This window comes from Micromonospora sp. WMMA1998 (genome assembly GCF_027497375.1).
Classification (GTDB): domain Bacteria; phylum Actinomycetota; class Actinomycetes; order Mycobacteriales; family Micromonosporaceae; genus Micromonospora; species Micromonospora sediminicola.
In genome coordinates this window covers 5,591,316-5,818,691 of the sequence record NZ_CP114911.1, presented here as the reverse complement: position 1 = coordinate 5,818,691, position 227,376 = coordinate 5,591,316, and the positions used below count along the sequence as shown (strand labels likewise).

The 227,376-nt window shown below is 73.9% G+C and carries 212 protein-coding genes, 2 pseudogenes and 1 riboswitch (2 of these 215 running past the window's edge); of the genes and pseudogenes, 71 read left to right on the top strand and 143 right to left on the bottom strand.

From position 1 onward, the window contains the following. From O7600_RS27095 to dut, 4 genes are all read right to left on the bottom strand, one after another. Positions 1–108 carry the start of a DUF3159 domain-containing protein gene (locus O7600_RS27095; protein ID WP_281591233.1) on the bottom strand. The gene continues 573 nt to the left of window position 1, outside the view, so the window shows 108 of its 681 coding nt (coding positions 1–108); its start codon is at positions 106–108; its stop codon lies off the left edge, out of view. After that, a complete protein-coding gene (locus O7600_RS27090) occupies positions 105–485 on the bottom strand; it encodes an OB-fold nucleic acid binding domain-containing protein (RefSeq protein ID WP_091579534.1) in 381 nt (126 codons plus the stop codon). The genes O7600_RS27095 and O7600_RS27090 overlap by 4 nt, the downstream gene beginning before the upstream one ends. Before the next feature lie 163 nt (positions 486–648). Beyond that, positions 649–1,284, bottom strand: a complete 636-nt coding sequence (locus O7600_RS27085) for a DUF3710 domain-containing protein (RefSeq protein ID WP_281591232.1) — start codon at positions 1,282–1,284, stop codon at positions 649–651. 25 nt (positions 1,285–1,309) lie between these two features. Continuing rightward, the gene (gene dut / locus O7600_RS27080) at positions 1,310–1,807 is read right to left on the bottom strand and encodes a dUTP diphosphatase (protein WP_281591231.1); all 498 of its coding nucleotides are present in this window, start codon (positions 1,805–1,807) and stop codon (positions 1,310–1,312) included. 85 nt (positions 1,808–1,892) lie between these two features. On the opposite strand from dut, the gene O7600_RS27075 reads away from it, so the two are divergent. Beyond that, positions 1,893–2,384, top strand: a complete 492-nt coding sequence (locus O7600_RS27075; protein WP_281591230.1) for a DUF3093 domain-containing protein — start codon at positions 1,893–1,895, stop codon at positions 2,382–2,384. 19 nt (positions 2,385–2,403) lie between these two features. Here the strand turns inward: O7600_RS27075 and O7600_RS27070 are convergent, their stop codons facing one another. Together O7600_RS27070 and O7600_RS27065 are read right to left on the bottom strand one after the other, a co-directional pair. Beyond that, positions 2,404–3,132: a hypothetical protein gene (locus tag O7600_RS27070; protein WP_281594279.1), complete on the bottom strand. Its 729-nt coding sequence runs from the start codon at positions 3,130–3,132 to the stop codon at positions 2,404–2,406. A gap of 269 nt (positions 3,133–3,401) precedes the next feature. Next, entirely contained in the window at positions 3,402–3,698 is a 297-nt protein-coding gene (locus tag O7600_RS27065) for a DUF4193 domain-containing protein (RefSeq protein ID WP_013284790.1), read from the bottom strand. A 437-nt stretch (positions 3,699–4,135) separates the two neighbouring features. Here O7600_RS27065 and O7600_RS27060 point away from each other — a divergent pair, with 437 nt between their 5' ends. After that, the gene (locus tag O7600_RS27060) at positions 4,136–4,651 is read left to right on the top strand and encodes a LytR C-terminal domain-containing protein (RefSeq protein WP_281594278.1); all 516 of its coding nucleotides are present in this window, start codon (positions 4,136–4,138) and stop codon (positions 4,649–4,651) included. Between the two features lie 97 nt (positions 4,652–4,748). Here the strand turns inward: O7600_RS27060 and O7600_RS27055 are convergent, their stop codons facing one another. Next, the gene (locus O7600_RS27055; protein ID WP_281591229.1) at positions 4,749–5,570 is read right to left on the bottom strand and encodes an inositol monophosphatase family protein; all 822 of its coding nucleotides are present in this window, start codon (positions 5,568–5,570) and stop codon (positions 4,749–4,751) included. A 286-nt stretch (positions 5,571–5,856) separates the two neighbouring features. Here O7600_RS27055 and O7600_RS27050 point away from each other — a divergent pair, with 286 nt between their 5' ends. Together O7600_RS27050 and O7600_RS27045 are read left to right on the top strand one after the other, a co-directional pair. Beyond that, complete coding sequence (locus O7600_RS27050) at positions 5,857–7,470, top strand: RNA polymerase sigma factor (RefSeq protein WP_281591228.1); 1,614 nt, start codon at positions 5,857–5,859, stop codon at positions 7,468–7,470. Between the two features lie 245 nt (positions 7,471–7,715). Then, positions 7,716–7,949: a hypothetical protein gene (locus O7600_RS27045; protein ID WP_013284786.1), complete on the top strand. Its 234-nt coding sequence runs from the start codon at positions 7,716–7,718 to the stop codon at positions 7,947–7,949. A 142-nt stretch (positions 7,950–8,091) separates the two neighbouring features. Here O7600_RS27045 and O7600_RS27040 read toward each other — a convergent pair whose 3' ends face one another. The 3 genes from O7600_RS27040 to O7600_RS27030 form a co-directional block, all read right to left on the bottom strand. After that, on the bottom strand, positions 8,092–9,813 hold the full coding sequence (locus tag O7600_RS27040) for a DEAD/DEAH box helicase (protein ID WP_281594277.1): 1,722 nt from the start codon (positions 9,811–9,813) through the stop codon (positions 8,092–8,094). A gap of 199 nt (positions 9,814–10,012) precedes the next feature. Further along, on the bottom strand, positions 10,013–10,657 hold the full coding sequence (locus O7600_RS27035) for a TRIC cation channel family protein (protein WP_281591227.1): 645 nt from the start codon (positions 10,655–10,657) through the stop codon (positions 10,013–10,015). A gap of 40 nt (positions 10,658–10,697) precedes the next feature. Further along, entirely contained in the window at positions 10,698–10,916 is a 219-nt protein-coding gene (locus O7600_RS27030) for a DUF3039 domain-containing protein (protein WP_091579574.1), read from the bottom strand. An 88-nt stretch (positions 10,917–11,004) separates the two neighbouring features. Here O7600_RS27030 and O7600_RS27025 point away from each other — a divergent pair, with 88 nt between their 5' ends. Both O7600_RS27025 and O7600_RS27020 read left to right on the top strand, forming a co-directional pair. After that, a complete protein-coding gene (locus O7600_RS27025) occupies positions 11,005–11,940 on the top strand; it encodes a pseudouridine-5'-phosphate glycosidase (protein WP_281591226.1) in 936 nt (311 codons plus the stop codon). Continuing rightward, positions 11,937–12,833, top strand: coding sequence for a PfkB family carbohydrate kinase (locus tag O7600_RS27020; protein ID WP_281591225.1), 897 nt, complete (start codon positions 11,937–11,939; stop codon positions 12,831–12,833). The genes O7600_RS27025 and O7600_RS27020 overlap by 4 nt, the downstream gene beginning before the upstream one ends. 368 nt (positions 12,834–13,201) lie before the next feature. On the opposite strand, the gene O7600_RS27015 is transcribed toward O7600_RS27020, so the two are convergent. Next, the gene (locus O7600_RS27015; RefSeq protein WP_099164711.1) at positions 13,202–13,558 is read right to left on the bottom strand and encodes a DUF3099 domain-containing protein; all 357 of its coding nucleotides are present in this window, start codon (positions 13,556–13,558) and stop codon (positions 13,202–13,204) included. A 106-nt stretch (positions 13,559–13,664) separates the two neighbouring features. Here O7600_RS27015 and O7600_RS27010 point away from each other — a divergent pair, with 106 nt between their 5' ends. Both O7600_RS27010 and O7600_RS27005 read left to right on the top strand, forming a co-directional pair. Next, entirely contained in the window at positions 13,665–13,976 is a 312-nt protein-coding gene (locus O7600_RS27010; protein WP_281591224.1) for a hypothetical protein, read from the top strand. Then, complete coding sequence (locus O7600_RS27005) at positions 13,966–14,277, top strand: hypothetical protein (RefSeq protein ID WP_091579582.1); 312 nt, start codon at positions 13,966–13,968, stop codon at positions 14,275–14,277. The genes O7600_RS27010 and O7600_RS27005 overlap by 11 nt, the downstream gene beginning before the upstream one ends. Positions 14,278–14,281: 4 nt before the next feature. Here O7600_RS27005 and O7600_RS27000 read toward each other — a convergent pair whose 3' ends face one another. The 3 genes from O7600_RS27000 to O7600_RS26990 all read right to left on the bottom strand — a co-directional run bounded on the left by O7600_RS27000 (position 14,282) and on the right by O7600_RS26990 (position 17,424). Then, a complete protein-coding gene (locus tag O7600_RS27000; RefSeq protein ID WP_281591223.1) occupies positions 14,282–15,514 on the bottom strand; it encodes a low temperature requirement protein A in 1,233 nt (410 codons plus the stop codon). Positions 15,515–15,516: 2 nt separating this feature from the next. Next, a complete protein-coding gene (locus tag O7600_RS26995; RefSeq protein WP_281591222.1) occupies positions 15,517–16,092 on the bottom strand; it encodes an HhH-GPD-type base excision DNA repair protein in 576 nt (191 codons plus the stop codon). A gap of 111 nt (positions 16,093–16,203) precedes the next feature. Next, complete coding sequence (locus O7600_RS26990) at positions 16,204–17,424, bottom strand: S8 family peptidase (RefSeq protein ID WP_281591221.1); 1,221 nt, start codon at positions 17,422–17,424, stop codon at positions 16,204–16,206. 182 nt (positions 17,425–17,606) lie between these two features. Between O7600_RS26990 and O7600_RS26985 the strand changes: the two genes are divergently transcribed. Further along, the gene (locus O7600_RS26985; protein WP_281591220.1) at positions 17,607–19,091 is read left to right on the top strand and encodes a methyltransferase; all 1,485 of its coding nucleotides are present in this window, start codon (positions 17,607–17,609) and stop codon (positions 19,089–19,091) included. Continuing rightward, positions 19,091–19,513, top strand: a complete 423-nt coding sequence (gene dtd / locus O7600_RS26980) for a D-aminoacyl-tRNA deacylase (RefSeq protein WP_281591219.1) — start codon at positions 19,091–19,093, stop codon at positions 19,511–19,513. Before O7600_RS26985 ends, dtd begins: the two co-directional genes overlap by 1 nt. A gap of 4 nt (positions 19,514–19,517) precedes the next feature. On the opposite strand, the gene O7600_RS26975 is transcribed toward dtd, so the two are convergent. Further along, entirely contained in the window at positions 19,518–20,306 is a 789-nt protein-coding gene (locus O7600_RS26975) for a sporulation protein (protein WP_091583963.1), read from the bottom strand. A gap of 220 nt (positions 20,307–20,526) precedes the next feature. On the opposite strand from O7600_RS26975, the gene sigB reads away from it, so the two are divergent. The 4 genes from sigB (at position 20,527) to O7600_RS26955 (ending at position 22,868) form a co-directional block, all read left to right on the top strand. Then, positions 20,527–21,513, top strand: coding sequence for an RNA polymerase sigma factor SigB (sigB, locus tag O7600_RS26970; RefSeq protein WP_091579604.1), 987 nt, complete (start codon positions 20,527–20,529; stop codon positions 21,511–21,513). Between the two features lie 112 nt (positions 21,514–21,625). Continuing rightward, on the top strand, positions 21,626–21,967 hold the full coding sequence (locus O7600_RS26965) for a metalloregulator ArsR/SmtB family transcription factor (RefSeq protein WP_281591218.1): 342 nt from the start codon (positions 21,626–21,628) through the stop codon (positions 21,965–21,967). Beyond that, on the top strand, positions 21,964–22,464 hold the full coding sequence (locus tag O7600_RS26960) for an SRPBCC family protein (RefSeq protein ID WP_281591217.1): 501 nt from the start codon (positions 21,964–21,966) through the stop codon (positions 22,462–22,464). Before O7600_RS26965 ends, O7600_RS26960 begins: the two co-directional genes overlap by 4 nt. Continuing rightward, positions 22,461–22,868: a VOC family protein gene (locus O7600_RS26955; RefSeq protein ID WP_281591216.1), complete on the top strand. Its 408-nt coding sequence runs from the start codon at positions 22,461–22,463 to the stop codon at positions 22,866–22,868. The genes O7600_RS26960 and O7600_RS26955 overlap by 4 nt, the downstream gene beginning before the upstream one ends. Before the next feature lie 54 nt (positions 22,869–22,922). Here the strand turns inward: O7600_RS26955 and O7600_RS26950 are convergent, their stop codons facing one another. Genes O7600_RS26950 through O7600_RS26940 form a run of 3 tightly spaced genes read right to left on the bottom strand, consistent with a single transcriptional unit; the run spans position 22,923 to position 27,569 of the window. Continuing rightward, positions 22,923–25,478, bottom strand: a complete 2,556-nt coding sequence (locus O7600_RS26950; protein ID WP_281591215.1) for a bifunctional GNAT family N-acetyltransferase/acetate--CoA ligase family protein — start codon at positions 25,476–25,478, stop codon at positions 22,923–22,925. Between the two features lie 4 nt (positions 25,479–25,482). Next, the gene (locus O7600_RS26945; RefSeq protein ID WP_281591214.1) at positions 25,483–26,664 is read right to left on the bottom strand and encodes an acetoin utilization protein AcuC; all 1,182 of its coding nucleotides are present in this window, start codon (positions 26,662–26,664) and stop codon (positions 25,483–25,485) included. A gap of 47 nt (positions 26,665–26,711) precedes the next feature. Then, positions 26,712–27,569: a sulfurtransferase gene (locus O7600_RS26940; RefSeq protein WP_281591213.1), complete on the bottom strand. Its 858-nt coding sequence runs from the start codon at positions 27,567–27,569 to the stop codon at positions 26,712–26,714. A 98-nt stretch (positions 27,570–27,667) separates the two neighbouring features. On the opposite strand from O7600_RS26940, the gene O7600_RS26935 reads away from it, so the two are divergent. Continuing rightward, the gene (locus O7600_RS26935; protein WP_099161997.1) at positions 27,668–28,354 is read left to right on the top strand and encodes a metal-dependent transcriptional regulator; all 687 of its coding nucleotides are present in this window, start codon (positions 27,668–27,670) and stop codon (positions 28,352–28,354) included. A gap of 10 nt (positions 28,355–28,364) precedes the next feature. Here O7600_RS26935 and O7600_RS26930 read toward each other — a convergent pair whose 3' ends face one another. Together O7600_RS26930 and O7600_RS26925 are read right to left on the bottom strand one after the other, a co-directional pair. Then, a complete protein-coding gene (locus O7600_RS26930) occupies positions 28,365–28,910 on the bottom strand; it encodes a hypothetical protein (protein WP_281591212.1) in 546 nt (181 codons plus the stop codon). An 84-nt stretch (positions 28,911–28,994) separates the two neighbouring features. Then, the gene (locus tag O7600_RS26925) at positions 28,995–29,486 is read right to left on the bottom strand and encodes a helix-turn-helix domain-containing protein (protein ID WP_281591211.1); all 492 of its coding nucleotides are present in this window, start codon (positions 29,484–29,486) and stop codon (positions 28,995–28,997) included. Between the two features lie 70 nt (positions 29,487–29,556). Here O7600_RS26925 and O7600_RS26920 point away from each other — a divergent pair, with 70 nt between their 5' ends. Continuing rightward, complete coding sequence (locus O7600_RS26920; RefSeq protein ID WP_281591210.1) at positions 29,557–30,156, top strand: dihydrofolate reductase family protein; 600 nt, start codon at positions 29,557–29,559, stop codon at positions 30,154–30,156. On the opposite strand, the gene O7600_RS26915 is transcribed toward O7600_RS26920, so the two are convergent. The 3 genes from O7600_RS26915 to O7600_RS26905 all read right to left on the bottom strand — a co-directional run bounded on the left by O7600_RS26915 (position 30,153) and on the right by O7600_RS26905 (position 32,069). Further along, positions 30,153–30,386, bottom strand: coding sequence for a DUF5522 domain-containing protein (locus O7600_RS26915; RefSeq protein ID WP_281591209.1), 234 nt, complete (start codon positions 30,384–30,386; stop codon positions 30,153–30,155). The genes O7600_RS26920 and O7600_RS26915 overlap by 4 nt on opposite strands. A 67-nt stretch (positions 30,387–30,453) precedes the next feature. Further along, positions 30,454–31,431 carry an asparaginase gene (locus O7600_RS26910; protein ID WP_281591208.1) on the bottom strand — a complete coding sequence of 326 codons (978 nt, stop codon included), beginning with the start codon at positions 31,429–31,431 and terminating at the stop codon, positions 30,454–30,456. After that, positions 31,428–32,069, bottom strand: a complete 642-nt coding sequence (locus O7600_RS26905; protein ID WP_281591207.1) for a class I SAM-dependent methyltransferase — start codon at positions 32,067–32,069, stop codon at positions 31,428–31,430. Before O7600_RS26905 ends, O7600_RS26910 begins: the two co-directional genes overlap by 4 nt. 105 nt (positions 32,070–32,174) lie before the next feature. Between O7600_RS26905 and O7600_RS26900 the strand changes: the two genes are divergently transcribed. Further along, entirely contained in the window at positions 32,175–32,708 is a 534-nt protein-coding gene (locus tag O7600_RS26900) for a hypothetical protein (RefSeq protein ID WP_281591206.1), read from the top strand. An 87-nt stretch (positions 32,709–32,795) separates the two neighbouring features. Here O7600_RS26900 and O7600_RS26895 read toward each other — a convergent pair whose 3' ends face one another. The 3 genes from O7600_RS26895 to nrdR form a co-directional block, all read right to left on the bottom strand. Beyond that, positions 32,796–33,731 carry a DUF2332 domain-containing protein gene (locus tag O7600_RS26895; protein WP_281591205.1) on the bottom strand — a complete coding sequence of 312 codons (936 nt, stop codon included), beginning with the start codon at positions 33,729–33,731 and terminating at the stop codon, positions 32,796–32,798. A 291-nt stretch (positions 33,732–34,022) separates the two neighbouring features. Then, positions 34,023–36,920, bottom strand: coding sequence for a vitamin B12-dependent ribonucleotide reductase (locus tag O7600_RS26890; RefSeq protein ID WP_281591203.1), 2,898 nt, complete (start codon positions 36,918–36,920; stop codon positions 34,023–34,025). Between the two features lie 37 nt (positions 36,921–36,957). After that, entirely contained in the window at positions 36,958–37,458 is a 501-nt protein-coding gene (gene nrdR, locus O7600_RS26885) for a transcriptional regulator NrdR (RefSeq protein WP_091579656.1), read from the bottom strand. A 488-nt stretch (positions 37,459–37,946) separates the two neighbouring features. Here nrdR and lexA point away from each other — a divergent pair, with 488 nt between their 5' ends. After that, positions 37,947–38,729, top strand: a complete 783-nt coding sequence (gene lexA / locus O7600_RS26880; RefSeq protein ID WP_281591202.1) for a transcriptional repressor LexA — start codon at positions 37,947–37,949, stop codon at positions 38,727–38,729. A 61-nt stretch (positions 38,730–38,790) separates the two neighbouring features. Here the strand turns inward: lexA and O7600_RS26875 are convergent, their stop codons facing one another. Both O7600_RS26875 and hflX read right to left on the bottom strand, forming a co-directional pair. Next, on the bottom strand, positions 38,791–40,467 hold the full coding sequence (locus tag O7600_RS26875) for a hypothetical protein (protein WP_281591201.1): 1,677 nt from the start codon (positions 40,465–40,467) through the stop codon (positions 38,791–38,793). A gap of 50 nt (positions 40,468–40,517) precedes the next feature. Beyond that, positions 40,518–42,011 carry a GTPase HflX gene (gene hflX / locus O7600_RS26870; protein WP_281591200.1) on the bottom strand — a complete coding sequence of 498 codons (1,494 nt, stop codon included), beginning with the start codon at positions 42,009–42,011 and terminating at the stop codon, positions 40,518–40,520. A 172-nt stretch (positions 42,012–42,183) separates the two neighbouring features. On the opposite strand from hflX, the gene O7600_RS26865 reads away from it, so the two are divergent. Beyond that, positions 42,184–43,656, top strand: coding sequence for an NAD-dependent malic enzyme (locus O7600_RS26865; RefSeq protein ID WP_281591199.1), 1,473 nt, complete (start codon positions 42,184–42,186; stop codon positions 43,654–43,656). A gap of 307 nt (positions 43,657–43,963) precedes the next feature. On the opposite strand, the gene dapF is transcribed toward O7600_RS26865, so the two are convergent. From dapF to O7600_RS26850, 3 genes are read right to left on the bottom strand one after another with little or no spacing between them, the layout of a single operon-like run. Further along, on the bottom strand, positions 43,964–44,812 hold the full coding sequence (gene dapF / locus O7600_RS26860) for a diaminopimelate epimerase (RefSeq protein ID WP_281591198.1): 849 nt from the start codon (positions 44,810–44,812) through the stop codon (positions 43,964–43,966). 7 nt (positions 44,813–44,819) lie between these two features. Next, on the bottom strand, positions 44,820–45,725 hold the full coding sequence (gene miaA / locus O7600_RS26855; RefSeq protein WP_281591197.1) for a tRNA (adenosine(37)-N6)-dimethylallyltransferase MiaA: 906 nt from the start codon (positions 45,723–45,725) through the stop codon (positions 44,820–44,822). Then, positions 45,722–46,450: a hypothetical protein gene (locus tag O7600_RS26850; RefSeq protein WP_281591196.1), complete on the bottom strand. Its 729-nt coding sequence runs from the start codon at positions 46,448–46,450 to the stop codon at positions 45,722–45,724. The genes miaA and O7600_RS26850 overlap by 4 nt, the downstream gene beginning before the upstream one ends. Positions 46,451–46,651: 201 nt before the next feature. Here O7600_RS26850 and O7600_RS26845 point away from each other — a divergent pair, with 201 nt between their 5' ends. Beyond that, entirely contained in the window at positions 46,652–47,860 is a 1,209-nt protein-coding gene (locus O7600_RS26845) for a DUF349 domain-containing protein (protein ID WP_091579685.1), read from the top strand. Positions 47,861–48,190: 330 nt separating this feature from the next. Further along, entirely contained in the window at positions 48,191–49,831 is a 1,641-nt protein-coding gene (locus tag O7600_RS26840) for a cellulase family glycosylhydrolase (protein ID WP_281591195.1), read from the top strand. Positions 49,832–49,934: 103 nt separating this feature from the next. Here O7600_RS26840 and miaB read toward each other — a convergent pair whose 3' ends face one another. Next, a complete protein-coding gene (miaB, locus tag O7600_RS26835; protein ID WP_281591194.1) occupies positions 49,935–51,434 on the bottom strand; it encodes a tRNA (N6-isopentenyl adenosine(37)-C2)-methylthiotransferase MiaB in 1,500 nt (499 codons plus the stop codon). A gap of 52 nt (positions 51,435–51,486) precedes the next feature. On the opposite strand from miaB, the gene O7600_RS26830 reads away from it, so the two are divergent. Then, positions 51,487–51,714 carry a DUF2277 family protein gene (locus O7600_RS26830; RefSeq protein WP_091579696.1) on the top strand — a complete coding sequence of 76 codons (228 nt, stop codon included), beginning with the start codon at positions 51,487–51,489 and terminating at the stop codon, positions 51,712–51,714. Positions 51,715–51,767: 53 nt separating this feature from the next. Here the strand turns inward: O7600_RS26830 and O7600_RS26825 are convergent, their stop codons facing one another. Together O7600_RS26825 and selD are read right to left on the bottom strand one after the other, a co-directional pair. Further along, complete coding sequence (locus O7600_RS26825; RefSeq protein ID WP_281591193.1) at positions 51,768–52,247, bottom strand: hypothetical protein; 480 nt, start codon at positions 52,245–52,247, stop codon at positions 51,768–51,770. A 212-nt stretch (positions 52,248–52,459) separates the two neighbouring features. Next, positions 52,460–53,449 (bottom strand): selenide, water dikinase SelD, encoded by a 990-nt coding sequence (gene selD / locus O7600_RS26820; RefSeq protein WP_281591192.1) that lies wholly within the window; start codon positions 53,447–53,449, stop codon positions 52,460–52,462. Between the two features lie 199 nt (positions 53,450–53,648). On the opposite strand from selD, the gene O7600_RS26815 reads away from it, so the two are divergent. The 4 genes from O7600_RS26815 to O7600_RS26800 are packed head-to-tail and all read left to right on the top strand — an operon-like array spanning position 53,649 to position 57,047. Next, positions 53,649–54,404 (top strand): amino acid ABC transporter ATP-binding protein, encoded by a 756-nt coding sequence (locus tag O7600_RS26815; protein ID WP_281591191.1) that lies wholly within the window; start codon positions 53,649–53,651, stop codon positions 54,402–54,404. Between the two features lie 52 nt (positions 54,405–54,456). Continuing rightward, a complete protein-coding gene (locus tag O7600_RS26810) occupies positions 54,457–55,335 on the top strand; it encodes a glutamate ABC transporter substrate-binding protein (protein WP_281591190.1) in 879 nt (292 codons plus the stop codon). Positions 55,336–55,371: 36 nt separating this feature from the next. Beyond that, the gene (locus O7600_RS26805) at positions 55,372–56,079 is read left to right on the top strand and encodes an amino acid ABC transporter permease (RefSeq protein WP_099162017.1); all 708 of its coding nucleotides are present in this window, start codon (positions 55,372–55,374) and stop codon (positions 56,077–56,079) included. Further along, positions 56,076–57,047, top strand: coding sequence for an amino acid ABC transporter permease (locus tag O7600_RS26800; RefSeq protein ID WP_281591189.1), 972 nt, complete (start codon positions 56,076–56,078; stop codon positions 57,045–57,047). The genes O7600_RS26805 and O7600_RS26800 overlap by 4 nt, the downstream gene beginning before the upstream one ends. A gap of 58 nt (positions 57,048–57,105) precedes the next feature. Here the strand turns inward: O7600_RS26800 and rny are convergent, their stop codons facing one another. After that, positions 57,106–58,872 carry a ribonuclease Y gene (rny, locus tag O7600_RS26795; protein ID WP_281591188.1) on the bottom strand — a complete coding sequence of 589 codons (1,767 nt, stop codon included), beginning with the start codon at positions 58,870–58,872 and terminating at the stop codon, positions 57,106–57,108. A 913-nt stretch (positions 58,873–59,785) separates the two neighbouring features. On the opposite strand from rny, the gene O7600_RS26790 reads away from it, so the two are divergent. Further along, positions 59,786–60,451 carry a hypothetical protein gene (locus O7600_RS26790; protein WP_281591187.1) on the top strand — a complete coding sequence of 222 codons (666 nt, stop codon included), beginning with the start codon at positions 59,786–59,788 and terminating at the stop codon, positions 60,449–60,451. A 239-nt stretch (positions 60,452–60,690) separates the two neighbouring features. On the opposite strand, the gene O7600_RS26785 is transcribed toward O7600_RS26790, so the two are convergent. The 7 genes from O7600_RS26785 to O7600_RS26755 form a co-directional block, all read right to left on the bottom strand. Beyond that, positions 60,691–61,395 carry a 3-keto-5-aminohexanoate cleavage protein gene (locus O7600_RS26785; protein WP_281591186.1) on the bottom strand — a complete coding sequence of 235 codons (705 nt, stop codon included), beginning with the start codon at positions 61,393–61,395 and terminating at the stop codon, positions 60,691–60,693. Between the two features lie 35 nt (positions 61,396–61,430). Beyond that, positions 61,431–62,123, bottom strand: coding sequence for a regulatory protein RecX (locus tag O7600_RS26780; protein WP_281591185.1), 693 nt, complete (start codon positions 62,121–62,123; stop codon positions 61,431–61,433). Between the two features lie 11 nt (positions 62,124–62,134). Further along, a complete protein-coding gene (gene recA, locus O7600_RS26775) occupies positions 62,135–63,184 on the bottom strand; it encodes a recombinase RecA (RefSeq protein ID WP_013284729.1) in 1,050 nt (349 codons plus the stop codon). A gap of 185 nt (positions 63,185–63,369) precedes the next feature. After that, positions 63,370–63,570, bottom strand: a complete 201-nt coding sequence (locus O7600_RS26770; RefSeq protein ID WP_091579728.1) for a DUF3046 domain-containing protein — start codon at positions 63,568–63,570, stop codon at positions 63,370–63,372. Positions 63,571–63,574: 4 nt separating this feature from the next. Next, on the bottom strand, positions 63,575–64,870 hold the full coding sequence (locus tag O7600_RS26765; RefSeq protein WP_281591184.1) for an MFS transporter: 1,296 nt from the start codon (positions 64,868–64,870) through the stop codon (positions 63,575–63,577). Positions 64,871–64,939: 69 nt separating this feature from the next. After that, complete coding sequence (locus O7600_RS26760; RefSeq protein WP_281591183.1) at positions 64,940–66,082, bottom strand: acyl-CoA dehydrogenase family protein; 1,143 nt, start codon at positions 66,080–66,082, stop codon at positions 64,940–64,942. A 20-nt stretch (positions 66,083–66,102) separates the two neighbouring features. Next, entirely contained in the window at positions 66,103–66,609 is a 507-nt protein-coding gene (locus O7600_RS26755) for a hypothetical protein (protein ID WP_281591182.1), read from the bottom strand. Positions 66,610–66,691: 82 nt separating this feature from the next. Between O7600_RS26755 and O7600_RS26750 the strand changes: the two genes are divergently transcribed. Together O7600_RS26750 and O7600_RS26745 are read left to right on the top strand one after the other, a co-directional pair. Next, positions 66,692–67,348 (top strand): 4a-hydroxytetrahydrobiopterin dehydratase, encoded by a 657-nt coding sequence (locus O7600_RS26750; protein WP_281591181.1) that lies wholly within the window; start codon positions 66,692–66,694, stop codon positions 67,346–67,348. Positions 67,349–67,391: 43 nt separating this feature from the next. Then, a complete protein-coding gene (locus tag O7600_RS26745) occupies positions 67,392–67,739 on the top strand; it encodes a nuclear transport factor 2 family protein (RefSeq protein ID WP_281591180.1) in 348 nt (115 codons plus the stop codon). Here the strand turns inward: O7600_RS26745 and O7600_RS26740 are convergent. Beyond that, positions 67,729–68,430, bottom strand: coding sequence for a UdgX family uracil-DNA binding protein (locus O7600_RS26740; protein ID WP_281591179.1), 702 nt, complete (start codon positions 68,428–68,430; stop codon positions 67,729–67,731). The two genes, O7600_RS26745 and O7600_RS26740, sit on opposite strands and share 11 nt — an antisense overlap. Positions 68,431–68,506: 76 nt before the next feature. After that, complete coding sequence (locus O7600_RS26735) at positions 68,507–69,841, bottom strand: aminotransferase class I/II-fold pyridoxal phosphate-dependent enzyme (protein WP_281591178.1); 1,335 nt, start codon at positions 69,839–69,841, stop codon at positions 68,507–68,509. Between the two features lie 38 nt (positions 69,842–69,879). Here O7600_RS26735 and O7600_RS26730 point away from each other — a divergent pair, with 38 nt between their 5' ends. Together O7600_RS26730 and leuE are read left to right on the top strand one after the other, a co-directional pair. After that, positions 69,880–71,127 (top strand): bifunctional pyridoxamine 5'-phosphate oxidase family protein/GNAT family N-acetyltransferase, encoded by a 1,248-nt coding sequence (locus O7600_RS26730; protein ID WP_281591177.1) that lies wholly within the window; start codon positions 69,880–69,882, stop codon positions 71,125–71,127. Continuing rightward, complete coding sequence (leuE, locus tag O7600_RS26725) at positions 71,124–71,786, top strand: leucine efflux protein LeuE (protein WP_099162030.1); 663 nt, start codon at positions 71,124–71,126, stop codon at positions 71,784–71,786. The genes O7600_RS26730 and leuE overlap by 4 nt, the downstream gene beginning before the upstream one ends. A gap of 83 nt (positions 71,787–71,869) precedes the next feature. Here the strand turns inward: leuE and O7600_RS26720 are convergent, their stop codons facing one another. The 10 genes from O7600_RS26720 to O7600_RS26675 all read right to left on the bottom strand — a co-directional run bounded on the left by O7600_RS26720 (position 71,870) and on the right by O7600_RS26675 (position 82,186). Further along, positions 71,870–72,793: a sporulation protein gene (locus O7600_RS26720; protein WP_281591176.1), complete on the bottom strand. Its 924-nt coding sequence runs from the start codon at positions 72,791–72,793 to the stop codon at positions 71,870–71,872. 88 nt (positions 72,794–72,881) lie between these two features. Next, complete coding sequence (locus O7600_RS26715) at positions 72,882–73,946, bottom strand: hemolysin family protein (protein WP_091579773.1); 1,065 nt, start codon at positions 73,944–73,946, stop codon at positions 72,882–72,884. Then, positions 73,943–75,298, bottom strand: coding sequence for a hemolysin family protein (locus O7600_RS26710; RefSeq protein WP_281591175.1), 1,356 nt, complete (start codon positions 75,296–75,298; stop codon positions 73,943–73,945). Before O7600_RS26710 ends, O7600_RS26715 begins: the two co-directional genes overlap by 4 nt. Before the next feature lie 166 nt (positions 75,299–75,464). After that, positions 75,465–75,800 carry a monovalent cation/H(+) antiporter subunit G gene (gene mnhG, locus O7600_RS26705; protein WP_281591174.1) on the bottom strand — a complete coding sequence of 112 codons (336 nt, stop codon included), beginning with the start codon at positions 75,798–75,800 and terminating at the stop codon, positions 75,465–75,467. Then, entirely contained in the window at positions 75,797–76,060 is a 264-nt protein-coding gene (locus O7600_RS26700) for a monovalent cation/H+ antiporter complex subunit F (protein ID WP_091579786.1), read from the bottom strand. The genes mnhG and O7600_RS26700 overlap by 4 nt, the downstream gene beginning before the upstream one ends. Beyond that, complete coding sequence (locus O7600_RS26695; RefSeq protein WP_281591173.1) at positions 76,057–76,710, bottom strand: Na+/H+ antiporter subunit E; 654 nt, start codon at positions 76,708–76,710, stop codon at positions 76,057–76,059. Before O7600_RS26695 ends, O7600_RS26700 begins: the two co-directional genes overlap by 4 nt. Next, a complete protein-coding gene (locus O7600_RS26690; protein ID WP_281591172.1) occupies positions 76,707–78,212 on the bottom strand; it encodes a Na+/H+ antiporter subunit D in 1,506 nt (501 codons plus the stop codon). The genes O7600_RS26695 and O7600_RS26690 overlap by 4 nt, the downstream gene beginning before the upstream one ends. Further along, complete coding sequence (locus O7600_RS26685) at positions 78,209–78,685, bottom strand: Na(+)/H(+) antiporter subunit C (RefSeq protein ID WP_281591170.1); 477 nt, start codon at positions 78,683–78,685, stop codon at positions 78,209–78,211. The genes O7600_RS26690 and O7600_RS26685 overlap by 4 nt, the downstream gene beginning before the upstream one ends. Before the next feature lie 173 nt (positions 78,686–78,858). Then, a complete protein-coding gene (locus tag O7600_RS26680; RefSeq protein WP_281591169.1) occupies positions 78,859–81,696 on the bottom strand; it encodes a Na+/H+ antiporter subunit A in 2,838 nt (945 codons plus the stop codon). 136 nt (positions 81,697–81,832) lie between these two features. After that, the gene (locus tag O7600_RS26675; protein ID WP_281591168.1) at positions 81,833–82,186 is read right to left on the bottom strand and encodes a hypothetical protein; all 354 of its coding nucleotides are present in this window, start codon (positions 82,184–82,186) and stop codon (positions 81,833–81,835) included. A gap of 178 nt (positions 82,187–82,364) precedes the next feature. Between O7600_RS26675 and O7600_RS26670 the strand changes: the two genes are divergently transcribed. Together O7600_RS26670 and O7600_RS26665 are read left to right on the top strand one after the other, a co-directional pair. After that, a complete protein-coding gene (locus tag O7600_RS26670; protein WP_281591167.1) occupies positions 82,365–87,197 on the top strand; it encodes a DEAD/DEAH box helicase in 4,833 nt (1,610 codons plus the stop codon). Between the two features lie 112 nt (positions 87,198–87,309). Continuing rightward, positions 87,310–88,140, top strand: coding sequence for an SAM-dependent chlorinase/fluorinase (locus O7600_RS26665; RefSeq protein WP_281591166.1), 831 nt, complete (start codon positions 87,310–87,312; stop codon positions 88,138–88,140). 124 nt (positions 88,141–88,264) lie between these two features. On the opposite strand, the gene O7600_RS26660 is transcribed toward O7600_RS26665, so the two are convergent. Continuing rightward, positions 88,265–89,503 carry a hypothetical protein gene (locus O7600_RS26660; RefSeq protein ID WP_281591165.1) on the bottom strand — a complete coding sequence of 413 codons (1,239 nt, stop codon included), beginning with the start codon at positions 89,501–89,503 and terminating at the stop codon, positions 88,265–88,267. Between the two features lie 108 nt (positions 89,504–89,611). Here O7600_RS26660 and O7600_RS26655 point away from each other — a divergent pair, with 108 nt between their 5' ends. Next, the gene (locus tag O7600_RS26655; protein WP_281591164.1) at positions 89,612–90,403 is read left to right on the top strand and encodes a DNA-formamidopyrimidine glycosylase family protein; all 792 of its coding nucleotides are present in this window, start codon (positions 89,612–89,614) and stop codon (positions 90,401–90,403) included. A 170-nt stretch (positions 90,404–90,573) separates the two neighbouring features. Next, entirely contained in the window at positions 90,574–94,188 is a 3,615-nt protein-coding gene (locus O7600_RS26650; protein WP_281591163.1) for a multicopper oxidase domain-containing protein, read from the top strand. Positions 94,189–94,341: 153 nt separating this feature from the next. Here the strand turns inward: O7600_RS26650 and O7600_RS26645 are convergent, their stop codons facing one another. The 7 genes from O7600_RS26645 to O7600_RS26615 all read right to left on the bottom strand — a co-directional run bounded on the left by O7600_RS26645 (position 94,342) and on the right by O7600_RS26615 (position 100,430). Continuing rightward, positions 94,342–95,103: a hypothetical protein gene (locus O7600_RS26645; RefSeq protein WP_099162043.1), complete on the bottom strand. Its 762-nt coding sequence runs from the start codon at positions 95,101–95,103 to the stop codon at positions 94,342–94,344. 17 nt (positions 95,104–95,120) lie between these two features. After that, positions 95,121–95,972 carry a PspA/IM30 family protein gene (locus O7600_RS26640; protein WP_281591162.1) on the bottom strand — a complete coding sequence of 284 codons (852 nt, stop codon included), beginning with the start codon at positions 95,970–95,972 and terminating at the stop codon, positions 95,121–95,123. Between the two features lie 126 nt (positions 95,973–96,098). Further along, a complete protein-coding gene (locus tag O7600_RS26635) occupies positions 96,099–96,548 on the bottom strand; it encodes a helix-turn-helix transcriptional regulator (RefSeq protein ID WP_091579827.1) in 450 nt (149 codons plus the stop codon). Between the two features lie 190 nt (positions 96,549–96,738). Then, the gene (locus O7600_RS26630) at positions 96,739–97,275 is read right to left on the bottom strand and encodes a CinA family protein (protein ID WP_281591161.1); all 537 of its coding nucleotides are present in this window, start codon (positions 97,273–97,275) and stop codon (positions 96,739–96,741) included. A 50-nt stretch (positions 97,276–97,325) separates the two neighbouring features. Continuing rightward, positions 97,326–97,907, bottom strand: a complete 582-nt coding sequence (gene pgsA / locus O7600_RS26625) for a CDP-diacylglycerol--glycerol-3-phosphate 3-phosphatidyltransferase (RefSeq protein WP_172967830.1) — start codon at positions 97,905–97,907, stop codon at positions 97,326–97,328. 47 nt (positions 97,908–97,954) lie between these two features. After that, positions 97,955–99,457: a 30S ribosomal protein S12 methylthiotransferase RimO gene (rimO, locus tag O7600_RS26620; protein WP_281591160.1), complete on the bottom strand. Its 1,503-nt coding sequence runs from the start codon at positions 99,455–99,457 to the stop codon at positions 97,955–97,957. Positions 99,458–99,506: 49 nt separating this feature from the next. Beyond that, positions 99,507–100,430 (bottom strand): ornithine cyclodeaminase family protein, encoded by a 924-nt coding sequence (locus O7600_RS26615; protein WP_281591159.1) that lies wholly within the window; start codon positions 100,428–100,430, stop codon positions 99,507–99,509. A 96-nt stretch (positions 100,431–100,526) separates the two neighbouring features. Continuing rightward, positions 100,527–100,592, top strand: a riboswitch (guanidine-III (ykkC-III) riboswitch). 57 nt (positions 100,593–100,649) lie between these two features. Between O7600_RS26615 and O7600_RS26610 the strand changes: the two genes are divergently transcribed. Next, the gene (locus tag O7600_RS26610) at positions 100,650–100,964 is read left to right on the top strand and encodes a multidrug efflux SMR transporter (RefSeq protein WP_281591158.1); all 315 of its coding nucleotides are present in this window, start codon (positions 100,650–100,652) and stop codon (positions 100,962–100,964) included. An 85-nt stretch (positions 100,965–101,049) separates the two neighbouring features. Beyond that, positions 101,050–101,292: a hypothetical protein gene (locus tag O7600_RS26605; RefSeq protein WP_281591157.1), complete on the top strand. Its 243-nt coding sequence runs from the start codon at positions 101,050–101,052 to the stop codon at positions 101,290–101,292. A gap of 90 nt (positions 101,293–101,382) precedes the next feature. Here O7600_RS26605 and O7600_RS26600 read toward each other — a convergent pair. Beyond that, positions 101,383–105,294: pseudogene (locus O7600_RS26600) on the bottom strand (DNA translocase FtsK 4TM domain-containing protein); the annotation flags it as partial. A 113-nt stretch (positions 105,295–105,407) separates the two neighbouring features. On the opposite strand from O7600_RS26600, the gene O7600_RS26595 reads away from it, so the two are divergent. Continuing rightward, positions 105,408–105,887: a YbjN domain-containing protein gene (locus O7600_RS26595; protein ID WP_281591155.1), complete on the top strand. Its 480-nt coding sequence runs from the start codon at positions 105,408–105,410 to the stop codon at positions 105,885–105,887. Continuing rightward, positions 105,884–107,458 (top strand): YbjN domain-containing protein, encoded by a 1,575-nt coding sequence (locus O7600_RS26590; RefSeq protein ID WP_281591154.1) that lies wholly within the window; start codon positions 105,884–105,886, stop codon positions 107,456–107,458. Before O7600_RS26595 ends, O7600_RS26590 begins: the two co-directional genes overlap by 4 nt. 67 nt (positions 107,459–107,525) lie before the next feature. On the opposite strand, the gene O7600_RS26585 is transcribed toward O7600_RS26590, so the two are convergent. The 6 genes from O7600_RS26585 to O7600_RS26560 form a co-directional block, all read right to left on the bottom strand. Next, positions 107,526–109,073, bottom strand: a complete 1,548-nt coding sequence (locus tag O7600_RS26585) for a S1 family peptidase (RefSeq protein WP_281591153.1) — start codon at positions 109,071–109,073, stop codon at positions 107,526–107,528. A 174-nt stretch (positions 109,074–109,247) separates the two neighbouring features. Continuing rightward, entirely contained in the window at positions 109,248–110,936 is a 1,689-nt protein-coding gene (locus O7600_RS26580) for a ribonuclease J (protein WP_281591152.1), read from the bottom strand. A 51-nt stretch (positions 110,937–110,987) separates the two neighbouring features. Then, positions 110,988–111,914: a 4-hydroxy-tetrahydrodipicolinate synthase gene (gene dapA, locus O7600_RS26575; RefSeq protein ID WP_281591151.1), complete on the bottom strand. Its 927-nt coding sequence runs from the start codon at positions 111,912–111,914 to the stop codon at positions 110,988–110,990. 52 nt (positions 111,915–111,966) lie between these two features. After that, positions 111,967–112,704 (bottom strand): FAD-dependent thymidylate synthase, encoded by a 738-nt coding sequence (thyX, locus tag O7600_RS26570; protein ID WP_091579874.1) that lies wholly within the window; start codon positions 112,702–112,704, stop codon positions 111,967–111,969. A 649-nt stretch (positions 112,705–113,353) separates the two neighbouring features. Next, positions 113,354–113,854, bottom strand: a complete 501-nt coding sequence (locus O7600_RS26565; RefSeq protein WP_348651388.1) for a DUF2752 domain-containing protein — start codon at positions 113,852–113,854, stop codon at positions 113,354–113,356. Between the two features lie 31 nt (positions 113,855–113,885). Continuing rightward, the gene (locus O7600_RS26560) at positions 113,886–115,109 is read right to left on the bottom strand and encodes a crosslink repair DNA glycosylase YcaQ family protein (RefSeq protein ID WP_281591150.1); all 1,224 of its coding nucleotides are present in this window, start codon (positions 115,107–115,109) and stop codon (positions 113,886–113,888) included. 82 nt (positions 115,110–115,191) lie between these two features. Here O7600_RS26560 and O7600_RS26555 point away from each other — a divergent pair, with 82 nt between their 5' ends. Further along, the gene (locus O7600_RS26555) at positions 115,192–115,743 is read left to right on the top strand and encodes a GNAT family N-acetyltransferase (protein WP_281591149.1); all 552 of its coding nucleotides are present in this window, start codon (positions 115,192–115,194) and stop codon (positions 115,741–115,743) included. Here O7600_RS26555 and O7600_RS26550 read toward each other — a convergent pair. Further along, positions 115,642–116,931 (bottom strand): glycosyltransferase family 87 protein, encoded by a 1,290-nt coding sequence (locus O7600_RS26550; protein ID WP_281591148.1) that lies wholly within the window; start codon positions 116,929–116,931, stop codon positions 115,642–115,644. The genes O7600_RS26555 and O7600_RS26550 overlap by 102 nt on opposite strands. Positions 116,932–116,966: 35 nt before the next feature. Here O7600_RS26550 and O7600_RS26545 point away from each other — a divergent pair, with 35 nt between their 5' ends. Further along, positions 116,967–117,551, top strand: coding sequence for a GNAT family N-acetyltransferase (locus tag O7600_RS26545; RefSeq protein ID WP_281591147.1), 585 nt, complete (start codon positions 116,967–116,969; stop codon positions 117,549–117,551). An 80-nt stretch (positions 117,552–117,631) separates the two neighbouring features. Here O7600_RS26545 and O7600_RS26540 read toward each other — a convergent pair whose 3' ends face one another. The 4 genes from O7600_RS26540 to O7600_RS26525 all read right to left on the bottom strand — a co-directional run bounded on the left by O7600_RS26540 (position 117,632) and on the right by O7600_RS26525 (position 121,980). Continuing rightward, positions 117,632–118,516, bottom strand: coding sequence for a carbohydrate ABC transporter permease (locus O7600_RS26540; RefSeq protein ID WP_091579895.1), 885 nt, complete (start codon positions 118,514–118,516; stop codon positions 117,632–117,634). Position 118,517: 1 nt separating this feature from the next. Beyond that, the gene (locus O7600_RS26535) at positions 118,518–119,636 is read right to left on the bottom strand and encodes a sugar ABC transporter permease (RefSeq protein ID WP_091579899.1); all 1,119 of its coding nucleotides are present in this window, start codon (positions 119,634–119,636) and stop codon (positions 118,518–118,520) included. Between the two features lie 81 nt (positions 119,637–119,717). After that, a complete protein-coding gene (locus O7600_RS26530; RefSeq protein WP_281591146.1) occupies positions 119,718–120,965 on the bottom strand; it encodes an extracellular solute-binding protein in 1,248 nt (415 codons plus the stop codon). Between the two features lie 25 nt (positions 120,966–120,990). Then, positions 120,991–121,980, bottom strand: a complete 990-nt coding sequence (locus O7600_RS26525) for a LacI family DNA-binding transcriptional regulator (protein ID WP_281591145.1) — start codon at positions 121,978–121,980, stop codon at positions 120,991–120,993. Between the two features lie 146 nt (positions 121,981–122,126). Between O7600_RS26525 and O7600_RS26520 the strand changes: the two genes are divergently transcribed. Then, a complete protein-coding gene (locus tag O7600_RS26520) occupies positions 122,127–124,226 on the top strand; it encodes a glycogen debranching N-terminal domain-containing protein (protein WP_281591144.1) in 2,100 nt (699 codons plus the stop codon). Positions 124,227–124,423: 197 nt separating this feature from the next. Here the strand turns inward: O7600_RS26520 and O7600_RS26515 are convergent, their stop codons facing one another. The 8 genes from O7600_RS26515 to truB form a co-directional block, all read right to left on the bottom strand. Beyond that, a complete protein-coding gene (locus O7600_RS26515) occupies positions 124,424–124,903 on the bottom strand; it encodes a GNAT family N-acetyltransferase (protein ID WP_281591143.1) in 480 nt (159 codons plus the stop codon). A 180-nt stretch (positions 124,904–125,083) separates the two neighbouring features. Continuing rightward, positions 125,084–126,019, bottom strand: a complete 936-nt coding sequence (locus O7600_RS26510) for a helix-turn-helix domain-containing protein (RefSeq protein WP_281591142.1) — start codon at positions 126,017–126,019, stop codon at positions 125,084–125,086. An 87-nt stretch (positions 126,020–126,106) separates the two neighbouring features. Then, the gene (gene dapB / locus O7600_RS26505) at positions 126,107–126,880 is read right to left on the bottom strand and encodes a 4-hydroxy-tetrahydrodipicolinate reductase (protein ID WP_281591141.1); all 774 of its coding nucleotides are present in this window, start codon (positions 126,878–126,880) and stop codon (positions 126,107–126,109) included. A 108-nt stretch (positions 126,881–126,988) separates the two neighbouring features. Continuing rightward, complete coding sequence (locus O7600_RS26500; RefSeq protein WP_281591140.1) at positions 126,989–128,320, bottom strand: pitrilysin family protein; 1,332 nt, start codon at positions 128,318–128,320, stop codon at positions 126,989–126,991. A 120-nt stretch (positions 128,321–128,440) separates the two neighbouring features. Beyond that, on the bottom strand, positions 128,441–130,819 hold the full coding sequence (locus O7600_RS26495) for a polyribonucleotide nucleotidyltransferase (protein ID WP_281591139.1): 2,379 nt from the start codon (positions 130,817–130,819) through the stop codon (positions 128,441–128,443). A 221-nt stretch (positions 130,820–131,040) separates the two neighbouring features. Continuing rightward, positions 131,041–131,310: a 30S ribosomal protein S15 gene (gene rpsO, locus O7600_RS26490; RefSeq protein WP_013284678.1), complete on the bottom strand. Its 270-nt coding sequence runs from the start codon at positions 131,308–131,310 to the stop codon at positions 131,041–131,043. Between the two features lie 184 nt (positions 131,311–131,494). Further along, positions 131,495–132,421: a bifunctional riboflavin kinase/FAD synthetase gene (locus tag O7600_RS26485; protein ID WP_281591138.1), complete on the bottom strand. Its 927-nt coding sequence runs from the start codon at positions 132,419–132,421 to the stop codon at positions 131,495–131,497. Between the two features lie 30 nt (positions 132,422–132,451). After that, positions 132,452–133,336: a tRNA pseudouridine(55) synthase TruB gene (truB, locus tag O7600_RS26480; RefSeq protein WP_281591137.1), complete on the bottom strand. Its 885-nt coding sequence runs from the start codon at positions 133,334–133,336 to the stop codon at positions 132,452–132,454. A gap of 109 nt (positions 133,337–133,445) precedes the next feature. Between truB and O7600_RS26475 the strand changes: the two genes are divergently transcribed. Continuing rightward, complete coding sequence (locus O7600_RS26475) at positions 133,446–134,447, top strand: hypothetical protein (protein WP_281591136.1); 1,002 nt, start codon at positions 133,446–133,448, stop codon at positions 134,445–134,447. Then, positions 134,441–135,382: a hypothetical protein gene (locus tag O7600_RS26470; RefSeq protein WP_281591135.1), complete on the top strand. Its 942-nt coding sequence runs from the start codon at positions 134,441–134,443 to the stop codon at positions 135,380–135,382. Before O7600_RS26475 ends, O7600_RS26470 begins: the two co-directional genes overlap by 7 nt. A gap of 7 nt (positions 135,383–135,389) precedes the next feature. Here the strand turns inward: O7600_RS26470 and O7600_RS26465 are convergent, their stop codons facing one another. The 13 genes and pseudogenes from O7600_RS26465 to rimP form a co-directional block, all read right to left on the bottom strand. Continuing rightward, the gene (locus tag O7600_RS26465) at positions 135,390–136,712 is read right to left on the bottom strand and encodes an MATE family efflux transporter (protein ID WP_281591134.1); all 1,323 of its coding nucleotides are present in this window, start codon (positions 136,710–136,712) and stop codon (positions 135,390–135,392) included. A gap of 51 nt (positions 136,713–136,763) precedes the next feature. Further along, the gene (locus O7600_RS26460) at positions 136,764–137,330 is read right to left on the bottom strand and encodes an adenylate kinase (protein WP_281591133.1); all 567 of its coding nucleotides are present in this window, start codon (positions 137,328–137,330) and stop codon (positions 136,764–136,766) included. Between the two features lie 561 nt (positions 137,331–137,891). Then, a complete protein-coding gene (locus O7600_RS26455) occupies positions 137,892–138,101 on the bottom strand; it encodes a DUF6186 family protein (protein WP_172968016.1) in 210 nt (69 codons plus the stop codon). After that, the gene (locus O7600_RS26450; RefSeq protein ID WP_091579953.1) at positions 138,101–138,508 is read right to left on the bottom strand and encodes a hypothetical protein; all 408 of its coding nucleotides are present in this window, start codon (positions 138,506–138,508) and stop codon (positions 138,101–138,103) included. The genes O7600_RS26455 and O7600_RS26450 overlap by 1 nt, the downstream gene beginning before the upstream one ends. A 110-nt stretch (positions 138,509–138,618) precedes the next feature. Then, positions 138,619–139,170 (bottom strand): hypothetical protein, encoded by a 552-nt coding sequence (locus O7600_RS26445; protein ID WP_281591132.1) that lies wholly within the window; start codon positions 139,168–139,170, stop codon positions 138,619–138,621. A gap of 591 nt (positions 139,171–139,761) precedes the next feature. Beyond that, the gene (locus O7600_RS26440; protein WP_281591131.1) at positions 139,762–140,793 is read right to left on the bottom strand and encodes a bifunctional oligoribonuclease/PAP phosphatase NrnA; all 1,032 of its coding nucleotides are present in this window, start codon (positions 140,791–140,793) and stop codon (positions 139,762–139,764) included. Further along, the gene (gene rbfA / locus O7600_RS26435; RefSeq protein WP_281591130.1) at positions 140,790–141,278 is read right to left on the bottom strand and encodes a 30S ribosome-binding factor RbfA; all 489 of its coding nucleotides are present in this window, start codon (positions 141,276–141,278) and stop codon (positions 140,790–140,792) included. The genes O7600_RS26440 and rbfA overlap by 4 nt, the downstream gene beginning before the upstream one ends. Positions 141,279–141,480: 202 nt before the next feature. Continuing rightward, the gene (locus tag O7600_RS26430) at positions 141,481–141,774 is read right to left on the bottom strand and encodes a DUF503 domain-containing protein (protein ID WP_013284668.1); all 294 of its coding nucleotides are present in this window, start codon (positions 141,772–141,774) and stop codon (positions 141,481–141,483) included. A gap of 41 nt (positions 141,775–141,815) precedes the next feature. Next, the gene (locus tag O7600_RS26425) at positions 141,816–142,859 is read right to left on the bottom strand and encodes an SAM-dependent methyltransferase (protein WP_281591129.1); all 1,044 of its coding nucleotides are present in this window, start codon (positions 142,857–142,859) and stop codon (positions 141,816–141,818) included. Between the two features lie 76 nt (positions 142,860–142,935). Further along, positions 142,936–145,929, bottom strand: a complete 2,994-nt coding sequence (gene infB, locus O7600_RS26420) for a translation initiation factor IF-2 (RefSeq protein WP_281591128.1) — start codon at positions 145,927–145,929, stop codon at positions 142,936–142,938. A gap of 93 nt (positions 145,930–146,022) precedes the next feature. After that, positions 146,023–146,359 (bottom strand): annotated as a pseudogene (locus O7600_RS26415) (YlxR family protein). Between the two features lie 15 nt (positions 146,360–146,374). Further along, a complete protein-coding gene (gene nusA / locus O7600_RS26410; RefSeq protein ID WP_091579980.1) occupies positions 146,375–147,418 on the bottom strand; it encodes a transcription termination factor NusA in 1,044 nt (347 codons plus the stop codon). Next, entirely contained in the window at positions 147,415–148,062 is a 648-nt protein-coding gene (gene rimP / locus O7600_RS26405; protein ID WP_281591127.1) for a ribosome maturation factor RimP, read from the bottom strand. Before rimP ends, nusA begins: the two co-directional genes overlap by 4 nt. A 264-nt stretch (positions 148,063–148,326) precedes the next feature. Between rimP and O7600_RS26400 the strand changes: the two genes are divergently transcribed. The 6 genes from O7600_RS26400 to O7600_RS26375 all read left to right on the top strand — a co-directional run bounded on the left by O7600_RS26400 (position 148,327) and on the right by O7600_RS26375 (position 153,845). After that, on the top strand, positions 148,327–148,779 hold the full coding sequence (locus O7600_RS26400) for a hypothetical protein (protein WP_281594275.1): 453 nt from the start codon (positions 148,327–148,329) through the stop codon (positions 148,777–148,779). Positions 148,780–148,796: 17 nt separating this feature from the next. Continuing rightward, positions 148,797–149,246, top strand: coding sequence for a ferritin-like domain-containing protein (locus O7600_RS26395; RefSeq protein WP_281594274.1), 450 nt, complete (start codon positions 148,797–148,799; stop codon positions 149,244–149,246). Between the two features lie 69 nt (positions 149,247–149,315). Beyond that, the gene (locus O7600_RS26390) at positions 149,316–149,897 is read left to right on the top strand and encodes a PadR family transcriptional regulator (protein WP_281591126.1); all 582 of its coding nucleotides are present in this window, start codon (positions 149,316–149,318) and stop codon (positions 149,895–149,897) included. A 19-nt stretch (positions 149,898–149,916) separates the two neighbouring features. Beyond that, positions 149,917–150,648, top strand: a complete 732-nt coding sequence (locus O7600_RS26385) for an ABC transporter ATP-binding protein (protein ID WP_091579995.1) — start codon at positions 149,917–149,919, stop codon at positions 150,646–150,648. Next, positions 150,645–153,326, top strand: a complete 2,682-nt coding sequence (locus O7600_RS26380; protein ID WP_281591125.1) for an ABC transporter permease — start codon at positions 150,645–150,647, stop codon at positions 153,324–153,326. The genes O7600_RS26385 and O7600_RS26380 overlap by 4 nt, the downstream gene beginning before the upstream one ends. 51 nt (positions 153,327–153,377) lie before the next feature. Further along, positions 153,378–153,845 (top strand): nitroreductase family deazaflavin-dependent oxidoreductase, encoded by a 468-nt coding sequence (locus O7600_RS26375; protein WP_281591124.1) that lies wholly within the window; start codon positions 153,378–153,380, stop codon positions 153,843–153,845. An 8-nt stretch (positions 153,846–153,853) separates the two neighbouring features. Here O7600_RS26375 and O7600_RS26370 read toward each other — a convergent pair whose 3' ends face one another. Then, the gene (locus O7600_RS26370) at positions 153,854–154,108 is read right to left on the bottom strand and encodes a hypothetical protein (RefSeq protein ID WP_281591123.1); all 255 of its coding nucleotides are present in this window, start codon (positions 154,106–154,108) and stop codon (positions 153,854–153,856) included. Positions 154,109–154,394: 286 nt separating this feature from the next. On the opposite strand from O7600_RS26370, the gene O7600_RS26365 reads away from it, so the two are divergent. Next, a complete protein-coding gene (locus O7600_RS26365) occupies positions 154,395–155,609 on the top strand; it encodes a helix-turn-helix transcriptional regulator (RefSeq protein WP_281591122.1) in 1,215 nt (404 codons plus the stop codon). A 47-nt stretch (positions 155,610–155,656) separates the two neighbouring features. Beyond that, positions 155,657–156,187, top strand: coding sequence for a GNAT family N-acetyltransferase (locus O7600_RS26360; RefSeq protein WP_281591121.1), 531 nt, complete (start codon positions 155,657–155,659; stop codon positions 156,185–156,187). A gap of 19 nt (positions 156,188–156,206) precedes the next feature. Here O7600_RS26360 and O7600_RS26355 read toward each other — a convergent pair whose 3' ends face one another. Next, positions 156,207–156,470 (bottom strand): type II toxin-antitoxin system prevent-host-death family antitoxin, encoded by a 264-nt coding sequence (locus O7600_RS26355; protein ID WP_281591120.1) that lies wholly within the window; start codon positions 156,468–156,470, stop codon positions 156,207–156,209. Between the two features lie 66 nt (positions 156,471–156,536). On the opposite strand from O7600_RS26355, the gene O7600_RS26350 reads away from it, so the two are divergent. Then, entirely contained in the window at positions 156,537–157,265 is a 729-nt protein-coding gene (locus tag O7600_RS26350) for a nucleotidyltransferase domain-containing protein (RefSeq protein WP_281591119.1), read from the top strand. Positions 157,266–157,271: 6 nt separating this feature from the next. On the opposite strand, the gene O7600_RS26345 is transcribed toward O7600_RS26350, so the two are convergent. Together O7600_RS26345 and map are read right to left on the bottom strand one after the other, a co-directional pair. Then, positions 157,272–157,988, bottom strand: a complete 717-nt coding sequence (locus O7600_RS26345) for a VIT1/CCC1 transporter family protein (RefSeq protein WP_281591118.1) — start codon at positions 157,986–157,988, stop codon at positions 157,272–157,274. Continuing rightward, on the bottom strand, positions 157,985–158,842 hold the full coding sequence (gene map / locus O7600_RS26340; protein ID WP_281591117.1) for a type I methionyl aminopeptidase: 858 nt from the start codon (positions 158,840–158,842) through the stop codon (positions 157,985–157,987). The genes O7600_RS26345 and map overlap by 4 nt, the downstream gene beginning before the upstream one ends. A 94-nt stretch (positions 158,843–158,936) precedes the next feature. Here map and O7600_RS26335 point away from each other — a divergent pair, with 94 nt between their 5' ends. Next, positions 158,937–159,251, top strand: coding sequence for an STAS domain-containing protein (locus O7600_RS26335; protein ID WP_281591116.1), 315 nt, complete (start codon positions 158,937–158,939; stop codon positions 159,249–159,251). A 13-nt stretch (positions 159,252–159,264) separates the two neighbouring features. Here the strand turns inward: O7600_RS26335 and O7600_RS26330 are convergent, their stop codons facing one another. The 6 genes from O7600_RS26330 to O7600_RS26305 all read right to left on the bottom strand — a co-directional run bounded on the left by O7600_RS26330 (position 159,265) and on the right by O7600_RS26305 (position 168,868). Further along, a complete protein-coding gene (locus O7600_RS26330; protein WP_281591115.1) occupies positions 159,265–160,509 on the bottom strand; it encodes an FUSC family protein in 1,245 nt (414 codons plus the stop codon). Positions 160,510–160,684: 175 nt separating this feature from the next. Continuing rightward, entirely contained in the window at positions 160,685–164,350 is a 3,666-nt protein-coding gene (locus tag O7600_RS26325; protein WP_281591113.1) for a SpoIIE family protein phosphatase, read from the bottom strand. A 123-nt stretch (positions 164,351–164,473) separates the two neighbouring features. Beyond that, entirely contained in the window at positions 164,474–165,235 is a 762-nt protein-coding gene (locus O7600_RS26320) for a gamma-glutamyl-gamma-aminobutyrate hydrolase family protein (RefSeq protein WP_281591112.1), read from the bottom strand. Continuing rightward, entirely contained in the window at positions 165,232–165,999 is a 768-nt protein-coding gene (locus O7600_RS26315; RefSeq protein ID WP_281591111.1) for a 3-oxoacyl-ACP reductase, read from the bottom strand. The genes O7600_RS26320 and O7600_RS26315 overlap by 4 nt, the downstream gene beginning before the upstream one ends. A gap of 5 nt (positions 166,000–166,004) precedes the next feature. Further along, positions 166,005–167,360, bottom strand: coding sequence for an aldehyde dehydrogenase family protein (locus O7600_RS26310; protein ID WP_281591110.1), 1,356 nt, complete (start codon positions 167,358–167,360; stop codon positions 166,005–166,007). Between the two features lie 143 nt (positions 167,361–167,503). Continuing rightward, complete coding sequence (locus tag O7600_RS26305; RefSeq protein ID WP_281591109.1) at positions 167,504–168,868, bottom strand: glutamine synthetase family protein; 1,365 nt, start codon at positions 168,866–168,868, stop codon at positions 167,504–167,506. Between the two features lie 88 nt (positions 168,869–168,956). Between O7600_RS26305 and O7600_RS26300 the strand changes: the two genes are divergently transcribed. Further along, positions 168,957–170,129: a PQQ-dependent sugar dehydrogenase gene (locus O7600_RS26300; protein ID WP_281591108.1), complete on the top strand. Its 1,173-nt coding sequence runs from the start codon at positions 168,957–168,959 to the stop codon at positions 170,127–170,129. 48 nt (positions 170,130–170,177) lie between these two features. On the opposite strand, the gene O7600_RS26295 is transcribed toward O7600_RS26300, so the two are convergent. From O7600_RS26295 to pcaF, 7 genes are all read right to left on the bottom strand, one after another. After that, a complete protein-coding gene (locus O7600_RS26295; RefSeq protein WP_281591106.1) occupies positions 170,178–171,149 on the bottom strand; it encodes an aldo/keto reductase in 972 nt (323 codons plus the stop codon). Positions 171,150–171,304: 155 nt separating this feature from the next. Beyond that, a complete protein-coding gene (locus tag O7600_RS26290; RefSeq protein ID WP_281591105.1) occupies positions 171,305–172,867 on the bottom strand; it encodes an amino acid permease in 1,563 nt (520 codons plus the stop codon). A 263-nt stretch (positions 172,868–173,130) separates the two neighbouring features. Continuing rightward, complete coding sequence (locus O7600_RS26285; RefSeq protein ID WP_281591104.1) at positions 173,131–174,045, bottom strand: UbiA family prenyltransferase; 915 nt, start codon at positions 174,043–174,045, stop codon at positions 173,131–173,133. 81 nt (positions 174,046–174,126) lie between these two features. Continuing rightward, on the bottom strand, positions 174,127–174,627 hold the full coding sequence (locus O7600_RS26280) for a DUF456 domain-containing protein (protein WP_281591103.1): 501 nt from the start codon (positions 174,625–174,627) through the stop codon (positions 174,127–174,129). A gap of 92 nt (positions 174,628–174,719) precedes the next feature. Next, a complete protein-coding gene (locus O7600_RS26275) occupies positions 174,720–176,870 on the bottom strand; it encodes an EAL domain-containing protein (RefSeq protein WP_281591102.1) in 2,151 nt (716 codons plus the stop codon). A gap of 4 nt (positions 176,871–176,874) precedes the next feature. Continuing rightward, a complete protein-coding gene (locus O7600_RS26270; protein ID WP_281594273.1) occupies positions 176,875–177,693 on the bottom strand; it encodes an SAM-dependent methyltransferase in 819 nt (272 codons plus the stop codon). A gap of 114 nt (positions 177,694–177,807) precedes the next feature. Beyond that, positions 177,808–179,013, bottom strand: coding sequence for a 3-oxoadipyl-CoA thiolase (gene pcaF, locus O7600_RS26265; RefSeq protein ID WP_281591101.1), 1,206 nt, complete (start codon positions 179,011–179,013; stop codon positions 177,808–177,810). 111 nt (positions 179,014–179,124) lie between these two features. On the opposite strand from pcaF, the gene O7600_RS26260 reads away from it, so the two are divergent. The 4 genes from O7600_RS26260 (at position 179,125) to O7600_RS26245 (ending at position 183,317) form a co-directional block, all read left to right on the top strand. Continuing rightward, positions 179,125–180,090 (top strand): glutathione S-transferase C-terminal domain-containing protein, encoded by a 966-nt coding sequence (locus O7600_RS26260; protein WP_281591100.1) that lies wholly within the window; start codon positions 179,125–179,127, stop codon positions 180,088–180,090. Further along, on the top strand, positions 180,083–180,751 hold the full coding sequence (locus O7600_RS26255; protein WP_281591099.1) for a DUF998 domain-containing protein: 669 nt from the start codon (positions 180,083–180,085) through the stop codon (positions 180,749–180,751). Before O7600_RS26260 ends, O7600_RS26255 begins: the two co-directional genes overlap by 8 nt. A gap of 137 nt (positions 180,752–180,888) precedes the next feature. Further along, positions 180,889–182,172 carry a dicarboxylate/amino acid:cation symporter gene (locus tag O7600_RS26250; protein WP_281594272.1) on the top strand — a complete coding sequence of 428 codons (1,284 nt, stop codon included), beginning with the start codon at positions 180,889–180,891 and terminating at the stop codon, positions 182,170–182,172. Between the two features lie 77 nt (positions 182,173–182,249). After that, positions 182,250–183,317 (top strand): NADH:flavin oxidoreductase/NADH oxidase, encoded by a 1,068-nt coding sequence (locus O7600_RS26245; protein WP_281591098.1) that lies wholly within the window; start codon positions 182,250–182,252, stop codon positions 183,315–183,317. Positions 183,318–183,360: 43 nt separating this feature from the next. Here O7600_RS26245 and O7600_RS26240 read toward each other — a convergent pair whose 3' ends face one another. The 6 genes from O7600_RS26240 to O7600_RS26215 form a co-directional block, all read right to left on the bottom strand. Beyond that, a complete protein-coding gene (locus O7600_RS26240) occupies positions 183,361–186,849 on the bottom strand; it encodes an ABC transporter ATP-binding protein (protein ID WP_281591097.1) in 3,489 nt (1,162 codons plus the stop codon). A gap of 90 nt (positions 186,850–186,939) precedes the next feature. Further along, complete coding sequence (locus O7600_RS26235) at positions 186,940–187,533, bottom strand: TetR/AcrR family transcriptional regulator (protein WP_281591096.1); 594 nt, start codon at positions 187,531–187,533, stop codon at positions 186,940–186,942. 10 nt (positions 187,534–187,543) lie between these two features. After that, positions 187,544–189,694 carry a YhgE/Pip domain-containing protein gene (locus O7600_RS26230; RefSeq protein ID WP_281591095.1) on the bottom strand — a complete coding sequence of 717 codons (2,151 nt, stop codon included), beginning with the start codon at positions 189,692–189,694 and terminating at the stop codon, positions 187,544–187,546. Beyond that, the gene (locus tag O7600_RS26225; RefSeq protein WP_281591094.1) at positions 189,691–190,413 is read right to left on the bottom strand and encodes an ABC transporter ATP-binding protein; all 723 of its coding nucleotides are present in this window, start codon (positions 190,411–190,413) and stop codon (positions 189,691–189,693) included. The genes O7600_RS26230 and O7600_RS26225 overlap by 4 nt, the downstream gene beginning before the upstream one ends. Positions 190,414–190,512: 99 nt before the next feature. Then, positions 190,513–191,352, bottom strand: a complete 840-nt coding sequence (locus tag O7600_RS26220) for a DUF4081 domain-containing GNAT family N-acetyltransferase (protein ID WP_281591093.1) — start codon at positions 191,350–191,352, stop codon at positions 190,513–190,515. Between the two features lie 77 nt (positions 191,353–191,429). Continuing rightward, positions 191,430–191,930: a hypothetical protein gene (locus tag O7600_RS26215; RefSeq protein ID WP_281591092.1), complete on the bottom strand. Its 501-nt coding sequence runs from the start codon at positions 191,928–191,930 to the stop codon at positions 191,430–191,432. A 121-nt stretch (positions 191,931–192,051) separates the two neighbouring features. Here O7600_RS26215 and O7600_RS26210 point away from each other — a divergent pair, with 121 nt between their 5' ends. Then, complete coding sequence (locus tag O7600_RS26210; RefSeq protein WP_281591091.1) at positions 192,052–192,645, top strand: PadR family transcriptional regulator; 594 nt, start codon at positions 192,052–192,054, stop codon at positions 192,643–192,645. A 48-nt stretch (positions 192,646–192,693) separates the two neighbouring features. Here the strand turns inward: O7600_RS26210 and O7600_RS26205 are convergent, their stop codons facing one another. Continuing rightward, on the bottom strand, positions 192,694–193,512 hold the full coding sequence (locus tag O7600_RS26205) for a class I SAM-dependent methyltransferase (RefSeq protein WP_281591090.1): 819 nt from the start codon (positions 193,510–193,512) through the stop codon (positions 192,694–192,696). Positions 193,513–193,642: 130 nt separating this feature from the next. On the opposite strand from O7600_RS26205, the gene O7600_RS26200 reads away from it, so the two are divergent. Next, positions 193,643–194,317: a helix-turn-helix domain-containing protein gene (locus O7600_RS26200; protein ID WP_281591089.1), complete on the top strand. Its 675-nt coding sequence runs from the start codon at positions 193,643–193,645 to the stop codon at positions 194,315–194,317. Positions 194,318–194,375: 58 nt separating this feature from the next. On the opposite strand, the gene ispG is transcribed toward O7600_RS26200, so the two are convergent. The 7 genes from ispG to O7600_RS26165 form a co-directional block, all read right to left on the bottom strand. Continuing rightward, positions 194,376–195,551, bottom strand: a complete 1,176-nt coding sequence (gene ispG / locus O7600_RS26195; protein WP_091580121.1) for a flavodoxin-dependent (E)-4-hydroxy-3-methylbut-2-enyl-diphosphate synthase — start codon at positions 195,549–195,551, stop codon at positions 194,376–194,378. Between the two features lie 9 nt (positions 195,552–195,560). Further along, a complete protein-coding gene (locus tag O7600_RS26190) occupies positions 195,561–196,808 on the bottom strand; it encodes a site-2 protease family protein (protein WP_281591088.1) in 1,248 nt (415 codons plus the stop codon). Further along, positions 196,805–198,019, bottom strand: coding sequence for a 1-deoxy-D-xylulose-5-phosphate reductoisomerase (gene dxr, locus O7600_RS26185; protein ID WP_281591087.1), 1,215 nt, complete (start codon positions 198,017–198,019; stop codon positions 196,805–196,807). Before dxr ends, O7600_RS26190 begins: the two co-directional genes overlap by 4 nt. A gap of 129 nt (positions 198,020–198,148) precedes the next feature. Further along, positions 198,149–198,787: a Uma2 family endonuclease gene (locus O7600_RS26180; protein WP_099162115.1), complete on the bottom strand. Its 639-nt coding sequence runs from the start codon at positions 198,785–198,787 to the stop codon at positions 198,149–198,151. 88 nt (positions 198,788–198,875) lie between these two features. Beyond that, positions 198,876–200,099 (bottom strand): PP2C family protein-serine/threonine phosphatase, encoded by a 1,224-nt coding sequence (locus O7600_RS26175; protein ID WP_281591086.1) that lies wholly within the window; start codon positions 200,097–200,099, stop codon positions 198,876–198,878. Between the two features lie 142 nt (positions 200,100–200,241). Next, positions 200,242–200,715, bottom strand: coding sequence for a YcxB family protein (locus O7600_RS26170; protein ID WP_281591085.1), 474 nt, complete (start codon positions 200,713–200,715; stop codon positions 200,242–200,244). A 46-nt stretch (positions 200,716–200,761) separates the two neighbouring features. Beyond that, positions 200,762–201,307 carry a GNAT family N-acetyltransferase gene (locus O7600_RS26165; protein WP_281591084.1) on the bottom strand — a complete coding sequence of 182 codons (546 nt, stop codon included), beginning with the start codon at positions 201,305–201,307 and terminating at the stop codon, positions 200,762–200,764. Between the two features lie 51 nt (positions 201,308–201,358). On the opposite strand from O7600_RS26165, the gene O7600_RS26160 reads away from it, so the two are divergent. Further along, a complete protein-coding gene (locus O7600_RS26160) occupies positions 201,359–202,201 on the top strand; it encodes a YhjD/YihY/BrkB family envelope integrity protein (protein WP_091580136.1) in 843 nt (280 codons plus the stop codon). 13 nt (positions 202,202–202,214) lie between these two features. On the opposite strand, the gene O7600_RS26155 is transcribed toward O7600_RS26160, so the two are convergent. After that, positions 202,215–203,381, bottom strand: a complete 1,167-nt coding sequence (locus tag O7600_RS26155; RefSeq protein ID WP_281591083.1) for an alkaline phosphatase PhoX — start codon at positions 203,379–203,381, stop codon at positions 202,215–202,217. 104 nt (positions 203,382–203,485) lie between these two features. Beyond that, a complete protein-coding gene (locus O7600_RS26150) occupies positions 203,486–203,902 on the bottom strand; it encodes a ribosomal protein L7/L12 (RefSeq protein ID WP_281591082.1) in 417 nt (138 codons plus the stop codon). A 125-nt stretch (positions 203,903–204,027) separates the two neighbouring features. Between O7600_RS26150 and O7600_RS26145 the strand changes: the two genes are divergently transcribed. After that, positions 204,028–205,623 carry an NAD(P)/FAD-dependent oxidoreductase gene (locus O7600_RS26145; protein ID WP_091584026.1) on the top strand — a complete coding sequence of 532 codons (1,596 nt, stop codon included), beginning with the start codon at positions 204,028–204,030 and terminating at the stop codon, positions 205,621–205,623. Between the two features lie 53 nt (positions 205,624–205,676). Here the strand turns inward: O7600_RS26145 and O7600_RS26140 are convergent, their stop codons facing one another. Together O7600_RS26140 and O7600_RS26135 are read right to left on the bottom strand one after the other, a co-directional pair. Continuing rightward, complete coding sequence (locus O7600_RS26140) at positions 205,677–206,315, bottom strand: TMEM175 family protein (RefSeq protein WP_281594271.1); 639 nt, start codon at positions 206,313–206,315, stop codon at positions 205,677–205,679. Between the two features lie 106 nt (positions 206,316–206,421). Next, complete coding sequence (locus tag O7600_RS26135; RefSeq protein ID WP_091580142.1) at positions 206,422–208,002, bottom strand: Rieske 2Fe-2S domain-containing protein; 1,581 nt, start codon at positions 208,000–208,002, stop codon at positions 206,422–206,424. 255 nt (positions 208,003–208,257) lie between these two features. Here O7600_RS26135 and O7600_RS26130 point away from each other — a divergent pair, with 255 nt between their 5' ends. Continuing rightward, entirely contained in the window at positions 208,258–208,482 is a 225-nt protein-coding gene (locus tag O7600_RS26130) for a DUF2631 domain-containing protein (RefSeq protein ID WP_091580146.1), read from the top strand. Between the two features lie 73 nt (positions 208,483–208,555). Here the strand turns inward: O7600_RS26130 and O7600_RS26125 are convergent, their stop codons facing one another. The 8 genes from O7600_RS26125 to O7600_RS26090 all read right to left on the bottom strand — a co-directional run bounded on the left by O7600_RS26125 (position 208,556) and on the right by O7600_RS26090 (position 217,192). Further along, positions 208,556–209,743, bottom strand: a complete 1,188-nt coding sequence (locus O7600_RS26125; RefSeq protein WP_281591081.1) for a DivIVA domain-containing protein — start codon at positions 209,741–209,743, stop codon at positions 208,556–208,558. A gap of 22 nt (positions 209,744–209,765) precedes the next feature. After that, the gene (gene rlmN, locus O7600_RS26120) at positions 209,766–210,911 is read right to left on the bottom strand and encodes a 23S rRNA (adenine(2503)-C(2))-methyltransferase RlmN (protein ID WP_281591080.1); all 1,146 of its coding nucleotides are present in this window, start codon (positions 210,909–210,911) and stop codon (positions 209,766–209,768) included. Positions 210,912–211,015: 104 nt separating this feature from the next. After that, on the bottom strand, positions 211,016–212,293 hold the full coding sequence (locus O7600_RS26115) for a phosphatidate cytidylyltransferase (protein WP_281591079.1): 1,278 nt from the start codon (positions 212,291–212,293) through the stop codon (positions 211,016–211,018). A 255-nt stretch (positions 212,294–212,548) separates the two neighbouring features. Further along, entirely contained in the window at positions 212,549–213,106 is a 558-nt protein-coding gene (frr, locus tag O7600_RS26110; protein ID WP_281591078.1) for a ribosome recycling factor, read from the bottom strand. 85 nt (positions 213,107–213,191) lie between these two features. Beyond that, a complete protein-coding gene (gene pyrH / locus O7600_RS26105) occupies positions 213,192–213,959 on the bottom strand; it encodes a UMP kinase (protein ID WP_036345766.1) in 768 nt (255 codons plus the stop codon). 156 nt (positions 213,960–214,115) lie between these two features. Further along, the gene (gene tsf, locus O7600_RS26100; protein WP_091580167.1) at positions 214,116–214,943 is read right to left on the bottom strand and encodes a translation elongation factor Ts; all 828 of its coding nucleotides are present in this window, start codon (positions 214,941–214,943) and stop codon (positions 214,116–214,118) included. Positions 214,944–215,070: 127 nt separating this feature from the next. Next, on the bottom strand, positions 215,071–215,937 hold the full coding sequence (gene rpsB / locus O7600_RS26095) for a 30S ribosomal protein S2 (RefSeq protein WP_114919656.1): 867 nt from the start codon (positions 215,935–215,937) through the stop codon (positions 215,071–215,073). Positions 215,938–216,172: 235 nt separating this feature from the next. Beyond that, positions 216,173–217,192, bottom strand: coding sequence for a hypothetical protein (locus O7600_RS26090; RefSeq protein WP_348651361.1), 1,020 nt, complete (start codon positions 217,190–217,192; stop codon positions 216,173–216,175). Positions 217,193–217,400: 208 nt separating this feature from the next. Here O7600_RS26090 and O7600_RS26085 point away from each other — a divergent pair, with 208 nt between their 5' ends. The 3 genes from O7600_RS26085 to O7600_RS26075 are packed head-to-tail and all read left to right on the top strand — an operon-like array spanning position 217,401 to position 220,478. Further along, the gene (locus tag O7600_RS26085) at positions 217,401–217,760 is read left to right on the top strand and encodes a YraN family protein (protein WP_281591076.1); all 360 of its coding nucleotides are present in this window, start codon (positions 217,401–217,403) and stop codon (positions 217,758–217,760) included. A gap of 1 nt (position 217,761) precedes the next feature. Continuing rightward, positions 217,762–219,282: a YifB family Mg chelatase-like AAA ATPase gene (locus tag O7600_RS26080; RefSeq protein WP_281591075.1), complete on the top strand. Its 1,521-nt coding sequence runs from the start codon at positions 217,762–217,764 to the stop codon at positions 219,280–219,282. Further along, positions 219,279–220,478, top strand: coding sequence for a DNA-processing protein DprA (locus O7600_RS26075; protein WP_281591074.1), 1,200 nt, complete (start codon positions 219,279–219,281; stop codon positions 220,476–220,478). Before O7600_RS26080 ends, O7600_RS26075 begins: the two co-directional genes overlap by 4 nt. Positions 220,479–220,480: 2 nt before the next feature. Here O7600_RS26075 and O7600_RS26070 read toward each other — a convergent pair whose 3' ends face one another. After that, a complete protein-coding gene (locus O7600_RS26070) occupies positions 220,481–220,822 on the bottom strand; it encodes a hypothetical protein (protein ID WP_281591073.1) in 342 nt (113 codons plus the stop codon). A gap of 462 nt (positions 220,823–221,284) precedes the next feature. On the opposite strand from O7600_RS26070, the gene O7600_RS26065 reads away from it, so the two are divergent. Both O7600_RS26065 and O7600_RS26060 read left to right on the top strand, forming a co-directional pair. After that, positions 221,285–222,397 (top strand): tyrosine recombinase XerC, encoded by a 1,113-nt coding sequence (locus O7600_RS26065; RefSeq protein ID WP_281594270.1) that lies wholly within the window; start codon positions 221,285–221,287, stop codon positions 222,395–222,397. Positions 222,398–222,485: 88 nt separating this feature from the next. Then, entirely contained in the window at positions 222,486–223,667 is a 1,182-nt protein-coding gene (locus O7600_RS26060; protein ID WP_281591072.1) for an aminotransferase class V-fold PLP-dependent enzyme, read from the top strand. Between the two features lie 13 nt (positions 223,668–223,680). On the opposite strand, the gene O7600_RS26055 is transcribed toward O7600_RS26060, so the two are convergent. After that, positions 223,681–224,241 carry a M23 family metallopeptidase gene (locus O7600_RS26055; protein ID WP_281591071.1) on the bottom strand — a complete coding sequence of 187 codons (561 nt, stop codon included), beginning with the start codon at positions 224,239–224,241 and terminating at the stop codon, positions 223,681–223,683. Between the two features lie 133 nt (positions 224,242–224,374). Between O7600_RS26055 and O7600_RS26050 the strand changes: the two genes are divergently transcribed. Together O7600_RS26050 and O7600_RS26045 are read left to right on the top strand one after the other, a co-directional pair. Further along, positions 224,375–225,025, top strand: coding sequence for a class I SAM-dependent methyltransferase (locus O7600_RS26050; protein WP_281591070.1), 651 nt, complete (start codon positions 224,375–224,377; stop codon positions 225,023–225,025). Then, a complete protein-coding gene (locus tag O7600_RS26045; RefSeq protein ID WP_281591069.1) occupies positions 225,022–226,128 on the top strand; it encodes a sulfite oxidase in 1,107 nt (368 codons plus the stop codon). Before O7600_RS26050 ends, O7600_RS26045 begins: the two co-directional genes overlap by 4 nt. A gap of 36 nt (positions 226,129–226,164) precedes the next feature. Here O7600_RS26045 and O7600_RS26040 read toward each other — a convergent pair whose 3' ends face one another. The 3 genes in view from O7600_RS26040 to O7600_RS26030 are tightly spaced (each overlapping or abutting the next) and all read right to left on the bottom strand, a layout consistent with a single transcriptional unit that may run on beyond the window. Beyond that, on the bottom strand, positions 226,165–226,488 hold the full coding sequence (locus O7600_RS26040; protein WP_011905215.1) for a DUF2469 domain-containing protein: 324 nt from the start codon (positions 226,486–226,488) through the stop codon (positions 226,165–226,167). Further along, positions 226,485–227,333 carry a ribonuclease HII gene (locus O7600_RS26035; protein WP_281591068.1) on the bottom strand — a complete coding sequence of 283 codons (849 nt, stop codon included), beginning with the start codon at positions 227,331–227,333 and terminating at the stop codon, positions 226,485–226,487. Before O7600_RS26035 ends, O7600_RS26040 begins: the two co-directional genes overlap by 4 nt. Then, positions 227,327–227,376, bottom strand: the 3' end of a protein-coding gene (locus O7600_RS26030; RefSeq protein WP_281591067.1) for an NUDIX hydrolase. The gene runs 418 nt beyond the window's last position; the window shows 50 of its 468 coding nt (coding positions 419–468); the start codon falls outside the window, past its right edge; its stop codon occupies positions 227,327–227,329. Before O7600_RS26030 ends, O7600_RS26035 begins: the two co-directional genes overlap by 7 nt.

Here is a 227,376-nt window from a genome sequence, read left to right as displayed (position 1 = left end):
CCCGCGCCAGCCGCCCAGCTGGTCGGCCATCTGCTCGGCGATGCTGGGCAGCCGCTCGTCGTCCTGCGGGTCGAGCCCCGACGGGGTGCGCTGCTGTCCGGTCGTCACTTCGGCGACTCCAGCTCGTAGTACGGGTTGTAGATCACCTTGCGGTCGTCCCGCACGGCCACCCGGCCGCGGGCGGTGAGGTGCCGGCCCGGCTCGATCCCGGCGATGTGCCGCCGGCCCAGCCACACCAGGGTGACCACGTCGTTGCCGTCGTAGAGGTCGGCCTCCAGCGTGGGCAGGTTGGTGCGCGGCGTGTAGACCACCGTGCGCAGCCGCCCGGCCACCGAGACCACCTGGCCCCGGTTGCACTGGTGGGTCGGCGTGCCGCCGGACTCGGCGCTCTCCCGGCGCAGCTCCTGCGCCTCGATCTCGGCCTCGCTCGCGGTGAGCCGTTGCAGGAGCCGCCGCAGCGACACCCGGCCCTGGTCGGTCGTCATGACCTCCGCGTCACCCTCTCCACGCCGGGGCTCCGCGGACGGCGGAACCGTCCCGCCAGCGTACGCCGATCCGGCGCGCCGGCGGGACCGGCGTGGGCGCGCACGCGACGGGCCCGGCGCCGCCGGCCCGCAGGCCGACGGGACCGGGCCCCGGCACGGTGCGTCAGACCTCCTGCGGACCGGCGGCGGCCTGCTCCTGGGCGGCCTGCTGCTCGGCGACCTCGCGGGGCAGCCGCAGCGGCAGCGGCTCCCGCACCGGCTTGGCCTCCTGCCCGCGGTCGACCACCAGGCCGTCCAGGCAGGCCGCCAGCGGGCCGGCGGCGGCCGGGTCGGTGGCCGCCTGGCCCTGGAAGACGCCGCGGACCATCCAGCGCGGCCCGTCGATGCCGACGAACCGCAGGTCGGTCATGCCGTCCGGGGTGCGCAGCCGGGCGCGCAGCTCGGTGCCGTACTCGCCCTCGACCTCCTGGGCCGCGGCGCCGTCGTTGAACAGCGACTGGCGGATCTCCTCGCGCACCTCGTCCCAGATGCCGTCGGAGCGGGGCGCGGCGAAGACGCCGAGCTGGAGCGCGTTCTGCCCGTGCACCAGCACCACCTGCTGGATCACCCCCTGGGGGTCGGCCTGCACCCGCACCTCCACGTCCGGCACCGCCGGGATCTGGAGGCTGCCCAGGTCCAGCCGGGGCGCGTCGGGCGCCTCGCTGGCGTCGTACGGGCCGCGGGACGGCCCGGCGGCCTCCTCGACGTCGAGGACCGCGTCGTCACGCGTCTCGTCGGCCCGCTTCCGGGAGAAGATCACTGCGCCCACCCTCCGCTGTTCGCACTCACCCTGCCACCTCTTCGTCCTGCCCACCGGCCGGAGCCGGAACCAGCCCGGCGTGCCCGCCGGTGGATCCGTGCCCACCGGTGCCGCGCCGCGACCCGGGCAGCTCGGCCACCGGCCGGAACTCGGCCCGGGCGACCCGCTGGACCACCAGCTGGGCGATCCGGTCGCCCCGGCTGATCGTGGCCGGCCTGTCCCGATCATGGTTGATCAGGTTGACCAGGATCTCACCCCGGTAGCCGGCGTCGACCGTACCGGGCGCGTTGAGCACCGTCACGCCGAGCCTGGCGGCCAACCCCGATCGGGGGTGGACCAGTCCCACGTACCCCTCGGGCAGCGCCACCGCGACGCCGGTGGGCACCAGGGCCCGGCCGCCGGGCGGCAGCTCCACGTCCACGGCGGACACCAGGTCCGCGCCGGCGTCGCCGGGATGGGCGTACGCCGGCAGCGGCAGCTCCGGGTCGAGCTGCCGTACGGGCACGGGCACGACGTCTGTCACGGTCATCCTCTTCCGTCCGGTCCTCGCGGGGTGACCCTGCCATCCTGCCGGTTGGCCGACCCGCCGCGCGCCGTACCCTCGCAGTGTGCGTCAGTCGTCATCCCCGGCCGCCCCGACGGCCACCCCCGCGCCGTACGCGGAGCGCCTCGGGCTGCCCTGGTGGGCCTGGCCGGTGGGCCTGGCCGTGGCCGGGTTGCTCGCCGCCGAGCTGTGGCTGGGCGCCACCGGGGTCCGCGCCTGGCTGCCGTTCGTGCTGCTGATTCCCGGCACGGTGGCCGCGCTGTGGTGGCTGGGCCGGATCCGGGTCGAGGTGCGCGACGGCGAGCTGCGGGTCGACGACGCCCACCTGCCGGTGCGGCACGTCGCGGACGTGGTGCCGCTCGACGCGGCCGGCCGGCGCGAGGTGCTCGGCGTCGGCGCCGACCCACTCGCCTTCGTGGTCCAGCGTCCCTGGGTCGGCGGCGCGGTCCAGGTGGTGCTGGACGACCCGGCGGACCCGACCCCGTTCTGGGTGGTCAGCACCCGGCGTCCGGTGGAGCTGGCGGCGGCCCTGCTGGCCGCCCGCGACGCGGCCTGACCGTCCCCCGCCGGGGCCCTCAGCCCCGCTTGTGCGGGAGGCCGCGGGCGGTGTGCCGGAGGTCCTTGCGGAGCTGCTCGCCGAGCGCGCGGGTGGCCCGCCGGTTGAGGTAGCCGGCCACCGCGGCGCCGGTCAGGAACGGCCCGAGCGTGGTGAGGTTGCGACCGAACCGGCGCAGCAGGCTGTCGCGCAGCTCGCGGCGGGCGGCGGTGCCCAGCACCGCGCTCACCCCGACGCCCGGCATCATCGGGTTGATCCCCCGCTGTCCGGCCCAGGACTGCACCAGCGCCACGGCGCGGGCGGTGCCGCCGGTCGGCAGCGGCATCCGGTGGATCTCGTGCAGCTCGCCGATCAGCTTCAGCTCGATCGCCACCACCGCGACCGTCTCGGCGGCCAGCAGGACGGGGGCGGAGAGCAGCGTGGGCGTGACCGCCCACTCGACCGCGGCGACCCCGCCACCGGCCGCGCCGACCCCGGCGGTGGCCCGGGAGGCGTTGCGGACCAGCCGGTCGGCCAGCTCGTCGTCGTCCAGCCCCGGGAAGTGCCGCCGGAGCGTGGCCAGGTCCCGGATCGGCACGTGCGGGGCGACCTCGGCGACGGTGTCCGTCATCCAGCGCAGCGCCGCCTTCGGCTTGAACAGGTCGGTGATGCCGCGGGCCCGGGCCTGGCCGACCATCCGGACCAGCAGTTGCCGGCGGCGGGCCGGCGCGATGTCGTCGGCGGTCAGGGCGGCGACGGTCGCGCCCAGCTCGTCACCGTCTCCACCGGACGGCGCCCGGCCCGGCTCGGCCGGAGCGGTGGCCGCGTCCGGGGTGGTCGGCGCCGGTCCCGGCTCCGGGGCCGGCGTTCGGTCGGTCCCGTCCGCACGCTCGCTGCGCTCGCTCACCCGTCCGCCCTCCTGCTCCGTGCGGCGTGGCAGCCGCCGCTACGAGTCAAGCAGCTTCCGGCCACCCGCGCACGGCAGCTCGAACAGCGGCGGCCCCGCACCGGGGCCGCCGCCGGTTTCCCCGGGCGGGATCAGACGCACTCGCGGCAGATCAGGTCGCCGTTGCGCTCGACCGCCAGCTGGCTGCGGTGGTGGACCAGGAAGCAGCGCGCGCACCGGAACTCGTCCTGCTGCATCGGGAGGACCTTGACCGTGAGCTCCTCGTCGGCCAGATCGGCGCCGGGCAGCTCGAAGCTCTCGGCCACCTCGGCCTCGTCGACGTCCACGGCGCCCGACTGTGAGTCGACCCGCCGGGCCTTGAGCTCTTCGAGGCTGTCCTCGCCGAGGTCGACCTCGTCGCGACGCGGGGCGTCGTAGTCGGTGGCCATCGGTTTCACTCTCCAATATCGATATGGTCGCTGCCGGTTGTAACGCCGGACGACGCCGTTTCGGTTCCCCTGGCCGGCCACCATCTGTGTCGGGCACCCGACCCGACGACCGTTGGGTCGGGCTCGCCGGAGCGGAACCCCCCGGCGAGCGCGGAACCTTACCCCCCCTTTGGGCGAGGCATGTATACCGCCCTCGCGGGAGAGATGTACGCCCCTGCGCCCGAAGTTGTTCCCAATGTGACTCAGGCGACACGAAGATAGGGGTAGTCCTACCCGTTCCCCCGGTGGCGCGCCGGCATGTCGGACTGTTTCCACGCGGGAGCCGGACAAGGGTTAACCTCAGCGGCGTACTGGACGGCCACGCACGCGGCCCGACCGCGGCGGCCGCCGCCACCCAATCACTGTCCGGGGGAGCGCCCAGGATGAGTTTTGCGCGAGTGCGGGCACTCGTTGTCGTCGGACTGCTGGCGGTCATCGCCCTGGTCATCGTGGTCGTCGCCGTGGTGCGCGACACCCAGAGCAAGGCGGGCACGGCCGCCGGGTGCCCGGACGGCTGGCAGCTGGTCGACCTGCGGCTGCGGGAGCAGAAGGACGTGAAGCTCAACGTCTACAACGCCACCGACGAGGCCGGCCGGGCCGGCCTGGTCGCGGACGACTTCCGCAACCGCAAGTTCCAGGTCAAGAAGGTCGGCAACGAGAAGAAGGCGTTCGACGGCGTGGCCATGCTGCGCTACGGCCCCAAGGGCGTCGGCTCGGCGCACCTGCTGCGGGCGTACTTCCTCAACGAGGCCGAGCGGAAGTTCGACCCGAACCGCAAGGACGACAGCGTCGACGTGGTCCTGGGCAACGGCTTCCAGCAGTTGGCCACCACCACCGAGGTGAACCAGTCGCTCGGCGACCTGGGCGCGCCCGAGGCGCCGGAGGAGACGTGCCCGATGCCGGTCGACAAGTGACCGGCGGGCCGGTCACCCGGCCCGACCCGACGACGACGCAGGGCGGCCTCCGCGGTTCGGGAGGCCGCCCTGACGCGTACGCCGGGGTGGGCGCCGGTCACGGCCCGCCGGAGGCGTCCAGGTCGGCGAGGCGGGTGTGCAGCGGCCCGTGCAGCGCCGGCGGCGCGGCGAGCACCAGGTCCGGCCCGGCCGCCCGACCGGACAGCCCGGTCACCAGCAGCCCGGCCTCGCGGGCGACCAGCCCGCCGGCGGCGAGGTCCCAGGCGGCGAGCCCCTTCTCGTAGTAGGCGTCCACCCGCCCCTCGGCGGCCAGGCAGAGGTCGAGCGCGGCCGCGCCCATCCGGCGGATGTCCCGCACGTGCGGGATCAGCTCGGCGACCACGCGGGCCTGGTGCGCCCGGCGGCCGGCGTCGTACCCGAAGCCGGTGGCGACCAGCGCCTGCCCCAGGTCGGTCTCGGTGGAGCAGCGCAGCCGCTCCCCGTCCCGCCAGGCCCCGCCGCCGGCGGTGGCGGTCCACTCCTCGCCGGTGGCGATGTTGCGCACCACCCCGGCCACGACCTCGCCGGCCACCTCGGCGGCGAGCGAGACCGCGCAGTAGGGCAGCCCGTAGAGGTAGTTGACGGTGCCGTCGATCGGGTCGACGACCCAGCGCACGCCGTCCTCGGCGGCCGGGCCGGTGTCCCCCGTGCCGTACTCCTCGCCGAGCACCGCGTCGCCGGGGCGGCGCTCCCGCAGCGCCGCCAGCACCTGCCGCTCGACCGCGCGGTCGGCGGCGGTGACCACGTCGGTCACCGTGCTCTTGGTCGCGGCCACCGACACGCCCTCGGCCCGCATCCGGTGCGCGGTGGCGGCGGCGTCGCGGGCCACCTCGACGGCGATCGTGAGCAACTCCCGCGGCGTGGGCGCCGAGGTGATCATGTTTGTCCCCTTCCCGCACGATCGGGACCGCCCGCGTCGCGCGTGGGTATCATCCTTACAAAGTCCACATCTGCGCTGATTCGGCGGTCCCGGACCACCGGTAGCCGTGCGGCGCAGGATGATCGCGGCAGACGGCGTTACAATTCACCCTGCCCACGCGCCACGGACCGCCACCGACCGGACGGCCCGGGACACGGGGGTCCCTCAACGACTCGCCCGGCACGGCCGTTCGTGCTGCGCCGGACGACCCGGCCGTGCTCGCTCTTTCGCCTCCGGAAGGTCATTCGTGACAGAACCCCGCCAGACCGGCGCCGACGTTCGCTCGCTCACCGACACCCTGATCGCCCACGCGCAGAGCGCCGGCGGCCAGCTCACGTCGGCCCAGCTCGCGCGCACCGTCGAGTCCGCTGAGGTGACCCCGGCCCAGGCCAAGAAGATCCTCCGTGCGCTCTCCGAGGCGGGCGTGACGGTGGTCGTGGACGGCTCGGCGAGCACCCGCCGCCCCCGGGTCGCCGCGGCCCGGTCCGCCACCCCGGCCTCCCGGGCGACCACCGCCAAGACCACCAAGAAGGCCGCCGCGCCCGCCCCGAAGCAGGCGCCCGCCGCCGAGGAGTCCCCGGCGCCGGCCCCGCGGAAGGCGACGGCGCGCAAGGCCGCCGGCACCACCGCCGACGTGGCCGCCACGGCCGCCGCCCCGGCGAAGGCCACCAAGGCGACCCGGGCCACCAAGGCCACCGTGGCCGCCAAGACCGCCGCGGCGAAGTCCGGCAAGGCCGGCGCCAAGGGCGAGGGCGCCGAGGGCGAGATCGACCCGGAGGAACTGGCCGCCGAGATCGAGGACGTCGTGGTCGAGGAGCCGGCCGAGCTGACCCAGGCCGCCGAGGCCGACGCCGCCAGCTCCGCCACCGACAACGACTTCGAGTGGGACGACGAGGAGTCCGAGGCGCTCAAGCAGGCGCGCCGGGACGCCGAGCTGACCGCCTCCGCCGACTCGGTCCGGGCCTACCTCAAGCAGATCGGCAAGGTGCCGCTGCTCAACGCCGAGCAGGAGGTCGAGCTCGCCAAGCGGATCGAGGCCGGCCTCTACGCCGCCGAGCGGCTGCGCGCCGCCGACGAGGGCGAGGAGAAGCTGGTCCGCGACCTGCAGCGCGACCTGATGTGGATCTCCCGGGACGGTGAGCGCGCCAAGAACCACCTGCTGGAGGCCAACCTCCGCCTGGTGGTCTCGCTGGCCAAGCGCTACACCGGGCGCGGCATGGCCTTCCTCGACCTGATCCAGGAGGGCAACCTCGGCCTCATCCGCGCGGTCGAGAAGTTCGACTACACCAAGGGCTACAAGTTCTCCACGTACGCCACCTGGTGGATCCGCCAGGCCATCACCCGCGCCATGGCCGACCAGGCCCGCACCATCCGCATCCCGGTGCACATGGTCGAGGTGATCAACAAGCTCGGCCGGATCCAGCGCGAGCTGCTCCAGGACCTGGGCCGCGAGCCCACCCCGGAGGAGCTGGCCAAGGAGATGGACATCACACCGGAGAAGGTGCTGGAGATCCAGCAGTACGCCCGGGAGCCCATCTCGCTCGACCAGACCATCGGTGACGAGGGTGACAGCCAGCTCGGCGACTTCATCGAGGACTCCGAGGCCGTGGTGGCGGTCGACGCGGTGTCGTTCTCGCTGCTGCAGGACCAGCTCCAGCAGGTCCTGCAGACGCTGTCCGAGCGCGAGGCGGGCGTGGTACGCCTGCGGTTCGGCCTGACCGACGGTCAGCCGCGCACCCTGGACGAGATCGGCCAGGTGTACGGCGTGACCCGGGAACGCATCCGGCAGATCGAATCCAAGACGATGTCCAAGTTGCGGCACCCCTCGCGTTCCCAGGTGCTCCGCGACTACCTGGACTGACCACCGCACGTCAACTCGTCGTGCCGGTTTGATCACCAGCCGTAGAACACTCATCGGTGATCGGTCGGTTGCCTGTTTGTGATCGTTGACGTGGCACCCTTGGTGCACGGCACACTGTCTTCCACGCCAGGTGTGACCTCGGTCCCCCGCGGGCACACAGGGAAGGCAGGGCCCGAGATGGGTGTTGCACGATAGGTGAGCAACCGAAGAGAGTGTTCATCGGTGACGACCAGAGGAGGAAGGCGATGACCCCGACCCTCACGCCGCCGCCCGAGACGGTGAGCCCCCCGGCCGCCGATGAACGGTGCGACCGCTGCAATGCTGCCGGCAAGCTCCGGATCACTCTGGCGGGTGGGAGCGAGCTGGTGTTCTGTGGGCACCACGCGAACAAGTACGCGGAGGATCTCGTGAAGATCACCGTGCGCTACGCGTCGGACCCGGAGTTCAGCTGGCGTGGCGCCGATCTGATGGCGAACTGAGGTCCGACAGAAAACCCGCAACTCGACATAACCGACCGGAGGCACCCACACGGGTCGCCTCCGGTCGGTTTTTCGCATCCGCGCGCCCAGGTGTTAACAAGGGGCCCCTGCACTACCGGAGGCGTTAAGAAGGGGCCCTTCCTTACAGGGTCTGCAGGGTGGCGATGCGCTCCTCGAGCTGCTCGATCGTGGCCTGGGCGCTGGGCGGGCCGCCGCAGAGCCGGCGCAGCTCGGCGTGGATCTTGCCGTGCGGCTGGCCGGTGCGGTGGTGCCGGGCGGCCACCAGGGCGTTCAGCTGCCGCCGTAGCGCCACCCGACGCTGGGCCGCGCTCATCGGTGGGGGCGCCGCCGCCGGGGCGGCAGCGGCCGGCTCAGCGGTCCGTTGGGCGGCTCGACGCTTCTGCGCGGCGAGCTGCTCGGCCTGCCGCTTGGTCAGCAGCAGCGAGACCTGGTCGGCGGTGAGCAACCCGGGCAGGCCGAGGTATTCCTCCTCCTCCGGGGTGCCGGCCTGGGCGGCGGTGCCGAAGGAGGCGCCGTCGAAGATCACCTGGTCCAGCTCGGCGGTGGCGGAGAGCGCGGCGAACCGCTTCTCCAGCTCGCCGCTGGCCCCGTCGTCGCGCTGGGCACGCTCCAACAGGTCGTCGTCGAAGCCCTCGCGGTCCTTGGGTTTGCCGAGCACGTGGTCCCGCTCGGCCTCCATCTCGCTGGCCAGCCCGAGCAGGTGCGGCACGCTGGGCAGGAAGACCGACGCGGTCTCGCCGGACCGGCGGGCCCGGACGAACCGGCCGATCGCCTGCGCGAAGTAGAGCGGGGTGCTGGCGCTGGTCGCGTACACCCCGACGGCCAGCCGGGGGATGTCCACGCCCTCGGAGACCATCCGCACCGCGACCAGCCACCGCTGCTCGGAGGCCGCGAACGTCGCGATCCGCGCCGAGGCGCCCTGGTCGTCGGAGAGCACCACGGCGGCCTTCTCACCGGTCACCTGCTCCAGCAGCTTCGCGTACGCGCGGGCCACCTGCTGGTCGCTGGCGATGACCAGGCCGCCAGCGTCGGGCATGCCGTTGGCCCGCAGCACGCTGAGCCGGGCGTCGGCGGCGCGCAGCACCTGCGGCATCCAGTCGCCGGCCGGGTCCAGCGCGGTCCGCCACGCCTGGGCGATCAGGTCCTGCGTCATCGGCTCGCCCAGCCGCGCGGCCAGCTCGTCGCCGGCGTTGGTGCGCCACCGGGTCTCCCCCGAGTAGGCCAGGAACAGCACCGGCCGGACCACGCCGTCGCGCAGCGCGTCGGAGTAGCCGTAGATCGAGTCGGCGCGGGAGCGCAGCAGCCCGTCCCCGCCGCGTTCGTAGCTGATGAAAGGGATCGGGTTGTCGTCGGAGCGGAACGGCGTGCCGGTGAGCATCAGCCGGCGTACCGCGGGCTCGAACGCGGCCTTGACGCCGTCGCCCCAGGTGCGGGCGTCGCCGGCGTGGTGGATCTCGTCGAGGATCACCAGCGTCCGCCGGGTCATGGTGCGCCGCCGGTGCACCTGCGGCGCCATGCCGACCTGGGCGTAGGTGACCACGGCGCCGTGGAAGTCGGCGGCGGAGTGCAGGTCGGCGTTGCGGAACGCGGCGTCGAGCTGGATGCCGACCCGGGCCGCGGCCTGCGCCCACTGGGTCTTCAGGTGTTCGGTCGGCGCGACCACGGTGACCGCCTCGACGGTGCCGTCGGCGAGCAGCTCGGCGGCGATCCGCAGCGCGAAGGTGGTCTTTCCGGCGCCGGGCGTGGCGACCGCGGTGAAGTCCTCGGCCCGCCGGCGCAGGTATTCCACCATCGCCCTGCGTTGCCAGGCACGCAGGGGCGGGAACGTGTCGAGCGCGGGCATCCGCGGTGGCACGCGTGGCTCCTCTCCGCCGCGGACGGCGGCGGGCCCGACCGGGGGCCACGGGAGCCGCCGCCCATGAAAAGGCCCTCGCGCATCCGGTGCCGCGAAGGCCGACTCAGCATAACCAGCGGGGGCGTTCCGCCCCACTCGACGCCACGCTGGTCACATCCGCCCACCCCGGTGCGCGACGGGTCGCCGGCTACGGCCAGCGGGTCCCGGTGCGGGGCGGGCGCAGCGTGGGCACCGGCGCCGACCAGCGTCGCCGCAGCGCGATCAGGCGCAGCCCGAACACGAAGACCGCCGCGCCGGTCAGCGGCACCGTGGTGGCGTGTCCGGAGGTCGACAGCAGCGCCACCACGATCGAGCCGGCGAGCGCGGCGACCGCGTAGATCTCCGACCGCAGCACCACCGGGATCTCGCCGGTGAGCAGGTCCCGGCCCAACCCGCCGCCGATCGCGGTGAGCATGCCGATCATGCAGGCGCCGACGGCGGGCACGTGCGCGTCGAGCGCCTTGAGCGTGCCGGTGACGGTGAACAGGGCGAGGCCGGCCGCGTCGAGCACCAGCACGGTGGTGCGCAGCCGGGCGAGCTGGGGGTGCAGCCGGAACACCGCGGCGGCGGTGACCGCGGCGGTGACCGCGTACCGCCAGTCGGCGAACGCCAGCGGGGGAACCTCGTCGATCACCAGGTCGCGGAAGATGCCGCCGCCGAGGGCGGCGACCACACCGACGAAGACCACCCCGAACAGGTCGAGTCGTTTCGCCACCGCCGCGGAGGCGCCGGAGGCGGCGAACACCGCCACGCCGGTGAGGTCGGCGAGGAGCAGCGCGGTGGAGGTGGTCACCGCCGCAGGTTACGTGGGCGGGCGGCGCAGCCGCCCACGATCACTCCGAGTAGGAGTCGTAGATCTCCTTGCACTTCGGGCACACCGGGGAGCCGGGCTTGGCGGCCTTGGTGACCGGGAACGTCTCGCCGCAGAGCGCGACCACGTAGGTGCCCATGACGGCACTCTCGGCGATCTTCTCCTTGCGGACGTAGTGGAACATCTCGGGACCAGTGTCGGCGTCCTTCAGCTCGGGACGCTCGAGAACCTCTGTGCTCACGTCTGCACCTCCGACCTTCCAGTTTTGCAGGTCCGCCCGGGCCGGTCCACCTGGGCCCGCCCCGGGAGCGGCCCGTACCGTAGCCGAAGTGACCAACTTTCACATCAGCCTCGGCAGTGACGTGGCCGCCGCCCTGCGCGACGGGCGCCCGGTCGTGGCGCTGGAGAGCACGATCGTCTCGCACGGCCTCCCCCGGCCGGACAACCTGCGCGTCGCGCGGGAGATCGAGCAGGCGGTCCGGGACGCGGGCGCGGTGCCGGCCACCATCGGCATGGTCGCCGGTGAGCTGCGGGTCGGGCTGGACGACGCCCAGCTCACCCGCCTCGCCACCGTCGACGGCGTGAGCAAGCTCTCGGTCCGCGACCTGGCGCCGGCCGCGGCGACCGGCGCGGACGGGGCCACCACGGTGGCGGCCACCAGCGCGGTCGCGGCGGCCGCCGGGATCGGGGTGTTCGCCACCGGCGGGCTCGGCGGCGTGCACCGCGAGGCGGCGCAGACGTTCGACGAGTCGGCGGACCTGGTCACCCTGGCCCGCACGCCGATCGCCGTGGTCTGCGCCGGAGTGAAGTCGATCCTCGACGTGGGCGCGACGCTGGAACGGCTGGAGACGCTCGGGGTGGGCGTGGTGGGCTACCGCACCCGCCGCTTCCCCGGGTTCTATCTGACCGACGCCGGGTTCGACCTGGACTGGTCGGTGGAGTCCCCGGAGCAGGTGGCCGACGTGCTGGCCGCCCGTGCGGCGCAGGGCGTGCACCACGGAGGGCTGGTCGTGGCCAATCCGCTGCCCGTCGACGAGCAGCTCGACCCGGCGCTGCACGACCGCACGCTGGCCGAGGGACTGGCCGCGCTGGCCCGCGAGGGGATCACCGGCAAGGCGGTGACACCGTTCCTGCTGGCCCACTTCCACGCCGCCACCGAGGGCGCCAGCCTGGCGGTGAACGTCCGCATCATCCTGCGCAACGCCGACCTGGCGGCCCGGATCGCGGTCGCCGCGGCGGCCCGGCGCCCGGCTGGCCCGGCATGAGCGGGACGCGGCGCGTCGTCGTCGTGGGCGACGTGATCACGGACGTGCTCGCGGTGCTGTCCGGCCCGTTGGCCACCGGCTCGGACACGGCGGCCGGGATCCGGTTCAGCGGCGGCGGTCAGGCGGCCAACACGGCGGCCTGGCTCGCCGGGCAGGGCGCGGCCGTGACGCTGGTCGCCGCCGTCGGCGACGACGAGACCGGCCGGGAACGGGTGGCCGAGCTGACCAGGGTCGGCGTGGACTGCGTGGTGGAGCGGCACGAGGGCTACCCCACCGGCACCGTCATCGTGCTCACCCACGGCGGCGAGCGGACCATGGTCAGCCAGCGGGGCGCCAACCTGCGTCTGACCGCAGGGCACGTGGACGCGGCCCTGGCGGCGGCGCCCGACGTCGGGCATCTGCACCTGTCCGCGTACACCCTGTTGGACGTCGGGTCGCGCGGCGCGGGCCTGCGCGCGCTGGCCGCGGCCCGCGAGCGCGGGCTGACCGTCAGCGTCGACGCGGCCTCCGCGGCGCCGTTGCGGCGCGTCGGCGGATCGTTCCTGACCTGGGTACGCGACGTCGACCTGCTGCTGGTCAACACGGACGAGGCGACGGTGCTGGCCGGCGGCCTGGATCCGGCGGCCCAGGCGCGGGCGCTGACGTCGGTGGCGCACCGGGTGGTGGTCAAGCGCGGCGCGGCCGGCGCGGTCTGGGTGGAGCGCGGGGGCCGGGTGGAGACGGCGCCGGCGCCCGGGGTGGCCGTGGTGGACGTCACCGGGGCCGGGGACGCGTTCGCGGCCGGTCTGCTCACCGCCTGGCTGGCCGGCGCCGACCCGCGCGCGGCCCTGGCCCGAGCGGGCGACCTCGGCGCCCTGGCCGTGACGACCGTCGGCGCACGCCCCGTCGCCTGACCGCGCCCGCCGGGCCAGCACGCCGCCGGGGCGGGGCGGGGCTGGCGGGGCTGGCGGGGCGGGGCTGGCGGGGCCGGCCCGGACGCGGCACCGGCACAAGGCCGGTTCGGCGTGGTGCGGGGCCGGCTCGGTAGGGGGTGGCGGGGCCACGGCGCCGACGGCACCGGCACAGAGGTTCTGCGTAGGCCGATATATGACGGCACCGGCACAGAGGTTCTGCGTAGGCCGATATACCTCTCAGGCATTTTTATGACTCAGAGGTATATCGCTCGTGAGGAGGGTCGTCACTCGCCGCGACACGCCGAGCCGCGACGCGCCGTTCGTCTGCGCTGCTGAGCGCTGCCCGCGGAGGGTGCGGAGAACTCGGGTCAGGGTTCGGCGTCGATGACCTTGTGCGGGCGCTCCTCGGCCGGGAGCGCCATCGGCGGCGTCTCGTCGCGGTGGCGCTGCTGGAACCTGGTGGACAGGCGGTGCTCCTCCTTGGGCGGGCGGTCGTTCGCCAACAGCACCGCGAGCCACGGGATGAGCACCATGCCGAGGCCGCACAGCGGCAGCCAGAGCCAGAGCAGCGGGGCCTTGACGCCGACCAGGATCGCGCCCGCGACCAGGCACGCGACCCGGACGCCCATCATCAGCACGTAACGCTTCTGCCGGCTGGTGAGCTGGTCGTCCTGGCTGCGCGGGGCGTCGGTGATCAGGATCGGCTGGTAAGCCTGACGCTTCACCACGGACCTCCTACGAGGGGATACGGCCCATCCTGTCACTCCGGACGGATGATCGGCGAACTTCGACCCACCCGGCTCGTGTTACGTGCGTGGTACGCTCCGATTCGTGGCCAACCGGTTCAGCTTCACCGACGAGGCGCTGGCGAACCTGCGGGTCTACGACGTCACACCCGGGGAAGTCTGGGAGGCCCTGCACAGCAGCCGTCGGGTCATCCGGCACCTCGGCGACGACGTCATGGTGGTCTACGCCACCGACCACCGGGGCCGACGACTCGCCGTGCTGCTGGCCGAGGCCGACGGCACCGACAACGACTGGGACATCCTCTCCGCCCGCGAGCTGAGCGACGTCGAGGCCAAGCGCTACGACGAGGCGGTGCGGAGGTCACGCCGACGAGGAGGCGGTCACCATGCACCGTGACGAGGCGACCAAGCGGTTCCACGCCGGCGGCGACGCGTTCGCCGACCTGATCGACGAGACGTCGCCGGCGCAGCTACCCACCCCCGACAGCGACGTGCCGATGGTGAGTCGCTCGGTGCGGCTGCCGTTGGAGACCTACGACCGGGTCCGGGCCGCCGCCGAGGCGCGCGGCATCGGCGTGACCACCCTGATGCGGCAGTGGATCGAGGCCGGCCTGGCCGACCTGGACGACTCGGCCACCGTCTCGCTGGCCGACGTGCGCCGCGCGCTGGCCTCGCTGTCCCGGCCGACCGCCGCCTGACCGCTCACGCCTCGGGGCCGGCCTCGCCGCGCATCTCCCGCCCCAGCGGCGAGTCGGAGGACTCCGGCGGCCGCCCCCAGGCGTGCCGGGCGTCGGCGAGCGCGACCAGGGCCAGCACGCCGGCCACCGCGCCCAGCGCCAGCAGCGCCCACCCGGCCGTCAGCACCGGCGCGAGCAGCACCAGGGCCAGCAGCCCGGCCAGTCGGGAGCGGGACACCCGGCCGAAGATCTCGTACTCGAAGCGGGACCGGGCGGCCAGGAACAGGGCCGGGCCGCCCACCACGAAGACCAGCCAGCGCGGCTCGGCCGGGTCGAACGGGTGGGCGATGACCAGCTCGTAGCCGACCGCGGCGGCGAGCACCCCGAGCACCATGAACAGGTGCGTCTGCGCGGCCGACTCGGCCAGCCGCCCCGGGGAGCCGGCCCGGCGCAGCGCCTCGGCGAGCAGGAACCCGGCCCGGTGGAAGTAGATCCGCCAGAGCAGCGCGGTGACCAGGAACGCGAGCGTGAACGCCGCCGCGCCCTGCCGGGAGAACCGCTCGCCGCTGTAGGCCACCCCGATCACCAGGACCGACTCGCCGAGCGCGATGAGGAAGATCTGCTGGTAGCGCTCGGCCAGGTGTTCCCCGGCCACCAACCAGCTCCGGATGCGGGACCGACCGAGCCGGGGCAGCGGCCACCCCAGGTAGGTGCCGAGGTAGTCCACCGCCAGCGCCACCACCCACAGCGGCAGGCGCGACCCGGGCAGCAGCGCGCCGGCCAGCCAGAGCGGCGCGCTGGTGCCGGCCCAGGCGGCGAGCCGCAGCGGAACCGTCCGCCGCGGGTGGCCGCGCAGCGCCGCCACGATCACCAGTGGCCGGCCGACCATCATCACCACGAACGCGAGCACGAACGGCAGCGCCCGCTCCTCCAGTGCGCGGGGCAGCGTCACCCCGAGCACCAGGCTGCCGAACGCGGTCCCGACCACGAGCGCTTGGATGACGATCCGCTCCGGTTCGTAGCGGCTGGTCACCCAGGTGGTGATGGTCCAGACGTGCCAGAGGACCAGGAAGAGCAGCAGCGTCTGGCCGACACCGGCGGCCATCGCCTCGCCGGAGCCGTCGAGGTCGGTGATCAGTCGCTGCGACACCCGGGTCAGCGCGAAGACGAAGACCAGGTCGAAGAAGAGCTCCAGGAACGTGGCCCGCTCCGGGCTGGCCATGGTGCGCAGCAGCGCCCCGCCCCGCTGCTCGCTCATGGTCAGCCCTTCGCGGCCTTCGCCTCCGCCTTCATCCGCTGCTTGAACTCGCGTACCCGGCGCAGCGACTCGGGGTCGGTCACGTCGGCCACGGAGCGGTGCGCCGCCGGGTCGCCGTAGTCGCCGGCCGCATCGCGCCAGCCCGGCGGGGTGACCCCGAACCGCTTGCCGAGCAGGGCGACGAAGATCTGCGCCTTCTGCCGGCCGAAGCCGGGCAGCTCACCCACCCGGCGCAGCAGCTCCCGGCCGTCGGCCGCGTCGGACCAGAGCCGGGCCGGGTCGCCGTCGTAGCGCTCGACCAGCGCCCGGCAGACCTCCTGGGTGCGAGCGGCCATCGCCTTGGGGAAGCGGTGCAGCGCCGGGGGCCGGGCGAACAGCTCCACCAGGGCCTCCGGGGCGTACCCGGCCAGTTCCCGGGCGTCCGGCTCGTGACCGAGCCGCTGGGTCAGCACGTACGGGGAGGAGAACGCCTTCTCCATCGGCACCTGCTGGTCCAGCACCATGCCGAGGAGCAACGCCAGCGGGCTGCGCCCGAGCAGCTCGTTGGCCTGCGGGTCGATGGGCAGGGAGAGCGTCATGCCCCCATCCTGCCGCCCCGGCCACCGGTCGCGGGGGCGACTCCCCGACGCGCGCGACGCGGCCCGGTGGACCGGGCTGGGGTCCACCGGGCCGCGCGACTCACGGTGCGCTCAGTTCACCACGAAGAGCAGCCGGTTCGGCGAGCCCGAGCCCGGGTTGGTCACCTTGCCGGTGGTGGCGTTGCCGGTCAGGTAGCTGGCCACCTGGGAGGGCGTGTAGGAGGGGTTGGCGCCGAGCACGAGCGCCGCGGCGCCGGCCACGTGCGGGGACGCCATCGACGTGCCGCTGATCGTGTTGGTCGCGGTGTCGCTGGTGCGCCAGGCCGAGGTGATCGACGAGCCCGGGGCGAAGATGTCCACGCAGGAGCCGTAGTTGGAGAAGGACGACCGCGCGTCGCTGCTGGTGGTGGAGCCGACGGTGAGCGCCGAGGCGACCCGGGCCGGCGAGGAGTTGCAGGCGTTGGCGCTGGAGTTGCCGGCCGCGACGGCGTACGTGATGCCGGAGCTGATCGAGTTGGCCACCGCGTTGTCCAGCGTGCTGCTGGCGCCGCCACCGAGGCTCATGTTGGCCACGGCCGGCTTCACCGCGTTCGAGGTGACCCAGTTGACGCCGCTGATCACGCCGGCGGTGGTGCCGCTGCCGGAGCAGTTGAGCACCTTCACCGCGACCAGGCGGACGCCCTTGGCCACGCCGTACCTGGTGCCGCCGACCGTGCCGGCGACGTGCGTGCCGTGACCGTTGCAGTCGGTGTTGTTGCTGTCCACCGTGTTGGTGCCCCAGGTCGCCCGGCCGCCGAAGTCGGTGTGGGTGGTCCGGATGCCGGTGTCGATGATGTAGGCCCGCACGTTGCTGGCCGTGTTCGGGTAGGTGTAGGTGCCGTTGAGCGGCAGGTTGCGCTGGTCGATCCGGTCCAGGCCCCAGGTGGCGCCGGTCTGGGTGCCCTGGACGGTCACCCGGCGGTCCTGCTCGACGTAGGCGACGGCCGGGTCGGCGGCCAGCCGACGGGCCTGCGCGGCGCTCATCGTGGCGTTGTAGCCGGTGAGGGCGGCGCTCCACACCGTGCCGACGGCGCCGCCGTAGCGCTTGGCCAGGCCGGCGGCCCGGTCCGGCACGGCGGTGCGGGCGGTGCGGCTGTTCGCGGTGCCGACCGCGTCGCCCTTGAGCACGACCACGTAGCTGCCGCTGACGGCGTCGGCGGCGCCGGCGTACCGGATCTCGCCGGTCGGCGCGGCGAGGGCCGGGGTGGAGGCGGCGGCGGTGAGGGCCGCGGCGGCGGCCGTGACGGCGAGCGCGCGCAGCGCGCGCCGCCGGGGAACGGACACGTCGGGCATCGTCTGGCTCCCTACCGGGCGGGCCGGTTCGTGGCCGGCGGACCGCCCATCGACGGATGTTGGAGGGAATGCTAGCCATACATCGATGTCCATGAAAGAGATAGTTGCCGATTGATACAGTCTGTGGTCCGGATCGGCGGGTGCGCGTCACGCCGGCCGCCGGGCGAGGCAGGATGACCGGTGTGAACCGTCACGACATGCTGCTCTCCCCCGCCGGGGTGGACGCGCTGCGCACCGCGCTGACGCTGGCCCGCTTCACCGCGAACGGCATCGCCGACCGGCTCGGCCCGCAGGCCACCGGCGGCGTGGCCCGCAACGACCACCGGGCCGCGCTGCGCGCCACCGAGGACCGCGACCGGCTGGCCACGCTGATCCGGGTCTTCATCTGCGACCAGACCGAGCCCGAGCCGGTCGTGGCCGAGGCGCTCGCCCCGCTGTGCGTGGACGAGGCGCTGGCCGGAGGCATCGTCGAACGCCACGGCGACGGGCTGCGTGCCGGCGTCGACCTGGAGCCGTACGGCGACGACTGGTGGGTGCTCGCCGACGTGCCGGCCAGCGCCCGGCCCGGCCGGCCCCTGCACGCCGAGCACGTGCTGGGCGTCGGCGGCGCCACCCAGACGCTGATCGGCGCCGCCGTGCGCCGCACGGTCGACACCGCGCTCGACCTCGGCACCGGCTCCGGCGTGCAGGCGCTGCACCTGGGCACCCACGCCCGTCACGTCACCGCCACCGACGTGTCCGAGCGGGCGCTGCGCTTCGCCGCCACCACCGCCGCGCTCAACGGGCAGGACTGGGAGCTGCTCCGCGGCGACATGGTCGCCCCGGTGGCCGGACGCCGCTTCGACCTGGTGGTCAGCAACCCGCCGTTCGTGGTCGGCCCCGGCACCACCACGCACGTCTACCGCGACTCCGGTCGGGTCGGCGACGCGATCGGCGCCGAGCTGGCCACCGCCGCGCCGGACCTGCTCACCGAGGGCGGCACCATGCAGTACCTGGCGAACTGGGTGCACGTCACCGGCGAGGACTGGGCCGAGCGGGTCACCGGGTGGTTCGCCGGCACCGGCCTGGACGCCTGGGTGATCCAGCGCGAGGTGGCCGACCCGATGGCGTACGTGAACCTCTGGCTGACCGACGTCGGAGAGCGCGCCGACCCGGCGCGGATGGAGGCCTGGCTGGACTGGTTCGACGCGCACAAGGTCGAGGCGATCGGGTTCGGCATCGTCTCGCTGCGCCGGGCCGGGCACGACCAGCCGATCGTCCGGGTCGAGGACCTGCGCCAGCGGGTCGAACCGCCGCTCGGCGACCGGATCGGCGAGTGGTTCGACCGGCAGGACTGGCTGCGCGCCCGAGACGTCGACGGCCTGCTCGCCGCCCGCTACCGGGCCGCCGACGGGCTCCAGCTGCGCCAGGAGGCCACCATGGGCGACGACGGCTGGGCGGTGGACCGGCAGGTCCTGGCCATGCCGCGCGGCCTGCGCTGGTCGGAGGAGATCGACCCGCTGGTGCTCGCCCTGGTCGGCGGCGCGGACGGCCGGCTGCCGCTGCGCGACCAGCTCGCCCTGCTCGCCGCCGCGCACGACGTGGCACCGGACCAGCTGGCCGAGGCGGCCGGACCGATCGTGGCGCACCTGGTCGAGCGCGGCCTCGTCGAACCGGTGACCGACTGATGCGGGCGCTGGTGCAGACCGTCGGGCGGGCGTCGGTCACCGTCGACGGCGCGGTGGTCGGCGAGATCGCCGACGGGCTGCTGGTGCTGCTCGGCGTCACCCACTCCGACACCCCGCAGGTCGCCGCCACCATGGCCCGCAAGCTGCACGAGCTGCGCATCCTCGACGACGACCGCAGCGCCGCCGACACCGGCGCGCCGCTGCTCGTGGTCAGCCAGTTCACGCTCTACGGCGACGCCCGCAAGGGCCGGCGGCCGAGCTGGACCGCCGCCGCCCCGGCCGAGGTGGCCGAACCCCTGGTGGACACCGTCGTCGAGGAGCTGCGCGCCCGGGGCGCGAAGGTGGAGACCGGCCGCTTCCGCACCCACATGCTGGTGGAGAGCGTCAACGTCGGTCCCCGCACCCTCCTGCTGGACCTCTGACGGCCTAGAAGAACAGACCCCGGCGGGACAGCGACTGGCGCAGCCAGCCGTCGAGCTGGGCGGCCCAGTCGGTGCGATCCGCGGTGGCGTGGTCCACGGTGAACCGGCCGAACGCGTCCCGCCCCTCGGTGAACAGGCCGCCCCGCTTGTCCATCTCCAGCACCACCTGCACCTGCTGCGGGTCGGTGACGAAGGTGACCTCAAGCTGGTTCATCGCGCCGGCGTACTGGGGCGCCGGGTAGAACTCGATCTCCTGGTAGAACGGCAGCTGCTGGCGTACGCCGTAGATGTGGCCGCGCTCCACGTCGGCGCGGGCGAACCGGAAGCCCAGCCGCAGCAACGCCTCCAGCAGACGCTCCTGGGCGGGCAGCGGGTGCACCGCGACCGCGTCCAGGTCGCCCTTGTCCACCGCCCGGGCCACTTCCAGCTCGGTCCGCAGGCCCATCGTCATCCCGTGCAGGTGCTGGCCGTAGAGGTCGGTGAGCGGGGTCTCCCAGGGCACCTGGAAACGGAACGGCACGTCGTAGCGCTGCCCCGGGTCCAGCCGGAACGGGCCGGTCACCTGGGCCCGGCCGAACTCCTGGGTGGTGTCGTACTCCGAGTCGCCGCTCTCCACCTCGACCCGGGTCACCAGGCCGAGCGCGACCCAGCTCACATCCACCGGGTGGTCGCCGCCGACCACGTGGACGCGGCCCTCCAGCTGACCGCCCGGGCGGCAGTTCGGGTTGGCCAGCACCGTCTCCACCGACGGACCGCCCACGCCCATCGCCTGCATGAGCCGCTTGAAGACCACCACGTTCTCCGATCGCCGGTTCGTTCCCGGCTCCATCGGCCGGACGCTGGCACGGTATCCGGGTCGGGCAAGCGACAGCCGGACTTCCGCCCGGATTCGTGTCGGGTCCCCGATCGCCTCACTCCCGTCTCACGCCCCGACCGCCAAGCTTGTTGTCACCGGCCCACCGCGCCGGCGGCACGGGGACCGGTACGGCACGTAGGACACGGGGAGAACAGAGATGACCCAGCGAATGATCGAGCACCAGGACATGGACGTCACCCTCACCGACCTGGACGCCACCGACGAGCGCGGCGTCTCCACCGACCTGGTCCGGGCGTACCTGAACGGGATCGGCCGCACCAAGCTGCTCACCGCGGCGCAGGAGGTGGAGCTGAGCAAGCGGATCGAGGCCGGGCTCTTCGCCGAGGAGAAGCTGGCCACCTGCACGCCGGTCTCCGCCGAGCTGCGCGCGGACCTGGCGCTGGTCGCCGCCGAGGGGCGCGCCGCCAAGGACCACCTGCTGGAGGCGAACCTGCGGCTGGTGGTGAGCATCGCCAAGCGCTACACCGGACGCGGCATGGCCTTCCTCGACCTGATTCAGGAGGGCAACCTCGGCCTCATCCGCGCCGTCGAGAAGTTCGACTACACCAAGGGCTACAAGTTCTCCACGTACGCCACCTGGTGGATCCGCCAGGCCATCACCCGCGCCATGGCCGACCAGGCCCGCACCATCCGCATCCCGGTGCACATGGTCGAGCAGGTCAACCGGATGGTCCGGGTGCGCCGCGAGCTGTCCGTGGCGCTGGGTCGCGAGCCCACCGTGGCCGAGGTGGCCACCGCGCTGGAGATCCCCGAGTTCCAGGTGATCGAGCTGATCTCGTACGACCGGGAGCCGGTGAGCCTGGACCAGGCGGTCGGCGAGGACGGGGAGAGCGCCCTCGGCGACTTCGTCGCCGCGGTGGACCCGCGCGCCGAGCCGGGCGACGCCGCCACCAACGGCGAGCTGCGCAACGAGGTGCGGATCGTGCTGGCCACGCTGTCCCAGCGGGAGCAGGCGGTGATCCGCCTGCGCTTCGGCCTGGACGACGGCCGCCAGCGCACGCTGGACGAGGTGGGCCGCGAGTTCGGGCTGTCCCGGGAGCGGATCCGGCAGATCGAGAAGGTGACGCTGCTCAAGCTGCGTGACCCGGAGCGGGCGAACCGGCTGGAGGCGTACGCCTGCTGACCCGACGCCCCACCGACAGGCCCCGGCGGTTCGCCGGGGCCTGTCGCGTGTCCGGTGCTTGACGCGGCCGCTCGCAGCGGATAAAACCAACTGGTTATCAAACCAGGAGGTTATGAACGTGACCGCCGACCTGCTCGACGCGACCTTCGCCGCGCTGGCCGACCCCACCCGACGGGCCATCCTCACCCGGCTGGCCGCCGGCGAGGCGACCGTCACCGAGCTGGCCGCGCCGTTCGCGATGAGCCAACCGGCCGTGTCGAAGCACCTCCGGGTGCTCGAACGCGCCGGCCTGGTCACCCGCGGCCGTGACGCCCAGCGACGCCCCTGCCGGTTGGACGCGCGGCCGCTGCGGGCGGCCGTCGCGTGGCTGGCCGACTACCGGGACTACTGGGCCGAGAGCTACGCGCGCCTCGACGAGGTGCTCGCCGAACTGACCACCGGGGACCCGCGGTGAGCGCCGCTCCGCCGGACCTGACCGTGACCCTCCACGGCGACCGGGAGATCCGGCTGAGTCGTGACTTCGCCGCCCCCCGACACCTGGTGTTCGCCGCCTTCACCCGCCCCGACCTGCTGGTCCGCTGGTGGGGCGCGCGGGGCTGGCACCTGATCGAGTGCGCGGTGGACCTGCGGGTGGACGGGCGCTGGCGCTTCGTCTCCCGAGGGCCCGACGGCACGCTGATGGGTCAGGGCGGCGCCTACCGGGAGATCGACCCGCCGGCCCGGCTGGTGTGCACCGAACTCTTCGACGACCAGTCCTATCCGGGCGAGACGCTGGTCCGCCACGACTTCACCGAGTCGGCGGGCCGGACCACGGTCGTCACCACCCTGCGGTTCGCCACCCGGCAGGGCCGCGACACCGTGCTCCGCTATCCGATGACCCGTGGCCTGGCCGAGGCGTTCGACCGGCTCACGGACCTGCTGCACCCGACGACAGAGGGAGTGACCCCGTGAACTGGACCCTGGAAGTGGTCATCGTGCCGGTCTCCGACATCGACCGGGCCAAGGAGTTCTACGCCGAGCGGGTCGGCTTCGCCGTCGACCACGACACCGACCTGGGCGGGGTGGGACGCATCGTGCAACTCACGCCCCCGGGCTCCGGATGCTCGATCGTCCTCGGCCGGGGCGTCGTGCCGGAGATGCCGCCCGGCTCGCTCAAGGGGCTGCAACTCGTCGTGTCCGACCTGGAGAAGGCCCGGGCGGAGCTGGTCGAGCGGGGTGTGGAGGTCGGCGACATCCAGGTCGTCGGCCGCAACCCCCGGCCGGTGCCGCACCCGCTGGACAACGTCGGCTTCGTCTTCTTCCGCGACCCCGACGGCAACGAGTGGTCGGTGCAGCAGATCTCCTCCCGCGCCTGACGGTGTTAAGAAGGGGCCCTTCCTCTACCGGAGGCGTTAGGAAGGGGCCCCTCCTTACAACCGGCGCGGGCCCGTGTCGGGGCGCGGGCTCTCGGCGCCGGTACGCACCGTGGCGTGCAGCACCGAGATGCCGTCCGGGCGGGCCAGCACCGGGTTGAGCGTGAGCGACCGCACCCGGGGCTGCTCGTCCGCGAGCCGACCCACCCGCAGCAGCAGGTCCACCAGGGCGGCCCGGTCCACCGGCGCGGCACCCCGGTGCCCGCGCAGCAGCGGCGCGGCCCGCGGCTCGTCGACCAGCTCGGCGGCGTCCCGGTCGGTCAACGGCACCGCCCGCCAGGCCCGGTCGCCGAGCAGCTCGGTCGCCACCCCGCCCAGGCCGAACCCGACCACCGGCCCGAACGCCGGATCCTCCACCAGCTCCACCACACACGCCACCCCCGGCGCGACCATCGGCTGCACCAGCACCTCCGGACCGAACACCGGGGCCATCTCGGCGTACGCGCGGCGCAGCGCGCCGGCGTCGGCCAGGTCGAGCCGGACCGCGCCCAGGTCGAGCCGGTGCCGCAGCCCCGGCGCGGCCGCCTTCAACGCCACCGGCCAGCCGAGCCGCTTTCCCGCCGCCACCACCTCGTCGACCGAACCGGCCGGCACGGACCGCACCACGTCGATCCCGTACGCACCCAGCAGCGCCGCCGGATCCGCCCCGTCGGCCCGCATCGCGGCCTGCCCCGCCACCCGGTCGACCCGGGGCAGCTCGGGCGGCACGCCGGGCGGCCGGCGCAGCCAGTCCGCGTACGTGCCGACCCGGGCCAACGCCCGCACCGCCTCCTCCACGCTCGGATACGCCGGCACCCCGGCCGGCACCCGCCCGGCCAGGAACGTCGCCACCACCGGCTTGCCGGTGGCCCGCGCGTCCGGCAGCGCCGCCGCGAAGTCGGCCTCCGGATCGGTGAGCTGACCGGGCAGCGGCGGGGCGAAGACCGCCACCACGGCGTCCACCCGCTCGTCGGCCACGGCGGCGGCCAGCGCGGCGGCGTACGCGGCGGCTCCACCGGTCGGCCCGACGTCCTCCGGGTACCCGTCCGCCACGACCAGCCCCTGCCCGGCGCACGCGGTCGCGGCCAGCCCGGTCAGCGCCGAGGAGTTACCCACCACGGCGACCCGCCGGCCGGCCGGCAGCGGCTGGTGGGCCAGGAGCACGCCCACGTCGAGCAGCTCCGCGACGGTGTCCACCCGGATCACGCCGGACTGGGCGAACAGCGCGCTGACCGCTGCGGCGTCCAGCGCGGGCGCCTCGCCCACCCCCGGCGGCCGGGCCAGGGACGCCAGCGCCACCACCGGCTTGCTCCGGCCGATGCGCCGGGCCAACCGGGCGAACTTGCGCGGGTTGCCGAACGTCTCCAGATAGAGCGTGATGACGTCGGTGGCCGGATCGTCCTGCCAGTACTGCAACAGGTCGTTGCCGGAGACGTCGGCCCGGTTGCCGGCCGACACGAAACTGGACAGCCCCAGCCCGCGCCGCGACGCCTCGGCCAGCAACGCCACCCCGAACGCGCCGGACTGGCTGAACACGCCCACCCGCCCGGGCGCCGGCAGCACCGGGGCGAGCGTGGCGTTGAGGCGTACCGCCGGGTCGGTGTTGGCGACGCCGAGGCAGTTCGGGCCGACCACCCGCATGCCGGCCAGGTGCGCGGCGCGGACCAGGGCCCGCTGCGCCGCCGCCCCGGCCGGACCGGACTCGGCGAACCCGGCGGAGACCACCACCAGCCCGTGCGCGCCCGCCCGGGCCGCGTCCTGGACCACCTCGGTCACCGCCTCCGGCGCGACCGCCACCACGGCCAGGTCGACGTCCAGGCCGGCGTCGGACGCCGACGGGTACGCGGGCAACCCGGCCACCGTCGCCGCGCTCGGGTGCACCGGCACGATCGCGCCGGCGAACCCGCCGTCGCGCAGATGACCGAGCAGCGCCGCGCCGACGCCCTGGCCGGTGGCGCTGGCGCCGTAGACCGCGATGCCGCGCGGGGCGAGCAGCCGGGCGATCGAACGCGCCTCGGTGCGGTGCTCCCGGCCACGCTGCACCGCGAGCGTCGCCTCGGTCGCCGCGATCGGGAAGGTCAGGTGCACCACGCCGTCGGCGTACTGGCGCTGCACCTGGTAGCCGAAGTCGGCGAAGACCCGCAGCATGGTCCCGTTCGCCGGGAGCACCTCGGCGACGAAGTGCACGATGCCGTGCCGACCGGCCGCGTCGGCCAGGTGCTCCAACAGCACCGAGCCGATGCCCCGACCCTGGTAGGCGTCCTCCACCACGAACGCCACCTCGGCCTCCGGCGAGGCGGGTCCGAGCCGCTCGTACCGGCCGACCGCGACGATCCGCTCGCCGGCCAGCACCACGAACGCCTCCCGGTCGCGGTGGTCGACGGTGACGAACCGCTTCAGGTCCCGCTCCGGGATGCGCGGGTACGGCGAGAAGTAGCGCAGGTAGCGGGTGCGCTCGGAGAAACGGGCGTGCATCGCCACGATCGCCGCCGCGTCGTCCGGGCGGATCTGTCGCAGCTGGACGGTCGTGCCGTCGCTGAGCAGCACGTCCACCGGTTGCTCGACGGTGGTCACCGGATCAGTCGCGCGGGTCGTGCGGGTCGAGCCCGAGCAGCGGGAAGACCGCCTTGCGGGTGGCCGCGACCGCCCGGTCCACCGCGTTGGGCTCGCCGCTCGGCTGCCACGGCTGATAGTCCGGGTCCACGTCGTCGGTCATCCGCAGCGGGACGTCGTGCCCGGGCCGCCGGCGCGCGGCCAGCTCCCGCCAGGCGGGCGGGGTGAGCGTGGCCGGGTCGATCGGCTCGCCGCTGGCGATCGCGAGCAGGTGCGTCCAGGCCCGGGGCACCACCTCGACCAGCGCGTACCCGCCGCCGCCGGTGGCCACCCAGCGGCCGTCGCACAGCTCGTCGGCGAGCGCCCGCAACGCCAGGTAGGTGGCCCGCTGCCCGTCCACGGACAGGTGCAGGTCGGCGAGCGGGTCACTGCGGTGCCCGTCCGCGCCGCACTGGGTGACCAGCAGCTGGGGCCGGTACGCGCGCAGCACCGACGGCACCACCGCGTGGAACGCCCGCTGCCAGCCGGCGTCACCGACCCCGGGCGGCAGCGGCACGTTGACCGCGGTGCCCTCCGCGCCCGGCCCGCCGGTCTCGTCCGGGAAACCGGTGCCGGGGAACAACGCGAGCGGCGTCTCGTGCAGGCTGACCGTGAGCACCCGCGGGTCGTGGTAGAAGATCTCCTGCACCCCGTCGCCGTGGTGCACGTCCACGTCCACGTACGCGATCCGCTCCGCGCCCAGGTCGAGCAGGCGGGCGATGGCCACCGCCGGGTCGTTGTAGACGCAGAACCCGGCCGCCCGGGCCGGCATGGCGTGGTGCAGCCCACCGGCCACGTTGACCGCGCGCCGGGCCTCGCCACGCCACACCGCCTCGGCCGCGGCCACGGTCGCGCCCGCGATCAGCGCACTCGACTCGTGCATCCCGTCGAAGACCGGATTGTCCGAGGTGCCCAGACCGAAGCCGGCGAAGAGCGGGTCCCGCGGCGCGGCGCGGACCGCGGCCAGATAGGCCGGCTCGTGCACCCGGGTCAGCAGGGCGTCGTCGGCCGGCTCGGGCTTGACCACCCGCACCCCGGGCCGGTCCAGCACGCCCAGCTCCCGGGCGAGTGCCATGGTCAGCTCGACCCGGACCGGGTCGAGCGGATGGTCGCCCATGTCGTAGGCGAGGAGGGCCTCGTCCCACACCACCACCGTGTCGTCGGCCATGCGGCCATCGTCGCACGCGGGCCCGGGCACGCCCACCAGCCGCGCGTTCACCGACCGGACGTGCCGCCGGTCGCCACCGGACGGTCCGGGTCGGCCACCCACTGGCTCCACGAGCCGACGTAGAGGGCGGCGTCCGGACGACCGGCCAGGTGCAGCGCCAGCACCGCCTGCGCGGCGGTCACCCCCGAGCCGCAGTACGCCCCGACCGGCGCGTCCCCGCCGACCCCGGCGGCCGCGAAACGCGCGCGCAGCGCCTCGGCGGCGGGGAACCTGCCCTGCGTGACGTACTCCGGGGCGGGCAGGTTGACCGCGCCGGGCACGTGCCCGGCGACCGGGTCGACCGGCTCGTGCTCGCCGAGGTAACGCGGCGCGGCCCGCACGTCGAGCAGCACGCCGGAGTCGGCGGCGGCGAGCCGGGCGGCCCCCGCCGCGTCGAGCACCGGCAGCCCGCCCGGGGCGACCGTCACGTCGCCGGGCGTCGGCTTTGGCGCCCCGGTGTCCACCGGCAGGCCGGCGGCGGTCCAGGCCGGCCAGCCGCCGTGCAGCACCCGCACCTCCCGGTGACCCGCCCAGCGCAGCGTCCACCAGGCCCGCGCGGCGGACATCCCGTCGCCGCCGTCGTACACCACCACGGGGTGACCGGCGCGGACGCCGGCGGCCCGCAGCGCCGTCTGCAACGCCGCCGGGTCGGGCAGCGGGTGCCGGCCCGCGGCGCCGGGCCGCCCGCACAGCTCGGTGTCCAGGTCGACGAAGACGGCGCCGGGGAGGTGGCCGAGGGCGTAGTCGTCGCGGCCGGGCGGGCCGGCCAGCCGCCAGCGGGCGTCGAGCACGGTGGGCGGGTCGGCGTGGTCGAGCTCGGCGGCGAGCCGGTCCGGCTCGACCAACAGCTCTGCGGTTCCGGACATGCGGTCCAGTCAACACCATCCGGGCCGCGACCTCCGGGTTCGCCTGCGGTCGACGGTCGGTGGTTACGGGTAGCATCGGACGCCGGGAGGCCGCTGACGTGAAGCACGACCTGGTTGACACAACCGAGATGTACCTGCGCACCATCCTCGAGCTGGAGGAGGAGGGTGTGCCGCCGCTGCGTGCCCGCATCGCCGAGCGGTTGAAGCAGAGCGGCCCGACCGTCAGCCAGACCGTCGCCCGGATGGAGCGCGACGGTCTGCTCACCGTCGAGGGCGACCGGCACCTGGCCCTCACCCCGCTGGGCCGCAACACCGCCGTGTCCGTGATGCGCAAGCACCGGCTGGCCGAGCTGCTGCTGGTCAACGTGATCGGGATGCCCTACGAGGAGGCCCACGAGGAGGCCTGCCGGTGGGAGCACGTGATGAGCGACGCGGTGGAGAAGCGGGTCTACGACCTGCTCAACCGGCCGACCCGCTCGCCCTACGGCAACCCGATCCCGGGCCTGGAGGAGCTGGGCGATCCGGGCCAGCCGGCGGTCGAGACGGTCGAGGGCGAGCGCAACCTGGCGTTCCCGGGCCTGTCCGGCCCGGTCGTGGTGCGGCGGATCTGCGAGAGCGTGCAGACCGACGCCGACGTGCTGCGGCAGCTGCACGCCGCGGGTGTCGACCCGGGCGCGACCGTGACGGTGGCGCAGGAACGCGACGGCGTCTCCATCGACCGTTCCGGCGACCGGGTGCGGCTGCCCCGCGAGGTGGCCTCCCGGGTGTTCGTGGCGGCCCGCTGACGCCCGGCGCTCAGAGCTTGCGGGTGTCGAGGACCTTGGCCAGCGCGACCAGCTTGCCGGTGGTCTTCTCGACCTCGGCCGTGGCGGTGCCCTTCGGCGTCGCCCAGCGCAGGCTGGCCAGCCGGCCCTCGTCGGCCAACCAGCCCACCTCGGCGACCGGCCCGGCCTTCGCGCTCTTCGGCAGCGTCCGCCGGTAGGCGATCTTCCCGAGTTTGGTGACCTTGGCCGCCCCGCGCGGCTGCACGTCCAGCGTGAACGTCGACGTGTCGATCGACGTCTCGGTCACCGAGAGCGTCAGCTCCGGCAGCACGGCCGCCTGGGCGCGGAGCACGCAGGTGTGGGTGTCCCCCCGCTCGGTGGCGGCGGCCACGTCGAACGTGGCGCCGATGTGCTCGGCGATCACCGCGAAGTCGAGCAGCCGGCACGCCCCGCCGGAGGACGCCGCGGCGACCTCGACCGGGGGCCGGTCCGCCGGCACGGCGACCTCCGCTGCCTCGTCGGCGCAGCCGGTGGCGAGCAGGACGGCCGAGGCGGCCAGCCAGGTACGGGCGCGCACGGGAGACCTCCGCGGTCGGCGGCGGGTCGGACCCGCCGGAGTTCCGTCGGACACCGTACGGGCCGCCCGGCGGGGACGGAAGCCCTAGGCGCGACGTTCCCGCTCGGCGGCGTACGCGGCGTTCAGGCGTTCGAGCGGTCCGGGGCCGTCGTGCGGCTTCGGCGGGGCGTCGAGGTGGCGTGTCCGCAGCTCGTCCATGAGTTCCTCGACGAATCCCGGGCCCTGGTCCCGCATGATCCGCTGCCGGAGCTGGAGTTCCTCGGTGCCCGGACGCCAGTCGAGGCCCCAGTTGCCGAGCGCGTAGAGGACCGGAAGGGTCTGGATGCCGGCTTCGGTCAGGCTGTAGCGGGCACGTTGCCCCCGTGCCGCGGCGCCGCGGGTGAGGATTCCGGCCTCGACGAGTCGCACGAGACGGTCGGCGAGGATGTTCGAGGCGATGCCCTCGATCGACCCGGTGAGCAGCGCCCGGAAGTGGCGGCGGTCGCCGAAGATGACGTCGCGCAGCACGAGCAGCGCCCATCGGTCCCCGAGCACCTCGACGGCCGCGTTGATCGGGCACCCGGACCGTGGTTCCACGACTCCTCCTTGACAGGCAGTTGTGTCCCAATATAGTGGTTGCAGATTGCAACCACTAGGGAAGGAGGGGATGGTGGGCCGCTTCCAGTACTGGATGAACGTGTCCCTCGACCTACGGATCGAGCAGGTCCCCGGGGACGACGGCGCCGGCGAGTGGCTGCGCATCGACGAGGAGCTGCACCGGGAGTTCAACGCCCGGGCGCGCACGCTCGCCGGCCTGGTCCAGGGCCGGGTCATCTACGAGACGATGGAGGGGTACTGGCCGCACGCGCGCGAGGACGCGTCGCTGCCGGAGGTCATGCGGGAGTACGGCGAGATCTGGACGTCCGCGCCCAAGGTGCTCGTCTCCCGCACCCGCGCCAGCGCCGGCCACGGCACCCGGGTCATCGGTGGGGACGACGCGATCGCGCAACTGGCCGTTCTCCGCGCGGAGACCGACGGCACCCTCGGTGTGGGCGGCGCGACGCTCGCCACACAACTGCTCCGGGCCGGGCTTCTGGACGAGCTGCTGCTCTTCACCCACCCGACGATCCTCGGCTTCGGCCGGCCGCTGTTCGACGACTGGGACAAGCCGGTCGACCTCGACCTGGTCGAGCAGCGATCGTTCGCCCAGGGCGTCACGATGCACCACTACACCGTCCGGGGCGCCATCCCTGCCGAGGTGTCCTAATCGGCCACGTACGGACAGTGCCGGCACCCTCGCCCGCAGCACGTGCCGCGCCGGGCCAGGAAGCCGGCGCTGAGCACGAACAGTCCGGTCTCCGGGTCCAGGTAGCCGGACTCCCCGGCGGCCAGCGCGGCGGCGTGCGCGGCCAGGATCCGCTTCCGGCCGGGGTGCGTCGGCGACAGGCGCGACGGGTGCGGCTCGGTCAGCGGGCGGTTCGCCAGCTCGTCACTCACCGCTGGAGTGTAAGGAAGGGCCCCTTCTTAACGTCTCGCGCATAGGCGGGGCCCCCTTTTAACACCCTCACCCGTGACGCCCGAACGCCTCCGTGATCGCCGTGGGCTCGGCGTCGGTGGCGAGCAGCAGCCGCAGCAGCACCTTCGCCTTGTACGGGTCGAGCAGCCCGCCGTCGATCAGGCCGCGCCGCCGCAGGTCCCGTTCCGAGCCGACCGCGCCGTAGGTGTCCCGCAGCACCGACCCGGCGCCGGTGCGCGAGGTCAGCACCACCGGCATCCGCCCGGCCAGCGCGCCCAGCGCCGGGGCGAACGCCGGCGGCACGTGCCCCACCCCGAAGCCGGCCACCACCAGCCCGTCCCGGCCGGCGCCCACGGCGTCGAGCAGCGCCACGTCGTCGTCGAGCGTCACGGTGTGCAGCGCGACCCGGGTGGTGGCCAGCCGCTCGCGGTCCACCGCGGGCAGGGGCGCGTGGCGGGGCGGCCGGGTCAGCACCCGTACCCGACCCTCGACCACCTGCCCGAGCGGCCCGGCGTTGGGCGAGACGAAGGTGCCCGTACTCGTGCTGTGGGTCTTGCGGACGAACCGCGCGGCGTGGATCTCGTCGGCGAACGCGACCAGGACGCCGAGGTCCCGCGCGGCCGGCGCGGCCGCGACCCGCACGGCCGCGAGCAGGTTCGCCGGCCCGTCCGGGCCGGCGAGCGTGGGGTTGCGCATGGCGCCGGTGAACACCAGCGGCGCGGCGTGCGGCCAGACCAGGTCGGCCAGCCACGCGGTCTCCTCCAGCGTGTCGGTGCCCTGGGTGACCACCACGCCGGTCGCCCCGCCGGCGACCGCCTCGGCCCCCGCGTCCACCAGGTCGAGGATCTGTCGGTACGCGAGCGCGGCGCTGGGCACCGCCTCGACGTCGCGCACGTCGAGCGGGATGTCGGCGAGCCCGGGTACGGCGGCGGTGAGGTCGGCGCCGGTGAGCCGGGCGACCACTCCCCCGGCGCCGGCGCCGGCCATCGCGATGGTCCCGCCGAGGGTGAACAGCGCGACGGTCACCGCCCGGCCCGCCGTGCGAGCAGGAACGCCTGGGGCTGCCGCTCGGCGTCGACCGGCTCGCGCAGGATCGTGGCCGTGACGGCGAACCCGGCTGCGGTGAGCTGCGCGGACAACCGCTGCGGCGGCAGCCAGTGCACGTCGTAGGTGACCCGGTGGCCGTACGCCCGTTCCCGCCGGTCGAGCCGGTCGCCGGCCTTGACGGCGAGCAGCAGGTGCCCGCCGGGGGTGAGCGCCCGGTGGAAGCCGGCGAACACCTCGGGCAGCAGCTCCGGCGGCAGGTGGATCACCGAGTACCAGGCGACCAGCCCGGCCAGCGACCCGTCCGCGGCGATCGGTTCGGTCATCGAGCCGACCGCGAAGCGCAGCTCCGGGTAAGCCCGGCGGGCCACCGCCACCATGCCGGGCGACAGGTCGACGCCGGTCACGTCGAGCCCGAGGCGGCGCAGGTGGGCGGTGACCCGGCCGGTGCCGCAGCCGACCTCCAGCACCGGCCGGTCCGGCCCGACCGTCTCGGCGAAGGCGGCCAGCACGGCCCGGTCCAGCGGCGGTTCGACCACGTCGGGCAGCAGCCGCGCGTAGTCCTCGGCGACGGTGTCGTAGGCGGCCCGGGTCTCGGTCAGCCAGTGCGGTTCGGTCACGACCGCCAACCCTAGTTCCCGCGTTTCGGTAGGCCCCCGACCACCCGGAGTTGATATTGACCGTCGTTGCTACGGTCTCCCGCGACCGTCCAGAGAGGACCCAAGGTGAGACCGACCGCGATGATCCTGTGCGCCGGTGCGCTCGTGATGGCCACGAGCGGCTGTTCCGCCGACGAGACCGCCCTGCCGGACCAGCTCCGCGATCCGTGCGCGCTGCTCCCCGCCGACCTGCTGGGACGGCTCGCGCCCGGCGCCCGGCCCAGCGCCTCGGCGAACCTCGGCGACCGCAGCGGCTCCCGGGAGTGCGCGGTGGACCTGACCAGCGGCACCTCGATGCGGGGCGACCTGGTCGTCACCGTGTCCGTCGACGCCGAGGGCATGTACGACGACGCGTGGCGGCAGGACCGGTGCGCGCGGATCGCCGCGGAGCAGACCACGGCCGGTCCCGGCGACACGTCGTGCGCGGCGGTGCGCCCCTGGGACGGCGGCGAGACCCGGTTCGACGCCTGGGCCTGGCGCGGCGACCGCTACCAGGTACGGGTCGCCTACCAGGTGGTGCAGCCGCAGACGCTTCCGGCCGGCGCCGAGTCCGACCTGCGCGGGGTGCTCGAACAGGCGGTCCGATCCCTTCCCGACTGACCCCTCCACCCCCGTCGATCATGAAGTTGGCCGGCCGATCCGTCCGCGTGTCGTGCCGCCAGGTTCATGATCGACGGGGTAGTGGGGTCAGGCGAACCAGGTGGCGGCCTGGCCGTGGCCGCGGGTCCAGGCGAGCGGGCGTCCGTCCAGGGCGAGGACGTTGTGGAACCCGCCGGCGGGCGGCTCGGGCAGGTCGGCGTGCGGCAGCACGGTCGGGTCCTCGTTGGCGAGCCAGTGCCCGGGCAGCGTCCGTACCAGCGCGGTGAACGCCGCCCGGCGCACCGGCGGCACCTGGTAGAGCACCGAACTGTGGAAGACGACGAGCGTCGCGTCGACCGGGGCGCGTGCCGCCAGCGCCGGCAGGTCGTCGACCAGGTCGCCCCGGAGCAGCAACGGTGGATCGGACCCGGCGACCGCCGCCGCGGCGCGCAGCCGCTCCCGACGGTGCCGGTGCTCCGGCCAGATCAGCGCGTCCAGCCAGGCCAGGTCCGCGGGGTCGGTGACGTCGAGCGGGTTCACGTCCAGCCCGGCCCGCCACACCACCTCCGGCCGCCGCGCGGGCGGGGCGACGCCGGTGAGCACGCAGTCGAGCACCGGCTCCCCGTCGCCGACCGGCCGGTCGCCGTAGCGGTAGGCGTACCTGTCGGGATAGAGGCACAGCCCCGCGGAGGCCCCCACCTCCAGCAGCGCCAACGGCTGCGGCAGCGCGGCGAGCACCGGCAGCAGCGCGGCGCACCGGCCGGCCTCGTTCGTCTGCGTCGCCCGGACCCGCATCTGGGCCGCGATCTCCGGCCAGTGCGCCGATACGTACGCCCGGAACGCCCCCGGGTCGTCCACCGGCCCGCCGCCCAGCCGCACCACGCCGAAGAGTAGGTTCGGCTGGCGCTTGGCCGGCGGCAGCGTGTCGAGCAGCGCGAGCAGCTCGGGGTCGCGCGCCACGGCCCGCGACAACCGTTCGTACGCCGGGGACACGCCGCGCGCCTCACGGTCGGCGAACGCCAGGTAGATGTCAGCAGTGGTCACTCCGCGAGCATTCCAGTTCCCGGCAGTGGGGTCTGTGACCGTCCACACCCGCCGCTGCCCCGGCCGGCGGGGTCCAAGCCCTTGCGTCGAGGTCGCCGCCGAGGTGCCGGCTCGTCCGGCTCCCGCGCGGCTGAGTCGTTCCTGATCTCAGCTCGACAGGCGACCTCGGGTCACCATGTCCCCCTGCCCGTCGGGCACCGGGGGCGCGTCACCTCGCCGAGATGGAACGGATCATGAGACGCCGCGAGCGCGGCAGGGAGATCCCCGCCGCGCTCGCGCAACCGTGGAACGTCAGCTGCAACCGCTGGTGGAGCCGCAGCCCTCGCAGACGTAGCAGCTACCGGCCGGCCGCATCTTCGTGCCGCAGGTGAAGCAGAGCGGCGCGTCGGCGGCCTTGCCGATCACGGCCTCCAGCAGCTCGGTGCTGGAACCCACGGCCGGGGCGGGCTTGACGGCCGCGACGTCGGCCATCTCCTGCGCCGGCTGGGCGACCGGGCCGGTCTTCGGCTCGGGCGCCTCGACCGGGGCGGAGGCGGCCATCGCGGTGAGGTCCGCACCGCTCGCCTCCGCCTCCGCCTCGGCCCGGAGCTGGGCGGCCCGCTCCTTGGCGGTGAAGATGCCCAGCTCCGCACGGCGGTCGTACGGCAGGAAGTCCAGCGCCAGGCGACGGAAGATGTAGTCCATCACCGAGGCGGCCATCCGCACGTCCGGGTCGTCGGTCATGCCGGCCGGCTCGAAGCGCATGTTGGTGAACTTGCTGACGTACGTCTCCAGCGGGACGCCGTACTGGAGACCGATGGAGATGGCCACCGAGAAGGCGTCCATCACACCGGCCAGGGTCGAGCCCTGCTTCGACATCTTGAGGAAGACCTCGCCGAGGCCGTCGTCCGGGTAGGACGAGGCGGTGAGGTAGCCCTCCGCGCCGCCGACCGAGAAGGAGACCGTCTGCGACGGGCGCTTCTTCGGCAGCCGCTTGCGCACCGGGCGGTACTCGACGACCTTCTCCACGACCCTCTCGACCTCGGCGGCCGGGGTCTGCGTGTCGGCGGTGGCCTTGTTCGGCTTGGCGACCGACAGCGGCTGGCCCACCTTGCAGTTGTCCCGGTAGATCGCCAGCGCCTTCAGGCCGAGCTTCCAGCCCTCGAAGTAGATCTTCTCGACGTCGGCGACGGTGGCCTGCTCCGGCATGTTGACCGTCTTGGAGATGGCGCCGGAGATGAACGGCTGGACCGCCGCCATCATCCGCACGTGGCCCATCGGCGCGATCGAGCGCTCGCCCATGGCGCAGTCGAAGACCGGGTAGTGCTCCGGCTTCAGGCCGGGGGCGTCCACCACGTGCCCGTGGTCGGCGATGTGCTCGACGATCGCCTCGACCTGCTCCTCGGGGTAGCCGAGGCTGCGCAGGGCGCGCGGGACGGTCTGGTTGACGATCTGCATCGAGCCGCCGCCGACCAGCTTCTTGAACTTCACCAGCGCCAGGTCCGGCTCGACACCGGTGGTGTCGCAGTCCATCATCAGCCCGATGGTGCCGGTCGGGGCGAGCACGCTGGCCTGCGAGTTGCGCCAACCGTTCTTGTCACCGAGCTTGTTGCCCAGCGTCCACTGCTTGGTCGCCTCGCGCTGCAGGGCGGTGGCCACGGTGCCGGTCGGCTTGATCGCGTCGTTGGCGGCGGCGTGCTTGCGCATGACCCGCTTGTGCGGCTCGGCGTTGCGGGCGTAGCCGTCGTACGCGCCGACGATGCCGGCCAGCTCGGCGGAACGGCGGTAGGCGGTACCGGTCATCAGCGAGGTGATCGCCGCGGACACCTCCCGCCCCTGCTCCGAGTCGTAGGGCAGGCCGGAGGCCATCAGCAGGGCACCCAGGTTGGCGTACCCGATGCCGAGCTGCCGGTAGGCGCGGGTGGTCTCACCGATCTTCTCGGTCGGGAAGTCGGCGAAGCAGATCGAGATGTCCATCGCGGTGATGACGAACTCGACCGACCGGACGAACTTCTCCACCTCGAAGCCGCCGTCGGCGCGCAGGAACTTCATCAGGTTCAGCGAGGCCAGGTTGCACGAGGAGTTGTCCAGGTGCAGGTATTCCGAGCACGGGTTCGACGCGGTGATCCGCCCGGTCTCCGGGCAGGTGTGCCAGTCGTTGATCGTGTCGTCGTACTGCAGGCCCGGGTCGGCACACTCCCAGGCGGCCTGGGAGATGGTGTGGAACAGCTTCTTCGCGTCGATCGTCTCGATGGTCTGCCCGTCGAGCCGGCCGCGCAGGTCGAAGCCGCCGCCGTTCTCCACCGCGGTCATGAACTCGTCGGAGACGCGGACCGAGTTGTTGGCGTTCTGGTACTGCACGCTGACGATGTCCGCGCCGCCCAGGTCCATGTCGAACCCGGCGTCGCGCAGCGCGCGGATCTTGTCCTCCTCGCGCGCCTTGGTCGCCACGAACTCCTCGATGTCCGGGTGGTCGACGTCGAGGATGACCATCTTGGCCGCCCGCCGGGTGGCGCCACCGGACTTGATGGTGCCGGCGGAGGCGTCCGCGCCGCGCATGAAGCTGACCGGGCCGGAGGCGGTGCCACCGGAGGAGAGCAGTTCCTTCGAGGACCGGATCCGGGACAGGTTGACCCCGGCGCCCGAGCCGCCCTGGAAGATCCGCCCCTCCTCCTTGTACCAGTCGAGGATGGAGTCCATCGAGTCGTCGACGGCCAGGATGAAGCAGGCGCTGACCTGCTGCGGCGACGGCGTGCCGACGTTGAACCAGACCGGCGAGTTGAAGCTGAACACCTGGTGCAGCAGCATCCAGGTCAGCTCGTGTGCGAACACTTCGGCGTCGGCCGGGCCGGCGAAGTAGCCGTACTCCTCACCGGCGGTGCGGTAGGTGTCGACCACCCGGTCGATCAATTGCCGCAGCGACCACTCGCGCTCCGGGGTCCCCACCGCGCCCCGGAAGTACTTGGTGGTCACGATGTTGGCCGCGTTGACCGACCAGGACTCGGGGAACTCCACCCCGCGCTGCTCGAAGTTGATCGAGCCGTCCCGCCAGTTCGTCATCACGACGTCGCGGCGCTCCCAGGCGACCTCGTCGTAGGGATGCACCCCCTCGGTCGTCCAGACGCGCTCGATCTTCAGCCCCGCCCCGGCCTTGTTCCGTGACTTGCTGGTCGTCACGCCCTCGCCCCCCTCGTCGGCACGGTCACCCACCGCGCCTCGTCTACAACCTGTCAGAAACTCGAAAATGTCAGCTGATCGCGCCGGCGGCCTCGGCCGCTCCGGCACCGGCGCCCTCCCGGGCGCGCGCGGCGGACCGCAGCGTCTCGATCTCCCGCTCGAAGTCGGCGAGCGAGTCGAAGGACCGGTAGACGCTGGCGAACCGCAGGTAGGCGACCTCGTCCAGGTCACGCAACGGGCCGAGGATGGCCAGGCCCACGTCGTGACTGGGGATCTCGGCGGCCCCCCTGGCGCGCACGGTCTCCTCGACCTTCTGTGCCAGCAGCGCGATCGAGTCGTCGTCGACCGGCCGGCCCTGGCACGCCTTGCGCACCCCGCCGATGATCTTCGTGCGGCTGAACGGCTCGGTCACCCCGCTGCGCTTGACCACCGCGAGCACCGCCTCCTCGACGGTGGTGAACCGCTTGCCGCACTCGGGGCAGGACCGGCGCCGCCGGATGAGCTGGCCGTCGTCGGCCTCCCGCGAGTCGACGACCCGGGAGTCGGCGTGCCGGCAGTACGGACACCGCATCGCCCGACCTCCTCCTTCGACCACGGGCACACCCACCGACCCCCGGGCACGCGTCGACACGGCGGAGCCATCGGTCGATGGCCGTCGCCGGGTGCGCGATGCGGGAGTGCGTTCGGTAGTTGAACCCAACCTGTAGGCAACTTACGCCCATGTGACTACTACATCTAGGGGTTGACCGTATGTCGTCCCACTAGCGAGGTCAAGTTGGCCGGCGTGTCCGGCGCGTCATCAGGATCACGTCCGCCGCGACCTCGCCGAGGAGCCCAACGGCGAGCACCCGCCCCCGGTCACGGGCCGCCGGGATAGAACATCCGTTCGAGTGCGACGTACCATTTATCAGAACAGCCGTTCGGAAATCCAGGATTTCGACGCGACACGCCGACACCACGTCGTACAGATGTTTGAAAATGGCCGATCTCACCTATACGGTCAGATCCACACGCACCACGAGCCGACGAGGCACCCAGCGCCGACCAGGGAGGACGGACGTGACCGAGGACCGGGCCAGCCGGCAGAAGAACCCGCAGCCGATCGACGGGGCGGGGCCGCCGGCGACCCGTCGCCCCCGCACCGCGCGCAGCCGCGCCGCCCAGCCGGCGGTACGACCGGTGACGCCGGTGGTCAGCAGCTTCCCCGACCCGACGACGGTCGACCTGACCGCCCGGCAGCGCCGGATCCTGGAGTTCATCCGCACCTGGGTCGAGCGCCACGGCTACCCGCCGAGCGTGCGCGAGATCGGCGAGGCGGTCGGCCTGGTCTCCCCGTCCAGCGTCGCCTACCAGCTCAAGGAGCTGGAGAAGAAGGGCTTCCTGCGCCGCGACCCGAACCGGCCGCGCGCCGTCGACGTCCGCGCGCCGAGCGACGCCGACGACGAGGCCGCCCGCGCCCAGCGCCCCGCCCCGGCGTACGTGCCGATGCTGGGCCGGATCGCCGCCGGTGGGCCGATCCTCGCCGAGCAGGCGGTGGAGGACATCTTCCCCCTCCCCCGCGAGCTGGTCGGTGAGGGCGAGGTCTTCATGCTCCAGGTCAAGGGCGACTCGATGCTCGACGCGGCGATCTGCGACGGCGACTGGGTGGTCGTCCGCCAGCAGCCCAACGCCGAGGTGGGTGACATCGTGGCGGCCATGCTCGACGGCGAGGCGACGGTGAAGACCTACCGGCGACGGGACGGGCACGTCTGGCTGATGCCGCAGAACCCCGCGTTCGACCCGATCCCCGGTGACGACGCCACCATCATGGGCCGCGTGGTCGCGGTGCTGCGCCGGATCTGACGCGCCGACGAGAGGAGGGGGTGACCGTCACCGGTCACCCCCTCCTCTCACGTCCGTCGTCTCAGTAGCGGTCGCCCCGGTAGTCCCGGCTGCCCGAGACAGGCCCGTACTGGCCGCCCCGGTCGTCGCGACGGCCGCCGCGCGGATCCCGCGGGTCCGGCTCACGACGCGGCGGCTCGGCCCGACCACCCGGCCGACCCCCACCGCCCGGCGGCTGCCCGCGGCGCCCCGCGCCGTCCGGCCCGGGGCCGTAGCCGCCCCGGCCGCCGCCCTGGCCCGGGCCGCCGGGCCCGCCACCGCCGTAGACGCCGCCGCCGGGGCCGGGCCGGGCCCCGTTGGCGCCGCCGGCCGGCCGGCCGCCACCGCCGTAGACCCCGCCGCCCTGCGGACGGCCACCCTGCTGCCCGCCGTAGACGCCGCCGCCCGGGGGCCGGCCACCGCCGTAGACCCCGCCGGCCGGTGGGCGCTCGCCGTTCGCGGCGCCGCCGTAGACGCCACCGCCCTGGCCACCGCCGTAGACGCCGCCGCGCGGCGGCGCGTCGGGCCGGCTGCCGGACGGGAAGCCGTTGTTCACCGGGAACTCGCCGCTGCGCTCGGGCTCGTCGGCCGGCTCGGCGGGCGCCGGCTTGCGCCGGGCCCGCAGGATGCCGAAGACGCCCGCGCCGACCAGCAGCGCGCCGAGCACCCCGACCGCGGCGATCAGATAGGTGATCTCGTCGAGCGAGAGCCCTTCGAGCCAGGACTTCTGGGCGGCCGCCTTGGTCTCGACCTTGCCGCCGTTGGGCAGCGCCTCCACGCCTGTGGTGGCCGGCGTGTAGCCGAGGATGTCGATCGGGTCGGACGGGTCCAGCGACCCGCCGTCGGAGACGGTGACGAACGACTTCCCGTCGGGGGTGTAGGAGATGGCCTCGCCGAACGGGTCGGCCAGCGGGGTGACCCGGGGCTTGCCGGAGGTGAGCGCCTTGACGATGTCACCGCCGGTCACGTCGAACTCGAACGCGTCGGCGTACGTGCGCAGCACCACCCGGGCGCCGTCCGGCGACCGGGCCGCGCCGGTGACCAGCGCCCGCCCCGGCGAACCGAGCTTGTTCTCGGTGTTCGTCCGGGGGAGCGTGACCTCGCCGACCTTCTTCATCGGGATCGGTTCGGTGTCGGGGCCCGCCTTCAGTTTCACCGTCGGCGTGAAGATCTCCGACTTGCCGGAGAGTTCCTTCGTGATCACCAGCGGCAGGTTGTCGTCGCCGACGAGCAGCGCCTCGGCGTCGTGCGGCTCCTTGCCCGGGTAGCTGAGTCGGTGCAGCACCGGCTGCTTGGCACCGCTGATCGGCATCGTCCAGACCGCGACGCGCTCCCGCCGGGTCTTCTTCTCGACGTTGTCGCCGGTGTCGGCGATCCAGAGCGTCTTGCGGTCCGGCCCGAGGGCCAGGTCCTCGGTGTCGAAGGGGCCGTCACCGGAGTAGCGGACCGGATCCTTGTCGATCTTGCACTTGGCGTCGAGGTAGAAGACCCGCTTGCGACTGTCGTCCTCGGTGCCGTCGTTGACGACGACGTAGCCGTTGGCGGTGGCGACCAGGCCGGACAGCTCGCGCAGACGCTCGTCGGTGACCGTGCACTTCTTCTTGGGAGCCGCGGCCAGCACGGGGGCCGCGGCGGGGGCCGCCGGGGCCGGCCCGGCCGGCGCCACGACCGCGCCGACCAGGCCGAGCGCGAGCGTGACCGAGGAGACAACGTGCCGCATGGCGCTCAGTGTCGCACGACCCGGGTTTCGGGCGGGTGACGCCGGACGGCTCACCGCCCGGCGCCCACCCGCTCCTCGCTGGTGAGCCGGTCCCCCGCGCGGTACGGGGCCAGCTCGGCGGCGAGCGCCTGCCCCACCCGCACGTGCAGCAGCGTGCCCTCGGGCAGGTGCGCGGTGCTCAGCACCTCACCCTGCCGGTGCACCCGGGCCACCAGGTCACCCCGGTCGTACGGGAGCACCGCCCGGACCTCGACGGCCGGCCGGGGCAGGCGGCGCTCGATCGCCTCGCGCAGCTCGTCGACCCCGCGCCCGGTGTGCGCCGAGACGAACACCGCCTCCGGCCAGAGCCGCTTGAGCCGCAGCATCGTCTCCTCGTCGGTGGCGTCGGTCTTGTTGACCGCCAGCAGTTCCGGCAGCCGGTCGGCGCCCACCTCGGCGAGTACCTCGCGGACCGCCCGGACCTGCTCCTCCGGATCCGGGTGGGTGCCGTCGACCACGTGCACCACCAGGTCGGCGTCGCCGACCTCCTCCAGCGTCGAGCGGAACGCCTCGACGATCTGGTGCGGCAGGTGCCGGACGAACCCGACCGTGTCGGAGAGCGTGTAGAGCCGCCCGTCGGAGGTGGTCGCCCGGCGGGTGGTCGGGTCCAGCGTGGCGAACAGTGCGTTCTCCACCAGCACGCCCGCCCCGGTGAGGCGGTTGAGCAGGCTGGACTTGCCGGCGTTGGTGTAGCCGGCGATGGCCACCGCCGGCACCGCGTTGCGGGTCCGCCGGGCGCGCTTGGTCTGGCGTACGGTGGTCATGCTCTTGATCTCGCGGCGCAGCCGCGCGATGCGGTGCCGGATCCGACGCCGGTCGGTCTCCAGCTTGGTCTCACCGGGACCACGCAGGCCCACGCCGCCGCCGGCGCCGCCGCCGCGACCGCTACCACCGGTCTGCCGGGAGAGCGTCTCACCCCAACCGCGCAGGCGCGGGAGCAGGTATTCGAGCTGGGCCAGCTCGACCTGCGCCTTGCCCTCCTTGCTCTTGGCGTGCTGGGCGAAGATGTCGAGGATCAGGGCGGTACGGTCGACCACCTTGACCTTGGTGCGCTGCTCGAGGTTACGGAGCTGCGACGGGGACAGCTCACCGTCGCAGATGACCGTGTCGGCGCCGGTGGCGAGCACCACCGCGCCCAGGTCGTCGACCTTGCCCCGACCGATGTAGGTCGCCGGGTCGGGTCGGTTGCGGCGCTGGATGAGCCCCTCGAGCACCTGCGAGCCGGCCGTCCCGGCCAGCGCCGCCAGCTCGGAGAGGCTGTTGTCGGCGTCGGACTGGGTGCCCTCGGTCCAGACCCCCACCAGGACGACCCGCTCCAGCCGCAACTGGCGGTATTCGACCTCGGTGATGTCGGTCAGCTCGGTGGAGAGGCCGGGGACCCGCCGCAGCGCCTGCCGCTCCGACAGCTCGTACTCGCCGGTGGTGGCGTCGAGCGCGTCGTCCTCGTAGGGATGGAAGGTCTCCTGCTGCTCGCGCAAACTGCGTCTCCTGTCCGTTATGTGCATCGCCGAGAATTTTCGGCGCGTGACAGCAATCCTGACATGTGTCAACGCGGGACGCACCCGTGTTATGCCCGTGGCGCTACCCACCGGTAGCGGGGCCGGATGCCGGCCGACCTGGCCGGGCGGGTAGAAATGCCAGTCGAGCCGCTCAGCGTCGACGGAGGAGTGTTTTCTCGTGGCCATCACCCGACTGCCGAGTGCGGGATTCTCCATCACGATCCGGATCGCGGTGCCCGCCGACGCCTCCTCCATCGGCCGCCTGACCACCGCGGCGGGCGAGGCCGGCGCCATCGTCACCGCGCTGGACGTGGTGGACTCCGACCCGACCAACGTGATCGTCGACCTCACCTGCGACACCGCCGACGCCGGCCACGCCGACCAGGTCGTCGACGCGCTCACCGCGCTCGACGGGGTGGACGTGCGCAAGGTCTCCGACCGCACGTTCCTGCTGCACCTGGGCGGCAAGATCGAGGTCACCCCGAAGGTCGCGCTGCGCACCCGCGACGAGCTGTCCCGCGCGTACACCCCGGGGGTGGCCCGGGTCTGCATGGCGATCGCGGAGAACCCGGCCGACGCCCGCCGGCTCACCATCAAGCGCAACACGGTCGCCGTGGTCAGCGACGGCTCCGCGGTGCTCGGCCTGGGCAACCTCGGGCCGGCCGCCTCGCTGCCGGTGATGGAGGGCAAGGCCGCGCTGTTCAAGCGCTTCGGCGGGGTGGACGCCTGGCCGGTGGTGCTGGACACCCAGGACACCGACGAGATCGTGGCCATCGTCAAGGCCATCGCGCCGGCGTACGGCGGGATCAACCTGGAGGACATCGCCGCGCCGCGCTGCTTCGAGATCGAGGCCCGGCTGCGCGAGGCGCTGGACATCCCGGTCTTCCACGACGACCAGCACGGCACCGCGATCTGCGTGCTGGCCGCGCTCACCAACGCGCTGCGCGTCGTGGGCAAGCAGCTCGCGGACGTGCGGGTCGTGGTCTCCGGCGCCGGCGCGGCCGGCACCGCGATCATGAAGCTGCTGCTGCGCCAGGGCGTGGGCGACATCATCGCGTACGACCGGCAGGGCGCCCTGCACCGCGGCCTGCCCGACCTCAACCCGGCCTGGCAGTGGCTGGCCGAGAACACCAACAAGGAGAACTACTCCGGTGACCTGGCCGGGGCGGTGCGCGGCGCGGACGTCTTCATCGGGGTGAGCGCACCGAACCTGCTCACCGGCGACGACGTCGCCGCGATGGCGAAGGACGCGATCGTGTTCGCGCTGGCCAACCCGGACCCGGAGGTCGACCCGCGGGAGGCGCGCAAGCACGCCGCCGTGGTCGCCACCGGCCGCTCCGACCAGCCGAACCAGATCAACAACGTGCTCGCCTTCCCCGGCGTGTTCCGCGGCATGCTCGACGCGCACGCCGAGGAGTTCACCGAGGAGATGGCGATCGCTGCCGCCCGGGCCATCGCCGACGTGGTCGGCGAGGAGAAGATCAACCCCACCGTGATCGTGCCCAGCGTCTTCGACTCGCGGGTCGCCCCGGCGGTGGCCGCCGCGGTACGCGCCGCCGCGCAGAACCCGGCGGTGACGCTGCCGCCGGCGGCCGACCCCGGTCCGGCCGACCTCCCCGAGATCGCCGCCAACGCCAGCGCCACCCCCTGACGGAGTCGCCCCCGTCCTCGCCCCGCCCGCTCCGCCCCGGCGTGTCGCGGTCGAGAGAGGTGACGACTGAGGAGCGATATACCACTGAGTCATAAATATGACCAGGCGGTATATCGCTTCTCCGTCATCCCTTCTTGCCGGCCGTCACACGACGTCACCACTGCGCCCGAAGCGGCGACGCCCGGACAAGCCGCGGGCCCGGCAAACCGCGGGCCCGGCAAACCCCCAGCCAGGCAAGCTCCCAGCCAGGCGAGCCCCGAGCCCGCAAGCAGGGCGGCGGGCGTCCGGGGAAGCGGGGCGTCGAAGCTCAGGGAAGCAGGGCGGCGGGGGCCAGCGTGCCGGTGGCGACCAGAACGGCCGGGCCGGCCAGCCAGCACGAGTCGGCGGTGACCGTGACGGTGAGCCGACCACCCGGCACGTCCACCGCCACCGTGCCGGTCTCCCGGTCGCCGTCCCGCAACGCCACCGCCGCCACCGCGCAGGCGCCGGTGCCGCAGGAGAGCGTCTCGGCCGAACCGCGTTCGTAGACCCGCATCAGCACGTGCCCGTCGGCGCCGTCGACCGGCTCACCGGGCGTGGTGAACTCGACGTTCACCCCGGACGGGAAGACCGCGGCGTCGACCTCGGGCGCGCGGGTCAGGTCGAGGCCGGTCAGGTCCAGCGCGGCGGGCAACGCGCACACCAGGTGCGGGTTGCCGACGTCCACGGCCGCGCCGGGCAGGGTCAACCCGCCCAGGGTGACGGTGGCGGTGTCGTACAGGCGAGGGCGGCGCATCTCGACCGCCACGTCGGCGCCCTCGACCCGGGCCCGCACCAGACCGGCGCGGGTCGCGATCGGCAGTGCCCCGCCCGACGGGGCGACGGCAAGCGAACGCTCCAGCAGATAGCGCACGAACACCCGGGCGCCGTTGCCGCACATCTCGGCGAACGAGCCGTCGGAGTTCCAGTAGTCCATGAACCACTCGGCCTCGCCGGCCAGCGCGACACCCTCCGGGTGCTTGGCCGCGCGTACCACACGCAGCACGCCGTCGCCGCCGAGCCCGCGCCGCCGGTCGCAGAGCGCGGCGACCAGACCGGGCGTCAGGTCGAGCGCGCCGTCCGGGTCGGGCAGGATGACGAAGTCGTTGCCGGTGCCGTGGCCCTTGGTGAACTCCACGGTCCCATCATCGCCGATGCTCGGCGACCACCCGCAGGGCAGTGTCGAGAAACGCGGGCGAGGCCGAGTCCAGCCAGTGGACGCGCGGATCGCGCCGGAACCACGACCGTTGCCGGCGGACGAAGCGGCGGGTGGCCCGGACCGTCTCCTCGTACGCCTGCGTCTCGGTCAGCTCGCCGGCCAGGAAGCGCAGCACCTGCTGGTAGCCGAGCGCCCGGCTGGCCGTACGCCCCTCGGGCAGCCCCGCGTCGACGAGCCGGCGCACCTCGTCGACCAGGCCGTCGGCCCACATCCGGTCCACCCGCAGCGCGATCCGCTCGTCCAGGAGCGCGGTGTCCAGGTCCACCCCGAGCTGCACCGACGGGTAGTACGGCGTGGGCGCCGGCAGCGACGCGGTGAACGGCGCGCCGGTCAGCTCGACCACCTCCAGCGCCCGGACGATCCGCCGGCCGTTGGTGGGCAGGATGCCGGCCGCCGCCCGCGGGTCGGCCTCAGCCAGCCGGGCGTGCAGGGGGGCGGGGCCGACCTCGGCCAACTCGGCCTCCAGCCGTTCCCGCAGCGCCGGATCGGTGCCGGGAAACTCGAACTGCTCCAGCACCGCCCGCACGTATAGCCCGGAGCCGCCCACCAGCAGCGGCACCCGCCCCCGGGCCAGGATGTCGTCGACCGCCGCGCGGGCCAGCTTCTGGTATTCCGCGACGCTGGCCGGCTCGGTCACCGGCCAGATGTCGAGCAGGTGGTGCGGCACGCCCTCCCGCTCGGCCGGGTTCAGCTTGGCGGTGCCGACGTCCATGCCCCGGTAGAGCTGCATCGAGTCGGCGTTGACCACCTCACCGCCCAGCGCGTGCGCCAGCGCGATGCTCAGCGCCGACTTGCCGGCCGCGGTCGGCCCCACCACCGCCACCACGGTCATGACCGCTCCCAGTTCGCCACGAAGTAGGCAACGCCGTAGGGCGCGTCCTGGTAGCTGACGTCGCCGCGCCAGTCGCCGCCCGCCGCGTCGACCGCGCCGGCCAGCACCTGCCACGGCGCCCGCCCCGCGACCTTCAGCTCCGCCGACAGCCCCGGGTCGAGACCGAGCAGGGCGTCGGCGTCCGCGCGGGCCAGGGCCGCGGCGACCCCGTCGTCGTACGCGGGCGCGCGCGGGTCGTCGTAGCCGGGCGCCTTGACGCCGCGGCACGCCGACCCGTCCCCCATCGCCAGCAGCGCCCACGGCTGCCTCGAGGAACCCAGCCTGCCTCCGCCGGCGGCGCACCGCTCGACCGGCTCGTCGGCTGCCACGGAGATCATCCGCCAGGTCGTCGGAACCTCCGGCCGCACGCGACTCAGCAGCCAGGCACCGACGAGGAGGCTCAGGGGCAGCCCGTCCGTGCCGATGATCCCGTCGGGGTGCCGTCCCAGTTGCACCTCCAGCGGCGCTCCCCAGGACGCGAAGCTCCCGCGATACGGGTAGGACAGCTCGGCGGTACGGTCCCCACCACCGACCACCACGACGGTGCGCGCTCCCGAGGCGAGCAGCCGGGCGACCGCGACGTCGGCGGCGGCGCGCAGGTCGTCCAGCTCGGGCGCGGCGGCGCCGGCCAGCTCGGGCACGATCAGCGGCGGGTGGGGGCAGACGGCGGCGGCGACCAGGGGCACGGCTCCAACCTATCGGGATCACCCGGTGCGTCCCCGCGCCGATCCGGTCATCGAGGGCGTACGACACCGTATGGTCACGGTCGACGACAGGCGCTCGACACGGACGGGGGCGGACCTGTGACAATGCCGGGAGAAAGTTTGCTGCGCCGTGGCGGCGACCGGGGGCCGGTCCCTCGACGCCGGGAGAACGAGGATGGGCACATGAGCGACTGGACTGCCTTCGGACGGGTGGACGAGGACGGCACCGTCTACGTCAAGACCGCCGAGGGCGAGCGGGTGGTCGGATCCTGGCAGGCGGGAGCCCCGGAGGAAGGGCTCGCCCACTTCGCCCGCCGCTTCGCCGACCTGGTGACCGAGGTGGACCTGACCGAGGCCCGGCTCAACTCGGGCGCGGCGGACGCCGGCCACTCGCTGACCACGATCCGGCGGATCCGTGGGTCGCTGGCCGAGGCGCACGTGGTCGGGGACATCGACGCCCTGGCCGCCCGCCTGGACAAGCTGGCCGCGGTCGCCGAGGAGAAGGCCGGCGAGGCCAAGGCCGCTCGCGAGGCGGCCCGGGGCGAGGCCCTGGCGCGCAAGACCGCCCTGGTCGAGGAGGCCGAGAAGCTGGCCGCCGAGTCGACCGGCTGGAAGACCGCCGGCGACCGGCTCAAGGAGATCCTCGACGAGTGGAAGACCATCCGCGGCGTCGACAAGAAGGCCGACGGTGAGCTGTGGAAGCGGTTCGCCGCGGCGCGGGACGGCTTCACCCGCCGCCGGGGCGCCCACTTCGCCTCCCTCGACCAGCAGCGCAAGCAGGCGCAGACGGTCAAGGAGGAGCTGGTCGCCGAGGCCGAGAAGCTCAAGGAGTCGACCGACTGGGGCGCCACCGCCGGCCAGCTCAAGGACCTGATGGCCCAGTGGAAGGCCGCGCCGCGCGCCGCCAAGGAGGCCGAGCAGAAGCTCTGGGAACGGTTCCGGGCCGCGCAGGACGAGTTCTTCACCCGGCGCAGCGAGGTCTTCTCCGCGCGGGACAACGAGCAGCGCGCCAACCTGGAGCGCAAGCAGGCGCTGCTGGCCGAGGCCGAGGCGCTCGACGTCGACGGTGACCCGAAGGGCGCCCAGGCGAAGCTGCGGGAGATCCAGGCGCAGTGGCACGAGGCCGGCCGGGTGCCCCGCGAGGCCGCCGCCGGGCTGGAGCGCCGGCTGCGGGCGGTGGACGACAAGGTCCGCGAGGTCATGGACTCGGCGTGGCGGCGTACCTCCAAGGAGGACAACCCGCTGCTCGCCCAGATGCGCGCGCAGGTCGCCGAGGCCGAGGACCGGCTGGCCCGGGCCCAGGCCGCCGGCGACGCCCGCCGGGTCAAGGAGGCCGAGCAGGCGCTCGCCTCGAAGCGGCAGTTCCTCCAGCTGGCCGAGCAGGCCGGCTGACGCAGGCACCCCGGCCGGGCAGGCCGGCGGACAGACAGATCGGGTGAGCCCCCGGCCGAGCGGCCGGGGGCTCACCCGTGTCCGGGGGCGGGTTGACGCATCGAGGCGGGCTGATCAGAATGAGCGGCGGAGCCAGGTTCAGGCACCGGCACGAGGGCACCGACGGCTGATCTCGCCGTCGACGGTCGCCGGTGTGACATCTCGCGGGTGGCCGTCCACACGACACGGCCCGGCTCGCGCTGCGCGCGTACTCGATGACGAGCGGGACGTGCCTCCTGGTCCTGCCGCCCGCGGCGCCCGTGCGGCGCGGGCTTCCGAAGTGGAGCTTCCATGCACCGACGCACCGCCCTGGGCGGCGCCCTGACGGCGCTCGCCACCGCAGCAGCAGGCGTCCTCGTCGCCGCCGCCGTCGCCACCTCCCCGGCCGCCGCGGCGGCCGGCGGCACCGGCACCGGTTACCTGCACACCAGCGGCAGCAAGATCGTCGACAGCACCGGCGCGACCGTCCGGCTGACCGGTATCAACTGGTTCGGGATGGAGACCGACAACAAGACGTTCCACGGCCTGTGGTCGAGCAACCCGTGGCGCTCGCAGCTCGACACCATGGCCCGGCTGGGCTACAACACGCTGCGCATCCCGTACTCGAACGACGCGCTCAAGGCCGGCGCGACGGCGACCGGGATCAACGACTTCGTCAACCCGGACCTGGTCGGGCTCGCCCCGTTGCAGATCCTCGACAAGGTCATCGACTACGCGGGCAGCAAGGGAATGCGGGTCATCCTGGACCGGCACCGGCCGACGTCGGCCGGCCAGTCGCCGCTCTGGTACACCTCGACGGTCTCCGAGGCGACCTGGATCAACGACTGGAAGATGCTGGCCCAGCGGTACGCCGGCAACACCACGGTGATCGGTGCGGACCTGCACAACGAGCCGCACGCCGAGGGCACCAATCCGGCCGCCACCGGCGCCTGCTGGGGCTGCGGCGACACCACGCGGGACTGGCGGCTGGCCGCCGAGCGGGCCGGCAACGCGATCCTCGGCGTGCAGCCGAACTGGCTGATCTTCGTGGAGGGGGTGAGCTGCCCCAGCGGCGGCCTGTCGAACGTCTGGGACAACGACCCCAGCAACGACGAGGACTGCGGCTGGTGGGGCGGCAACCTGTCCAAGGCCGGGCAGTTCCCGGTCCGGCTGAACGTGGCCAACCGGCTGGTCTACTCGCCGCACGAGTACGCCACCTCGGTCTACCGGCAGGCCTGGTTCGACGACCCGTCGTACCCGGCGAACATGCCGGCCATCTGGGACAAGTACTGGGGCTACCTCTACAAGCAGAACATCGCGCCGATCATGATGGGCGAGTTCGGCACCACGCTCCAGGACCCCAAGGACAAGATCTGGCTGCAGAACCTGATGGCCTACACCGGCACCGGGGTCAACGGGATGTCGTTCACCTACTGGTCGTGGAACCCGAACTCGGGTGACACCGGCGGCATCGCCAACGACGACTGGACCACGATCAACCAGCCGAAGCAGGACATCCTCCAGCCCTACCTGATCCCGCCGACCGGTGGGGGCGGCAACCCGACCCCGACGCCGACCGGCACCGGCTCCCCCACGCCGACGCCCACCGGCACGCCGACCCCGACGCCGACCACGCCGGCGCCCAGCGGTGGCTGCACGGCCAGCTACAAGCAGGTCAACGCCTGGGCGGGCGGCTTCCAGGGCGAGCTGACCGTGAAGAACACCGGCACCGCGGCGGTGAACCCGTGGTCGGCCACCTGGACCTGGCCGTCCGGCGTGACCCTCGCCAGCGGCTGGAACGCGACCGTCACGCAGTCCGGCACCACGGTCACGGCCGCCGCGCCTGCCTGGGCGTCGTCGCTGGCGCCGGGGGCCTCGGTGACCGTCGGCTTCACCGCCAACGGCACCGCCGCCACCCCCGCCACCGTGAAGCTCAACGGCACCCCCTGCTGAGCGTGTAAGGAAGGGCCCCTTTTTAACGCCTGCGGTAGAGGAGGGGCCCCCTTTTAACACCAACTGTTAAAAGGGGGCCCCTCCTTACACGCTCAGGTGGCGGTCAGGTTGCGGCGCAGCCGCCGCTGGAGGCGGGCGCCACGGCCGGCGCGCCGATCGTCGGCAGCCCGAGCAGCACCCCCGGCGTACGCGGGGCGCGTCCCGCCTCGGCCGCGTCGCCGGCCCGGGTACGCCGGTGCGCCAGCGGCGCCCCGTCGGCGTTGAGGTGGTGCGGGGCCGCGTACGTGGCGGTGGTGTGCACGATGTCACCGGGGCGGATCTGCCCGGCCAGCTCACCGGTGGCGAAGTGCACCAGCCGGCCGTCCCGGGCCCGGCCGGACATCCGGCCGGTGCGCTCGTCCTTGCGCCCCTCGCCGACGGCGACCAGCACCTCGACGGTCTCCCCGACCAGCTTCCTGTTCTCCGCCCAGGTGATCTCCTCGACGCAGGCGATCAACCGCTCGTACCGCTCCTGCACGACCTGCTTGGGCAGCTGGTCGTCCATGGTCGCGGCCGGGGTGCCGGGGCGCTTGGAGTACTGGAACGTGAACGCCGACGAGAACCGCGCCTCCCGTACCACGTCGAGCGTGCGCGCGAAGTCGGCCTCGGTCTCGCCGGGGAAGCCGACGATGATGTCGGTGGTGATCGCCGCGTCCGGCATCGCCGCCCGGACCTTCTCGATGATCCCCAGGTAGCGGTCCGACCGGTACGAGCGGCGCATGGCCCGCAGCACGTCGTCGGAGCCGGACTGCAACGGCATGTGCAGCGAGTGGCAGACGTTCGGCGTCTCGGCCATCGCGGCGATCACGTCGTCGGTGAAGTCCTTCGGGTGCGGGCTGGTGAACCGGACCCGCTCCAGCCCGTCGATGTCGCCGCAGGCGCGCAGCAGCTTGCCGAAGGCGTACCGGTCGCCGAACTCGACGCCGTAGGAGTTGACGTTCTGCCCGAGCAGGGTCACCTCCAGCACGCCCTCGTCGACCAGCGCGCGCACCTCGGAGAGCACGTCGCCGGGGCGGCGGTCCTTCTCCTTGCCGCGCAGGGAGGGCACGATGCAGAACGTGCAGGTGTTGTTGCAGCCGACGGAGATCGAGACCCACCCGGCGTACGTCGACTCGCGCCGGGTCGGCAGCGTGGAGGGGAAGACCTCCAGCGACTCCAGGATCTCCACCTCGGCGGCGGTGTTGTGCCGGGCCCGGTCCAGCAGCACCGGTAGCGAGCCGATGTTGTGCGTGCCGAAGACCACGTCCACCCAGGGGGCCTTGCGGACGATCTCGCCGCGGTCCTTCTGGGCCAGGCAGCCGCCGACGGCGATCTGCATCCCGGGGTGCTTCGCCTTCACGGGGCGCAGATGACCCAGGTTGCCGTAGAGCCGGTTGTCGGCGTTCTCGCGGACCGCGCAGGTGTTGAACACCACCACGTCGGGCTGCTCGTCGGCCTCGGCGGCACGCACGTAGCCGGCGTCCTCGAGGAGGCCGGAGATGCGCTCGGAGTCGTGCACGTTCATCTGGCAGCCGTACGTGCGCACCTGGTAGGTGCGCGGGCTGCCCGCGGCTGCGGTAGTCATGACCCGGACAGACTATCCGGGTGGAGCAGGTCGGATCGAACGAGGAGGAGCCGTGTGCCGGAGCATCAAGACCCTGCGTGAGCCGTACGTCCCGGTGGTGACCGAGGAGGACGTACGGGCGGCCGCGTTGCAGTACGTCCGGAAGATCTCCGGTTTCCGCACCCCGGCGGCCCACAACGCGGCCGCGTTCGACGCCGCGGTGGACGCCGTGGCCGCCGCGACCGCGACCCTGCTCGACCAGCTCGTGGTCCGCGGCCAGCAGCCGGCGGCCCGGGGCTGAGCCCGGAAGGGGTGCCGCTCGCCGCCGGTCCACGCGGCGGCGAGCGGCCGGGTTCAGGCGGCGGCGAGCGCCGGGGCGATCGAGTCGGGGGCCCAGCGGGAGCGGTGGCACTGCGACCAACCCCGGCAGCGCGCGTCGGCGACCGTGCAGAGCCGGTGGTGGCTGAGCACCTCGCCGTCGTCGGTGTCGGCCACGTCGAAGTGCACCGGGCGGATCGTGCCGTCCGGGGTGACCAGCAGGTGCCGGCCGGCGTCGAGCGTGTCGTCGCGCATCAGGCAGTTGCGGCCCAGCACCCGGGCCAGCGCCGCGAGGGCGGGCAGCTCGGGCAGGCGCTCGGGCACGCCGTAACAGTCGACCACGGTGCCGTACACCCCGGGCGCCTCCCACACGTCGCAGACCACCGCGTACGCGGGGAGCCGGACCGGGTCGGCGACGGCCAGGGGCATCACCACCCGGCCGAGCGCCTCGGCCAACGCCGGGTAGACCTCCACCGGCGTACCGCCGTCGATTCTCCAGTTCCACAGCTCGGTCATGCCGCCTCCTCGCTGCGCTCGTTCCACCGGCCTCCGGATCGGGCCTCTGTATCGATGGTGGGGTGCATTTGACCCCAGCCGGGGGCAAGTTACCGGTCTGTGACCATTCCGGGCAAAATTTCCGCGGGCGACGTTGCCCTGAGTAGCGGGAAGATGACAGTTTATCGGGTATCGTGCCGCGTTCGCGTCCTGCCGCGCCGAGGCGGGGACGCTCAGCGGAGCCGGATCAGGTGGTCCGAGGCCGGCAGCAGCTCGCCGATCACCGTGCCGCCCGGCACCTCCCCCGCGACCAGCAGGCCGCCGGAGGTCTGCGCGTCGGCCAGCAGCAGCCGCTCGGACTCGCCGGCGGTGCCGAAATCGGTCCACGGGGTGACCCAGTCCAGGTTGCGCCGGGTGCCGCCGCTGACGTACCCGTCCCGCAGCGCCTCCCGCGCGCCCGCCAGGTACGGCACGGCCGCCATGTCGATCGCCACCGTGAGCCGACTGGCGCGGGCCAGCTTCGAGGCGTGCCCGAGCAGGCCGAAGCCGGTCACGTCGGTGCCGCAGCGGATGCCGGCGTCCACCGCCGCCCGGGCCGCGTCCCGGTTCAGCCGGGCCATCGACGCCACCGCCTCACCGAACCGTTCCCCGGTCTGCTTGTGGCGGGTGTTCAGCACGCCGACGCCGAGCGGCTTGGTCAACGACAACGGCAGCCCGGCCCGGCCCGCGTCCAGCGTGATCAGCTCCTCCGGCCGGACCACCCCGGTGACCGCCAGGCCGTACTTCGGGCCGTCGTCGTCCACGCTGTGCCCGCCGGCCAGGTGGCAGTTCGCCTCCCGGGCCACGTCCAGGCCGCCGCGCAGCACCTCGCGCGCCAGCTCCGGCGGGAGCACGCCACGCGGCCAGCAGAGCAGGTTGAGCGCGACCAGCGGGGTGCCGCCCATCGCGTACACGTCGGAGAGCGCGTTGGCCGCGGCGATCCGCCCCCAGTCGTACGCGTCGTCGACCACCGGGGTGAAGAAGTCGGCGGTGCAGACCAGGCCGGTCCGCTCGTCCAGCCGGACCACCGCGGCGTCGTCGCCGTTCTCCAGGCCGACCAGCAGGTCGGTCGAGCCGCCGGTGGCGCCGAGTCCGGCGACCATCGCCTCCAGCTCCCCCGGCGGGATCTTGCAGGCGCAGCCGCCGCCGCGGGCATAGTCGGTCAGCCGGATCGCATCGGTCATCGCCTCATGATTCGCGTCGAGCGGCATCGCCGCCACTCGGACGCACCGGTCGGTGATGGAATTCGGACGCACCGGCACGCCGGTGACCGGTGTTACCGCTCCGTGACCATCTGGGTTGCGTTCTGCCACATCAGGCCGCCTACAGTTGCCCAACCGGGGGGTCGACCGACCCCCCGTTCCGGCACGGACGACAGGGACGGTGGACGACGTGACGACGGGCGACCCGCTGATCGTGCTCGACGGGGTCAACAAGTGGTTCGGGCCGCTGCACGTGCTCGACGACGTGTCCCTCTCCGTCGGCCGGGGCGAGGTGGTCGTGGTGATCGGTCCGTCCGGCTCCGGCAAGTCGACGCTGTGCCGCGCCATCAACCGGCTGGAACCGATCAACGAGGGCACCATCACGTTCGACGGGCAGCCGCTGCCGGCCGAGGGCAGGCCCCTCGCCAAGCTGCGCAGCGAGGTCGGCATGGTGTTCCAGTCGTTCAACCTGTTCGCGCACAAGACCATCCTGGAGAACGTCACGCTCGGGCCGGTCAAGGTGCGCAAGGAGAAGCCGGCGGCCGCCCGCGAGCGCGGCCTGGCGCTGCTCGACCGCGTCGGCATCGCCAACCAGGCGGACAAGTACCCGGCCCAGCTCTCCGGCGGCCAGCAGCAGCGGGCGGCCATCGCCCGCGCGCTGGCCATGCAGCCCAAGGCGATGCTCTTCGACGAGCCGACCAGCGCGCTCGACCCGGAGATGGTCGGCGAGGTGCTCGACGTGATGACGTCGCTGGCCCGCGACGGCATGACCATGGTGGTGGTCACCCACGAGATGGGCTTCGCCCGGCACGCGGCGAACCGGGTCGTCTTCATGGCCGACGGGCAGTTGGTCGAGGACGCCCCGCCGAACGAGTTCTTCGCGAACCCGCGCAGCGAGCGGGCCAAGGACTTCCTCTCCAAGATCCTCACGCACTGAGCGTCCGTAGTGGAGTCGTCCCCGGGCGGCTCCGTCGAAGAAGGAGATGAGTATGCGTTACAAGCGCGTGGCGGCGGCAGCCGCGGCGGCGACTCTGGCGCTCGGCCTGGCCGCCTGCGGTAACGGCGACGGCGACGAGGGCACCGGCGCCGGCAGCAAGGACTTCAAGGCCGGCAGCACCATGGAGCGGCTGAACAACGCCCAGAAGATCAAGGTCGGCACCAAGTTCGACCAGCCGGGCTTCGGCCAGAAGGGGCTGTCGGGCAAGCCCGAGGGCTTCGACGTCGAGATCGCGAAGCTGATCGTCAAGGAACTCGGCATCCCCGAGGACAAGATCGAGTACGTCGAGACCCCGTCGAAGGTCCGCGAGGACGTCATCGTGAACGGGACCGTCGACCTGGTCGCGGCCACCTACACGATCAACGACAAGCGCAAGGAGCGCATCGCCTTCGCCGGGCCGTACTACGAGGCCGGCCAGAACATCATGGTGCGCAAGGACGAGACCGCGATCACCGGCCCGGACTCGTTCAAGGACGGCACCAAGAAGGTCTGTTCGGTCACCGGCTCCACCCCGGCCGAGGAGATCAAGAAGTACGTCAAGGACGTCGCCACCCAGCTGGTGCTCTTCGACACCTACGACAAGTGCCGCGACGCCCTGAAGGGCAAGCAGGTCGACGCCGTCACCACCGACAACGTGATCCTGCTCGGCTACATCGCCAAGGACGAGGCGTCCTTCAAGATGGCCGGCGACAACTTCACCAAGGAGCCGTACGGCATCGGTGTCAAGAAGGAGGACACCGACTTCCGTGACTTCATCAACGACACCTTGGAGAAGGCCTTCCAGGACGGCAGCTGGAAGAAGGCGTGGGACGACACCGCCGGCAAGTTCGGCGCCACGCTGGGCGACGCGCCGACCGTCAACCGTTACTGATCCGTCCGATCTGGAGGGTGGGGAGGAAACCGACCCGTGAATGTGCTCATCGACAAGTTCGACGTCTTCGCGGGCGGGTTCTGGCTCACCCTCCAGATCTGCGTGCTCGCCGCGATCGGCGCCCTGATCCTGGGCGCCGTCGTGGCGGTGCTGCGCATCTCGCCGGTGCCACCGCTGCGCGCAGTCGGCACCACCTACGTGAACATCTTCCGGAACATGCCGCTGACCGTGGTGCTGTTCTTCGCCGCGTTCGGGCTGCCGGCCCTCGGTTCGAACGCGGACTTCCTGCGGATCCCCGGGCTGGAGGCGATCTTCAGCCGGCTCGGCACGGACCTGCCCTACTTCCGGTTCGGGCTGATCGCGCTGGTGCTCTACACGGCCGCGTTCGTCTGCGAGGCGCTCCGTTCGGGCGTGAACGCGGTGCCCGCCGGCCAGGCCGAGGCCGCCCGGTCGCTGGGCCTGACCTTCGGTCAGAACCTGCGCTACGTGGTGCTGCCGCAGTCCTGGAAGGCGTCGGTGGTGCCGCTCGGCTCGGTCATCATCGCAATGATCAAAAACTCGGCCCTGGTCGGCTTCTTCGGCGTCGTGGGTGACCTCTCCCAGACCGCCGACCAGCTCACCTCGGCCGGCGGTTACGCCTTCATCCCGGTGGCGATCGGCATCTCCGTCGGCTACCTGATCATGACGGTGCCGCTCGGTGCCCTGCTGGACCGGATCGAGAAGCGACAGGCGGTGGCCCGATGAGCCGGCAGACCAGCGTCCTCTACGACGTCCCCGGGCCGCGCCAGCGGCGGATCACGCTGATCAGCAGCCTGATTGCCGTCGTGGTGCTGCTGGCCGGGGCGTACCTGCTGATCTACCGACCGTTGGCGGACAAGGGCCAGCTCTCGATGGAGCTGTGGGGCCCGCTGATCGACCCCTCTAACGAGAACTTCTCCCAGGTCTGGGAGCGCCTCGGAACCGGTCTCAAGAACACCCTCGTCGCCGCCGCGCTGGCCATCGTCGCCTCGCTCGTCGTCGGCACCCTGATCGCCGTGCTGCGGATCCAGCTCAAGAGCCTGACCCGACGGCGCTTCACCGGCCTGGCCGCCCCACTGGCCTACCTCCTGCGCGGGCTGAGCTGGACGCTGTCCGTGGTCACCCGGATCTGTGTCGAGGTGTTCCGCGGCCTGCCGGTCGTCCTCACCATCTTCTTCGTGGCGCGCGGCTTCCCCGAGTTCGGGATCTCGTTCGACAACCTCTGGTACCTCGTGATCGGCCTCACCGTCTACAACGCGGTCGTCATCGCCGAGATCCTGCGCTCGGGTATGGAGGGGCTGCCCGGGGGCCAGGCGGAGGCCGCCGCCGCGATCGGGCTCTCCCCGTTCCAGACCACCGGGTTGATCCTGCTGCCGCAGGCCTTCCGGATCATGCTGCCGGCGCTGATCAGCCAGCTCGTGGTGGTGCTCAAGGACACCTCGCTCGGCTTCATCATCAGCTACGAGGAGACGCTCAACATCGGCAAGCAGATCATCGGCGTGCTGGGCAACCCGATCCAGGTCTACGTGGTGATCGCCGTGCTGTTCATCGCGATCAACTACTCGCTGTCGAAGCTGGCCCAGTACGCCGAGCGTCGCCTCTCCCGCGGACGCCGGACCACCGGCGCCGCCCCGCCCAACCCGCCGCCCGCCGCGCTCACCTCCCAGGCCGAGGGCGCCGGCGGCGGCATCTGAGAACCGGGTACGACGAGGGCCGACCGGAACGTTCCGGTCGGCCCTCACGCTTTCCCGGTCAGCGGGCGATCTCGGTGACCCGGGACTCGCGCACCACCGTGACCCGGATCTGACCCGGGTAGGTCAGCTCCTCCTCGATCTGCTTGGCCACGTCCCGGGCCAGCACCGCCGCGCCGATGTCGTCCACGTCGTCCGGCTTGACCATCACCCGGATCTCCCGGCCCGCCTGCATGGCGAAGACCTTCTCCACCCCGAGCTTGCCGGCGGCGATCTCCTCGATCCGCTCCAGGCGCTTGACGTACGCCTCCAGGCTCTCCCGCCGCGCCCCGGGCCGCCCGCCCGAGCAGGCGTCGGAGGCCTGGGTGAGGACCGCCTCGATGGTCTGCGGCGGCACCTCGTTGTGGTGCGCCTCGATGGCGTGCACCACGTCCTCGGTCTCGCCGTACTTGCGGGCCAGGTCCGCGCCGATGATGGCGTGGCTGCCCTCCACCTCGTGGGTGAGCGCCTTGCCGATGTCGTGCAGGAACGCGCAGCGCTTGATCGTCGGGACGTCCAGCCGCAGCTCGGCGGCCATGATGCCGGCGATGTGCGCGGTCTCGACCAGGTGCTTGAGCACGTTCTGCCCGTACGAGGTCCGGTAGCGCAACCGGCCCAGCAGGGTGACCAGCTCCGGGTGGATCTCGGTGATCCCGACCTCGACCAGCGCGTCCTCGGCGGCCCGGTGGCACAGCTCCTCCACCTCCTGCCGGGCCAGGTCGTAGACCTCCTCGATCCGGTGCGGGTGGATGCGCCCGTCCAGCACCAGCTTCTCCAGGGTGAGCCGGCCGACCTCCCGGCGGACCGGGTCGAAGCAGGAGAGCAGCACCGCCTCCGGCGTGTCGTCGATGATCAGGTTGACGCCGGTGACCGACTCGAAGGCGCGGATGTTGCGGCCCTCCCGGCCGATGATCCGCCCCTTCATCTCGTCCCCGGGCAGGTGCAGGACGCTGACCACGCTCTCCGCGGTCTGCTCGCTGGCGACCCGCTGGATGGCGTCCACCACGATGTGCCGGGCGCGCTGCTCGGCGGTGCCCCGGGCGTCCGACTCGATCTCCCGGACCAGCAGCGCCGCCTCCCGCTTCGCCTGCCCCTCGATCGACTCGACCAGCTCGGCGCGGGCCGACTCCGCGGTCAGCCCGGCCACCCGCTCCAGCTCGCGGCGACGCTGCTCCTCCACCTCGGTCAGCGCCCGCTCGCGCTCCACCAGCGCCGCCTCCCGGGCGGCGAGCGCCGCGGTGGCCGCGGTGAGCTGCCGCTCCCGCTCGGCCAGCCGCTCCACCTCCTCGGTGTGCAGCCGCTCCCGCTCGTCCATCCGGGCGGCCCGCCGCTCGACCTCGGCCGCCTGCTCCCGGGTGGTGGCGGCGAGCACCGCCACCTCGCGCTCACCGCTGCGCCGTGCCGTGGCGCGCAACTGCTCGGCGTCCGCCTCGGCCTGCTTGTGGGCCCGCTCCAGCACGGTGTCGGCCTCGGCCCGGGCGTCGTCGAGCACCCGCCGCGCCTCGGCCCGCGCCGCCTTCGCCTCGGCATTCGCCGCCGCCGCCTCGGTACGCGCCGCGGCGGCGGCGGACTTCGCCACGTCGATGGTGCTGTTCGCCTCGTCGGCGGCGCTGCGCAGCGCCGCCAGGGACTGCTCCTGCCGGTCCTTCTCCGCGATGAACGCCGGGTCCTCCGGCGCCGGGGCCAGGCTGAGGCGCTGGAGCGTACGCACGCCGAACAGCACGGCGCCGACCACCACCACGACGAGCAGCAGGACCACCACGAGGAGCACGACGTCGAAGGCGCTCATGCCGCCGCTCCGCACCGGTACGCCGACCCGCCGACCCGCCGCGCCTCGCCGGCAGGTGCTGGCTCACCGGTGCGGCGTGGCTCCCGGACACGTGGTGGCTCACCGACGCGGCTGGGCTCGCCGACGCGTGGTGGCTGACCGGCGCGTGGTGGCTCGCCGACGTCTCGTGAGTGGTCGCCCGGCGAGGAGCGGCCGGGACCGTGTGGCAGACCGCCGGTGAACCTGTGCCGCCCCGCCATGGCCGCCTCCCCTGAACGTCAACGCCGCAGGACGCGCGCGTGGGGCACGCACCTGCGGCTCTGGACGCCCGACCGGAGCGGCTGGCTGTGGGTAGCTTTCCGTCGGCGGTGCCCCTCACGGGTACCGCCTACGGCCGGTTGCAGTTGTCGGACGCACCGGACCGGGTCCGGAGCGACCGTCAAGGGGCCGGTGAAGCTGGCCAAAGTGATGCTGTTCTGTTACGCGTTCTATGTTGTGCGCTTAGCCTGCGCTGGTCGGGCAATGTGAGCCTGTATGGCGAGGCTAGGTCGCGAGGGGCCGTTCGGTCAAGAAGTCATGATCAAACCACCCGGACGGAGAGAAGTTGTCCGGTCACGCAACGCCGATCAGATGCCGGACACCCACGGACAAATCTCGCCGTCCGTCATCTGCGCGTGACCTTCCCGTGCTGCTCAACCCGCGTGCCGTCGACCGCCGTCGCGCCCGCCACGCCCGTCCACGATCCACTTCACGTCGCCGAGACGGCGGCATCCCCGTCCCACGACCTCGAACTGATGGGTCAACCGCTCTCCGCACCCAGGACGGTCCGGGTGTCGTACTCCGGATGATGGATTACACGTCGGCTCCAGTTGATGGGCTACACGACCTTGCACTCGCCGGCTACTGGTCGTGAACCTTCACCATGGGGACGCGGGTGGACCTCACAGACAGCCGCTGTGGCACGCTGGCCGGCGTGACGGACTTCCAGGCGCTTCTGGATGCAGCGGCGGTTGACCCCAGATCTCCGGCGTGGGACAAGATATGGGCGCAGTCGTGCCACCAGGGCACCTGCGATCCAGCGAGTGCTGTACTACTGCCGTGGCTGGCTCGTACCTGCGCGGCCTTGCCTGCCGAGGATCGGGAGAAGGCCTTGGCCCTCGCCGGATTCATCGCAGTCGACGCCGAGGCCAACAGCCGCACACTCTACGCCGACGACATCGCCATACTGCGCGCGCTGGCCCTGGACAGCATGGCGACCGGCACGACGAGTGACGAGATGTTCGTCTATATTCTGCAGGCGGTCCTCGGCTTTGAAGGCGACGAGACCTGGGGCAAGGAACTGGACCATCTCAACGACGGCGAAGTCGACGTCCAGTGCCCGGCGTGCGACGAGGAGCTGCTCATCGAACTCGAATCCCAAGATTCGCCCGTTGAACCCGGTCTCCCTTCCCCGCTCGCTGCACGCTTGCACACGATGGCCGTGCAGGCGGGACGCGAGTCGGTAGCGACTGGGATCACGTATCTGTTCGGACGAGTCACCTGCGCCTCGTGCGAGGCGACGTTCCCGCTCGCGGACCACCTGGCCGGCCACGCACTCTAGACGTCCGCGCCCGACGGCGTCGGGCAGCCAGCCCAGCCGCCATTCTGGCAACCGCTCCTGAGACGCGTCGCCACGAGCATCGTGTCTCGGGCGGGTTAGCCGGTTGGTCACGTCCCGTAACAGCGCCACCGCAGGGGCAGGCCAACTATCACCCATCAACCGAAGCCGATGCGTCACGCATCAACTGAAGCTCGACACCCCAGGACGGTCCGGGAGGGTGAGGTAGGGACAGCGGAGAGTCAGCGGGAGTACAGGGACCGGGCGGTGGCGACCAGGGCCGTGTTGTCCGGGGCGGGGGCGCCGTCGGGCAGCAGGAGCGTGTCCTCCAGGCCGATCCGGGTGTGCAGACCCCGGCGCACGGCCTCGCCGAACACCGCCCAGGTCGCCGGACCCTCGCCGTGCAGCAGCACCGGCGGACCCCCGCCGGGCAGTGCCGCGAGGATCGCGGCCGCGTCGGCGAGCGCCCTGCCCACCCGTTCGGCCATGCACTCGACCAGGATCCGCCCGGTCGGCGTCGGCCAGCGGCGCCAGGCGTCGACCGCCTCCCGCGTCCAGATCCCGGCCTCGACCATCACGCCGCGCTCGTGCAGGGCGGCCGCGACATCCGCCGCGCCGGACTCGTGGACGTTGACCGAGGCGAAGTCGGGCAGGACCGTCCAGGCACGGACGGCGGCCACCCGTTCGGCCGGGTCGGGAACGATCCACGCTCCGGTGCTCACCCCTACCGGCAGGCCGGGGCGGGCCGCCCGGACGGCGGTGACCGCCGCGGCGATCACCGCCGGGTCGAGCGACTCGGCACCGGCGTCGTCCCGAGGATGGACGTGCACCGCCGCCGCCCCCGCGCTGGCGCAGCGGACGGCGTCGGCCGCAAGCTCGGCCGGGGTGAGCGGTACGGCGGGGTGCTCGTCCCGCCGCCGTCCGCCGTTCAGACACGCCTTCAGCACGGCGCCGCTCCCTTCCCCCGAGGGCCGCAGTGCCCTCAGTCGAGTCGGCGGGCGTCGAGGTCGTGCTCGGCGTCGGCCAGCGCGTCGGCGTCGATGTGCTCGGCGAACTCGGCCGCCTCGGCGCTCTGCGCGGCGAGCGCGTCCTTCACCGCCCGGATCGCCACCCCGGCCGGGTAGCCCTTGCGGGCCAGCATCCCGACCAGACGCCGGAACACCGCGTCGGGCTCGCCCCGGGTGGTGCGCAGCTTCCGGTCGACCAGGGCACGGGCGGTGTCCGCCTCGGTCTCCTCGTCGATCCCGTCGAGCGCCTCGCCGGCCACCTCACCGTCGACGCCTCGCTGCCGCAGCTCGTTGGCGAGCGCCCGACGGGCCAGCCCCCGCCCGGCGTGCCGGCTGCTCACCCAGGCCCGGGCGAAGGCGGCGTCGTCCACGATGCCGACCTCGTCGTAGCGGTCGAGCACCTGCTCGGCGGTCTCCTCGGAGATGCCCTTGCGGGCCAGCGCGCCGGCCAGCTCGGCCCGGGTGCGGGGCCGCACCGCGAGCTGCCGCAGGCAGATCTCGCGGGCCAACTCCGCCTCGTCGCGCGGCGGAGCCGGAGCCTCCCCGGATTCGGGCTCCGCCGCGCGACCACGGCGCCCACGGCGCGGCCGGGGCGTGCCGGTGTCGTCACCCGCACGGGGTGGGCCGGCATCCCAGCCCCGCCCCGTGCGGGCGCGTCGTCCTGCCACGGGTCAGCGGATCAGAAGTCGACCGGCGGCAGCTCCGGGCCGCCGGCGGCGTCGCCCGCACCACCGGTGCCGACGCCGAGCTTCTCCAGGATCTTCTTCTCGATCTCGGCCGCCACGTCCGGGTTCTCCCGGAGGAACTCGCGAGCCTTCTCCTTGCCCTGGCCCAGCTGGTCGCCGTCGTAGGTGTACCAGGCGCCGGACTTGCGGATGATCGCCTGCTCCACGCCGACGTCGATCAGCGAGCCCTCGCGGGAGATGCCCTTGCCGTACATGATGTCGAACTCGGCCTGCTTGAACGGCGCCGCGACCTTGTTCTTCACGACCTTGACGCGGGTGCGGTTGCCGACCACGTCGGTGCCGTCCTTGAGGCTCTCGATGCGGCGCACGTCGAGCCGGACCGAGGCGTAGAACTTCAGCGCCCGACCACCGGTGGTGGTCTCCGGGCTGCCGAACATCACGCCGATCTTCTCGCGGAGCTGGTTGATGAAGATCGCGGTGGTGCCGGTGTTGTTGAGCACACCGGTGATCTTCCGCAGCGCCTGGCTCATCAGCCGGGCCTGGAGGCCGACGTGGCTGTCGCCCATCTCGCCCTCGATCTCGGCGCGCGGCACCAGGGCGGCGACCGAGTCGATCACGATGATGTCGATCGCGCCGGAGCGGACCAGCATGTCGGCGATCTCCAGCGCCTGCTCGCCGGTGTCCGGCTGGGAGACCAGCAGGGCGTCGGTGTCGACGCCGAGGGCGCGTGCGTACTCCGGGTCGAGCGCGTGCTCGGCGTCGATGAACGCGGCGATGCCGCCGGCGCGCTGGGCGTTGGCCACCGCGTGCAGCGCGACCGTGGTCTTACCGCTGGACTCCGGACCGTAGATCTCGACCACCCGGCCGCGCGGCAGACCGCCCACGCCGAGCGCCACGTCGAGCGCGATGGAGCCGGTCGGGATGACGGCCGTCTGCACGACGGGCCGCTCCCCCAGCCGCATCACCGAACCCTTGCCGAACTGCTTGTCGATCTGAGCGAGAGCAAGGTCGAGCGCCTTCTCCCGGTCAGGCCCTGCTGCCATGGTTGCCACCCCTGCCTTCGCCGGCGTCTTTCCTGAGCTTCGCGTCACGCGGGACACGCTAGGCGCTGGGTCCGACAGAAAACCAGCCGACGGGCCGTGAGCTGTGGACGAGCACCCCGCTGTGGACAATAGCCGAACAGGTGTACGACTGGGCAAGCGACACGCGGAACCGGGAAAAAGGCTGCTCAGCGTAGTCGCGCGGGCACCCGGTCGGGATAGGCCGCCACCACGGCGCGCCACACCACGTGCGTTTCCTCACCGGCGGCGAGGGCCTGCTCGACGGTCCGGCCGCCGAGCTGGGACAGCACCTGGTCGCTGGCGAGGCTGGCCGCGTACCCCGGCCCGAACGCCTCCTCCAGCCGCGCCCAGAAGTCGGTCAGCCGCACCTGTTCAGTCCTCCTCGTCGAGTGTGTCGTCCCCGCCGGTGCCCCGCAGCGCCAGCGCCGCCAGCGGCACCACCGCGATGGCTGCCAGCACGGTGAGCGTCGGGTACCCCACCGCCTGCATGACGAACCCGCTGACCGCTGCCGCGCCCGCCCCGGCCAGGCCCATGAGCAGGTCGGACAGGCCCTGCACACCGGGCCGGTCGGCGGTGGGCACCGACTCCGACAGCAGCGTCGAGCCCGCCACCATGGTGCCCGACCAGCCCAGCCCGAGCAGCGCCAGCCCCACCGCGAGCGGCGGCGTGTGGTGCCCGGCGGTGCCGGCGACCGCGCACGCCGCCAGCAGCAGCGCGACCCCGCCGAGGATCACCGGCCGCCGACCCAGCCGGTCGGTGAGCCAGCCCGTCACCGGCGAGAACGCGTACATCCCGGCGATGTGCAGGCTGAGCACGATGCCGACCACCGACAGCACGTCCGCGTCGGCGTGCCACTCACCGAGGTGCACCGGGGTCATCGACATCACCGCGACCATCACCAGGTGCCCCACCGCGACCGCGGCGATGCCGAGGCGGGCGGCCGGCCGTCGGCGTACCGTGCGCCACGCGGCGACCATGCCACCGCGACGGGTGACCGGCGGGGCGGCGCCGGCCTCGGGCGCCGCCAGCCGGCGCGCGGTGAGCAGCGGGTCCGGCCGGAGCAGGACCAGGAGTACGGCGGCGGCCAGCGTGAACGCGACGGCGCTGAAGGCGAACGGGCCGGCCAGCGCCGGCAGCCCCCAGCCCTGGGTGGTGTCGTCGGCGAGCGCGGCGAAGTTCGGCGCGGCCACCGAGCCGATGGTGGTGGCCCAGACGACCAGCGAGAGCTGGCGACCCCGGCGCTCCGGCTCGGCCAGGTCGACCGCCGTGTAGCGGGCCTGGAGGTTGGCTGCCGTGCCGCCGCCGAACAGCAGCATGCCGACGAAGAGCAGCGGCACCACCCGGGCCGCGGTCGCGACCACCACGAGCACACCACCGACCGCGCCGACCAGGTACGCGGCGACCAGGCCGGGCCGGCGTCCACGGGCGGCCATGAGCCGGGTGACCGGTACGGCGAGCAGCGCGGCCCCGACCACCCCGGCGCTCTGCGCCACCCCGGCCAGGGCGGTTCCGGCGACCCGGGCGGCGAGCAGCGCGCCGACCGAGATGCCGATGGCGACGCCGGTGCCGCCGATGATCTGGGTGAGGAAGAGCAGGCGGAGGGTACGTCGCTGGATGCCGGCGACGTCGGGCCGGGGTGGGGCCGGCGCGGTCAGGTCGGTGGACATGCGCGCTCCTGGTGAGGACGGATGCCCCATCCTCTCCCGCCGGTCCGTTCGACCGGCAACCCGGTTTCGCTACAGGCCGAGACCGCGGCCGATGATCTCCTTCATGATCTCGGTGGTGCCGCCGTAGATGGTCTGCACCCGGCTGTCCAGCCAGGCCTTCGCCACCGGGTACTCCAGCATGAAGCCGTAGCCGCCGTGCAGCTGCACGCACCGGTCGGCGACCTTCGTCTGCAGCTCGGTGGTCCACCACTTGGCCTTGGCCGCGTCGGTCACCGAGAGCCGGCCCGCGTTGAACTCGGCGACGCAGTGGTTCACGAAGGTGCGCGCGATGGTGATCTCGGTGTCCAGCTCGGCCAGGAGGAACCGGTTGTGCTGGAACCGGCCGATCGGGCGACCGAACGCCTCCCGGGACCGGGCGTGTTCCAGCGTGAGCGCGAGCAGCTTCTCGCAGGCGGCCACCGCGGCGACGGCGATGCTCAGCCGCTCCCGGGGCAGGTTGGCCATCAGGTGGTAGAAGCCGTGGTTCTCGGTGCCGATCAGGTTCTCCGCCGGCACCCGGCAGTCGTCGAAGAACAACTCGGCGGTGTCGTTGGCCTTCAGGCCGACCTTGGCCAGCCGCCGGCCCCGACCGAAGCCCGGCGTGCCGCTCTCCACCACGACCAGGCTGACCCCGTGCGCGCCCTGCTCCGGCGCGGTCTTCACCACCACGACCACCAGGTCGGCCAGCTCGCCGTTGGTGATGAACGTCTTCTGCCCGTTGAGGACCAGGCTGTCGCCGTCGCGTACGGCGGTGGTGCGGATGCCGGCCAGGTCGCTGCCCGCGCCCGGCTCGCTCATCGCGATCGCGGTGACCAGGTCGCCGGAGCAGAAGCCGGGCAGCCAGCGCTTGCGCTGGTCGTCGGTGGTCAGCTCGGTCAGGTACGGCGCCACCACGTCGTTGTGCAGCCCGAAGCCCAGACCGGTGCAGCCGGCCGAGATGATCTCCTCGTCGAGCACCGCGTGGAAGCGGAAGTCGCGCTGACCGCCGCCGCCGTGCTCGGGGTCGACGTCGAGCCCGAGCAGCCCGGCCGCGCCGGCGGCCCGCCACACCTCCCGGTCGACGATCCCGTCGGCCTCCCACCGCTCGTGGTGCGGCACGGCCTCCCGGGCGAGGAACCGCCGGCACAGGTCCCGGAACTCTTCGTGGACGGGCTCGTAGAGATGCTGCTCCATGGCGGCCAGTCTGGCACCGCTCACCCGCCCTGGACAGAGGCGAGCCGCACTCGCAGCCGACGTTCCCGGTGCCTCGTGCGGGCGGCCACGGCCAGCACCGCGACCAGCACCACCCCGAACCCGATCGCGCTGGCCGTCCACCCCACGTGCAGCGCGATCGCGATCAGCGCGCCGAGCAGCACGCCCCGGCGCACCGCGGGCAGGTTGTCCGTGACCGCCGCGAGGTCCGCCTCGTCGGTGGGCGGCTCGCCCCGGCGCAGCGCGGCGGTGGTCAGCCGCCAGCCGGCGATCCGTTCCGCCTCCGCGGCGGTGCGCGGCCTTCCCCAGCGGCTCATGACGAAGAGGAACAGGAAGCCCCAGATCACCCCGCCCAGCCCGGCCCGGACGACGGCGACCAGCGCGGAGCCGTCCCGCTCGTCCCAGAGCCGCAGCGGCAGCCAACACAGCGTGGCGAGCAGCATGAACGTCACGTACGAGCCGGGCGGGCCGAGCCGGATCGGGGACCCGCGACGGGGGGTGGCGGACATGACGGAGCCCTACCCGGGCGCGCCCCCGGGCAATCCTCTGTGGACACCCCGGCGGCGGGCGGGCCGCGCCTAGGATGCCCGGATGAGCACACTGACCGGGAAGCAGGTCGCCGACGCGGGGCTGGACGGGTGGACCTTCCTGCTCGGCGCGCTGCACACCCGCATCCGTACCCCTGATTTCGCCGCCGGCCTGGCGCTGGTGGCCACCGTCGGCGCGGAGGCCGAGCGGGTCGACCACCATCCCGACCTGGACCTGCGCTACACCCACGTCGGCGTGCGGCTGTGGTCGCACGACGCGGGCGGGGTGACGGGCCGCGACCTGCGGCTGGCCCGGACGATCTCGGCGCTCGCCGCGGACGCCGGGCTGTCCCCGTCCCACGCCGGGCTGTCCCGGCTGGAGCTCGCGCTGGACAGCCCGGAGCACGCCGCGGTGCTGCCGTTCTGGCAGGCGGTCCTGGCCGCGGAGCGCCCGGACGGTCCGGGCGCCGCCGACGACGAGGTGCGCGACCCGGCCGGCGCGCTGCCCACCGTCTGGTTCCAGTCCGCCGGGCGGGAGGAGCCCCGGCAGCGCTGGCACCCGGACGTCTGGGTCGACCCGGCCGAGGTCCGGCCGCGGATGGAGGCCGCGCTGGCGGCGGGCGGCACGCTGGTCAGCGACGCGGAGGCCCCGAACTTCTGGGTGCTGGCCGACCCGGACGGCAACCGGGTCTGTCTCTGCACCTGGCAGCAGCGCGACTGAAACCGGGGCGACGGCCGGGCGACGACGACGCTAGCGTGCCGGTGTGGACGCACGCGCGCTGATCGAGGAGTTCAACGCCGCCTGGTCGCGGGGCGACCAGGCGGGGATGGCCGGCTGCCTGGCCGAGGACGTCAGCTACTGCCCGAACGCCTGGGACGGGCCGGCCGGCACGGTACGCGGGCGGGCCGCCGTCGTCGCCGTCCTCGCCGGGCAGTCGGGTGCGGGCGAGGGCCCGGCGCTCGGCGCGGTCTGGGCCACCGACGACCGTGCGGTCTGCGAGTGGGCGTGGCCGCCGGCCGAGGACGGCACGGTGCTGCGTGGGCTGGACGTCTATCGGGTCCGCGACGGGCGGATCGTCGCCAAGGACGTGTTCGGCAAGATCACTTCTTGAGCGCCCCGGCGGCCACCCTCAGGTCGGCGACCAGCCCCTCGTACGCGACGTCCTGGTTGTCGGCGCGCAGCACGGCGGAGGGGTGGATGGTCGCCAGCAGCCGGGTCGCCGGCGCGTCGGCGACCGCGCCGGTCCGGTCCACCGGCACCCGGGCGAAGTCCTCCGGGTGCTGCGCGGCAGCCGGCCACGGCAGCAGCTCGCCGCGTTGCCGCGTCACCCGGAACGTGGGGCCGAGCAGCGCCTTGGCGGCGGTGGCGCCGAGCACCACCACGAGGTCCGGGTGCAGCCGGGCGAACTCGGCGACCAGCCAGGGCCGGCAGGCCGTGATGTGCACCCGGTCCGGCGTCTGGTGGATGCGTCGCGTGCCGCGCCGCTCGAAGCGGAAGTGCTTCACCGCGTTGGTCAGGTAGATCTGGCCGGGATCGAGGCCGGCGTCGTCGACGGCCCGGCGCAGCAGGCGACCGGCGGGGCCGACGAACGGCAGTCCCTTCTGGTCCTCGACGTCGCCGGGCTGCTCGCCGACGAAGACCACCCGGGCGTGCTCGTCACCGCGCCCGAAGACGGTCTGCGACGCGTCCCGGTACAGCTCGCAGCCCCGGCAGCCGGCCGCCGCGGCGCGCAGCTCGTCGATGGTGTCCGCCCGTGGCGGGATGAACTCCTGCGCTCCGGGCGCGCTGTCGGTCTCGGCCATGCCGACCGTTCTACCCCGTCCGCCGCGCCCCACGCGACCGCCCTGCCGCGAGGTCGTCGAGCGGGGCCCTCGCCGGTCAGGTGGTGAAGGTGAGGCCGGGACGCAACGCGCCGACGAGCGCGTCGGCCAGCCCGGAAAGCTCACCCTCGTCGAGGGAGCTGACGGTGACGCGGACGGCGGGGGCGGCGGCGATCCGGTAGGGGCTGCCGGGGGCGACCGACCAGCCGGCGTCGCGCAGGGCGGTGACCGCGACCGTCTCGTCGGGCACCGGCACCCAGACGTTGATCCCGGTGCGTCCGTGCGCGGCCACCCCACGCGCGGCGAGCGCGGCGACCAGCCCGTCGCGCCGCCGGTCGTAGCTGTCCGCCGCGCGCCGCACCAGGTCGGCGGTGGCCGGGTCGCGCCAGAGCGACAGGACCAGGCGTTGCAGCACGGTGGAGACCCAGCCGGCGCCGACCCGCGCCCGGCCGGCCACCCGGGCGACGGTGGCCTCGTCCCCGGCCAGCACGGCGAGCCGCAGGTCGGGTCCGTAGGGCTTGCTCACCGACCGGACGAAGGCCCACGTCGGGGTCGCCCCGGCGAGCGGGTGCAGGGGTACGCGGGCCAGCTCGGCGGCGTGGTCGTCCTCGATCAGCAGCAGGTCGGCCCGGCCGGCGAGCAGCGTCCGCAGGGCCGCCGCCCGGTCGGCGGAGACGGCCGCCCCGATCGGGTTCTGGGCCCGGCTGGTGACGACCAGCGCGCGCACCCCGGCGGCCAGCGCGGCGCGCACCCCGGGCTCGGTCGGGCCCTCGTCGTCCACCGGCACCCCGACGGTACGCAGCCCGAGCGCGGCGACCAGGTCGAGCAGGTTGGCCCAGCCCGGGTCCTCGACCGCCACCGCGTCGCCGGGGCGCAGGTGCGCGGCGAGCAGCCGTTCGATGCCGTCCAGCGCGCCCCCGGTGACGGTCAGGTCGGCGGCCGGCACCCCGTCGGCCGCGAACCGGTCCCGGGCGACGGCGGCCAGCTCGGGCAGGACGGCGACGCTCGCGTACCCGGTGGGGGGCCCGATCTCGGCGGCGAGCGCGGCCAGGTGCGGCCCGAGCGGGGGCAGCAGCCGCGGGTCGGGGTGCCCGGCGGAGAGGTTCCGGGTGCCGGGTCCCGGTGGGGGCGCCAGCGCGGCCCGGCGGGTGGCCACCGGCGGGCGGGGCCGGACCCGCGTGCCGTGTCGGCCGGCGGTGGCGACCAGGCCGCGTTGCCGCAGGTCCTGGTAGGCCTTCGCGACCGTGGCCGGGCTGACGCCGAGGTCGCCGGCGAGTGCCCGGACCGCCGGCAGGGCGTCGCCCGGGGCGAGCGCGCCGGCGCGGATGCCGGATTCCACGCTCGCCGAAAGGGCGGCCGACGTGGATCCACTGATCTGATAACGTGCTGCCACAGTTTGTGGATTGTACTAGAACAAAGGTGGGATGCCGCATGTACCCCCCGACCCCACGCACCACCGCCACCCGCACCCGGGACCGGATGCACTACGACCGGGCCACCGCCCACGCGCTGCTGGACGAGGCGTACCACTGCGCGCTGGCGTTCACCGTGGACGGTGAGCCGCGGGTCCTGCCGACCCTGCACGTCCGCGTCGACGACACCCTCTACCTGCACGGCTCGACCGGCAGCCGGCCGCTGCTGGCCGCCCGGGGCGACGCCGGGCTGCCCGTCTGCGTCGCGGTCACCCACCTCGACGGGCTGGTCTACGCCCGCTCCCAGTTCCACCACAGCGCCAACTACCGGTCCGTGGTCGTGCACGGCACCGCCCGGCTGGTCGACGACGCCGCCGAGAAGGCCACCGTGCTGACCGCGCTGGTGGAGAAGGTGGCGACCGGCCGGTCCGCCGAGAGCCGGCCGCCGAACCGGCGCGAGCTGGCCGAGACCGCGGTGCTCGCGCTGCCGCTGCGCGAGGTCTCGGTACGCACCCGGACCGGCGGGGTCAACGACGAGCCGGCGGACGAGAGCCTGCCGTACTGGGCGGGCGTGCTGCCGCTGCGCCTCACGCCCGGGCGGCCCGAACCGGCCCCGGGCGTCACCGCGCCGGTTCCGGCGTACCTGCGGCCGGCGCGATCTCCCTGGCTGGACCCGGTGGTGCTGCGCGGCGAGCACGTGCTGCTGGAGCCGCTCGACCTCTCCCACGCCGACGAACTGCACGCCGCCACCGAGGATCCCGAGGTGTGGCGGCACCTCGGCGGTCCGCAGCCGGCCGACGTCGCCGAGATGCGCCGGGTGATCGCCGCCTACCTGGACGCGCAGGAGTGCGGCGAGCGGGTGTGCTGGGTGCAGCGCTGCGCCGTCACCGGCGCGGTGGTCGGCACGACCTCGTACTACGAGATCGACCCGGTCCGCCGGTCGCTGGGGATCGGGCACACCTGGCTGGGCCGGCCGTGGTGGCGGACCGGCGTGAACACCGAGGCGAAGCTGCTGCTGCTGGGTCGGGCCTTCGACGACCTGGACGCGGTGCGAGTGGTGTGGCACACCGACATCCGCAACGAACGTTCCCAGCGGGCCATCGAACGGCTCGGCGCGAGCCGGGAGGGTGTGCTGCGGCAGCACCGGCAGCGCCCCGACGGATCCTGGCGGGACACCGTGCAGTACTCGATGCTCGCGCAGGAGTGGCCGAACGCACAGGCCAGGCTGCGGGAACGGCTTCGCCCGACGGTGCCGGCCGGGTCATGATGTCCGGCGTGCTGGGGATCACCGACATCGGAACGTACGTGCTGGGCACCGTGGCGATCGTGCTGCTGCCCGGCCCGAACTCGCTCTTCGTGCTCGCCACCGCCGCCCGCCGCGGCGTGGCCACCGGTTACCGGGCCGCGGCCGGGGTCTTCGTCGGCGACGCCGCGCTGATGGTCCTCTCCGCCGCCGGGGTGGCCTCGCTGCTCCGGGCGTACCCGCCGCTGTTCCTCGTGATCAAGTACGCCGGCGCGGCGTACCTCGGGTGGTTGGGGCTGGCCATGCTGCGCGGCGCGTGGCGGCGCTGGCGCGACCGCAACGATCCGGCCACGCCGCGCCTGATCGACGAGGTCGAGCCGGCGGCCGAGCGCGACCCGTTCCGGCGGGCGCTGACGATCAGCCTGCTCAACCCGAAGGCGATCCTGTTCTTCGTGTCGTTCTTCATCCAGTTCGTCGACCCCGGCTACGCCTGGCCGGCGCTGTCGTTCCTGCTGCTCGGGTTGATCGCGCAGGTGACCAGCGTGCTGTACCTGACCGCGTTGATCTTCACCGGCACGTTCCTGGCCGCCCAGTTCCAGCGGCGTCGGCGACTCGCCGCGACCGGCACCACCGCCGTGGCGATGCTGTTCCTCGGGTTCAGCCTCAAGCTCGCCGCCGGCTGAGGTGAAAGGAAGGGCCCCTTCTTAACGCGAGCGGTAGAGGAAGGGCCCCTTATTAACACCCGCGCGCGGAGCGGGGACGGCGATCAGGTGCCGTCGCCGCCGCTCCCGCCGCCACCGACGCCGCCGGCCGTGCCACCCAGGCCGTAGCCGGGGGCGACGGGCTGGTCGGGGTGGCGGCTGACGTGCGCCGACTCGCGGATCGTGGCCGACCAGTCGGCGTGCGACGCGGCCGCCGCGTGCCGGTCGATGGCGTGCCGCAGCCAGCCGTCCACTGTCGCCACCCAGTCCCGCTGGTCGGCGCCGGCGTGCCAGACCCGGAACCGGCTGATGCTCTGGTGGGTGACGCCGGCCAGGGAGAGCCGCCGGTCCAGCCAGAACAGCACCTCCATGCCGACCGAGGTGGTCACCATGATCACTTCGAGTTCGGTCATCGGGCCGGCGTAGAGCGGCGCGGCCCAGAAGCCCAGCCGCTGCTGGAACGGCAACGTCTGCTCCACCCCGGGCAGCCGCCCCTGCTGGAACCCGGCCTGGCGCATCACGAAGCCGAGCGTGTCCAGCGCGGCGAGCAGGTGCTGCTGGGTGGGCAGCGGGTGGATCAGCACCGGCACCATCTCGCCCTGGTCCAGGTCCGGGTCGACGGACACCTCGGTGCGCAGCCCGGTGCGCAGGCTCAGCAGCGGCACCCCGCCGAACATGGTGACCGGCGTCTCCCACGGCAGCGGCACCGCGAAGTCGACCGCCCGCCGCCGCCCGGCCGGCACCACGAAGCGCCCGGCGATCGGCCACCGGTGGTACTGCACGAGCCGGCGCGCAGACCCCGGGTCCTCGGGCTCGACCTGGGTGACCAGCCCCAACCGGATGTGCCGGACCAGGACGTCCTCGCCGTCGGCGCGCAGGATCACCCGCCCCGGCAGGCGCAGTCCCGGCCGGGTGCTCGGGTTCGGCAGCGTGGTGCTCACCGAGAGCCCGGTCCAGGCGGTCCCCCGCGACACGCCGGTCAGCCGCATGCCACGGCATTCCCGCTGCCCGCGCGCGCATGCGCGGTGGCGGTGTCCGGGTGCTCCGGACACCGCCACCGCGACAGACCGGTGGCGGTCAGCGCATCCGTCGGCCCCGCGGCACCGGGTCGGTCTCGTCGTCGAACTCGCCGATGACCTCCTCCAGCAGGTCCTCCAGCGCGACGAAGCCGATCGGCCGGGTCGGCCCGCCGCCGTTGCGCACGAGCGCGAGCTGGGCCTGCCGGCCGCGCATCGCGGCCACCGCCTCGGTCACCGACGCCTCGGCGGGCAGCGTGAACGCGTTCGTCATCAGCTCCTCGGCGGTCGCCGGACGCCCGGTGGTGACCGCGCGCACCGCCTCCCGCACGTGGACCAGACCGCACACCTCGCCGCCGGCGTCGACCACGGCCAGGCGGGACCGGCCGCTGTCCCGGGAGACGTGCTCGATCCGCTCGGCGGTGTCGTCCCGGCGGACCGTGACGATCCGGTCGAACGGTTCCATCACCTGGGCCACGGTGGTGCCCTGCAACTCCAGCATGCTGGTCAGCAACTGGTGCTGCTCGGCGCCGAGCAGGCCGTGCTCCCGGGACTGCTCCAGCAGGATGCGCAGCTCGTCCGGGCCGTGCACCTGGGCGAGCTGGTCCTGCTGCTGCACGCCGACCAGTCGCAGCATCGCGTTGGCCAGCCCGTTGAGCAGGGAGAGGACCGGACGGGCGATCCGGGCGAAGGCCCGGAACGGCAGCGCCAGCAGCATCGCCGAGCGCTCCGCGTCGGTGATCGCCCAGGACTTCGGGGCCATCTCGCCGACCACCAGGTGCAGGAACGTGACCAGCCCCAGCGCGAACACCAGGGCCACCACGTGGCTGGCCGCGTCCGGCAGGCCGACCGCGTGCAGCAGCGGACTGAGCAGGTGCTCGATGGCCGGCTCGGCCAGCGCGCCGAGGCCCAGCGTGCACAGCGTGATGCCGAGCTGGGCGCCGGCCAGCATCAGGCTCAGCTCGCGCACGCCGTCCAGCGCCGCGCGGGCCGCCCGGCCACCACCGGCCGCCGACTGTTCCAGCCGGTACCGCTTGGAGGCGACCAGCGCGAACTCGGCCGCCACGAAGAACCCGTTGAGCGCCAGGAGCACCCCGGAGAAGATGAGCGCGAACCCGGGGGTCATGCCGCTCCCTCCCCGGGCACGTCGGCGGTTGGGCGCAGCCGCACCGAGTCGGCCACGTGCCGGTCCACGGCCAGCACCTCGACCAGCACCCGGGGCCCGGACGCCGACTCGTCGCCGTCGACCACCTGCGCGATCTCCAACCGGTCACCGACCTCGGGCACCCGGCCCAGCTCCCGCATGACCAGCCCGGAGAGCGTGTCGTACTCCGGCGCCTCGGGCAGCTCGATGCCGGTGCTGTCGGCGACCTCGTCGATCCGCCAGCGCGCCGGCACCACCCACGAGCCGTCCTCCTGCCGTGCCGGAGCGCGCTCCGGCGGGTCGTCCTCGTCCCGGATCGGCCCGACCAGCTCCTCCGCCAGGTCCTCCAGCGTGATCACGCCGGCGAAGCCGCCGTACTCGTCGACCACGCAGGCGAGCTGCCGGTGCCCGGACCGCAGGCGGTCCAGCACCGTCGGCAGGGGCAGCGTCTCGGGCACCAGCAACGGGGGTACGGCCACCGCGTCGACCCGGGTGGTCGCGCGCTCGGCCGGGGGCACCCCCAGCACGTCGGCGATGCCGACGATGCCGACCAGGTCGTCGACGCCCTCGGCGCCGCGCACCGGGAACCGGGAGTGGCCGGTGTCGAGCATCTCCACGATCCGGCTGACCGGCTCGTCGGCGCGGACGGTGTGCACGTCCACCCGGGGCACCATGGCCTCGCCGGCGGTCAGCTCCCGGAAGTCGAGGCCCCGGTCGAGCAGGTCGGACATGGTCGCGTCCAGGTGCCCCTCCTCCCGGGACTCGGCGATGATCTGTTCCAGGTCCTCCGGGGTCGCGCCGCTGGGCAGCTCCTCGATCGGCTCGATGCCGACCCGCCGGAGCAGCCGTACGGCGGCCCGGTCGAAGAGCGTGATCAGCGGCCCGGCGATCCGCAGGTACATCAGGGTGGAGCGGGACAGCGCCCGGGCCAGCGGCTCGGCCCGGGCGATGGCCAGGTTCTTCGGGGCCAGCTCGCCCAGGACCATCTGCACCACGGTGGCGATGACCAGGGCGAGCGCCACCGACAGCGGCAGCGCCACGGCGCTGGACACGCCGGTGAGGCCGAGCAGCTCGGCCAGCCCGGCACCCAGGAACGGCTCGGCGACGTAACCGACCAGCAGGGCGGTCACGGTGATGCCGAGCTGGGCGCCGGAGAGCATGAAGGAGAGCCGCCCGGTGACCTCCAGGGCCCGGGCCGCGGCACGGTCGCCACCGTCGGCGAGCTGCTTGAGCTTGCCCCGGTCCACGGCGACGTAACCGAACTCCTGGGCCACGAAGTAACCGGTGGCGGCGGTGAGCACGATGATGAGAAGAAGGCCGACGAGGATCAGCACGGGAGGTTCAGGGCTCCCGGGGTCGTCGGGTCGGGAAGATGCCGGGTACGACCCGGCCGGCTACTGCTGCCCTCCGGGGCAGGAGAGTCGATCATGCCGCCATTTTATCGGTGCTCGCTGGACGCCCGCTGAAGGTGCCGAAAAGCCTCCCCCCACGTCCGGTTCCTCACCGTTCGGCCAGCTCGTCGACGTCCAGCAGCGTCCGGTCGACCCGCCCGGACCGGTAGGCGGCCCGGCCGATCATCTGCGCGGCGACCGGCGCGGTGGAGAGCTGGAAGATCGCCACCAGCGCCAGCATGCCCAGGTCCGACGGCGTACGCAGCCGCAGCGCCAGGCCGGCCAGGAGCAGCAGCACGCCGAGCACCTGCGGCTTGGTGGCCGCGTGCATCCGGTCCAGCGGGTCCGGGAAGCGCACCAGCCCGATCCCGGCGACCAGGCTGAGCAGCGCCCCGGCCAGCAGCAGGATTCCCCCGGCCCAGTCCGCGACCCCGCTCGCGCTCACGACTCGGCGCGGACGGCGAAGCGGACCAGCGACACCGACCCGACGAACCCGAGCAGGGAGAGCACCACCAGGATCGGCAGCGTGCTGGCGTGCCGGTTGACCGCCGCCTCCGCCCCCACCGCGCCGAGCATGGCCGCCAGCAGCAGGTCGGCGCCGACGACCCGGTCGAGCAGGGACGGGCCGCGGTAGATCCGGGCCAGGGCGAGCAGCGCGGTGGCCGAAAGCAGCACGGTCAGCGCGACGGCGAGCAGGACGGTCACGGGTGGTTCCTCCGTTCGACGGGTTCGAGGTCGAGCTGGCGTACCTCGGTGGGAGAGCCGACGGCGCGGACGATGCGCCGTTCGACGGAGAGCACGCGCGCGCGGCTTCCGGCCAGGTCCTCGGGGCCGCGCACGTCGAGCACGTGCACGTAGAGCACGCCCCGCGCGCGGTCGATGTCGAGGATCAGGGTGCCCGGCACCAGCGAGACCACCTCGGCGGTGAGCGCCAGGTTGAGGTCGGTGCGGACCCGCAGCGGCACCGCGATGATCGCGCCGCGCGGGCGGTAGCCGGGGCGTACCGCGACGGCGGCGACGTGCAGGCTGGCGCTGACCAACTCGGCCATGAACGTGCCCGCGAACACCAGCAGCGCGCCCGGGCGGAGCCGGCCGCCGAACGTGACCGGCGGCAGCGGGAAGAAGACCAGCACGGCCGTGCCGAGCACCAGGCCGGCGAGCAGGTTGCCCCAGGACACGTCGCCCCAGAGCAGCAGCCAGGCGACGACCAGCCAGCCGAGCGCCAGCGCCTGGTCGCGCCGCCGCCCGCCCCGGCCCACCGCCGGCGCGGGCGGGTCCGGCCGCGGCGTGGCCTGGGGTACGTCGCCGCTCGACTCCCCCACGGGGCCCCGACCCGGGGGCAGGTCGTCGGTCACGGCACGTCCCGGGGCAGCACGGCCCGCACGTACGGGGTGCGCTGGCGCAGGTCGGTGGCGGCGTCGGCGGTGACCTGGAACAGCGGCCCGGCCGCCAGGGTGAGCAGCACGCCGATCGCGACCAGCGCGGTGGTGGCCCCGACCATCAGGCCGGGCAGCCGCACGATCGGCGTGTCGGTGGCCAGCCGGGGCGCCCGCCAGAACGCGATGTTCCACACCCGGGACGCGGCGTAGAGGGTGAGCAGGCTGGTCATCGTCCCGGCCGCGACCAGCACGAAGGGCAGCGGACCGCCGGCCGACACGCCGGCCTGCAGCAGGCCCAGCTTGCCCAGGAAGCCGGAGAACGGCGGGATGCCGGCGAGGTTCATCGCCGGCACGAAGAAGAGCACGGCGAGCAGCGGGGTGATCCGCGCCAGCCCGCCCAGCCGGCGCAGGTCGGTGCTGCCGGCCCGCTCCTCGACCAGACCGGCGACCAGGAAGAGCGTGGTCTGGATGGTGATGTGGTGCACCACGTAGAAGATCGCCCCGGACAGGCCGGCGACGCTGCTCAGCGCCACCCCGAAGATCATGTAGCCGATGTGGCTGACCAGGGTGAAGGAGAAGAGCCGCTTCATGTCCGACTGGGCGACCGCGCCGAGGATGCCGACCACCATGGTCAGGCCGGCCACCACCATCAGCAGGCCGTCCACCTGGCCGCCCGGGAACAGCAACGTCTCGGTGCGGATGATCGCGTACACACCGACCTTGGTGAGCAGGCCGGCGAAGACGGCGGTGACCGGCGCGGGCGCGGTCGGGTAGCTGTCCGGCAGCCAGGCGGAGACCGGGAAGACCGCCGCCTTGATGCCGAACGCGAGCAGCAGCATGAGCTGCAAAGTCAGGCGTACGCCGGAGGGCAGCGCGTCCAGCCGGCCGGCGAGCTGCGCCATGTTCAGGGTGCCGGTGGCCGCGTAGACCAGCCCCACGCCGGACAGGAACAGCATCGACGACAGGATGCTCACCACCACGTACGTGGAGCCGGTGCGCAGCCGCGCCTCGGTGCCGCCGAGCGTGATCAGCACGAAGCTCGCGGCGAGCAGGATCTCGAAGCCGACGAACAGGTTGAACAGGTCGCCGGCCAGGAAGGCGTTCGTCACGCCCGCGGTGAGCACCAGATAGGTGGGGTGGAAGATGCTCACCGGCGCCGTCTCACTGGTCTCCCCCCGCCCCTGTCCGATCGAGTAGAGCAGCACGCAGAGCGTGACCGCCGAGGAGACCACCAGCATCAGCGCCGCCAACTGGTCGGCCACCAGCACGATGCCGACCGGCGGCGGCCAGCCGCCCACCCGCACCACCACCGGCCCCTGCCGGTACGCCTGCACGAGCAGCACCGCCGCGACCACCAGCACGCTGCTCAGGCACAGCACGCTGATCGACCGCTGCAACCGGGGCCGTCCGGCCAGGATCAGGGTGAGCGCGGCGCCGAGCAGCGGCACCACCACCGGCAGCGGCACCAGCGCGCTCATGTGCCGTCCCGGCGCAGTCGGCGGCGGGCGGGCTCCGGGTCGACCTGCTCCGGATCGTCGTCCGGGCCCTCGCCCCCCAGGTCGGCGGTGGACACCTCGTTGCGCTCGGCGAGCCGGACGATCTGCCGGTCCTCCAGGTCGTCCTGCACCTCGTCGTCGCCGCTGGTGTACCAGCTGCGATACGCGACCGCGAGCAGGAACGCGGTCAACCCGAACGTGATCACCACGGCGGTCAGCACCATGGCCTGCGGCAGCGCGTCGCTCATGTCACCGGCCGGCGCGCTGCCGACCAGCGGCGCCGCGCCGGACCGCCCGCCCAGCAGGATGAGCAGGTTCACCCCGTTGCCGAGCAGGATCACGCCGAGCAGGATCCGGGTCAGGCTGCGCTCCAGCAGCAGCGTGACGCCGGTGGCCACGAGCACCCCAACCGCCAGCACCAGCACCAACGTCGGCCCGGCCGCCCCCCGCGTCACGGAACCTCCCCTGATCGCGACTGCGGGGCTCGCAACCCCGGCTCACTCCTCGCGCTCACGGAACCTCCCCTGATCGCGACTGCGGGGCTCGCAACCCCGGCTCACTCCTCGCGCTCACGGAACCTCCCCTGATCGCGACTGCGGGGCTCGCAACCCCGGCTCACTCCTCGCGCTCACGGGGTCCCGCCCTCGCGCTGGACGGTCAGGCCGCGACCCGGTTCGCCGGCGGCCTCCACGTGCCGGTCCACCTCGGCGCCGAGGCTGCGCAGGATGTCCAGCACCAGCCCGACCACCACCAGGTAGACGCCGATGTCGAAGAAGAGCGACGTGACCAGGTAGAAGTGGCCGACCAGGGGCAGCCACAGGTCCACCTTCACGCTCTGCAGCACGTCGCCGGTCAGCGCCAGGCCGACCACCCCGCTGCCGACCGAGACGGCCAGCCCGGCACCGAGCACCATCCCGGCGCCGACCGGCGCGGCCTCGGCCAGCTCGTACCGCCCGCCGGCCAGGTAGCGCAGGGCCAGCGCGAGGCCGGCGACGAGCCCGCCGGAGAACCCGCCGCCCGGCGCGTTGTGCCCGGAGAAGAGCAGGAACAGCGAGAAGAGGAGCATGGTGTGGAAGATCAGCCGGGTGACCACCTCGAACACGATCGAGCGCCGCCGCTCGCGCAGCGTCTGCCCGCCGCGCAGCCACACCGTGCGCCGGTCCCCGGGGCGCAGCCCGGCCGGCTGGGGTCGGCGTGGCCGGGGCCCGGTGCGGGAGCGTTCGAAGATCAGGCTGGCCACCCCGGTCGCGGTCACCACGAGCACCGCGAGCTCCCCCATCGTGTCCCAGGCCCGGATGTCGACCAGCGTCACGTTGACCACGTTGCGGCCGTACCCCTCGGCGACGCTGAGGTCCGGGAACGCCGCGGAGATCGACGGCGCCCGCCGCGCGCCGGACGCGGCCAGCGCCAGGCCGGCCATCACCAGGCCGGCGGCGAGCCCGACGCACCGGCGCACCCAGCGGCTGCGGCGCAGCGGGCGGGCCGAGAAGCGTTCCGGCAGCCGGCGCAGCACCAGCACGAACACGGCGATGGTGGCGGTCTCCACCAGGAACTGGGTGAGGGCCAGGTCCGGCGCGCCGTAGAGGACGAACATCATCGCGGTGCCGTAGCCGGTCACGCCGACCAGCAGCATCGCGGTGAGCCGGCGGCGCGCGCCCACCGCGAGCACCGCGGCGACCGCGATCACCACGCAGACCACCAGTTGGGCGGGGTTGTCCCAGGGCGCAAGGTCGACCCGCCAGGGCGCGGTGGCCAGCATCGCCGTGCCCGGCACGAGCACCAGGGCGACCAGCACGGTGCCGAGGTACTGCGGCAGCGAGCCGCGCTGGGTGGCGCCGGTGACCTCGATGGCGAGCAGGTCGAACCGGTGCGTCACCCACTCGTACCCCTGGTTGCCGCCCACCGGCGACCGCAGTCGGGCCAGCACCGGGGCGAGCGGGCCGCGGACCAGGTGCAGCACCACGCCGCCGGCCAGCACCAGGGCGGAGAGGCCGAGCGCCGCGGTGGGCCCGTGCCACAGCGCCAGGTGCTCCTCGACCGGGCCGAACAGCTCCGCGTACGGCTCGAACAGGCCGCTCAACCAGCCGGCGGCCGGTCCGGCGACGAGCCCGGCCACGGCGAGCACCGTGGGCGGCACGAGCATCGCGGCCGGTGGCCGCGCCATCTCGGTGTCCGGCACGCCCGGCCGGGTGCCGAACGCGCCCCACAGGAAGCGGATGCTGTAGGCGACGGTCAGCGCGCTGCCGGCCACCAGCACGGCCAGCACCAGCGGGTCCCCGGTGAACGCGGCGAGCACCGCCTCCTTGCCCACGAACCCGAGCAGCGGCGGCAGCCCGGCCATCGAGGCGGCGGCCAGGCCGGCGACCGTGGCCAGCACCGGGGCGGCCCGGCCCACTCCGGACAGGTCCCGCAGGTCCCGGGTGCCGGCCTCGTGGTCGAGGATGCCCACGACGAGGAAGAGGGCCGCCTTGAACAACGCGTGCGCCGCCAGCATCGCCACGCCGGCCAGCGCCGCCTTCGGGGTGCCCGCCCCGAACATCACCGCGAGCAGGCCGAGCTGGCTGACCGTCCCGTAGGCCAGCAGCAGCTTGAGGTCGGTCTGCCGCAACGCCGCCCACCCGCCGATCACCAACGTGACCAGCCCGGCGACCACGGTGACCGGCCGCCACCCTCCGGCCGGCGCGAGCGCCGGGCCGAGCAGGCCCAGGAGGAAGACGCCGGCCTTCACCATCGCGGCGGCGTGCAGGTACGCGCTCACCGGCGTGGGCGCGGCCATCGCCACCGGCAGCCAGGCGTTGAACGGGAAGACCGCGGACTTGGCCAGCGCGCCGGCGAGGACGAGCAGCACCGCCGTGACCAGGTAGCCGCCGCCGGGCAGCGGCGCGGCGGCCACCACCGACCAGCGGTAACCCCCGGCGTGGTGACCGAGCAGCAGGAACCCGACCAGCATGGCCAGCCCGCCGAGCGTGGTGACGGTGAGCGCCTGGGCGGCGGCCCACCGGCTGGACCGGCGCTCGGTGCTGTGCCCGATCAGCAGGTAGGAGAAGACCGTGGTCAGCTCCCAGAACACGTAGAGCAACAGCAGGTCGTCGGAGACGACCAGACCGACCATCGCCCCGGCGAAGGCGACCATGACGGCGGCGAACCGGGCCAGCCCGACGGAGCCGGCCTCGAAGTAGCGGGCGGAGTAGACCAGCACCAGCGCGCCGACGCCACCGACCAGCAGCAGCATCAGCCAGGACAGCGTGGTCACCCGCAGCGCCAGGTCGAGGTCCAGTTGCGCGATCCAGGGGTACGTCTCGACCACCGCGCCGCCGTCGCGTACCGCCCCGGTGTGGGCCACCGCCCAGCCGGCGGTGGCGGCCGGGGCGAGCGCGAGCAGCAGGCAGGCGCGCGGACCCCAGGTGCGGACCAACAGCGGGGCGAGCAGCGCCGCCACCAGGTGCAGGATCAGCAGGACGAGCACACGCACTCCCGGTCGAGGCGACAGCGCGCGGGGGCACGCTGCGGGTACGACCGATCAGACGCCACTTCCGCACCCACCCGCGCCGTTTTCCGAAAACCCACCCGCCCCACCGGCGAGGGGTGCCGTGGAGCCGGGATCAGGGGAGCGGGGCGGGGGTTGGGCTGAGGTCCGCCGGGGCCGCCGGGTGGCCGAGCTGGCGGGCCGCCTTGTCGACCACGCGTTGCGCGGCGGCGAGGGAGCGGACCGGTAGCCGGGCGTCGCGGGTCTCCCGACGCAGGACGAAGTAGTGCACCGCGGCGCGGACCAGGGCCCGGTCCGCGGCGCTGGAGAAGGCGGTGGCGACGACCAGCTCGCGCAGGCGCCGGGCCACTTCCTCGGCCAGTTCCAGGTCGGAGCCGCGCAGGTTGGCGCGGAGCGTGGCGAGCCGGCTGTCGACCTTGCGGATGAGCACGTCGGTGCCGGGCCTGGAGCCTCGCTCCTCGACGGTCATCGATCGCCTCCAGCCGCGCCGCGTTGCGAGTGAAGTTACTTTATGTTGCACCCTGCAAGCAAGCAGTTAAGTAAGACTTAACGGATTAACCGCCCATTACTCGCTTGGAATGTGTGCCCGGGACAGAACCGGTCCCACGTCCGGCCGGATGTCACACCGGCGCGGCAGGATGGTGGGCGTGGCGGACGACGTGGCCCCGGCCGACGGGGTGCTGGCGGAATTCGGCGCGGCGACGCGGGAGTGGTTCGCCGCGGCCTTCGCCGCGCCCACGCCCGCCCAGCGGGGCGCCTGGCACTCGGTGGCCGCCGGGCGCAACGCCCTGGTCGTCGCACCCACCGGTTCCGGCAAGACCCTGGCGGCGTTCCTCTGGTCGCTCGACCGGCTGGCCAAGGAACCACCGCCCGCCGACCCGAGGCGCCGTTGCCGGGTGCTCTACGTCAGCCCGCTCAAGGCGCTCGCCGTCGACGTGGAGCGCAACCTGCGCGCTCCGCTCACCGGCATCCGTCAGGCCGCCACCCGGCTCGACCTCGTCCCGCCCGACATCACCGTCGGCATGCGCACCGGCGACACCCCGGCCGACGAGCGGCGGGCCTTCGCCCGCACCCCGCCGGACATCCTCATCACCACCCCCGAGTCACTGTTCCTGCTGCTCACCTCCGCCGCCCGCGACTCGCTGCGCGGGGTGGACACCGTAATCGTCGACGAGGTGCACGCGGTGGCCGGCACCAAGCGCGGCGCGCACCTGGCGCTCTCGCTGGAACGTCTCGACGCGCTGCTGGAGCGCCCGGCCCAACGGATCGGGCTGTCCGCCACGGTCCGCCCGATCGACGTGTGCGCCCGGTTCCTCGGCGGCGCCCGCCCGGTTGACGTGGTGCAGCCACCGGCCGACAAGACCATCGAGGTCAGCGTCCAGGTTCCGGTGGAGGACATGACCCGCCTCGACGAACAGGAGCCCCCGGAGGACGAGCTGGGTGGCCTCGGCCCGCGCCGGCCCTCGATCTGGCCGGCCGTGGAGGAGCGCGTGCTCGGGCTGATCCGGGCGCACCGGTCCACCATCGTCTTCACCAACTCCCGGCGCAGCGCCGAGCGGCTCTGCGCGCGCCTGAACGAGCTGGCCGCCGAGGAGCTGGAGGCGTCGACCCCGCCCGGGGGCAGCCGCGCGGCCCGGGGCGGTGAGCCGGTGCGCGTATCCGATCTGTTGCCGACCGGCGACGGCCCGCCGGCCGGCGACGGCGGTCCGGTGGAAGCGGACGGCGACGGTCCGGCGGACGCGGCAGGCGGCGGTCCGGCGGACGCGGCAGGCGGCGGTCCGGCGGACGCGGCAGGCGGCCGGAACGGGGCCGCCGCAGCCGGTGACCGGGACGCGGCCGACAGGGCCGGCGGCCGGAGCGGGGCCGAGGCGTTCGGCGGGCCGGTCGGGCCGGTGCGCGCGCCGCGGCAGCCGGCGGAGGTGATGGCGCAGTCCGGCGCGGCGGCCGGTGCCCCCCCGGTGATCGCTCGGGCGCACCACGGCAGCGTCTCCCGCGAGGAGCGCAAGCACATCGAGGAGGCGCTCAAGTCCGGCCAGCTCCCCGCCGTGGTCGCCACCTCCAGCCTGGAGCTGGGCATCGACATGGGCGCGGTCGACCTGGTGGTGCAGATCGAGGCGCCGCCGAGCGTCGCCGCCGGGCTGCAACGGGTGGGCCGGGCCGGGCACCAGGTCGGCGCCGTGTCGCGCGGCGTGGTCTTCCCCAAGCACCGCGGCGACCTGCTCTCCTGCACCGTGGTGGCCGAGCGGATGGGCGAGGGCGCGATCGAGGAGTTGCACTACCCGCGCAACCCGCTCGACGTGCTGGCCCAGCAGATCGTCGCCATGGTGGCGCTGGAGCCGTGGCAGCTCGGCGACCTGGCCGTGCTGGTCCGCCGCGCGGCGCCCTTCGCCGAGCTGCCCGACTCGGCACTGCACGCGGTGCTCGACATGCTCTCCGGGCGCTACCCGTCGACCGCGTTCGCCGAGCTGCGCCCCCGCCTGGTCTGGGACCGGGCCACCGACGTGCTGACCGGCCGGCCCGGCGCCCAGCGGCTCGCCGTGACCAGCGGCGGCACCATCCCCGACCGGGGTCTGTTCGGTGTCTTCCTGGCCGGCGCCGAACGGGCGGCCCGGGTGGGCGAGCTGGACGAGGAGATGGTCTACGAGTCCCGCGTCGGCGACGTGTTCCTGCTCGGCTCGTCGTCCTGGCGGATCGAGGAGATCACCCCCGATCGGGTGCTGGTCTCCCCCGCGCCCGGCCAGGCCGCCCGGATGCCGTTCTGGAAGGGCGACCAGCTCGGCCGCCCGGTGGAGCTGGGGCGGGCGATCGGCGCCCGGGTCCGGGCGCTGCTGCGGCAGTCCGACGCCGACGCGGTGGCGGCGCTGCGCGCCGGCGGGCTGGACGACTGGGCCGCCGGCAACCTGATGACCTACCTGCGCGAGCAGAAGGCGGCTACCCGCTCGCTGCCCGACGACCGGACGGTGGTGGTCGAGCGCTTCCGCGACGAGCTGGGCGACTGGCGGTTCGCCGTGCACTCGGTGCTCGGCGCCCGGGTCAACGGGCCGTGGGCGCTCGCCATCGGCCGCCGCCTGGCCGAACGCTACGGCGTGGACGCCCAGGTCATGCCCTCCGACGACGGCATCGTGGTCCGGCTGCCGGACACCGCCGACGAGCCGCCCGGCGCCGACGTGGTGGTCTTCGAGCCGGACGAGATCGCCCAGCTGGTCGAGGAGTCGGTCGGCACGTCGGCGCTGTTCGCATCCCGGTTCCGCGAGTGCGCGGCCCGGTCGCTGCTGCTCCCCCGCCGCGACCCGCGTCGCCGCCAGCCGCTCTGGCAGCAGCGCCAGCGCGCCGCGCAACTGCTCGACGTGGCCCGCGAGTACGCCGACTTCCCGGTCACCCTGGAGGCGGCCCGGGAGTGTCTCCAGGACGTCTTCGACCAGCCGGCGCTGGCCGAGCTGATGCGTGACTTGGCCGCCCGCAAGGTGCGCCTGGTCGAGGTGGAGTCCGAGCGCCCGTCCCCGTTCGCCCGGTCGCTGCTCTTCGGCTACGTCGGGGCGTTCCTCTACGAGGGCGACGCGCCTCTGGCCGAGCGGCGTGCCGCCGCGCTGGCCCTCGACTCCGGGCTGCTCGGCGAGCTGCTCGGTCGGGTCGACCTGCGGGAGCTGCTCGACCCGGCGGTGCTCGCCGAGACCGAACGCCAGCTGCGGTGGCGCACCGAGCAGCGCCGGCCCCGCGACGCCGAGGACGTGGTCGAGCTGCTCCGCGTGGTCGGTGACCTGAGCACCGCCGAGCTGGCCGAGCGGGGGGTGCCGGAAGCCTGGCCGCAGGAGCTGGCGGCGGCCCGCCGCGCGCTGCGGGTCCGGATCGCCGGCGAGGACCGCTGGGTGGTCGTCGAGGACGCGGCCCGGCTGCGCGACGCGCTGGGCGTGGCGCTGCCCGTCGGCGTGGCCGAGGCCTACCTCGCCCCGGTGGCCGACCCGCTCGGCGATCTGGTCGCCCGGTACGCCCGCACCCACGGCCCGTTCGCGGCGGCCACCTGCGCGGCCCGGTTCGGCCTCGGCGTGTTCGTGGTCGAGCAGGCGCTGCGCCGGCTCGCCGGCAACGGCCGGGTGGTCTCCGGCGAGTTCGCGCCGGACAGCGTCGGCACGCAGTGGTGCGACGCCGAGGTGCTGCGGCTGCTGCGCCGCCGCTCCCTCGCGGCGCTGCGACGGGAGATCGAGCCGGTGCCGCCCCGGGCGCTGGCCGCGTTCCTGCCCCGCTGGCAGCAGGTCGGCTCGTCGGCCCGGGGGGTGGAGGCGGTCGCCGCGACCGTCGAGCAGTTGCAGGGCGCGACGGTGCCGGCGTCCGCCTTGGAGCGTCTGGTGCTGCCCGCCCGGGTGGCCGACTACTCCCCCGCCCAGCTCGACGAGCTGTGCGCGAGCGGCGAGGTGGTGTGGGCCGGCGCCGGCGCGATCTCCGGCGGCGACGGGTGGGTGGCGCTCGCGTACGCCGACATCGCGCCGCTGCTGCTGCCGCCGCCGGACGAGGCGCTGACGCTCACCCCGCTGCACGAGTCCGTGCTCGACGCGCTCGGCGACGGGCAGGCGCTCTTCTTCCGCTCGCTCGCCGACCGGGTCGGCTCCACCGACGACGCCGCGCTGTCGGGCGCGGTGTGGGATCTCGTCTGGGCCGGCCACCTGACCAACGACACGCTCGCTCCGCTGCGGGCCGCGCTGGGCGCCGGCGGGGCCCACCGGTCCCGGCCGTCGGCGCCGCGCACCCGCTACCGTCGCCCCGGCCGGGTCGCGCTGCCCAGCCGCGGCGGCCCGCCCACCATGGCCGGCCGCTGGTCCCGACTGCCCGAACGCGACCTCGACCCGACCCGTCGGGCCGCCGCCCTGGCCGACCTGCTGCTCGAACGGCACGGCGTGGTGACCCGGGGCGCGGTCGTGGCGGAGCAGGTGACCGGCGGTTTCGCCGCGGTCTACCCGGTGCTGTCCGCGCTGGAGGAGCGCGGGGCGGCCCGGCGCGGCTACTTCGTCGAGGGCCTCGGCGCGGCCCAGTTCGCGGTGCCCGGCGCGGTCGACCGCATCCGCGCGCTGACCGACGACACCCGCGATCGGGGCGGCCCGACCGTGGTGCTGGCCGCCACCGACCCGGCGAACCCGTACGGCGCGGCGCTGCCCTGGCCGGAACGCGTGGTCGACTCCGGCGACGGCACGGCCCCGGCCACCGGCCACCGGGCCGGCCGCAAGGCGGGCGCGCTGGTCGTGCTCGTCGGCGGCGACCTGGTGCTCTATGTCGAGCGGGGCGGGCGCACGATCCTGTCGTTCACCGACGACACCGACACGCTCGGCGCGGCGGGCAAGGCGCTCGCCGACGCGGTGCACTCCGGCGCGCTCGGCGCGATCTCGGTGGAGCGTGCGGACGGCGAGGCGGTGCACGCCTCCCCGCTGCGCGACGCGCTCACCGCCGCCGGCTTCCGGGCCACCCCGCGCGGCCTCCGTCTCCGCGGCTGAACCCGCCCGCCCTCGTTAGGGTTGGTCGGCGATCACGAGGAGGGCGGATGGCCGCGATCCCCGCACGACCCGACGGCATCTCGTCGTCCGTCCGACGCCACCGGCCCCGGCGATGACCCGCCCCGGCGGACCGGGTGGCCCGGGCGCGGACGGCGCCGACGCCCCGCCCTGCGTCTCGTTGACCACGGACTACGGGCTCGCCGACGGTTTCGTGGCGGCCTGCCACGGGGTGCTGGCCCGGCTCGCGCCCACCGCCCGGGTGATCGACGTGACGCACCTGGTGCCGCCGGCCGACGTACGCCGAGGCGCGGCGGTGCTCGCGCAGACCGTGCCGTACCTGCCGTGGGGCGTGCACGTCGCGGTGGTCGACCCCGGGGTCGGCACCGAGCGGCGTGGGATCGCGCTGGCCACGCCCGGTGGGCTGCTGGTCGGGCCGGACAACGGGTTGCTGATTCCGGCCGCGGAGGCGCTCGGCGGGGTGACCGACGCGGTGGAGCTGACCAACCCGGACTGGCTGGGCCCGGTCGTCTTCCGCACGTTCCACGGGCGGGACGTGTTCGCGCCGGTGGCCGCCCGGCTGGCGCTCGGCGCGCCGCTCGCCGAGGCCGGACCGGCCGTGGACCCGGGCACGCTGGTCCGGCTGCCGGAACCGGTGGTCCGCGCCGAGCCGGGCAGCCTCAGCGCCGAGGTGTCGACCGTCGACCACTTCGGCAACGTGCAACTCGCCGCGCCCGGCTCGCTGCTCGACGGCCTGCCGTCCCGGGTGCTGGTGAACGGGCGCGAGGCGGTGCACGGCCGCACGTTCGGCGACGCCCCGCCCGGCGCCCTGGTGGTCTACGTCGACTCGGCCGCCCGGGTGGCCGTCGCGGTGAACACCGGCCGAGCCGCCGACACCCTCCAAACCACCCCAGGCGACGTCGTAACAATCACCCCTCATCCCTAACCCCCGCCTCTCTCCCGCGATCTTGCAGTTGGTGCCCCGGCATAACGGGTGAATGCCCCCGGGACGGGGCCGAAACTGCAAGATCGCGGAGGAGAGCGGGGAGGGACGGGGACGGGACGGGGCGTCAGCAGCGGGGGACGGTGCCGCCGTAGACCGAGGACAGGTAGGCGTAGCTGACGTAGGTGCCGCCGACCAGGCGGTACCACCTGGTCGTGGTGCGGTAGGTGCCGGCGATCCGCTGGCCGGTCACGTAGCACTGGACCGGCACCTGGGCGTGGGTGGCGGCCAGGCCCCGGCTCGCGTACGAGGTGCCCGCGCCGGTGCGCAGGTTCAGCGGCCCGGAGCCGACCACCGCCCGCGCTCCGCCGCCGGTCCACAGCAGCGTCACGTCCACCCACGCGTTGTCGCTCAGCCGCAGCCCGTCCCAGAACGTGCCGTCGGCCAGGTCCAGCCCGGCGGGGTTGCGCACGGTCCGCCCGAACTGGTCGCGTCCGCCGTTGTAGCCGTTCTGGTAGGCGGCCTGCGCCTCGGGCAGCCCCTGCGGCAGGTCCTTCCAGTTCTCCCGGACCGCCGGCGGGTTCCACCAGTCGTCCCGGGTGTTCCACGGGCCGACGTCCCAGACCGGGGCGTACTCGCAGCGGCTGCCGCTGGTGGTGCAGACCTTGACCGTGTAGTCGCCGGTGCCCCGGGGGGAGAGACCCCGCCGGGTGGGCAGCGCCGCGAAGTGGTCCCGGGTGGCGACGGTGTGCCCGTTGGCCGTGACGCCGCCGACCAGACCGATCCGGGTCGCGTACACCCGGTAGGTGCGCGCGGCGGCCGGTTGGGCCGCGGTGGCGGTGACCCGGTCGGCGGTGAGGGTCAGGCCGGTCACGGCGGCCTCGGAGGTGGCGTCGCGGGTGGTCAGCACCACGCGCGCCTGCACCCGGGTGACCGGCTGGTCGAAGACCGCCTCGGTGGCGTCGCGCCACTCGGTCCAGCCGCGGGCGCGCCAGCCGCGCACCTGGGCCGTCGCGCCGCCGCCGTCGGCGGTCCGGGCGGCGAGCCGGGCGCGGACCCGGGTGGCGGGCCGGTCCAGCGCGCGCGGCGCGGCGAGCAGGATGCCCTCGGCGACCGGGCCGGCCGTGGCGGCGGGCCGGGTGCGGGCGCCGGGGCGCGGGTCGGCCAACCGCAGGCGGCCGGACCGCCAGGCGACGTTGACGTCGTCGCCGCCCCGCACGGCGAGGTCGACGGTCCAGCGCTCGGCGGCGGGGCTCGGCGCGGCGGCGGGTGGCGGCGCGGCCGTCGCGGGGGCGCCGGGCAGTCCGGCGGCGACGGCGAGCAGGGTGGTCAGGGCGACGAGGGTACGTCGTCGGGCACAGGCCATGTCATTCTCCTCAGAACCTCCTGATCGTTGCGTTTCCGCAGATCAAGTGGAACCTCACTACAAATAGCGACACATGCGAATTCCCCTCGGCCGGGGGACAATGGGCGGGTGCCCGAAGGCGACACCGTCTGGAACACCGCGCGCGTCCTGCAACGCGCGCTGGCCGGGGCCCGGCTCACCGGGTCCGACTTCCGCGTGCCGCAGCTGGCCGCCACCGACCTGACCGGCTGGACCGTGCGCGAGTCGGCGAGCCGCGGTAAGCACCTGCTGCTGCGTCTCGACGACACCGACGCCACGCCCTGGACGCTGCACTCGCACCTGCGGATGGACGGCGCGTGGCGGGCGTACGCGCCGGGCGAACGCTGGGCGGCCCGGCCGGCCCACCTGATCCGGGTGGTGCTCCGCTCCCCCGGCGCGGTGGCGGTCGGCTACCACCTGCACGAGCTGGCGCTCGTGCCGACGGGCGAGGAGGAGTCGCTGGTCGGTCACCTCGGGCCGGACCTGCTCGGGCCGGACTGGGACCCGGACGAGGCGGTCCGCCGGCTGGCCGCGCACCCGGACCTCAGCATCGGCGAGGCGCTGCTCGACCAGCGCAACCTGGCCGGGGTGGGCAACCTCTACAAGTGCGAGGTGCTGTTCCTGCGCGGGGTGTCCCCGTGGACGCCGGTGCGCGCGGTGCCGGACCTGGCCGGCACGGTCACGCTGGCCCAGCGGCTGCTGGCCGCCAACCGGGGGCGCTGGACGCAGAGCACCACCGGTGTGCTGCGCCGGGGCGGAACCAGTTACGTGTACGGCCGGCGGGCCCAGCCGTGCCGGCGCTGCGGGACCGCCGTCCGCAAGGAGGAGCTGGGTGACCGGGTCACCTACTGGTGCCCGGCCTGCCAACCCGAACGCGAGTGACGTGGAACTTCCACGAACCGTCGAAGATCCCCCGAGATACGGACGATTGGGTACTTCCCTCCCGCACCTTCGGCATCGCATGCTGCGGTGGACCGCTCACCGATCGTCAGCAGCGCGTACGCCCGCCACGCCGGGGTGACGGCCGGCGCGCCCCGATCCCGGGGAGAGCCATGGTGCTGTTCCGCAGACTCCGGCCCAGCCGGCCGGACCGGGCCGCCACGGTAGCCGAGGAGACCGCGCCCACCGTCCCGACTACCCGCGCCGCCGAGCCGGAACCGGCCGGACCGGCGCCGGCCAGCCTGGACCCGGCCGCCGTGCCGCGCCTGTTCGGCCCGGTGCCGAACACCGCCGGCAGCCCGCTGCCCACGCTCGACGCCGACGGCCGGCCGGTGCCCGGCACCGGCATCCGCAAGTTCGTCGACCCGCTGCCGGTCCCCGGCCGGCCGGCCACCGCCGGGCTCGGCGCCCGGCTGCCGGTCGCGGTGCCCGACACCATCACCTGGCCGGGCTGCGACTACTACGAGATCGGTCTCCAGGAGTACGCGCAACGCCTGCACCGGGACCTGCCCGCCACCCGCCTGCGCGGCTACCGCCAGCTCAACCTCGGCACCGACGCCACCGGCCACAACACGGTGAGCCCGCCGGACCGGCCGTGGCACCTCGGCCCGATGATCGTGGCCCGACGGGGCCGGCCGGTGCGGATCAAGTTCATCAACCAGCTCCCCACCGGGCGGGCCGGCGAGCTGTTCCTGCCGGTCGACGAGACCGTCGACGGGGCGGGCCCCGGCCCGCTGGACGGTCCCGCGCCCTACCCGCAGAACCGGGCGGTGCCGCACCTGGCCGGCGCGCAGACCGCCTGGATCAGCGCCGGCAACCCGTGGCAGTGGGTGACCCCGGCCGGCGAGATCACCCCGTACCCGGTCGGGGTGGGCGTCCTCCCGGTGCCGGACATGCCGCCCCCGGGCGCCGGTGCCACCACGCTCTACTTCCCGAACGAGCAGAGCGGCCGGCTGATGTGGCTGCACGACAACACGCTCGGCCTGTCCCGGCTCACCGTCTACTCCGGGCAGCTCGCGCTCTATCTGCTCACCGACCCGGCCGAGGAGCGGCTGGTGGACGACGGCGTGCTCCCCGCCGACCAGCTCCCGCTGGTGATCGAGGACAAGACGTTCGTGCCCGACGACGCCCAGCTCGCCGCCCAGGACCCGACCTGGGACCGGGAGCGCTGGGGCGCCAAGGGCAGCCTCTGGCACCCGCACGTCTACCAGCCACGACAGAACCCGTACCGGCTCGGCGGCGGCAACCCCACCGGCCGCTGGGACTACGGGCCGTGGACCCATGACCCGGACGGCGGGGCCAGCCCGTGGGTCGCCCCAGTGCCGAACCCGCACCACGACCCGGTCACCGACCCGGACGAGCCGCCGCTCGTCCCGGGCGTGCCGCACCCGTCGGCCGTGCCGGACGCGTACGGGGACACCCCGCTGGTCAACGGCGTGGCCTACCCGTACCTGGAGGTGGCCCCGCGGGCCTACCGGTTCCGGATCCTCAACGCCTGCGCGGACCGGGCGCTCAACCTCCAGCTATACCGGGCCGCCTCGGACGGGCCGATGTGGACCGACGACGGTACGCCGGCCGACCCCCGCGCCGGGGAGGTGCCGATGGTCGAGGCGGTCCGGGCGCCCGGCCGCCCCGCGTACTGGCCGGTGGACGGACGCGACGGCGGCGTGCCGGACCCCGCGGCGGCCGGGCCGGAGATGATCCAGATCGGCAACGAGGGCGGCCTGCTCCCGGCCCCCGTGGTGCGGCCCAACCGCCCGGTCGGCTACCGGTACGACCGGCAGGACCCGACCGTGCTCAACGTGGACGGGCACACGCTCCTGCTCGCCCCCGGGGAGCGCGCCGACGTGGTGGTCGACTTCTCCACCGTGGTACCGGGCAGCACCCTGATCCTCTACAACGACTGCCCGGCGCCGCTGCCCCGGTTCGACCCCCGCTACGACCACCACACCGGCGCGCCGGACCACGCCGCCGCCGGCGGCCTGCCCCCGGCCCGTCCCGGCTACGGCCCGAACACCCGTACCCTGCTCCAGATCCGGGTGACCGGCGACCCGGCCGAGCGGTACGACGTGCGCCGGCTCGCCGCGCGGCTACCCGGCGCGTACGCGCGGAGCCAGCCGCCGCCGATCGTGCCGCAACCGGCGTACGACGCGGCGTGGGGCACCCGGACCGCCCGGCCGACGCTGGTCCCGGCGCGCGCCGACACCGTCACGTTCACCCCGACGGGCGCGTCCGCGCCGGTCACGCTGCCGCTGGCGGTCAAGTCGGTCGGGCAGGTGTTCGAGCCCCGGCACGGTCGGGCGGTCGGGCGGCTGGGGGTCGGCCACCCGGTCGCCGGGCCGCTCACCCCCGCCACGCTGCCGCTCGGCCCGGTCGACCCGGCCACCGAGGTGCTCCACGTGACCGACCCGGCCGTGCCGGTGGGCGCGTCGGCCGACGGCACCCAACTGTGGCGGATCGTCGGCGACGCCGAGCGCACCCACCCGGTGCACGTCGAGGGCTGCGACATGCAGCTGGTCAACCGGGTCGGCTGGGACGGCACCGTCCGCCCACCGGACCCGGGCGAACTGGGCTGGAAGGACACCGTCCGGGTCGACCCGCACGAGGACGTGGTGGTGGCGCTGCGCCCCGTCGTGCCCGCCCTGCCGTTCACGGTCGGCGACAGCGTACGGCTGCTCGACCCGACCCGGCCGGCCGGCGCGCGGCTCGACGCCAGCCCGGTCAGCCCGGTCGACGGCAGGCCCGCGGTGGTGGTCAACCAGCTGGTCAACCTGGGTTGGGAGTATCGCTGGCAGACCCGCTCGGCGGGGCTGCGCGACCAGGGCATGAGCCGTCCCCTGGTGCTGCGCGTGGCGCCGACGGCACCGACCGGGCTGACCGCGACCCCGGCGCCCGGCTCGGCCACGGCGCTGCCCGCCATCGCGCTGGCCTGGACCGGCAACGGCAGTCGCCCGCCGGCCACCAGCCACCGGTTGCAACGCGCCACCGACAGCGCCTTCACGGCCGGGCTGACCGAGATCACCGTGGCCGCCGCCGCGACCCGCTACACCGACGCCACCGTCACCCCCGGCGTCTCCTACCACTACCGCATCCGCGCCGAGAACGCGGTGAGCTGCTCGGCCTGGTCGAACAGCGTGCCGGCCACGGTCCGACTGGCCGCCCCGGAGCGGCTGGCCGCGGTCGTGCCGCCGGCCGCGCCGCTGCGGGTGGCGCTGCGCTGGACGAACCGCTCGTTCGCCACCGGGGTGGACGTGCAGCGGGCCACCAACCCGACGTTCACCAGCGGACCGGGCACCACCGCCATCGCCGTCGGCGAGGCCCATCTGGACCCGGCGGTCGCCCCGGACACCACGTACTACTACCGGGTCCGCACCACCTACCTGGGCGCGGCGTCACCCTGGTCCACCGTGGCGGCGGTGACTACGCCGCCCCGGCCCGCCACGCCCACCACGGTGGCCGCCACCGCCGGCGCGCCCGCCCCGGACACCGCCACGGTCACCCTGACCTGGGCGGCGGAGAGCGTGGCCGGACCGGGGGCCGGGTTCGTGGTGCAGCGGGCGACCGACCCCGCCTTCACCCGGGAGCCGGCCACGTTCAGCGTCACCGCCCGCGGCTTCACCAACACCGGCCTGGCCCGAGGCGTCACCTACCACTACCGGGTACGCGCGACGAACGTCGTCGGCACCTCCCCCTGGACCCCGCCGATCCAGATCACCACCCCCACCTGACCCCCACACCCCGGCCGCCCGGCCACACCCGTCCGGGCCTGGCCCTGCTGATGAAGTCGGCATCGGTCGATCATGAGGTTGGCGGCGGAATCCGAGATCAACATCGCCGCCAACTTCATGGTCAACGAGGAATGGCCGACCGGGGCGGGAGCGTCAGGGGGTGCGCAGGGGGGTGCGGAGTTCGGCGAGGGCGGAGGCCACGCCGTGCAGGAGGTCGGTGGCCTCGGTGAGGCGGGCGGCGGCCGGGTGCTCGGTGTTCGGTCGGGCGTCCTCGGCCACGTAACCGGCGGCGGCCACCACCAGCCGCTCGTAGGCGGCCACCCCGTCCTGCAACTGGGTGACCAGCGTGGCGTGCACCTCGGCGAGCGGGCCGCGCGGAGCCATGGTCAGCGCGCGTTCCACCCCGGCGACCCGGGTCGCCAGCTCCCGCAGGGACCGGTCGGCCTCGGCCGCCTCCCGGACCGCCGGCTCGGCCAGCCCGGTCATCCGACCGGTCAGCCCGGCCAGGGTGAGCGCGGCCCGATCGAGGCGGGCCCACGGCTCGGCCGCGGCGGTGCCGCGCAGCGCGAGGCGGGAGCGGACGCGGCGTACCTCGGCCAGGACGCCCGGCCCGACGGGCAGCCGCTCCACGGCGGCGACCAGCCGGGCGCGGGAGCGGGCGGCGGCCTCGGCCGGGTCGAGGGCGGGGGGCGGCGGCACGGCGGCGAGGGCCCGGTGGTCGACCCAGCGCCAGGCGGCCACCGCGATCGCGCTGCCGGCCGCGCCGGCCCAGGCCGCGTCCGGCAGACCCAGCCCGGCGTACGGGGTGAGCACCGCGGCGGCGCCGCCGAGCCCTCCGGCCAGGACGCTCCACCGGCGCGCCGAGCCTCGCAGTTTGCGCAGTCGGCGGAAGTGTCGCGCCCGCTCGTCCACCATGGGTCCCTCCCCGTCCGTCAGCCGGTGGTGCTCTCCCCGGTGCTCCGGTCCCGGCTCATGCTGGCCCGGATCTCGTCCAGCCGGGCGGCGGCCGCCGGGTCGGTCGGCTGCCCCACGGCGGGGCGCTCCTGCTGACCGCCGAGCTGCTCGCCGGCCATGCTCGACCGGATCTGCTCCAGTCTCGCCGATCCGGCCGAGTCGAGCGTCGCCTTCTGGATCTCCAGCATCCGGCCCTCGACCGAGTTGCCGGCCAGCTCGGCCCGGCCCATGGCGGTGGCGTAGCGGCGCTCGATCCGGTCGCGCACCTCGTCCAGCGACGGGGTGCTGGCGGGCGCGGTGAGCGACGACATCGACTCCAGCGACTTGGCGACGCTCTCCTGCATCTTGGCCTGCTCCAGCTGGCTGAGCAGCTTGGTGCGCTCGGCCAGCTTCTGCTGGAGGATCATCGAGTTGTTCTCGACCGCCTTGCGGGCCTGTGCGGCCGCGCCGAGCGCCTGGTCGTGCAGCGTCTTGAGGTCCTCCAGCGCCTGCTCGCCGGAGACGAGCTGAGTGGCGAGCAGTTGGGCGGACTGTTCGTAGCGCCCGGCCTCGGTCTCGTCGCCCCGGCCCCGGGCCTGGTCGGCCAGCGCGAGCGCCTGCCGGGCGTTGCCCTGGAGCTGCTCCACCTCGGTCATCTGCCGGGACAGCTTCATCTCCAGCTGGCGCTGGTTGCCGATCACCGCCGCCGCCTGCTGGACCAGCGCCTGGTGCTGCCGCTGGGCCTCCTCGACGGCCTGCTGGATCTGCACCTTCGGATCGGCGTGCTCGTCGATCTTCGCGCCGAAGAGCGCCATCAGGTATTTCCAACCCTTGACGAACGGGTTAGCCATCTCCGCCTCGTCCCCTCAGTAGCGTCGCGCCTACATCGTCCCAGCCGGACGCCACCACGGCACCCGTACGCTCCTGATCAACATTACGACGCGGGCGCCACCGGCGCCCACGGCGCGACGGCGGGGTCAGGCGGCGCAGACCACGTCCCGCTCGGCGGGGCGGACCCGGGTGCTGCGCAGCGTCGCCTTGAGCGGCGAGTCCTGGCGGACCTGGACGGCCACCGAGCCGTCGGAGGTGACCTGGCGGACCCCCCGGTTGGTCGCCTTGCGCACCGCGGCGGCGGCCACCGGCGTCGGCTCGACCGGCTCGTCGACCACCGGCACCAGCACTCCGGGCATCTGCTCGGCCAGTGCGACCGTGTCGCTGACCTCGCGCAGCAGCTCCGACAGGCGGGCGCCGAGCGCGTCGCAGATGGCGGCCAGCAGCTCGCTGGAGGGCTCCTTCTGGCCGCGCTCGATCTCGGAGAGGTAACCGAGGCTGACGTTGGCGGCGGACGAGACCTCGCGGAGGGTGCGGTGCTGCCCCTGCCGGCGTGCCCGCAGCGCGTCACCGATCACCCGGCGTAGCAGGACCATCGCACCTCCCCCTGAACGGGAACCACCTTCCCCGACCGACCGCGTCGCGCCCGGGGCGGCGGACCGCCCGGGGCGCCGACGTCGTCCGTCGGAGCCTTCCCGCAACCGTACCCGTTGACCGCCACGACGACATCCCACCCCGCCTGTCCAATCCCGTCCGGCGAGGGGCCGGCGCATCCGGGCGGGGCGGTCATCGCCGGCCGGCGCCGGCCGGGTCGACGTCGGTGGCGACCTGGATCCGCTCGGCGAGCAGGCGCAGCGCCTCGATCACCGCGGCCGAGCGGATGTGGTCGCGGCCACCGTCGAGGTCGAGCCGGCGTACCTCGGTGCCGGCGGGGCCGGCGACCGCCACGTAGACCAGGCCGACCGGCTTGTCGCCCTGGGGTTCCGGCCCGGCGACGCCGGTGGTGGCCAGCCCCCAGACCGCGCCGCAGCGCCGCCGCCCGCCCTCGGCGAGGGCGGCGGCCACGTCCGGGTCGACCGGCCCGCGCGCGGCCAGCAGATCCTCGGGTACGCCGGCCAGCGTCGCCTTGAGCTCGGTGGCGTAGACCACCAGGCCGCCCCGGTAGATCGAGCTGACGCCGGCGATCTCCACGATCGCGGCGGCGAGCAGGCCGCCGGTCAGCGACTCGACGGTGGCCAGCGTCTCGCCGCACTCGTGCAGGCGGTGCACGACGGCGGCCGCCGGGCTGCCGGCGGGCCGCTGGTGTCTCGCGTCGGTGTCCATGACGGCCCCTTCTTCCCGCCCGGCGCCGGCTTAGTCGTCGGCCGTCCGGATCAACGGGTGGGACGCCGCAGCCGCAACGCCTGGGCGATGTAGTCGAACCCGGTGACCACGGTGACGACGACGGCGGCGCCCATGATCCACGGGCCGACCGGGGCCAGCGCGTCCGGCATCGGCCAGAGGTACCAGGTGATCGCGAGGATCTGCAGCGCCGTCTTGATCTTCCCGCCCCGGCTGGCCGCGATCACCCCGTGCCGGATCACCCAGAAGCGCAGCGCGGTGATGCCCAGCTCCCGGGCCAGGATCACCACGGTCACCCACCAGGGCAGCCGGTCGTACCAGGAGAGCAGCACCAGCGCGGCGCCGGTGAGCGCCTTGTCGGCGATCGGGTCGGCGACCTTGCCCAGCGAGGTGACCAGCTGGAACCGGCGGGCGATCCACCCGTCGACCAGGTCGGTCGCGGAGGCCACCACGAAGATCAGGCAGGCCACCGTCCGCCAGCCGGCGTGGGTCATCCCGGACGCGACCACGGTGGCCGCGAAGACCGGCACCAGCACCAGCCGCGCGCCGGTCAGCAGGTTCGCCGCGTTGAGCAGCGGCACGGGTGCCGCCACCGTCGACTCCGCCCCGGTCATGTCCGGCACCGCCCCCCGTGGCTTCCCCGCTCCGTCCGGGCCCGCCGTCACCGTGCCGCGCCGGGCGCCGCCGAGATCATCTCATCCGGCACGGCGACGAGGTCGACGCCCTCGGTCGCGGTCACCGTGGCCCGCACCAGGTCGCCCGGGCGCAGCGCGGTCAGGTCGACGCCGCCGCCGTCCGGCGCGACCAGGGTGGTCGAGCCGTCGACCTCGGGCGCCTGGTGCGCGGCCCGTCCCTCCACCACGCCGTCGGCGACCGAGTCCACCAGCACCTCCACCGTCGAGCCGAGCCGCTCCTCGGCCCGCTGCGAGCACAGCTCGTCGGCGAGCGCGCTGAGCCGGTCGTAGCGCCGCTTGACCGTGGCCGCGGAGACCTTGCCGGGCAGGCCGGCGGCCTCGGTGCCGTCCTCGTCGCTGTAGTCGAACATGCCGATCGCGTCCAGCCGCGCCTCGGTCAGGAACCGGACCAGCTCCGCCACGTCCTGCTTCGTCTCGCCGGGGAAGCCGACGATGAAGTTGCTCCGCGCGCCCGCCTCCGGGGCCAGCGCGCGGGCGGAGGCCAGCAGCTCCAGGAACCGGTCGGTGGAGCCGAACCGGCGCATCCGGCGCAGCACCGGCTCGCTGGAGTGCTGGAACGACAGGTCGAAGTAGGCGGCCACGCCGGGCGTGGTGGCGATCACCTCGACCAGGCCGGGCCGGGTCTCGGCGGGCTGGAGGTAGCTGGCCCGGACCCGGACGATCCCGTCGATCGCGGCGAGCTGCGGCAGCAGCTTCTCCAGCGCGCGCGGGTCGCCCAGGTCCTTGCCGTAGGAGGTGGAGTTCTCGCTCACCAGCACCAGCTCGCGGACGCCGGTCTTGGCCAGCCACTCGGCCTCGGCGAGCAGCTCGTCGGGGGTACGCGAGACGAACGCCCCCCGGAACGCCGGGATGGCACAGAACGCGCAGCGCCGGTCGCAGCCGCTGGCCAGCTTCAGCGAGGCCACCGGGCCGGTGTCGAGCCGGTGCCGCAGCACCTGGCGCAGGTGCGCCGGGGTGTGCGCGTCGGTCTCCGGGGCGACCCGGGTCGGGGTGCCGTGCCCGGGCAGCGACACCGCCGCCTCGCGGCGCTTGACCGGGGTGAGCGGAAGCAGCTCGCGCCGGTCGCGCGGGGTGTGCGCGTCGATCGCCTGCCCGGCCACCACCGCGTCGAGCCGGGCCGCGATGTCCGGGTAGTCGTCGAAGCTCAGCACCGCCTGCGCCTCGGGCAGGCTGTCGGCAAGCTCACGGCCGTACCGCTCGGCCATGCAGCCGGCGGCGACCACCTTGGCGCCGGTGTCGGCGGCGGCCAGCAGCGTCTGGATGGAGTCCTGCTTGGCCTTCTCCACGAAGCCGCAGGTGTTCACCACCACCACGTCGGCGCCCTCGCCGTCGGTGGTCACCTGCCACCCGTCGGCGTGCAGCCGGGCGGCCAACTCCTCCGAGTCGACCTCGTTGCGGGCGCAGCCCAGGGTCAGCAGGGCGACCCGGCGCCCGTCGGATTGCGGGGAGGAGGAGGTGGCAGACACCATCCGAGGGTACCGGGCCGGTTCCGGACCGCCACGCCACCCGCCCGGGCGGTCAACGGGTCGGGACGGCCACCCGGGCCAGGCGGTCCAGGAGGAACACCTCGGTGCCGGCCAGGCCGGTGGAGCAGAACACCGAGATCTGGTCCGCGCCGGTCCGGCCGGGGACCGCGCCGGCCAGCACCGCGCCCAGGTCGCGCAGCCGGCCGGCGTACGGCTCGACCGCGGCGAGCATCGGCGGCGCGTACGCGGCGGCCTGCCCGGGCGAGTCGGTGACCAGCAGGTCGGCGGCGTCGAGCAGGTCCGGGCCGAACTCGTGCCGGTCGACCTGCTTGAAGCCGACGGCGTTGACGTGCGTGCCCGGGGCGAGGTCGGCGGCGGCCAGCACCGGGGTGGTGCTGGTGGTGGCGAGCACCACGAGATCCCGGTCACGCACCGCGGCGGCGGCCGAGTCGGCGGCCCGGGCCGGCACGCCCAGCTCGGCGCGGACCCGGGCGGCGAACGCCTCCCGCCGGGCGGCCGAGCGGCTGTGCACGGTCACCTCGCGCAGCGGCCGGACCGCCGCGGCGGCCCACACCTGGGTCCACGCCTGGCGGCCGGAACCCACCACGCCGAGCGTGGCGGCGTCCGCGCGGGCCAGCGCGTCCACGGCCACGCCGCCCAGCCCTCCGGTACGCCGGGAGCCCAGCTCCTCGCCGACGGCGATGGCGCGCACCGCGCCGGTGGTGGCGTCGTGCAGCACGACGAGCTGCCCGCTCTCCGGGTGCCCGAACGTGTCGTAGGAGCGGAAGCCGTACCACTCGCCGGTGAGGTGGCCGGCGGTGAGCACCATCCGGCCCCCGCCCAGCGGCGCGGACGCCCGGGGCGGGGCGATCAGCCGGCCGGCGTACGCGGCCAGCAGCGCGTCCCGCATGGCGGCCACGGTGAGCGGGGCGTCCACGGCCGCCGCGACGTCCTCGTCGGAGAAGAGCACGGTCATGGGAGCCATCCTGCAACCTGAAGTTCGCCTGAACTCCAGCGATGGTGGGCTTTCTCACCCCGCCTCCGGTTCCGCCCGGCCGGTGCTAGCGTCGGCCACGACGGCCCGTGGACCGTCCCGGACGAGTGGTGGGCGTACCCGGTCAGGCCAAGACGCCCCGCGTGAACCGACCGCCGCCCGGCCGACCGCGCCGGGCCCGCCCGTCAGAGGTGAATCGTCATGGCCTGGATCGTGTTGGTGCTCTCCGGACTGCTGGAGACCGCGTGGGCGGTCGCCCTGGACCGCAGCGCCGGCTTCACCCGTCCGCTCCCCTCCGCCGTCTTCGCCGTCACGCTGGTCGGCAGCATGGCCGGCCTGGCGTACGCGCTGCGCGACATCCCGGTCGGCACCGGCTACGCGGTGTGGGTCGGCATCGGCGCGGTGGGCACCGCGCTCGTCGGCATGCTCGCGCTCGGCGAGCCGGCCAACCTGCCCCGGATCGCCTGCCTGCTGCTGGTGGTGGCCGGCGTGGTCGGACTGAAGCTGTTCCACTGATCGATGGGTGATCCGGTTTGGACGGCGGTGGCGGCGGGGTAGGTGATCCCCAGCTCACCGAGAGAGATCACCCACGGAGGACACCATGGCCGACATCCACGCCACCGCCCGCCCGCGCAGCAACGCCGCCCGCATCTGCACCATCATCGCGTTCGTCTTCGCGGCGCTCGCGATCTTCCTGTCTCCGCTCATCTTCGGTCTGCTCGGGGTGATCCTCGGGGTCGTCGGCGCGGTGCTGGGCGACAAGCCGCTGGGCTGGTACGCCGCTGCCGCGAGCGTGGTCGGCGCGGTGATCGGCATCGCGATCAACGCCGCGCTCCTCAGCTGACGCGCCACCGCCGACGGCGGCTCCCACCCGACGGTGGGGGTCGCCGTCGCTGCGTCCTGCCCGTCACTCCTCGCCGCCGCGCAGGCCGGCCAGGACCTCCTCCAGCTCGTCCGGCTTGACCAGCACGTCGCGGGCCTTGGAGCCCTCGGACGGGCCGACCACGCCCCGGGTCTCCATGAGGTCCATCAGCCGGCCCGCCTTGGCGAAGCCGACCCGCAGCTTGCGCTGGAGCATCGAGGTCGAGCCGAACTGCGAGGTGACCACCAGCTCGACCGCCTGCACCAGCAGGTCGAGGTCGTCGCCGATGTCCTCGTCGATCTTCTTCTTGCTGTCCTGCGCCGGCGCCAGCACGTCCGGGCGGAACTCCGGCTCCCGCTGGTCCTTGCAGAACTTGACCACGTCGGCGATCTCGCGCTCGGTCACCCAGGCGCCCTGGATCCGCACCGGCTTCGACGCGCCCATCGGCAGGAACAGGCCGTCACCCCGGCCGAGCAGCTTCTCCGCGCCCGGCTGGTCCAGGATGACCCGGGAGTCGGCCAGCGAGGACGTGGCGAACGCCAGCCGGGACGGCACGTTCGCCTTGATCAGACCGGTGACCACGTCCACCGAGGGCCGCTGGGTGGCCAGCACCAGGTGGATGCCGGCGGCTCGGGCCAGCTGGGTGATCCGGACGACCGAGTCCTCCACGTCGCGGGGCGCGACCATCATCAGGTCGGCCAGCTCGTCCACGATCACCAGCAGGTACGGGTAGGGGCGCATCTCCCGCTCGCTGCCCGGCGGGGCCTTGATCTCGCCGTTGCGCACCTTGCGGTTGAAGTCGTCGATGTGCCGGACCCCGTTGGCGGCGAGGTCGTCGTAGCGCATGTCCATCTCGCGCACGACCCACTCCAGCGAGTCGGCCGCCTTCTTCGGGTTGGTCACGATCGGCGTGACCAGGTGCGGGACGCCCTCGTAGCTGGTCAGTTCCACTCGCTTCGGATCCACCAGCAGAAGGCGCACCTCGTCGGGAGTCGCCCGGGTGAGGATGGACACCAGGAGTGAGTTGAGCAGGCTGGAGTTGTGGGTCGGAACCAGAGTCCTACCGGCCAGGAACAGGTGGCTGGGGCTGTCCACCTCGATACAGCGCACCGCGACCGAGGGCACCGGCCGTACGTCGACGATGTATCGCCTCGTCGTGCTGGGACGGTTCTGGGTCACCTGCCGGCTGGCCTTACGGGTAAGCCGGAAAACCTTGTCCCGCGGTGTGAAGCGAATCCGGTAACAGGTCGATGTCGCCGGGGTCCGGCCGTTCACGGGCCTGGTCGTCATGGTCGCCTGGTAGCCCAGTCCCAGAATCAGCTCGAGCGCGTCATGTGCAAGCCGTTCGGATGTCAGAGCGAGTTCCACCCCTCCGCGCTTCGACACCGTGCCGTCGGTGTCCAGGAGTCCAGCCAGCAGCGCCCGCCTCTGACTCTCGGATGCACGCTGATACGCGAGGGGAATGTGCTTCTCGCCGATCTCCCGGAACAAGGCTCGCAACGTGCGGTACGGCTTGGTCGGCGCGGCGCGCTCTGGGCCGGGTGGAGTCTCGTCGCCGGACAACCCCGCCTTGCGGGCACGGTAGACGGCGGTGTTCGAGACCCCGGCCTGGCGAGCAGCCTGTGGTCCGCTCACACCCCGCTCGACCAGACGCAGTGCCTCCATGATCCGACGCTTACGTTCCTGCCGGTTGGAGATGGTGTAGTGAAGCTCGCTGGCAGCTTGCTTGAGGACCTCGTAGCCCTCCAGCCTGATCCCGTCGAGGATCTCTTCGTCCGCACTCGTGATGCTGGCGGATCCGGTGGTCCCGTCCCCCAACCAGCAGCCCAGCGTGTACGGCGCGATGGGTAGTTCCTTTTCAGGACAGACCAATGGCCGGGCAACGTCAACGGCATGGTTCACCCACTCACTGCGAGGCCCGACGCGCAGACTCTCCGCAATCTGGCGCGTCGTTACCGGTGCCACGTCGTGGATATGACGCCTGGCGGTACGACCGGGCGCGAGAACCTGCCGAGAGAGCGCCTCATACACCTCATGGCGGGAGTAGGTATCGACCCAACGAGTGAGGAGACGACCACCGCGCTCATAAGGGCGTCGCGCCAGTTGCGCCTCGGTCGGTATCGGGCGCAGCACCTGGTAGAGGACGTTCCGGAACTGGTCGCCGAGGTCCGAGACCACCTCGCCGCTGGACGCCGGCCGGTCCGGCTCGCTCAGCACCTCATCAACCCGGCGTGCCACCAGTTTGCGGTCGTCCTCTGCCCAGTAGCTGCCGTCCTTCCACCGATGCTTGCGCTGGGTACGGCCAGCCCTCGTCGTCGTGCGCCACTGGTGCTCCGCGTCCGCCACTATGACGGTTCCGTCGGAGAACTCCACCTCGTAGCACGGCCGCCCGTGCATGACCGGCGTCGCCGCAACCACGCTGCAGGGTCGGCCCAGGTCGTCGAACACCTGGTCGCCCACGCGCAGGTCTGCCATCGTCGACCAGCCCGTGGGGGTGGCGATCGGAGTGTCAAGGGCCAGGGCCTTGCCGGCCCCGGTTGCGCCCGCCACCAGGATGTGCGGCATCTTCGCCAGGTTGGCGACGACGTATCCGCCCTCGATGTCCTTGCCGAGCCCAACCACCATCGGGTGGTGGTCGCTGGTCGCGGCCCGCGAGCGCAGCACGTCGCCGAGCGACACGTTCTCCGGGTCGGTGTTCGGGATCTCCACGCCGACCGCGCTCTTGCCCGGGATCGGGCTGAGGATCCGCACGTCCGGCGACTTCACCGCGTACGCGATGTTGCGGGACAGCTGGGTGATCCGCTCGACCTTGACGCCCGGGCCCAGCTCGACCTCGTAGCGGGTGACGGTCGGGCCCCGGGTGAAGCCGGTGACCGCGGCGTCCACGTCGAACTGCTCGAACACGCCGGTCAGCGCGGCGATCACCTCGTCGTTGGCCTTGCTCCGGGTCTTCGGCGCGGCGCCGCTGCCGAGCATGTTGGCCGGCGGCAGCGTGTAGTCGCCGGCCAGCCCGGTGAGCGCGAGCTGCTCGGCGCGGGTGGGCAGCGGCGAGTGCTCCGGCGGCTCCACCGGCTTGCGGTTCGCCGGCACCTTCATCTTGCGCGGCAGCACGATGGTGTCCTGCAGGTCCACGCCGGCCAGCTCGTCGTCCGGGTCCAGCGGGTCCGTCGGCGGCGGGAGCCGCTTCGCCGGCCGCCTGCGGGCCGGCTTCGCCGGCGCCTCGACCTCGGCCTCGGCCTCCTCCTCGACGGCGGGCGCGTCCGGGTCGGCGCGCAGCCCCAGCCGCTCCGGGATCTTGTTGATCGGGGTCGCGGTGACCACCAGCAGGCCGAACACCAGCAGCAGGAGCAGCAGCGGCATCGCCACCCAGGCGGTCACCGCCGACTTCAGCAGGTCACCCACGCCGGCGCCGAGCAGGCCGCCGGCGAAGTCGCGCTGCACCTCGTCCACCGGGTTCTGACCGATGTGCAGCATCGCGGCGGTGGCCAGCAGCATCGAACCCCAGCCGACCAGCCCACGGCCGCGGTGCTCGGGGTCGGCGGGCGTGCGCATCAGCCGCCACGCGCCGACCATGAACAGCACCGGCAGCACGATGGAGATGGCCCCGACGAAGAGACGCACGGTGTCGGCCAGGTGCCGGCCGACCGGCCCGGCGCCACCGCCCCAGATGCCCACCGCGCTGAGGATGGCCAGGCCGAACAGGAGCAGGCCGGCGCCGTCGCGGCGGTGCTCCGGGTCCAGGTCCCGGGTGGACGCGGCCTGCCGGCCGGCCGCCCGGAAGCCCCAGCCGACCGTGTGCGCCAGCCCCATCCACACCGCGTTCACGGCGCGGCCGACGAACGCGGCCGGGCTCGGCCCGGACGCCGGGCGCCGGCGTACGGGCTTGCGCGCCGTCTTCTTCGCCGGTTGGCGCGCACGGTTGTTCGTGGTGCCACGCGGCGACGCGCCGCGCCGCCGGCTCGCCTGAGAGGTACGGCCCGCCATAGAGTCACGGTAACGGCGGTACCCGGCGGAACGCCGCTTTTCCGGGTCGTGTCCGCGCGTCGCAGCACGGATCGGACCGTCGTTTGTGTTATTCGCCTCAGAAGGGATGCCCGATGGCGTCGCCGGAGATCGAGGACGGTCCGGACGGTCCCCTGGCCGGACACCCGCAGGCGTTGCGGCCGTTGACCGGCGAGCTGATCGCCGCCGTGCTGACCCACCGGGGGTACGCGGTGGCCGAGGAGCCCGACGGCGCGCTGGTCGGTCGCTGGGAGCGGGCCCTGATCTGGTTCCACCGCCGGGGCGAGGCCGGTGAGCTGCTCCAGGTCCGCACCGTGGCCGCGCACCGGTTCGGCATCGAGCGGGTGCCCGACCTGCACGCGTTCTGCAACACCTGGAACCACGACCGGCTGTGGCCCAAGGCGTACGCGCACGTCGCCGACGACGGGTCGGCCCAGGTCTGCGGCGAGGTCACCACCGACCTGGAACGCGGGGTCACCCCGCACCAGCTCGACCGGCTCGTCGAGTGCGGCGTCACCACCGGCTGCCAGCTCGCCGACGCCGTCGCCGCGCTGCCCGGCGGGTCGGTCCGGTGACGACCGCCCGCGACCGGGGGCTGACCGCCGCGCTCGCCGACGCCCGAGACCGGCCCGACGGTGAGGAACGCTGCGCCGAGCTGGAGCGGATCGCCGCCCGGGCCGACGCCACCGGCGACCCGCGTACCGCGCTGTCGGCCCGGTTCGCGCTGGTCGAGGCGTACCTGCACCTGGGCGAGCGGTGGCGGACGGTGGAGCCGGTGCGCCGCATGCGGGCCACGCTGGCCCGGCACCCCGGGCTGCTCGACGCCCGAGCGGACGAGACGACCCGGCTGCGCCGGCACCAGCGGCAGGCGGTGGAGGCGCTCTTCGGTACCCCCCGGGTCGGCCTGGACCAGGCCCGGTCGCTGTTGGACAGGCTCGCCGCCGAGGTGGGTGAGGACGCGGAGGCGGTCGCCGAGCTGCGCTGCCGGCTCGCCGACCACCTCGGCGACGAGCCGGCCGCCCGGCGCGCCTACGCACGCTGGTCGGCCGGCGACGGCGCGGACCCGGTGGGTGGCTGCCCCGGCTGCGCCCCGGCCCGGCGGGCCGAGCTGCTGGCCGGTTGGGGCGAGCCGGACGCGGCTCTCGCGGCGCTGGGGCCGGCCTTCGCGCCGGACTGCACCGACCAGCCCGAACGGGGTCTCGTCGCGGGCCTGTTGCCGTGGCTGCGCACCGGCGCGCAGGTGCGGGCGGGCCGGGCGCACGTGCGCGCCTACCGTCGGCACCGGCGGGAGCGGGCCGCGTTCCCGCTGCTCGCCACGCACCTGCGGTTCTGTGCGCTCGGCGGGCACCTGCACCGGGGACTGGAGGTGCTGGCCGAGCAGCTGCCCCGGCTGGACCGGCCCGCGGACGACCTCTCCGCGATGGAGTTCGCGGCGGCCGGCGCGCTGCTGTGCGGGCTGGCCGCCGAGGCCGGCCTCGGCGGGCGGCGGATCCACCGCCCCGGGCACGGTTCCCGACCGGCCGCCGAGGTGGACGTGGCGACGTTGGGCGGGCAGCTCCAGGCGTTGGCCACCGCGTTGGCCGGCAGCTTCGACGCCCGCAACGGCACCGGTCACCAGTCCGGCCGGATCGCCTCCTGGCTGGCGGAGCGTCCGCTCGCCGCGCCGGTGCCGCTGCCCGCCGAGAGCGAGTTCGACGAGGACCCGGAGACCGACCCGGCCGAGCCCGCGCCGCCCGGGCCGGAGGAGCCGGCCCCGCTGGACGCGGCGCTGCTCACCGGCGCGCTCGACGCGCGGGGCGAGCCGTACACGGTGGAACCGGACGGCGCGCTGGCCGGACGCTGGGGCGAGGCGACGATCCAGTTCCGCCGGCTCGGCGAGGTGCTGCACGCCCGCGTGGTGGCGGCCCGCCGGCTGCCGGCCGAGCGCCGGGCCGAGGCGTACGCGTTCTGCAACGCCTGGAACCACGACCGGCTGCTGCCCGCCGCCTACGTGCACGAGCCCGGCGACGGGACGCTGGTGCTGGCCGCCGGCGTCTCCACCGACCTGTCCTGCGGCGTGGCCCCGGCCCAGCTCGCCGTGCTGGTGGCCGCCACGATCCGCACCGGCGCCGCGTACGCCGACGCGGTCGCCGCGCTGCGCCCCTGACGCGGCGCGACCCCCGACCACCGGGCGGTGGTGGTCGGGGGTCGCGGTCCCGGGGCCGACGGCAGCGTCAGCGGGCGGAGAACGCCAGGGTGTACGCGCCGGAGCCGGACAACCCGACGACCCGGTAGCGGTAGGCGCCGGCCGGGGTGTCGGCGGTCAGCCGGACGATCCCGTCCGCGCCGTCCGCGCGGGCCACGGTGCGGAACGCGCCGCCGGTGAAGCGTTGCAGCTCCAACACCACCCGGGCGCCGTCCGGCGCGGCCACGCAGGCCTCCTGCGCGCCACCGGCCACCCGGAAGAAGCGGCCGTCCGGCTGCACCTGGGCGCGCCCGGCGGCGATCCGGCCGGTCCGGCTCACCTGGCCGGTGCACTCGGCGTCGGCGGCCGGCGGCGCGGGCGGCGTGCTGACCGGCGGCGCGGTCTGCCCGCCCCCGGCCGGCGGCTCGGCGGGCGCCTGCTGGCCGCCGGCGGTGACCAGGGTCAGGTTGTTGCGCTGGAGGATCTCGTTGACCGGCTGGAAGAACGTGACGCCGCCCCGGGTGCAGTCGCCGGAGCCTCCGGACGTGACGCCCTGCGCCTGGTCGCCGGAGAGCCACGCGCCCCCGGAATCGCCCGGTTCGGCGCAGACGTTCGTCCGGGTCAGCCCGGTGACCGTCCCCTCCGGATAGTTGACCGTGGCGTTCTTGGCCTGGACCACGCCGCAGCGGGTGCCGGTGGTGGAGCCGGACCGGCAGATCGAGGCGCCGACCGGGGCCTCGGTGGAACCGTTCACCGCCACCGTGCCGCCGTTGAAGTCGTTCACCACGCCCTGCGGGGTCCAGTCGCCGTTGACCTCGACCACGGCCCAGTCGTCACCCGGGAACGAGGAGGCCGCGAACGTGCCCTGGGCCACCCGGTTCGACCCGGTGGTGCGGTCCCCCGGCCGGCCGCAGTGCCCGGCGGTGACGAAGCCGCCGACCACCGAGAACCCGACCGAGCAGCGGCCGGCGTTGTTGATGAAGAACGCGTCGCCGCCCCGCACGTCGAACAACGGTCGGGGGGCCTCGTCGGCGGTCCGCACCCGGACCGTGCCGCCGTCCGCCCCGCCGGCGGCGGCGAGCCGGCGACCGGCCGCCTCCGCGCCCGGTCGGGCGACCACCACGACGGAGTTGCTGGCCACGTCGACGTACCAGCCGGCGATGTCCGGGCCGGCGTCCGCGCCGGCCGCGTCGAGGCGGGTCTTCACCGCGTCCAGCTCGGCGACGCCACGCGCCACCCGCTTCGGCACCGCGCCGGCCGCCGTCACCCGCGCCTCGGCGGCCGGGTCGGCCACCGCCACGGTGAGCGTGGCGCCGTCGGCGCTGAGCCAGCTGCCGCCGTAGTCGGCGCCGAGTTCGGTGCGCAGCCGGGTGACCGTGCCGGCCGCCCAGCGTTCGGTGCGCAGCCGGCGTACCGCCTGGTCGCGGGTGAGCGAGAGGTCGCGGCCCAGCGCGTCCAGGACCTCCGGGGCCACGCCGTCGGCGGCCGGGGCGGCCCGCCGGGGTCCCTCGCCGGCGAACGACGGCAGGGTCACCGCCGCCGTCAACCCGGCCGCCGCCACCAGTACGCCGATGGCTGTCATCCGTCTGCGGTCCATCCGCCACGCTCCTCCCGACCGGCGCAGGGGCACGCCGGCCGACCGGGAGTACGGAGACGGACGCCGATCGGTTGAGCCGGGGCAAGCGGTTTCGACGCAGCGTGTCGGGGCGTACCCGGAAAGCGACGACGCCGGCCCACCGCGGACGGTGGGCCGGCGCTCGGGCGCGGTCGGTCAGACCTCGACGACGGTCGGGACGATCATCGGTCGGCGCCGGTACGCGTCGTTGACCCAGCGGCCCACCGTGCGGCGGACGATCTGCTGGAGCTGGTGCGGGTCGGTGATGCCGTCCGCGGCGGCCCGGTTCAGCGCCTCGGTGACCAGCGGGATCACCGGGTTGAACGCGGCCGGGTCCTCGGAGAAGCCCTTCGCCGAGACGGTCGGCCCGGCGACCACCTTGCCGGTGACCGAGTCGACCACCACGGTGGTGGCGATGAAGCCGCCGTCGCCGAGGATGCGCCGCTCGGTCAGCAACGACTCGCTGACGTCGCCCACGGCGAGGCCGTCGACGTAGACGTACCGGCTCTTCACCCGCCCGACCAGGCTGGCCCGGCCCTCGACCAGGTCGACCACGTCGCCGTCCTCGCAGAGCACGACCCGGTCCGGCGCGACACCGGACTCGATGCCGAGCCGGGCGTGCGCGCGCAGGTGCCGCCACTCGCCGTGCACGGGCATCAGGTTGCTCGGACGGACGACGTTGAGCAGGTAGAGCAGCTCGCCGGCCGGGGCGTGGCCGGAGACGTGCACCTTGGCCACGTCCTTGTGCACCACCACGGCGCCGGCCCGGGCCAGCCGGTTGATCACCCGGTAGACCGAGGTCTCGTTGCCCGGCACCAGCGAGGAGGCCAGCACCACGGTGTCGCCGGGCGCGATGGTGATGTGCCGGTGGTCGCCGCTGGCCATCCGGCCCAGCGCGCTCATCGGCTCACCCTGCGAGCCGGTGGACATGAGCACGATCTGCTCCGGCGGCAGGTTGGTGGCCTCCTCGATGCCGACCACCAGGCCGGCCGGGATGTTGAGCAGGCCCAGGTCGCGGGCGATGCCCATGTTGCGGACCATGGACCGGCCGATCAGCGCGACCTTGCGGCCGTGCTCGACGGCCGAGTCGAAGACCTGCTGCACCCGGTGCACGTGCGAGGCGAACGAGGCGACGATGATCCGTCCCTTGGCCTTCGCGAAGATCGAGTCGAGCACCGGCCCGATCTCCCGCTCCGGCGTGACGAACCCGGGGATCTCCGCGTTCGTCGAGTCGGAGAGCAGCAGGTCGACGCCCTCGGCGCCGAGCCGGGCGAAACCGGCCAGGTCGGTGATCCGCCCGTCCAGCGGGAGCTGGTCCATCTTGAAGTCGCCGGTGTGCAGCACCAGGCCGGCCGGGGTGCGGATGGCCACCGCCAGCGCGTCCGGGATCGAGTGGTTCACCGCGAAGAACTCGCACTCGAACGGGCCCAGCCGTTCCCGGCCGCCCTCCCGCACGGTCAGCGTGTACGGCTGGATCCGCCGCTCGGCCAGCTTCGCCTCGACCAGCGCGAGGGTGAACTGGGAACCCACCAGCGGGATGTCCGGCTTGTGGGCGAGCAGGTACGGCACCGCGCCGATGTGGTCCTCGTGGCCGTGCGTGAGCACGATCGCCTGCACGTCGGCCAGCCGGTCCAGGATCGGCCCGAAGTCGGGCAGGATCAGGTCCACGCCGGGCTGCTCGACGTCGGGGAAGAGCACCCCGCAGTCGACGATGAGCAGCTTGCCGTCGTACTCGAAGACGGTCATGTTCCGGCCGATGGCGCCGAGTCCGCCGAGCGGGATGATCCGCAGGCCGCCCTCCGGCAGCGGCGGGGGCAGCTCACCCTCGATGTGCGCCTCGGTCACGCGTCACCTCATTCTGCGACGCCGCCGCGCGGCGTCCGTCGTGTCGTTGATTCATTCGGGCAGGGGCAGGCCCGCCGCGGCGCAGTCGGCGCGCAGCTGGGCCAGTTCGTCGCCGGTGGCCTCGACCAGCGGCGGTCGTACCGGACCGGACGGCAGACCCTGGGCCGCCAGTCCGGCCTTCACCAGGATGGTGCCCTGGGTGCGGAAGATGCCGGTGTAGAGCGGCAGGAGCCGCCGGTGCAGGGCGAGCGCCCCGGCCGCGTCGCCGGCCTCGAACGCCTCGATCATCTGCTTCGTACCCACCCCGGTGAAGTGGGTGGAGGTGCCGACCACGCCGACCGCGCCGATCGACAGCATCGGCAGGGTGAGCGCGTCCTCGCCGCTGTAGAACGCGAGGTCGCTGCGGGCCAGCACCCAGGAGGTGGCGGTGAGGTCGCCCTTGGCGTCCTTGACCGCCACGATCCGGCCGTGCTCGGACAGCTTCACCAGCGTGTCGGTGGCGATCGCGACGCCGGAGCGGTGCGGGATGTCGTAGAGCATGACCGGCAGGCCGGTGGCGTCCGCGACGGTGGTGAAGTGGTGCAGCAGCCCGGCCTGCGGCGGCTTGTTGTAGTAGGGCGTGACCACGAGCAGGCCGTGCGCGCCGGCCTTCTCGGCCTGCGCCGCCAGCTCGATGGTGTGCCGGGTGTCGTTGGTGCCCACCCCGGCGACGATGCGGGCCCGGTCACCGACCGCCTCGACGACCGCGCGGATCAGCGTCTCCTTCTCCGCGTCGGTCGTGGTCGGGGACTCGCCCGTGGTGCCGTTGAGCACCAGCGCGTCGTTGCCCTGCTCGTCGACGAGGTAGCGGGCCAGCCGGGCGGCGCCGTCGAGGTCGAGCGCCCCGTCCGGGGTGAACGGGGTCACCATGGCCGTGATCACTCGCCCGAACGGGCGCGACGGGCCCCGCTCCGGGGCGGCAGGGTGGTCGTGCGTCATGTTCACAACCTAGCGGACGACCACCGGTGGCCCGGCGGCGAAGGGCGACGACTCACTCGGCGTGCGGCGACGCCGCCACCTCGGTGCCGTCCGGCAGCGTGGAGATCACGAAGTCGGCGAAGACGTTCGGCGCGACGCCCTGGAGCTGCCGCAGGCACTCGACCGCCAGCTCGCGGATCTCCACGTCGGCGTGCTCGGTGGCGCGCATCTTGACGAAGTGCCGCCAGGCCCGGTAGTTGCCGGTCACCACGATCCGGGTCTCGGTCGCGTTCGGCAGCACCGCCCGGGCCGCCTGGCGGGCCTGCTTACGGCGCAGCGTCGGGTTGGGCTCGTCGGTGAAGCGGGCCTCCAGCCCCTCCAGCAACTCGGTGTACGCCCGCACCGCCGCCTCGGACGCCTCGACGAACTTCTTGTGCAGCTCGGGGTCGTCGGCGATCACCGCCGGCTCGACCATCGCCGCGTCCCGCTCGGGGACGTAGCGCTGGGAGAGCTGCGAGTAGGAGAAGTGCCGGTGCCGGATCAGCTCGTGGGTGAACGAGCGGGAGACGCCGCTGAAGTAGAAGCTCACCGAGCCGTGCTCCAGCACGCTCAGGTGGCCGACGTCCAGGATGTGCGCCAGGTAGCCGGCGTTCGTCGCGGTGGCCGGGTTCGGCTTCTTCCAGCTCTGGTAGCAGGCCCGGCCGGCGAACTCGGCGAGCGCCTGACCGCCGTCGGCGTCGGTCGACCACGGCACGTCGTCCGGCGCCTGGAACTGGGTCCACGCGATCAGCTTGACCTGGGGCTGCACCATCTCCGGCATGCCGAGGACTGTAGTTGCCCCCGGCCCGGCGGGGGAAATCGGCCACGCGGTCGACCAGGAGGCACTCCGCCCACGCGTGTCCAAGGTCTCGCGCGGCGTCCCGCCCGGGCCGGACTCCCTCGGCAGAGTGCCTTTCGAGCTGAGTCGTCGGTGATATCGCCGGCCCGCCCCCTTTACGCGCCGTCGGCCTGTCCGGACCGTTGTCTCCACCGCTCCGCCGGGCCCGGCGCCGCTCCCTCCCCGGAAGGTCGGCGCCGGACGACAACGCCGACGCCGGTACGACGAAGCACGACGGAGGAACGGCCGACCACGGCATCGGCACCGCGACGCGCGACGTCGGGAACGGCCCGGCGCAACGCCGGCACGGCCCGGCGCAACGCCGGCGCGGCGTCGGCGTCGGCATCGGCATCGGCATCGGCGATATCACCAACGACTCAGCTCGAAAGGCACTCCGGAGCCAGCATCGCTGTCATCCCAGCACCGCCGTCACCCCCAGCACCGCCGCCGCCAACCTAGCCGCCGCCGCCCCAGCCACCGCCGCCGCCCCAGCCACTGCCCCAACCACCGCCGCCGCCCCGGGCGCGCCCGGCGGCCCAGGTGGCTCGGCGGCACCGCGCGAGCCGGCCGCGCGGGCGAGCCGTCAGACGTAGAGCGAGGGGAACGGCGCCCAGGGCAGGTTGCGGACCACCGAGAAGACCGCCCAGGCGGCCAGGAAACCACCGATCACCTTCGGGCTGAACCGTGGCTCGGGCAGCCGCCACCCGAACGCCCGGTTGCCGGCCCAGGCGGCGAAGAGCCAGGCCAGGAACGGCAGCGCGAAGACGAAGAGGAAGTGGTGCCGGGCGGCGGCCGGCAGGTCGCCGTGCAGCACGTACCAGAGGGCGCGGGTGCCGCCGCAACCCGGGCAGTCCAGCCCGGTGGTGAGCTTGAGCAGGCAGGTCGGCCGGGCGTCCGGGTCGCTCTGGGTCGGGTCGCTGATCAGCGCGTATGCCATGCCGAGGCCGACGCAACCCAGCGCCGCCAGCGGCACCGCCCAGCGCGGGGCGCGAGCGTGCAGGCGCAGCACCATCCGGGTGAACCGGTCGGGCTCGACCGGCGGATAGGGATGGTGCGGGTGCGTCTCCGGGTGCGGGTCGGGCACGGTGGCAGGCCGGTCAACGCTCGTCACGCGCTCACCGTACACCCGCCACGCCCACCAACGCGGCGGCCAGCGGAGCGGCCAGGTCGCCGGCGGCGGGCGGGGCGACCGCATCCAGGCCGAGCCAGCCGGCGAGCCGGTAGAGCTCGGCGGCGAGCGCCACCGCCGTCTCCCCCGGGTCGGCGCCCGGCTCCACCCAGGCCGCCGGCACCAGCAGCGCGCCGGTCTTCCGGTCGGCCTTGAGGTCGACCCGAGCGGTGAAGCGCTCACCCTGGCGGAACGGCAGCACGTAGTAGCCGTGGACCCGCTGTGGCGCCGGCACGTAGATCTCGATCCGGTAGGTGAAGTCGAACAGCCGCTCGGTGCGGGCCCGCTCCCAGACCAGCGGGTCAAACGGGCTGACCAGCGTGTTGCCCCGCACCCAGCGGGGCAGCCGGGCGTCGGCGTGCAGGTAGGCCGGCTGTCGCCAGCCCTGGACCGTGACCGGGGTCAGCTCGCCCGCCTCGACCAGCTCGGCGACCGCGCGCCGGGCCCCGGCGACCGGCAGCCGGAAGTAGTCGCGCAGCTCCGGCTCGGCGGCGACGCCAAGCGACCGGGCCGCGATCGACACCAGGGTGCGGTGCGCGTCGGCGTCGGTGGGGGTGGGCGCGTCCAGCACGGCGGCCGGCAACACCCGCTCGGGCAGGTCGTAGCGGCGGGCGAAGGAGTTGGTGCGGTCGGCCGCGGTGACCTCGCCGGCCCAGAACAGGAACTCCAACGCCCGTTTCACGGCGGACCAGTTCCACCCCCAGTTGCCGGTCTCGCGCGGCGCGTCGTGCTCGATCTCGGCGGCGGTGAGCGGGCCCCGGACGGCCACCTCGTCGCGCACCCACGCCACCAGCTCGGGCTGCTCCTGGGCGATCCGGCGCATCCCGCCCCAGGCCTCGTCGCGCGCCTTGGCCATCCGCCAGCGCAGCGCCGGGTGCAGCCCGACCGGGACCAGCGACGCCTCGTGCGCCCAGTATTCGAACAGCTCGCGGGGGCGGCGGTAGGCCGCGGTGTCGAGCAGGGTCGTCGGATAGGGCCCGAGTCGGCTGTAGAGCGGCAGGTAGTGCGCGCGTTGCAGCACGTTGACCGAGTCCATCTGGATCAGCCCAACCCGGTCGAGCACCCGGCGCAGGTGCCGTCGGGTGGGCACGCCGGCGGGTGCCGGGTCGGCGAAGCCCTGGGCGGCCAGGGCGATCCGCCGGGCCTGGGCGAGGGAGAGCGATTCGGCCATCGTCGCGACCCTAATCCAGCCCTCCGACATCACCCGGGAGCGGCGGCTGGACTGTTCGCCCGTCGGGGCATAGAACGGACAGGTGCTCACCATTCGCCGGGAGGAGCCGGACGACGCCGAGGCGATCGCCCGGGTGCACATCCACGGCTGGCAGGCCGGCTACGCCGGGATCATGCCCGACGAGGTGCTGAACCGGCTCAACCCGCGCGCCTGGGCGCAGCGGCGTCGCGACCTCGGCACCGCCGACCCGGACCACCCGTTCACCACGCTGGTCGCCGAGGACGACGGCCTGGTCGCCGGGTTCACCACGTTCGGGCCGTACCGGAACAACCAGGACCGCGGCGACCTGGACCAGGCGCACGGCGAGCTGCTGGCGATCTACCTGGAGCCGGCGTACTGGGGTTCGGGCGTCGGTCGCACGCTGCTCACGGCGGCGCGCGCCGGCCTGGCCGAGCGGGGCTGGACCGGCTACCGGCTCTGGGTGCTCGCCGACAACGCGCGGGCCCGCCGCTTCTACGAGCGGGCCGGGCACTCACCGGACGGCGAGGAGTCCGCCTATCCGGTGCCGCTGGCCGGCGGACGCACCCCGGTCCTGCTCCGCGAGCTGCGCTACACCGCCCGGCTCGACGACTGACCCCGCCGGCCCGTCGGGGCGCACCGGCGTCGCCCACCGCCGGATCGGCAGGCCGAGCAGCAGCGCCAGGCTGATCCAGACGTACGTGTTGCTGCCCAGGAAGCCGTCCACCCCGGTGAAGTCCTTCTCCCAGGACCAGACGATCCGGCTGCACAGCAGCGCGTACCCGACCAGCGCGGCGGCCAGCAGCACACGGCGGCGCCGGCCGCGCGCCGCCATGCCGTTGTCGACCAGCAGGATCAGCCCCGGCAGCAGCCAGACCAGGTGGTGCACCCAGGTCACCGGGCTGACCAGGCACATCACCGCGCCGGTCAGGGCCAGGCCGGTGGCCTCGTCGCCGGCGGCCACCGCCCGCCGGCACCGCCAACCCCAGATCACCAGCGTCACGAGCACGAGCAGCAGCCAGGCGATCGTGCTCGGGTGCTGCGGGTCCAGCCGGGCGACCACCCCACGCAGCGACTGGTTGGAGACGAAGGCCAGCTCACCGACCCGGTCGGTGTTCCACAGCGCCTCGGTCCAGAACTCCCGGGAGGCGTCCGGGAACAGACCGGCGGCCACCAGCGTGGCCACGGCGGCGGTGCCCACCGCGGTCGCGGCGGCCCGCCAGCGGCCGGTGACCAGCAGGTAGACGATGAAGATGCCCGGCGTCAGCTTGATCGCGGTGGCCAGTCCGATGCCCACGCCGGCCCACCGGTTGCGCGCCGGCAACAGCCACAGCAGGTCCACCGCCACCAGAAAGAGCAGCAGCATGTTGACCTGGCCGAAGTTGACCGTCTCGCGCATCGGCTCGTACGCGGCGGCCAGGCAGAGCGCCACCGCGAGGGTGAACCAGCGGGTCCAGCCGGACCGACGGGCCACCGGGTCCAGCAGCCACCAGATGACCACGGCGCTGACCAGCACCGTCGCGGTCACGCTCATCACGATCGCGGCGTTCCACGGCAGGTACGCCATGGGCAGCATGACCAGCGCGGCGAACGGCGGGTAGGTGAAGCCGTACTGGGTGCCGGCCTTGAGGAAGTCGTAGATCTCCCCGCCGTCGTGCACCCAGAAGGTCAACGCCCCGTAGTAGACGTTGAGGTCGAAGAAGCCGTGCCGCACCGCCGCCACGGAGAGGAACACGGTGACCGCCGCGGCGAGCGCCGCCACGGCGACGACCTGCGCGATCGTCCGCCCGGCACCCTGCGCCACCGTCACCCTCCTCGCCCTGCGTAGGCTCACGTGCCATGGCTGCAGGCTACGTCCGCCCCGCGCGTCCCGAGGACGTCGCCGAGATCGCACGCATCCAGCTCGCGACCTGGCGGGTCGCGTACCGCCGGATCCTGCCCCGGCACGTGCTCGACAACCTGGACGAGGCGTACCTGGCCCGGCGGTGGAGCGCGGCGGTGCAGGAGCCGCCCTCGGGCGCGCACCGGGTGCTGGTCGCCGTCGAACAGGCCGCGCAATCCTATCTGGTGGGGTTCGCCGCCTCCGGTCCGGCCGACGCCGAGGCGCTCGCCCCGGGCGAGCCGGCCGACGCCCTCGCCTCGGGCGTGGTGGCGGTGACCGACCTGCTGGTCGAGCCCCGCTGGGGCCGGCGGGGGCACGGCAGCCGGCTGCTCGCCGCCGCCGTCGAGCACTGGCGTACCGACGGCTTCACCCGGGCGGTGGCCTGGGCGTTCGACGCCGACGCGGCGACCCGGGCGTTCCTCGGCTCGACCGGCTGGGAGCCGGACGGCGCGACCCGGGCGCTGGACGTGGACGACATGCTGGTCCCCCAGCTCCGGCTGCACGTGGCCGTCCCGGCAGAAAGTGTGCCGGCGCAGCGATGAGTTTCCGTCCGCTCGCCGGTCCTACCCCGTGACGGGAGAGACCGGCGGTCCCGGCACGGGGCGGGACCGCCGGCCACCGGTCACCCCTTGTCCGCGCCCTCGTTGGCGCCGCGCACGAAGTAGCGCTGGAAGATCACGAAGAGCACCGCCACCGGGATGGTGGCGAGAAGCGCCGCGCCGAGCTTCAACGGATACTGCGTGCCCTTGCCGAGCGAGCCGCTGACCAGGTCGGCCAGCCCGCGCGGCAGCGTGAACAGGTCCGGGTCCTGCACCGAGACGAGGCTGTGCGGGAACTCGTTCCAGGAGCCCTGGAACGACAGGATGGTCAGCGTGATCAGCGCCGGTCGGGCCATCGGCAGCACCACCGACCAGAACGTGCGGAAGACGCCGGCGCCGTCGATCCGGGCCGCCTCCTCCACGCTGACCGGGATCGACTCGAAGAACTGCTTCATGATGAACACGCCCGCCGCGTCGGCGAGCAGCGGCACGATCAGGCCGGCGTAACTGTCGTAGAGGCCGATCTGCTTGAGCACCAGGAACTTCGGGATCAGCAGCACCACGCCCGGCACCGCCATCACCGCGATGACGGCGGCGAACAGCCCGGCCCGGCCCCGGAACCGCAGCCGGGCCAGCGCGTAGCCGGCGAGCGAGTCGAAGAACACCCGACCGAGCGTGACCAGCACGGTGACCAGCAGCGAGTTGCCGAGCCAGAGCGGGAAGTTGGTGCCGGAGAAGATCCGCTCGAAGCCGGCCAGCGTGAGCGGGTCGGGGAACGGCGACAGCGGGTTGGCCGCCGCGTCCGGCTCGGTCTTGAGCGAGTTGCCGAGCTGGATCACGAACGGGTAGAGGAAGACCAGCCCGAAGAAGATCAGGACCGCGTACCCGAGGACGCGGTTGACCCGGGCGCGCGTCCCGCGGTCGCCGCGGCGGGCGACGGGCGCCGGCCGGTCGGTCAGCACGGCCATGTCAGGACCCCTCCGGTACGCGTCGACGCCACCACCGGCCGCGCCGGGGACCGTCCCGGTCGGCCATCAGCCGGCGCTGGAACAGGGTGAGCAGGATGATGATCAGGAACAGCACGAAGGAGATGGCCGCGCCCGAGCCGTAGTCGAAGTCCCGGAACGCGGTCCGGTACGACAGGTACGCCGGGGTGAGCGTGGTCTTGGCCGGGTCGCCCTGGCTCATCACGTACACCTGGTCGAAGACCTGCCAGGAGCCGATCAGTCCCAGGGTGACCACGAGGAACGTGGTGGGCTTGATCAGCGGCAGGGTGACGTAGCGGAAGCGCTGCCAGCGGCTGGCGCCGTCGAGCGTGCTCGCCTCGTCCAGCGCCACCGGCACGTTCTGCAGGGCGGCCAGGTACATCAACATGAACGTGCCCGAGGTGGTCCAGATGACCAGGCAGATGATCGACGTCATGGCCACGCTCGGCCCGGAGAGCCAGTCCCACCAGGTCAGCCCGAGCGGGCCGCCGGAGGTGAGCGCGGCCGGCGGCTCGTTCATCCCGAACGCGCCGAACAGCAGGTGCAGTACGCCCCGACCGTCGGCGAACCACTCCGGCCCGTCGAGGCCGAGCAGGCCGAGCAGCCGGTTGACCGCGCCGGAGTTGGCGAACAGGAAGAGGAACACCACGCTGATCGCCACCGAACTGGTGACCGACGGGAAGTAGAAGGCGCTGCGGAAGAAGCCCTTCCCCTTGAGCAGCCGGTTGTTCACCACCAGGGCGAGACCGAGGGCGAGCACGGTCTGCACCGGCACGACGATCCCGACGTAGTAGATGTTGTTGCGGATGGCGGTCATGAAGTCGCGGCGGGCGAGCCCGTCCTCGGTGAACAGCCGCGAGTAGTTGTCGCCGCCGACGAACGGCACGTCGCCGGTGAACGGGCTGCCCTGGCCGTTCCAGTCGGTGAGGCTCACCCAGAGCGCCATCAGGATCGGCAGCAGCAGGAAGAGCCCGAGGATCACGATCACCGGCGCGACGAAGAGCCAGCCGGCGAGGTTCTCGTTGCCGCGGATACCGCCGCGGCGGCGGCGCGGCGGGCCGGCCGAGGCGGTGCCCGGCGCGGCGAGCGTGTCCGTTGCCACTCCCTCTCCCTTCTCGGGGGAGGTGAAAGGAAGGGCCCCCTCTTAACACCCGTCTGTTAACAAGGGGCCCCTCCTTACACCTCAGCCGCCGAGCGCCGCCTTGGCGTTCTTGTCAAAGTTGGCCAGGATGGTCTTCGGGTCGCCGGTGGCCAGGCCCTGCAGGCCGGCCTCCAGGTCACGCAGCACGCTGTCCATCTTCGGCGCGTTCACCGGGCCCTGGGCGTACGCGACGCCGTCGATGAACGGCTTGTCGGCCGGGAAGGCGCTGGTGTACTGGCCGCTGACGGACTGGCGGGACGGCATCACGCCGAACGCCTTGGCGAACGCCATCTGCTGGTCGCCGGCGGTCATCGCCTCGACGAACTTGATCGCCTGCTCCTTGTACTTGGACTTGGCGGCGATGCCCCAGCACTGGGTGAAGGAGAGCGTGCCCTGGCCCTTGGGACCGGCCGGCAGCGGGACGACCTTGTACTTCACGTTCGGGAAGTCGTTCTGCAGGGCGCCCTTGATCCAGTTGCCCTCGATGGTCATCACGGCCTTGCCCTTGCCGAACGCCTCACCGGACCAGCCGGAGTCGAGCTGCTTGGGGAACTTCGCGTAGCCGTTGGTGAGCAGCGACTTGACGTACTGGAGGGCCTGGAGGTTCTCCGGGGTGTCCGCGGTCGGCTGCTTGCCGTCGGCGCTCATCAACCAGCCGCCGTTCTGCACCAGGAACGCGCCGATGCGGTCCCGGGTGTCGCCGAGCGCGAGCGCCACCTGGCCCTTCGCCTTGATCTTCTGGCTGACGGCGGTGAGCTGGTCCCAGGTCGTCGGCACGTCCGCGTCGGTCAGCCCGGCCTTGGTCCACAGGTCGGTGTTGATCTGGAGCGCCAGGGTGGAGAAGTCCTTCGGCGCGCAGTAGAGCTTGCCGTCGTAGGTGAACGCGGTGCGCAGGCTCTCGTAGAAGTCGTCGGTGTTGCTCACCTTGTCGCCGTACGGCTCGAGCGCCCCGACGCTGGCGAAGTCGGCGAACCGGGTCGCGTCGACGTAGAAGACGTCCGGCGGGGTGCCCCCGGCCAGCGCCTGACCGAGCTGCTGGGTGAGGTCCTGGGCCGGGGTGACGGTGGCGGTGTTGCCGGAGGAGCCGGCCCACTTCGCGGCGGCGTCCTGCACGGCCTTGGTCTCGGCGTCGCCCGAGGAGCCGATCAGGATCTGGAGGCTGGCCGGGCCGCTGGACTGCTTGGTGTCGTCGGCCGAGTCGTCGAAGCCGCTGCCGCAGGCGGCGGAGCCGAGCAGCGCGACGGCGGCGACGCCCGCCAGCGCGGCCCGGGTGATCGTGCGAGGTGTCATCTGATTCTCCTGGTGGGGGATGGGATCACGCCGTGTGCCGGAGCACCAGCGAGGGACTCAGCAGCAGCTGGGGGTCGCGCTGCTGCCCGTCGAGCAGCCCGGTGAGCAGCTCGACGCAGCGGGCGGCGGCCTCACCGAGCGGCTGGCTGACGCTGCTCAGCCCGACCGCGGCGGCCACCGGGGTGTCGTCGAAACCGACGACGGCGACGTCGGTCGCCGTCTCGCGCGCGGCCTGCCACGCGCCGAGCGCCAGCGAGTCGCTGGCGCAGACCACCGCGGTCGGCGGCGCGTCGAGGGCGAGCAACGCGCGCAACTCGCGCGCCCCCTCGGCGATGCCGTCCTCGGTGGCGCGGTCCACCGCCGCGCCGTCCAGGCCGACCTCCGCCATCGTGGTACGCCAGCCGGCGCGCCGGTCGTCGCCGACCCCGGAGCCGGCGGGCCAGCCGAGGAAGGCGATCCGGCGGTGACCGGCGGTGAGCAGGTGCCGGGTGGCCTGGGCGGTGCCGGCGGCGCCGTCCACGTCGACCCAGGGGTGGGCGTCCGGGGCGTCCCAGGGCCGGCCGAAGGTCACGAACGGCACCTCGCGCTCGGCCAGCCACGCGGTACGCGGGTCGCCGTGCTTGGTGCCGGTGAGCACGAACGCGTCCAGGTCGTACGCGCCGAGCAGGGCGTCGTAGGTGGCGATCTCCTGGTCGTCGTCGCGGGCGGTGTAGAGCAGGACCCGGTAGCCGCCGGCGTCGGCGGTCTCGGTGAGGCCGTGCAGGAAGCGGTCGAGCACCGAGCCGTTGATGCCGTCGCGGGTGGGTTCGATGCGGACGGCGATGAGCCGGGACCGGCCGGTCCGCATCTGCCGGGCGGCCTGGTTGGCCCGGTAGCCGAGCGCGGTGATCGCCTCGCGCACCCGCTGCCGGGTGTCCTCGCGGACGATGTGCGGCGCGTTGAGCACGTTGGAGACGGTCTGCCGGCTGACCTGGGCGTGCCGGGCCACCGTCGCGATGGTTACCTTTTCTCCCACGAAATCCCTCTCGCCGCCTTGAACGATCCAATCCCGATGGGGCAGGATTAGAACGTTCAAAGTTTCTGGAATGTTTCGCACTTTGCACCGGCCGCGGTCATCTGTCAAGACGTCCGTCGCCACCGATCAGCACCAGGAGTCCCCTCGTGACCGAACGCCACCTCCAACCGCTGCTGCACGACCTGGTCGGCGTGGTGCACGCCCCCACGAGCGCGCTCGGCGACGCGGCCGGTCAGCTCCGGCCGCAGGGTGTCCAGGGCGTCTTCCACGCCGACGCCCGGGTGCTCTCCCGCGCCGAGCTGCGCCTCGACGACCGCGAGCCGGAGTCGATCGGCCGCGGCGCGGTCGGCCCGCACGGCGCCCGCTTCGTCGGCCTGGCCCGCTGGCTCGGCGACCCCACCCCCGATCCCACCGTCCGGGTCGAGCGCACCCGGCAGGCCGGCGCGCGCGGCCTGACCGAGGAGATCGTCGTGACGTCCACCGCCGCCGAACCGGTGCGCACCACGGTCACCGTCGACCTGGCCTGCGACCTCGCCCCGGTCGAACAGGTCAAGGCCGGCCACGCCGGTCAGCCGCTGGAGGCCAAGGCCGGTGAGCCGGGCCGGGTGCAGTGGGCCGCCGACGGCCTCACCGTGACCGTGACCGGCGAGGACGCCGTCGTCGACGCCTCCGGCGAACGGGCCGTCGGGCCGCGCCTGAGCTGGCCGGTCACCGTCGACCCGGGCACCTCGGTCACGCTGCGCTGGCGGCTCGACGTCGCCGACCCACGGGCCGTGGTGACCGCCGCGCCCGCCGGCGGGAGCTGGGCCGAGCCACGGGTCGACGCCGACGACCGCCGCCTGCTGCGGCTGCTCGACCGGTCCCTGGCCGACCTGCGCGGGCTGCGGCTGGCCGAGCCGGCGCACCCGGAGGACGTCTTCCTCGGCGCCGGCGTGCCCTGGTTCCTCACCCTGTTCGGCCGGGACAGCCTCTGGGCCGCCCGGATGATGCTGCCGCTCGGCACCGACCTGGCCGCCGGCACGCTGCGGGTGCTGGCCCGACGGCAGGGCACCCGGGTCGACCCGGTCACCGGCGAGCAGCCCGGCAAGATTCTGCACGAGCTGCGCCGCCACGAGCTGTCCTTCGACAACGGGATGCGGCTGCCGCCCGCCTACTACGGCACCGTCGACGCGACCATGCTCTGGGTCGGGCTGCTGCACGACGCCTGGCGCTGGGGCCTGCCCGCCGACCAGGTCGAGCCGCTGCTGCCGCACCTGGAGGCGGCGCTGCGCTGGCTCGACGAGCACGCCGACGCCGACGGCGACGGCTTCGTCGAGTACATCGACACCACCGGCCACGGCCTGGCCAACCAGGGCTGGAAGGACTCCGGCGACGCGGTGCGCTTCCGGGACGCCCGGCTCGCCGCGCCGCCGATCGTGCTGGCCGAGGTGCAGGGGTACGCGCACCAGGCCGCGACGAACGGCGCCGACCTGCTGGACGCGTTCGGCCGCCCGGGCGCGGACCGCTGGCGCGCCTACGCCGACCGGCTCGCCGAGCGGTTCCGCGCCGCGTTCTGGGTGGACGGCCGCCACGGCCCCCAGCCGGCACTGGCGCTGGACCGGGACAAGCGCCCGGTGGACTCACTGACCAGCAACATCGGGCACCTGCTCGGCACCGGCCTGCTGTCGGACGCCGAGTCGACGCAGGTCGCGGCGCTGCTCTCCACCGAGGCGCTGGCCGGCGGCTTCGGCCTGCGCACCATGTCCACCGACGACGCCGGGTTCAGCCCGCTGTCCTACCACTGCGGGTCGATCTGGGCCCACGACACCGCCATCGTGCTCGCCGGGCTGGCCCGCGCCGGGCACCAGGCCGCCGCGCTGCGCCTCGCCGACGGGCTGCTCGCCGCCGCCGAGGCGTTCGACTACCGCCTCCCCGAGCTGTACGGCGGGGACGACCGGTCGGCCCTCGGTCGACCCGTGCCGTACCCGGCGGCCTGCCGTCCGCAGGCCTGGTCGGCGGCGGCGGCCGTGCTGCTGCTCCAGGCCGGCCTGGGCGTCTACCCGGACGTGCCGAACGGCCGCGTCGACCTGCGCCCGTTGGCCGGCCCCGAGCTGGGCGCGCTGAGCGCGGCCGGCCTGCGCATCGCCGGCTCCCCGGTCACGGTCTCGGTCGACCACACCGGCCACCCCACCCTGACCGACCTCCCCACCACCCTGCACATCCCCACCCCCCGCCCCCCCGCCGAAACCCCCCTCCCCCGCCCCTGACCCCCACCCCACCCCCCCGGCCCTCCGCCCGTCGATCATGAAGTTGGCGGCAGATTCGATCTCCACCCCTGCCGTCAACCTCATGGTCAACACCGCTGAGCCCTCGGGCGACGGTGTTGACCAAGGGGTTTGTGTCGGGAGAAGGCCCGGATCTGACGCAAACCCCTTGATCAACAGTTGGGTGCGGGGAAGGCGGGTCAGGCCGGAGGTCGGGGGGTGGGGAGTTCGGCCACCAGTTCGTCGTCCTCCATGGCGCCGGTGGGGTGGAAGCCCAGGGAGCGGTAGAGGGCGGCGGCGGCCGCGTTCTCCGGGTGGTAGCTGAGACGGATCGGCTGGCCGGCCTCGGCCAACCAGGCCGTGAGCGTCCGCACCGTGGCGCGGCCCAGGCCCCGGCCCTGCTCGGCGGCGTCGATCACCATGCCGCCGATCCACCGCGAGCCGTCGTCGTCCACGCCCCACATGACGTGCCCCACGACGGTGTCGTCGGCGTACACGGCCAGTGAGGTCCACACGTCCGAGCGCATGGTGAGCAGCAGGTAGCGGGCGGCCAGCGCCGCCACGAAGGCGCGCTGGTCGTCGCGGGGCGCCACGTCCGCCACCGCCCGCCAGTTGTCGTCGTCCACCGGCCGCAGGGTCACCCGGCGGCCGAGCCGGTCGTGCTCGCCAAAGTCGATCATGGTGGTCAGCCTAGGGTCGGTCCCACCCACCGGCCATCGGTTTCGCCGACATCGCCCCCGGCCGGCGGGCCGGGGACCGGCCCGGGACCGTCACCGTCGACCGCCACCAAACCCGGGCAGGACCGTCGACCCGACCACCCCGCGCCGGACGGTCGACCCACCGGCGCCGGGTCGGGACGGTCAGTCGGTCGGGGCGAGTGCGGCGCGGTCGAGGTACGGTCGCGGGTCTCCCGCGCCCAGATCCGTGACGCCGGCGCTGAGCAGGGCGCCGATGGCCAGGGTGCGGCGTACCGCGGCGAAGGTGATCACGTGACCGATGGTGCCGCCCAGCGTGTGGGTGGTCGGGGGCGTGCAGGTGGTGTCGACGAAGGTGTCCGCCAGCGTGCCGGCGGCCAGCGTCCGGGCGACGAAGTCCCGCCAGTCACGGCCGGCCACCGCGTGTCGGGCGGCCAGCCCGGTCATCGACCGGTCGCTCTCGTCGGGCCACTCGCCGCCGCGCAGCGCCGAGAGCCAGTGCTCCTCCTGGGTGACCATCGCGTTGATCAGCGAGCGGAGCGTCGGCTGCTCGTCGATGGTCTCCACGGACACGGTGACGGGCCGGTCGAGCACCTGCTCGTCGAGGCCACCCGCGCGGTCGATGATCGCGGTGAGGGTCTCGACGTGATGGTCGACCAGGTGTTGGAGCACGTTCATCGGGGTCTCCTGACGTGCCGCCGGCAGCCGCAGGCCGCCGGGCGGTTGGAAGTGGACGCCGCTGGGGCAGGGCAGCTCCAGCTCGCGGAAGGTCAGCGGCGGGCGCCGCCGGACGGCGGTCGGGGCGAGGCCGTACGACCGCTGGAAGGCGCGGGTGAACGCCTCGTGCGAGCCGTACCCGGCCTCGACGGCGATGTCGAGGACGGTCCGGCCGCTGGTGGTGAGTCGGTGCGCCGCGCGTTCCAGGAGCAGCCGGCGGCGCAGCGCGCCCGGCGGTTCCCCGACGGCCGCGGCGACCAACCGGTCGAAGTGGAACCGGGACAGGTGGGCCCGGGCGGCCAGGCCGGCCGGGCTCGCCGCCGGATCGTCGAGCGCGGCCTGGAGGACGTCCAGGAGGCCGGTGAGTCCGTCGTTCCGGTTCATGCGCTCAGCCTGCACCCGCCGCGGGCGACCCCGCTTGACCGCCGTTGCGCACCTGCGGGCCGCGCCGACACCGACGCGGCGTTGCGATCAGTCGAGCAGGGCGTCCAGGCCGACGGTGAGGCCCGGCCGGCGGACCACCTCGCGTACGGCCAGCAGCACCCCGGGCATGAACGAGGCCCGGTCGTACGAGTCGTGCCGGATGGTCAGCGTCTCCCCGGTGGTGCCGAACAGCACCTCCTGGTGGGCGACCAGGCCGGTGGCGCGGACCGCGTGGACGCGTACCCCGTCGATGTCGGCGCCGCGGGCCCCGGCCACCTCGTCGCGGGTGGCGTCCGGGGCCGGGCCGAGGCCGGCCTCGGCGCGGGCCGCCGCGATCAGCCGGGCGGTGTGGGTGGCGGTGCCGCTGGGCGCGTCCAGCTTCCGCGGGTGGTGCTGCTCGACGATCTCGACCGACTCGAAGTGCCGGGCGGCGCGCGCCGCGAACTGCATCATCAGGACCGCGCCGATGCCGAAGTTCGGGGCGATCACCACGCCCACCCCGGGCCGGTCGGACAGCCAGTCGCGCACCTGCGCCAGGCGCTGCTCGGTGAAGCCGGTGGTGCCGACCACGGCGTGGATGCCGCGCTCGACGCAGAAGCGCAGGTTGTCCATGACCGCGTCGGGGGTGGTGAAGTCGACGACCACCCCGGCCCCGGCGTCCGCGACCGTGGTCAGGTCGTCACCCTGGTCGACGGCCACGACCAGGTCCAGGTCGGGGGCGGAGTCGACCGCCTTGCAGACCTCCATGCCCATCCGGCCCCGGGCACCCAGCACGCCGACCCGGGCCGCCTCGGCCGGGCCCTTCTCCCGCACGTCAGTCACGGGGCACAACCTATCCCAATCGGGACGCCGCCCACGCCGCGGACCGACCAGCGGGACGGACCGACCCGGACAGCCGGACGCCGTCCGCGGCAGGGACCGGGGCGCCCGTCAGCGCGTGAAGGCGCCCTCGTCGAACGGGCCGACCACGGCCAGCGACATCGGCCGGGCGAGCAGCTCGGCGGCGAGCTCGTTCACGTCCGCCAGGGTGACCGCGTCCACCCGGGCCAGCAGCTCGTCCACCGGCATCAGGTTGCCGTAGAGCAGCTCGCCCTTGGCCAGCCGGCTCATCCGGGAGCCGGTGTCCTCCAGCCCGAGCACGAACGAGCCCTTGCTCATCCCCTTGCCCCGGGCCAGTTCCGCCTCGGTGATGCCCTCGGCGGCCACCCGGGCCAGCTCGGCCCGGGTCAGGTCGAGCACCTCGTCCACCTTGCCCGGCGCGCAGCCGGCGTAGACGGCGAAGACGCCGCTGTCGGCGTACTGGCTGGCGTAGGAGTAGACCGAGTACGCCAGGCCGCGCTGCTCCCGGATCTCCTGGAACAGCCGGCTGGACATGCCGCCGCCGAGCACGTTGTTGAGCACGCCGAGCGCGAAGCGCCGGTCGTCGGTGCGGTCGATGGCGGGGCAGCCCAGGATGACGTGGGCCTGCTCGGTCTCCTTCGGCTCGACCAGCGTGGTGGCCGGCTTCGTGCGTACCGCCGGGGTGGTCGACCGGTGCGGCGCCGGCGCGGCCGGGTCGGTGTCCAGCGGCGTGTCGCGCAGCCCCTGCCGGACCAGCTTGACCACGGCGGCGTGGTCGAGGTTCCCGGCGGCGGCGATCACGATCTGCGGCGGGGTGTACCGCTTGCGGTAGAAGCCCTGGATCTGCCGCCGGGTCATCGGGGTGACCGTGTCCTCGGTGCCGGAGATGAGCCGGCCGAGCGGGTGGTCACCGTAGATCGCGCGGGCGAACAGGTCGTGCACCTCGTCGCCGGGCTCGTCGTCGTGCATGGCGATCTCTTCGAGGATGACCCCGCGCTCGGTCTCCACGTCCGGCTCGGCCAGCACCGAGTCGGCCACCGCGTCGCACATCACGTCGATGGCCAGCGGCAGGTCCTCGTCCAGCACGCGGGCGTAGTAGCAGGTGTATTCCTTCGTGGTGAAGGCGTTGGTCTCGCCGCCCACCGCCTCGATCTCGGACGAGATCTCCAACGCGGTGCGCTTGCGGGTGCCCTTGAAGAGCAGGTGCTCCAGGAAGTGCGCGGCGCCGGCCTGCGGCCCGGTCTCGTCCCGGGAGCCGACCGCCACCCAGATGCCGAACGAGACGCTGCGCATCGCCGGGATCGCCTCGGTGAGCACGCGCAGCCCGCTGGGCAGCACGGTACGGCGGACGGTGCCGCCGAGTGGGTCGTCGCTGAGGGTGCGGGTGACCGCCCGTCCCGGCGCAGGGGAAGACGAACTCACGGGAACCTGCTCTCCGTACCACGAGGGGTGGGGAACGAACGACGGCTCCAGCCCGCGCACGCGACCTGGAGCCGTGGGCCGGCCCGGGCGACGCGCACGTCGCCCGGGCCGGTCGGTCGATCAGCTGTGCCGGGTCCGGCGACGCGGACGGTCGCCGCCCTCGCCACCCTCGGAGCGACGCTCGCCGCCCCGGTCACCGCCGCGCTCGCCGCCCCGGTCACCACCGCGGTCGCCCCGGTCACGCGGGCCGCGGTCGCCGCCACGGTCCCGGCCGGCCGGACGCTCGCCGCCGGCGGCCTCACCGGCGGCCGGCGCCTCGGCGCCCTCCGGACGGATCTTGTCCAGGTAGATCTTGCCGCGCGCGTCGATGTCGGCGATCTCGACCTCGACCTTGTCGCCGACGTTGAGGAAGTCCTCGACCTTCTCGACCCGCTTGCCGTCGCCCACCTTGGAGATGTGCAGCAGGCCGTCGCGGCCGGGCAGGAGCGAGATGAAGGCGCCGAACGCGGCCGTCTTCACCACGGTGCCGAGGAACCGCTCCCCCACCTTCGGCAGGGTCGGGTTGGCGATGCCGTTGATCCGGTCCACCGCGGCCTGGGCCGACGGCCCGTTGGTCGCGCCGACGTAGATGGTGCCGTCGTCCTCGATCGAGATCTCGGCGCCGGTCTCGTCCTGGATCGCGTTGATGGTCTGGCCCTTCGGGCCGATCACCATGCCGATCTTGTCGACCGGGATCTTGACGGTGGTGACGCGCGGCGCGTAGTCCGACATCTCCGCCGGGGCCTCGATGGCCCGCTGCATCACGTCGAGGATGGTCTGCCGGGCCTCGTGCGCCTGCTGGAGCGCGGCGGCCAGCACGTCCGACGGGATGCCGTCGAGCTTGGTGTCGAGCTGCAGCGCGGTGACGAAGTCGCGGGTGCCGGCGACCTTGAAGTCCATGTCACCGAACGCGTCCTCGGCGCCGAGGATGTCGGTCAGCGTCACGTACTGGGTCTTGCCGTCGACCTCGTCGGAGATGAGGCCCATGGCGATGCCGGCGACCGGCGCCTTCAGCGGCACACCGGCCGAGAGCAGGCCCAGCGTCGAGGCGCAGACCGACCCCATCGAGGTGGAGCCGTTGGAGCCGAGCGCCTCGGAGACCTGCCGGATGGCGTACGGGAACTCCTCGCGCGACGGCAGCACCGGGATCAGCGCCCGCTCGGCCAGCGCGCCGTGGCCGATCTCGCGCCGCTTCGGCGAGCCGACCCGGCCGGTCTCACCGGTCGAGTACGGCGGGAAGTTGTAGTTGTGCATGTAGCGCTTGCGGTTCTCGGGGGACAGCGTGTCCACCATCTGCTCCATGCGCAGCATGTTCAGCGTGGTGACGCCCAGGATCTGGGTCTCGCCGCGCTCGAACAGCGCCGAGCCGTGCACCCGCGGCAGCACACCGACCTCGGCGGTCAGCGGGCGGATGTCGCGCGGGCCGCGGCCGTCGATGCGGACCTGCTCGCGCAGCACCCGGTTGCGGACCTCGGACTTGGTCAGCGAGCGGAACGCGGCGGACAGCTCCTTCTCGCGGCCCTCGAACCGACCGGTCAGCTCCTCGGCGACCTTGGCCTTGATCCGGTCCAGGGCCTCCTCGCGGTCGGCCTTGCCGGCGATCTTCAGGGCCTCGGTGACGTCGGCGCGGGCCACGTCGGCCACCGCGTCGTACACGTCGTCCTGGTAGTCCAGGAACACCGGGAACTCGCTGACCGGCTTGGCGGCAACCTCGGCCAGCTCGCTCTGCGCGCGGCACAGCTCGCGGATCGCCGGCTTGGCGGCCTCCAGGCCGCTGGCCACGATCTCCTCGGTCGGAGCGGTGGCGCCGCCCGAGATCAGGGTCACCGCGTGCGGGGTCGCCTCGGCCTCGACCATCATGATCGCGACCTCGCCGTCGGGCAGGGTGCGACCGGCGACGACCATGTCGAAGGTGGCGCGCTCCAGCTCCTCCAGGGTCGGGAAGGCGACCCACTGGCCCTCGACGTGCGCGACCCGGGTCGCGCCGATCGGGCCGGAGAACGGCAGGCCGGAGAGCTTGGTCGACATCGAGGCGGCGTTGATCGCCACCACGTCGTACGGGTGCTGCGGGTCGAGCGCGAGCACGGTCTCGACGACCTGGACCTCGTTGCGCAGGCCCTTGACGAACGAGGGGCGCAGCGGCCGGTCGATCAGGCGGCAGGTGAGGATCGCGTCCTCGCTGGGCCGGCCCTCGCGGCGGAAGAACGAGCCGGGGATCCGGCCCGCGGCGTACATCCGCTCCTCGACGTCGACGGTCAGCGGGAAGAAGTCGAACGACTCGCGCGGCTGCTTGCCCGCCGTGGTGGCGGAGAGGACGACCGTCTCGCCGAGCTGGGCGACGACGGAGCCGGCGGCCTGCCGGGCCAGCCGGCCGGTGGAGAAGGTGATCTCGCGGGTGCCGAAGGACCCGTTGTCGATCACGGCGGTGCGGGATTCGGTGCCGAGGTTGGTCTCGGTCATGTGCTGTGGTGCTCCTTCGCGTCGTCGGCCGACGACACGGGAACTGCTCAGGCGGCCGGTCTTCGATCGAAGCGCCCGGGTGGGCCGGCTTGGTGCCGGGGCTCCCGGGGGCCACTACCGGAGACCGGTGCTGACCGGCTCCCTCTCGGTTCGTCGCGCGGCCGGTTTCTTCTGGTGGTACCGGAACGGGGGAGCGGCCGAGCGGCCACTCCCCCGTCAGGTCATCGGCGCAGGCCGAGCCGCTCGATGAGCGACCGGTAGCGGTTGATGTCCTTCTTCTGGACGTAGTTGAGCAGCCGACGGCGCCGGCCGACCAGCAGCAGCAGCCCGCGGCGGCTGTGGTGGTCGTGCTTGTGCACCTTCAGGTGCTCGGTCAGCTCCGCGATCCGCTTGGTCAGGACCGCGACCTGCACCTCCGGCGAACCGGTGTCGCCCTCGGCGGTCGCGTACTCCTGGCGGATCTTGGCCTTGGCTTCCTGGTCGAGCGCCATGTTCTCCCTGTTTCGTGGGTCGTTCGATGAGGTCCGTCGGAGCGGTCGTGGTGACCGGTGCGACGGCCCGGTTCCTCGCACCCGCGGCGTCGTGCAGGCACGCGAGGCCCCCGTCGGTCAGCCGACGTCTTCCCCACCCTACCAGCCCCGACCCGGGCCGGCCGGTCAAGGTCCGCCGCGCGGGTCAGGACACCGCCCGGCGGGTCCGCTCCACGTCCTCGGCGATCTGGGCGACCAACGGCTCGATCGCGTCGTACGTCCGTTGCTCGCGCAGGTGCGCCACGAAGTCCAGGGCCAGCCGCTCGCCGTACAGGTCGCCGCTGAAGTCCAGCGCGTACGCCTCGACCCGGCGTTCCCGCCCGGAGAACGTCGGGTTCGTGCCGATCGAGACCGCCGCCGCGAGCGGGTCGCCGCCGCGACGCACCAGCCGGGCCGCGTACACCCCGTCGGCGGGCACCGCCGCGTACCGGTGGGTCAGCATGTTGGCCGTCGGGTAACCCAGCTCACGTCCGCGCTGGTCGCCGCGGACCACCACGCCCTCGACCCGGTGCGGACGGCCGAGCGCCGCCGCCGCCGCGCGCACGTCGCCCGCGTCGACGCAGGACCGGATGTACGTGGAGGAGAAGACCGTGCCCGCCTCGGCCACCAGCGGCGCCCCCTCCACCGCGAAGCCGAAGGTGCGGCCCAACCGCTCCAGCAGGGCCACGTCGCCGGCCGCCCGGTGCCCGAAGCGGAAGTTGTCGCCGACCACCACCAGCGCGGCGTGCAGGTGCTCGACCAGGATGTCGTGCACGAACGCCTCGGCCGGCAGCCGGGAGAACTCCGGGGTGAACGGCACCACGCAGAGCACGTCCGCGCCGAGCGCCTCGATCAGCTCCGCCTTGCGGGCCGGCTCGGTGAGCACCGCCGGGTGCGAGCCGGGGCGGACCACCTCGGCCGGGTGCGGGTCGAACGTCACCACCACCGACTTGACGCCCAGCTCGCGGGCGCGCGCCACGGCGTGACCGATGGTGGCCTGGTGCCCCTTGTGCACGCCGTCGAAGACGCCGATGGTGACCACCGAGCGCCCCCAGCCACCGGGCGCCGCCTCGTACCCCCGCCACCGCTGCATGCCGCTCCTCCCCTGTCCGCCCGCGCGCCGTCAGGCCGGGGCCAGCACGATCTCCGCGCGGGCCCGTCCGTCCCGCTCGCTGACGATAGCGATCAGCCCGCCGGCCGGGTCGAAGACCGCGTACGGCCCGGCGATCCCCACCGGGTCCAGCGGCCCGCCGTGGGAGAGCACCCGGGCCTCCTCGGCGGTGGCGTCCCGGCGCGGGAAGTACCGGTCGGCCGCGGCGTCCAGCGACAGGTTCACCACCTCCGGGGCGCGCTCCTCCAGCTGGTCGAGCGTGGCCGCCTCGGCCAGCGTGAACGCGCCGACCGAGGTGCGGCGCAGCGCGGTGAGGTGCCCGCCGACCCCGAGCGCCACACCCGCGTCGCGGGCCAGGGCCCGGATGTACGTCCCGGACGAGCAGGTCACGTCGACGTCCACGTCCACCACGTCCGGAATGTCCCGGCGGATCGCCAGCACGTCCAGCCGGGAGACGGTTACCCGGCGGGCGGGCAGCTCGACGGTCTCCCCGTCGCGGACCCGCTTGTACGCCCGCTGCCCGTCGATCTTGATGGCGCTGACCGCGCTGGGCACCTGGTCGATCTCGCCGGTGAGCACGGCCAGCGCGGCGCGTACCGCCTCGTCGGTGACCGCGCCGGCCGGCGTGCTCGCGACCACCTCGCCCTCGGCGTCGTCGGTGACCGTGGACTGCCCCAGCCGGATCGTCGCGGTGTAGCTCTTGCCGGCGCCGATCACGTAGGTGAGCAGCCGGGTCGCCCGGCCCACCCCGATCACCAGCACGCCGGTGGCCATCGGGTCCAGCGTGCCGCCGTGGCCCACCCGGCGGGTGCGGGCCAGCCGCCGCACGCGGGCCACCACGTCGTGCGACGTCATGCCGCCGGGCTTGTCGACCACGATCAGACCGTCTGCGCTCACGACCGCCAAGCCTGCCAGACGGCGGTGATCGGCCCCGCGGGGGATACCGCCCGGCTCACCCGGGGTGTCAAGATCAGCCGCCCTCCGCCGCGCCTGCCCGGGAAGCCCGATGACCGATCCCCGTTCCGCCCCCGACCCCCACCCCGCCGACCGCCCGCCGACGCAACCGCTCGGCCCGGTTCCGGAATGGCTGCGCCAGCCCACCCCGGAGGTCGCGCCGGGCCGGGCCGACCGGTGGCGGATCGGCCTGAGTCGGCACTCCGCGAAGCTGCTCGGCGGCGCGGCCGCGCTGCTCCTGCTGGTCTGCGCGGGCTCGGTCGCGGCGGCCGGCTACCAGGGACTCCAGCGCTGGCGCGAGGTCCCGGTGGCGTACCCCACGGTCAGCCCGCCGAGCGGCGAGCAGGCGGTCAGCTCGGCGTCGCCCCCGCCGGCCGCCGGGCCGTTCGACGGCACCCCCGCCGCCGACTTCGCCGAGGGCGCGGCCGGCATCGCCCTGCCACGCGCCCGGCGGACCGGCGCGTTCACCGAGAAGCAGGTGACCGACGCACTGGCCAAGGTCCGCAAGGCGCTGGTCACCGGCCGGCTGGACCGCGCATTCTTCACCGCGAAGGACCCGGAGCGGCTGGTGCGACAGTTCGCCCCGGACGACCGCGCCACGATCCGGGCCGACTTCGCCAGTGGCGGCGCCGCCAACTACGCCACCCGGTTCGGGCCGAGCACCCGGTTGACGACCGACCAGCCCCGCGTGCGGGGGCGGATCTCGTACCGCGCCACGCGGGACGCCGACGGCATCCGGGTGCTGGAGGTCACCACCAACTTCGTCTGGGTCTACGCCGTCCAGAGCGTGCGCACCCTGGCCGACCCCGAGGTCATCCTGGTGCACGACACCGTGGTCTGGCAGGTGCCCCACCCGGGCGACGTCATCACCGCCTCCCGCGGCCTGTGGATGCAGGACGCGGAGTCCTACGCGACGAACGTGGAGTGCACCAGCCTGAACAAGGGACTGCTGGAGTTGGAGATCACGCCGAGCTACGGCGGCTCCGGCGACGGGGAGCACCCGGACGCCGCGTACGACCTGGACCGCTCGCTCAAGGTCGCGGAACAGTGCTGAGCCCGCCGGGATCCGAGCGGGACGGCCACCCCGACTGGCTGGACCGGTTGGAGCGGGAGATCCGGCCGAGTCTCGTCGTGCGCCTGCGGATCTGGTGCCGGCGGCGAGCCCGCCGGCTGGCGGCGGCGCTCGGCGTGGTGCTGCTGCTCGCCGCGACCGCCGGCGCCGCCGGGTACGGCTACCGGCAGCTCCGGCGCCCGGCGTCCGTGCCGTCCCTGGCGGCCACCGGCGCTCCGGCCACGGCGCGACCGACGACGCCACCGGACGTCTTCGCCGACACCCCGGCGGCGCACTGGCCTGCGGGGGCGGCCGGGATCGTGCTGCCCCCGGCCCGTCCGACCGGCGGCCTCACCGCCGCCGAGGTGGCCGCCGGGCTCAACCGGGTCCGCGCCGCGATGCTGACCGCCCGCCTGGACCGCGCGTTCATGACCGGCGGCAGCCCGACCCCGCTGCTGCGCCACTTCGCCCCGGCCGCCCGCGAGTCGGTGCGCAAGGACTGGTCGACCGAGACGATCGGCACGTACGCGACCCGGCTGGCCCCGGACGCCCGGCTCACCCCGGACCAGCCGCGGACCAGGGGCCGGCTCACCTACCGGGCGGTCCGGCAGGCCGACGGGGTACGGATGCTGGAGGTCACCAGCAACGTCGTCTGGGTCTACGGGTTCCGCGACCCCGGCTCGCGGTCCGGTCACTCGGTGGTCCTGCTGCACGACGAGATCGTCTGGCGGCTACCGCGCGACGGCGACGTGGCGCGGGCGGACCGAGGGCTCTGGCTGCACCGGATGTCGAGCTACGGGTGGGGCGTGGACTGCGACGCCGTCAAGCTCGGGCTGATCCGCCCCGGCGGCGCCGACCCGGACGGCACCCCGTTTCCCGAGGACCCCGACACGCTCTACGACCCGGAGCACCCGATCGAGCTGCCGGTCTCCTGCTGACGAGCGGTCAGCGGACCGCGCCGACCACCGCCCAGGCGCCCGAGCGCATCCGCAGCAGCAGCGCGACCAGCCGCAGCACCACGAACAGCGTCAGTCCGGCCCAGATCCCGCCCAGCCCCAGGTCGAGACCGTAGGCGAGCCAGATCGCCGGCAGGAATCCGCCCAGCGCGGCCACGATGGTGAGGTTGCGCAGGTAGCGCACGTCGCCGGCGCCGATCAGCACCCCGTCGAGGGCGAACACCACGCCGCCGATGGGCTGGAGCGCGACGAACCAGGGCCAGGCCACCATGGCCTGCTCGCGTACCTGGGGATCGGAGCTGAACCACGACGGCACCAGGCCGGCGCCGGCGGCGATCAGCACCGCGAACGCCACGCCGCACAGCCCGCCGAGCAGGGCGACGCGTCGGGCGAGGAACCGGGCGCCGGCCGCGTCGCCGGCGCCGAGCGCGGCGCCGACCAGCGCCTGCGCGGCGATCGCCAGCGCGTCCAGCACCAGCGCGGTGAAGAACCAGAGTTGTACGGCGATCTGGTGCGCGCCGACCGCGGCGGCGCCGAAGCGAGCCGCGACCGCGGTCGCGGACAGGAAGCTGGCCTGGAACGCGACGCCCCGCACCAGCAGGTCCCGGCTGAGCACGAGCTGCTGCCCGATCACCCGGGGTCGGGGGCGCAGGGAGACCCGCTCACGCACCAGCGCCGCGGCGAACAGGACCCCGGAGAGCGTCTGCGCGATCGCGTTCGCCACCGCCGAGCCGACCAGTCCGAGCCCGGCCGGATAGACGAGCAGCGGGCAGAGCAGCGCGGAGAGCAGGTTCGGGCCGAGCACGAACAGCAGCGGGCGGCGGGTGTCCTGGATGCCGCGCAGCCACCCGTTGCCGGCGGCGGCGAGCAGCAGGCCCGGGGCGCCGAGCGCCGCGATCCGCAACCACCCGGCGGCGGCGTCGGCCACCTCGCCGGGGCCGCCGACGAGGGTACGCGCCAGCGCGCCGCCGCCGATGCCGATGGCGAGCGCCACCAGCACTCCGGTGGCGAGCGCGAGCCAGGACGCCTGGACGCCCTCGGCGACCGCGGCGGCCCGGTCCCCCGCCCCGAAGCGGCGGGCCGAGCGACCCGTCGTGCCGTACGCGACGACCGTGCCGATCCAGGCGGTCAGGGTCATCACGGTGCCGCCCACGGCGAGCGCGGCGAGCGGCACCCGGCCCAGGTGGCCCACCACGGCGGTGTCGACCAGGACATAGAGCGGCTCGGCGGCCAGCACCACCAGGGCGGGCAGCGCGAGGGCGGCGATCCGCCGGGGTGAGGCGGCGGTGGCGAGGGCGGCGGTGGTGCTCATCGCCGCCGATCCTGGCACGCGCTCGGTAAGGTACGCAAGGGCGCGTACTGCTTACGTCAGACGGTCCAGGAAACGCGCGACGTCGCGCGCGTGGCGCAGCCGGTGCACCGGGATCGTGGGCGCGTACGCGGCGACGGCCGCCAGCACCCGGGGGCGGGAGTCACGGGGATAGCGCCAGACGTGGCGCAGGAGGTCGAGGTCGATCCGCTCCGGGCAGCCGTCGGGAAGATCGGGGCGGGACGCGGCACGACCCGGCCCGGCGAGGTCGGAAGCGGCACGGCCCGGGCGGGCGGCACCGGGCATGGCGCGGTGGAGCCAGCGGCGGCGCAGCACCCGGGTCAGGCAGAGGATGCGGGAGGGGTCGCAGAGCATCAGGACGTCGGCGCGGGGCAGCCGGAGGTCGAGGGTGCCCGCGTAGTTGCCGTCCATCACCCAGGCGGGGCGGGCGGCCAGTGCGGCCACCTCGGCACGGAACTCGACCGGGTCCGGCGCGGTCCAGCCGGGCCGCCAGTAATGCCGGTCGAGGTGGATCAGGGGCAGGTCGAGACGCCGGGCCAGCTCACCGGCGAGCGTGCTCTTGCCGGCTCCGGAGCTGCCGACGACGAGGATGCGGCGCACCGGCAAGACGGTAGCGCCGCCGTGCGGGGTGCGGTGACCGGTCCGGCGCCGTCGCGGCCCGGCTACTCCGCTCGCGTACGGCGGTGACGTCGGCCTCGGCCCGGGCGATCGGCCCGGACGCCTGGAACGGCCGACGTCACCGCCGGACGGCCTGCGTCACTGACGGGTGTCCATCGAGGTCTGCAGCGCGCGGCGCATCTGCTCGCGCGTCTCGTCGGTGGTGGTCTCGGGCTGCGGCTTGCGCTTGCTGGGCATGGAATCGAGTCCTTCCAGGGTGCGGACCACCGAGACACGGCGGCCCTACGGGCGTCCGGCGCTCCGGGGGACGCGACGACCGTCGCGCCACGACCGTGAGTCGTCGGCCTGCTGAGCGCCGGCAGCGGTCCGGGATCACCGGAGCGGCTCGCCTGGCAGCGTGAGCCCGGGTCGGTCTGACCCTGGAGAGAGGCGATGCCGGGTGCGGCACCACCGCCCGTGACCAGCGCCGCGAAGCGCCGGCCCTCACCCAAATTAACGTTCACTTTCCAGATGTTGCCCACTGTTCCCGCAATGCGGACACCGTCAGCGGGCCAGGAAGTGCCAGCCGAGCCACCACCAGAAGCCGAACAGGCCGATCCGGCCGACCGGCACCGGGCCCACCTCGTAGCGCATGACGAAGGCGCAGACGTCGGCCAGCGACGGGATCCGGGAACCTTCCCGGCGGGCGGCCCACTCGACAGCCGCGAACAGCAGCAGCGCGGCCAGGAAGCCGCCGATCGCCAGTGCGCGCATCATCGGCGGACCAGTCCCCAGAACGCGGCCAGCCAGGCGAACCAGGCGGCCGAGCGAGCCAGATGATCCTCCAGCAGCGGGTCGGCCAGGCGGGAGAACGTCGGGAAGTCGTCGCCCACGGACAGCACGAACGTCGCCCCCTCGAAGACGCCGAAGACGGTGACCGGCAGCAGCCACCACAGCGCGCCGGACGGCAGCCGACGTGGGGCCGGACGCCTCGGCACCCGGTTGTTCAGCCCGACCCAGATCAACCCCCCGCCCGTACCGAGGATGTAGAGGTTCGCCGCGGTCGAGAACGACGGCAGTTGACCCCCGACCAGGGAGAGGCAGATCAGCACCGGTACGGACACGACCGGCCGGTCCCAGACCCGGGGCGCATCGACGGTGAGCTCGCGGGGATGATCCATCACCCGATTGTCCCCAGCGTGACGTAACGCGGGAAGACCGGCACGCCTCGTGATTCCGTCGAATACCACGAAGGCCGGCACCCTGTCGGGGGCGCCGGCCTTCGCTGGTGTTACTTGGTCCAGTGCTCGGCCACGATGTCGGTGGCCTGCTTCTCCCACTGCGCGTACGCGTCGGGGTAGGCGGAGACCTGCACGGTCTGGGCGGCGTCGGTCAGGGGCATCTTGTCCCAGCCGTCGACCTGCTTCAGACCCTTGAGGAAGGCCAGGGTGGAGTACTCGGGGTCGGTGATCTGCTCCGGCGTGCCCCAACCGCTGGACGGGCGCTGCTGGAACAGGCCCAGCGAGTCGTGGTCATTGCGGTCGCCGAGGTGCCCGAGGTTCTCCAGCTTCGACTCCTGCAGGGCGGTGGCGATCGAGATCACCGCGGCCCGCTCCGGCAGACCGGCCTTCTTCGTCGCGGCGATGATCGCCTTCGCGTTGGCGGTCTGCTCGTCGTTCAGCGTGATGCTCGACTGCTCACCCTGCACGGAGGCGACCGCGACGGGCTTACCAGCGGCGTGGGCGGGGGTGTCGGCGTGGGCGGCGACCGGACCGGCGAACACGCCACCGGTGAAGGCCAGACCAGCGATACCCAGGATGCTCTTACGCAGGATCGTGTTCATCAGGGGGCTCCATTCGGGGGTCAACACACCGGGGGGTGTGGGCACCGTCAGGCGCACAACAATGTCTTGAGGGGGATCCGGCACGCTCGCGGGGCCGGGGGCCAGCTCACGGGGGCCGGGGTTGTCCGGCAGGCTCGCGGGGCGGGGGCCCGCACGCGGCGCCGGGATGATGTGTAACGACCGGCGGCCTGCCGTCATTCCCCGCCGGGGGCGGGGCGGCTCGGGGGGTCGCCTGCTCGGTCGTTCACCCGTCTACAACGCCGCCGACCCGCCGCCGATTCCGCGCCCAGGGTGCCGCCCACCACCACCGAACCGGACACCCGACCCGCGATGGGCGCATCCCGACCCTGCAGACACCCATGACGTTCCACCCAGCGTGTGCCAACCCCGTCAGTGGAACACCATGGGTGTATCCCGGCTCCTCAGACACCCACCACGTTCCACTCACCGCCCACCAACCCCGTCGGTGGAACACCATGGGTGTATCCCGACCCCGGAGACACCACCCCAGGAAGCACGGGGCTTGACCGGCGACGACCCCGCTACCTCGGGAAACGGCGGTGTCGGGGAAGCGGGCGGGAGGCGAACCGGTCAGGAGTGCGGGGTGAGCACCTCGGCGCCGAGCGCGGCGCGGATGTCCCCGACCACCTCGTCGAGCGGGCCCCGACCGGTGAAGCCGGCCGCGAACCGGTGCCCGCCGCCGCCGAGCGCCACCGCCACCCGGCTCACGTCCACCGCGCCCTTGCTGCGCAGCGAGACCGCCCACTCGGCGTCGCCGGACTGCTTGACCACGCAGCTCACGTCCGCCTCGGCGGTGCAGCGCACCGAGTCGATCAGCGCCTCCAGCACGTACGCCGGCTGGTCGTGGCGGGCCAGGTCGTCGTGGGTCGCGTACGTCCAGACCAGGCCGTGCCCGGCGGCGGCCGCGGGTTCCAGCGTGGCCCGGCCGAGTACCTCGCCGAAGAGCCGGACGGCGCCGAACGGGCGGGTGTCGAAGATCCGCCGGGAGATGTCGCCGGGGCGGATGCCGGTGGCGAGCAGGCGGGCGGCCATCTCGTGCACCGCCGGGGTGGTCGCCTCGAAGCGGAACGAGCCGGTGTCGGTGGTCAGCGCCACGTAGAGGCCGGTCGCCATCTCCGCGTCCAGCGCAACGCCGAGCCGGTCCAGCAGGCCCAGCGCGACCACGGAGGTGGCCGCGGCCTGCGGGTCGACCAGGTTGATCCGGCCGAACCCGGTGTTCGAGGCGTGGTGGTCCAGCACCAGCGACGTGCCCGCCCGGCCCAGCCGGTCGACCAGGTCGCCCAGCCGGGAGTCACCGGCCGCGTCGAAGCAGATCACCAGGTCCGGATCCGGGTACGCGTCGTCCTGCGGCACCAGCAGGTCGACGCCGGGCAGCCAACGGAACGGCTCGGGGACGCCGGGCGGGCCGGGGAAGGTCGCCTGGAGGTGGCGTACGCCGAGCCGGCGCAGCCCCAGCCCGAAGCCGAGCATGCTGCCGAGCGCGTCCCCGTCCGGGTTGACGTGGCAGATCAGGAGCACCCGCGCGTCGGCGGGAAGCCCGCGTACCGCCTCGACGGCGGCCGCCCACTCGGCGTCGGTGGGACCAGGGCCGGCCCCGGTCACCGGCGGTCGCCGCCGCGCGGTTCGTCGTCCCCGGCCGCGGCGTCCCCGGCCGGCGAGTCCTCGTCCTCGTCCTCGACCCGGTACGGCTGGGCCTCGCCGGCGTAGGAGGACGTGGCGGCCAGCCGCTGCACCTCGGCGTCGGCGTTGCGCGCGGCCGTGAGCAGGTCGTCGATGTGCTTGACCTGGTCCTGCACGTCGTCGAGGACGAAGGTCAGCGTCGGCGAGTGTCGCAGCCCGAGGGCCTTGCCGACGGTGCTGCGCAGCATGCCCTTGGCGCTCTCCAGCGCGGCGGCGGTGCTCGCCTGGGCCGCCGCGTCACCGAGCACGGTGTAGAAGACGGTGGCGTCGCGCAGGTCGGCGGTGATCCGGGCGTCGGTGATCGTGATCATGCCGAGCCGGGGGTCCTTGATCTGGCTCCGCACCAGCGACGCGACCAGTTCACGGATGCGCTCCGCGTGCCGGCGTACCTTGGCCGGATCCGACATGTCCCCACCTCCACGATCACGGTTCACCGGCTCCGACCCCTGGCCCGGCGCGTCGGCGCCGTGCCGTGATCGGGAGCCGTCGGCCGGAGACGGACGACGCCGGGCGCCGCCGGGTCCGACCGCCCAACGTCGAAGAACATTACCCGCGTCCGGTCGGGCGTCGCGCGGCACGGCCGGGCTGCCGCGCGACGCGCCGACGGCGTCAGTCGTCCGCGCCGTGCAGGCGGCGGCGTACCGACAGCAGCTCGGTCTCCGGGCGGGCGGCGACCAGCCGCTCGCAGGAGTCGAGCACCTCGCGGACGTGGGCCGGCTCGGCGGCCACCACGGCCACCCCGATCTCGGCCCGGCCGTGCAGGTCGAGCGCGCCCACCTCGGCGGCGGAGACCTCGAACTTGCGCAGCGCGGCGACGATCGGCCGGACGTAGGACCGCTTGGCCTTCAGTGAGCGGGAGTCGCCCGGGAGCAACAGGTCGAACAGCGCGGTTCCGGTATACACGGCGAGCAACGGTACGCGGGCGGGCACCGCCCGGCACGCGATTAAGGGGCGGCCGCCACCAGCACGTCCCGCTCGATCGCCTGGTCGACCCGGTGGGCGAGGTCCCGCCAGCCGGGCCCGTCGACCACCCGCAGACCGGCGTCGGTCAGCACCGCCTCCGCCGCCGCGCGCGGCGCCACGTGGGTGTTCCAGGACAACCCCACCGCGCCGCCCGGCCGCAGCAGCTCCCGCCAGACCGGTACGGCGGCGCTGAGCAGTTCCAGCGGGCTGCGGGACAACTCCTGTCCGGTACGGCTGCCGTGCGCCACCCCGTACGGCGCGTCGGTCACGATCACGTCGGCGCAGCGGGGGCGGAGCACCTCGCGGGCCCGGGTGGTGTCGGTGTTGAGCACGACGACCCGCTGGGTGACGCCGGCCCGGTGCGCGTCCCGGGACGGGGCGAGCACCGCTTCGAAGCGGCGGGCGACCAGCTTGCGGTCCCGGCGCACCGACGTGGTCTCCGCCGTGTGCTTGAGCCGCTTGCGCCGCAACCAGGTGCGCAGGAACGCCGTGTACGCCTCCACGTCCTGACTGTCGCGTTCGACCCCGATGCCGTCGTGGCCGTACATGAGCGCCTGGTTGAGCGTGGTGCCGCGGCCGCACAGCGGGTCCAGCACCACCAGTCCGCCGTCGAGCATCCGGGGCGCGGCGGCCGAGGCGAGCAGCGTGACGTTGAGCAGCAGCCGGGTGAACTGCTCGTTGGTCTTGCCGGCGTACTTCTGGATGGTGATCAGGTCGGAGTCGTAGTGCGCCAGCGGGTGCAGCGGCACCGGCCGGAGCAGGTCGTCGCCGACCCGTTCGAAGAGCGCGTACGCCGCCGACAGGTTCGCCAGGTGGGCCAGGTCCCGGGCGCCGAGCCCGGGCTCGGGGGCGGCGAAGGTCAGGTACTCCACCCCGCCGATCCGCTCCGCCGCGGCGTCGACGGGGGCCGCGTCGAGCATCCCGGAGCCGGCGAAGATCTCCAGTTCGGCGCGGGCCAGCCGGCCGGCGGCGTCGGCGTAGACGCGGTTGGCGGACGGGGCGAGCAGCAGCGCGTACCTGGGCACGCCGGAGATTGTTCCAGCCTGCGGAAACGGCGACGGCCGGGGCCCCAAGGCCCCGGCCGTCGTCATGTCACACCGCTCAGGCGCGCGGCTTCTCCCGCATCTCGAAGGTCTCGATGATGTCGCCGACCTGGACGTTGTTGTAACCGCCCAGCGTCAGACCACACTCGAAGCCTTCGCGGACCTCGGTCGCGTCGTCCTTGAACCGCTTCAAGGAGCTGATCGTGAGGTTGTCCGCCACGACCGCCCCGTCCCGCAGCAGCCGCGCCTTGGCGTTGCGGCGGATGAGACCGGACCGGACGATACAGCCGGAGATGTTGCCGATCTTGGACGAGCGGAAGACGTCGCGGATCTCCGCGGTGCCCAGCTCGACCTCCTCGTACTCCGGCTTGAGCAGACCCTTGAGCGCGGCGTCGATCTCCTCGATGGCCTGGTAGATGACCGTGTAGTACCGGATCTCCACGCCCTCGCGGTCGGCGATCTCGCGGACCTTGTTGGCGGCCCGCACGTTGAAGCCGATGATCGTGACCGCCTCGTTCGAGGCGCTCGCGAGCATGACGTCGCTCTCGGTGATCGCGCCCACGCCCCGGTGGATGATCCGGAGCTGGACCTCCTCGGGGATGTCGAGGTTGAACAGCGCGTCCTCGAGTGCCTCCACGGAACCGGAGCCGTCGCCCTTGAGCACCAGGTTGAGCGAGGTCTTCTCGCCCTCCTTGAGCTGCTCCATGAGCGTCTCGAGAGTGGCCCGGCCACGGGAGTTGGCGAACGATGCCGCCCGCCGCCGCGCCTGCCGCTGCTCGGCGATCTGCCGAACGGTGCGGTCGTCCTCGGCGGCCAGGAAGGTGTCACCCGCACCCGGCACCGTGGTCAGACCGAGCACCATGACCGGACGCGCCGGCCCGGCCTCGTCGACCGGCTTGCCGTTCTCGTCCAGCATGGCCCGGACCCGGCCGTGCGCCCCACCGGCGACGATGGAGTCGCCGGCACGCAGGGTGCCCTTCTGCACGAGCACGGTCGCCACCGCGCCGCGGCCCTTGTCCAGGTGCGCCTCGATGGCGACACCCTGCGCCGGCCCGTCGATCGGAGCGGTCAGCTCCAGCGACGCGTCGGCGGTCAGCAGGACGGCCTCCAGCAGCTCCTCGATGCCGGTACCGGGCTTCGCGGCCACGTTGACGAACATCGTGTCGCCGCCGTACTCCTCGGCGACCAGGCCGTACTCGGTCAGCTGCTGGCGGACCTTGTCCGGGTTCGCCTCGGGCTTGTCGACCTTGTTGACCGCGACCACGATCGGCACGTCCGCCGCCTTGGCGTGGTTGAGCGCCTCGATGGTCTGCGGCATCACGCCGTCGTCCGCCGCGACCACGAGGATCACGATGTCGGTGACCTGCGCACCACGGGCACGCATGGCGGTGAACGCCTCGTGACCCGGGGTGTCGATGAAGGTCACCGCGCGGTCCTCGCCCTCGTGCGGGACGTGCACCTGGTAGGCGCCGATGTGCTGGGTGATGCCACCCGCCTCGCCGGCCACCACGTTCGCCTTGCGGATCGCGTCGAGCAGCTTGGTCTTACCGTGGTCGACGTGACCCATGACGGTCACCACCGGCGCACGGCTGACCAGGCGGTCCGCCGCGACCTCGGCGTCGAGGTCGATGTTGAACTGCGCGAGCAGCTCGCGGTCCTCGTCCTCCGGGCTGACGATCTGCACGTCGAAGCCGAGGTGCTCACCCAGCAGCAGCAGGGTCTCGTCCGAACACGACTGCGTCGCGGTCACCATCTCGCCCAGGTTGAACATCTCCTGGACCAGCGAGCCCGGGTTGGCGTTGATCTTGTCGGCGAAGTCCGACAGCGAGGCGCCACGGGACAGCCGGACGACCTGACCCTGGCCACGGGGAGCGCCCGAGGACATGGTCGGGGCCGACAGGTTGTCGAACTCCTGTCTGCGCTGCTTCTTGGACTTGCGACCACGGGTCGGCCGACCACCCGGACGCCCGAAGGCACCCGCGGCGCCGCCGCCACGGCCGCGACCGCCGCCACCCGGACGGCCACCGCCGCCGGCCGGCGGACGGAAACCACCACCGGGTGCGCCGCCACCGCCACCGGGGCCACCGCGGTAGCCACCGCCACCGCCGCCGCCACCGGGACCGCCGCGGTAGCCACCGCCACCGCCGCCGCCACCGGGACCGCCGCGGTAACCACCGCCGCCGCCACCGGGACGACCCGCGCCGCCACCGGGACCGCCACGACCGCCACCGGGGCCGCCGGGGCGACCCGTGGTCGGGCGCTGACTCGGCATGGACGCCGGGCTGGGCCGCGGCGGCATGGACGCCGGGCTGGGCCGCGGCGGCATCCCGGCCGGGCTGGGACGGGGACCGCCCGCACCCGCGGCCGGCGGCCGCTGCTGCTGGCCACCCTGGATGCCGAACGGGTTGTTACCGGCGCCCCGCGCCGGCGGACGACCACCGGGCCGGGCACCCGGGCCCTGGCCCGGGCCGCCGGGCCGACCGGCGGCCGGGGAACCCGGACGCGGCGGCATGGCGTTCGGGCCGGGACGCGGACCGGGGCGGGGACCGCCCTCGGCCGGAGGCTCCCGGCGAACGGTCTCACGCTGCTGCTGGCGGGCGGCCTGCGCGGCCTTGACCGCGGCCTCCTGCTCAGCCTTCAGCGCGGCGGCACGCGCTTCGGCGGCCGCCACTTCGATGTCGTGCGCGCTCGCCGGCTTGGCGACCGGGGTCGCCGGCTGCGGCGGGCCGGGGACCGGGCCCTTGGGCTTCGGTCCTGGAGCCGGCGCGGCCGGACGCCGAGGCGGCATCGGCCGGGCCGAGACCCGGGGAGCGCCCGGGGTCGGGGTGGGCGTCGGGGTCGGGGCCGGGCCACTGGGCGCGGCAGCCGGCGGGCCGGCTGGCGCCGACGAACCGGCTACGAACGCGCTCCGCAGCCGCCGGGCGACGGGCGCCTCGACGGTGCTGGACGCGGACTTGACGAACTCGCCCATCTCCTTGAGTTTGGCGAGAACGGTCTTACTTTCGACCCCGAGCTCCTTGGCAAGCTCGTGTACGCGGGCCTTTCCTGCCACTGCACTCCTCACTCCGAGGTCGTGCGGGCAGCACCCGCAGCGACCTCACTCGTGCACTTGAAGCCTGGTCATTTCAGGGACTTCATCGTGTGCTCATGTCGGTCGTCCTACCTTGCTAGCGACCCTCGACCGGACGGGCTTGACCGGTCGTCGGGGGTTGCGCGTCGACGTGCTCCGCGAGCGCACCGTGGTCGGGGACCCCGGTGACGCGCAGTGCCCGCCCGAAGGCGCGGCGCCGCACCGCTTGCGCGAAGCAGGCCGGATTGGGGTGCATGTTCGCTCCCCGACCCGGCAGTCTGCGGGCCGGATCGGGTCGAAGACTGGTCTGACCAGCCTTGTCATCGACCGCGACGACCCGCAGCAACTCGCTGGCCGGCGCTCGTTTCCGGCAGCCCACACAGGTGCGCTCCGGCAGCGCGCGTCGTGCCACTGAGTAAGTCTACCCCTAGCTGCTCGAGATCGCGCCGCCCGGCTCCGGGACGTGATCAGCTCCGCCCCGCGCGGACGGGCCGGCGGTCTCCGCGTCGGAGCGGATGTCGATCCGCCAACCGGTCAGGCGGGCCGCGAGGCGGGCGTTCTGCCCTTCCCGGCCGATCGCGAGCGAGAGCTGGAAGTCCGGGACGGTGACCCGGGCGGTACGGCTGGCCAGGTCGACCACCTCGACCCGCAGGGCCTTGGCCGGCGAGAGCGCGTTGCCGACGAAGGTGGCCGGGTCGTCCGACCAGTCGATGATGTCGATCTTCTCGCCGTGCAGCTCGCTCATCACCGCGCGGACCCGCTGGCCCATCGGGCCGATGCAGGCGCCCTTGGCGTTGACGCCGGAAGCGGTCGACCGGACGGCGATCTTCGTGCGGTGACCTGCCTCACGTGCGATCGCACCGATCTCCACCGTGCCGTCGGCGATCTCCGGCACCTCCAGCGCGAACAGCTTCTTCACCAGCGCCGGGTGCGAACGGGACAGCGTGATCTGCGGCCCGCGCATTCCCTTGGCGACGTGCACCACGACGCAGCGGATCCGCTCGCCGTGCTCGTACCGCTCGCCGGGGACCTGCTCGGACTGGGGCAGGACGCCCTCCAGCTTGCCCAGGTCGACGCTGACGATGCCCTTCTCCCGGCGGGTCTCGTGCGCCTGCACCACGCCGGTGACCAGGTCACCGTCGCGGCCGACGTACTCGCCGAAGTGCACCTCGTCGGTGGCCTCCCGCAGCCGCTGGAGGATCACCTGCTTCGCGGTCATGGCGGCGATCCGACCGAAGTCGTGCGGGGTGTCGTCCCACTCCCGGGTCACCGTGCCGTCGGCGTCCAGCTCCTGCGCGTAGACCGAGGCGGCCCCGCTCTTGCGGTCGATCTCCACCCGGGCGTGCGCCTCGGCGCCGTCGGTGTGCCGGTAGGCGGTCAGCAGCGCGGTCTCGATCGCCGCGAGGATCGTGTCGAACGGGATCTCCCGCTCGCGCTCCAGGGCGCGCAGCGCCGCGAGGTCGATGTTCACCTCTCCTCGTCCTCCAGATCTTCGTCGTCGTCGATGTCGGTGTCGTCACCGAGGTCCTCGTCGTCCAGGCGGGAGAACTCCACCTGGACCCGGCCGGGGCCGAGTTCGGCGTACGCGTGCGTGACGGGCCCGGCGTCGCTCTCCAGCTCCACCCGATCGTCGTCGGCGGCCGTCACCCGGCCGGTGAGCTGCCGGTCGCCGGCCTCGCCCCGCACGGTGACCTTGACCAGCCGGCCGACGTTGCGTCGCCAGTGCCGGGGCAGGGTGAGCGGGCGGTCCACGCCGGGGGAGCTGACCTCCAGCTGGTACTCGCCGGCGACGATGTCGCCGCCGGCCTCCTCGGCCGCGTCCAGCGCCGCGGAGACCGCCCGGGACACGTCCGCGACGGCGTCCAGGTTGATCCCGCCGTCGGCGTCCACGATCACCCGGACCACGTGCCGCCGGCCGGCCCGGGAGACGGAGAGGTCCTCCAGGTCGTAGCCGGCAGCGGTGACCACCGGCTCGATCACCTCGCGCAGCCGGGTCCGGCGCGCGGCGAGGTCGCCGCGGGGTGCGCCGCCCCGGTCCGCGCCGCGGGGGCCGTCGGACCGGCGAGGCCGTCCGCTGGGCCCCGTCGGCCGGGTGGCACGGCCACGCTGCGTCATTCCGCGTACCTCTCTGCTGTTGCCACGGCCCACCGGGCCGTGTTGGTCCCGCGCCGGCGCGGGCGGTCGTCCCGCCATGCCGGTACGCCACCGGGGCGTCCGCGCCCGGTGGCTGCGCAGAGCGTAACGCTTGGGCGCGGCGGCGGCCCGGGCGGCGCACCGACGACCCTGCCCCACGGGGCGGCGGAGATGGTGTTGACTTGTGCGGTGGGGACCGGCAGAACACCATCCGACCAGGTCAGAGCGGGGCATTCCCGGCGTCGCCTGCTGCGCGCCGGCGCGCTCGTGGCGCTGGGTGGCGCGACCGTGCCGCTGACTGGTTGTGATCTTTTCGACCGTGACGACGAGCCGTCGCCGCCGGACGCGTTGGAGCCGTTGGCGGCCGAGGCGCTCGCCCTGGAGGCCCGCTACCGGGCCGCGGCGACCGCCGCGCCGGCGCTCGCTGCGCGGCTGACCCCGATCGCCGACGCGCACCGGGCGCACGCCGACGAACTGCGCCGGGTGATCGGCCGGCCGGCGCCCTCCGGCACGCCGACGGCCGACCCGTCGGGCGCGCCGGTCACCGGGCCGGACGGGGTGCTGACCGACCTGCGCCGGGCCGAGCAGCAGGGCCGGACCAACGCCGCGAAGGCGTGCGCCGCCGCGCCGGCCGAGCGGGCCGCGCTGCTCGGCTCGATCGCCGCCGCCCGGGCCACCCACGTGGAGGCACTGGCATGAGCGAACGCACCGAGCGGATGCACGCACCGAGCCCGACGAGCGACCCGACCCAGGTCCTCGCCGACGCGCTCGCCGCCGAGTACGCGGCGGTCTGGGCGTACGGGGTGATCGGCGTGCACCTCACCGACGCGGCCCGCACGGCCGCCCGCGCCGCCGAGGCGGCCCACCGGTCCCGACGCGACGCGCTGCTCCTCCAGCTCGCCGAGGGCTCCGGCCAGGTGCCCGCCGACCGGGCCGGTTACGCGCTGCCCTTCCCGGTGACCGACCGGGCCGGCGCGCTGCGGCTGGCGGTGGAGGTCGAGGAGCGGACCGCCGGGCACTGGCGGGCGGCGCTGCCGCACACCACCGGTCCCGACCGCAACACGGCTCTCGCCGCGCTCACCGACTGCGCGTTGCGGGCCACCCGCTGGCGGCGCACGGCGGGGGTGACTCCGGTCACCGTCGCCTTTCCGGGCCGCACGGCCTGAGCGCGGGCCCGGTCACCCGGCGGAGCCCTGCGGTTGCGGGCCGCATACCAGGTATGCATACTCCACGCCATGTCCATCCGTCACGGCCTGCTCGCCCTGCTCGAACGCGGCCAGATGTACGGCTACCAGCTGCGCGCCGCGTTCGAGGAGTCGACCGGGTCGACGTGGCCGCTGAACATCGGGCAGGTCTACACCACGCTCGCGCGGCTGGAACGCGACGGACTGGTCCGCCCACTGCCGGAGAACGAGGGCGGGCAGCGGCCGTACGAGATCACCGACTCCGGGCGCGCGGACCTGGCGCTCTGGTTCGCCACGCCGATCAGCCGCGCGGACCGGCCCCGGGACGAGTTGTCGATCAAGCTGGCGTTGGCGCTGACCACCCCCGGGGTGGACGTCCGCGCGGTGGTGCAGACCCAGCGCAGCGCCACCATGCGTGCCCTGCAGGAGTTCACCCGGTTGAAGTACGCCAGCGACAAGCCGGAGGATCTGCCCTGGCGGTTGGTGCTGGACGCGATGATCTTCCAGGCCGAGGCCGAGGTGCGCTGGCTCGACCACTGCGAGACCAGCCTGGTCCGGCACCGCCCGGCGCCGGCCCGACCGGCGGACCACCCCGAGGCGGTGGACCGGGCCGGCGACGAAGCCCGCCGGTGAGGCGGCACGGGAGGCGCGGATGAACCCGACCGACGGGGTGCTGGAACTGCGTGCGGTGCACCGCACGCACGGTGGCGGCGAGGCCGCCGTGCACGCGCTGCGCGGGGTCAGCCTGACCGTGGCCGCTGGCGAGATGGTGGCCGTGATGGGCCCCTCCGGCTCCGGCAAGTCCACCCTGCTGGCCCTGGCCGGCGGCCTGGACCGGCCCACCGCCGGTGAGGTGCTGGTCGAGGGCGAGGCGCTCGGCGGGCTCGCCGCCCGCGAGCTGGCCCGCCTGCGCCGGCGCCGGATCGGGTACGTCTTCCAGGACCTGAACCTGCTCGGCAGCCTGACCGCGGTGGAGAACGTCGCCCTTCCCCTGGAGCTGGACGGCACCGGGGTGCGGGCGGCCCGCCGGCTCGCCCTGGCCGCGCTGCGCGAGGTGGACGTCGCCGGCCTGGCCGACCGCTTCCCGGACCAGATGTCCGGCGGCCAGCAGCAGCGGGTGGCGATCGCCCGGGCGCTGGTCGGCGAGCGCCGGCTGGTGCTGGCCGACGAACCGACCGGGGCGCTGGACTCCCAGGCCGGCGAGGCGGTGCTGCACCTGCTGCGCCGCCGGGTGGACGCCGGCGCGGCCGGCGTGCTGGTCACGCACGAGGCCCGCCACGCCGGCTGGGCCGACCGGGTGGTGTTCCTGCGCGACGGGGTGCTGGTCGACTCGACCGCCCCGCTGGTCGGGGTCGAGCACCTGCTCAGCGGCAGCAGCCGGTGAACCGCGGGCGGTTCGCCGCCGCGCTCCGGTCGTGGCGGCCCGCGCTGCGGATCGCCCGACGCGAGGCGCTGCGGTCCCGGCGGCGCACGCTGCTGGTGCTGGCGATGATCGCGCTGCCGGTCCTCGGCCTGAGCTTCACCGCCGCCAGCTACGACATGTCGGACCTGACCCGGGCGGAACGGCTCGACCGCCGGCTCGGCGGCGCCGACGCGGAGCTGCGCTGGACCGACCTGTCCCCGGTCACGCAGGACGCCTGGGGCGAGTCGGCCTGGTCGGCCGGGGACGACCCGGTCCCCCGGACCCGCCCGGTCACCGCCGACGAGTTGCGGGCGCTCCTGCCCGCCGGCAGCCGGGTCACCCGGGTGCGCTGGTGGGTGCCGTTCGAGACCCGGATCGGTCGCCGGACCGCGTCGTTGGACGCCCGGGCCGTCGACCTGACCGACCCGCTCGCCCGGCCGCTGGCCCGGGTCCGCGAGGGCCGCCCGCCGGTGCGGCCGGACGAGATCGCGGTCAACCAGGCCGCGCTGCGCCGGCTGGACACCCGCGTCGGCGCGCCGGTGCGCGCGATCGACGGCACCACCTACCGGGTGGTCGGCGTGGTCGAGTTCCCCGACAACCTGCGCGAGATGGTCACGCTCGCGGACCTGGCCCCCGAGGGCCCGCCGAGCGAGGTGAGCTGGCTGGTGGACCTGCCCGGGCCGGTGGAACCGGCGCTGGTCGACCGGCTGAACGCGCGGGGCGTCCAGGTGACCGCCCGTACCAGGCTGCCGGGGCGGCAGGAACTGGCCCGTGGTCCGTCCATCCCCGACGTCGAGCAGACCGGCAGTGTGGCGCTGGTCGGCGGGCTGGGCCTGCTGGAGGTGGTGCTGCTCGTCGGACCGGCCTTCGCGGTCGGCGTCCGACGCCGGCGACGGGACCTCGCGCTGGTCGCGGTGGCCGGTGGCGACGCCGCGCACCTGCGCCGGATCGTGCTCGCCGACGGGGTGGTGCTCGGCGCCGGCGGGGCCGCCCTCGGTCTGCTGCTCGGCGTCGGGACGGCGATCGCCGCGCGCCCGCTGGTCGAGCAGTACCTGCTCCAGGAGCGGATGGCCGCGTACCGGGTGTTTCCGACCGCGCTGGCCGCGATCGCCGCGGTGGCGGTGCTGGCCGGGGTGCTCGCGGCGCTCGCGCCGGCCTGGGCCGCGTCCCGGCAGGACGTGGTGGCCGGCCTGGCCGGGCGGCGCGAACCACCCCGGCCGGGCCGCCGGTGGCTGCTGCTCGGTCTCCTGCTGACCGCCGCCGGCACCGCGCTGGCCGCGTACGCCGCCTCCCGGACCTCGCCCACCGGGGTGCTGGCCGGCGTGGCCCTCGGCGAGCTGGGCCTGGTCTTCTGCACGCCCATGCTGGTGGGGTTGCTCGCCCGGGCCGGGCGACTGCTGCCGCTGACGCCCCGGCTCGCGCTGCGCGACGCCAGCCGCAACCGGTCGTCGGCCGCGCCGGCCATCTCGGCGGTGATGGCGGCGGTCGCCGGCAGCGTGGCGCTCGGCGTCTACCTGGCCAGCGACGACGCCCGCAGCCAGGCGCTCTGGCAGCCCGGCCTGCCGCCGGGCAACATGATCCTCATGCCCGCCGGCGGGCCGGTGACCGGTTCGCTGCCGGCGGCCGGCGCGGTCGCCGAGCGGGTGCGGGCGGTGCTGCCGGGCGCCACCGTCAGCGCGGTGGCCGGCGCGACGTGCGCCCACCCCGCCGGCCCGGACGACTACTGCATGGCCGTCGCCGTCCGTCCGCCGGCGGAACGGTGCCCGTACGGGCCGTACCAGGAGGGGCCCGCCTCGACCCGGCACGACCCCCGCTGCGTCCAGCCGTTCCGGGAGCCGGACGACATCTCGCTGCCGACGCTGGTGGACGACGGCGGCGCGCTGGCCGCGCTCACCGGCGCCCCGGCCGACGAGCTGGCCGCCGCGCGCCGCGCCCTCGCCGCCGGCGGCGTGGTGGTCACCGACCCCCGACACCTGGTGGACGGGCAGGTGCGGGTGGAGGTCAACCACAGCCCGGACGGCCGCACGACGGTCCGGCACCTGCCCGGCCACGTCCTGCGTGGCGGCCTCCCGGTCGACCGGCTGGTGCTCTCCCCCGCCGCCGCGACCACGCTCGGCCTGGCCGCCGAGCCGCTGGGCTACCTGGTGGACACCACCGGCCCGCCCACCGAGCGGCAGCGCGAGCGGCTGACCGAGGAACTGGCCGAGGTTGTCGAGCTGTCCGCCCAGATGGCGACCGCACAACCGCCGTCGAACCAGCGGCCGCTGCTGCTCCTGCTGGCCGCCGCGTCCGGGGTGATCACGCTCGGCGCCGCCGCGGTCGCCACCGGCCTGGCCGCCGCCGAGGGCCGCCGGGACCTGTCCACGCTCGCCGCGGTCGGCGCCGACCCCCGGGTACGCCGGGTGCTGTCGCTCTGGCAGGCCGGGGTGATCGCGGGGATCGGCTCGGCGCTGGGCATCGTGGCGGGGCTGGGCTCGGCCGCCGTCATCCTGGCCGCGCTCAACCAGCGGTACGCGCAGTCCTGGCCGGTGCAGCCGTCGTACCCGTTGACCGTGCCCGGCCAGACCATGACGGTGCTGGTGGTGGTGCCGCTGGTGGCGATGCTGGGCGCGGCGCTGCTCACCCGTTCCCGCCTGCCGGTCGAACGTCGCCTCGACTGACCGGGGTCCGCAGGGGGTGACGGGGCGCGGCGGGGGCGGCAGACTGGACGGGTGACCGCTCTGGGATCCCTCACCCGCCGCCTCGGTCACCAGCAGTGGTTCGCCACCACCATGCGTCTGCTCGTCCCCGCCGACCGGCTCGTCGGCCGGCTGACGAAGGGTCGCGTGGTCGCCTTCGGGCTGGTGCCCACACTGGTGCTCACCTCCACCGGCCGCCGCTCCGGCAAGCCCCGCAGCAACCCCCTGGTCTACGTCCCCGACGGCGACGCCTACGTCGTGATCGGCTCGAACTGGGGGCAACGACACCAACCGTCCTGGACGTTCAACCTGATGGCCCACCCGGGCGCCGAGGTGGACGTCAAGGGCCGCCGGATCCCGGTCACCGCCGAGCAGGTCACCGGCGAGGAACGGGAACGGCTGTTCCAGCGGCTGGTGCAGGAGTGGCCGGCCTACCGCACGTATGTCGAGCGGGCCGGCGGCCGCGAGATCCGCGTGTTCCGTCTGGTCCCGAACGCCTGAGCAACTGCTCACCGTGGCCGGAACCGCGGCGAGCAGTCGCCGTCGTGATCCGGCCGGAGCAGGCAGCGTCGTCCCTCGAACAGGTTGCGGTCGCAGAAGACCCAGTGCCGTATGTTCTGGTCGTCCTCGGGCGAGACGCTGGTGCCACCGGGTTCGGTCTGCGGGAGGACGTGGCTCCAATGTGCCACCACCCGGGCAAGGCGCTGCGCCGACACGAGGTCGTTGACGACCATCGGCAGATGGATGACCCACCGTTCGGTCATCGTTCCTGCTCCCGCTCGGCCCGGGCACGCGCCTGCTCGGACTGCCAGCGCCGCAGGGCGTCCTTCACTCTCATCGAACCTGTCCTTTGTCAGTGCCATCCGGCCGTGGGGGCGGGCCGATACGGCCCGCCCCGGCACCTGCCGTCGCAGCCTGATCGCGGTACGCCGACAGGGATCACACGGGCCGCGCCGAATCGGTCGGCCTCGGTAGCATCCCGATTACGGAGAGCAGGCGGCAGCGGTGAGCAGTGGGCCCACACGCCAGCCCACGACCGGAGAGGGTGGCATGGACCATTTCGGGGACATCCTCAGGCGGCACCGGGTCGCCGCCGGTTGGTCGCTGCGGAAGTTCGCCGAACTCGTCAGATACGACTTCGGCTACCTCGGGCAGATCGAACGTGGCGCGCGCCCCGTCAATCCCGCCGTCGTCGCCGCCTACGACCGGGCACTGTCGACCGACGGCTCGATCGAGAAGGCATACGACAGCAGGCGCGCCAACGACCTCGACATGCCGAGGAGGTCGGTCCTCCAAGCCATGACTTCGCTCGCTGCTCTCCCCGCCGTCGACCGTCTGGTCGGCTGGGAGGCGCTGCGACACGGCCTCGACGCCGCCGTTGACGTCGATTTCGACGCGTGGACAGAGATCGTCTCCTCCTACGGCACGGCCTACTATCGCCAGCCGCACGAACAGCTGATGACACAACTCGGCCGGGATCTGACGGTCCTACAGCATCAACTCGCCGCAAGTGACGATCGGCGTCGCCCACAGCTGCTACGTGCCGCCGCGGCGCTGTCGGTGATCGTCGCGCTCAGCCTCGTCGCGTCCGGACATGCTCTGCTGTCGAGGAGATGGTGGGCCAGCGCCCAGAGAGCCGCCGACGAGTCCGGTGACCCCGACACGCAAGTCCTGACCCGCGCCTGGGACATCGTCAACGGCTGCTACGACGGCCGACGGCCCATGACCGTCGTAGCAATCTCCGATGAGGTGCTGCCGCTCGCCGGTAGGCCGTCGGCTGCCACCTGCGGTCTGCTGGCGGGCCGGGCGCAGGCACTCGCCCTCGCCGGCCGGAACGACGAGGCAGTCGCGACCGTGCGCCGTCTGAGCGAGCAGATCGAGAAACTCCCGGCCGCCGTCGTCGAGGACGTCGAATCGCTGTGGGGCTGGCCGGAGCATCGCCTGCGACACACGGAGTCCTGGGTATACACCCACTCCGGTGACCGGAGGGCGGCTGCGGCAGCGCAGGCCCGGGCCTTGGAGTTGTATCCCGCTTCCCAGATCCGGCTGCGTACCCAGGTACAACTGCATCAGGCGGCGGCCACGGTCCGGGCCGGTGACATCACCGACGGTCTGACGGCGGCAGCCGATCTGTTGGACCGCCTGCCTCGGGAACAACACAACGAACTCGTGCGCGCGGTCACTCTGCAGGTCACAGCGGCGGTACCCGACAGAGAGCGGCACCGGCCGCTCTACCGGGAACTGATGGACCGGGTCCAACGGTGACCCCTCCGCCGTCCGTCACCTTCGACCGATGCCGTCCGGACGAGCTGATGTCTGTCGTCGACGCTCTCGCCGACCTGTACGCGCTGGTCTACGCCGAACCGCCTTACCTCGAAGGCCCGGCACAGGTCGCCCGGTTCCGGGCCGAGCTGCCCGACGAGGCAGCACGGCCCGGATTCCGCCTCGTCCTGGCGAGAGAGGGCGAAGAACTGATCGGAGCGGCGTACGGGTGGACCATGACCGCCGGCAACTGGTGGTCGCGGGCGAAGGAGGAACCCCCGGCCGAGGCGCGGGATCGCGACAAGTTCGCTGTACTGGAATGGATCGTCCATCCGCGGCATCGGTCTCACGGCATCGGCGCGGAGTTGATGCGTCGGCTTCTTCAGGGGCGCCCGGAGAGCTGGGCAACCCTTGCCTCCGATCCGCGCAGCCTGGCGAACGGCATCTATCGTCGCAACGGTTGGCGAGTTGCCGGGCACTCCCAGCTGCCGTGGGGGCCTTCGATGGAGCTGCTGGTACGCGATCTGAGAGTCGCGGAGGACGCGCGGACTGGAGCGCCCTGGCCACACCAGCAGCAATGAGTGGCTGGCGTCCAGCTTCTCAGAGGCCCAGCTCTTTGCGTAGGTCGGTGAGGGAGATCGGCACTTCGTCCAGACGGGCCAGGACGGCTCGGGCAGCCTCGACGTCGATCGCGTCCTCGGCGCGTTCGATCGCCTCGGCGAGGTCCGCCGGGACAATGGCAGCCAGCCGCTGCCCACGACCAGTGACGTAGGTGATGCGGCCGGCGTAGTGAGCCCGTGAGACGACATCCGCGAGATTCTCGCGAGCGTCGGAGATCGGAAGCTCGACAGCGGGCTCGGTCATACCTGAAGCCTACGGTCGTACGAGTCGTACAACTGGAACTGACGACGTTGCGGATTGGCGGTGGCCTTGGCCGGCGAACGAGACTCCGAGCGGCGTCTGGACGACCCGCGGTGGCGGGTGGCCGAGCGGGTCGGGGATGCCGTCCTACGCCGCTTCCCGGCCGACGTGCTCGCGGTCGCGGTGCACGGTCCGCTGGCGCACGGCGACGACGACGGCGGCGGGGACCGCGAGGTGGGGCTGTTGGTGGCCACCTACCGGCCGGGCGCCGGGCCGAAGCCGTCCACCCGCCGAGTCGACGGGGTGCTGGTCGACCTGACCGTGGCCGGGGCGGACGACTACCTGCGCCGGGCGACAACGATCACGTCCCGCTGGCCGCTGGCCGCTGACCGCTACGTCACCACCCGCGCCCTGCACGATCCGACCGGCTGGCTGCCGAAGCTGCGCGACGAACACCTGGCCCGGCTGGCCCGGGCCCGCCCGGCCGAGTTCACCACCGCCGCGCGGCAGGCCTGGTACCGGGGCAGCGCGGCGCACGCCCGCGCGCTGCGGCTGGCCGAGTGGTACGAGACCGACCAGGCACTGCTCATGCTCGGTGAGGCCCGGCTGGCCGCCGCGACCGTGCAAGGGCTGTTCAGCCGCACCTACTTCCGCGACCCGGGGGACGCGGTGCGGCGCACCGGACTGGCCGGGGCGGACATGACCGAGGTGGGCGCGGTGTTGACCCGGCAGGCCGAGGAGCTGGCCGCCCGGGGCCGGCCGGTGGACGGCACCGTCGACGACCTGCTGGACGGCTGAGGCCCGTCAGCCGATGCCGCCACCGACCCCGATCAGCGCGCCGATCAGGTAGGTCGCGCCGGCCGCCAGCGCGCCGAGCAGCAGCTGCCGCAGGCCGCTGCTCCACCAGGCGCGGTAGGTGAACCGGGCCACGATCGCCCCGGCGAGGAAGAGCCCCACGCCGCCGACGCCGAGCGCCAGCCACAGGCTGGTGAAGCCGAGCAGGTACGGCAGCAGCGGCACCAGGGCGCCGATCGAGAAGCAGATGAACGACGAGATCGCCGCCGCCCACGGGCTGGGCTGGTCGTCGGGGTCGACGCCCAGCTCCTCCCGGACGTGGACGCGCAGCGCCTCCTCCGGGTTGGCGCGCACCGCCTCGGCGACCTGGGTGGCCAGGTCTCGGGGCAGCCCGCGGGCCACCCACGCGTCGGCCAGCTCGCGGGCCTCCGCCTCCGGGTGCCGCTCCAGTTCCCGCCGCTCCTTGGCCACCTCGGCGGCCACCTGCTCGTTCGCCGACCGGACGCTCGTGTACTCGCCCAGGCCCATCGAGATGGCCCCGGCCACCAGGCCGGCCGTGCCGGTGAGCACGACGCTGCGCGGGGACACCCCGCCGCCACCGACGCCGGCGATCAGCGCGATGTTGGTGACCAGACCGTCCATGGCGCCGAAGACCGCCGGCCGCAGCCAGCCGCCGGACACGTCCGCGTGGTGCGCCTCGCGCAGCGCCGCCGGGGTGTCGGTCACGGCAGGGTCAGGATCTCGTAGCCGTCGTCGGTCACGACGATGGTGTGCTCGAACTGTGCCGTCCACCTCCGGTCCTTGGTGACCACCGTCCAGCCGTCGTCCCACATGTCGTACTGGTGGGTGCCGAGGGTGATCATCGGCTCGACGGTGAAGGTCATCCCGGGTTCCATCAGGTCGGTGGGGCGCGGGCTGTCGTAGTGCGGCACGTAGAGGCCGCTGTGGAAGGCCTCGCCGATGCCGTGGCCGGTGAAGTCGCGCACCACGCCGTAGCCGAAGCGCTTGGCGTAGGACTCGATCACCCGGCCGATGACGTTGATCTGCCGGCCCGGCGCGATCGCCTTGATGCCGCGCATCATCGCCGTGTGGGTCCGCTCGACCAGCAGGCGGGCCTCCTCGCTCACCTCCCCGACGCAGAAGGTCGCGTCGGTGTCGCCGTGCACCCCGTTCAGGTAGGCCGTGACGTCGACGTTGACGATGTCGCCGTCCTGGAGCACCGTCGAGTCGGGGATGCCGTGGCAGATCACCTCGTTGACGCTGGTGCAGCAGGACTTGGGAAAGCCCTTGTAGCCCAGCGTCGACGGGTAGGCGCCGTGGTCGCAGAGGAACTCGTGCACCACCTGGTCGATCTCGTCGGTGGTCACCCCCGGCTTGCAGTGCTCGCCCGCGAGCTGGGTCGCCCGGGCCGCGAGCCGACCGGCCACCCGCATCTTCTCGATGGTCTCCGGCGTCTGCACGTGGGACCCGCGCCACTCCTGCGGGCGCTTCTTCCCGACGTACTCGGGGCGCGGAATGTGGGCGGGGACCGCTCGCCACGGGGAGAGCGTGCCGGGGGTCAGCGGCGCACGGACGGTCATGCTCCCAGACTATCGCCGGCACCCCCGTGACCCCCGCCACGGCCCCGCCCACCAGGTTGTTGCCGTGCCGCAAACGCTGTGCCATTGTTGCTGCGTGGATCAAGGGGGCGCACCGCCCGTCTTCTCCGTGACGGCGGAGGGCGACGGCGACCAGTTGCGCGTCCTGGTGGCCGGCGAGGTCGACATGGCGACCGCCGACACCATGTTCCAGACCGCGCTCCGCGACCCCGCCCGACGGCTCACGCTCGACCTGCGGGCGGTCACCTTCTTCGACTCGGCGGCCATCCACGCGGTGGTGCGGCTGTCCCAGCGCTTCCCGGGCGCGCTCGTCGTGCTGCCGTCCCGGCAGGTCCGACGCGTGCTGGAGATCTCCGGCCTGGGCGAGCAGGACTGGCTGGCCGACGCCTGAGCCGGCTGCCCGTTCAGGGCGGATCCTCCGCACCGTGCGCCACCGGGCCGGGCGGCCCGGCCGGCGGGCGATCCGGCGCCGGCTTTCGTTCGGCGGGGTCCGTGGCGGTGTCGGGGGCGAGGTCGCGCCGCAGCGTCTCGGCGTCCTGCTTGCTCACGCCGCTCGCGCGGATCGTGTTCACGGCGATGATGCTCACGTCGTTCGCCAGGTTGACGCCACCGATCCGCAGCCCGCTGGTGAGTGCCTCCTGGGCCTGCCGGATGGCCGTCATCGCGGCGCGTTGCGACCGGGACGGCCGGTTGGCCGACGGCGACCACTCCACGGCCACGTGCCGGACGGCCTCGGCGAGGCTGTCGACGGCGGCCGCGAGCGAGGGCGGGACCGGCTCGTCGCTGCGGAGCGCGCTCTCCAGGTTGAGCGCGAGGTCACGACTCTGCAGCAGGGAGCGCATCATCAGTGCGGCGCCGTGTCGCCAGCCCTCCAGCGAGTTGTGGTTGTGCCACCGCAGCGGTGAGATGCGGACGACCTCGACGGCCGCCGACAGCGCCGTGTCCAGGTCCGAGGTGTCGACGCCGCGCAGTGTGTCGAGGGCGCGCTTGGCCAGCTCGGCGTCCCGATTCCGGGCGGCCTCGGCCACCCGGTCCAGTTCGGTGGCGATGCGGGCGAGCAACGGCCGACCAGCGCGCCGGATCCGGTGGATCGGGTGCAGGGGAAGCACCACCAGCGCGACCAGGATGCCCACCACGCCGCCGACGAGACCGTCGACGAAGCGCGGAAGCGCGAGGTTCGTGCTGGCCGGGGAGAGCACGGCGATCACCATGGCGCTGCCGCCCACCTGGGTCACGAATGAGCCCTCGCCGCTCAGCAGCACGGCGAACAGGATCGACACGGCCACGATGAGACCGATCTGCAGGTGTCCCTGCCCGACCCAGGAGACCAGCAGGTCGCCGAGGGTGATGCCCACCGCCACGCCCGCGACCAGGAACAGGGTCCGGCGGAAGCGCTGGCCCACCGAACTGGCGATGGTGCCCACCGCCACGGCGGGCGCGAACAGGGGCTGCGGGTTGTCGAGCACGTCGTTGGCGATCCACCACGCGCCGGCCGCGGCCACACCCGACTGGACCGCCACGAGCAGGCTCAGCCGCAGCCGTACCAGTCGGTCCCGGGCGGTGGCGGAGCCGGTACGTCGCACCGCCGCCCACGCCGCGCCGACCGGGTCGTGGGGCGAGCGCGGGCTCGCCGGCTCCCCTCGTCTCACCACCACCACGCTACGGCTCCGCCGCCCCGGTCCGTCGGAAAAGCGAGGCTGAACGGCGGATCACGCGGGCACGTCCGAGCGGAGATGGGGTGGTCACCCGCGTCCTCGACGCGGTAGCGGCGGCCAGCTGAGATCGTCCGGGTCGCGGGCGCACGGCGTTTGCGGTGGCGGCGGCTCAGTCGCTCCCGGTCAGCCGCCGGCGCAGCGTCAGCTCGGTGCCGTCCTCGGTGCGGGTCACGCTCATCTCCCCCAGCGCCTGGATCAGCGCCAGCCCGCGCCCCCGGAAGCTCGACCCGCTGGACTCGCGCCACCGTCCGCTGTCCCGGATCGTCGCGGTGACCGTGCGGTCCGCGATGGTGACCTCCACCCCGATCGTCGGGTCGACCGGGTCGATCGGGTGCTCGATCGCGTTCGCCGCGGCCTCGGAGATCGCCACGGTGAGGTCGAACAGGTCCGTCTCGCCGACCTGGTGGGCGACGAGGAAGTCCTCCAGCCGCTTGCGCAGCACGCTGAGCCGGGTCGGGTCGGCGGGCAGGCGCAGCGCGAAGCGGTTCAACTCGGCCGCCTCCAGCGCGAGCACCGCCACGTCGTCGTGCCGGGTCCGACCGGCGACCCGTTCCACCACCGCGTCCACCAGGTCGGCCACGTGCTCGCCGCGCGCGGTCGCGTCGCGCCGCAGCTGGCCGAGCCCGGCGTCGATGCCGGCCGTCCGGTCCTCGATCAGACCGTCGGTGTAGAGCAGCAACCGGCCGCCGGGGGCGAGTTCGCCCTCGACGGTCCGGTAGGTGGTTCCGGGGATCGCGCCGACCGGCGGTCCGAGGGCCCGATCGTGCAGGAACGCCACGTCGTCTCCTCGGATCAGCAGGGGCGAGGGGTGACCCGCGCTGGCGTACCGCAGCCGGCCGTCGCGCGGGGAGAAGCTGAGGCAGACCACCGTGGCGAAGGAGCCGCTGCCGGTGGAGTGGACCAGCCGGTTGAGCCGGGTCAGCGCCTCGCCCGGGTCGTAGCCCTCCAGGACGTACGCCCGCAGCGCGTTGCGGAGCTGGCCCATCGCGGCGGCGGCCCGCACGCCCTTGCCGACCACGTCGCCGATGACCAGCACCATCTCGTCGTCGGGCGTGCCCATCACGTCGTACCAGTCGCCGCCGACCTCGACGTCCGCGCTGCCGGGCAGGTAGCGGCTGGCCACCACCGCGCCGGGCAGCTGCGGCAGCGTACGCGGCAGCAGGCTGTGCTGGAGCGTGCTGGCGATCCGGTGCTCGGCCTCGTAGAGCTGGGCGTTCTCCAGCCGCACGCCGACCAGCCGGGCCAGCTGGGTCAGCGCCGCCTGTTCGGCGCCGCCGCCCTCGCCCCGCCACACCCGCAGCTCGCCGAGCTGCTCGCCGGTGGTCCCGGTCAGCGGCAGCACCACGGACGGCTCGGCGGGCAGGTCGCCGCCGGCGTCCTCCTCGTGGCGGGCGCCGGTGGCGGTGACCAGCACCCGGCCCGCCTCGGCCAGGGTGAGCGCGTGCCGGGCGGCGACCCGCACCACCTCGGCGGTGGACCGGGCGGTGTTGATCGCCACCGCGGCGTCGGCGAGCGCCCGCAGCCGGCGGATGATCTGCCCGCGGAGCTGCCCCAGCTCGACGTTGGCCCGGACCCGGGCCACCAGTTCCTGGCTGGAGAAGGGCTTGGTCAGGTAGTCGTCCGCACCGGCCGAGAGGCCGGCGACCTCCTCGGCGGCGCCGGCCCGCGCGGAGAGCAGCACGATCGGCACGTGCCGGGTGACCGGGTTGGCGCGCAGCGCGGCGACCAGCCCGAAGCCGTCCAGCCGGGGCATCATCACGTCGCTGAGCACCAGGTCGAACGGGGTGTCGACGGCCAGCCGCAGCGCCTCCACGCCGTCCGGCACGGCCACCACCTCGTAGGCCGGCGAGAGCAGCCGGCCGACGTGCTCGCGCAGGTCGGGGTTGTCGTCGGCGACCAGGATCCGGCCGGCGCCGCCCGGCGTCCCGGACGACTCGGGCAGCCCGGCCGGCCGGGCCACCTCGTCGGTCCAGAACCCGGTCTCGGCGACGTAGAGCCGGGCCTGCTCCGGCTCGGACAGCGGCACCGGGGAGAGCGCGGACACCCGGTCGGCGGGCAGGTGCGCGTAGCCGAACGGCACGGTCACCGTGAACGTGGTGCCCCGGTCGACGACGCTGCTCGCGGTCACCGTGCCGCCGTGCATCTCGACCAGCTCACGGACCAGGGCGAGCCCGATGCCGGTGCCCTCGTGGGTGCGCGAGCGGGCGCCCGCCACCCGGTGGAACCGCTCGAAGACCTGCGGCAGCTCCTCCGGCGCGATGCCCACGCCGGTGTCGGTCACCTCCAGCACCGCGGCCCCGTCGCCGGAGCGGACCCGGACCCGGATCTCGCCGTCGAAGGTGAACTTGACCGCGTTGGAGACCAGGTTGAGGACGATCTTCTCCCACATGTCCCGGTCCACGTAGACCGGCGCGCGCAGCGGCGGGCAGTCGACCACCAGACGCAGTCCGGCCCGTTCGGTGGCCGAGCGGAACGTGCTGGCCAGCCTTGACGTGTAGTCGGCCAAATCGGTGGGCTGGTAGCGGGCGGCCAGCCGGCCGGACTCCAGCCGGGAGAAGTCGAGCACGGTGTTGACCAGCTTGAGCAGGCGCAGCCCGTTGCGGTGCATCATGGTCAGGCGATCGATGTAGCGGTCGGGCAGCTCCCGGTCGGCGAGCATGTCCTCCAGCGGGCCGAGGACCAGGGTGAGCGGGGTGCGGAACTCGTGGCTCACGTTGGCGAAGAAGTTGGTCTTGGCGCGGTCGAGCGCGGCCAACTCGGCGGCCCGGGCCCGCTCCTGCTCGTACGCCCGCTGCTTGCCGACCGCCCGGGAGACCTGCGCGGCGACCAGGTCGACGAAGTCGCGGTAGTCGTCGGTGAACGGGAGCCGGCGGGACACCCCGAGCAGCAGCACCCCGGCCGGCTCGTTGGTGGCGGTCAGCGGCAGCAGCAGCGCCTGGTCGGCGGCGTCCGCCGGGACGGTGCCGGGCAGGTCGGCGGTGGCGATCCAGCGCGGCGCGGTCAGCTCCTCGCCGGCGGTCAGTCCCGGCGGCGGCCCGGCGACCGTGGCCGGATCCGTCCCGGTGCAGCCGGCGAGCACGGTGGCGCCCTCGGGGTCGGTGAGCCAGAGCGCGCTGAACGGCACGTCGGCCCGGTGGGCGTCGAGCACCCGGGCGACGGCCCGGCCCAGTTCGAGCGTGCTCGGCACGTCGCCCAGCTCGTTGCCCAGCTCGGCCAGGGCCCGCAGCCGGCGCTCGCCCAGCACCCGGCCGGTGGTCTCGTTGACGAAGCAGAAGATCCCCTCGACGGTGCCGTCGGCGTCCCGGATCGGGTCGTACGAGACGTCGAAGTAGACGTCCTCAAGGAAGCCGTGCCGGTTGATCACGAAGGGATGGTTCTCGCCCCGGTAGGGCACGCCGGTGCCGCGCACCCCGTCGAGCAGCGGGCCGAGGACGTCCCAGGTCTCGGCCCAGTGCAGCCGGGCGGACTGCCCGATCACCGCCGGGTGCTTGTCGCCGATGGTGGGCCGGTAGGCGTCGTTGTAGAAGGCCAGGTGCTCCGCGCCCCAGAAGACCACCATCTGGGCGCGGGACGCCAGCATGGTGCTCACCGCGTGGCAGAGCGCGGCCGGCCAGCGGTCCGGGGTGCCGAGCGGGGTGGCGGCCCAGTCGAAGCCGCGCAGCCGCTCGCCCATCTCGCCGCCGGCGGCGAACGCCGCGGTCAGCAACGGTGGGAATGACGCGCCGGCCGCCGGGGACGATCGACCGACGTCCCCGCCCCCCTGGGCCGAGCCCATGCAGCCTCCCGCTCCGGCCATGTCCACGACGGCCGGCGTGGTTACGCCGACCGTCCCCGCCTACTACCCCGGCGGAGGAGCAACGTAACGCACCGGCACCGAAGGACGCTGGTTACCTCCGCCTCATCCTGACGTAACCGGCGGGCGGGGGCGAGTCGGGCGGGGCCCCGGGCCGGTCGGCTGTGATCTGCGCGACACCGCGGCCCGGACCAGCGCCGTGACCGGCCGAGGATCGGCCTCGTTCTCCGGATGCCACTGTACGCCGAGCACGAAGCGCCGCGCCGGGTCCTCCAGCGCCTCCACCACCCCGTCGTCGGCCCAGCCGGTGACCGCCAGGCCGCCAGGGTCGGCCACCGCCTGGTGATGGTACGAGTTGACCCGCTCCACGCCGGCCATCACGCTCGCGGCCCGGCTGCCCGGGGCGAAGCGCACCGGGTGCGACCCGTACACCCCGGGGGCCGGCCGGTGGCCGTCGTGGCCCACCACGTCCGGCAGGTGCTGGTGCAGGCTGCCGCCGTACGCGACGGCCAGCAGCTGCATCCCCCGGCACACGCCCAGCACCGGCAGGTCGGCGGCGAGCGCGGCGGTCAGCAGCGCCACCTCGCCGGCGTCGCGTTCCGGCCGGCTCTCGGTGCGCGGGTCGGGCGGCTGCCCGTAGCGCTCCGGGCCGACGTCCGCGCCGCCGGCCAGCAGCAGCCCGTCCAGCAGCCCGAGGACGTCGGCGTCGACGTCGTCCGGGGGCAGCACCACCGCCCGGCCGCCCGCCGCGGTCACCGCCCGGACGTACGCGTGCGGCACCAGCGTCGCCGGCACGTCCCGCCACACCGCCCAGCCGGCCGGCTCGACGTACGCGGTGACGCCGATGACCGGCCTTCGCCTCCTCATAGTGGAGTCACGTAGGCGCCGGTGATGCCGCCGTCGACCACGAACTGCGCGGCGGTCATGAACGAGGCGTCGTCGCTGGCCAGGAACGCCACCGCGGCGGCGATCTCGGTCGGGTCCCCGAACCGGCCCATCGGCACGTGCACGAGACGCCGGGCGGCCCGTTCCGGGTCCTTGGCGAACAGGTCCAGCAGCAGCGGCGTGGCCACCGGCCCGGGGCAGAGCGCGTTGACCCGGATGCCCTCGCGGGCGAACTGCACGCCCAGCTCCCGGGTCATCGCCAGCACCCCGCCCTTGCTCGCCGTGTACGCGATCTGCGACGTCGCGGCGCCCATCAGCGCCACGAACGAGGCGGTGTTGATGATCGAGCCCTTGCCCTGGCGGCGCATGTGCGGGATGACGTGCTTGCAGCACAGGTAGACGCTCGTGGTGTTGACCCGCAGCACCCGCTCCCAGGCGTCCAGCCCGGTCTCCAGGATGGAGTCGTCGTCGGGCGGGGAGATGCCGGCGTTGTGGAACGCGACGTCCACCCGGCCGTGCCGGTCCACCACGCCGTCGAAGAGGTCACGGACCGCCGTCTCGTCGGCCACGTCCGCGGCGACGAACTCCCCGTCCACCTCCCGCGCCGCCCGGGTGCCGGCGTCGGCGTCGATGTCCACGCAGACCACCCGGGCCCCCTCGGCGGCGAAGCGCCGCACGGTGGCGAGCCCGATGCCGCTGCCCGCGCCGGTCACCACGGCCACCCGGTCCTGAAGCCGTCCCTGCACTGTGATCACTCCTCGGTGCCGATGAACACGTTCTTGACGTCGGTGAAGGCGTGCAGCGCGTCCGGGCCCAGCTCGCGGCCGAGGCCGGAGCGTTTCATCCCGCCGAACGGGGTCCAGTAGCGCACCGAGGAGTGCGAGTTGACGCTGAGGTTGCCCGACTCCACCGCCCGGGCGACCCGGACAGCACGGCCCACGTCCCGGGTCCAGATCGAGCCGGAGAGGCCGTACTCGGTGTCGTTGGCGAGCCGGATCGCGTCCGCCTCGTCGTCGAACGCGAGCACCGAGACGACCGGGCCGAAGATCTCCTCCCGCCAGTGCCGGTCCGCCGGGGAGCCGGCGAGCAGCACGGTCGGGGCGTACCAGAAGCCGGGGCCGTCGGGGCACGAGCCGGTGAAGGCCACATCCGCGTCGTCGACGTACCCGGCGACCCGGTCCCGGTGCCCGGCGGAGATCAGCGGGCCCATCTCGGCGGTCTCGCGGGCCGGGTCCTCCACCCGGAACGCCCGCACGGCCGGTTCGAGCAGTTCCAGGAAGCGGTCGTACACCGGGCGTTGGACCAGGATCCGGGAGCGGGCACAGCAGTCCTGGCCGGCGTTGTCGAAGACCGCGGACGGCGCGGTGGCCGCCGCCTTCGCCAGTTCGGCGTCGGCGAAGACGATGTTCGCCGACTTGCCGCCCAGCTCCAGCGTCACCCGCTTCACCTGGGCGGCGCAGCCGGCCATGATCCGGGTGCCGACCTCGGTGGAGCCGGTGAAGCAGATCTTGCGGACCGCCGGGTGGGTGACGAACCGTTCGCCGACCACGCCGCCCGGCCCGGGCAGCACGGTGAACACGCCCTCGGGCAGCCCGGCGTCGCGGGCCAGCTCGGCCAGGCGCAGCGCGGTCAGCGGGGTCAGCTCGGCCGGCTTGAGCACCACCGTGTTGCCGGCCGCGAGCGCCGGGGCGAAGCCCCAACCGGCGATCGGCATCGGGAAGTTCCACGGCACGATCACCCCGACCACGCCGAGCGGCTCGTGGAACGTGACGTCGAGCCCGCCGGGCACCGGGATCTGCTGCCCGGTCAGCCGCTCCGGCGCGCCCGCGTAGTAGTCGAGCACGTCGCGGACGTTGCCGGCCTCCCAGCGCGCGTTGCCGATGGTGTGCCCGGCGTTGCGCACCTCCAGGAGAGCCAGCTCCTCGAGATGCGCGTCGACCTGGGCGGCGAACCGCCGCAGCAGCCGCCCCCGGTCCCCCGGCGCCACCCGACGCCACGACTCGAACGCGGCAGCCGCCCGAGCGATCGCGACATCCACGTCGTCGACGGAACACCCCGGAACAACCCCGATCCCCGCCCCGTCAACAGGCGAGATCACCTCACCCACGCCGTCCCCTCCCCTCAGCTCGGCGATCTTGCAGTTGCTGCCCCGGCGAAAGCCGCATCACGCCCACGTGGAGGGCCGCAAGTGCAAGATCGGCGTCGACAACGGCGGCGCAACGGCGAGGGCGAGGAAGGGTGGCGGCGGGGTCAGAGGCGTTCGAAGCCACGCCGCAGCTCCCAGTCCGTGACCGCGGCGTCGAAGGCGGCCAGCTCGACAGTCGCCTGGTTGGCGTAGTGGGCGGCCACCTCGTCGCCGAACGCCGCCCGGGCCACCTCCGAGCGCTGCCACAGGTCGAGGGCGTCGCGCAGCGTGCCCGGGACCCGCTCGGCCTCCGGGTCGTCGTACGCGTTGCCGGTGCACTCGTCCGCCAGCTCCAGCTCGTTCTCGATGCCGTGCACCGCGCCGGCCACCAGCGCGGCGATCGCCAGGTACGGGTTGACGTCCGCCCCCGGCACCCGGTTCTCCACCCGCATCCCCTGCCCGTGCCCGACCAGCCGCAGCGCGCAGGTGCGGTTGTCGGTGCCCCAGCGCAGCGCGGTCGGCGCGAACGAGCCCGGCTGGTAACGCTTGTAGGAGTTGATGTTCGGCGCGAACAGCAGGCTGAACTCGCGCATGGTGGCGAGCAGCCCGGCCAGCACCCGCTGACCGGTCACGCTCAGGTGCGCCGGCCCGTCACCCAGCATCGCCGACTTGCCGGCGGCGTCGCGCAGCGAGAAGTGGATGTGGCAGGAGTTGCCCTCCCGCTCGTTCGGCTTGGCCATGAACGTGATCGCCATGCCCTCCTGGGCGGCGATCTCCTTGGCGCCGTTCTTGTAGATGACGTGGTGGTCGGCACAGCGCACCGCCTCGTCGTAGCGGAAGGCGATCTCGTGCTGGCCGAGGTTGCACTCGCCCTTCGCGCTCTCCGGGGTGAGGCCGGCGGCGGCCATCTCGGTGCGGATGCGACGCAGCAGCGGCTCCACCCGCGCGGTGCCGAGCAGGGAGTAGTCCACGTTGTACTGGTTTGCCGGGGTCAGGTCACGGTAGCCGCGCGACCACGCCTCCTCGTACGAGTCGCGGTAGAGCACGAACTCCAACTCGGTGCCGGCGTAGGCGGTCAGCCCGTGCGCGGCCAGCCGGTCGAGCTGCCGGCGCAGGATCTGCCGGGGCGAGGCGACCACCGGGCCGGAGCCGTCCAGCCACTCCAGGTCGGCCAGCAGCAGCGCGGAGCCGGGCTGCCAGGGCATCCGGCGCAGCGTGTCCAGGTCGGGGCGCATGGCGAAGTCGCCGTAGCCGCGTTCCCAGCTCGACATCGCGTACCCGTCGACGGTGTTCATGTCCACGTCCACGGCGAGCAGGTAGTTGCACCCCTCGCTGCCGTTCGTGACCACCTGGTCGAGGAAGAACGGCGCGTGGAACCGCTTGCCCTGCAGGCGCCCCTGCATGTCGGTGAGCGCGAGCACCACCGTGTCGATCTCACCCTCGGTGACGGCGACCCGCAACTGTTCCAGCGAGAGCGGCGTTCTCTTCATCAGGGGGCCTCCATCACCAAGGTCTACTGGCAAACCGGATCACCGTCAATGCCCCGACGAGGTCGGGGGCGAAACGCCAGGAGTGCACATGCGTCGTCGGATCGTCGCGGCCGTCGCCGCCGTCCTCGTGATCGCACTGGGCGCCACCGACGCCCGCGCCGACCGGCAACCCGCCGCCGCGCCCGAGCGCCCCGCCGCCGCCGCCGGCGCGGTCGACCGGCGGCCGGTCCCGGTCGACCTGCGCGCCGTCGGTCGGCGGACCGTCGGATCCGGACCCGACCTGACCCGTCCCCGGGTGGTCGCCTCCGGGCTGGAGGTGCCGTGGGGCCTGGGCTTCCTGCCCGACGGCAGCGCGCTGGTGGCGCAGCGGAACCAGGGCACGATCCTGCGGATCCGTCCCGGCCGCCCGGCCCGGCAGGTCGCCCGGATCCCCGACGTGGTGGCCGGTGGCGAGGCGGGCCTGCTCGGGCTCGCGGTCTCCCCCACCTACCGCCGGGACCGCTGGGTCTACGCCTGCTACACCACCGCCACCGACATCCGGATCGTCCGGTTCCGGCTCCGGTCGGACCGGGCCCCGCAGGTGCTGGTCAGCGGCATCGCCCGGGCCACCTTCCACGACGGCGGGCGGATCGCGTTCGGGCCCGACGGCATGCTCTACGCCGGTGTCGGCGACGCCGGGGTGCCCGCCCGCTCCCAGGACCTGACCAGCCGCAACGGCAAGATCCTGCGGATCCGCCCGGACGGCCGGGTGCCGGCGGACAACCCGTTCCCCGGCTCGCCGGTCTACAGCTACGGCCACCGCAACGTGCAGGGGCTCGCCTGGGACCGGGCCGGCCGGCTGTTCGCCACCGAGTTCGGCCAGAGCACCTGGGACGAGGTGAACCGGATCGTGCCGGGCGGCAACTACGGCTGGCCGGTGGTCGAGGGCGTCGCCGGCGACCCCCGGTTCCGGGACCCGGTGGTCGTCTGGCCGCCCGCCCAGGCCTCACCGAGCGGCGCCGCGTTCAGCCGGGGCACGCTCTACGTGGCCGCGCTGCGCGGGACCCGGCTCTGGGCGATCCCGGTCGACGCCGCCGGCGACGTCGGCGTACCGGTGGCGGAGCTGGTCGGGACGTACGGCCGCCTGCGTACCGTGGCGGTGGCCCCCGACGGCGCGCTCTGGGTGACCACCAGCAACCGCGAGCCCCGCGGCGTCCCGCCGGCGCCCACCGACGACCGCATCATCCGCTTCCCGCCCACCCACCGCCGGCCCTCGGCCTGAGACCCCTGGGGTACGCGGACAGCCCGTCGGTCGCCGGTGGCGCCCAGGTCAGTAGCGGGTGCCGGCGGGTGCCGGCAGAGCGTCGAGTTCCGCCAGGTCGGTGTCGGTGAGCCGGAGCCGGGCGGCGGCGGCGTTCTCGTCGAGCCGGGTGCGGCGACGGGTGCCGGGGATCGGCACGACGTGGTCGCCCTGGGCCAGGGTCCAGGCGAGGGCCACCTGTCCGGCGGTGGCGTGGTGCCGGGCGGCGATGGCTTCGACCCGGTCGACGAGGGCGAGGTTGGCGGCGCGGTTGTCCTGGTGGAAACGGGGCAGGCGGCCGCGGAAGTCGTCGGCGGCGAAGACGGTGTCCCGGTACCGGCCGGTGAGGAATCCGCGGCCGAGCGGGGAGAACGGCACGAACGCGGCACCGTGGCGGACGCACCAGTCGAGGCTGGTGGTGAGGTGGTCGCGGGTCCACAGGGACAGTTCCGACTGGACGGCGCTGATCGGGTGTACGGCGTGGGCGCGGTCGAGCTGGTCGACGGTGAACTCGGAGACCCCGAGGGCACGGGCCTTGCCGGCGGCGACCATCTCGGCCATGGCGCCGATGCTGTCCTCGACGGGGACGTTCGGGTCGGGCCGGTGCAGGTAGTACAGGTCGACGTGGTCGACTCCGAGCCGGCGCAGGGACGCGTCGATGGCCTGCCGCAGGTGTTCGGGCCGGCCGTCCTGCACGATGGGGAAGTTGTCCCCCTCGGTGTCGGTGACGACGTTGCCGCCCTTGGTGGCGAGGACGACCTCGTCGCGCCGGCCGGCGACGGCCCTGCCGACGACCTCCTCGTTGGTGAAGGGGCCGTACATGTCGGCGGTGTCCAGGAAGGTGACCCCGAGGTCGAGAGCGTGGCCGATGACCTGGTCCGGGTCCTCCGCCCCGGGGTCGTCACCGTAGGCCCAGGTCATACCCATGCAGCCGAGTCCGACGGCGCCGACGGTGGGCCCGTCGGTCCAGAGCTGCCGGGTGGGGATGGTGTCGGTGGTCATCCGTCTCTCCTCAGGTTCACGCCCCGGTCGGTGCGGGCCGCCTCCGGTTCCGGTCGTCGAAGCCGACGTTACGAGTTCGAGCGCACTCGAAGGCAACCTGTCGGCCCGGCGGTCCCGTCCACCGACCGCCGCCGCACGACCCGCGCGCGACGGGGTCAGGCCGGCGGGGTGGGAGCCTGCTCCTCGACCGTACGACGGGGGCCGGTGAACCACTTGCGGGCCGAGGCGTACCACCAGATCGCGACGCCGAGCAGCACGCCACCGATCGCCAGCGGGGCGTAGTTCACCGCGGTCCAGGAGAAGTCGGGGTGGCCCGGCACGCCGGCCGGGACGATCGGCAGCACGAAGTAGACCGAGATGATCGCGATCTCCACCACCGCGATCCAGCCGAGCAGCCGGTAGCGCCGGCCGAGCGTCCACGGCCCCGGGGTGAACCGGTCCCCCATCCGCAGGCGCAGGAAGATCGGGATGATGAAGGACAGGTAGAGCCCGATCACCGCCACCGACACCACCGCGTAGAACGCGACCGGTATGCCGCCGCGCTGGTAGAGCGCGGGCAACGTGAGCACCAGCCCGGCCAGCGTGGCGCCGATGATGGCGTTCACCGGCGTGCCGTTGCGGTTCACCCTCGACCACAGCCGCCAGCCCGGCACCGCCCGGTCCCGGCTGAACGCGTACGCCATCCGCGACATCGAGGTCACGCAGCTCATCCCGCAGAAGAACTGCCCGATGGTGGAGATGATGATGACGGCCTTGAAGAAGAACGGCGTCAGCGCGGTCTCGAAGATCGCCCCGGAGAAGCCGCCCGCTTCGTTGATCGCGTCCACGTCGGTGGCCGCGAACAGGAACGCCAGCAGCAGGATCCAGCCGCCGACCGCGGAATAGAAGATCGACCGCCAGAGCCCCTGCGCGGCCGCCTTGGACGCGCCGCGCGTCTCCTCGGAGACGTGGGCGCAGGCGTCGAAGCCGGTGATCGTGTACTGCGTGAGCAGGAAGCCCAGCGGCAGGATGTAGAACCAGAACGCCAGCCCGCCGGTGTCCCCGTCGCCGAAGCCGGAGTTGTTGAACCGCTCGGTGAACACGAAGCGGAAGCTCTGGTGGTCGTCCGGGACCAGGACCAGGATCAGCACCACCGCGGCCGCGCCGGCCACGTGCCACCAGACCGAGACGTTCTGGAGTACGTCGATGACGTGGTGCCCGTAGATGTTGATCAGCCCGTGCAGGGCCAGGATCACCACGAACAGCCCGAACGTCTGGTGGCCGGTGCCGGCCCAGCCGTCGAACAGCGCCGAGAGCGTCAGGTTGAGGAACGTGGCGCAGCCGTAGTCGACCGAGGCGGTCACCGCGACCAGCCCGATCAGGTTGAGCCAGCCCGTGAACCAGCCGTGCACCGGCCGGCCCATGGTCGCCGCCCACCAGTAGATCCCGCCCGCGGTGGGGTACGCCGAGACCAGCTCGGCCAGGCAGAACCCGATGATCAGGATGAACAGCGAGATCAGCGGCCAGCCCCAGGAGACCGCGACCGGGCCGCCGTTGTTCCACGCCTGGCCGAACGTGGTGAAGCAGCCGGCCAGGATCGAGATGATGGAGAACGAGATGGCGAAGTTGGAGAAGCCGCTCCACTTGCGACGCAACTCCTGCTTGTAGCCGAGTTCGGCGAGTCGTCGGGCGTCGTCGTCCATCGGTTGCTCGGCGGTCGGCGCGGGCGTCGTGGCCACTGCACACCTCCTCGAGGCGAAGTCCCCGTACGAGTGCTCGCAGTCTGCTCCCGCCGATCAAGGTGGTCAATACGTGTCCCGGGTAATTGCGTTGTCCCCGCTTCCCGTGCGGGGCATGCTTGAAGCCGTGACCAGGCCCGACCCGACGGGCCGGCGCCGGGCGCTCGGCAACGCCCGGTCCGCGGCGGCGCGCGGCGTCCACCTCTCTCTCACTGATGTACGGCGATCCGCCGTACCCCCGGACGCCCCGCGCCGCCGCACTCTCACGTCCGGCCGACGGCGATCCAGGCGGTCAGGAAGTCGGCGGCCGGCACCGCGAAGAGCAGGCAGACCCCGGCCAGCCGGGCGATGGTGGGCCGCCGGACGGCGACGGCGTAGCCGGCGACCAGCACCGGCGCCCACAGGTCCTGAAGGAGCCACGACTCCCGCCGGACCAGCAGGTCGAGGTGGCAGACCGCGAGCCACACCACGGTCGCCGCCGACCAGAGGACCAGGCCGGCCCGCCGGCACGCCCGGGCACCCCAGCGCACCGCCGCCGTGACGTCCCCGGCGACGCGGTCGGCGGCGACGTCCAGCACGGTCGTCGGCGGGTAGAGCGCGGCGACCAGGAACAGGCCCAGCAGCGCCACGAGGAGCGGGTAGCCGGTGACCGGCCGGTGCAGGGACCAGCCGGCCAGTGGCGCGAGGACCCCGACGGCGAGGGCGTTGGCGGCGACGTCCAGGCCCGGCCGGGTCTTCAGTCGCACCGGCGGCGCGCTGTAGAGCCACCCGAGCAGCAGCACGACCGCCGTGCCGAGGGCGAAGGCCGGTCCGACCGCCGTGGCGGCGAGTACGAGCGCCGCGAGCGCGGCACCGTGGTGCCAGCGCATCAGATCGGCCGCGGTGAGCAGGCCGGTGACCAGCGGAGCGCCGGCCTTGCGCGGGTTCCGCCGGTCGCTGGGCAGGTCGTACCGGTCGTTGACGGCGAGCACGGCGGTCCAGAGCAACGGCCCGAGCACCACCAGGGCGGCCAGCGACCTCGGCAGCGTCGCCGCCGGCGGCAGCCAGCGGTGGGTGGCGAGCACCGAGCCGGCGTACGCGGCGGCCCAGCCGAGCGGCCAGAACCACGGACGCGACAGGAGCAGCAGCGCCCGGGCCCGGGCCGTTCGCGCGCCGGCGGCAGGGCGGAGGAGAACCATGCCACCGACGCTAGGAATCCGCCCGGCCGACGGCCTCCCGCCGGCGAGCCAGGGCGCTCCCCCGCGACGGGGAACCGCCGGTCAGGCGAACAGCAGGCCCGCCACCCAGAGCGCGGCGATCACCAGGCCGGCGAAGAACTCGACGAGCATGGACAGCCCGGCCGCCTTGAGCGCCTGCACCGTCGCCGGCCAGGCCAGCTGGTTGCTGCCCAGCCGCAGCCGCTCCGCGCCCCAGATGCCACCGACGAAGCCGATCGGCAGACCGACCACCGGGATCACGAAGAACCCGACCAGGCCGAGCAGTCCGCCGGCCAGCAGCGACGACGTGGGTACGCCGGTGCGCTTGAGGTTCCGCCCCGGCCAGAGGTACTTGACCACGGTGCCGCCGGCGGCGACCACGGTGGCGGCGGCGAGCACCGCCCAGCGGCCCGGGCCGGCGTCGGCGAAGATCGCCCAGACCAGCACGCCGCCCCAGCACAGCGGCAGCGCCGGCAGCCCCGGCACCACCACCCCGGCCAGGCCGGCCAGGATCGCCAGCGCGGCCACCACCGACACCACTGCCTGCGAATCGCTCAGACTCACGGGTTCTCTCTCTTCTCTGCACAGACGCTGCCTGATCGAGGTGTTAAGCGGGGGCCCCGCCTCTACCGGAGGCGTTAACAGGGGGCCCTTCCTTACCCCTCCAGGCGGGCGCGGATGCCGTCGGCGGGCATGGGGGCGCCGAACAGGCGGCCCTGCCCGGTGTCGCAGCGCAGCGCCCGCAACCGTTCGGCCTGCACCTCGGTCTCCACCGCCTCGGCCGTCACCGACAGCTCCAGCGCGTGGGCCAGCCGGACCAGCGCGTCGACGATCCGCTCGTCCCGGTGGTCGGCGACCGCGTCCGCGCCGTCGCCCCGGATCCCCTCGACGAACGGGCCGGCCAGCTTGACGCAGTGGATCGGCAGCCGGCGCAGGTACGCCAGGTTCGAGTAGCCGGTGCCGAAGTCGTCGATGGCCAGCCGCAGCCCGAGGTCGGCGAGCTGGTGCAGGGCACGCAACGGCTCGCCCGCGCTGCCCATCACCGCGCTCTCGGTCAGCTCCAGTTGGAGCAGCGCGGCGGGCAGCCCGGTGTGCTGCAACGCCTCGGCCACGGTCTCCACGATGGCCGGGTCGTCGGCCTGCCGGGCGGCCAGGTTGACGCTCACCACCGGCGTGGTCGACGGGAACGCGCGCCGCCAGCTCTCCGCGTCCCGGCATGCCTGGCGCAGCACCCAGGCGCCGAGCCGGACGATCAGGCCGGTCTCCTCGGCCAGGCCGATGAACCGGTCCGGCCCGAGCAGCCCCAGCTCCGGGTGCTGCCAGCGGACCAGCGCCTCGACCGCCACCATCGTGCCGTCCAGCAGGGACACGATCGGCTGGTAGTGCAGGACGAACTCGCCCCGGTCCAGCGCGGCCGGCAGGTTCGACGCCAGCGAGGAGCGGGCGATGTCGGCGGCGCTGCGCTCCGGGTCGTACACCGCCCAGCGGCCCCGCCCCTCGGCCTTGGCCCAGTAGAGCGTGGTGTCCGCGGCCTTCATCAGCTCCGCGACGCTGGTCTCCGCCGCCAGGCACTCCACGATGCCGATGCTGGCCGAGACGGCGAGCTGCTGGTCGCCCACGTGCACCGGCGCGGAGACCGCGGCCAGGGCCAGCTCGGCCACCTCCACCGCGTCGTCGATGCCGCCGTCGGAGTCGACCAGGATGACGAACTCGTCCCCGCCCATCCGGGCCACCAGGTGCCCCCGACCGGCCACGCAGTCGCTCAGCCGCCGGGCGATCACCTTGAGCAGCCGGTCGCCCAGGTCGTGGCCGAGGCTGTCGTTGACCGCCTTGAAGCCGTCCAGGTCGATGAAGCAGAGCCCGACGCGCTGCTCCGGCCCGGCCGCGTCGAAGACGTCGCCCAACGTCTCGAAGAACAGCGTCCGGTTGGGCAGCCCGGTCAGCGGGTCGTGCAACGCCTGGAAGCGCAGTCGTTGCTGCAGCTCGTACCGCTGGGTGATGTCCTCGATCATGGCGACGGTGAAGCGGGGACGGCCGTCGTCGTAGCGGATGAGCGAGACGGCCAGGTCGGTCCAGACCACGCTGCCGTCCTTGCGGTAGTAGCGCTTCTCCACCCGGGCGCTGTCCCGCTTGCCCTCGATCAGCTCCTGGTAGACCTCCCACATGCCGGCCGCGTCGTCGGCGTGGAACAACGCGGCCACGTTCATCCGCCGCAATTCGCCGACGGTGTAGCCGAGCATGTCCGCGAAGGACTGGTTCACCTCGATGATCTGCCCGCCGACGCCGGCGATGCCGATGCCGATGGCCGCGCCGGTGAAGACCGCCCGGAAGCGTGCCTCGCTGTCCCGCAGCGCCTGCTCCACGGTGTCCCGGGCCTGCCAGGCGGAACGGGCGATCCGCTCCTGCTGGCTGAACACCCGGTCGCGCAGGGCCCGGGCGAACCCGGCGGCGAGCGCGCCCTGCAACAGCGCGACCCGTTCCCGCAGCTCGGGTGACTCCTCCCGGGCCGGCAGCACCCAGGGCAGGAACCGGTCGCCGAGGGCCTGCACCGACCAGTCGAGCACGCCGGGCTCGGTGAGGTGCGCCTCGACCAGGGCACGCCCGACCTCCTCCGCCGGTCGGGCGGAGAAGGTCGGGGCGAGCAACGCCCGGCCCAGCCGCTCGGTGAGCGGCACCAGCAGACGCTCGGTCTCGACCGCGCTCAGCGGCACGAACCCGATGCGGCGCACCGCGCGAGCCCACTCGGCGGCGTACGCGGCGGCGCCGGGCCTGCTGACGTCTCCCCCGTCGGTCTCCGGGGCGCCCACGGGTTCAGCCGTCGGTGCGGTCGTGCCGGGCCACGCCGCCGAACGCCCCGAAACGTTCCGGGTGCTCGTCCACGTCGGACGGCGAGTCGGGCCGCCACAGCGGCATGTGCACCACGCCCGGTTCGAGGATCGTCCAGTCGCCGAAGAAACCGGTGATCTCGGCCCGCGAGCGGAGCGTGATCTCGGTGGCGGTACGCGCCGACAGCCGCTGCGCGTCGAGCATCTCCTGCGGCTGGTCCTCGAACGTGGAGTGCGACACGACCAGGAAGCTGCCCGGCGCGGCGGCCGCCCGCAGGGTGGCCAGGATGTCGGCCGGGCGGTCCGCGTCGGGGATGAAGTGCACCACGCCGGCGAGCAGGATGCCCAGCGGCCGGTCGAAGTCGATCAGGCCGCTGGCCCGGGCTTGGTCCAGGATCAGCTTCGGCTCCCGCAGGTCGGCCAGGATCGCGGTGGCCCGGTCGTTGCCGGCCAGCAGCTCGTGGCTGTGCGCCACCGCGACCGGGTCGATGTCCACGTAGACGATGCGGGCCTGCGCGTCGGCCGCCTGGGCCACCTCGTGCACGTTGCCCACGGTGGGAATGCCGGAACCGATGTCGAGGAACTGGTCGATGCCGGCGTCGAGCAGCACCCGGACGGCCCGGCGCAGGAACTCCCGCCCGGAACGCATGGTGGCCGCCAGGTTCGGCGTCATGGCGGCGATCTGCTCGGCGAGCTGCCGGTCGATCTCGAAGTTGTGCGCGCCGCCGAGGAAGTAGTCGTAGACCCGGGCGGCGCTCGGCCGGGTCAGGTCGATCTCGGCGGGAAGTCCGTCCGGCGTCTGCATCGCTCGGTCCCCCAGGTCGTTCGCCGCCACGAGGCGGATCATGTGGTCCAGCCCACTCTAGGCGCGGACGACCAGCAACGGGAGATCCACCGGGGGCGATGCCGCCGGCCGGGCTCAGTCGGCCGACTCCAGCAGCATCGAGATGCCCTGCCCGACGCCGACGCACATGGTCGCCAACGCCCGCCGGCCGCCCCGCCGCCGCAGCTCCAGCGCGGCGGTCAACGCCAGCCGGGCGCCGCTGGCGCCCAGCGGGTGGCCCAGCGCGATCGCGCCGCCGTTCGGGTTGACGTGCTCGGCGTCCTCGGGCAGGCCCAGCTCCCGCAGCACGGCCACGGACTGCGCGGCGAACGCCTCGTTCAGCTCCACCACGTCGACGTCGGCCAGGTCGACGCTGTGACGGTCGAGCAGCTTCCGGGTGGCCGGGACCGGACCGATCCCCATGATCCGCGGCGGTACGCCGGCCGCCGCCGCGCCGCGTACCCGGGCCAGCGGGGTGAGGCCGTAGCGGTCGACGGCGGCCGCGGAGGCGACCAGCAGCGCGACCGCGCCGTCGTTGACGCCGGAGGAGTTGCCGGCGGTCACCGTCCCGCCGGACCGGAACGGGGTGGGCAGCGCGGCCAGCTTCGCAAGTGTCGTCTCCCGCGGGTGCTCGTCGACCTCGACCAGCTTCGTCTCCCGCCTGCCGGCCGGCACGGTGACCGGCACGATCTCGTCGGCCAGCCGGCCGTCGGCCTGCGCCTTCGCGGCCCGCTGCTGCGAGCGGTACGCGAACGCGTCCTGCGCCGCCCGGTCGACGCCGTACTCGGCGGCCACGTTCTCCGCCGTCTCCGGCATCGAGTCGATGCCCCACCCGCGCTCCATCAGCGGGTTCACCAGCCGCCAGCCGATGGTGGTGTCGTAGACCTCGGCGGTGCGGGCGAACGGGGTGGCCGCCTTCGGCAGCACGAACGGCGCGCGGCTCATGCTCTCCACGCCGCCGGCCACCAGCAGGTCGGCCTCGCCGGCCACGATCGCCCGGGCGGCGGTGGCGAGCGCGTCCAGGCCGGACCCGCAGAGCCGGTTCACGGTGCTGCCCGGCACCTCCTGCGGCAGGCCGGCGAGCAGCGCGGCCATCCGCGCCACGTTGCGGTTGTCCTCGCCGGCCTGGTTGGCGCAGCCGAGGATCACGTCGTCGGTGCGGGCCCAGTCGACGGACGGGTGGCGCGTCACCAGCTCGCGGACGACGTGCGCGGCCAGGTCGTCGGGGCGGACCCCGGCGAGGGCGCCGGCGTACCGGCCGATCGGGGTGCGAACTCCGGCAACGAGGTAGGCCACGGTCATCGCGCGCACGTCCTTCGGGGGTGGGAAGGGGGTCGGTCGGCGGGTCGCCCGCCGGGTCACGGGGGCACCCGGCGCCAGGATATCCGCGCCCGGAGCGGATAGGTTGGCGGCATGGCCGGGGCCCAGTTCAGCGCAGAGACCAGCGGCGGCGGCGCGTTCGTCCGCCAACCCAACCGGTTCACCGGGCGGGTCACCCCGCACTCCACCTCGCCGGAGGGCGGCGGGCCGGACGAGCAGGGGCGGTGGCCGCTGGAGGCCGGCCGGTACCGGCTGGTCTGGTGCCGGGCCTGCCCGTGGGCGCACCGGGCCCGGATCGTGCGCAGCCTGCTCGGCCTGGACGAGGTGATCTCGCTGGGCACCGTGGACCCGATCCGGGACGAGCGCGGGTGGCGGTTCGCCCTCGACCCGGACGGCTTCGACCCGGTGCTGGGCATCGGTTTCCTCTCCGACGCCTACCTCGCCACCGATCCCGACTACACCGGCCGGGTGACCGTGCCGGCGCTGGTCGACACGCTCACCGGGCGGATCGTCACCAACGACTACCCGCAGCTCACGCTCGACCTCTCCACCGAGTGGCGACGGTTCCACGCCCCGGACGCGCCGGACCTCTACCCGGTCGAGCTGCGCCCGGAGATGGACGTGCTGATGGCGGAGATCCACCGGGACGTCAACAACGGCGTCTACCGGTGCGGCTTCGCCACCTCGCAGGAGGCGTACGACGAGGCGTTCACGGCGCTGTTCGCCCGGCTGGACGCGTTGGGCGAGCGGCTGGCCGGGCGGCGCTACCTGATGGGGGACGCGATCACCGAGGCGGACGTCCGGCTGTTCACCACGCTGGTCCGCTTCGACGTGGCCTACCACGGGCACTTCAAGTGCAACCGGCACAAGCTGACCGAGATGCCGGTGCTCTGGGCCTACGCCCGGGACCTGTTCCAGACCCCCGGCTTCGGCGAGACGGTGGACTTCGACCACATCAAGCGGCACTACTACGCCACCCACGACATGATCAACCCGACCCGGATCGTGCCGCTCGGTCCGGACCTGTCCGGCTGGACCACGCCGCACGGGCGTGGCTGACCGCACCTCGCGCCGGGTCGCCGCCGGGTCCGCCGCCGCCTGCCTGGTGGCCGGCGTGGTCGCGGTCACGGTCGCGCTGGTAGCAGGTCCCGGTCCGGGCCTGACCGGGTACGTCAGCGAGGCCGGCGTCACCGACAGCGGGTACGCCGGGACGTACCGGATCGGGGTCTTCGCCCTGGCCGCGGCGCTGCTGCTGCTCGCCGCGGCGCTGCCGCCGGCGGTGCGCGCGGCGCCCGGGCTGCTCGGGACCGGCGCCGTCGCCACGGTGCTCTCCGGCGCGGTCACGTGCAGCACCGGCTGCCCGCTGCCGCCGTTCGAGGCCGCCACGGTGGCCGACCTGGTGCACGGCGGGGCCAGCATCGCGGCGACCGCCGCGGTGGTCTTCGCCATGCTGGCGGTGCTGCTCTCCCCCGCGGCCGGTACGGCGTTGCGGCGGGTCGCGGCGCTCGGCGCGGCGCTGGCGCTGCCGCTGTCCGGCGCGGTCGGGCTGGCCATGCTCCTGGTCGGGCGGGGCGCGCTGGTGGGGGTGCTGGAGCGGGTGCTGCTGGGGGTGGTCGCGGCGTGGGGTCTGGGCACCGCCCTCCTCTGCGGGTGTAAGGGGCCTCACGGGAAGCGGTCCTTCCATCCACGGCGCGACGGGAGTAGCGTCGGCCGGCGATGACCAATGTCTGGTGCCTCACCGAGCGCCTGTACGTCGACCTCCGACGGCAGGCCAGCGGCGTCTGTCCGGCGTAGCTCCGCTCCCGCGACGCCCCCTTCCCGCCCAGACTCCTTGGACGCATCCTCATGGCTTCCGCCCTGCGCAAAATTCCCTTCTCCGTGCAGATCCTGCTCGGCCTCGTCCTCGGCGTGGCGCTCGGCTTCCTCGCCCGCGCCAACGACCTCGCCTGGCTGACCAGCACCCTCGACACCGTCGGCGGCCTCTTCGTCCAGCTCCTCAAGCTGGCCGTGCCGCCGCTGGTCTTCACCGCCATCGTGGTCAGCGTGGTCAGCCTGCGCGGCGTGGCCAACGCCGCCCGGCTGGCCGTCAAGACGCTGCTCTGGTTCGGCATCACCGCGCTGATCGCGGTGAGCCTCGGCATCGGCCTCGGCCTGCTCACCAACCCCGGTCGGGGCGTCAACCTGGACCCGGCCGGCGCCACCGCGCCGAAGACCACCGGCTCCTGGATCGACTTCCTCACCGGCATCGTGCCGACCAACCCGGTCGGCGCGTTCGTCGAGGGCAACGTCCTGCAGATCGTCTTCCTCGCCCTGGTCGTGGGCGCGGCCGCGCTGCTCGTCGGGGATGCCGCCGAACCGTTCGTGTCGCTCAACCGGGCGGTGCTCACCATCGTGCAGAAGGCGCTCTGGTGGGTCATCCGGCTCGCCCCGCTCGGCACCCTCGGCCTGATCGGCAACGCCGTCGCCTCGTACGGCTGGGACCTGCTGGCCCCGCTCGCGAAGTTCACCACCGCCGTCTACGTCGGCTGCGCCCTGGTGCTGTTCGTGGTCTACCCGGCGCTGCTCGCCGGCGCCGGCCGGCTCAACCCGGTGCGCTTCTTCGCCGGCGCCTGGCCCGCCATCCAGCTCGCCTTCGTGTCCCGCTCCTCGGTGGGCACCATGCCGGTGACCCAGCGCTCGGTGGAGCGCCTCGGCGTCCCCCGCGAGTACGCCTCCTTCGCCGTGCCGTTCGGCGCCACCACGAAGATGGACGGCTGCGCCGCCATCTACCCGGCGCTGGCCGCGATCTTCGTGGCGCAGGTGTTCGGCGTCGACCTCGGTGTCACCGACTACCTGCTGATCGCGTTCGTCTCGGTGGTCGGCTCGGCCGCCACCGCCGGCCTGACCGGCGCGATCGTCATGCTCACGCTGACCCTGAGCACGCTGGGCCTGCCGCTGGCCGGCGCCGGCCTGCTGCTGGCCATCGACCCGATCCTGGACATGATGCGGACCGCCACCAACGTGGCCGGGCAGGCCGTGGTGCCGACCATCGTGGCCGCCCGCGAGGGCACGCTCGACCGGGCCGCGTACGACTCCGCCGGCAAGCGGGACCTGGTCGAGCCGGTCGAGCCGGCCGAGCGCCTCGTTCCCGTACCCGCCTGAGCATCCTGATCCGGGTGCGTTCCTGGTCGCCGCGGCGACGAGGGACGCACCCGGTTCCACGACCCGAGGAGAACCGCATGAGCGCCCTGTTCACGCCGCTCGCCCTGCGCGGCGTCACGCTGCCCAACCGGATCGCGATGGCGCCGATGTGCCAGTACAGCGCCGGCCCGGACGGCCTGCCCACCGACTGGCACCGCGTCCACCTCGGCTCCCGGGCCGTCGGCGGCGCCGGGCTGGTGCTCAGCGAGGCGACCGCCGTGGTCCCCGAGGGGCGGATCACCCCGCAGGACGTCGGGCTCTGGTCCGACGCGCACGTCGACGCGTGGCGGCCGGTCACCGCGTTCGTCGCCGGCCGGGGCGCGGTGCCGGCGGTGCAGCTCGCGCACGCCGGGTTCAAGGCCTCGACGTACCGGCCGTGGGCGCCGCGCCAGGGCGGCGTGCCGGACGCCGACGGCGGCTGGACGCCGGTCGGCCCGGGCGGCGACCCGTTCGTCCCCGACTACCGCACGCCCGCCGCGCTGGACGAGGCCGGCATCGCCGCCGTGGTGACCGCCTTCGCCACCGCCGCCCGGCGGGCGCTGGACGCCGGCTTCGCCGCGGTGGAGATCCACGCGGCGCACGGCTACCTGCTGCACGAGTTCCTCTCCCCGCTGACCAACCGCCGAGCCGACGGCTACGGCGGCGACCGGGCCGGCCGGATGCGGTTCACCCTGGAGGTGGCCCGCGCGGTCCGCGCCGCGGTCGGCGAGGCCGTGCCGGTGCTGACCCGCATCTCCGCCACCGACTGGACCGCCGGCGGCTGGACGATCGAGGACAGCGTGGTGCTCGCCGGCGAGTTGGCGGCGGCCGGCGTGGACCTGGTCGACACCTCCTCCGGTGGCGCGGCGGCCCGGGCCTCCGTCCCGGTCGGCCCCGGCTACCAGGTGCCGCTGGCCGCCCGGATCCGCCGCGAGGCCGGCGTGCCCACCGGCGCGGTGGGCCTGATCGTGGAGCCCGAGCAGGCCGAGCAGATCGTCGCCGGCGGTGAGGCGGACCTGGTGCTGCTGGGCCGGGAACTGCTCCGCGACCCGTACTGGCCGCGCCGCGCCGCCGCCAAGCTCGGCGCCACCCCGTCCTGGCCCGACCAGTACGTCCGGGCCTTCTGACGCCACCCGTCCGCCCCGCCGCGACGGGCGGGGCGGACGGTGGTCAGCCGGCCAGGTGGGACCAGCGGGCCTCCAGGTCCGACCAGGCGCCCTGGGCGACGACCACGCCGTCGACCAGCACCACCACGTGGTCCGCGCGGACCAGCGCGGCCCGCTTGGCGGTCGAGCCGACCACCGTAACCCCGTGCTCACGCAGCGCCGCCCAGAGCGCCAGCTCCGTGGTCACGTCCAGCGCCGAGGACACGTCGTCGGCGACCAGCAGCTCGGTACGCGGGGCGAGCGCCCGGGCCAGCGCCAGCCGCTGGAGCTGCCCGCCGGAGAGCCGGGTGCCCTTGTGCCCGATGAGCAGGCCGAGCCCGCCCCCGGCGGCGGCCAGGTCGTGTTCCAGCTGGGCGGTGGAGACCGCGCCGGCGGCGTCCACCTGGTGGCCGAGCGCGATGTTCTCGGCCACGGTGCCGGAGAGCACCCGGGGCAACTGCCCCACGTAGCCGACCTGGTTGGGGCGCAGGAACAGCTCCGGCTCGGTGACCGGCTCGCCGTTCCAGCGCAGCGCGCCGACGTGGTGCACGATGCCGGCGAGCGCGCGCAGCAGCGACGACTTGCCGGCGCCGACCGGCCCGACCACCAGCACCAGCTGTCCGCGCTCGACCACCAGGTCGACGTCGCGGACGGCCAGCGTGCCGTCGGAGTGCAGCGCGCCGAAGCCGGCCAGCTCCAGCCGCCGCAGCGGGTGCCGGGGCGGCGGCTCGGGCGCCGGCGCGGTGCCGGCGGCGAGGTCGAGCCCGGGCACCTGGGCGGAGTAGGTGGCCGTCCCGGTCATCGCCACGGTGCGCCGGGTCCACACCCGGGCCGACGGGTACTGGGAGACCAGCGCGGCAGTGGTCCAGGCGAACCAGCGGGCCGCGCCGAGGGTGGAGACGGCGACCAGCGTCGCGCCGGCGGACAACTCACCGGCCAGGTAGAGCGCCCAGGCCCCGATCGGCAGCAGTCCACTGGCGACGGACGGGGTGGACCGGGCCCACACCTGCATGGCGATCTCCCGCCGCTGCCGCTCGCTGCGCACCGCGTCCAGCCCGGCGAGGTGGCGCAGCACCGGACGGGTGGCGCCGGCCAACTTCACCGTCCGGGCGGCGGAGAGCGCGGAGACCAGCGCGGTGGCGAACGCGGCCCGCGCCTTGACGGTGCCGGCGGCGGTGCGTTCCAGCTTCGGCCCGAACAGCGTGGCCGCCAGGCCGGAGGCCACCATCGTGCCGACGAAGAACAGCGCCGGTACGACACTGCCGGTGACCAGCGTCATGGTGAGCACGATGGCCAGCGAGATGAACTGGTCCATCAGGTTGTCGGCGAGCTGCACCACCCGGTCGGTGTCGCCGCCCTGGGCCACCACCTCGGCCGGGGTGTGCCCGCTGACCCGCCGCGCGCCGGTCTGCCCGTGCACCAGCCGGGCGCTGATCCGCAGCATCTGGCGGATCCACCACTGCGGGAACCACAGGTTGGTCAGGTAGGGCAGCGGCAGCACCAGCAGCAGCGCGGCGGCGATGCCGAGCGCCGGCAGCCACGGGTCGCCGCCGGCGACCAGGTCGGCCCAGAGCCAGGGCAGCACCGCGCCGTCCAGTCCGAGCACCGTCATCACCACGAACAGGGCCACCGACACCAGGCCGTACCGGCGGTCGTTGACGCCCAGCCGGAGGATCTCCCGCATGGTCCGGGCGGGCGGCGCGGGCGGCGCCGGCGGCGGCGCGGCGCGCGGCACGGCGACGCGGCGCGGCTCGTCGGCCGGCAGGACCGGCGCGTCGTCGACCCACTCGTCGGGCGCGTCGAGCAGGTCCACGCCGCCGCGGCGGGCGCCGGCGCCCGCGTACGCCCCGGCGTGGCTGGTGGCGAGCAGTTCGGCGAAGCGGTCGGACTCGCGCAGCGGGCCGGCCTCCAGCACCGCGCCGTCGGCCATCACCACGACCTCGTCGCAGCGCCGCACCGAGGAGAGCCGGTGCGCGATGACGATGCCGATGCGGTCGGTGAGCAGCCGCTCGGTGGCCTGGCGCACCCGGTTCTCGGTGACCGGGTCGAGCCGCGCGGTGGCCTCGTCGAGGATCACCACGTGCGGGTCCCGGACCAGGATCCGGGCGAACGCCACCAGTTGCTCCTGCCCGGCGGAGAGCACGTGGCCGCCCTCGCCGAGGCGGGTGTGCACGCCGTCGGGCAGCTCGGCGATCCACCCGGCCAGGCCCAGTTCGGCCAGCGCCCGCTCGGCGGCGCCGAGCAGCTCCGGGTCGAAGAGGGCGACGTTCTCGGCGAGCGTGCCGGCCAGGATCTCGGTGCGCTGGGGCACCACGGCGACCCACCGGCGCAGTTCCTCGACGTCCAGGTCGACCAGGTCGGTGTCGCCCAGGAAGACGATGCCGCGCGGCACCTCCACGGCCCGGGTGAGCACCTTGGCCAGCGTCGACTTGCCCGATCCGGTGCGGCCGACCAGCGCGTACGAGCGGCCGCGGGCGAAGTCGAGCCGCACGTCGCGCAGCGCCGGGCCGCGCTCGTCCCCGGCGGCCGGGTAGCGGAAGGTGAGCCCGCGGACGGTCAGGTCGCCGTCGGCCGGCGCGACGCCGCCGACCGGCTCCTGCGGCGCGCCGGCCAGCAGTTGCACCCGCCCCCAGGCGCCGAACGCCTGTTGCAGGTGCGGCACCCAGCGGGCGATGTGCTCGACGGTCGCGCCGAACGCGATCGCCAGCAGCCAGATGGCGGTGAGCCGGGCGGCGTCCACCCGGCCGGTGGCGAGCGCCCACGCGCCGGCCAGCACCACCACCGCGATGCCGACCCGGACCCCGCCGGTGGCCACCGCGGTGACCCGGGCGGAGAGCCGGAAGACCCGGCCGCACCGGGCGATCACCTCGGCCGCCCGGCGGGCGTAGAGGCGCAGCACGTACGGGCGGGCGAGGCTGGTGCGCACGTCGTCCTGGCCGTGCACCGCCTCCTCCATCACGGCGGCGAGGTCGGACCACGCCTCCTCCTCGGCCATCCGGGCCGGGGCGATCCGGGCGGTGGGGCGGCGCAGGGTGGCCGCGAGCAGCGCGGTCAGCAGCACCATCCCGACGCCGGCGGGCCACCAGACGACCAGCGCGCTGGCCGTGGCGAGCGCGCAGACGGCGAGGCCCTGCGCCAGGCGTACGCCGGTGTTCCGCATCTCGGCGGCGACCTGGTAGACGTCGTTGTCGATCCGGTCGAGCAGCTCGCCGACCGGGGTGGTCTCCAGGGCCGGCAGGTCCTGCCCGAGCGCGACGCGGCAGAGCCGGCGGCGGACGTCGGCGGACCAGTCGGCGGTGAGCCGGGCCATGATCAGCCCGATCAGCAGGTCGGTCACGACGGCGGCGACCAGCGCCACGGCGAGCGCGACGAACCAGCCGGACGAGCGGTGCACCAGCACCGGCCCGGCGAGCGCGGAGGCGGCGGCCTGACCACCGGCGCCCAGCACGATCAGCAGCAGGACGGCCGCCATCCGCCGGGGTGCGGTGGTCCAGAGATCTCGGAGCAGGCGCATAGGACAGTCCTCCGGACTCGGACGGGTGGGGGCGGTGAACACAGCCTTCCCGTCCGGCCGGTGCGGATCAAACGAATTACCGCGTTCCGGTCAGGTATGGGCGACCCGGCGGACGATGCCGAGCAGTGCCTCCTGCACGTCGGCGATCGGCCGCTCCGGCTGGAAGACCAGCCAGTCCACGGCCACCACGAGCCCGACGCCGAACAGCGCCGAGCTGGCGGTCCGCACGTCCAGGTCGGCGGGGAGGTCGCCGCTGTCCACGCCGGCGCGGACCGTCTCGGCGATCACCTCGATGGCCTCGCCGCGCAGCAGCCGGAGCGTCTGCTGCCACTCCCGGTTGGTGCGCCACATCTCCGACAGCAGGAGCTGGGCGAAGGCCCGGTAGCGGCGGATGTAGTCCAGCTCGGCCCGGACCAGGGCGGCGAGCGCCTCGCGCGGCGGCAGCCCGTCGACGGCGGCCCGGAACTCGGCGGTGAGCAGGCCGATGCCGTGCCGCAGCAGCTCCTCGAAGAGGACCGTCTTGGACTCGAAGTTGTAGTAGACGGTCCCCTTGGCCACCCCGGCCCGGGCCGCGATGTCGTCCACCGTGGTGGCCGAGTAACCCTGCTCGGCGATGAGCTCCACCGCCGCCACGAAGAGACGCTGGCGGGTGTCCTCCCGCCGGCGCGACCGACCGTCCGTCACCGCCCCATCCTCACATGGTCAGTTCGGGGTGCAGTTTGGCCGGGGTCAGCCGGCGGGACCGGCGCGCCGCGCCGACGGTGAGCACCATGGCGCCGAGTCCGAAGGCGAGCAGGACCAGCGCCCCGCCGACCACCGGGCCGGCCGGCCCGCCGTTGATGGTGTGTCGCAGGCCGGCCACCACGTACGTCATCGGCAGCCAGGGGTGGATCGCCTGGAAGAAGCCGGGTGAGGTCTGCACCGGGTAGGTGCCGCCGGAGGAGGTGAGCTGGAGCATCAGCAGGGCCAGCGCGGCCAGCCGGCCGGCCGGGCCGAGCGCGACGCCGAGCAGTTGCATGATCGCGGTGAACGCCAGCGAGGTGAGCGCGAGCAGCCCGAACGTCGCCACGCCGTGCTCCGGGTGCAGGCCGAGCGCGAGCGTCACCACCGTGTAGAGCACCGCGACCTGGGCCAGGCCGATCGCGGCGGCCGGCAGCCAGCCGGCGAGCACGACCCGCCAGCCGGGCGCGCCGGACATCACGTGCCGCCGGTTGACCGGTCGCAACAACATGTACGTGATCATCGCGCCGACCCAGAGCGCCAGCGCCAGGAAGTAGGGCGCGAAGCCCACGCCGTAGGAGCCGGCCGGGTGCCGCGAGTCGCGGATCAGGCCGACGGGGTCGCCGAGCACGTCGGCGCGACTGCTCGCGTCGTCGTACCCGGGCAGCTTCTTCTCCCCGGCGGCGAGCCCGTCGGCGAGGTCGCCGGCGCCACCCTCCAGCCGGGTCAGCCCGTCCACCAGCTTGGTGCTGCCGGTGCCGAGCTGGGCCAGGCCGCCGTCGAGCGCCCGGGCGCCGGTGGCGAGCCGGTAGAGCCCGCCGCGCAACTGGTCGGCGCCGGTGGACGCGTCGCCGAGCCCGTCGCGGAGCTTGGCGCTGCCCTGGGCCAGCGTGGTGAGCCCGCCGGCCAGCTCGTCGACCTTGGCCCGGGCGGAGGCGACGTCGTCGGCCAGGTGCGGCGCGGCGGCGGCCACCTCGCGGGCGGTCTTCGCGACGTCGGTCATCTGCTTCTTCAACGCGGCCAGGTCGGTCCGGTCCAGTGCGGCCCCCAGCGCCTTCGCCTGGGTGACGGCCCGGTCGGCGGCCGCGCGGGCGGCGGCGAAGTCGCTGTCGTCGGCCAGTTCGGGGTGTTCCTTCGCGACCGCGTCGAGCCGGTCGGAGATCTCCTGCGCCGTCCGCACCACCTCGTCGGCCTTGGCGGGCAGCGCGTCCAGGCCGTCGGCGAGCTGCTGCGCGCCGGTGGCGACGGCGGTGGCCGCCTGCTGGATCTTCTCGGCGTTGCGGCGCAGCACCGGTTCGTACCGGTCGGCCGCGGCGTCGACCTTCGCGGCGGCGGCCCTCGTCTCGGTGGCGGCCCGGCCGGCGCCGTCGGCGAGCTGGGCCGCGCCGGTCTGCAACTGGTCGAGGCCCCGGGCCAGCTTGTCGGCGCCCCGCACCGACTGGTTCAGCCCACCGGTGAGTTGCCCGGCGCCGTCCTCGGCGTCGCCGAGCCCGTCGGCGAGCTGGCCGGCGCCGCGCTGGGTGGTGCCGAGCCCGTCGGAGATCTTGCCCGCCCCGTCGGCGGCCCGGCCCGTCTCGGCCTTGGCGTCGGTGAAGCCGATCAGCATCTTGTCGAAGTACGAGGCGGCGGTGCTCTCCGCGGCGGCGGCCCGGATCTCGCTGAACGCCGAGCGGGCGAGCAGCCCGGAGAGGTAGTTGGTGGCGTCGTCGTTGACCACCTTCAGCTCGCCCTGCCGGGCCGGGCGGTCCGGCTCGGGGCTGGCGGCGAGCGTGGCGGAGAAGTCGGCGGGGATCGAGAAGACCAGGTGGTAGCGGCCGTCGCGCAGGCCCTTCGTGGCGTCGGCCTGGTCGGTCACGGTCCAGCCGAAGACCTTGCGGTCGAGCAGTTCGTCCGCGAGGTCCCGTCCGGCGTGCACCTCGGTGCCGTCGCCGGCCCGGGCCGGCCGGTCGGCGTTGACCAGGGCGACCGGGATCCGGTCGAGGTTCCCGTACGGGTCCCAGAAGGCGTAGAGGTAGAGCGCGCCGTAGAGCAGCGGCACCACGGTGAGCACGGCGAGCGCGGCGCGTGGCAGCCGGCCGCGGGTCATCCGGCGCAGCTCGAACAGGGCCAGTCGCAGCACGCTCATGCGGGCACCTCGGCGGTCGGAACGGAAGCGGTCGGGGCGGGACCGGTCAGGGCGGGGGCGGGCAGCGCGGGGTCACCGATGCGGTGCGCGGTGGCGGACACCCCGGGTTCGATGGCGCGGGCGCTGACGACCACGGCGTACCCCTGGTCGGCGAGGCGTTCCAGGGCCGCCCACATCCACTCCCGTTCGGGGCGGTCGGCGCCGGCGTCCACGTCGTCGGCGACGATCAGGCGGGGGCCGCCGAGGCTGGCCAGCACCAGCCCGAGCACCTGCCGCTCGACCGGGGTGAGATCGCGGCCGTACCGGTCGGGGTCGAGCGGGGCGTCGGTGAAGCCGGCGCCGGCGATGGCGGCGGCGTAGGCGTCGCGGCGGTAGGCCCGGCGCGCCCGCACGGCGGCGACCGGGACGAGCTGGCGGCGGCGGCGCGGGACCGGGCCGAGCAGCAGCAGCCGTTCGGTGATGTGCTCGGCGACGGTGAGCGTCGGGTCGGGCTCGTGCACACCGGCCACCTGGCCGAGCGCGGCCGGTCCCCGGCGGCGCAGCTCGCCGTGGCTGTGCGGGAAGCGCCCGGCCAGGGCGAGCAGCAGGGAGGTGCGTCCGCTGCCGGGCGGCCCGGTCACCGCGTGCAGCTCACCGGCGGCGGCGGTGAGGTCGACGTCCCGGTAGACCCAGCCGCGGCGGGTACGCAGCCCGAGCCCGTTGGCCTCGACGATCGTCATGACACCCGTTCCCACAACTAAACTGACTGGTCAGTACAAAAACATGACCAGCATAGCGCCGGGTGTCCGGTTCGACGCAACGCGAGGAGAGGGTGATCCTCAGAACAGCACGGTGGCGAGCGTGCCGACCGGGCGGAAGCCGCAGCGCTCGTAGACCCGCCGTGCCGGCAGGTTGAAGTCGTTGACGTAGAGGCTGACCGTGGGCGCGACCCGCTCCAACGTGTCGCGCACCACCGCGGCCACGGCGGGGGCGGCGATGCCCCGGCCCCGCCACTCGGGCGCCACCCAGACGCCCTGCACCTGCGCGGTGCGGCGGGTCACCACGGCCAACTCGGCCTTGAAGACCACCCGGCCGTCGACGAACCGGGCGTAGGCGCGGCCGGCGCGCACCAGCTCGGTCACCCGCCGCCGGTAGCCGCGCCCGCCGTCCTCGGCCAGCGGCGAGACGCCGACCTCCTCGGTGTACATCGCGACCGCCGCCGGGAAGAGTCGGTCGACCTCACTGCCGCGCACCCGGCGCACCTGCGGGTCGGGCGCCACGGCGGGCAGGGCGTCCGTGGCCAGCAGCGGCTGGTTCGGGCGTACGTCCCGGGCCGGCCCCCAGTGCGCGGAGAGGCGGTCCCAGAGCCCGAGCACCGCGTCGGCGCGCCCGACGATCGAGGAGCAGAGCCGCTCCTCCGCGCCCAACTGCTCGGCGAACGCGGCCACCGCCGGCTCGGACGCGAGCACCGGGGTGAGGTTGCCGCCCAACCAGCAGATCGCCTCCAGGTTGCGGCGGGAGCCGTAGCCGAGGATCCGCGCCTCGGCCCGCCACCAGGCCAGCCCGCGCGCCGCCACCCGCTCGGCGACCTGCGCGCCCGCGTACGGGTCGAGGTCGAGCAGCCGCTCGACCGCGCGGCGCTCCGACTCCCCCAGTTGGCGTACCGGCACCGTGAGCACGGTTACCAGCCTGCCAGATGGACCCGGGAGCGCGCGGGCCGACCGGACACCCCGGTGACCGGCCGGTGAGCGGCGGCTCAGCCGGCCGGAACCGGTTCCGGCGCCGCCGCCGGCGGCCGGGTGCGCGCGGCCCACCGCACCACCGGCGGCACCAGCACGCCGAGCAGCAGGAACGACCCGCCGAGCAGCAGCCAGCCGGGTACGCCCCAGCCGATCGCGAGCGTGGTCACCACCACCGGGGCGACCATCGACCCGAGCTGCATGCCCATCCCGTACGCCCCCTGGCGCTGGCCGTGCGCGTGGGCCGGGGCGAGGCCGAACGAGATGCCCCAGCCGGCCGCCGCGTGCCACAGCTCCCCCACCACGTGCACCAGCGCGCCGGCCAGCAGCAGCGGCACCGCCACCGCCGCCGGTACGTCACCCGCGGCCGCGAACACGCCGACCTGGGCCACGGTGAGCCCGACCGAACGGGTGAGGAAGAGCGCGCTGGCGGTGAGCCAGGTGCCCCGACCGACGGTATTGATCAGGATGGACAGGGCGAGGGTCCGGGACGGCCCCGGTTCGGGTAGCAGGCGCACTCCGGCACTTTAGCAAGACGTACGTACGGTTTTTAGCCCCGCTAGTTTTGACGTCTTGTCGGCGATGCATTGCCGATATATCGTTGATGCATCAGTGATACGACGACAGAAGGAGAGCCCGATGGGTTTCCGTCGACACGTGCACACCATGCACGACGAGATGCACCGCCACGGCGGCTTCGGTTTCCCGCCCGTACCCCCGGGACCGCCGCCGTTCCCGCCCGGACCGCACGGTCACGGGCGGGGCCGGGGTGGCCGGGGCCGCGGGCGCGGCCGGCGGCCGAACGTGCGCGGCGCCGTGCTGGCGCTGCTCACCGAGCGGCCGATGCACGGCTACGAGATGATCCAGGAGATCGACTCCCGCACCGGCGGGGCCTGGCGGCCCAGCCCCGGCTCGATCTACCCCACCCTGCAACTGCTGGAGGACGAGGGCGTCATCGCCACGGCCGCCGACTCCGACGGCGGGCGCAAGCGGTTCGCCCTCACCGAGCAGGGCCGGGCCGAGGCGACCGAGGCGGCGCAGACCCCGCCCTGGGCGGAGTTCGCCGAGCAGACCGTCAACAGCTGGCACGACATCCGCGACGCCGGCGCGCAGGCCATGCACGCGCTGCGCCAGGTGATGACCACCGGCACCGACGACCAGCGCGCCCGGGCCGCCCAGGTGCTCGACGAGACCCGGCGCAAGCTGTACGCCATCCTCGCCGAGTCCGAGTGAACACCGCCGCCGGGACGGCACGCCGGCCGGGCTACGACCGGCGTGCCGTCAGGCGCGGCGCGCGGTGACCAGCAGGTACTCCCACCGCATCACGCCGCCCTCCAGGTGCCGGGCGGCCAGGTCGGTCAACGCGCGGTCGAGCCCGGCGGTCCGCTCCGGGTCACCGGCGTTCGCCCGGTAGACCGCCACCGTCGGCCCGTAGTGGGTGGCGAAGAAGTCGCGGAACTCCGCCGGCGAGGCGAACCGGTTCACGACCACCGCGTCCCGTCCCAGCGTGAGCGAGGAGACCCGGTCGGCGAACAACTCCCGGACGTGGTCCTCGTCGCCCCAGAGCGGCGGCGGCTGGGCGCCCGGCGGCGGCGGGGGCGCGTACGGCCGCATGGCCGCGAACAACTGGCCCACGAAGCCCTCTGGCGTCCAGTTGACCAGTCCGATCGTCCCGCCCGGCCGGCAGACCCGGAGCAGCTCGTCGGCGGCGACCCGGTGCCGGGGCGCGAACATCACGCCCACGCAGGAGAGCACGGCGTCGAACTCGCCGTCGGCGTACGGCAGCGCCTCGGCGTCGGCCTCCTGCCAGGTCAGCGCCAACCCCTCCCGCTCGGCCGACGCCCGGCCGATCTCCAGCAGCTCCGGGGTCAGGTCGCCGGCCACCACCTCCGCCCCGGTCCGGGCCGCCGGCAGGGCCGCGTTGCCGGTGCCGGCGGCCACGTCCAGCACCCGGTCGCCCGGCCCCACCCGGGCCGCCCGAACCAGCGTCGCCCCCAACTGCGGGATCACCTGCGCGGCCACGGCGGCGTAGTCGCCCAGCGCCCACATCGCGCGGTGCCCGGCCTTCACGGCCGCGTCCCGCTCCTGTTCCTCGATCATCGCCCCGCTCCTCACCTGTCGTCCCTGCCAGCGACGCTAGGCATCGGGCGGCCCGGCCCCCAGTACGAGATCTGTACCGCTCCCGACAGGTTGCTGGCCGGGCCGCCGGGCCGGGCGTAGCGTGCCCGCCATGGGGGCCTCCTACCACCAGTTCTGCCCCGTGGCGAAGGCCATGGAGCTGCTCGACGAGCGGTGGACGCTGCTCGTCGTCCGGGAGTTGGTCAGCGGCTCGGAACGCTTCAACGAGCTGCGCCGCGGGCTGCCCCGGATGTCGCCCACGCTGCTGTCCCGCCGGCTGCACCAGCTCGTCCGCGCCGGCGTCGTGGAGCGGCGCGTCGACGGCGGCGACGTGCGTTACGTCCCGACCGCCGCCGGGCGCGAGCTGCGGCCCGTGGTGGAGGCGCTCGGGGCCTGGGGCGTGCGCTGGATCGGCGAGCTGGGCGACGCCGACCTCGACCCGAAGCTGCTGCTGTGGGACATGCACCGGCACGTCGACCACGACGCGGTCCCGCCGGGGCGTACCGTCGTGCGGTTCCGCTTCCGCGACGTGCCGGCGGCGCTGCGCGACTGGTGGCTGGTCATCGCCGCCGGCGAGGCCGACGTCTGCGACGACGACCCCGGGCACGACGTGGCCGTGACCGTCACCGCCGACCTGCGCGCCCTGGTCCAGGTCTGGCTGGGCGACCTGGACTGGCCGGCCGCGCTGCGCAGTGGGGCGGTGCAGGTGGCCGGGCCGGAGGAGCTGCGGCGCGCGGTGCCCGGCTGGTTCACCCTCTCCCCCTTCGCCGCCGTGCCCCGGCCCTGAGACGGCGCGTGCGGCCGCCCCCGGGAGGGGACGACCGCACGGCGACGCGGGAAGTGGGTCAGTGCACGGTGACCGTGGCGCCACCCGGCACCAGGTCCCGCAGCTCCTCGGGGATCTCGGCGCCCATCTCGTCGGCGATCCGCAGCGCCTCCTCGATCAGCGTCTCCACGATCTGCGCCTCCGGCACAGTCTTGACGACCTTGCCCTTGACGAAGATCTGGCCCTTGCCGTTGCCGGAGGCGACACCCAGGTCGGCCTCGCGGGCCTCGCCCGGACCGTTCACCACACAGCCCATGACCGCGACGCGCAGCGGCACCGGCAGCCCCTCCAGGCCGGCGGTGACCTCCTCGGCCAGCTTGTAGACGTCGACCTGGGCCCGACCGCAGGACGGGCAGGAGACGATCTCCAGGCCGCGCTCGCGCAGGCCCAGCGACTCCAGGATCGCGGCGCCGACCTTGATCTCCTCGACCGGCGGGGCGGAGAGGGAGACCCGGATGGTGTCGCCGATGCCCTCGGCCAGCAGCGCGCCGAACGCCACCGCCGACTTGATCGTGCCCTGGAACGCCGGGCCGGCCTCGGTGACGCCCAGGTGCAGCGGGTAGTCGCACTTCTCGGCGAGCAGCCGGTAGGCGCGGATCATCACCACCGGGTCGTTGTGCTTGACCGAGATCTTGATGTCCCGGAAGCCGTGCTCCTCGAACAGCGAGCACTCCCAGAGCGCCGACTCGACGAGCGCCTCGGCGGTGGCCCGGCCGTACTTGGCCAGCAGGCGCTTGTCCAGCGAGCCGGCGTTCACGCCGATCCGGATCGGCACACCGGCGTCGCCGGCCGCCTTCGCGATCTCCTTGACCTTGTCGTCGAACTGCCGGATGTTGCCCGGGTTCACCCGGACCGCGGCGCAGCCGGCGTCGATCGCGGCGAAGACGTACTTCGGCTGGAAGTGGATGTCGGCGATCACCGGGATCTGCGACTTGCGCGCGATCGCCGGCAGCGCCTCGACGTCGTCCTGCGAGGGAACGGCGACCCGGACGATCTGGCAGCCGGACGCCGTCAGCTCGGCGATCTGCTGGAGCGTGGCGTTGACGTCGGCGGTGAGGGTGGTGGTCATGGACTGCACCGAGACCGGCGCGCCCCCACCGACCGGCACCGAGCCGACCATGATCTGGCGGCTGGCCCGGCGCGGGGCCAGCGGCGGCGGCGGTACGGGGGGCATACCGAGACTGACAGCGGTCACTTCAGGCACTCACCTTGAGAAGAGCGTGATCGGGTTGACGACGTCCGCGGTGACGGTCAGCAGCGTGAACACGCCACCGACCAAAATCACCGCGTACGTGAGGGGCATGAGCTTCAGGTAGTCGACGCGCCCCGGGTCGGTGCGGCCGATCCGGGCGTAGAGCCAGGAGCGGGCGCGCTCGAACCAGGCGATGGCGATGTGGCCGCCGTCGAGCGGCAGCAGCGGCAGCAGGTTGAACACGCCGATGAAGAAGTTGAGCGACACGAAGAGCATGAAGAACACCAGCCAGGCGTTGTTCTCCACCGCCTCGCCACCGAGCCGGCTCGCGCCGACCACGCTGATCGGGGTGTCCACGTCGCGCTCGTCGCCGGTGATCGCGTTCCACAGCGCCGGGACCTTCTGCGGGATGCGCTGCATGGCGTGCGCGGTCTGCACCGCCATGTTGCCGGTGAAGTCGGCGGTGGCGCCGAACGCGGCGACCGGGCCGTATTCCACCCGGGTGGGGGTGCTCGGCTGGAGCGCCACGCCGAGCGCGGACACCGCCGAGGTGGCGCCCTTCGGGTCGCCCAGCGGCGGGCGCTGCACCGCGGCCAGGTCGACGGTGGCCGTGGCCGGGGTGCCGTCGCGCAGGTAGGAGACGGTGGCGGCGCCGGGCTTGGTGCCCCGGACCACGTCGAGCATGTCGCCCCAGGTGGAGACCGGACGGCCGTTCACCGCGGTGATCCGGTCGCCGTCCTTGAGCTGGGCCTGGGCGGCCGGGCTGGCCGGGTCGCCGCTCTGGCAGGCGCGGCTCGCGTTCTCCACGACCACGCACGGGGCGATGGCGACCACCGCCGGCTCGGCCCGGAAGCCGGCCTCCGTGGTGGGGAACCTCGGGTTCGGCAGGCCGGCGGAGACGGCGATGATCCAGAGCGCCACCAGCGCGATGGCGAAGTGCATCGCGGAGCCGGCGGACATCACGATCGTCCGCTTCCACACCGGGTAGCGCCACATGGCGCGCTTCTCGTCCCCCGGCTCGACGTCGTCGTCCTGCGGGGTCATACCGACGATCTTGCAGAAGCCGCCGAGCGGGATCCCCTTGACGCCGTACTCCGTCTCGCCCCGCTTGAACGACCAGAGCGTCGGGCCGAAGCCGACGAAGTAGCGGGTGACCTTCATCCCGAACGCCTTGGCGGTCAGCATGTGACCCGCCTCGTGCAGGCTCACCGAGATGAGGATCGCCAGGGCGAACAGCACCACCCCGAGCAGATAGCTCATCGAGCTCCTTCCACCGACCCGACGATGATCTCCTGGGCGTGCGCCCGTGCCCACGACTCGGCGGCGAGCACGTCCTCGACGGTACCTGGTTCGTCGAAGTCGGGAGCGTCCTCCAGCACCCGCTGGAGGGTGTCGACGATGCCGAGGAAGGGCAGCCGCCCGGCCACGAACGCGGCCACGCACTCCTCGTTCGCCGCGTTGTAGATCGCCGGCCGGCACCGGCCGGCCTCGCCGGCCGCCTTGGCCAGCGCGACCGCCGGGAACGCGGTGTCGTCGAGCGGGAAGAACTCCCAGGTGTGCGCGGCGGTCCAGTCGACCCCGGCGGCGGCGCCGGGGACCCGGTCCGGCCAGCCGAGCGCGACCGCGATGGGCAGCCGCATGTCCGGCGGGCTGGCCTGGGCGATCGTGGAGCCGTCGACGAACTCGACCATCGAGTGGATCACGGAGGTGGGGTGGACCATCACCTCGATGTCGGCGTACGGCACGTCGAACAGCTCGTGCGCCTCGATCACCTCTAGCGCCTTGTTGACCATGGTGGCGGAGTTGATCGTGACGACCGGACCCATGTTCCAGGTCGGGTGCGCGAGCGCCTGCTCCGGTGTGACGGCGGTCAACTCGTCGCGCCGCCGGCCCCGGAACGGACCGCCGCTGGCGGTCACGATCAACCGGCGGACCTCCGGGCGGGCGCCGGAGCGCAGGCACTGGGCCATCGCGGTGTGCTCGCTGTCCACCGGCACGAGCTGCCCGGGCCGCGTCAGGGCCGCCCTGACCAGCGGACCGCCGGCCACCAGCGACTCCTTGTTGGCCAACGCGAGGGTGCGCCCGGCACGCAGCGCGGCCAGCGTCGGCGGCAGGCCCAACGAGCCGACCACGCCGTTGAGCACCACGTCGCACGGCCACTGCGCCAGCTCGGTCATCGCGTCCGGCCCGGCCACGATCTTGGGCAGCTTGAAGTCGCCGGTGGCCCAGCCGCGCCGGCTCGCCTCGGCGTAGAACGCCAACTGGAGGTCCTGCGCGGTGGACGCGCGGGCCACGCCGACCGCCTCCACGCCCAGCTCCAGCGCCTGGGTGGCGAGCAGTTCCACGTTGCCGCCGCCGGCGCCGAGCGCGACCACCCGGAACCGGTCCGGGTTGCGCTTGACGATGTCGATGGCCTGGGTGCCGATGGAGCCGGTCGAGCCGAGCAGCACGAGGTCTCGGGGAGTGGTCACCCGCCCATTGTTCCCCAGCGCCTCACCCGTCCCGCCCCGGCGTCCCCCCGCGGCTTGATCGACTTCACTTCCCCGAGGTGGCGCCGTCCCGGCCCGACCGATGCCGCCACCTCGGCGAACCAGTGTGGATCACACCGAGGTCCCGGACCCGGGGGCCTCCTCGTCGAGCAGGTCGGCCGGATCGACGCTGAAGTCGAACGGCTGCCGCATCACGAACGTGGTTCCCGCGGCCGCGGCGGACAGCGGCCGGTACTCGCCGTCGACCAGCTCGTAGAGCGCGAGCGCCGGCACCCGGTTACGCAGGTCGACCCGGAGGAAATACGGCACGCCGGCGGCGGCGTACTCCCTCGGCCGGTCGATCACGTCCTTGCGCCGGTTGCCGGGCGACACGATCTCGCCGAGGAGGACGGCCTCACCGATGTCGACCGCGGACCGGCCGCCGCCCGAGGAGCGGAGCACGGCGATGTCAGGGATGAACATGTCCTTGCCACGGACCAGGTTGATCTCCGGATAGACCCAGAGTCCCTCCCGGCGGGCGGCCCGGTGCAGGAGGTAGGGCAATTCGCGTTCGACCGACTGGTGGTCGATGCCGGCATGTGGTGTCACGATCACGCTTCCGCTCAGGACCTCGACCTTCGGGCCGTTGGTCTCCGGTAGGAGATCGAGAGCGAGCTGCGCGGTCCACGGTTCGTCGTGCCACCGGAGCACGTCGAACGACGGCTCGGCGGGCTGCGGCGCCGGCTCGGGCGCGAATGCGGCCTGGGCCATCGGGCTCACCCCCTCAGCGGGTAATCGTGCTACCGCCCACCCTAGCGGCGCTGCCCCGCCGAGCCCTGCTCGCACACGGTGTCCGTCGCTACCGGGATCCCTGAACCCGCTCGGTGAGATGCTCCAGATGCCCCAGGGGCAGGTGTGGTGGCTGCCACTCCAGGAACAGCGCGGTGGCGTCGTCGTCGAGCTGGTCCCGCTGGTAGGCGAGGACGGCGCGGACCAGACGGCGCATCGTCTCCGGGCTGGGCAGCTGATCGTTGAGGGCACGCTCGACGAAGTCGACCAGCCGGTCCAGCCCGAACCGTTCCCCGTCGTCGCCCCGGGCGTCGGTGATGCCGTCGGTGTAGGCGAGGACGCGGTCGCCCGGGTGCAACGCCTCCTCGTGCACCCGCGGGCGCCTGGCCGACAGGTTGCCCAGCCCGAGCGGCAGCGCGGTCGGCCCGGGCAGCGCCCGGACGGCCTTGCCGTCCCGCAGCAGCATGGCCCCGGGGTGGCCGGCGTTGATGATCCTCAGCAGGCCGGTCCGCCGGTCCAGCTCGGCGAGCAGCGCGGTCGCGAACAGGCCGGGATGCTCGGAGCGGACCCACCGGTCGATGCTGATCGCCGTGTCGACCAGGTCGAGACCGGTGCGCCGGGCGTTGCGGTACGCGCTGACCACGAGCGAGGCCAGCGCGCTCGCCTTGATCCCGTGCCCGCAGGTGTCGAAGAGCCCGACGCTGAGCACGTCACCGTTGAGCGCGTAGTCGAAGATGTCCCCGCCGACGTCGTAACACGGTTCGAGAATGGCGGTGATCACCAGGTCGTCGGTCGCGAAGGTCAGCGGCGGCAGCAGCCCCCACACGGTCTCGGCGGCGACCTGCATCGGAAGGCGGCGGCGGATCCGTTCGACGACGTCGCCGTAGAGCCGGCGGTTCACCAGGACCTGGGCGACGGCGACCGCCACCTCCCAGGCCGGCCGGTCCAGCGCGGGATCGCCGGCGCCGGACGACACGATCTCCAGCACCCCCAGCCGCTCACAGCCGAGCAGCAGGGGCACCCAGAGCCGGTCCGGATGGTCGGGGGCGCGCTGCACCCGGAGGCCGGTGAACGCCCGGCCGGCCAACGTCGTCTCGATCGTCAGCTCGTCCCGAGGTCCGCCGGCGCCGACCAGGGGTACGAGCGAGGACTGCGTGTAGTCGGCCAGGTAGATCACGATGTCGGTGGCCCCGATGGCGGGCGCGGCCCCGCTCACCAGGAGCGACAGCTCGTCCGGCCCACCCCGGGGGGCGTTGAGGTGCAGCCAACGCGCCGCGTCGCCACCGTCGACCACACCACCACCTCCCCCCGTGTCCCCACCACCGTAGGAGGCCGGCGGCGAACTGCCAACGTGGGGCGCGGGCGAGACGAGCGCTTCCGCCACGCCTGTGACCCATGTCGCGAGTCGACGATCGCGCAGACCGCACGTCTCAGCGTCAGGCCGGCGATGTCCGGGAGTGGAGGAAGGCGAGAAGGTCCTGTCTCTGCTCCGGCGTCAGCGGAGCCAGCGCCACGATCAGCACCCGTCCTCCCGTCAGGTACACCAGCAGCTGGTCGTGGACCTGTTCGACGGCGGACACCGCGGACCACCGCACCAGCATGTGGCCCTCCGGGGTCTCACACCGCAGGCCCTCGTCCGAGAGACTCCACCGGGTCACGACGGAACCCCACTGCCAGGCCGCGCGCACCGCGCGATGCAGCATCACGGCCGGGGCGAGAAACCAGAGGAGCACGGCGCCGCCCGCCAGGACGGCGGCGACGATCCGGGGCTCCGCGACGAGCGCGAGCACCGACAGCAGAGCCAGCGAGCCGCCCAGCCACCGCCAGGGCAGGACCGTCCGCCGGAGGAACCGCCGCCACGCGGCGGTGAACGCGACCCGATCGGGCGCCGCCTCGAACTCGATCAGCACGACGTACGGTAAACCGCCTCCTCGTCCGATGATCTCCGCCGAACGGTCAGGCGGGGCGGTCCAGGACGAACGTCTCCAGGGCGGCGCCGCCATACCAGTCGCCGCGCACGCCGACGTGGGTCATCCCGAGCCGCCGGGCCACCGCCATGGACGGCTCGTTGCCGGCCATCACCACCGCGTACACCCGTGGGGTTCCGGTGGCGAACTCGCGCTCCAGCACCGCCCGGGCCGCCTCGGTGGCGTAGCCGTGGCCCTGGGCGTCGGGGTGCAGGTGCCAGCCCACCTCGATGTCGTCGGTGAGGGTCACGCCGTCGCGCCCGGGCAGCGGCTTGAGCAGGACGCTGCCCGCCGCGGGGCCGGCGTCGCGGGGTTCGATCGCCCACAGACCCCACCTGCCGGCGTACGGCGCCCAACGGTCGCGCCACAGACGCACCCGGTCGCGTGCCTCCGACGGGTCGGTCATCCGCCCCGCCCCGCCGCCGAGCCAGCGCATGACCTCCTCGCGGGAGTAGATGTCGTAGACGCGGGCCAGGTCGTCCGGTGATTCCGTCCAGTCCCGGACCACGAGCCGCTGGGTCGAGGCGATCATCATGACGCCGGATCGTAATGCGTGCCGGACGGTCGTACGGGGAACGAGGGGGCGATGGGCGACGGGTGGGAGCGGACCAAGCGGATCACGGCTGCGGCGTTCCGGCCGGTCCGGGGCCGGGATCTGTCGCTGCACGCCGCCGCGATCACCTTCTACGGCGCGATCGCCGTGGTGCCGGTGGCGCTGCTGGCGATCTGGCTCACCGGGCTGGTCGCCGGGGCCGACCGGGTGCGCCGGCTCACCGGGTACGCGATCGACACCCTGCCCACCCAGATCGGCGCGGACCGGGCGGTGGCCGCGCTGGTCGAGGCCGGGGTGACGCTGACCCCGCTGCTGGCCCTGGCCTCGCTGCTGCCGGCCTCGCTCTACGGCGAAGGGCTGCGCCGGGCGTTCGTCTCGGTGGCCGAGCCGCGCGGCGAGTCCGGCGCGCTGGTCGGCTGGCGGGGCCGGCTGCTGCTGCTTCCGCTGCTCGCGCCGGCCCCGGCGCTGCTGCTGTCGATCCTGCTGGCGCTGCCACTGACCACCCGGCTGGTCCGCCAGGGCGGCTGGATCGGCGCGCTGGGCGTGGTGCTGTCGTTCCTGGCCGTGTGGCTGGTGCTCACGCCGGTGCTGGTGTGGGTGTTCCGGGTGGTCGGACCGGCCTCCCCGGACTGGCTCTCCACGCTCGGCATGGGCTCGTTCACCGCCGCGAACCTCTCCGGCTTCCTGCACGGCTTCGTGCTGTTCTGCTCGCTGCCGCTGAACCTGGGCGTGCCGTTCGGCGGGTTCGACGAGATCGGCGGCGGGGTGGCGGTGCTGCTCTGGCTCTACCTGTTCCACGTGATCGTGCTGGCCGGCTACTCGGCCACCCTGGCGCTGAGCCGGTGGCGGGCCGCCCGGGTGGCGGCCCGCGCCTGACCGGTGAGCCGCGTCAGCGCCGGAACGGGCCGCGCACCTCGTAGGTGATGCCGCCGCTGCCGGCGGTGGCGCCGCTGGTGCCGCGCTGGGAGGAGAAGTAGAGCCGGCTGCCGTCCGGGGCGAACGCCGGCCCGGTGATCTCCGACTTCGCCTGGCCGAGCAGCCGCAGGAACGGCGAGACCACACCGGCCGGCGTGATCACGTTGATCTCCATGTTGCCGCCGTCCTCGGCCACGTAGAGGTCGCCGCCCAGCGTGCCGGTGAGGTTGTCCACGCCGGTCAGCGGCGCGGCGCCGGCCGGCACCAGCGAGTCGTCGTACGCGAGGTCGAGCCGCTGGTTCACCGCGTCGTACGCCCACACCCGGTTGTCGCCCTTGGTGGTGAACCAGCAGGTGTCGTCGGCGTACCAGCAGCCCTCGCCGCCGGTGAACGACTGCGCCGCGCCCACCTGGTAGCGGGTCGGCACCGGGAACCCGTCCCGGTCCGGCAGGTCCCGCCAGGTGACCGGGCCGGTGACCTGGCCGTCCGGGGCGCAGAGCACCTGCACCCGACCGGTGCGCAGGTCGCCCCAGGTGTCCGGCACGAAACGGTAGAAGCAGCCGTCCGGTTCGTCCTCGGTCAGGTAGACCACCCGCCGCACCGGGTCGCAGGCCGCCGCCTCGTGCTTGAACCGACCCATCCGGGTCCGCTCCTCGCCGCCCCGGCCGCCGTCGGGCCAGGTCTCGAAGACCCGCCCCAGCGGCACCTCCTCGCAGGAGAGCCACGTGCCCCACGGGGTCGCCCCGCCGGCGCAGTTGGTGTTGGTGCCGCCGAGGATCCGGTAGGCGGCGACGACCGCGCCGTCGGCCGCGAACCGCACCGCCGAAGCGCCGCCGACCAGCGGGACCTCCGAGTTGGAGACGTAGATCCAGCCGTCGCCGCTCGGGAAGCAGGCGCCGCCGTCCGGCGCCCAGTGCCAGGAGTACGAGGTGCCGGCGACCCGCTGCCCGGAGCGGGCGATCACCCGGCTGGTGAAGCCGGCCGGCAACTGGAGGCCGTTGGCGTCGGCGGGCAGCAGGTCCCCGTACGGGCCGGGACCGGGTTGGGCGGGCTGGGCGGGCGCGGCGCCGGCCCAGAGGCTGCCGGCGAAGGCGGCCGCGCCGCCGACGGCGGTGGCACGCAGGACGGTACGACGATCCATCGGGGTGACCTTCCCGGAGGCGGTGGGTGTCCCGTCGACGGTAGAACACGAATCCATCGACCGCTGCCGCTGTCCGGTGAACGCCCGGTGACGGCCGCTCGGCGTCAGAGGCGTTCGACGTACCGCTTGGCGTCGGCCAGCGACAGGTTCGTGTGCTCCCGCACCACCTTGATCGCCTGGATCTTCCTGCCCCGGTGCAGCAGCCGCGCGGCCTCGGCCCGCACCGCGTCGTCGACGTTCGCGCCGGGCACCGGGACGCCCGGTGACCAGGCCCCGCCCGCCGCCAGCAGGTCCACCACGCGCTTCGCGTCCAGCAGCGACAGCCCAGTCTGCGCACGCAGCACCTTGACCGCCTCGACCGTACGCCCGGCGCGGGCCAGCCGGAGCACCTCGGCCCGCCCGTCAGCGGCGGGGCGGTCCGGGGCGACCAGGTCCCGGGGACGGCCGCGCCGTAGCATGAGCAGCACCAGCACCACCACGACCAGCGCCGCCACGAGGGCGACCGGGACAGCCTCGGACATGGCCGCCACGGTAGCCGCCCGCCGCGAACCCTCCCACCGGTGACGTGCCCGCACTAGGCTGCCCGGGCATGAGCGAACGCACCGAGCGAAGCGAGGGCCATGAGCGCATGCCCAGCCGGCACCGCATGAGCGAAGCGAGTGAGTTGCCGTCCCGCGCCGACGTCGTCGTGGTCGGCTCCGGGCACAACGGCCTGGTCTCGGCGATCCTGCTGGCCCGCGCCGGCCTCGACGTGCTGGTGCTGGAGGCCGCCGAGGTGATCGGTGGGGCCACCCGCACCGAGAACCCGTTCCCCAAGGTGCCCGGCCTGCGTCACTCCACCGGGTCCTACCTGCTGGGGCTGATGCCGCCGGAGCTGCTGGCCACGCTCGACGTGACCATTCCGGTGCTGCGCCGCGACCCGCACTACTTCCTGCCCACCCCGGGCGGGCTCGGCTCGCCGTACCTGCTGTTCGGCAGCGACACCGCGGCCACCCGGCGGCAGCTCACCGACATGTTCTCGGCGGCCGACGTGGCCGCCGACGACGCGCTCCAGGCCGAGCTGGCCCAGTTGCGGGAGGACCTCGCGCCGGCCTGGCTGGCCGAGCCGCTGCCGGTCGAGGAGACCGCCGAGCGCTACGTCCGGCCGGCGCTGCGGCAGGTCTTCGTCGACCTGGTGCGCGGCTCGGTCGCCGACCACCTGGCCCGCTTCGACTTCCGCTCCGAGCTGCTGGTCAGCATGTACGCGGTCACCGACGGCCTCTCCGGGCTCAACGCCGGCCCGGACGACCCCGGCACCGGCCACAACTTCCTGGTGCACAACATGTGCCGACTTCCCGGGTCGGACGGCACCTGGATGATCGCCGAGGGCGGCATGGGCACCGTCTCGCGTACCTTCGCCGAGGCCGCCCGACGCGCCGGCGCGCGGATCGTCACCGGCACGCCGGTCACCGCGATCACGCTCGACGCCGGCGCCGCCTCCGGGGTGGTGCTGGCCGACGGTCGGGAGGTGGGCGCGTCCGTGGTGCTGGGGGCCTGTGACCCGTACCGGCTGATGGAGCTGCTGCCCGACGGCGCGCTCCCGGCGGAGCTGGGCGCGCGGATGGCGGCGGTCCGCCGCCCCGGCACCACGCTCAAGCTCAACCTGGCGCTCACCGGGCTGCCCCGCTTCTCCTGCCTGCCGGCGGACGCGCCGAGCCCGTTCGGGTCGACCATCCACCTGCTCCCCGGCTCGGCCTCGCTGGTCGGCGCGGGCGGCGAGTCGCCGATGGCCGCGCTGCGCGGCATGTGGGCGGATGTGCGGGCGGGGCGGCTGCCGGACGAGCCGACCATCGAGTGGTACCTGCACACGACGGTCGACCCGTCGCTGTCCGACGGGGCCGGGCACCACTCGTCGGCGCTGTTCGTCCAGTCGGTCCCCTACGAGCTGGCCGGCACCACCTGGGACGCGGCGCTGCCCGGCTACGTGGAGCGGCTGATCGCGATCTGCGAGCGGTACGCCCCGGGCGCCGGTGACCTGATCGCGGACGCCGTGCCACTGCCCCCGCCCGGCATCGAGGCCCACTTCGGCATCACCGGTGGGCACATCCACCACGTCGACAACACGGTCTCGTTCACCGACCGGATGCCGTACGCGACCGGCGTGGACGGCGTCTACGCGGGCAGCGCCGGCTGCCACCCGGCGGGCAGCGTGATCGGCGCCGCCGGCCACAACGCGGCCCGCCGCATCCTCGCCGACCTGTAAGGAAGGGCCCCCTGTTAACGCCTCCGGTAGAGCAGGGGTCCCCTCTTAACACCTCACGGCGTCTCGGTGGCCTCCTGCCCGGCGCGCGGGAGGTCGCCGGGGCCGCGGATCACGTAGAGGCCGACCAGCAGCAGGTAGGCCAGCAGGCTGAGGATCGGGTCGACGAACACGACCGCGAACGCGACCAGGTAGAGCAGCGGGCCGAGCCGGAACCGGCGGGCCACCGCCCGGGCCAGCCGCGGGTCGAGGTCCGGGTGCAGCAGGCCCCGGCGGCGGGCCCACCACCAGCTCAGGTTGAAGAACAGCGCCTCGCCGAGCACCGTGCCCACGTACAGGGCGGCGGTGAGCCGCTGGTCGCCGATGGTGCCGCGCAGGTGGTCCGCGAGCAGGTTCGCGGTGAACGGGATGGCCGCCACGAACATCAGCAGCAGCAGGTTCAGCACCAGCAGCATCTGGTCGACCCGGCAGACGTAGCGCCACATGTTGTGGTGGGTCAGCCAGACCTGGCCGACCACGGCGAACGTGATCACGTACGCCAGGTAGGCCCGCCACTCGTGCGCCAACGCGGCCGGCAGTCCCCGGTCACCCGGCTCGTCCGGGCCGAACTGGAGCAGTTCGACCGCCATCAGGGTGAGCACGATGGCGATGACCGCGTCGCTGAACGCCTCCACCCGCGAGGCGTCCCGCGCCATCTCGCTGCTGCGCCCGAACCGGTACCCCGGTTCCCGGTCCGCGCCCGTCACGCCGCCCCCACACCACGATGGTCGCGTGCCGGGGCGGCGGGCGGGGCGGAAAGCGTCAGATGACCGCTTCCCCGGCCGGCGCCGGGGTCTCCGCGTCGGCGCGGTGCGCGCGGATCTTGTGCCCGACGCTGGTCAGGCAGCGGCCGCTGGCCAGGTCGAACTTCCAGCCGTGCAGCTGGCAGGTGAGCTGGTCGCCGTCGACGATGCCGAACCGGCTCAGGTCCGCCTTCAGGTGCGGGCAGCGCCGCTGCACCACCCAGCCGTCGAGCGTGATGTCCTCGGCGTCGACCGCCCGCTCGTGCTCGTCGTACCAGCCCTCGGCGTACTGGAGGCGTTCCTCGGAGAGGCACTTGAAGAAGGCGTAGACGAACTCGTTGTACTGGCCGATCCGGGCCGCCGAGAACCGGCAGGACAGGAAGAGCGAGTTGACCCAGTCCACCTCGTCGATGTGCAGCAGGTGCTCGATCAGGGCGCGCTCGGTGCGGAACCGGTAGCGGACCTTCTCGTCCGCGTACGGCCGGACCTCCTTGCCCGGGAAGTCCACCACGATCGACTCGACCTCGGCACCGTCGTAGCCCACCAGGTCGAAGCGGACCGGGCCGCCCACGCCCTTGGCCAGGTAGATCGACTCGTCCAGCAGCGGCTCGATCCGGCGCTTCATCTGGCCGAGCACGTCGATCTCGGGGTGCCGCCAGGACGCCTTCTCGGCCTCGATGATCGGGCGCTTGCGCTCCCGCATCTCCTCCAGGTGCGCGACCTTGTTCGCGAAGAACTCCTCCACCGGCACCGGGTGGGTGGTGGTCGCGCCCTCGGTGGTGATCTCCGTGACGCTGCCCGGCAGGAGCACGATGCCGTTGGTGCCGCCGACCTTGGCGTACTCGGCCAGGAAGACCGACTGGTCGGGGAAGATGTTGCCCTCGTCGCCGAAGATGTCGTTGAACTGCCACAGCTCGTCGTCGAGGAAGCAGGGCGGGCCGGCGATCGGGAAGACGTGGTCGGCCTTCAGGTCGTCGATGTAGCGCCAGGTGCGGTCGAACTGCCGGTCCCGCTTCTGCTTGCCGAACGCGGTCTTCGCCGCCTGCGGCAGCTCGTAGACCATCGGGTACCAGATCGCGCCGGAGAACTGGAGCATGTGCGCGTGTACGTGGCCCAACTCGGCGAAGACGGTCAGGTCGGTCGGGCGGGCGTCGTTCTGGTTGAGCAGCCGGACGCCGTCGTACTCCACCCACAGCGACGAGTCGCCGATCGGGCCGTCGGTCGGGCTGGTCAACGCCTGAATCATGATCTTCAGCCCGCCGGGCAGCTCCACCACCTGCTCGTTCGGCGCCTTGAGGAACTTCGTGAAGCCCAGCGCCCGCAGCTCGTCCTCCATCTCCGAGGTGGGGAACTCGGGCAGCAGGACGGTGGCGTCCTTGGAGATGACGTCACGCAGGTGCTTGGCGTCGAAGTGGTCCCGGTGCAGGTGCGACACGTAGAGGTAGTCGACCTGGCCCAGGGTGGCCCAGTCGAGCTGGGAGTTGTCGGGGAACGGGAACCACGAGGCGAAGTAGGCGGGATTGACCCACGGGTCGCACAGGATGCTGCCCGCGGGCGTGTCGATCCGCATGCTGGCATGGCCCGTACCGGTCACTCGCACCGCAATCCCCCTCGACAAGACATCAGGCGTACGTCAGGAACGCTACCGGAGGCAGTGTGGTCGCCGTTCCGCGACGCCGGTAGTGCCGTTGCGCCCCGGTCGGAACGGGTCCAACGACCCGGGCCGGTCGGCGGCGCGCGGGCCGCCGGTCGCCCGCGCGGGTCATCAGTGCCCCGTGAGGTCGGACCCTGCGCCGGGCCCGGCGGGGCGCGTGCCAGACTGATCGGAGATCCGATCGCGAGGGAAGGACCGACAGTGGCAGGAGACGAGCCGGTAACCGCGCCAGATCAGCACAAGCCCGGGCACCGCAAGTCCGGGCGGATCGGTGCGGTGGTGTCGGCGGTGGCCCTGGTGTTGATGGCGTTCTGCGGCACCGAGGAGGGCCGGGTGGAGGACATCTGGCTGTTCGGGATCGCCGCGCTGCTGCTCGCCATCGTCATCGGCGACGCCGTGCTGCGCCGCAACGGCCTGCGGTCCTGACGCGCGGCGCCAGCGGTACGCGAAAGGGCCCGCCCCCTCCTCGGGGGCGGGCCCTTTCGTCGTCGTGGGCGGCTCAGCGGCCGAGCAGGATGTCCTGCACGTCCTTGAGCGCGGCGTCGACCTCGGCCTCGAAGTAGCCGCCGGGCACCAGCCCGAAGCGCAGCGTGTCGAGGTCCTTCGGGTTCACCGGCATCGGGTTGCGCCCCTGCATGCCGCCGAGCAGCGTCTCGAAGAACCGGTCGACCTGGTCCGGGTCGTACCCGCTGCCGAAGCGGCGGACCTGGAAGCTGCGCCGGATCTGGTCGACCCGGTAGAGGTCGCTGCCGGGCGGGCCGGCCATCGGCGGACCCACCATCGGCGGGCCGGCGGCCGGCGGGCCGACCAGCGGCGGGCCGGTCATCGACGGGCCCGGGCCGTAGCCCTGGTCCGGCGGGCCGTAGCCCGGCTCGGGGGCGCCGTAGCCCTGCTGCGGCAGCGCCGGCGGACCGGCCGGTCCGCGACCGCGCAGGTCACGCAGGTCACGCTCGGGCATGCGGATCTCGGCGGTCATGTCGGCGCGGCCGTGCCGACCCGCCTCGAAACCGTCGAACCGCTCGTCCGGGCCGTAGCCACCCGGGCCGTTGTCGGGGCCGCCGTAGCCACCCGGACCGTTGTCCGGGCCGCCGTAGCCACCCGGACCGTTGTCCGGGCCGCCGTAGCCACCGGGGCCGGGCGGGAGGCCACGCGGCGGCGGGCCACCGTGGCCGAGCGGGGCACCCGGGCCCATCGGACCGGGGCCGCCCGGGCCGCGAGGCGCGTCGTAGCCGCCGCGGGGGGCGTCGTACCCGCCGGCGAACGCGCCGGTCGGCTCGTCGTACCGGTTGCCGTAGCGGTCGACGGGCGGGCCGGCCTGGGCCGGCATCTGCCGGGGCGGCATCGGCGGCTGGGGCACCGGGGACAGGCCGCGGTCGTCGCGCATCGGCGGGCCGAGCCGGTCGGCCATCCGGGGGTCGCCACCGCGCCCGCCGGGGGCGGCGGAGCGCTCCTCCAGCTCGGCGAGCTGCCGCTCCACCCGGTCGAGGTGCAGGTCGACCTGCCACTCGTCGTAGCCGTTGAAGCGGACCCGGAAGACGACGTCGTGGACCTCCTGGGAGGCCACGGGCGCGCCCACCGGCTGGCCGGCGAGGGTCGCCTCGACCCGGTCCAGGAAGGCGTCCACCTCGTCGACCTTGTATCCCCGGCGGAGCGCCTTACGCCGGAAACGCTGACCCTGACTCGCCACTATGTCTCCTGGTCTCGTACCGCTACGCCGTTGCCGCGCGTGAGTCGCTGTCCGTGTCCTCGGCGGCGGCGAGCTGCCCACACGCCCCGTCGATCTCGCGCCCCCGGGTGTCCCGCACCGTCGTGGACACCCCGGCGTCGCGCAACCGCCGGACGAACTCCCGCTCGACCGGCTTCGGGCTGGCGTCCCAGCGGCTGCCCGGAGTCGGGTTGAGCGGGATCAGGTTCACGTGGGCCAACTTGCCGGCCAGCAGCCGCCCGAGCAGATCGGCTCTCCACGGCTGGTCGTTCACGTCCTTGATCATCGCGTACTCGATGGACACGCGACGCCCCGTCGTGGCCGCGTAGTCCCACGCCGCGTCCAGCACCTCGGACACCTTCCAGCGCTGGTTGACCGGGACGAGTTCGTCGCGCAGCTCATCATCGGGGGCGTGCAGCGACAACGCAAGGGTCACCGAGAGGTCTTCGCTGGCCAGTCGGCGGATGGCCGGGACCAGCCCGACCGTGGAAACGGTGATGTGCCGCTGGGACAGGCCGAGCCCCTCCGGTGCCGGCGCGACCAGGCGGCGGATCGCCGCGACCACCCGCGCGTAGTTGGCCAGCGGCTCGCCCATGCCCATGAACACCACGTGCGACAGCCGCGGCGGTGAGCCGGCCACCGCACCGGAGGCGGCCACCCCGGCCAGGTAGACGGCCTGGTCGACGATCTCCGCGGTGGACAGGTTGCGGGTCAGCCCGGCCTGGCCGGTGGCGCAGAACGGGCAGGCCATGCCGCAGCCGGCCTGGCTGGAGATGCAGACGGTGACCCGGTCCGGGTAGCCCATCAGCACGCTCTCCACCAGCGAGCCGTCGTGCAGCCGCCAGAGCGCCTTGCGGGTCGCGCCGTCGTCGCAGGCGAGCTCGCGGACCGGGGTGAGCAGCGTGGGCAGCAGCGAGCCGGCCAGCCGCTCGCGGGTCGCCGCCGGCAGGTCGGTCATCCGCTCCGGGTCGCGCACCAGGCGCCCGAAGTAGTGGTTGGAGACCTGCTTGGCGCGGAACGCCGGTTCGCCCAGCTCGGTGACGAGCGCCTGCCGGCCCGGCAGGTCCAGGTCGGCGAGGTGGCGGGGAGGCATCGCGGGCTTGCGGCCGCGGGCGTCGGGGTCTACGGAGATCAGCGGGAGGCTCGTCATGGCGCGTCCAGTCTGACACGCGTCCGACCGGACGCACCCGTCCGTGGGTGCCGAATCGTCCCCGACCGGCCGGTCCGGCCCGCGACGCCGCCGTGATCCATCCCTCAGCCCACCACCGGCACGAACACCGCCAGCAGCAGATACGCCGTCGGCACCGCGAACAGGATCGAGTCGAGCCGGTCCATCAGGCCGCCGTGCCCGGGCAGCAGGTTGCTCATGTCCTTGACCCCGAGATCCCGCTTGATCATCGACTCGGCGAGGTCGCCGAGCACCGCCGCGCAGGAGATCGCCACCCCGAACAGGGCGCCCCACCAGGGGGCCACGTCGAACAGCAGCCACAGCAGCACGGCGCTGCCCGCCGCCGCGGCCGTGACCGAGCCGGCGAAGCCCTCCCAGGACTTCTTCGGGCTGATCGTCGGCGCCATCGGGTGCTTGCCGAACGCCACCCCGGCGGCGTACCCGCCGGTGTCGGAGAGCACCACCGCGACCAGCGTGACCAGCACCCGCAGGTGCCCGTCGTCGGGCGCCGCCGCGAGCAGGGCCGCGAAGCCGGCCAGGAAGGGCACGTACACCGCGATCAGGGTGGCCGCGGTCAGGTCGCGCTGGTAGTTGCCGGGCCCGTCGCCCAGCCGCCAGATCATCGTGCCCAGCACGGTGACCAGCAGCCCGAGGCAAAGCGCGTCCGGGCCGGCGAACCAGGCCAGCCCGACCGTGAGCACGCCACCGGCGACCAGCGGCACCAGCGGCGGGTGGGCGCCGCTGCGACGGACCGCCCGGGCCATCTCCCCGATGCCGATGGCCACGGCGGCGGCGAGCACGGCGAGGAACGCCGGCAGGAAGAAGAACAGCGGCAGCACGATCGCCGCGCCGAGGGCCACCCCGACGCCGATCGCCGCCGGCAGGTTACGGCCGGCCCGGGACGACCCGGGCACGGCGGTCGGGGGCCGCTCCGCGCTCGCCCGCCGACGGCCCCGGGCCCGGCGGCCGGGCGGTGGCTCGGGCGCCGGCTCGTCGCGTACCGGCTCGTCACGGACCGGGGCGATCTGGGCGGTCGGGTACTCGTCGTCCGGCCGGTCCCCACCCCACCCGCCGCGCCCGCCGGGCGCCGGCTCGTCCCGGCGGTCGCGCTCCGCGGCCTGGGGTTCGTCGTACGGCCGCGCGGCGTCGTGGCGTCGGGTCGTCTCGGGGTACGGGTCGGCGCCCGGGCGCGCGTACGTCTCCGGGCGCGCGTAGGCGCCCGCGTCGGCGGGGTGCGGACGGGCGCCCGGGCCGGGGCGCTGCCACGGACCGGGTTCGAGATCGGTCTCCGGCCAGGGCAGCGCGGGCGCCGGGCGGTCCCAGCCGCGCGGCTCGGCGCCGCCGTAGGGGTCGGGGTGGGACATCACGCACCGGCAGACGGTACGAAAGCCACCACATGACGCAAGATCAAGACCATCCCCTACCAGCGTGAGACTTCCTGTTGACCGACCGACGGCCGGGCGACTCCCGCCGTTCACCCGGTGGTGGTCGGGAATCGTGCCGAGCCTACTGCACCCGCGAAGCGCCGAAGGTGGACGCCGCCGGGCACGACGACGGCACCGGGCCGCCGCCCGGGGTCGGGCGGCGGCGGCGCGGTGCCGTCACGGTACGCGGGCCGCTCAGACCTCGAGCAGCTCGCTCTCCTTGTGCTTGACCAGCTCGTCGACGGTGCCGACGAAGCGCTGGGTCAGGTCGTCCAGCTCCTTCTCCGCGCGCCGGCCCTCGTCCTCGCCGACCTCGCCGTCCTTGACCAGGCGGTCCAGCTCCTCCTTGGCCTTACGGCGGGTGTTGCGGACGGCCACCTTGGCCTCTTCGCCCTTGTGCCGGACCACCTTGATCATCTCGCGGCGACGTTCCTCGGTCATCTGCGGGAGCACGATGCGCAGCTGGTTGCCCTCGTTGTTCGGGTTGACCCCGAGGTCCGAGTCGCGGATCGCCTTTTCCATCGCGTTGGTCTGCGAGTTGTCGTACGGCTTGATGATCACCATGCGCGGCTCGGGCACCGCGATGGACGCCATCTGCGGCAGCGGGGTGGGGCTGCCGTAGTAGTCGATGAGGATCCGGGAGAACATGGCGGCGTTGGCGCGACCGGTGCGGATCCCGCCGAACTCCTCCTTGGCGTGCTCGATCGCACGCTCCATCTTCTCCTCCGCCTCGAGGAGGGTGTCGTCGATCACCGGTCTCCTCGCCTCCTTCTGTCGCTCGTCGTGGGCTGTGCTGGTGCTGCAGTGGCAGAGGACCGCTGCCGGTCCGGCGGGCCGGTCAGGCGGTGATCAGCGTGCCGATCTTCTCACCGCCGACGGCACGGACGATCGTGTCGTCGCCCTGGGCGCCGAAGACCAGCATCGGCAGGCCGTTCTCCATGCAGAGGCTGAACGCGGCGGCGTCGGCCACCCGCAGGTTGCGGCGCAGCACCTCGGAGAAGGTGATCGAGTCGAGCTTGCTCGCCGTCGGGTCGATCCGGGGGTCGGCGGTGTAGACCGCGTCCACGCCGTTCTTGCTCATCAGCACCACGTCCGCGCGGATCTCCAGCGCCCGCTGGGCGGCCACGGTGTCGGTGGAGAAGTAGGGCATCCCGGCGCCCGCGCCGAAGATCACCACGCGGCCCTTCTCCAGGTGCCGGATCGCGCGCAGCGGGATGTACGGCTCGGCGACCTGGGCCATGGTGATGGCGCTCTGCACCCGGGTCTCGATGCCCTCCTTCTCCAGGAAGTCCTGGAGCGCGAGGCAGTTCATCACCGTGCCGAGCATGCCCATGTAGTCGGCGCGGGCCCGGTCCATGCCCCGCTTCTGCAGCTCGGCGCCGCGGAAGAAGTTGCCGCCGCCGACCACCACGGAGACCTGCACGCCGCGGCGGACCACGGTGGCGATCTGCCGGGCGATGCCCTGCACGACGTCCGGGTCGACGCCGATCGCGCCGCCGCCGAAGACCTCACCGGAGAGCTTCAGCACCACCCGGCGGGACCGACCGGGCGGAGGGGCGGTCGGATCGTCCGCCGCCAGGCTCCGGTCACTCACAACCTGCGTCATCCGCCCCGCCCCTTCTCCCCGCGCGCCGCGCGGGCCTCGCGTACGTGCCCCTGCAGACCCTATGTGACGAGGAGGCCGCGGTGCCTGTCGCGTACACCGGCGGCCTCCTCGTCGACGTTCTCCCTGCGCCCGGGCTCAGCGGCCCGGAGCGGCGGCTCAGGCCTGGCCGACCTCGAACCGCACGAAGCGGGTCACCTCGATGCCGGCGTCGGCCAGCACCTGCTTGACGGTCTTCTTGTTGTCGGCGACCGCGGCCTGCTCCAGCAGGACGAAGTCCTTGAAGAAGGCGTTGACCCGACCCTCGACGATCTTCGGCAGCGCCGCCTCGGGCTTGTTCTCCTCGCGGGCGGTCTGCTCGGCGATGCGCCGCTCGGACTCGACGGTCTCCGCCGGCACCTCGTCGCGGGTGAGGTACTTCGGCCGCATCGCGGCGATCTGCATGGCCACGCCACGCGCGTCGGCGTCGGCGGCCTCGTCGGTCTTGCCGGAGAACTGCACCAGCACGCCGACCGCCGGGGGCAGGTCCTGGCTCTTGCGGTGCAGGTAGACCGCGGTGGTGCCGTCGAGCTTGGCGAAGCGGTTCAGCACCAGCTTCTCGCCGATCTTGGCGGACTGCTCCTGGATCAGGTCGGCCACGCTCTTGCCGTCGATGGTGCTGGCGAGCAGCTCCTCGGCGTTGGTGGCGCCGCTGGCCACACCGTGCTCGACCAGCTGCTGGGCCAACGCGATGAAGGCGTCGTTCTTGGCGACGAAGTCGGTCTCGCAGTTGAGCTCCAGCAGCGCCTGGCCGGAGTGGGCGATGAGACCGTTGGCGGCGGTGCGGCCGGCCCGCTTGCCGACGTCCTTCGCGCCCTTGACGCGCAGGATCTCGACGGCCTTGTCGAAGTCGCCCTCGGCCTCGGTCAGCGCCTTCTTGGAGTCCATCATGCCGGCGCCGGTGAGGTCGCGGAGCTTCTTGACGTCCGCGGCGGTGAAGTTGGACATGACTCTCTCTTCGGTGTCAGTGAGATGGTCTGGGTGCCCGGTTACCCGGATCCGGGCCGGTTCTGCCCGGCGTACCCGCCGCGCCCCGCCGCCCGGGAAACCGGACGGCGGGGACGCGACGGCGAGATCACTCCGCGGCGGCGGTCGCCGGCTGCTCGGCGGCCGGCGCGGCCTGCTCGGCGGCGGCGGGCTGCTCGTCGGCCTTCTTCGGCTCCTCGAGCAGCTCGCGCTCCCACTCGGCCAGCGGCTCGTCGGCGCCGACCTGGCCCGCCTCGGGCTTCTCGTCGGCGCCCCGGTTGCGGCCGGAGCGGGCGATCAGACCGTCGGCGACGGCGGCGGCGACGACCTTGGTCAGCAGCTCGGCCGAGCGGATGGCGTCGTCGTTGCCCGGGATCGGGAAGTCGACCTCGTCCGGGTCGCAGTTGGTGTCGAGCACCGCGATCACCGGGATGCCCAGCTTGCGGGCCTCGTCGACGGCGATGTGCTCCTTCTTGGTGTCGACGATCCAGACCGCGGCCGGGAGCTTCTGCATGTCCCGCAGACCACCGAGGGTCTTGGTGAGCTTGATCTTCTCGCGGGAGAGCTGGAGGGTCTCCTTCTTGGTGTAACCGGCGGCGGTGCCGCTCAGGTCACCCAGGGCCTCGAGCTCCTTCATCCGCTGCAGCCGCTTGTACACGGTCTGGAAGTTGGTCAGCATGCCACCGAGCCAGCGGTGGTTGACGTACGGCTGGCCGACCCGGGTCGCCTGCTCGGCGATGGCCTCCTGGGCCTGCTTCTTGGTGCCGACGAACAGGATGCTGCCGCCGCCCGCGACGGTGGTGCGAACGAACTCGTACGCCTTCTCGATGTAGTCGAGCGTCTGGCGCAGGTCGATGATGTAGATACCGTTGCGCTCGGTGAAGATGAAGCGCTTCATCTTCGGGTTCCAGCGCCGGGTCTGGTGCCCGAAGTGCACACCGCTCTCCAGCAGCTGACGCATGGTCACGACGGCCATGGTGGGTACTCCTACTTTGTCCCTGGTTGTCCGTCCGGTCGGCGACCGGACGCCTGGCGCCCGGTCGCCGGCCAGGGTGGGCCCGGTGCGGAACCGGGACCAGGGAGGCCGTCGCCCCACGGGAGGACCGTGGAGAGGGCGCGCGAGGTCGACCGCGCGAGGCGGTCGCCAGTCGACCAGTGTACGCGCCTTCTCCGCACCCCGGCCCCGGGGTGCGTTTCCTCCCCGCCCGGTATCAGCGGGCGGCGAGGGCGGCGGCCAGGAAGAGCACCAGACCGACGGTCAGGTACGCCGTCGGTGGGCGGAGCCAGCCACGACTGCCGTCGGCGAGCGCCAGCCCGCCGGTGCGCAGCCCGTACAGGCCGGCGCCGAAGATCGGCAGCCCGACCACCAGGAACGTCCCCACCACCACGTGCGACGTGGACACCGGATCACCCACCAGCCCGTGCAGCAGCACCCGCAACGCCGGCACCTCCAGCACCAGCACCAGCGCCGCCAGCAGCACCGCGAGCGCCGGGCGCCGGGTCCGGTAGACGCCGTCACCCGGCGGCGGCCCGTCCGTCCGGGGCACCACCGACGGCATCGGGCCGGTCGGCATCTCCAGCGGGTTCGGCGGCGCCGCCGACTCCGCCGGCCCACCGGGACGCTCACCGATGGTCAACGGGGTGGCCGAGCCCGGACCCGGCCGGCCGCCCAGCGACATCTGGGTGCCGCCGGTCGCGCCGGTGTCGACGATCGGGTAGCCGCCCAGCGGCCCGGGTCGCGCCTGGTCGACCCCGCCCACGAGACCGTCGCCGCCGCGCGCGCCGAACGCGTCGGCGCCGCGGGACCCGCCGCCGAGCGGGTCGGCGACCGGGGCCGAGGCGCCGCCCAGCGAGGCCGGGGCGCCGCCGAGCGGGGTCGACGTGCCGTGCGAGGCGGTGCCGAGCGCGTCGACGCCGCTGCGGGAGAGCGGGTCCTCACCGCCCTGCGCCTCGCGCGCCGCCCGCCGGCCGGCCCGACCGGGCAGCTCGCCGGAGACCTCCGGGTCGTCCGGACGCTGCGACCGCCAGCCGCTGGTGTCGTCGACCAGCGGGTCGGCGGCGGAGTAACCCCCGTACCGGCTCTCACCGGCGCGCTGCTCCGGGGCGCGGTAGTCGTCGTCGCGGTAGCGCGGCTCGCCCGCGGCGCGCCACTCCGACTCGTACCCGCGGTCGCCCCAACGCGACCCCTGCTGATCCTCGGGATAGCTCCGTCGTCCGTCCACGACGGGCACGGTATGCGACCGGCACCAGCCGCGCCATTCGGGCCGACCGGAACATCGCGCCAGCTCGGGGGCGGCAGCGGCCGGCTCCGCGCCGCCGTGGGGTGATCCGGTGGCACATCGGCCGGAAGATCGTGGTGCTGTCCACAAGTCGGATCTCGTCCACAGGCCGGACGCCGGCGGCACGCGCCGCCCGGCCGCCGGTCGCAACCTGACCGGCATGACGAACCGGAACCAGGCCGTCGGGGCGTACGGCGAGCGGTGCGCGTTGCGGCACCTGATCGAGAGCGGCCTGCGGCCGATCGCCCGCAACTGGCGCTGTCCCGACGGGGAGATCGACATCATCGCCTGGGAGGGGCCGGTCCTGGCCTTCTGCGAAGTGAAGACCCGGCGCACCGAGCGGTACGGCGCCCCCGTCGAGGCCGTGGTCCGGGCCAAGGCCCGCCGGCTGCGTGGCCTGGCCGTCCGCTGGCTCGCCGAGACCGGCACCACCGCCGACGAGGTCCGCTTCGACGTGCTCTCGGTCCGGCTGCCGGTCACCGGCCGGGCCCAGGTCGAACACCTGCGGGGCGCGTTCTGACATGGGCTACGCAAAGATTCTCAGCGTCGGCCTCGCCGGGGTCGCCGGGCACGTCGTGGCGGTCGAGGCCGACCTCGCCCCCGGCCTGCCCGCCGTGGTCATCTCCGGCCTGCCCGACACCGCGTTGCACGAGGCCCGCGACCGGGTCCGCGCCGCCATCGTCAACTCCGGCCAGAAGTGGCCCAACCGGCGGATCACCCTCAACCTGCTGCCCGCCACGCTGCCCAAGTACGGCTCCGCCTTCGACCTGGCCATCGCCGTGGCGGTCCTCGCCGGCTCCGGCGAGCTGCCCCCGGTCGCCCTCGACGGCACCGTCGTCCTCGGCGAACTCGGGCTCGACGGCACGGTCCGTCCGGTGCGCGGCACCCTGCCCATGGTCGCCGCCGCCGCCCGGGCCGGATACACCCGCGTGGTCGTGCCCGCCGGCAACGCCGGCGAGGCGGCCGTCATCCCCGGCGTCCTGGTCCACGCGGTCGACACCCTGCACCGGCTCGTCGCCCACGTCCGGAACGGCACGCCACTGCTCGCCCCGGCCGCGCGGCCACCGGCCGACGTGCCGGTCGGGCCCGACCTCAGCGACGTGGCCGGGCAGCCCCTCGGCCGCCGGGCCCTGGAGATCGCCGCCGCCGGTGGCCACCACCTCGCCCTGCTCGGGCCGCCCGGCGCCGGCAAGACCATGCTGGCCGAGCGGCTGCCGTCGGTCCTGCCCGAACTGGAGGACGAGGCCGCCCTGGAGGTGACCGCGCTGCACTCGATCGCCGGGCTGCTGCCGCCCGGCGGTGGCCTGCTGCGCCGTCCCCCGTTCCAGGCGCCGCACCACACCGCCACGGTGCCCGCGCTGGTCGGCGGAGGTTCGGGGCTGGCGAGGCCCGGCGCGGTCTCGCTGGCCCACCGGGGCGTGCTCTTCCTCGACGAGGCGCCCGAGTTCGGCAAGGGCGCCCTGGAGGCGTTGCGCCAGCCGCTGGAGAGTGGTCTGGTCCGGATGGCACGCACCCGGGGCGCCATCGAATACCCGGCCCGGACGCAGCTGGTGCTGGCCGCCAACCCCTGCCCCTGCGCGAAACCGTCCGGCGACGTCGACTGCGAGTGCACGCCGCAGGCCCGGCGGCGCTACCTGGGGCGGCTCTCCGGCCCGCTGCTCGACCGCGTCGACGTGCTGGTCACGCTGCCGGCGATGCGCGCGGCGGAGCTGTTGCACACCGACACGCCGCACGAATCCTCGGCGACCGTGGCCGCCCGGGTGGCCGTGGCCCGGCGGGCCGCCGCCGACCGCTGGACGGCCACCGGGCACCGGGTGAACGCCGACGTCCCCGGCCCCTACCTGCGCCGCCCGCCGTGGCACCTGCCGGCGCGGGTGACCCGCGAGCTGCGTCGCCGCCTCGACACCGGCTCGCTCTCGGCGCGCGGGTACGACCGGGTGCTCCGGCTCGCGTGGACGGTCGCCGACCTGGACGGCCGGGACCGCCCCGACCAGGGGGACGTCGCGGAGGCCATCCACCTCAGGACAGGAGAGGGCGCGTGACCGCCACCGACGAGCAGCGGCTGGCCCGGGTCGCGCTGACCTGGCTCGCCGAGCCCGGCACGCGATCGGTCCACGCCCTGGTCGAGCGGATCGGCCCGGCGGCGACGCTCGACCTGCTGCTGGCCGGCGACGCGCCGGAGCGAACGCTCCGGTCGGCCGTCGCGGCCCGCACGGCGGCCGGTGACGCGCGCCGGGTGGCCGCCGAGGCCCTGGCCCGGGCCGAACGGCTCGGGGCGCGGCTGGTCACGCCGGAGGACGACGAGTGGCCGGCGCCGGTCGGCGAGCTGCGCCGGCTGGTGCTGCCCGACGCCGCCCGGCGGGTCGACGTGGAGACCGATCCGCCGCTCTGCTTCTGGGTACGCGGCGGCTGGCCGCTCGACGAGACACTGGCGCGTTCGGTGGCCGTGGTCGGCGCGCGGGCGGCCACCCCCTACGGCTCGCACGTCGCCACGGAGCTGGGCTACGGACTGGCCGACCGGGAGTGGACGGTCGTCTCCGGCGGGGCGTTCGGCATCGACTCGGCGGCCCACCGCGGGGCGTTGACCGCCGGTGGGCGCACCGTCGCGGTGCTGGCCTGCGGCCTGGACCGCCCGTACCCGATGGGCAACGCGGCGCTCTTCGACCGGATCGCCGAGACCGGCCTCCTGGTGAGCGAGTGGATGCCCGGCGCCGAGCCGTTGCGTCCCCGGTTCCTCATCCGCAACCGGGTCATCGCGGCGGCCACCAGGGGCACGGTGCTGGTCGAGGCCGCTGCCCGCAGCGGAGCCACCCAGACGCTCAACCGGGCGCTCGGGCTCGGCCGCCCTGCCATGGTGGTGCCGGGTCCGGTCACCTCGGCCATGTCGGTGGGCGGGCACGAGGTGCTCCGGGAACGGCCGTGCGCCCGGCTGGTCACCGGTGTCGCGCACGTGCTGGAGGAGGTCGGGCGGATCGGGTACGACCTGGCGCCGCCGGCCCGGGCGGCCGAGCGGCCGAGGGACCGGCTCGACGACGAGGCCACCCAGGTGTTGGAGGCGCTGCCCCGCCGTCGAGCCCTCGACCTGGAGAGCGTCGCGGCACGCGCCGGCGTGGACCTGCGCACCGCGATGCGAAAACTGTCCATGCTGGAGGAGCTGGAGCTGGTGGTGCGCCGGAGCGACGGCGGATACGCGCTCACGCCCCCCGACGCCACCGGGCGGGGACGGCGGCCGTCGTGACGTCAGTCGCCCTCGAACCGGATCTCGACGTCGCGGCTCTCCTGGCAGCGGCGGGCGAGCCGGGCCAGCCGGCGGATCTGGTCGACCTCCGCCGGCGCCCCGGCCGCCTCGGCCAGAGCACGCAGCTCGGTGAGCAGCTGCGGCACCTGGCCGGCGTCGACGACCAGTTCACCGAGCGGGTCGACCCGGTCCAGCAGCGGGGTGCGACCGCTGCCGCGTACCCGCTTGAGCAGGTCGAGCAGCACGTCCCGCGGATCCGCGACGACCTCGATCGAGACGTACGCGGGCGGGCGGCGGGCCGCGCCGGCCCGCACCCGCCGGTAGAGGACCGCATCCACTCCCACGCCCGGTCCCTCCTCGCACCGGCGTCACCGTCGCGGGACGCCCTGCCGATCGCCGCCGACCCGACCCTTCCGCCCGGCGCCCACCACCCCCGCCGCCCGCCGATGCGGGAGGGTCTGCTTCACCAGTCGGCGACGGCGGGGATCGGGTGGCCGGTTCCCCGCACCACTCTCCCGCCACACGAGTTTCCCCTGTCCAGCGCCGCTTCTGCCACCCCGCCCGGCGCGCCGCCACGACCAGGCGTGGCCGGCGCAGGCCGTCTCGCCGAGGTGGCGGTGTCCCGGGGCACCGACACCGCCACCCGGGCGGGGTGGAGTCGATCGTCGCGGGCGCGGGACCGAGGCGGCGGGCCGGGACGTGCCGGCCGTACGCTGGGATGGTGTTGGCCGTCCGCACCCGCAGGACCGGACCCGACTCCGACCACGGCCGCCGGGCCGAAGCGGCCGGGGCCGTCGGTGGGTGAGCTGCGGCGCGGCACCCGGGCCGCGCACGAGGAGCTGCCGGCGCCGATGCGCGAGGCGGTGGACGACTTCGCCGACCACCTGTCGCGGGTCCGTGACCGTTCGGCGCACACCGTGCGGGCCTACGTGACCGACCTCGTCTCGCTGCTCGACCACGCGGTCCGGATGGGTTGTGCCGACCTGGCGGGGTTGGACCTCGCGATGCTGCGCAGCTGGCTGGCCAAGCAGCGGACCATGGGGGCCGCCCGGACGACCATGGCCCGGCGGGCGGCGGCCGCGCGCACCTTCAGCGCCTGGGCGCACCGGGCCGGGCTGCTCCCCCACGACGTCGCCGCGCCGCTTGCCAGCCCCCGGGCCGGCCGGGAGCTGCCCACCGTCCTGCGCGCCGACCAGGCAGCCGCCCTGATGGACGCCCCGCTGCGCGCGGTAGACGCCTCGACCCCGGCCGGCACCGCTCCTGCCGAGGGTCGCACGGCCGCCCCGGTTCCGGCCGGCAACACGGCGGACCCGGGCGACACGGCGGACCCGAGCGACACGGCGGACCCGGGCGACACGGCCGAGCGGAGCGAGGCGGCCGCCCCGGTCGCGGCGGCCCCCGAGGACGCGACCGGGGCGGTACTGCTGCGGGACCGGCTGTTGCTCGAACTGCTCTACGGCACGGGAGTACGCGTCAGCGAGGCCTGCGGCTTGGACGTCGCCGACGTCGACCAGGCCCGCCGCGTGGTGCGCGTGCTCGGCAAGGGCGGCCGCGAGCGCGCGGTGCCCTACGGCGTGCCGGCGCAGCGAGCACTGGACGCGTGGCTGCGGCACGGCCGCCCGCGTCTGGCGACACCGGGATCGGGCCGCGCGCTGCTGCTCGGGGCCCGGGGCGGGCGACTCAACCCGACCACCGCACGGCGGATCGTGGCCGGCTGGTCCGGCGCGGCCGGGCTACCGAGGGTGACCCCGCACGGGCTGCGCCACTCGGCCGCCACCCACCTGCTCGAAGGGGGCGCCGACCTGCGGGCCGTGCAGGAGCTGCTGGGGCACTCGTCGCTCGCCAGCACCCAGATCTACACCCACGTCTCGGTCGAGCGGCTGCGGGCGGCCTACCGGCAGGCACACCCCCGGGCCTGACCGCCGTCGCACCGCACCGGCCGCCGCCCGCCGGGCCGCGGGCGCGGAAGCGGTCGGGTGATGATCCACGACGGGCTACGATCGACGGATGACGGTGCCGCGGCCGCCCGAGCCGATCCCGGGGGCTCGACTGCTCTTCTCCCTCGACCCGTCCGTCAGCCACCTCAACCACGGCGCGTTCGGCGCCGTGCCGATCCCCGTGCAGCGCGCCCAGCAACGGCTGCGCGACGAGATGGAGTCGAACCCGCTGCGGTTCTTCACCCAGGGCCTGGTGGACCGGATCGCCCACGCCCGGCGGCACCTGGCCACCTTTCTCGGGGCCGACCCCGACGGCACCACCCTGGTCAGCAATGTCACCACCGGCGCGGCCGTCGTGCTCCAGTCGCTCGCGCTGCGCCCGGGCGACGAGGTGGTGACCACCGACCACGGGTACGGGGCGGTCGCCCTGTCGGTGGCGCGGGAGTGCGCGCGGACCGGTGCGGTGTCCCGGACCCTGCCGGTGCCGTTGTCGGCCACCGACGAGGAGCTGGTCGAGATCGTCCGTGACGGGCTGCGCCCCGGGCGCACCCGGCTGCTGATCGTCGACCAGCTCACCTCGCCGACCGCCCGGCTGTTCCCGACCTCGGCGCTGGTCGCGGTGGCCCGGGAGCAGGGCGTGCCCGTGCTGGTGGACGCGGCGCACGCGCCGGGCATGCTGCCCACCACGGTGGCCTCGGTCGGCGCCGACTTCTGGGTCGGCAACCTGCACAAGTGGGCGTACGCGCCGCGCGGCACCGCCGCGCTGGTGGTCGCCGAGCGGTGGCGCGAACGCATCCAGCCGCTCGTGGTCTCGTGGGAGCAGGACTCCGGGTTCCCGACCCGGGTCGAGTGGCAGGCCACGCGCGACTACACCGGCTGGCTGGCCGCCCCGGTCGGCCTGTTCACGCTGCGCAGCCTCGGCCTGGACCGGGTCCGGACGCACAACGCGGCACTGGCCGCGTACGGGCAACGGGTCGTCGGGGACGCGCTCGGGGTGGCGCCGGAGCGGCTGCCGGAGCCCGGCGGACCGGCGGTGGCCATGCGGCTCGTCCCGTTGCCGCCCGGCGTCGCGACCACCCTGGACGCGGCCCGGGAGCTGCGGGCCCGGATCGCGGACCGGATCGGCGCTGAGGTGTCGGTCGCCGGCTGGAACGGGCGGGGTTACCTGCGCCTGTGCGGCCAGGTCTACAACACCCCGGAGGAGTACGACCGGCTGGCCGTGCGCCTGCCCACGCTGCTCGCCCAGGGCTGACCGGTCGGCCCGCTCACGGGCCCGGTGGGGTCGGGTCGAGCGGGAGCAGCCGGGCGCGACCGACGCCGAGCAGCGCGAGCGGGTCCAGGTAGTCGGCGCCCCGGCGCAGCCCCCAGTGCAGGCAGGCCACGGCGGGGCAGCCCGGATGGCCGCCGAGCAGCTCACCGATCGGCGTGCCGGCGTCGACGGGGGCGCCGGCGGCGAGGCGGGACCGGACCGGCTCGTAGGTGGTGCGCAGCCCGTCGCGGTGCCCGACGGTGACCACCGGCCGGCCGGCGACCGGACCGGCGAACAGGACCGTCCCGGGGCCGGCCGCGCGCACCTCGGCGCCCGGGTCGCCGGCCAGGTCCACGCCGCGGTGCCCGGCCAGCCACGGCTGCGGCGGCGGATCGAACCGGCGGACCACCAGGGCTCGGCCGGCCAGCGGCCACCGGAACGGCCCGGCGGCGCGGGCGTCGGTCCGGCCTCCCGTCGCCACCGGTTCCGGGCCCGCCGGCGCACCCGTCGGCACGGTCGGGGTGAGGATCAGCATCAGCAGCAGGGCCGCGCCGACGCGACCGGTCGAGGTCCACACCCCGCGCACTCTGCCCGCCCCGCGCGGCCGTCGTCACCTCGGCGTCATCACCACTGTGGACAACACCGGGGTTGTGGACGGCCGCCCGGTCTCGGGGCGGATCTGCTAGCGCCGGGCCGCCTATGCTGACCTCGTGACGAAGGACTGGTACGCCTGGCACCGCGACTACGACCAGCCCGACTCGGCGCTGTCGAGACGACTCGTCGAGGTGCGCCGCCGGGTCACCGAGGCGTTGGACGCCGCGCCGCCCGGTCCGCTGCGCGCGGTCAGCCTCTGCGCCGGCCAGGGACGCGACCTGATCCCCGTGCTCGCCACCCACCCCCGGGGCGGGGACGTGACCGCCCGCCTGGTGGAGCTGGACCCGCGCAACGCCGAGCTGGCCCGCCGGGCCGCCGCCGACGCGGGGCTGACCGGCGTGGAGGTGGTCACCGGGGACGCGGCGGTGACCGACCGCTACGCCGACCTGGCGCCCGCGGACCTGGTGCTGGTCTGCGGCATCTTCGGCAACATCGGCGACGACGACATCCGGGCGACCGTGCGGCACTGCGCGTCGCTCTGCGCCACCGGCGGCACGGTGCTGTGGACGCGGCACCGGCGGGAGCCGGACCTGGTGCCCACGATCTGCGACTGGTTCGCCGAGGAGGGCTTCGAACCGGTCGCGGTGAGCAGCCCCGCCGACGGCGTGGGCGTCGGCGCGCACCGTTTCACCGGCGCTCCCCGCTCGCTGGCGGCCGGCGCGCGGATGTTCGAGTTCGTCGGCTACGACCGGTTGGAGCAGTCATGACCACAGTGGGCGACGTGAGCCGGCCGTCCCGGGTCGCCGGGCCGGACGAGGCGATCAGCGCCGAGGAGCTCCAGCTGGCGGCGCGCAACCACGGCATCCCACTGGAGGCGTTGCGCTACGACGTGACCCCGGCCGGCCTGCACTACCTGCTCATCCACTACGACATCCCGGACGTCGACCCGGCCACGCACGCGCTCACCGTGTCCGGGGCGGTGCGGCGGCCGCTGCGGCTCGACCTGGCGGCGCTGCGGGCGCTCCCCCGGGTCACCCACCGGGTGACGCTGGAGTGCGCGGGCAACGGCCGGGCGCTGCTGCACCCCCGCCCGGTCAGCCAGCCGTGGCTGGTGGAGGCCGTGGGCAACGCCGAGTGGACGGGCACCCCGCTGGCCCCGCTGCTGCGCGAGGCCGGCCTGGCGGACGACGCGGTGGACGTGGTGTTCACCGGCGCCGACCACGGGGTGGAGCGCGGCGTCGAGCAGGACTACCAGCGGGCGCTGCCGGTGGCCGACGCGCTGCGCGAGGAGGTGCTGCTGGCGTACGAGATGAACGGCGCTCCCCTGCTGCCGCAGCACGGCGCGCCGGTGCGACTGATCGTGCCGGGCTGGTACGGCATGGCGCACGTCAAGTGGCTGCGCGACATCCGGGTGACGACCGAGCCGTTCGACGGCTACCAGAACGCGGTGGCCTACCGGCTGCGGCACGACGCCGACGACCCGGGGGTGCCGGTGACCCGGATCGAGCCCCGCGCGCTGGTGCGCCCGCCCGGCTTTCCGGACTTCATGTCCCGCACCCGGGTCCTGCGGCCGGGGCCGTGCACGGTGGACGGTCGGGCCTGGTCGGGGCACGCGCCGGTGACGTCGGTCGAGGTGACCGTCGACGGTGGTCAGACGTGGACGCCGGCGGACCTGGACGCGCCCTGCGGGGGCGAGTGGGCGTGGCGCCGGTGGTCGGTGCGCTGGACGGCGACGCCCGGCCGGTACGTGCTGGGCGCCCGGGCCACGGACGCCTCGGGGCGGACCCAGCCGGTCGAGCAGCCGTGGAACCGGGGCGGGTTCGCGAACAACCTGGTGCAGCGGGTCGAGGTGGTCGTGCCGGCGGAGTGAGCCGCGCTCGGGGCGGGCCGTCCGGGCCCGCCGCGGTCAGCTGCCGAAACCGGAATCTGCGGGAAGCGAGATGTCAGGCTTTTCGAGCTCTTCCACATTGACGTCCTTGAACGTCATCACCCGGACGTTCTTGACGAAACGGGCAGGACGGTACATGTCCCACACCCAGGCGTCGTGCATCTCGACCTCGAAGTAGACCTCGCCGTCCGAGTTACGGACGTGCAGGTCAACCTGGTTGGCCAGGTAGAACCGGCGCTCGGTCTCCACCACGTAGGAGAACTGGCGGACAATGTCGCGGTACTCCCGGTAGAGCTGCAGCTCCATCTCGGTCTCGTACTTCTCGAGATCTTCCGCGCTCATCGCACTCCGCCTTCCATGACCACATCTTCCCCCACCGACGCCGGAGGTCGCGGCTGCTCGCCCAACGCCACGCCGACGGTACCCCCTGGCGCGCCGGAGCGCTCCATCGGCTCGTCCGGCCGTCCACCCACCCGGCCGGGGAGCACCGGGTCCGGCCCTCCGGCGGCCGGGCGCCGGGCCCGGGGCGGCTGCCCGTCCCGCCCCGACACGGCGGCCACGTTCACGTACGAGAAACGGTGCTCCCGGCACGGCCCCCGCTCGCGCAGCGCGGCGCTGTGCTCCGCGGTGATGTAGCCCTTGTGCTCGGCGAAGCCGTAGCCGGGGAACCGCCCGTCCAGCTCCACCATGATCCGGTCCCGGGTGACCTTGGCCAGCACGCTCGCCGCCGCGACACAGGCGGCCACCCGGTCACCCTTCCAGACCGCCAGCCCCGGCACGTCCAGCCCGTCGACGCCGAAGCCGTCGGTCAGCACGTATTCCGGCCGGGTGGTGAGCGAGGCCAGGGCCCGGCGCATCGCGGCCAGGTTGCACACGTGCAGACCGCGGGCGTCGACCTCCTCGGCCGGGATGACCACCACGGCGTACGCCAGGGCGCGCGCCACCACCTCGTCGTAGACCCGCTCACGGGCCGCCGGGGTGAGCAGCTTCGAGTCGGCCAGCTCGTCGATCTCGCCACGTCGCCCCTCGGGCAGCACCGCGGCGGCGGCCACCAGCGGACCCGCACAGGCGCCCCGGCCCGCCTCGTCGGCACCCGCCACGTGCCGGAAGCCCCGCCGTTGCAGCGCCCGCTCCAGCGCGTAGAGCCCGCCGTCGCGGCGCACCACCGTGCGCGGCGGGGTCAGCACGGGCCACTCCCGGTCAGCACCCGGCCGAGCCGGTCGGGCAGGT

Coding starts and splice junctions, on each gene's coding strand:
- O7600_RS26585 (WP_281591153.1), bottom strand. CDS start 109,073: ATGGACCGCAGACGGATGACAGCCATCGGCGTACTGGTGGCGGCGGCC.
- O7600_RS26305 (WP_281591109.1), bottom strand. CDS start 168,868: ATGAAGAGAACGCCGCTCTCGCTGGAACAGTTGCGGGTCGCCGTCACC.
- rimP (WP_281591127.1), bottom strand. CDS start 148,062: ATGACGCAGCGTGGCCGTGCCACCCGGCCGACGGGGCCCAGCGGACGG.
- O7600_RS26495 (WP_281591139.1), bottom strand. CDS start 130,819: ATGACCGAGACCAACCTCGGCACCGAATCCCGCACCGCCGTGATCGAC.
- O7600_RS26750 (WP_281591181.1), top strand. CDS start 66,692: ATGAGCACACTGACCGGGAAGCAGGTCGCCGACGCGGGGCTGGACGGG.
- O7600_RS26385 (WP_091579995.1), top strand. CDS start 149,917: ATGAACCCGACCGACGGGGTGCTGGAACTGCGTGCGGTGCACCGCACG.
- O7600_RS26240 (WP_281591097.1), bottom strand. CDS start 186,849: ATGCGCCTGCTCCGAGATCTCTGGACCACCGCACCCCGGCGGATGGCG.
- pyrH (WP_036345766.1), bottom strand. CDS start 213,959: ATGACGCAGGTTGTGAGTGACCGGAGCCTGGCGGCGGACGATCCGACC.
- O7600_RS26630 (WP_281591161.1), bottom strand. CDS start 97,275: ATGGACACCGACGCGAGACACCAGCGGCCCGCCGGCAGCCCGGCGGCC.
- O7600_RS26045 (WP_281591069.1), top strand. CDS start 225,022: ATGACCACAGTGGGCGACGTGAGCCGGCCGTCCCGGGTCGCCGGGCCG.
- miaB (WP_281591194.1), bottom strand. CDS start 51,434: ATGACTACCGCAGCCGCGGGCAGCCCGCGCACCTACCAGGTGCGCACG.
- O7600_RS26515 (WP_281591143.1), bottom strand. CDS start 124,903: ATGATCGACTTTGGCGAGCACGACCGGCTCGGCCGCCGGGTGACCCTG.
- O7600_RS26825 (WP_281591193.1), bottom strand. CDS start 52,247: ATGACCGAGCTGTGGAACTGGAGAATCGACGGCGGTACGCCGGTGGAG.
- pgsA (WP_172967830.1), bottom strand. CDS start 97,907: ATGACCGGGGCGGAGTCGACGGTGGCGGCACCCGTGCCGCTGCTCAAC.
- O7600_RS26450 (WP_091579953.1), bottom strand. CDS start 138,508: ATGGATCATCCCCGCGAGCTCACCGTCGATGCGCCCCGGGTCTGGGAC.
- O7600_RS26665 (WP_281591166.1), top strand. CDS start 87,310: ATGACCCGCCCCGGCGGACCGGGTGGCCCGGGCGCGGACGGCGCCGAC.
- O7600_RS26320 (WP_281591112.1), bottom strand. CDS start 165,235: ATGAGGAGGCGAAGGCCGGTCATCGGCGTCACCGCGTACGTCGAGCCG.
- O7600_RS26650 (WP_281591163.1), top strand. CDS start 90,574: ATGGTGCTGTTCCGCAGACTCCGGCCCAGCCGGCCGGACCGGGCCGCC.
- rny (WP_281591188.1), bottom strand. CDS start 58,872: ATGAGCGCCTTCGACGTCGTGCTCCTCGTGGTGGTCCTGCTGCTCGTC.
- O7600_RS26485 (WP_281591138.1), bottom strand. CDS start 132,421: ATGCAGCGGTGGCGGGGGTACGAGGCGGCGCCCGGTGGCTGGGGGCGC.
- O7600_RS26660 (WP_281591165.1), bottom strand. CDS start 89,503: ATGGCCTGTGCCCGACGACGTACCCTCGTCGCCCTGACCACCCTGCTC.
- O7600_RS26155 (WP_281591083.1), bottom strand. CDS start 203,381: ATGGATCGTCGTACCGTCCTGCGTGCCACCGCCGTCGGCGGCGCGGCC.
- O7600_RS26360 (WP_281591121.1), top strand. CDS start 155,657: ATGTCTGTCGTCGACGCTCTCGCCGACCTGTACGCGCTGGTCTACGCC.
- O7600_RS26945 (WP_281591214.1), bottom strand. CDS start 26,664: ATGGCCGACGACACGGTGGTGGTGTGGGACGAGGCCCTCCTCGCCTAC.
- O7600_RS26295 (WP_281591106.1), bottom strand. CDS start 171,149: ATGACCACCGACACCATCCCCACCCGGCAGCTCTGGACCGACGGGCCC.
- pcaF (WP_281591101.1), bottom strand. CDS start 179,013: ATGACCGTGGCCTACCTCGTTGCCGGAGTTCGCACCCCGATCGGCCGG.
- O7600_RS26205 (WP_281591090.1), bottom strand. CDS start 193,512: ATGATCGAGGAACAGGAGCGGGACGCGGCCGTGAAGGCCGGGCACCGC.
- dtd (WP_281591219.1), top strand. CDS start 19,091: ATGCGGGCGCTGGTGCAGACCGTCGGGCGGGCGTCGGTCACCGTCGAC.
- O7600_RS26840 (WP_281591195.1), top strand. CDS start 48,191: ATGCACCGACGCACCGCCCTGGGCGGCGCCCTGACGGCGCTCGCCACC.
- O7600_RS26210 (WP_281591091.1), top strand. CDS start 192,052: ATGGGTTTCCGTCGACACGTGCACACCATGCACGACGAGATGCACCGC.
- O7600_RS26940 (WP_281591213.1), bottom strand. CDS start 27,569: ATGTCCGGAACCGCAGAGCTGTTGGTCGAGCCGGACCGGCTCGCCGCC.
- O7600_RS26800 (WP_281591189.1), top strand. CDS start 56,076: ATGAGCCGGCAGACCAGCGTCCTCTACGACGTCCCCGGGCCGCGCCAG.
- nrdR (WP_091579656.1), bottom strand. CDS start 37,458: ATGCGGTGTCCGTACTGCCGGCACGCCGACTCCCGGGTCGTCGACTCG.
- O7600_RS27055 (WP_281591229.1), bottom strand. CDS start 5,570: ATGATCACCTCGGCGCCCACGCCGCGGGAGTTGCTCACGATCGCCGTC.
- O7600_RS26730 (WP_281591177.1), top strand. CDS start 69,880: ATGTACCCCCCGACCCCACGCACCACCGCCACCCGCACCCGGGACCGG.
- O7600_RS27040 (WP_281594277.1), bottom strand. CDS start 9,813: ATGCCCGCGCTCGACACGTTCCCGCCCCTGCGTGCCTGGCAACGCAGG.
- O7600_RS26560 (WP_281591150.1), bottom strand. CDS start 115,109: ATGGCCGAATCGCTCTCCCTCGCCCAGGCCCGGCGGATCGCCCTGGCC.
- O7600_RS26455 (WP_172968016.1), bottom strand. CDS start 138,101: ATGCGCGCACTGGCGATCGGCGGCTTCCTGGCCGCGCTGCTGCTGTTC.
- O7600_RS26540 (WP_091579895.1), bottom strand. CDS start 118,516: ATGGCCGTGCTGACCGACCGGCCGGCGCCCGTCGCCCGCCGCGGCGAC.
- rlmN (WP_281591080.1), bottom strand. CDS start 210,911: ATGACGAGCCTCCCGCTGATCTCCGTAGACCCCGACGCCCGCGGCCGC.
- O7600_RS26060 (WP_281591072.1), top strand. CDS start 222,486: ATGACGGTGCCGCGGCCGCCCGAGCCGATCCCGGGGGCTCGACTGCTC.
- O7600_RS27005 (WP_091579582.1), top strand. CDS start 13,966: ATGCACCGTGACGAGGCGACCAAGCGGTTCCACGCCGGCGGCGACGCG.
- O7600_RS26285 (WP_281591104.1), bottom strand. CDS start 174,045: ATGGTTCTCCTCCGCCCTGCCGCCGGCGCGCGAACGGCCCGGGCCCGG.
- map (WP_281591117.1), bottom strand. CDS start 158,842: ATGACCGTCCGTGCGCCGCTGACCCCCGGCACGCTCTCCCCGTGGCGA.
- sigB (WP_091579604.1), top strand. CDS start 20,527: ATGACCCAGCGAATGATCGAGCACCAGGACATGGACGTCACCCTCACC.
- O7600_RS26465 (WP_281591134.1), bottom strand. CDS start 136,712: ATGAGCACCACCGCCGCCCTCGCCACCGCCGCCTCACCCCGGCGGATC.
- tsf (WP_091580167.1), bottom strand. CDS start 214,943: ATGTCCAACTTCACCGCCGCGGACGTCAAGAAGCTCCGCGACCTCACC.
- O7600_RS26365 (WP_281591122.1), top strand. CDS start 154,395: ATGGACCATTTCGGGGACATCCTCAGGCGGCACCGGGTCGCCGCCGGT.
- O7600_RS27045 (WP_013284786.1), top strand. CDS start 7,716: ATGACCCCGACCCTCACGCCGCCGCCCGAGACGGTGAGCCCCCCGGCC.
- O7600_RS26615 (WP_281591159.1), bottom strand. CDS start 100,430: ATGACCGTGCTCTTCTCCGACGAGGACGTCGCGGCGGCCGTGGACGCC.
- O7600_RS26180 (WP_099162115.1), bottom strand. CDS start 198,787: ATGGCCCAGGCCGCATTCGCGCCCGAGCCGGCGCCGCAGCCCGCCGAG.
- O7600_RS26605 (WP_281591157.1), top strand. CDS start 101,050: ATGGCCGACATCCACGCCACCGCCCGCCCGCGCAGCAACGCCGCCCGC.
- O7600_RS26810 (WP_281591190.1), top strand. CDS start 54,457: ATGCGTTACAAGCGCGTGGCGGCGGCAGCCGCGGCGGCGACTCTGGCG.
- O7600_RS26875 (WP_281591201.1), bottom strand. CDS start 40,467: ATGCGGCACGTTGTCTCCTCGGTCACGCTCGCGCTCGGCCTGGTCGGC.
- O7600_RS26765 (WP_281591184.1), bottom strand. CDS start 64,870: ATGTCCACCGACCTGACCGCGCCGGCCCCACCCCGGCCCGACGTCGCC.
- O7600_RS26545 (WP_281591147.1), top strand. CDS start 116,967: ATGGCTGCAGGCTACGTCCGCCCCGCGCGTCCCGAGGACGTCGCCGAG.
- O7600_RS26720 (WP_281591176.1), bottom strand. CDS start 72,793: ATGCGGCTGACCGGCGTGTCGCGGGGGACCGCCTGGACCGGGCTCTCG.
- O7600_RS26715 (WP_091579773.1), bottom strand. CDS start 73,946: ATGACCCCCGGGTTCGCGCTCATCTTCTCCGGGGTGCTCCTGGCGCTC.
- O7600_RS26270 (WP_281594273.1), bottom strand. CDS start 177,693: ATGCAGACGCCGGACGGACTTCCCGCCGAGATCGACCTGACCCGGCCG.
- thyX (WP_091579874.1), bottom strand. CDS start 112,704: ATGGTGCAGCCCCAGGTCAAGCTGATCGCGTGGACCCAGTTCCAGGCG.
- O7600_RS26165 (WP_281591084.1), bottom strand. CDS start 201,307: ATGATGATCGCCTCGACCCAGCGGCTCGTGGTCCGGGACTGGACGGAA.
- O7600_RS26475 (WP_281591136.1), top strand. CDS start 133,446: ATGACCGATCCCCGTTCCGCCCCCGACCCCCACCCCGCCGACCGCCCG.
- O7600_RS26645 (WP_099162043.1), bottom strand. CDS start 95,103: ATGGTGGACGAGCGGGCGCGACACTTCCGCCGACTGCGCAAACTGCGA.
- O7600_RS26395 (WP_281594274.1), top strand. CDS start 148,797: ATGCACGCACCGAGCCCGACGAGCGACCCGACCCAGGTCCTCGCCGAC.
- O7600_RS26740 (WP_281591179.1), bottom strand. CDS start 68,430: ATGGCCGAGACCGACAGCGCGCCCGGAGCGCAGGAGTTCATCCCGCCA.
- O7600_RS26760 (WP_281591183.1), bottom strand. CDS start 66,082: ATGGAGCAGCATCTCTACGAGCCCGTCCACGAAGAGTTCCGGGACCTG.
- hflX (WP_281591200.1), bottom strand. CDS start 42,011: ATGCACATAACGGACAGGAGACGCAGTTTGCGCGAGCAGCAGGAGACC.
- O7600_RS26595 (WP_281591155.1), top strand. CDS start 105,408: ATGGCGTCGCCGGAGATCGAGGACGGTCCGGACGGTCCCCTGGCCGGA.
- O7600_RS26965 (WP_281591218.1), top strand. CDS start 21,626: ATGAACGTGACCGCCGACCTGCTCGACGCGACCTTCGCCGCGCTGGCC.
- O7600_RS26990 (WP_281591221.1), bottom strand. CDS start 17,424: ATGCCCGACGTGTCCGTTCCCCGGCGGCGCGCGCTGCGCGCGCTCGCC.
- O7600_RS26260 (WP_281591100.1), top strand. CDS start 179,125: ATGGCCGGGGCCCAGTTCAGCGCAGAGACCAGCGGCGGCGGCGCGTTC.
- rbfA (WP_281591130.1), bottom strand. CDS start 141,278: ATGTCGGATCCGGCCAAGGTACGCCGGCACGCGGAGCGCATCCGTGAA.
- O7600_RS26640 (WP_281591162.1), bottom strand. CDS start 95,972: ATGGCTAACCCGTTCGTCAAGGGTTGGAAATACCTGATGGCGCTCTTC.
- O7600_RS26390 (WP_281591126.1), top strand. CDS start 149,316: ATGTCCATCCGTCACGGCCTGCTCGCCCTGCTCGAACGCGGCCAGATG.
- O7600_RS26845 (WP_091579685.1), top strand. CDS start 46,652: ATGAGCGACTGGACTGCCTTCGGACGGGTGGACGAGGACGGCACCGTC.
- O7600_RS26445 (WP_281591132.1), bottom strand. CDS start 139,170: ATGAACACGATCCTGCGTAAGAGCATCCTGGGTATCGCTGGTCTGGCC.
- O7600_RS26755 (WP_281591182.1), bottom strand. CDS start 66,609: ATGTCCGCCACCCCCCGTCGCGGGTCCCCGATCCGGCTCGGCCCGCCC.
- O7600_RS26225 (WP_281591094.1), bottom strand. CDS start 190,413: ATGACGATCGTCGAGGCCAACGGGCTCGGGCTGCGTACCCGCCGCGGC.
- O7600_RS26300 (WP_281591108.1), top strand. CDS start 168,957: ATGCGTCGTCGGATCGTCGCGGCCGTCGCCGCCGTCCTCGTGATCGCA.
- O7600_RS26080 (WP_281591075.1), top strand. CDS start 217,762: ATGGGCTACGCAAAGATTCTCAGCGTCGGCCTCGCCGGGGTCGCCGGG.
- rimO (WP_281591160.1), bottom strand. CDS start 99,457: ATGGTGTCTGCCACCTCCTCCTCCCCGCAATCCGACGGGCGCCGGGTC.
- O7600_RS26530 (WP_281591146.1), bottom strand. CDS start 120,965: ATGACACCTCGCACGATCACCCGGGCCGCGCTGGCGGGCGTCGCCGCC.
- O7600_RS26160 (WP_091580136.1), top strand. CDS start 201,359: ATGGGCGACGGGTGGGAGCGGACCAAGCGGATCACGGCTGCGGCGTTC.
- O7600_RS26370 (WP_281591123.1), bottom strand. CDS start 154,108: ATGACCGAACGGTGGGTCATCCATCTGCCGATGGTCGTCAACGACCTC.
- O7600_RS26200 (WP_281591089.1), top strand. CDS start 193,643: ATGGGGGCCTCCTACCACCAGTTCTGCCCCGTGGCGAAGGCCATGGAG.
- O7600_RS26610 (WP_281591158.1), top strand. CDS start 100,650: ATGGCCTGGATCGTGTTGGTGCTCTCCGGACTGCTGGAGACCGCGTGG.
- O7600_RS26140 (WP_281594271.1), bottom strand. CDS start 206,315: ATGGCGCGGGACGCCTCGCGGGTGGAGGCGTTCAGCGACGCGGTCATC.
- O7600_RS27065 (WP_013284790.1), bottom strand. CDS start 3,698: ATGGCCACCGACTACGACGCCCCGCGTCGCGACGAGGTCGACCTCGGC.
- O7600_RS26190 (WP_281591088.1), bottom strand. CDS start 196,808: ATGAGCTATCTGCTCGGGGTGGTGCTGTTCGCCCTGGCGATCCTCATC.
- O7600_RS26145 (WP_091584026.1), top strand. CDS start 204,028: ATGAGCGAAGCGAGTGAGTTGCCGTCCCGCGCCGACGTCGTCGTGGTC.
- O7600_RS26690 (WP_281591172.1), bottom strand. CDS start 78,212: ATGAGCGCGCTGGTGCCGCTGCCGGTGGTGGTGCCGCTGCTCGGCGCC.
- O7600_RS26635 (WP_091579827.1), bottom strand. CDS start 96,548: ATGGTCCTGCTACGCCGGGTGATCGGTGACGCGCTGCGGGCACGCCGG.
- O7600_RS27090 (WP_091579534.1), bottom strand. CDS start 485: ATGACGACCGACCAGGGCCGGGTGTCGCTGCGGCGGCTCCTGCAACGG.
- rpsB (WP_114919656.1), bottom strand. CDS start 215,937: ATGGCCGTCGTGACCATGCGTCAGCTGCTGGAGAGCGGTGTGCACTTC.
- O7600_RS27020 (WP_281591225.1), top strand. CDS start 11,937: ATGAGCGGGACGCGGCGCGTCGTCGTCGTGGGCGACGTGATCACGGAC.
- O7600_RS26995 (WP_281591222.1), bottom strand. CDS start 16,092: ATGACGCTCTCCCTGCCCATCGACCCGCAGGCCAACGAGCTGCTCGGG.
- O7600_RS26510 (WP_281591142.1), bottom strand. CDS start 126,019: ATGAACCGGAACGACGGACTCACCGGCCTCCTGGACGTCCTCCAGGCC.
- O7600_RS26230 (WP_281591095.1), bottom strand. CDS start 189,694: ATGAGCGTGCTGCGACTGGCCCTGTTCGAGCTGCGCCGGATGACCCGC.
- O7600_RS26355 (WP_281591120.1), bottom strand. CDS start 156,470: ATGACCGAGCCCGCTGTCGAGCTTCCGATCTCCGACGCTCGCGAGAAT.
- selD (WP_281591192.1), bottom strand. CDS start 53,449: ATGACCGATGCGATCCGGCTGACCGACTATGCCCGCGGCGGCGGCTGC.
- O7600_RS26675 (WP_281591168.1), bottom strand. CDS start 82,186: ATGACCGTCGAGGAGCGAGGCTCCAGGCCCGGCACCGACGTGCTCATC.
- O7600_RS26040 (WP_011905215.1), bottom strand. CDS start 226,488: ATGAGCGCGGAAGATCTCGAGAAGTACGAGACCGAGATGGAGCTGCAG.
- miaA (WP_281591197.1), bottom strand. CDS start 45,725: ATGACCGTGGTGGCGGTGGTGGGGCCGACCGCGGCCGGCAAGTCGGCG.
- rpsO (WP_013284678.1), bottom strand. CDS start 131,310: ATGGCGCTCGACCAGGAAGCCAAGGCCAAGATCCGCCAGGAGTACGCG.
- O7600_RS26245 (WP_281591098.1), top strand. CDS start 182,250: ATGAGCGCCCTGTTCACGCCGCTCGCCCTGCGCGGCGTCACGCTGCCC.
- leuE (WP_099162030.1), top strand. CDS start 71,124: ATGATGTCCGGCGTGCTGGGGATCACCGACATCGGAACGTACGTGCTG.
- dapA (WP_281591151.1), bottom strand. CDS start 111,914: ATGACGCACGACCACCCTGCCGCCCCGGAGCGGGGCCCGTCGCGCCCG.
- recA (WP_013284729.1), bottom strand. CDS start 63,184: ATGGCAGCAGGGCCTGACCGGGAGAAGGCGCTCGACCTTGCTCTCGCT.
- O7600_RS26325 (WP_281591113.1), bottom strand. CDS start 164,350: ATGGGCTCGGCCCAGGGGGGCGGGGACGTCGGTCGATCGTCCCCGGCG.
- O7600_RS26920 (WP_281591210.1), top strand. CDS start 29,557: ATGGTGGGCCGCTTCCAGTACTGGATGAACGTGTCCCTCGACCTACGG.
- O7600_RS26115 (WP_281591079.1), bottom strand. CDS start 212,293: ATGTCCCACCCCGACCCCTACGGCGGCGCCGAGCCGCGCGGCTGGGAC.
- O7600_RS27000 (WP_281591223.1), bottom strand. CDS start 15,514: ATGAGCGAGCAGCGGGGCGGGGCGCTGCTGCGCACCATGGCCAGCCCG.
- O7600_RS26150 (WP_281591082.1), bottom strand. CDS start 203,902: ATGTCCGAGGCTGTCCCGGTCGCCCTCGTGGCGGCGCTGGTCGTGGTG.
- O7600_RS26085 (WP_281591076.1), top strand. CDS start 217,401: ATGACGAACCGGAACCAGGCCGTCGGGGCGTACGGCGAGCGGTGCGCG.